Raw genomic sequence first — 230,686 nt, 5'->3', positions numbered from 1 at the left:
GCTACATTTTCAAATAAAGAAAAATTAGAGAAAATAGATAAAGCACAAAGATGATATACAATTTCAAATCATCTTTGTGCTATTATTTTGGGATTTATGTCACAGCCTGTGTTACTAGTGTCAGATAAATCTATATCTTAAATTCGTATTATAATTCTTTCTTATAACTTTTTAATTAAACCTATTAATACAAATTGTAAAGGCAATCTCAAGTATAGTGCCCACTTAGGCACTTCTTTATCGCCTAAAGGTAATTCTTTACGTGCCATATAAATATTTGCTGGTAATACTGCTAATAAAAATAAATTCATACCTTTTTTCAACCATTCTGCTGGTCTTTTAATTAATAGCATCATACCAAAAAAGATTTCAAAAACTCCTGTAACAAGTACAGCAGTTTTTCGTAATGGTAAGTAATGTGGCACAATATTTCTAAACTGACGTTCATTTGTAAAATGTAAGACTCCTGCTGTGCCAAATGCTAAACCAAGCAAATATCTAAATAATTTCATTAATGTTCCACTCCCATTTCTTTTAAATAGCTTTTACCGAATTTTGGTAGTTCTACGTTAAAATTATCTGCTATTGTAGCACCAATTGAACTAAATGTCTCGTCACTTGATAATTCATGACCATGATTGATTTTAGGACTATACATTAATACTGGAATATACTCTCGCGTATGATCTGTCCCAGGTGCAATCGGGTCATTACCATGGTCAGCAGTAATGATGACTAAATCATCTTCATCCAAGTTTGCAATCAATTCAGGTAAACGATTATCAAAATCTTTGATTGCTTGTGCATAACCTTCTTTATCACGTCGGTGACCATATAAAGCATCAAAATCAACTAAATTTAAAAAGCTCATGCCATTAAATGCTTTTTGAGTAACATTTATCAATTGATCCATTCCGTCCATATTACTTTTAGTGCGAATCGCCTCTGTAACACCTTCCCCATCAAAAATGTCATTAATCTTTCCAATAGCGATAACATCGTAACCATTGTCTTTTAATTCATTCATAACCGTGTGTCCAAAAGGTTTCAATGCATAATCATGACGATTTGATGTTCTTGTAAAGTTACCTGGTTCTCCTACATATGGTCGGGCAATAACACGTCCAATTAAATATTTTGGATCCTTTGTTATCTCTCTTACCTTTTCACAAATATCATATAATTCTTCAAGCGGTATAATATCTTCATGTGCAGCAATTTGTAATACTGGGTCAGCACTTGTATAAACGATTAAATCACCCGTCTTCATTTGATGTTCACCAAGTTCATCAATGATTGCCGTACCAGAAGCAGGTTTATTCGCTACCACTTTACGTCCTGTCATCTCTTCAATTTGTTTAATCAATTCTTCTGGAAAACCATTAGGATAAACTTTAAATGGTTGCATGATATTCAAGCCCATCATTTCCCAATGTCCTGTCATAGTATCTTTACCGACAGATGCTTCACTTAACTTCGTATAAAAAGCCTCAGGATGATCTACTTTATGCACTACAGGCAAGTCAGTAATATTACCTAAGCCAAGTCGTTCTAAATTAGGTAATGATTCCTTAAATCCCTCTAATGTATGTTTAAGCGTGTGTGCACCTTCATCATTAAAGGCTGCTGCATCTGGTGCTTCTCCAATGCCTACTGAATCCATTACAATAAGATGTATACGTTTAAAAGGCGTTATCATTTTAACACTCCTACTCAGTAATAATTTTATGAATTAATGTTGGTTTATGACCTGTATCTTGAATGGCTATACTATCATAAAGTTTAGCCTTTACATCAAATATATCTGGCTGATTACTATAAATCGTTAATAATGGTTCACCCTCTTTGACAGTGTCTCCAACTTTTTTGTTTAATACTATACCGACTCCTAAATCGATTGTATCTTCTTTCGTCTGACGACCAGCACCTAACATCATTGATGCAATACCAATATCATTGGCAATCATCTCAGTTATTGTTCCTGTTTTCTGTGCTGGCAATTCTATTTTATATTGCGCTTGTGGTAATAATTCCGGGTGATCTACGATATGTGGATCGCCACCTTGGTTAGCAATAAACTGCTTGAATTTCGCTAATGCTGTTCCATCTTGAATTGCTTGTTTTAATTTTCGTCGTGCTTCTTCTAATGTCTCAGCTTGCTGGCCTAAAACTACCATTTGAGAACCAAGCGTCAACACGAGTTCTGTTAAATCTTCAGGTCCGTGTCCATTCAATGTTTCAATAGCTTCTCGCAATTCTAAAGCATTACCAATTGCGTTGCCTAACGGTTGACTCATATCTGAAATGATAGCCATCGTCTTTCTGCCAACATGATTGCCGATGGATACCATGGCATGCGCAAGTTGTTCAGCATCTTCTAATGTTTTCATAAATGCACCGCTACCTGTTTTAACATCAAGCACAATTGCATCTGCACCTGCAGCAATTTTTTTACTCATTATCGAAGACGCGATTAATGGAATAGAGTTTACTGTCCCTGTCACATCTCTTAAAGCATATAGCTTTTTGTCTGCCGGCGTTAAGTTACCCGTTTGTCCAATTACAGCAACTCGATCTTCGTTGACCAATTTAATAAACTCATCTTCGCTGATCTCAACATGAAACCCTTCAACTGATTCTAATTTATCAATTGTGCCGCCAGTATGACCTAAGCCACGCCCACTCATTTTTGCAACTGGCACACCAACTGCAGCCACAAGAGGTGCTAAAACAAGCGTTGTTGTATCGCCTACGCCACCTGTAGAATGTTTGTCAACTTTTACCCCATTAATTTGGGATAAATCAATCACATCACCAGAATGTACCATTGCTAGCGTTAACGCTACACGTTCTTGTTCTGTCATATCTTGGAAAAAAATAGCCATTGCTAAACTTGCAGCTTGATAATCTGGAATATCTCCCTTTGTATAGCCCTCAATAAAAAAGTTAATCTCATCCGTTGTTAATTCTTTCCCATCGCGTTTCTTTTCTATAATATCGACCATTCTCATAGCCATATCCCCTTTCAATAAGCGACTAGTTTTCTTTTTTATGATAATGCGATTATGGCATTAGTAATCGGTGTTAGCCTCAAGACCTTCTATTATTTCAACACCCGCACTCGCTCCAATTCGAGTTGCACCAGCTTCAATCATTTTTTTGAAATCAGCTAAGTTTCGTACCCCACCTGAAGCTTTAACTTGTAACTCATCACCAACCGTTTGCTTCATCAAAGCCACATCCTCTGCGGTGGCACCACCACCAGCAAAACCAGTAGATGTTTTAACAAAATCAGCACCAGCAGCTCGCGCAATCTCACAAGCTTTGACCTTTTCATCATCAGTTAATAATATTGTTTCAATAATAACTTTAACTAAAATCCCATTAGCTGCACCAACAACACCTTCAATATCTTTTTTCACATCATCATAACGCCCATCTTTTAATGCGCCAATATTGATAACCATGTCAATTTCAGAAGCACCATTTTTTATTGCATCTTCTGTTTCAAATGTTTTTGTTGCTGTAGTACTCGCACCTAATGGAAAGCCAACCACGGTACATACTAATACATCTGAATCTCGTAATTGTTTTGCCGCATACTTCACTTGAGTTGGATTTACACAAACTGATTTAAAGTGATATGTTTTAGCCTCTTTGATTAACTTATCAATTTGTGCCTTTGTTGATTCTGGTTTTAATAAGGTATGATCTATATATTTTGCATAATCCATTAAAACGCCCTCCTATAAATTGTTGTTTAATATTTGCGCCTACGATAAAGTTTTCGTAGCATGGTTTAAACTTTAAAAATAGGCATTTTGTCCTTCCCTTCTATAGTACAAAAATTCGCAAAAAAGTTAAACAAATGTTATCTTTATGTTAAGAATGAAAGTCGAGGAGAGATAACAAATGTCTAAAGGTACACCACATATTCAACCTAAAGAACATAAAATCGCCAAAACAGTACTTATGCCTGGCGATCCATTAAGAGCAAAATACATAGCCGAAAACTTCTTAGATAATGTAGTGCAATTTAATGAAGTAAGAAATATGTTTGGATATACAGGTACTTATAAAGGTAAAGAAATTTCTGTTATGGGATCTGGTATGGGGATTCCAAGTATAGGTATATATTCATATGAGTTGTACCATTTCTTCAATGTAGATACGATTATTCGTATTGGGTCTTGTGGCGCACTACAAGAAAATGTCAATTTATATGACATTATCATTGCACAAGCCGCTTCAACAAATTCTAATTATGTAGACCAATATCAAATTCCTGGTCACTTCGCACCAATTGCTGATTTTGACTTAATCACAAAAGCTAAACAGAAAGCAGACGAACTTGGTGCAGTTTCGCACGTTGGTAATATCTTATCGTCTGATACATTTTACAATGCGAACCCACACTTCAATGATCAATGGAAAAGAATGGGTATTTTAGGTATCGAAATGGAGTCAGCAGCTTTATACCTTAATGCAACTTATGCTGGTAAAAAAGCTTTAGGTATTTTTACAGTAAGCGACCATATTATCAAACAAGAAGAAACAACTGCGGAAGAAAGACAAAATTCATTTACACAAATGATGGAAGTCGCATTAGAAATTGCAGAATAAAAAAAGCCTTGATATTGTAATTACACTAGTAAAATCACATGTGTAATACAGTATCAAGGTTTATTATATGGTTAAAATTATTTACTTAAATAAGATTTTAACATCCAGTTATGTTTATCTACTGAAGTTTGCATGCCGATAAACATATCTTCTGATACGTCATCTTCAGCTTCTCCAGCCACTTGAATAGCTTGTTCAAGTTGTTGTGAAATATTTGTTAAATCTTTAGAAAATGCTTCGACCATTTCTTCTGCAGAATAATTTAAACCTGCTTCTTCAACAATCGACATATCTAAACATTCTTTTAACGTTCCTACAGGATGACCGCCTACCGCTAAAATACGTTCAGCTAAATCATCAACATATTGACTTGCTTCATTATATAATTCTTCAAATTTAACATGCAATGAAAAGAAGTTTGGTCCTTTAACATACCAGTGGAAATTGTGTAATTTAGTATAAGCCACCGTCCAGTTTGCAACTTGTTGATTTAATTCTTTTACTACATCTTGTTGATTTGCCATATTATTCATCGCTCCTTTTAACTTATATCATCGTAATGATGTTATCATTATATTATAATAATTCTAATCTGTAAAGCAAAATAACACCCTTATTTATAATTATTATAAATAAATTGAAGATTTATTCATATACCTAACCTTTGAATAAGCTTATTTTCAGCTATATGTTATTCTTATTATCCCTTAATTGAAAATCATTTTCAATTAATCAACTTTACATGTTGATTATCATCTAGGAAAAACGACTTTTCATAAGATGTTGGTCGATGCCATTTTGTTTTCCACATTTTATCTCTATTATTCGCAAAAAGATGATAGCCACAATCTCTAAGTGGTTTTGGAACCAATTTTAGTAATATCCCTAACCATTTAAACGTTGTTAATGATGTAATTAACGTCGCTATTGCAGTCGAATGATACTCAAGATGATGGCCTTCTTGCAGAATAACACTATTTTGATGCTGTGCTTCTGGATGTTGTTTGAATAAATGTTGCCCTATCTCACCTTGAAGCGTAGCAAATTGATATTTTTTAGATAAACCATGTCGTATTAACCATATTGCGTAATTATAGCAATATACACAGTTTCCATCATAATAAATAATTGGCATAAATTCACATCCTTACTTTTATTATTACTATTTCCTCTTCGGTTGCAAGCTAAACAACTTAAAACACATTTAAGAAACAGGCAAAATCAATTATTGCAGTTTAAGAGCCACACTACTTTGTCATAGTGTGGCTCCATTTATTTCAATATTTTGTATTGTAAGGCTTATTCCATAAAGGAATAGCTTTATCTTATTTTTACTGTCACTACTTAAAATATTTTCAAAAGGTTATATCATGAACAAGACTACTTTATTTATCTTGTTTTACTTTAACAATGCGTGTATATTTTAAAAATTGAGCTGAATATTTCTCTTTAATTACATCAATATCATCATAAGTAATACCAATAATATGCCAATTAGGATTAAAATGATAAAATGAATCTTTCTGGCGTGACCATATAATCATTTGTCCATCTTTATTATATCGTGGCAATGTCACTTCATAGCCTTCCAACACATTGATATACGTTTGAAAAATATCTGAATCAACACGGTTAAAATTATCAATGACTAAATAACTTTTATCGTTTTTAGGCATTAAATGTGTAATAAATCCTTCACGATAATATAATGCACCTGCTTCATTTGGTAAGTATTTACCATACAACATTTCTTCAGAAAAATCAGGGTGTCCAGTTGTTATGACTGGATTAGCATTGGTCTTATCTAATAATTCATTTGCTGCTTTTAATCCTTCGTCATGTTGCCCTACAACAAGTAAGATAAATGGTTTAAGCGCTTCATCTTTAGTTTGTTCGCTATGTACAGGTTGATTAATTGTCTCAAATGGCTTATTTACACCATCATTTTTGCTCATATCAATAATGGCATCATATTGAGTTTGAGACATACTAGCAATTGCCTGTTTCGCATTTTCTTGTAAAAAGTATAAATTCTTTAACTTTGGATGTTTATTTAATTGGCTTAATGTCACTGGTGTTATATTTTTATCATAGCGCACTTCGATTGCGGTGCTATTCGTTCTACCAGGTATGGGTGGCTTTTCATGAATATGCTTAGTCACTTCTCCAATACCAATGACAGATTGATTTTTATTTCTATTATAAAATACTAGGTTGTCACCAACCTCTAATTGATTATAAAAATGGTAACCATTTCGTTTAATACCATTATAGGTATGTGTATATATTGTATAAATTTCCCCAGGTTCAAACGCTTCTGACTCAGCTAAAAAGAAATAGCGTGGTAATTTTTCTTGGCCTTGTCCTAAGGCGACAATAAGATCAAATTCCTCTTTAGTTAGTTGATTAAATAAAGTTTCTTTCATATTATTCATTCTATAATCTAATGCTTCACTGCGTTTTAAAAAGTCAATCGTTAATGGTTTTAGTAGCTCATCAAATCGAAAAGTGACTCGAATTTTATTTTGAGCGCCTGTTTGAACGCTAGTGATTTCACCTAATCCTAATAAACCAGTATCTGTTTGAACTTGGTAAAATATCACTTTGTCGCCAATTTCTGCTTTTTTAAATGCTCTAAAACCTTGAGAAGGATTAAATTGAGCTCCTGATTCAAATAATGTCGTTTGTTCAATTAATGGTTCATTATGATTCCATCTTGTATAGCCACAATTTAGCCAAAAGTAATTTACTGCTTCAGTCATTATGAAACTCCTAACCCTAATTATTCATTGTGAGAAAAAATACTTTCTCTTATGATTTCTTTTCATTTTATCATACTTCACGTAAAAATCTTGTGTAATTTCATAAAAATTAGCAATTAGATATAACATAAAATTCAATACCATATTTTAAAAAAAGAGAAAATCACTAGCCTATATGCTTATGACTTTCTCTTATAATATTTTCTACTTAGATGTAGTATTCATCATCTAATTGCTATTTGGTTCCTATTATTGCTGAACACCCACAATACTTGCTAGAAGCGGCATTAAATTTATCATTACACCCCCTAATGATAACAATCCACTTGTTTTATGATCTTTTAATGTTAATATTGCACTGATGACACCCATCAACGCAATAAATTGAGGAATAAGTCGTGTAGGATAATGTGGCACATTAAAAAAGATACCTGCACCAGCAATAACACCACAAACTAATGAAATGTATAAAAATTGCTTCAAATTTATACCTCCCAATATTCAAGAAACAGACTAATTTCTTTATAGATAGCTGATAATCAATGTGAAATCCCCTTCAAATACACTATCTAAATCTTCTGAAGTCAATATAAAATGGCTTCCTTTTTGAATTCTATAAATTTCTCCATCAGTAATCATCTGGCCCTCACCGTCAAGTACCGATACTAGACAAAATTCTCTCGGCTTCATGTAGTTTAAAGTACCTGAAATTTCCCATTTTACCATTGTAAAGAAATCACTGGATACAATATGTGAACATTTATGATTCTCTATAATTTTACTTTCAGGCACTAATTTCGGTACTTCAATTCCGTATTCTATAACATCCAAGGCCCTATTTATATTAAGAAAAGGCGTTGTTTGATTAGGACGATGACGTTTAAAATCATATATTCTATACGATATATCTGAATTTTGCATCGTTTCATAGGCTAACACGCCAGCGCTAATTGAGTGTAATGTACCTGCAGGAATAAAATAGAATTCACCAGCTTGCACAGGAACACGTTTTAATATACTTTCCACTTGTTGTTCTTCTATAGCCTGTGCCATTTCTGCTCGTGATTGTGCCGTCGTACCTAAGACAATCTCAGCCTGTTCAGCTGCTTCTATAATATATAAACATTCAGATTTACCATATTGTCCATTTTCATGTTCATATGCATATGAATCTCCCGGGTGCACATGAATAGATAACGGGGCCGTTGCATCAACTATTTTACATAATAATGGGAATTCTTTACTGGGAAAATCACCAAATAATTCTCGATGCTCTGTCCATACTTGGTCTAATGTTTGACCAGCATATTGTCCATTTAAGATTTTACTTTTACCATTTGAGTGAGCTGAGATACACCAACATTCACCTATTGGTTTGTCTGGTAGGTGATAACCGAATGATTCGAGTTTATCACCACCCCAAATCTTTTCGTGAAATATTGGCTCTAAAAATAGTGGCATCATAGCCCCCCTCTTCAAAATTTATGTCTATTATAAAAGCTAATTTAGCCATTTAAAGTTCAAATTTATTATCGTTACTTAAGTTTATAATAACATAGCTAACTTAACACTAGTGATTGTATCACATTTGACAGTAATTGCGTTATTTACAATATTGCAAGCGCTTTACTTTTTCATTCAAAATACAATATAAATGCAAAATGTAATCATGCTTTTATAAAAAAAGAAGCTGGTATCATGAGTGAATATATGACCAGCTTCTTATTATTTGATTTAACTTGTTAATTATTTCTGTCTATAGCTAGCTAACGCTTCTGTAATCGATTTATCACCTGCAATAATTTGAAATTCTTGATTCATATATTGATTACTTGTCGATACTTCGTTAAGCACGCGCGCAACATCTTCTCTAGGAATAGCATTTTTACCTTCAAAATATAAACCTGCATCAATCTGTCCTGTGCCAGCATCATTGGTTAACACACCAGGATGGACGATTGTATAGTTTAGACCTGATGCTCTTAAGTAATGATCTGCATAATGCTTAGCTATGGTATATGGCTTTAAATCACCCGAAGCATCGAATGCTTGACGACGTGAATCATATGTTGAGACCATTACATAATGATTTATTTTTGCTTCTTTACTAGCAATCATTGTTTTTATTGCACCGTCTAAGTCGACAATAATGGTTTTATCTGCTCCTGTACTACCACCACTACCTACTGAGAAAATGATAGTATCAAATTGTTTAAACGTTTGTATTAACGTATCAATATCATCTTTTTCAACATCAATTTGTATTGCTTGAATTCCTTCATCTTGTAATTTAGAAACTTGTTCTTCTTTTCGAACACCGGCTGTAAAATCTTCATTTTGTGCTTTAAATTGTTTAACTAGTTGACTACCAACGCCACCGTTTGCACCAATTAATAAAATAGCCATAATAACGTCCTCCTTTTGAAATGCTAATTTGTATTTTACCACTTACATTTAACTGGCAAACATTAACTTTCTTGAATAAGTTGACCAAACAATGAGAAAAAGTTATATTAATATATGAACATATATTCATAAATATAGAAAGGATATGACTCATATGCCATCACATCGTTCTGATTTCGATACGCTTACTCGTGTAACCCAAATTTTTAAAGCATTAAGTGATATAAATCGTATTCGAATTATGGAATTACTTCAAGAAGGTGAAGCAAGTGTTGGCCATATTTCACATACGCTAAATATGAGCCAATCTAATGTTTCTCATCAATTAAAATTGTTGAAGCAAACTCACCTTGTTAAGGCCAAGCGTGCTGGTCAATCTATGATTTATTCTCTTGATGACCAACATGTCGCTACGTTGTTAAAACAAGCCATTCATCATGCAAATCATCCAAAAGAAGGTGGATCTTATCATGACTAATCACACACACCAACATCATCATGACCATGTCCACGGTCATGTACACACAAATAACAAAAAAGTATTACTTATTTCGTTTTTAATCATTGGCTCATTTATGTTGATTGAAATTATCGGAGGTTATCTCGCTAATAGCTTAGCTTTGCTCTCAGATGGAATCCATATGTTCAGTGATACCGTCTCACTAGGCATAGCACTTATTGCTTTTATCTATGCAGAAAAAAATGCTACAACTTCAAAAACCTTTGGTTATAAACGTTTTGAAGTGTTAGCGGCATTATTTAATGGTGTAACTCTATTTATTATAAGTGTACTCATTATTATAGAAGCAATTAAACGTTTCTTCGCACCACCAGAAGTACAGTCAACTGAAATGTTTGTTATCAGTGTAATGGGATTACTTGTTAATATCATAGTCGCAGCAATTATGTTTAAAAGTGGTGATACGCATCATAATTTAAATATGCGTGGTGCCTTTATTCATGTGCTTGGTGATTTACTGGGCTCATTAGGTGCTATCGTTGCTGCTATACTAATATGGTTATTTGATTTTACACTGGCTGATCCTATAGCAAGTATTATTGTTTCACTATTAATTTTAAAAAGTGCTTTCGGCATTACCAAATCATCGCTTAATATCTTGATGGAAGGAACACCAACAGATGTTGATTTAGAAGCAATAATTCAAACTATTACACAACATGGTCAAGTTCAAAATGTTCACGATTATCATGTTTGGACGATTTCAAATGATATGAATGCATTGAGCTGCCATGCCGTAGTAAGTGAAGCCCTTACTGTAGAGCAATGTGAATTACTACTCGAACGTATCGAACATGACTTATCACATTTAAATGTTCATCACATGACCATACAGTTAGAAACACCTAAACATAAACATGACACGTCCACATTATGTACAGGACTTCATCATTCACATGCTCACGTACACCAGCATTAAATTGAAAAGCTATCGTATCCTTTCTTTACTAGGAACTACGATAGCTTTATTTTTTAAAGAAATTTATCAAATATTAATTGTTTTGCTGGAACATGCTTTTCACTAAATCCTAAAAGAAATTCTTCATTATCATAAGGTAATTTGATTCTTTCCACCGAGAATTCACTATCAGTAATTGTCAGAATGCCATATACGGCATAAGCACCATTATTAAGACCAACAGAGCCTGGATTAAAGTACAGTTTCTTCTTATCATCAAATAAATGTAACGTATGATTATGTCCAAAAACAATCACATCAGCATCTTTATCTTGGAAAAGCGTTGACATATTTTGTGCACTTGGTTCAACTATAGGACTAAAAGGTTGTCCATCGATTGTAGTATTTAATTTACTATTATCAATTTCATAATGAATAAATAGCATTTTTTTACCGCAGATGGTTTGTTCAATAAATCGTGGAAGCTGATTTAATACCTCATGATATTCTTCGTCAAGATGACTTTCAATCCACTGATGATGTTCATAAAATTTATCTTTTAAGTCTTCCGGATAAGGTGTGCCATTAACTATTGACATCACCGCTTCATCATGATTGCCTGCAATCATCTCCATGTCTTCACGTTCAAAGATGCTGTCTAATACTTTGTTTGTCTCGTGACCAATTCCAATATTGTCACCTAAGTTTATAATTTTATCAACATCTTCTCTACGATCAATATCATCCAAAACAGTTTCTAGTGCATCATAATTTCCATGCACATCGGTTATAATTGCAATTTTCATGATGATATCTCCTTTCATTAGTTCATTTATTAGCATATTCTAACACTTAATGTCATAATATGTTAGATATTCATTTAAAATTTTTTCAAATTTTGATATTGTATTTATATTAACGTAAAGGAGTGCTTCATTTTGTTTAAATTTCATAAATTAGCAATCAAAAATACAAAGTCACATTGGTTGTTAACATTTGTTTTTGCAATGATCAATGTGTTAATTCTCTTTGTGCTTTGTCAATTTCTTCCAAAACTATATCTAAGTAAAGTTAGTAATGACATGCAAGAGACTTTGATACAAAAAGGTAATGTTGATCCTCAACAATTACAGGAGCAATTACAGACGATTAATATCATTGTTTTGGTTGTTATAGCGATTATATTCCTTCTTGTTGGATATCAACTACTAGCTGGTTCTATTAATGTCATATCAAAATCTATTAAAAAGCAAAAATTTGGCTTTTCAGATTTACTTGTTTCATTTAAAGGTGGCAAATACATTTCTAGTATTTTACTCGGTATCATCAGTTTAATACTATATATCGCTTTAACTTGGATACATGCATTTCTTTTAAAATATCTCTTCAAAATTGTTGGAGAATTAATTAAACCTTTAGAAATTCAGAGTCAAAATACGTTATTGATTATTCAAATTGTAACATTTGTTTTTGTTTCATTTATTATTTCAATTCTATTGTGGATTGTATTAATACCTATGATAAACAGTACTGTACAATTTACTCAAGACCGTAATAAAACAGCTATTGCCTCATTAGAAGACGGTTTTAAAGGAATTGCGAATGGACAAAAAACGTGGTTTAAATTTTTTGTAGGTGTGTTATTGATTAACTTAATCGCACTCATCATATCACTTATATCATCGTTGGATATCTATTTATTACAAAATATGTCACAAACACTGGCTTATAACATTCATATTGCTATAATCATACTAGTGGCAATTATCACTATTATAATACATTACTTAAATACTTTAGGTGTTGTTCAATACTTTATTCGCAACGGAGAACCAGTCAATGTGTCTCAAGTTAAAAAGGATAAAAAAAGTAGCAAAAAGAACAAATCCGAATCATTAAATTCACAAGATGATAATGATTTAGCTTCTAATAATACAACATCTACAGAAACACACACGACTAAACCAACTGACGAACAAATACACACATCGATTGATGAACGTCAAAAATAAAATACAGGCTGGGACATAAATCCCTAAAAAAACAGCAGTAAGATCATTTTCAATTAGAAAATATCTTGCTGCTGTTCTCTATTTTCACAATACTTCGTATTAACATGTAATTTCACCTTTAAATGCTTAAAAAATAAGGCAGTTTCGTATCATTTAATAAATATTACTAAACTAAATAAACGAGGTGCCTTATGTATAATAATGATAACATGACGCAATATACGTTATTTATAGAAGCATCAGTTTTAATCACTTCAAATTATATTGTAAAAATCATAGCGAAGAAAAGATTTTAACATTACAATCTTAATACTTTGTATTTATGTCCCAACTTGGTTATAAAAATCTATCTGCTAAATAACGTGCTGCACCATCTTCTTCATTATCATAAACCGTAACATCGTCAGTCAAATCCTTTATTTCTGGACGTGCATTCTTCATGGCTACCGTAACATGACCATATTTAAACATCGCGCGATCATTATCACTATCTCCAATGACAAGCGTCTCTTGCTGTTGAATACCAAAATGCGCAATCATTTCAGCAATGCCACTGCCTTTATCAACACCATATGCCATCGTCTCAGCATTAAAGCGAGATGAATTAGATACGCTAATGTTCAAACTTAATTGTTGGTCAATAAGTGACTGCCTAAACTGAGTAATTTGTGCTAAATCTGTAGTGAATAAATATATTTTAGAATATGATGTTTCAGGCAATGTTTTAACCCAGTTAATCTTACCTTTGAGCGCGTCTTTACGAGAACGCCATTCGCTAATCCCTACATTGTTTTGTGGTTCTTCTTCCCTCACCATGCCACGCATCCAAGATTCATCTTGTTGCAGTGCAAGGCGTTGTCCTTCAAATGGAAAGACCTCATAATATATATGTTGTTGTTGTGCTAATTGAACAATTTTATTTACCGCTTCTTGTGTTAAACTATGTCGAAATATATTATGCGCTTTGACCTCACCACTGGTACCATTGGAACTTATGATACCATCAACTGTAAATCCTTTAGGAACAAGCTGATTAATTTCAGCATAAGAACGCCCTGTAGCAAGAAAGACCTTATACCCCTTAGCTCGCAATTGGTCTATTACTTCTTTAGTATAACCACTAGCTGTATTATCTTCGTGTAGGATCGTACCATCCATATCTAAAAATATTGCTTTAATTATATCCATCTTTCTTTGTAACCTCCTAAGGTAATCATCTTCTGATGTAATTATCTTCATTATAGACAATTATTGGCCAATGTTGAAATTTACTTATAGCGCTACAAATAGTCTTTGAAATGAGAATAATTATAGCAAATAAACTTACTGAAAAGTTTAATAACGTCTTCCTATAAAAAAACAAGGAGTAAGACAATATTAGTTTAAATTTCGAAAAACCAGCTTGGGTATTTCTAAATACCTATTATTGTCCTACTCCCTATATATGTTAACTAATTTATTCAACCGTCACTGATTTTGCTAAATTACGTGGTTTATCAACATCTAATCCTCTATGCAACGCTGCATAATATGAAATAAGTTGCAATGTAACTACTGATACTAAAGGTGTTAACAACTCATGAACACGAGGAATTACATATGTGTCTCCTTCTTTTTCCAAGCCTTCCATTGAAATAATACATGGATGTGCACCGCGTGCAACAACTTCTTTGACATTACCACGAATAGATAAGTTCACCTTTTCTTGAGTGGCTAGCCCTATTACTGGTGTTCCTTCTTCAATAAGTGCAATCGTACCGTGTTTTAATTCTCCACCCGCAAAACCTTCAGCCTGAATATATGAAATTTCTTTTAATTTCAGTGCTCCTTCAAGACTGACATTATAATCCATTGTTCGACCAATAAAGAAGGCATTACGTGTAGTTGCTAAAAAGTCTGTCGCAATTTGCTCCATTTTTGGTGTATCATCTACAATTGTTTCAATTGCTGTCGTTACTTTAGCTAACTCTCTTAATAAATCTATATCTGCTTCATGACCATGATGTTTGGCAATTACTTGAGATAATATTGCCAATACAGCAATTTGTGCCGTATATGCTTTTGTTGAAGCAACCGCAATCTCTGGACCAGCATGTAACAACAGTGTATGATCTGCTTCACGTGATAGCGTAGAACCAGCAACATTCGTAATGGTCAATGCCTTATGTCCTAGTCGATTAGATTCAACTAACACTGCACGACTATCAGCCGTTTCACCAGATTGTGAAATATAGATAAATAATGGTTTTTTAGATAGTAGAGGTGTATTATAGACAAATTCTGATGCTACATGCACTTCTGTAGGCGTACCTGCCCATTTTTCAAGATATTCTTTACCTACCAAACCGGCGTGATAACTTGTACCTGCTGCAATAATATAGATACGGTCTGCTTCAGCAACATCTTTAACAATATCAGCATCTATTTTTAAATTACCTTGTCCATCTTGATATTCCTGGATAATACGTCTCATGACAGCTGGTTGATCATTAATTTCTTTTAGCATATAGTGCGCATAAACACCTTTTTCAGCATCTGAAGCATCAATTTCAGCTGTATATGCATCACGTTCTTGAATATTGCCATCTAAATCTTTAATTGTTACACTTTCTCTTTTAACGATAACAATTTCATGATCTTTAATTTCTTTATATTGATTCGTAACTTTAATCATTGCTAAAGCATCCGAAGCAATAACATTAAAATGATCTCCAAGACCAACTAATAAAGGTGATTTATTCTTAGCAACGAAGATTGTATCTTTGTCTTGTTCATCTATTAAACCTAAAGCATAAGAGCCATGTAAGAGAGATACAACTTTAGTAAAAGCTTCCTCAGTAGATAACCCTTTATTTGAAAAATATTCTACTAATTGAACGATAACTTCAGTGTCTGTATCAGATACCAATGTTACATCTGTTAAATAGCTATCTCTTAGTTCTTCATAATTTTCAATTACACCGTTATGAACTAATGTAAAGCGTCCACTTGTTGATTGATGTGGATGTGAGTTTTGGTAATTAGGGACGCCGTGTGTAGCCCAACGCGTGTGACCGATTCCAATAGATCCATCAATATCATTATTGTCAGCCACTTTGCGTAATTCAGCGATTCTACCTTTTTCCTTAAAAACCTTTGTTCCCTCTTCATTAGCAACAGCAATACCTGCTGAATCATAACCTCTATATTCTAATTTTTCTAACCCTGATAATAATAATTCTTTGGCCTTATCATAACCTATATAACCTACAATTCCGCACATATATTTAATTTCCTCCATTAGAAATAATAAAGTACATTATATGACGTATTGCTGTAATTTAGATTAGCAATCATCTGTCATACCTTCATTTAAGCAAAGTTAAACAAGCCTGTCGTTCTATCGTTTCAAAAGCAAATTACAGCTCTATTTGTAGAAACATAAAAACAAGCCCTTATACTTTATTTTTCATGATATTAGTTTGGCGATCTTATTAATTTTGTCCATTAAGTTACCTCAATGTTTTATTTAATAAGCTGTCGAATGAGCCACATCCGGGATAGCATCCGCCGATCACTTCGATCACTATCCTCCTCGTCTACAAAAGTTAAATAAATGTCTCTAACAACTCTCTTGTATTAGTTGTTGGTCGTCAACATGTATTTAAACAATTGCACAGGCGCTATAATTGTTTTTATTCACTTTCCTCCTTTCCATTAATGTTTATTTTACAATGTTTGAAAGTTATATTGCAAATATTTTCACAACATTATACTGAATTTTATTTAAAATTCTTAGAATAACCGAGATGTTAAAATAATTTTACACTACTAAATATAACTTTGCGCTATAAAAAATAAATGTGTCATATTTATTTTTTAAGTGTTGTAGTTCCTTGAGCAAATTTAATCTCTGGAAAACTAATGTGAAGTTTTAAAAAAACATTTTATAAGAAAAAAAGCTAATGAAACAATTTAAATATGCTTCATTAGCTTTACATTACAATGTTTAACTTATTTTATTTTTCTAAGCCCATTTTTGCTTCTACAACTTGAGCAATTTGTTCGGCGTAGCGGTTTGCATTATCATCTGTAGAAGCCTCCACCATTACACGAACTAGTGGTTCAGTTCCTGAAGGTCTTACTAGAATTCGACCTTCTCCATTCATTTCAGCTTCAACTTTTGCTATTTCAGCTTTCACATCTTCATTTTTTTCCACATTATATTTATCTGTTACTCTTACATTTATAAGTGATTGTGGATATTTTTTCATTTGTGCCGCTAATTCACTTAGAGGTTTACCACTCATTTTAATGATTGAAGCTAATTGAATACCTGTTAATAAACCATCACCTGTTGTATTGTAATCCATCATTACAATATGTCCAGATTGTTCACCACCTAGGTTGTAGTCACCTTTTCTCATTTCTTCAACAACATATCTGTCGCCTACTTTAGTTTTATTTGAAGCAATACCTTCATTTTCTAAAGCTTTATAAAAACCTAAATTACTCATGACAGTTGAAACAATCATATCTTTTTTTAATTCTTGATTCTTATGCATCGCTTGGCCAATGATAAACATGATTTGATCACCATCCACGATTTGACCATTTTCATCAACCGCAATGATACGATCACCATCACCATCAAAGGCTAAACCGAAATCACTGTTTGTTTCTAATACAGTTTTAGCAAGATTTTCTGGATGAGTTGAACCACAATTTTCATTGATATTATACCCATCTGGACTGCAGCCAATTGTTTCTGTATCTGCTTCTAAATCACCAAAAAGGAACGGTGCTAATGAAGACGTTGATCCGTTAGCGCCGTCTAACGCAATTTTCATACCTTCTAAATTAACATCTACTGTTGATTTTAAGAAACTTAAATATTTTTGTGCTCCTTCAAAATAATCAGAATAATGTACAATATCTTGTCCCACTGGTCTAGGTAATTCAGGATTTTGTTGTTCTAATAGGGCTTCAATTTCGTTTTCTTGATCATCTGACAATTTAAAACCATCTGAACCAAAAAACTTAATACCATTATCTGCAACAGGATTATGTGATGCTGAAATCATGACGCCTAATTCAGCACCCATTTCTTTTGTTAAGTATGCAACACCAGGCGTTGATATCACACCTAATCTCATAACTTCTGCTCCGATTGAGACTAATCCTGCAATTAAAGCAGCTTCTAACATTTCTCCAGATACACGCGTATCTCTACCTACTAGAACTTTAGGATGCGCTTCATTCTCATTATGCGCTAATACATAGCCACCATAACGCCCTAATTTAAAGGCGAGTTCTGGTGTTAATTCTTTATTTGCAATACCTCTTACTCCATCTGTACCAAAATATTTCCCCATCAAAAATACTCCTCTACTTTTTATTAATTTATTGTAATTTCTGCGTTTGTTTCACTCGGGTCAAGTTTCGACACATGATCAGGCAATTTAAATTTCACGGTCTGACTCGTATTTTCTTTAACATCATCTAAATCTATTTCAGCTGTAACTTCTTTGATATTTGCTAAATCATCTCGGTTGCCAAATAGTTCGACTTCATCATCATCAAGTTTGATGTTCTGTACTTTTGCATTATTTGGTAAAGATCCAACCGTTTTAACATTTACTTTAACTTTTTTAGAATACGGCTTAACCTTTACACTTAATTTAGCGCTGTCTGGTTGAATTGTAACATTTAATTTATTTAATTGTTTATCAAAAGCCGCTATGTCAGCAATATCTGTTGTATCTTTATCAATTTTATTGGCATTTCTAAATGTTGCCTTTAAATAAGCAATTTGATTTAACTGTTCTTTACCACCTGTAACCTTCACAGTTTCAGGAGATACCTTTTCTTCGCTTACTTTATAGTTACCAGCAATATCGTTATTACTAATATCAGGCGTGACATGCATTGTACGCGTCACTTTGTCTTCTAAAGTTACATGTGCTTGCTTAGGCTTCACATTATAATTAATATCATTGCTTAATCCCTTTACCACATAATCTTCTTTATAATTACCTGCTCTTGCTTTAGACAAATCTACTGCAACTTTAATATCATCTGCGTTCTCAATTTTAAGCAATTTAGATTGAGGTCCTGAAATCGTTACATCAACTGTGTCTGGTGCTTTAGTTACATGCAAATTTTTTGTATTATAAATTACTTGAACAGGTACATCTTCAATCGTCTTGGATGAATTTTGAGATAAGTCATTGTTACTAAAAATATTTCCAAATACATTATTCACAGATAAATAGAAAAATAGTGCCAATATAAATGCTACAAAACGTAAGCCCCATTTATTTTCTAACATGTCATTTCACACCCTTCTTTTGAAAGTGTGAGCCAAACCAATGTTCAGCTAGTAGTTCTTCAAATACTTCATTTGAAATATCTCGTCTCAACTTTCCATCAAAAGTAACTGAAATAGACCCCGTCTCTTCAGATACAATCACGGTGAAAGCATCAGAAACTTCAGAAATTCCGACTGCAGCACGATGTCTTGTACCTAAACTTTTAGATATTTTTGCGCTATCAGATAATGGTAAATAACTTGCAGCACTGGCAATTTTAGTTCCCTGAATAATCATTGCACCATCATGCAACGGAGTATTAGGAATAAACACATTCGTTAATAGCTCTTGTGAAATATCTGAATCTAAAGGAATTCCCGTTTCAATATAATCCTGTAAGCCTGTTTCTTTTTCAAAAACAATCAAAGCGCCTATACGTCTTTTAGCCATATATTGCACAGCTTTCGAAACAGCTTCTATTAATTTCTCTTCATCACGACTGTAAGTATTAGTATAGCGTTTAAACAAACTTCCTCTACCTAATTGTTCAAGTGCACGTCTTATTTCAGGCTGGAAGATAACAATAAGGGCAAGTACTCCCCATTGAATGACAATGTCAAACAACTTAGAAGTTGCTGTCAAATTAAGCACTTTACTAATTTGTTGAAAGATGACAATAACAACTATACCTTTGAGCAGTTGAATCGCTTTAGTTCCTTTAAAGACAGTAATGAGAAGATAGAGAACGTACCAAACAATAATCAAGTCAAGTACGCTTGTTATAATTTTTAAAGTACTTAGATTACTAAAAAAATTAGAAAAATCCATGACATCTCCTCCGGTTTCAATTTCATGATATTAATTATACCAATCATTATAATAACTGTCATATGAACACTATAATTTATGTCAAAATTTTTGATAAAAATAAAAAAAGCACTTTCCTGAGAGAAAGTGCAAACAATGAGCCATAGAGGATTCGAACCTCTGACCCTCTGATTAAAAGTCAGATGCTCTACCAACTGAGCTAATGGCTCTAATGGCTGGGCTAGCTGGATTCGAACCAGCGCGTGACGGAGTCAAAGTCCGTTGCCTTACCGCTTGGCTATAGCCCATAAAATGGTGGAGGGGGGCAGATTCGAACTGCCGAACCCGAAGGAGCGGATTTACAGTCCGCCGCGTTTAGCCACTTCGCTACCCCTCCGACTTATATTTAAAATGGTGGAGAATGACGGGTTCGAACCGCCGACCCTCTGCTTGTAAGGCAGATGCTCTCCCAACTGAGCTAATTCTCCATAAAATAATGACTCCTACGGGACTCGAACCCGTGTTACCGCCGTGAAAGGGCGGTGTCTTAACCGCTTGACCAAGGAGCCATGGCTCCACAGGTAGGACTCGAACCTACGACCGATCGGTTAACAGCCGATAGCTCTACCACTGAGCTACTGTGGATTAATATAACTTGCCTGGCAACGTCCTACTCTAGCGGAACGTAAGTCCGACTACCATCGGCGCTAAGGAGCTTAACTTCTGTGTTCGGCATGGGAACAGGTGTGACCTCCTTGCCATTATCACCAGACAAGTGAATGTTATACATTCAAAACTAGATAGTAAGTAAAATTGATTTTGCGTCGCAAAACATATATTTGATTAAGTCTTCGATCGATTAGTATTCGTCAGCTCCACGTGTCGCCACGCTTCCACCTCGAACCTATTAACCTCATCATCTTTGAGGGATCTTATAACCGAAGTTGGGAAATCTCATCTTGAGGGGGGCTTCATGCTTAGATGCTTTCAGCACTTATCCCGTCCATACATAGCTACCCAGCTATGCCGTTGGCACGACAACTGGTACACCAGAGGTATGTCCATCCCGGTCCTCTCGTACTAAGGACAGCTCCTCTCAAATTTCCTACGCCCACGACGGATAGGGACCGAACTGTCTCACGACGTTCTGAACCCAGCTCGCGTACCGCTTTAATGGGCGAACAGCCCAACCCTTGGGACCGACTACAGCCCCAGGATGCGATGAGCCGACATCGAGGTGCCAAACCTCCCCGTCGATGTGAACTCTTGGGGGAGATAAGCCTGTTATCCCCGGGGTAGCTTTTATCCGTTGAGCGATGGCCCTTCCATGCGGAACCACCGGATCACTAAGTCCGTCTTTCGACCCTGCTCGACTTGTAGGTCTCGCAGTCAAGCTCCCTTATGCCTTTACACTCTATGAATGATTTCCAACCATTCTGAGGGAACCTTTGAGCGCCTCCGTTACCTTTTAGGAGGCGACCGCCCCAGTCAAACTGCCCGCCTGACACTGTCTCCCACCACGATAAGTGGTGCGGGTTAGAAAGCCAACACAGCTAGGGTAGTATCCCACCAGCGCCTCCACGTAAGCTAGCGCTCACGTTTCAATGGCTCCTACCTATCCTGTACAAGCTGTGCCGAATTTCAATATCAGGCTACAGTAAAGCTCCACGGGGTCTTTCCGTCCTGTCGCGGGTAACCTGCATCTTCACAGGTACTATGATTTCACCGAGTCTCTCGTTGAGACAGTGCCCAAATCGTTACGCCTTTCGTGCGGGTCGGAACTTACCCGACAAGGAATTTCGCTACCTTAGGACCGTTATAGTTACGGCCGCCGTTTACTGGGGCTTCGATTCGTAGCTTCGCAGAAGCTAACCACTCCTCTTAACCTTCCAGCACCGGGCAGGCGTCAGCCCCTATACATCACCTTACGGTTTAGCAGAGACCTGTGTTTTTGATAAACAGTCGCTTGGGCCTATTCACTGCGGCTCTTCTGGGCTTGCACCCTAAAGAGCACCCCTTCTCCCGAAGTTACGGGGTCATTTTGCCGAGTTCCTTAACGAGAGTTCGCTCGCTCACCTTAGAATTCTCATCTTGACTACCTGTGTCGGTTTGCGGTACGGGCACCTGTTATCTATCTAGAGGCTTTTCTTGGCAGTGTGAAATCAACGACTCAAGGAAACAATTTCCTCTCCCCATCACAGCTTGACCTTATGAGTGCCGGATTTACCTAACACTCAGTCTCACTGCTTAGACGTACAATCCAATCGTACGCTTCGCCTATCCTACTGCGTCCCCCCATCGATTAAAACGATACTAGGTGGTACAGGAATATCAACCTGTTATCCATCGCCTACGCCTGTCGGCCTCAGCTTAGGACCCGACTAACCCAGAGCGGACGAGCCTTCCTCTGGAAACCTTAGTCAATCGGTGGACGGGATTCTCACCCGTCTTTCGCTACTCACACCGGCATTCTCACTTCTAAGCGCTCCACATGTCCTTGCGATCATGCTTCAACGCCCTTAGAACGCTCTCCTACCATTGTCCAAAGGACAATCCACAGCTTCGGTAATATGTTTAGCCCCGGTACATTTTCGGCGCAGTGTCACTCGACTAGTGAGCTATTACGCACTCTTTAAATGATGGCTGCTTCTAAGCCAACATCCTAGTTGTCTGGGCAACGCCACATCCTTTTCCACTTAACATATATTTTGGGACCTTAGCTGGTGGTCTGGGCTGTTTCCCTTTCGAACACGGACCTTATCACCCATGTTCTGACTCCCAAGTTAAATTAATTGGCATTCGGAGTTTGTCTGAATTCGGTAACCCGAGAGGGGCCCCTCGTCCAAACAGTGCTCTACCTCCAATAATCATCACTTGAGGCTAGCCCTAAAGCTATTTCGGAGAGAACCAGCTATCTCCAAGTTCGATTGGAATTTCTCCGCTACCCTCAGTTCATCCGCTCACTTTTCAACGTAAGTCGGTTCGGTCCTCCATTCAGTGTTACCTGAACTTCAACCTGACCAAGGATAGATCACCTGGTTTCGGGTCTACGACCAAATACTCAACGCCCTATTCAGACTCGCTTTCGCTACGGCTCCACATTTCCTGCTTAACCTTGCATCAAATCGTAACTCGCCGGTTCATTCTACAAAAGGCACGCCATCACCCATTAACGGGCTCTGACTACTTGTAAGCACACGGTTTCAAGTTCTCTTTCACTCCCCTTCCGGGGTACTTTTCACCTTTCCCTCACGGTACTGGTTCACTATCGGTCACTAGAGAGTATTTAGCCTTAGGAGATGGTCCTCCCAGATTCCGACGGAATTTCACGTGCTCCGTCGTACTCAGGATCCACTCAAGAGAGAACATATTTTCAACTACAGGATTATTACCTTCTTTGATTCATCTTTCCAGATGATTCGTCTAATATATTCCTTTGTAACTCCGTATAGAGTGTCCTACAACCCCAATAAGCAAGCTTATTGGTTTGGGCTTTTCCCGTTTCGCTCGCCGCTACTCAGGGAATCGATTTTTCTTTCTCTTCCTCCGGGTACTAAGATGTTTCAGTTCTCCGGGTCTGCCTTCTAACATGCTATGTATTCACATGTCGATAACACAACATAACTTGTGCTGGGTTTCCCCATTCGGAAATCTCTGGATCAATGCTTACTTACAGCTACCCAAAGCATATCGTCGTTAGTAACGTCCTTCATCGGCTTCTAGTGCCAAGGCATCCACCGTGCGCCCTTAATAACTTAATCTTCCACACTGCGCTTTAAGTCAATCGCATTCATATGGCTTCGTTTCACCATTTTAAAGCTCATTCATTTTGAGTCAAACGCGCGCATGCTTTGTTGTTTCATCATTTCTAATGCTCATTTACATTAGTAAACTGCGCTTAGAAATGCTTCAAAGCCTCGCCTGACAAACGTTTTCTTTCAAAATTATATAAGTGTGTATGTGTTATTAATCTTGTGAGTGTTCTTTCGAACACTAGCGATTATTTCTTATGAATTCAAGCTTATTTAAAACTCTAATTCACTCGGTTTTGCTTGGTAAAATCTAATTTACTTACTTATCTAGTTTTCAATGTACAACAATCAATTTTAAATGAAGCATTGGCAAATAGTATTATTTGTCAAACGCTCTCTTTTAAAACGATTTATTTGAATGTTAATAAACATTCAAAACTGAATACAATATGTCACGTTATTCCGCATCTTCGTAGAAGATGTTCCGAATATATCCTTAGAAAGGAGGTGATCCAGCCGCACCTTCCGATACGGCTACCTTGTTACGACTTCACCCCAATCATTTGTCCCACCTTCGACGGCTAGCTCCGAATGGTTACTCCACCGGCTTCGGGTGTTACAAACTCTCGTGGTGTGACGGGCGGTGTGTACAAGACCCGGGAACGTATTCACCGTAGCATGCTGATCTACGATTACTAGCGATTCCAGCTTCATGTAGTCGAGTTGCAGACTACAATCCGAACTGAGAACAACTTTATGGGATTTGCTTGACCTCGCGGTTTCGCTGCCCTTTGTATTGTCCATTGTAGCACGTGTGTAGCCCAAATCATAAGGGGCATGATGATTTGACGTCATCCCCACCTTCCTCCGGTTTGTCACCGGCAGTCAACTTAGAGTGCCCAACTAAATGATGGCAACTAAGCTTAAGGGTTGCGCTCGTTGCGGGACTTAACCCAACATCTCACGACACGAGCTGACGACAACCATGCACCACCTGTCACTTTGTCCCCCGAAGGGGAAGACTCTATCTCTAGAGCGGTCAAAGGATGTCAAGATTTGGTAAGGTTCTTCGCGTTGCTTCGAATTAAACCACATGCTCCACCGCTTGTGCGGGTCCCCGTCAATTCCTTTGAGTTTCAACCTTGCGGTCGTACTCCCCAGGCGGAGTGCTTAATGCGTTAGCTGCAGCACTAAGGGGCGGAAACCCCCTAACACTTAGCACTCATCGTTTACGGCGTGGACTACCAGGGTATCTAATCCTGTTTGATCCCCACGCTTTCGCACATCAGCGTCAGTTACAGACCAGAAAGTCGCCTTCGCCACTGGTGTTCCTCCATATCTCTGCGCATTTCACCGCTACACATGGAATTCCACTTTCCTCTTCTGCACTCAAGTTTTCCAGTTTCCAATGACCCTCCACGGTTGAGCCGTGGGCTTTCACATCAGACTTAAAAAACCGCCTACGCGCGCTTTACGCCCAATAATTCCGGATAACGCTTGCCACCTACGTATTACCGCGGCTGCTGGCACGTAGTTAGCCGTGGCTTTCTGATTAGGTACCGTCAAGACGTGCACAGTTACTTACACGTTTGTTCTTCCCTAATAACAGAGTTTTACGATCCTAAGACCTTCATCACTCACGCGGCGTTGCTCCGTCAGGCTTTCGCCCATTGCGGAAGATTCCCTACTGCTGCCTCCCGTAGGAGTCTGGACCGTGTCTCAGTTCCAGTGTGGCCGATCACCCTCTCAGGTCGGCTACGTATCGTTGCCTTGGTGAGCCGTTACCTCACCAACTAGCTAATACGGCGCAGGTCCATCTATAAGTGATAGCAAAACCATCTTTCACTATTGAACCATGCGGTTCAACATATTATCCGGTATTAGCTCCGGTTTCCCGAAGTTGTCCCAGTCTTATAGGTAGGTTACCCACGTGTTACTCACCCGTCCGCCGCTAACGTCAAAGGAGCAAGCTCCTTATCTGTTCGCTCGACTTGCATGTATTAGGCACGCCGCCAGCGTTCATCCTGAGCCAGGATCAAACTCTCCATAAAAAATTATGATGTTTGATTAGCTCATAAATACTAATTAAATCTTTTGTAACGTTTTGTTACATTATTGGAATTAACGTTGACATATTGTCATTCAGTTTTCAATGTTCATTTTAAAAGCAATCTCTTTCATTATACTTACAATAACTTCAAAAGTCAATTGCTTTATGTCGTTTACTTAAATTATTATATTTCAATTTTATAAGGTTTTCAATGGTAAGTTTTACACCATTTCAATCTTCTTTAAAATTGCTTTACAATTGTTTTTCGACGACTTTTATATCTTATCAAGACTGTTTGTATAAGTCAATCATTAAATCGATATAAATTAAAATAATTATGTGTGCATAAAGTTAGATGTATTATAGCTCACAAATGAATATTCTATCATCTTTTATAAATAATGCAATAGAAAAAGGTGCACTTATAAAAATAAATTAAAGTGCACCTTAATTGATACATAATCACCGTTATTTTATAGTACTTGCAATCACCTTTTGTGCGATAGACGTATAAATTTTTCCTAGTCTATCATTTGGTTGATATATGGATGGTGAAAAATCTTTAGGATTCCATGATGGCTGTTCAAGTGGCAATTCGCCTAATAATTGTGTATTAAGTTCATCAGCTAACTTCATGCCGCCGCCTTTACCAAAGACATACTCTTTATTTCCTGTTTCTTTACTTTCAAAGTAACTCATATTTTCAATAACACCGATTATTGAATGTTCCGTATGCTTTGCCATTGCCCCAGCTCGTGCAGCGACAAATGCAGCAGTTGGATGTGGTGTCGTTACTATAATTTCCTTACTTGAAGGTAACATCGTATGGACATCTAGTGCAACATCTCCGGTGCCAGGAGGTAAATCTAGAATCAAGTAATCTAATTCTCCCCATTTTACTTCAGTAAAGAAATTCGTTAGCATCTTTCCAAGCATCGGACCGCGCCAAATAACGGGTGCATTTTCTTCAACGAAAAATGCCATTGAGATAACTTTCACACCATATCTTTCGACTGGAATTACTGTCTTTCCTTCAATGCCCGGTTTCTCATCAATTCCCATCATATCGGGGACACTAAAACCATATATATCAGCATCAACAAGACCTACTTTTTTCCCTTCTCTTGCTAAAGCAACTGCGAGATTTACAGCTACGGTTGATTTTCCTACGCCACCTTTACCAGAAGCAATGGCAATAAATTCTACTGGATTATCTTTTGACAATAAGCCTTCAATTGTATTAGGCTGCTCTTTAGTAGTTCCACGATATTGTTCTACAATTTCGTCCGGTAATTGTTCAAATCTTATTCCTACTGTATTTGCCCCATTTTCTTTCAATGTGTTGACAATTTTCATCTGAAGATCTAATTGTGTTTTTCCACCAAGTTGAGCCATAGCAACCTTCACGCTGACATGTTCGATTTCTTCTTTTATTTTTATTTCTTTAATGCCGTTGATTTCACTCAAGGGCACATTAAGTATTGGATCTTTAATTGCACCAACGAGCGCGCTTACTTTTTCTTCTGATAACAACTTTAATCCCCCTTTTAGTTGTTTTAATACTATTCATTATGTATTATTTTAACATTCGAATTCAGTATAAACGTTTTATAATTATAAAAAAAGCAGTTAGCTCAAGCCTTTACACTGAGCAAACTGCTAAATTTTATAATTTACGGCTAATGGTAGTCTTCTTTTCTTGAATAAAAAATGAGCATATAAATGCAATGATAATGAAAGCAGTTACGACCATAAATGCTAAATCTACTCCTGCCGCCACAGCTTGTCTTTGAGCTACTACCTTACTCGTTTCTTGAGAAATAGAAGATTGTATCCATTTAGCACCAATACTCATCAATGTTACCATTAGTCCAGTCCCCAGGGATCCAGCCATGACGCGTGCAAAATTCATAATAGCTGTTCCGTGCGAAATATCTTTATTGTCGAGCACGTTAATCCCTGTGGTATTAATTGGCATCATTAGTAAAGAGATTGCTACTAATCTCAATGCATAGATTATAACTAGAAACATATAAGATGAATCATACTGCAAGAAACATAATGGTAACGTAGCTAGTATGAGTAGAATAAATCCAGTATAAACGAGTGGTTTAAGACCATATTTATCATAAAACTTTCCAGTAAATATAGATAATATACCATTTAATATTGCGCCAGGCATAATGACCATACCTGATAAAAACGCAGACAATCCTAAACTATTTTGCACATATAATGGAATAAGTAATGCAGGACCGACATTCGTCATCATTAAAATCATAGAAGTAATCGTACTAAATGTAAAAACTCTACTTTTAAATACGCGCAAGTTTAAAATAGGATTATCGATGTGTAGCTGTCTATAAATAAAGATACCTACAATCGTGAGACCAATTACAAATGAAACTACGACTAATAAATTAGTAAATCCTAAGTTGCCCGCACTACTAAATGCATATAATATCAATCCAAAACCAAGTGTTGAATATATCACAGAACGCTTATCCAACATCGTATATTTAATGTCATTATAACTCGTTAAAGCGCTACATCCGAAAATAAAAATAACAGCTGAAATAGCCACAACTATTATGAATGGCACACGCCAACTCGTATTATCGATGATTAATCCCGAAAATGCAGGCCCTATCGCAGGTGCCATTTGAATGACTAAGCCAGCTAAACCCATGGCAAAACCTCTTTTTTCTTTTGAAAATAAAGAAAATAAGGTGAATTGCATCAAAGGCATGATAACGCCGGCTCCCATAGCTTGAACTACTCGGGCGATCATAAGCACTGCAAAATTAGGTGCAATTGCTGCAATAATAGAACCTAATAAAAATGTTCCCATAGAGGCAATGAATAAAGTCTTACTTTTAACTCTATCCATCAAGTATGCAGTCAGTGGAATCATTGTCCCATTAACTAGCATAAACCCCGTTACAAGCCATTGTGCTATATTTTCACTGATATTTAACTCTCGCATAATGTGAGGAAGTGCAGTATTTAACAGTGTTTGGTTAAGAATCGCGATGAATGCACTAAGTAACATTACTGCTACAATGATATTTCGTTTATGTTTAGATATCGATTCAGCCACCATATTACTTCCTTTCATCAAAGTAAACTATTTAATTATTTTTCCAATTTCTGTCTTATTAAACAAGGGTTTTGCTCACATTATGAGTTACGTTGATTTCTATTTAAATTTTCACTATCAGGATAAAAGACAATTTTACACATATATAAAAAGCCAATAATGAGCATAATTACCCAAAAATCTATTTTAATATATGCGTAGTTAATATGAATGACAAAGTAAAAAAGAATGGTTGTTACTACATATGATATGAGATGAAAGGTACCACCATTAAAATAATCATTTTCTGGTAATTTTTTTCTAAAATAGTCCATTAAATGTTCTATAGCAAAAAAGATAAAATAACCAAAAACAATGTAGCTACCATAATATATTAAATTGTCTATGAAACTTTTATCATAATCAAAACTTCCTAGATGAAAGTATATGAGCAAACGACTTAAACCAAACAGCCCAAACCCTAAGAAAGTTAAAAATACTGCTCCGGAGACAACAAAGACAGCAAAAACTAATAATGTTACTAATATGTTGTTATTAAATCGTTTCATTCTTTCTGCCTCCTCCTAAAATTATACAATAGTATTTTAACACTATTTAGTAGCTATTGATATGGAAAGACCGCCTATCATAATAGATAAACGGTCAGATGAAAATTAATCATGCTGTTCTTTATACGTCCATGACCATGAAATCATTAAAATAATCATTAATATAACAATACTTCCTAAAATGTTCTGTAAATTTGCTCCAAACAATCCATGTGTCGTTGCATATAAGTACCCCATCAAAGAAGAACCTACTGAGGAGCCCAAGTTTTTAGTCAGAGCATAAAATGACATCATTTTTTTCATATATATAGGACTTGTTTCTTCTTGCACGATTACACTATCCTTTGTATAAACAAATCCAAAGCTTAAACCAGCAAAAATCACCGCAGTCGCAATGAGCAATGGTAAATCTAAATTTAAATAGATAATTATACTCGCAACAAGTAGCACTGTAAACGCTCCAATATACAGCATTTTTCTACTACATAAATTTTCAATTTTAGCCAAATTAAAATTCAAAATAATCCAAGCTACAGATAAAGGAAATATGATGAAACCACTTTGCAATGGAGATAATCCCAAATGATCTTGCAAATAGATTGGAATATATAAATTATAGCCCATGAGCGAAAGTGCAATAACAAAGTCTGTAATAAATACTAACGTTATTGATCGATTAAATTCAACAATAGGTAAAAAAGGTTGCTTTATTTGCGCTTCAAATTTAAACAAACCGAACAATACAATGACAGCTAATAGAATACTTATAATATTTATTACTATCATATGTTGATAAAGTAGTCCTATCATTAATAACAAAATAAATATATAAAATAATGTAATGCCTTTAACATCAAAGTTAGACGCTTTAACTTCCTGTTCATTAGGAAAGTGGTAAGTTATAAAGACAAGTATAATAGCAATGATAGCAATAGGTATATTAATAAAAAATAGCCAATGCCATGTTGCAAATTCTAAAATGCCTCCCCCAAGTACAGGGCCAATAATACTAGAGACACCCCAAACACTACCAACTATACCCATAATTTTATATCTTAGAGGAATTTCAAATGCTAATTTTGGCACAATTTGAGTTAACGACATCATTACCCCTGCACCAAGTCCTTGAATAGCTCTTGACGTAATTAAAAATGCAAATGTTGGACTAAGGCCAGACATTAAACTTCCAAGACCAAATAAAAATAATCCTGTTGCAGCTATGTATATAATTTTGTATCTAGTCAGCAATTCTCCAACAATAGGATTGGCTATTACAAGAGCAACAAAATATATTGTAAAAACTAATGATATATTGTTTCCAGCATGGAGGTCTTCTCTTATAGTAGGCATGGCTAAAGAAATAATCGAAGTTTCAATTGCAGCCATAAACATTGTTAAAATCAGGGCAACAACCACACCAATTGATTTTAATCTCATATTAGATACCTCCCTTTCTTTCAAAATATTGCCTATATATATTATCAATGTTTGTAATTAAAGTATATATCACTGCTTAATTATCTTCTTAAAAATATAAAAAATAAGACTGATGGCCTATATGCTAAGACCACCAATCTGTTAATTTATATTATTTATTACATAAAATAGAGGATAGCAATTAAATGGAAAAGTGACGCAAGTACAATAAATAGATGCCATATCATATGAAAATAATTTCTATTCTTTTGAGCATAAAACCAGGCGCCAATAGAATACGCAACTCCACCTAGAAATATAAATAAAATAAACCAAAGCGATGTTCTCATTAAAATGATAGGAAGAAAAATGACGCCTACCCATCCCATTACAAGATATACGATTAAGCTTAATTTAGGATTAACACGGGTCGCAATTGATTTGTATAGAATACCCCAGATGGTTGTTCCCCATAATAAAGTAAATACGGCCCAACCAATCCATCCTCCTACAACATGTAAAAGAACTGGCGTATACGTCCCTGATATTGCAACATAAATCATACTGTGGTCGATAATCCTCAACACATATTTATGAATACTATTATTTTTCATTGTGTGATAAATGGTTGATGATATAAACATTAAGAAAATGCTAATAACAAAAATTGAAACACTTAAAGACTGTAGTGCACCACCATCATTATAACTATGCACTGCTGCATAAGGTAAGATAAGCAACGTCAGAAATGCTGCAACTCCGTGCGAAACAGCATTACCTATTTCTTCTCCAAATGTTAGTGGGATGATGTCTTTAAAACTTTCTACTACTGAATCCTTTGACTTCTTAATTGATATGTGAGGCATCTCTATATCACCGTCCTATGAAATAATATTCATTCGTTCTAAATCAGCTGTCGCTGTAGCTACACTATCTTTACCTTCTTTATTCTTCAACGGTGAAAACTCTTCATCGCGTTCAACTTGTAACGTGATAAAGCTTGTTGCATAACGGAATATATCAAAATAAAATAATTCGAATTTAAGCGTTGGCTTTTCAACTATACCAAAATCTTCATCTAACTGTTTTAAATTTTTAATAGCTAAATGATAAGGTAAATCATAGTTAACAGCTTGATTAATAAAAGCAAGTTTAAATGCATGTATACCAATATTGGCATTATTAAGCTTATTTGCCAATTGCTCATCTAACTCTGAATATTCTAGCACGGTATCTTTACAATCTTTATTAACTAAACGTCCAACACTTTCGCCTTGCTTAGGCTGAATAGATTTAGTTGTTATGTCTAAATCGTGCACAACAGTGAAACCAGCAAATAGCGGATCAAGTACTTTCACTAATACATTATCTATATTATTTAAGAAAATATATTTAACGCCATTATCCATCATCTGATCTAAATACCCGGCTTTTTTCAGTGATTTAAACACCCCACCATTACCATTTGGTGTTTCCATGATATAGCCTTGTTTATTAAGAACCAGCTGACCTTGCTCACTCAACGCTACCATGTTGTCTTGTTTGAAGAAATGGACATTTTCAGCATTAAAACCAAAGAATTGATGATCTTCAAAATATGTAACTGTAGCCTCATGATTAATATCACTTGTCATGATATACCAGTGAATTAAATGTCCAGTTTGATGTTGTAATTTCAATAATTGACGTGCTTGCAATTCAAATAGACTTATTCCTTTAATTTCAAAAGAACCTTTAGGACCTTGATAACCTAACCTTGTGCCTTGTCCCCCAGCCATTAATAATACCGCAAACTCACCATTTCTTATTGCTTCTATACCTTTTTGCTCATATGCATGTTTATCTTTATCATTCATAGCTGCTTGATTTACATAATTAATCTCTGAAATATCATTAATATCATCTATTTGTCGTCGATTAACATATAGATCTTGATATAATGCTTGTATTTCAGCCAAATCTAATGAATCAACCTTCTCCTCTAATTGCTCTTTTTCATTATTACTCATTAATTTTTCATATTCACATAAATGTGCTTGATTATATTTTTCAAGTTTATTTTTATCCAAAATGCTAATACGCTCCTTATGTAAATTACATATCAAATGCTGCTATTGATTACAACATTGTCAATAATAATTTATATTCATTTCAAATCACATCATAATATAAAACGCTTTGGAAGCGGAACAGAATCCATTATGAATTTGTTGTGCTGCCCTGGCAAGGTTGACTTGCATTGAAAAAAGCTTAGTATTAGCGTATTTTCAATCTTAGTCAACTACTACCAAGATTTAGTTCATAACTTAAAACATAATGATGTCCCTAGCTCATGCAAAGTATTTTCCTATATAAAATAAAAAATCCTCAAATGCGGGTTGAAATAAAGTATATGCTGCACCGACTGTTAACGCAGTAGCCAGTGATAAATCCATCCATCCCCCTGTTTTCACGGTAATTGGAAAGTGAATATTCTGAGGAAGTGGATAAAATAATTGAACTCCTCTAGGTGTTAACATATCTAGTATAACATGAGATAGCAATCCCCCGATAATTGAAACTAAATAATACAATGGACTATGAATTAAGACAAGCGCAGATGCAATTAAAAAAACGAATATAAGCGAGTGTGTGAAAGTGCGATGACCAAAAAGTAATCTTATTATAAAACTTATTAATTTTAATCTTCTTCCAATTTTACTTCTCATATGGCATATATCTGGCAATAAACTTGCCATTGTAGCTAACCACATGACAGTAACAGTAGTAAATATATCTGTTTGATAATACTGTGTTGTCCATGCTCCTACTAAAAGACCACACGATGCATGTGTCTTTCCCGTCATAGTTCACACTCCCTTTTCTTTCAAATATAATAGCATAATTTGACCCTAAAAGCGAACATACTTTCGCTCAAATAATTAGTATGTCACAAATTTAAAAAAGTATCACATAAATACTTGAAAACGATTGCAATTTGCATTATTATTAAATTACAAATTGTTAAAAGGAAGTGTTCTATAATGGCAATGACAGTAAAAAAAGATAATAATGAAGTTAGAATTCAATGGCGTGTTGCAGATATTAAAATTCCAACACAAGATATTAAAAACATTTCACAAGACCAAGATATACATGCTGTTCCTGAATTAGATGAGAAAAATATTTCTCGCATTGGATCTACATTCGGTAAAACAAATCGCGTTATTATAGATACTAACGATCACGAATATATTATTTATACACATAACGATCAAAAAGTTTATAACGAACTTACAAAATAATATTTTATAAATTAGCATAGAAGCATTTAGAGCAGTCTGAGACATCATTATGTTTTAGACTATGAACTATATGGCAGCAGTTAGCGGGGCGGGGCTACGAATTCATAATGAATTCTGTTCCGCTCCCCTCATTTTACGTTAATTTAATAAATAACATCCATTCATAAAAAAAGCATACGTAGTTAAAGCCTTATCAGCTTTTTTACGTATGCTTTTACAATTTTTATAACTCATTTTATTACAAAAATAAATGTGCCATTAAAGAAATAATTGGTAACGTAATCAATGTTCTTATTAAGAAAATCATAAATAACTTCCCTACACTTACTGGTATTTTAGAACCTAAAATAACACCGCCAACCTCAGATAAATAGATAAGTTGAGAAATACTTAAAGCACCTACGACAAATCGAGTTATTTCACTATGAGCACCTTGAATTAATATTGAAGGTAAAAACATATCCGCGAAACCAATTATCAAGGTTTGTGATGCTGCAGCAGCTTCCGGAATTTGTAAAATATTTAATAATGGAATAAATGGTTTTCCAATAAATTCAAATACTGGTGTGTAATTAGCAATTATAGTCGCTATTGTTCCGATTGCCATAACTACCGGAAGTACAACAAACCACATATCAATAACCGTTTTAAAGCCAGATTTGAAAAAATTAATAAAACCAGGCGCGTTTAAACCTACTTTCGTCGCTTCTTCTAAGCCATAGCCTAAAGCACTTTTACCCTCTGGCAAATCTTCATCATGAATTGAACCGTTCGTATCTTTAGCATATTCATCTGGAATTGTGTTTAACGGCCAAATTCTTGGCATAATAACAGCTGCAATTAAACATGAAAGTATGACAGATGAATAAAATAATAAGAACCTAGATTCCATGCCAACCGTTCCAGCTATAACAATTGCAAATGTAATAGAAACAACACTAAACGTTGTTGAAATTACAGTTGCCTCTCTTTTTGAGTAAATACCTTTTTCATATTGTTTACTGGTAATGAGCACTCCCACAGTACCATCTCCAATAAATGAGGCCAAGTTATCTACTGTTGAACGACCAGGTAAAGTAAACAATGGTCTCATGACGGGTCTAAACACAGGCCCTAAAAATTCTAACAAGCCATAGTCCATTAAAAATGGTAAAAATAATGCTGCAAAGAAAAAAACTGCAACCAATGTAGGTAATAAATCTGAAAAAATTAATCCACCTGTTTCATTTGAATAAATCACATGAGAGCCAAATTTAAAATAAGTCATCCAGACAAAACATACTGCTAATACTCTTAATATAAGCCAGCCCCATTTAACATTAAAAGCGCTGTACATTAACCCTTCTGGATTCAATTTATTCTTATAGAATGTAGAACATAAAATAGATAATATCCCAGAAAGCGTAACAATAAACAAGATGATTAGTGGCATGGCCTCTCCTAATAGAGATTTAAGTGCGCCTGCTAAATAAGCAACCGGTAACGTTGTGGTTTTTTGACCATCTTGTACAACTGGTACTGGAATTAAAAATAAAATGATACCTATGATGGACATCACAATAAACTTTGCGCGACCTCTAATAATTTCTTTCTTCGAATAACCTTCCATTTAAACACCTTTTCTATTTATATATTGTGTCTACTATATACATTCATTTTGCATTCAGAGTCTAAAAAATCCCCTTAAAACAATTAATAATTTTTGTAAATGCATTTTTATGAATTTTTTCGTATTAATAAACTATATCTTATTTTACCTAAATCTTCAATACCTAAAAAAAGATTGAAATAATATGTCACAAATTGTTACATCCATAAATGTTAAACATTAGATATTACAAATTGCTAAATACTATTTCAATCTCTTAAGTGATTATAATTTTTTCAATAAAAATAGGAAATATGGCACGCCAATAATTGCTATTATGACACCTACTGGGATATCTAAAGGTGGATGTATGCCTCTGGCTAAAGCATCACTGAATAAAATAAGTGCTGCACCTATAAGACCAGACATCAAAACAATATGCAAATAGCGTTGTCCGACAATTGAACGCGCAATATGCGGTGCAATTAATCCTAGAAAACTAATACCACCCACTACTGAAATCGATGCACCTGCAAGAACTACAGATAATATCAGTAATGTCATTTTTAAACCTTTTACTTTGGCACCTAATGCGATTGCCAACTGATCTCCCAAATTTAAAATATCAAGTTGATAACTTAAAATTAAAATCAGTGGAATTGCAATGATAAACCATGGCAAAATCGCCAATACATTTTCAATCGTATGCCCATATAAGCTACCAGTTAGCCATAATAAAGCATTATTTGCATCCATAGGATTTCGTATTAGTAGAAACTGTACAATTGCTGTACAAATCGCACCAATTGCTAATCCAATAAGTGCTAAACTAGACCCTTTTACATTAAATCTAGATATGAGAATAGACAAAATCAAACTAATACATAGCGCACCGATAAATGAACCCACTGGTAATAAAAACAAGGGTGCTGATGGAAAAACCATTATAAGTATAACCGCAGCTAAACTTGCACCTTTAGAGATACCGATAACATCTGGAGATGCTAACGGATTTCTAACTACACCTTGAATTATCGCACCTGAAATCGCTAGACTGCAGCCAACGAGTAAACCTAATAATGTTCTTGGAATTCGATATTCATTTAAAATAAAGTCATCAAAAGTGAACATATGTTTTAACGCATAAATGGGTGAAAACATAGTAGAACCGACACATAAGCTACTGACAAATGCAATCAATAGCACAATCAGCACAATAGTATAACGTCGAATTAGTACTTTTTTAGTCAATTCTTTTCACCCCTTTTAACGTAAATAATAGGAAGTATATAGCGCCGACAAACGACGTCACAATACCTACTGGAGACTCAAATGGAAATGTAATAAGTCTACTTAGTACATCGGAAAGCAATAATAAATCGGCACCAATGATAAACGTTAAAGGAATTAATACTGAATAATTTTGTCCTACATAGTGTTTAACAATATGAGGTACAATTAATCCGATAAATCCGATTGGCCCAACAATAGACACAGACGTACCTGCAAGTACAACGATTAATAAACCAGCTATAATGCGAACTAACTGTGTTTTTTGACCCAATCCTTTGGCGATGTCATCTCCTAGCTCCATAATACTAAGCTGTCTACTAATCATCAATGTAACAACCACCGCAACAATAATCCATGGAACAACTGCCAATAATTGCGTCCATTTTAAACCATTTAATGAACCTACAAGCCAAAACATTACTGTATCGTTTGAATCTTCATTTAATAAAATGATACCTTGCGTTAAGCTGCTAAAAAAGAGATGAATTGCCATTCCAGCAAGCGCTAGTTTAACGGGTGTGATTTGACGTGTCGATCCGGATAAAACATATACCGTTAAACCACCTAAAAATGCGCCTAAAAATGCTAATGGTGTCGCAAAATTTCCTAATGAAGGCACTAATACTGTTACTAATACAACAACAAATGAAGCGCCTGCGTTCACGCCGAAAATTTGAGGTGAAGCTAGCGGATTTCTAGTCATTGCCTGCATTAGCAAACCTGCGAGTGCCAATGCACCACCTATAATTAAGCCCCCAATCATTCGAGGCATTCTTACATTATGAATTAAAAATGTAGCTCTTGATTCATGTGTCGTAAAAAAATAATCTATCACATCGTGAAAATGTATTTTGGATGATCCTACCGCTAAATTAAAGTAGATACAAATAAAAAGAAAGCACAAGCTCACCACATAGGTGAGCATAGTGCGTTTCTTGTTTTGTTTTTCGATAGCGGATTGACTAGATAGTTTTGTCATAGTCTTTCCTTACCACCTTACTTTTGCTCTTTCGTTGATAAATCTACAATTTCTTTCGCCATTTGTTCTGAAGAAATTAAACCACGTGCACGTGCCCATAAGTCTCTATCTACAACATCAACACGATTATGTTTAACTGCATCTAATTTTTTCCAGACTGGATCTTTTTGGAATTCTTTATATGATGGTTCTTCTGGACTTGCTTTATCTGTCATGATAAACATTCTTTGTGGATTAACATCTGCAAGTGTTTCTGAATTTAATTTCAAATATGGTCCTTGTAAATATTTACTTAAACCTTTCGTTACATCATCATTTAATGCTTCTTTGAAACCTAACTCACCTAAAAGTTGTCCAACATATGAGCTACTAGGGTGTGCTAGTAAACCTGATTTAGATGCAACAGCAGGTAATACTTTTTCATTTTTGTCAAATTTGATTTGCTTTTTATATTCTGCCATTAATTTATTATGTTTGTCTAAGCGTTTTTGACCTTGTTTTTCTTTATTCAATGCTTTGGTAATCGTTTTATAAGCGTTTATGTTTTCTTTATAGTCCCCATCAAAGCTTTTCAACATCACTGTTGGTGCAATTTTATTTAATTCTTTATAAATGCCTTTATGACGCTGACTATCAGCAATAATCACATCGGGTTTTGTTTTACTAATTTCTTCTAAATTAGGCTGTTTACGTGTCCCTACTGATGTATAGCCTTTGATTTTATCACGTAATGGTTTGATTATGCGATTTGGTTTGTTATCATCTGCCACACCCACCGGTTTAACATCTAAAGCAGCAAGTGCGTCAATGAATGAGTATTCTAGGACTACTACACGTTTTGCATCTTTAGGGACCTTGACATTCCCTTGTTCTGTTTTAACTTCAATCGTATCTTTTGAAGACGATTTTTTATTAGAACTACTTGATCCATTATCACTGACATTGCCACAAGCAGCAGCAGTTACTAATAAAAACAGTAGCCCAATGATACTTATGTATTTCCAAGCCTTCATTCCATGTCACTCCTTAATTATAGTATTTACATTATATAGTGTATTGATAACGATTATCAATGTCAACCTAATTTTATTAAAATTTATATAGAGAAAATATGTTGTGTAAATACAAATGTTATTTATTTTATCTAAAATATTTCCTATTGATTAAAGATCGAAACAAGGATAAGTCAAGCATAGATTCTGGTAAAACAGTCTGGGACAGAATTCCTAGAAAAATACTGAGCGGGACAGAATTCATAATGAATTCGTAGTCCCGCCCCGGCTAGGTTGACTAGGATTGAAAAAATTTGGTATAAGCGTATTTTCAATCCAGTCAACAACTAACAATGGAAACTTCAACATTATTACGTTACATTTTTTACACAGACTATTTTTATATAAGTCTTAATATAATAGATTCTGTTACTGTTTATGTTCTTAAACATATGACAATCAAACTAATTATCACAATTTATACCAATCATATCCTTTATTGCTCTGCTTCTTAATTTTTTAGATGTTGATGGTGTTGATGACATTGTCGCATCGTATTTTTATCAAAATTTGCAATTAACGCATTTATAAGGTCATCATTTACATAATTCTTTTCTAAATGGCGCATATACATTGACTGGGTTAGTGCTTCATGACCTAAAGTAAAGGTTATGGTATCGCCTAATTGATAGCCATCTTGATTATTTAAGTCAATCATTAAATAGTCGCTTGATGCACCTTTAATTTTCAATTCTTTATCCATCGGTTGAATGTTGTTAGTCACTGTATCTATATAACCAATATTGACGATAGCTTGTAAATATGACTGCTTTGTCTCCATATTTACTCTTGGCTTAATTTCGATAATTTGCGCTTCTAACGTAATCGCATGTTGATATAAATTAGGCATAGGCTGACCTGACGTAGTATTTTCACCCCTAAATAATGTATCACCAATGCGTAGGTCATTAATTTTTCCTAAGTCATTATACATTAATTGTGGCAACATACTGGAATTGCCCCCAGAGATAAGTTTTAAACGATATCCAAGTTCTTTCTCTACCGCACAAATAAATTGATTCATCGTAAAAATATCATCATCACTAGGTGCCTCAGATTTAAAACTCATAAAATTAAATGCCAACCCAATAACTTTGATATGTTTTAAAGACATAATTTCATGTAAATATTGCAACACATCATAGGTTAAAACACCTTCACGTCCATCTTTCCAGTCCACCATCAACACAATTTGATGCGTAGTCCCTAAGGTCTGTGCAACCTCATTTAAACGATATATTGACGTTAGTTCTGTTTGAACACTTATCTTAACATGCTGAATAATCTCTTTATCACAGTCTTCTGCATGGGATTTCAACAGGATAAAATTTACATCTGGATCACCAAATCGCTGAATATTAGCTAACCTCGAATCTGCTATTTCAGTTAATCCTACTTGCTTCAAAACCTTCAAAATTTCACGATCACCTGCAATCGCTGTGACAACTGGTGTAAAGTTAATATCTTTTGAAGCTAAAAAAGACTGCAATACTTGAGCATTATATTTAATTTTAGCTAAATTAATATTCAATTTAGGCATGAGCTACACCTCACTTTCTAATGGATTATCAAATTCTATACATTTTTCACGTGCAAGTTCAGGATATAGGTATTGTTGAAATGAGGAATGATCTTTAACTTTCGCTCCAAAAAACACCTTTTTTAAAATATCTGCATGTGGTCTAGTGTCATCTATTGCCGTATAAATCACTTGCTGAACAATGCCGTATAAACCATGTTCTGTAATACCTTCATATTGTGTAAAATGATGAACTAATTCTGCAAGATGATACTGTATAACCGTTCGTTGTAAGTTAGCGACAACTTCTTCGATTGAAGCACTGTATATATCATGATGCGTCAGTCTTAAATCTGAGAATTGTTGACATAGTGTTGGCATATGAATACTTATTCCATTTATATCTCTAAAAATAAATTTCATTTGATAATCATTGCCTAAATGTACAATGATATTTTGCATGCTAGCATCTAATGCTACCCCATAATCTTGGATAGCATTAATTAATGGCGTCAATAAAGTATCACTATATGAAGAAATAAAATGTATCACACTTTCTTGTGTGACGGCGTTACCAAGCCATTCTAAATAGCTATCAATAACTGTATGTTGATCAACCGGATTAGTATTAACTAAACTTGAAGAAGCAATAGTAGATCCTGGTTCAAAGATAGCTGGCTTCTGATTGACACTACAAGCTAATTGGCTTGAATGTTCAACATCTGACTTTACATGTGATACAAAAGGCTTACATGTAACTTCTAAGTCAGAATCATCCTTAAAGATATGTTGCAAAATTTGAGTTATTTTTGGTGTATCTTCCATAGTTATAAAACAATCTCTACGAATTGAATGAATATCTTGAACATCAACTGATACTTCAACTTGATACGGTTGATGTATTAAATCTAATGTCTTAAATGATTCAGTAGCTTTAGCTTCAATTGTTAAAGGCGTTGGCAACAACCAGCTTTCACTAACCCATGATTCAAAATATTTTGCAATGACATGCTTATATTGCCATGGATGGACAATCATAACTCGATAGCGATCCAATTTAAGACCCAGCGGTTCAATATAGCGCTTAAGTTTACTTCGATATTGAGGAATAACTTGATTTAGAATAAACTGACTATCGTTATTTATTGTAGCTGTCTTGATTTTATCTTGATGCACGAGCATTATCGGTAAATGAATTGTTTTTTCAAATTCTGCCGTATATTTTTTTACTGCCTCTATGGACATAGGTAATTTCATTTTCTCAAGCGGATGAAGCGCTAGCCCTTCAGTCACTAAACTTTCAGAATACATCAAATCTTGCGTGACACCATTATCAGCTAAATGCTGTAACCAAGTAAAAAAATTTAATGCCTCTGGTAATCTAGCAAATGTCATACTTTGAGTAATTACATCGTGTCGATGTTCAAAATGTTTATAACTTTCAATTAAACAATCTCTGCTATGGATAAGTTCTTTAGAAAGTTTTGTAGATATTTTTATACTAAAAGAATCTCTTAATATATCAATAAGTTGTTCAACTGACATGATTGAATTCTTATGATTACCACATTGATAAATAATATCTTGTGTGAACTCAAACCGTTGAAATGAACTTTTTCTAATGACAGTCATATAAAGTACATGACAATGATATTGAATTTCTAGTTGCTGAGGGCTTTCTGTAATCTTAGTACCTTGTGCAAAAAGACGTTCTTTGATTAAAGTATTCATAAGTCGAAATTGGATATTTTTATCAGCACGCATCTTAATGTGATGTTTTATCATGCCCTGCCTCCATCCATTTACTTCATTATAGTTTTATCTATGTATATCAATTGTTCAATTGATAATAATTATCATTATCACTAACATGGATTATACAAATAAAATGCTTATTTGTAAAATTTTTTCATATCAAATATTGAAGTAATCACACCAAATTTTTTGTACACAAAAACGCGCTTCGACTTTGTCTATCGAAGCGCGTAATATTATTTATTTAATGATAACTTATTGTAAGCCTTGTCTCTCTTTATTATTGTTATCATTGTTTTTTTCATTTTTTTGTTGCCATTCTTTTTTAGTCATAACGTCATCAACTTGCATATTCACTTCAACAACGTCTAAACCAGTAATATATTTTACTTGTTCTTTAACTAAATCAGTGACTTTACGGAAAATTTTAGGTGCAGATTCACCATATTCTAGAATAACTTTTAAATCTACAGCTGCTTGTTTTTCTCCAACTTCAACTGATACACCAGTAGTGACATTGTTTCCACTTGAGAACGCATTAGAGAAACTATCAGCAATACCACCTTTCATATCTAGAATACCTTTAACTTCACGAGCTGCAATTCCGGCAATTTTTTCAACAACTTCATCGGAAAATGTTAATTTATTTTCAAATTGTGGTTCTTGATTTTGTTGTGCTTGTTTTTGTTGCTCTTGTCTTTCTTTTTCGTTAACACCCGTTTGATTATCATATGCTTGTTTAGCTTTGTTATTATCTACAGTCATAGTCATTCTCCTTTTAATTTTATTTGATTTAATAATTGATGAATTTTTTCACTTCGTTTATTTTGTTAACTCCATCTATTTAAAAAATTCATAAAATCTTGAGTACGGTCTTTAATATACCCAATGCCAATACCTATTAAACATAAGACAATGATTAAAATTGTCTTCCAGAATCCTAAAGTTAGGAATAAAATTGCTATGAGTAAAAAGGCAAAGAATCCAATGATACGCCATTTATATGCTTTAATCATATTAATAATGTGTTGGCTAGAATCTTGTCCATTATGATTATTATTGTCAGCCATATTATCCCTCCCTTACAATACGCGAGGACCAGATGTTTTTTGGTCTCTCACATTTACTTCTAATTTTCTTACTGGAATTTCGGCAAAATATTCAATGTTTTGCTTAATGTCTGAACGAATACCTTCAACTAAAGAAGTTGCCTGAACATCATTCGGTACTAAGAAATCCGTTTTAACATCGATATAAGATTTGTCTTTTTTGTTATATAGCTTTGTAATCACATTAGGTTGTCTAACTTGGTCATAATTTTTTAGAGTGTCATAAGCTGTGCGTTCAATTGCTTTTCTTGAGATGTATACATGACCATCATCAAAATCTTTATATAAGCCAGGTTTTCTATAGGTTGGTTTAAAAATGCTAAATACTAAAATTAAACCAATCAATATTAAAAACGCAGCTAATCCAATTAATAGTGGTTGGAACCAATTGAATTGTAAGAAATAGTCTTGATATTCTGAAATACGACTATCTTGTATATACATAAACAAGAGGAAGCCAACAATAACAACTATTAATAGGCCGAGGATGAAATTTTTCAATCTTTTCACCTCAAAGCACCTCCTTAGCTATTGTTGTATGAATTATTTATTATGGTTTACCCTTAATTAAATTTAAAAAACATTAATACATTCTATAAAAACATTTTTCTAAATTTATTATTAAGAGTAATTTATTTCCACCTTATGATTATTCCCAATTTTTTGATTTGAAAACCTTTTATTACTAAATATTAATGACAATATGATAAATATTTTGATTAGGCTTATATTGTCTGCCGTTTTAGAACACACAAATCATTTATATTTAGAGATTAAATGCTTGATAATGGTTATTAAAAAACATTCCTTTTTTTGTTCAAAAAAATACCATGAAGCATTAGGATTTGCGTCTAACACTTCATGGTTCCAAACAGCCCAAAACATATTTATTTTTTAAGCTATGAACTAAATATTGTAGTTGACTAGGATGGAAAATACGCTGATACCAAGCTTTTTTCAATCCTAGTCAATCTAGCCGAGGCGGGACTACAAATTCATAATGCATGCTGTCCTCGTCCCTCTTTTGTCATTTCAATGGATTAATATATATTCAAAGCCTCTTATAGCTTAATCACAAGTTTTCCTATCATTTGATTGCTTTCAATAATTTGATGCGCATCATATAAATGCTCAGCTGATAAGCCCTCAATAACTTTTGTTGTTGTAGGTTGATAGATACCCGCTTCTATTTTCTTTGCAACATCTTTCAGATACTCTTGATGCTTAATCATATCATCTGTATTAAATACTGGTCTCGCAAACATAAATTCATGTGTTAACGTAAGACTTTTGGGCTTTAATGCATTTAAATCTTGCTTTTCTTTAAATGCCACAATGGTTGCTATCTTTCCAAGCGGTTTTACAAGTTCAATCATCGTATTGTAATACATATCAGTATCGTATGTACAAAAAATAAAATCTACAAATTCACCATGTTCACTGTGCAATTGTTGCACTAAATCATCATGATGATTTAATACGATATCCGCACCCATCTTTAATGACCATTGAATAGATTCTGGTCGAGATGCCGTAGTTATAACTTTTAAACCATATGCTTTAGCAATTTGTGTTGCAATACTACCGACACCACCTGCACCGTTAATAATTAATATTGTCTTATGTTGATTAAGCTCAGGATCAGTAGCAATGTTAAATACATCAAAAAGTACTTCTGATGCTGTAATTGCCGTTAATGGCAAGCTTGCACTCGCTTGGGCAGAAATATTTTTTGGTGTTTTAGCTATTAGACGCTCATCTACAGCATGATATTCAGCATTTGCACCGGGTCTTGATGATGTGCCTGCATAGAATACGACATCTCCAATATCAAACATTGAAACCGACTGTCCTACAGCTTCAACTTTACCTACGGCATCATATCCTAAAATACGCTGTTGACCATTAATAGGTCTGATACGTGTTTTCCCATCTACTGGATTAACACTTATTGCTTCTACTTTTACTAAGACATCGTGTGCATTTAATACCGGCATATTAATGTCTGTTTCATAGAAAAAATTACCTTCACTTAATTCAAAGGGTCTATTTGCTATAATTGCCTTCATTTCATTCACCTCAAAGTTTTTCTAAGTTACTCAGAAACTTTTACGATTTGTTTACCAAAGTTATCTCCGGTAAATAAGTTTTTAAATGCTGTAGGTATTTCATGGAAACCATGCGCAATGGAAACTTCAGTTTTAATTTTACCTTCTTTAACCCATTGTGCTAATTGTTCACTTGCTTCTTTAAATGTATCCGAAAATTCTGCAACTAAAAAGCCTCTCATCATAGCTTGTTTTTTTATTAATGTTCCTTGAATACGTGGACCAATATCTCTTTCTGGATGATTATAAGATGATATAGCCCCACAAACTGGAATACGAGCAAAACGGTTTAAATGTTTAAATACTTCATCACTAATCGCACCACCTACATTTTCAAAATAAACGTCAACACCATCTGGAAGCGCTGATGCTAATGCCTCAGCAAAATCGTCTTTTTTATAATCAATGCCTGCATCAAAACCAAGTGTTTCTGTTAAATAATTAACCTTTTTAGTACCTCCTGCTATACCAACCACTCGAGCACCTTTAATCTTAGCAATTTGACCAACAACTGCTCCGACAGCACCAGATGCAGCAGATACTACAACGGTTTCTCCAGCTTTAGGTCGACCAATATCCAGTAATCCATGATAAGCTGTTTGACCAGTCATACCCAGTGTACTTAAATATAATTCTAATGGCACATCTGTTGATGGTACTTTATCCACTTGATTACTTGGTAGCGTATGAAATCTTTTCCAAGGTAACATCCCAATAACAATATCACCTTTTGTAAAGTCATCACTCTTGGACACGACAACTCTTGCCAAAACATGACCAATAATTGGTTGATTTAATTTAAAAGGTTGTACATAGGAATCTGAAGGTGTCATTCTGCCTCGCATATACGGGTCAACAGAAATATATAATGATTCAATTTGAAGCTCACCATTTTTAGGCGTTTGAACATCAATATTTTCATATTTGAATGTTTGATCATTAGGTATTCCTTCAGGATATTGATTTAATACAATTTGTTCATTTTTCATGACAAAGCACCCTTTCTCTCTTTCTTTCAAGTATAGTAGTCAAACGCCAATAGCTCAATTTCATTGCTTTTAAAGTTAGGTATATCCAGTAATTCTATGATTTCTTCCATAAAAATTGGATTATTTCATTAGCAACTTTGTTATTTTCGTGAAGTTGACTATGTTGTGCCGAAGCACCAGTGTATTGTGACTCTTTATAAGATTTGGGACTGTCAGCCAATAAATATTTTAATGACTTTGAAGAACTGTTAGAAACGCGACCATCAGAGTGCGTACCATCTTGGATATCACCGTAAATATTTAATACATCAATCTGTTTGTCTTTATAGTTATTTTTGAGACCAAGTAATTGTTGATAATTCTCTGTCATTTTACTCGGCTTTCCATTTTTATCAACACTAATTTCGTTTACCTTTTCATTAAGATTTAAAACACCATTAAATGTTCCCGCAATGTTTACTTCTTTATTAAGTTGAGGTAATTGGGTATCTTGACCATATAATTTCATAAAATAAGCAAAAGATAAGTTTCCCATAGAATGCGCGACAAAATTGTACTGTTTAATATGAAAGTCGTTTTTTAATTTAGTTAACACATTTTTGATATGACTTGCATTTTGCTTAACATTACCATTTTTATTATCTTCTAATTCTATTTTCACAATTGGATTAATTGCATTTTTAGCTAACTTTCCTTTAAACGTAATATCCCCATTCTTGTCTACAATTGCTGTTATGACTTGATTGGTCACACCATGATTTACAGCTTGTTGCACCATATATTTCTCTGAATTTGCACTGCCACCATAACCATGCAAAAATAATGTTGCTGTATGCGAATGATTATAACTTGAACTATTTTGTTTTGATTGTGAGGATGATTGACATCCATAAGTTAAAAATAACATCAACGTTAATATTGCTATGAGTAAACCTGTTTTTTGAAATTTCATTGATTATACCACATCCAATTATTTTGTATTCAGTATACCTAAGTTAGTAAAAATTGCCATGAAAAAAAACTCATATACTGATGTCTATGACTAGATGAATTACCTTTGACTTTAAAATATCTACTACTTCAATATATTGCCTTTTCTATAATAGCATTTTATGTTTTACAGAATAAAAAACACCCATCACAAATTAATTGGATGAGTATTCTTAATCATACTAGTTATTTTATTTCTTTTGATTCAGCTAATTCTTTATACCAATAAGCACTTTTTTTAGGATAACGTTCTTGCGTTTCGAAATCGACATAGAATAAACCATAGCGTTTTTCATAACCATTTGACCAAGAGAATACATCCATCAATGACCAAATGAAATAACCTTTAACATTAGCACCATCACGGATAGCGTCGGCTATTACTTCTAAGTGTTGTTTAACATAATCGATACGCGCATCATCATGCACAGTTTTTTCAGATTCTATAAATTCATCTTTATAACCTAAGCCATTTTCTGTGATATAGATTTTATGGTAATTCGGATATTCTTTAACTACACGCATAATTTGATCATATAAACCTTTAGGATAAATCATCCAATCCCAGTCCGTTCTTGGTACATCAATATCAAACTCACGTTGTCCTACGCCTTTAAGTTGATATTTAGATCCACCTTTATCACCTGTAGCATTGTGTGTAATTTCAGATTCTCCATCATAACCTCTCATCCAATCACTCATATAGTAATTGATACCTAAGAAGTCATTTAAATCTTTGGCAGCATCTAATGTACGTAAATCTTCATCAGATATATCAAGCTTTCCTCCGTTTACAGAGAGGATGTGTTGCACACCTTCTCTAGTTTCACGTGAGTAATGACCTAAATAAGTTGCATCTAAAATAAACTTGTTATGAATAATGTCTTCTAATTCAGCAGCCTTTACATCTTCAGGATTAGTAGGATCATATGGGTATTTTGTTGGTAATGCATGTACAACACCAATCTCTCCAGAATAGCCATTATCTTTGAATAATTTAACTGCTTTTGCATGAGCTACCATCATATTGTGATGTGATTGGAAGACCTTTGCAAAATCATATTTAATACCTGGAGGGAACTTACCAACTAAATATTGACCATCGCCGATAGGTCCAATTTCATTGAACGTTGTCCAAAAGTTAACTTCTGAAAATTCTTCAAAACAGAATTTGGCATAGTCAACAAAATAATCAATCGTCTTACGATTTAAGAAATCACCATCTTTATGCAATGTTTCTGGAGTATCAAAATGGTGTAATGTCACAAATGGTTCAACATGACGTTTATGACATTCTTTAAATAAATTATGATAGAATGCTACACCCTTTTGGTTTACTTCGCCATAGCCATCTGGAAAGATACGTGACCATGCTATTGAAATTCTTATCCCATTCACTCCGAATTTTTCACTTAATTCTAAATCTACAGGATTGCGATGATAAAAGTCACTAGCAGGTTCTGCCGTATACCAATAATTTTCTTCTAAATACGTATCCCAGGCAACACGACCTTTACCGTCTGCTTGCGTTGCACCTTCAGCTTGATATGCAGCAGTTGCGCCACCGAAAATAAAATCTTCTGGTAATTTCTTCATTATACATTCATCTCCTAATTATTTTTCAAATTGTTTCTGAACGAATTCTAAAGCTGCTTGCCCATCTCGTGTTAAATTGATATATTCTACCCCTTGCGTTTTCGCAAGTTTAATACCTAATCTATCAGTGTCTTGTTTAATATCTTCATAGTTTGAAGCTACTTGAGGTGCTAAAATAATTAACTGATAATCTTTCATAATATCCATATGTGCACCGTAACCACCTGCTGCTGCTTTTACTGGCACATTGTATTCTTCAGCTGCTTTATTTAAAGCATTAGCTAATAAACCACTTGTACCTCCACCAGCACATAACACTAACACATTGGTTTCTTCATTAATGTTATTCGTTTGTGCGACATCAGCTTGATGTGTTTCCTCACTTGCTGTTGCTTCACTTGCTCCAGCAGTTGCTAAAATTGCGTCTGCTTTTTTAGTATCAAAGTTAGCTGATACTTTTTCTTGTAATTCTGTATTTGCTTCTTTATTGCCTAGTTCTTCTTCTAAAATTTGCTCATCATATACTTTTACAAACGGATAATAAATAATGACGTCGACTACGATTAATACAATCGCTAAAACGAACGACCAAAAAGCAAAACCGGTACCCATCACGATACCTAAAGGACCAGGTGTTGTCCAAGGTAAAAATATACTAAAACTATTCATGCCAATGACATCAACAAAGAATTTGAAAATCCATACGTTAACAATTGGCGCAAATATAAACGGTATAAAGAATACTGGATTCAAGACTAATGGTGCACCAAATAAAATAGGTTCATTTACACCAAAGAAAGTAGGCACTACTGATGCTCGACCAATTGCTTTATTTCGTTTTGATTTTGTTAACCACATAAACATAAATGGTACAACTAATGTGGAACCTGTACCACCCATAGTTACCACGAACATTTGTGTCCCTGGTGTAATCACTTTGTCTGCATGCTCACCAGCTTGTAATAAATGCAAGTTGGCTTCAAGGTTTGCATACGTAATCGCTGCAATTGCCGGTTCAACTATAGAAGGACCGTGAATACCTACAAACCAGAAGAATGCAAATGCACCAAAGATAATTGTTACACCTACCCAACCGTCTGCAGCAGTGAACAATGGCTCAAACACTTTTAACACTGAATTGGCAACATTGGCATGAATTGTTGCTCTTGAGAGTAAATCTAAGCCATATAAAATTAAGATAACTGCAGATAAAGGGAAAATGTCTTTAAATACTTGCGAAATATTTGGTGGCACTTCTTTCGGCATTTTAATTGTGATGTTACGTTTAATAAAGAAATTATAAACAATAACTGTCACAAAGGCAGAAATAAAGGCTGTTAATAACCCTTTTGTTCCCATAAAACCACTTAAAAATCCACCATCTTTGGCAGGATCAGCCGCTAAAAATAAGAATCCACACATCGCTGCCATCATTGTTGAAATAAAGTTAATTTGATTCGTTTTCTCCAATTTACGGTTAAATGAATCCGTCAACGATTTCGCAGTCGTGCCGGCTACTAAGAAACCTACAATCCCCATCGTGTAGTTATAAGGTTTCATAAGCATACCTTCAACAGTCTTACTCCAAAAGAAACCAAAAACGTTAGGAACGTATGCAATTAAAATAAAAATACTAGAAAACAAAATTACAGGTATCGCCGCAATGAATCCATCACGAATGGCTCTTAAATAAATATTACGTGATATCTTTTCAAAAAAAGGCTTGCCCTTCTCGATTTGCTCAATTAGTTTATTCATCAAGGTCTTCACCCTCTTCTGTACAATTCAATTAGATGTTTCATTAAATCTTTTAATAATAATGTCGTCATTAAATGGTCTTGACCATGCATCATTGTGACACTATAGACAATATCATCTCCTTGCGCTTCTTTTGCAAGTAAGCTTGTTTGTGCTTTATGTGCATTAGCAATACACGTGTTTGCTTCCTCAACTAAGCTTTCAGCTTGGTCAAATTTCCCATTTTGTGCTGCAGTAAGTGCTTCTAACAATTTTGATCTAGCATCTCCTGCATAAGCTACGATTTCAAAGCCAAGTAATTGAACTTCTTCTCTATTCATTAATCTTCCACCTCACAAATTACTGTTTCCAAGATGTTGCAGTAGTTGCTAACACTTTATTTAAATCATCTATATTTTTAAATCCTGTTGTACGTAACCATTCACGAGCCGCTTCTTCACCTTGTTCAATATAAACTTTAACTGAACCAGCCCATGTTGCACGACCACATAGAACGCCATTAAAGTTTGCGCCTGCATCATGTGCGAATTTTAATGTTTCTTGGAATAATTCTGCAGAAACACCTGCACTTAAATAGATATATGGTAAGTTTGTTGCTGCATCTTGTTCTTTAAAGTATTGTGCTGCTTCTTCTTTGCTATAAACAACTTCTCCTTGAGCAAATCCCTCAACATAGTTCATGTTGACTGGAACTTCAACTTTCAACACATCTACATTAAAACGTTCTTGTGAGAATAATTTCATCGCTTCATTAACTTTATGTGGTTTTACTTTAGCGAATTCAGCACTTTTATTATCAGCAATCTTATCATCATAAGATAAAACTTCTAAGAAGAATGGAATATCTTCTGCAACACACTCTGAACCAATACGTTCGATATATGCTTGTTTTTGAACATTAATTGCTTCATCATCATCCACATCATAATAAAGCAAGAATTTCACAGCATCTGCACCTTGTTCTTTTAAGCGTTTTGCTGACCATTCAACCAAGCAATCTGGTAAACGTCCTTTTGCATTGACGTCATATCCTGTTTTTTCATAAGCTAACAATAAACCACAAGATTTGTTGCGCACTTCAGAAGCTGGAAGACCGTATTCTGGGTCTAAAAGTATTGATGATGCATATTGCGTTAATTCTTCTGATACAAGTGATTTTAAACGTTCAATTTGTTCTACTGATGGCGTTTCAGTTTGATGTTCTGCCATCATACGTTTTAATGCACCACGTTGGTCAAAAGCAAGCGCTGAAATAATACCTTGTTCATTGCTAAGTTTTTCAATTGAAGCTACTTTTTGTGTTGATTTAGTCATTTTTTACACCTCTACAACTTTAATTTGTTGATATAATTGATCGTAATGCGCGATATTGATATGTCCTGTTTGCTTTTCTTGTGCATTGAGCATGCCAAGTGTGTTCGCTTTTTTTAGCAAATCTTCATCAGATTCATGGTGCAGTAAAGCTGAAGCAATACCTGCTACTGTAGAGTCTCCAGAACCTACTGGATTTACTACCTCTATTGTTGGAATATTCACTCTATAATATTTATGATGATGTTTTGCAAAAGCACCTTTACTACCTAATGACACGATAATCCACTCTATTCCTTCAAAAATAGGTTGTTCTAGTGCAACTTTTAATTCATGAACATCTTCTGAAATATTTAAGTTAATTAATTGATTGAGTTCATCAATGTTAGGTTTAATTACTGTTGGTTTAACTTGAGCATTTAACACGCTTTCCAATGATGCACCGGAACTATCTACAATTGTAGGAATATCTCGTGCCGCTGCCAATGCTACTATGTCAGCATAATAACTCGTTTCAAGTCCTTTTGGTAAACTACCTGACATCGCAACGACTTGTGCTCGATTTAACAACTGTGTTTCTAAATATGTTTTAAACTCTGTTGCTTCATCTGTGCTTACTGTAGGTCCTTGTTCTAAAATTTCAGTCTGTTGTCCCTCATGTAATATGGCGATACAGTTTCTTGTTTGACCTTGAATGTGATAAAAGTTACGTTGAATTTGATTGGAATCAAGTTGACTTTCGATAAATGTACCTAATTCACCACCAAGCAAACCACTAGCTAAGACCTCATCACCAAGCTCACTTAAAACACGTGTAACGTTAAGTCCTTTTCCTCCAGCAGTTTTACCAATTTGACTCACACGATTTACTGTGTCTAATTTAAACTGGTCTAAGTGATATGAAATATCTACTGAAGGGTTTAAAGTTAATGTTAGTATCATTGTTAACCACCCTTAATCGTGATATACACCTTGTTTCCATTTTTCTAAAAATTCATCGAAGAAATGAGGATCCGATTGGTTATCATTATGAGCTTCTAAATGTTCAATTTTTGCAATAAGTTTTTTATTTTCTTCTGTTGGTTTATATTCCGCTTTGATAAAAGCATCTACAATATCAAACAATAATAATTTACCAATAATTGCGCCACCAAAGCTAACTACATTGGCATTTAATTCTTCTTTTGAATATAATGCAGATGTCATATCTCTTACTAAAGCAGTTCTAACGCCTGGAACTTTATTCGCAGCATTGCTAATACCAACACCCGTACCACAAATACACACGCCTAAGTCTGCTTCACCACTCGTAACTGCTTCGCCTACTTTTTTACCAAAGATAGGATAATGTGTACGTGTAAAATCATAAGTTCCTACATCTAATACTTCATAACCTTCTTCTTTTAAATGTTTAGAAAGTTCCATTTTTACATCAGTAACGATATGGTCACATCCGATTGCAATTTTCATTATTAATTCCTCCTATTAGCACATTTTATTTAACATATCTACACGGATTTGATGACGACCACCATCATAATGGCCATTAACAAATTCTTTAGCAACATTTTTAGCTAACGTATCACCAACGATTTCTGCTCCCATAGTAATCATACGCGCATTGTTATGGCCTCTAGTCATATACGCAGAACGTTCATCAGATACTTCCGCAGCAATCATACCTTTAACTTTAGTAGCTACCATAAAACTACCTGCTCCGAATTTGTCTATAGCGATACCTAGATTGTCGTCGTTTTTTTGAACTTCGTTTACAACAGCCAATGTTGCATCAACAAAATCTAAATCTTTACCTTCTGTTACATCTACCACATCGTGATTTTGTTCAATTAAAAATGCTTTGACTACATCTTTCAAACGTTTACCGTCTACATCTGAACCAATAATTACAGTCATAATGATTCTCCTCTTTTAATAAATTTCGCGAGTATTATCTATTTTTACAAAAGCGCTTTCAAACTCTCTATGTTTAAATTATAAACATAAATAAACATAAAATCAACATTTATTGTTTGAATTATGTTTGACAATTTCGATTTTGACTGTATTTCAAACATTCTTTTCGCTTCCAAAAAATAAAGACAAGATTGTCAAATTGAACAACCTTGTCTTGGTTAATTAGTTGGTTAATGAATTACTTCTGTGTATTTTTTTAGTTTTTCTATTTTTTCATCATCACTTTGATTGATAATTACTGCTGTTAGCTCAGTTAAATCACACATTTGGGTGAAATCCTCTTTATCTATCTTGGAATCATCTATAAGCAAGTACTTTTCTACAGAATGATTTAGTGCAATTTGCTGTGTATAAGCCTCATCAATAGTTGATGTTAAAACGTTTGAACCTTTTATCGCATTACAACTAAAAAACATTTTACTAAAACGTTTTGTCTTAAGTAGCGTATTTGCCATTTCACCAACAAAAGATTCTGTGAGCTCTCTCATTTCGCCTCCTAATAAATATACATTAAAGTGAAGCGATCGTTTTTCAAATAAAATTTTAAATACTGGCAAACAGTTTGTAATTACAGTTAGATATTCTTTTTCCATAATATTGGCCAATAACTCTATTGTTGTTCCTGGTCCTAAAAATATCGTATCACTTTCTTCAATTAGTGACACAGCCTTTTGGGCAACTTCTTTTTTTTGTTCTATATTTTGTGCATGCTTTTCTTGATGTGATTTTTCTTTAAACTGGAATACTGAGTTGCTGCGAGCACCACCATGTATCTTAGTCAATACCCCTTTTTCTTCCAGTTCAGCAAGATCTCGTCGAACGGTCATATCAGATACATTTAAATCTTCGACGATTTCATTTGTTCTAACTGTTCCTTTTTTATTAACTATCTTAGTAATTTCATCTAAGCGATCATATTTATTCATAGATATCCTTTCACATCCTGATATTAGTGAATTTTATAAATTTTGAATACATATTTTCAGATAATAACGAATTCTCCAGCAATCTAAGTATATCAGATGTATGGAATTAATAATAACAACACTTTTTAAACTTTAGTATATCTATAGTATAATTATAATATTGAAGATAAATGATCAATATGATTTATAGAGGTGTTTATATTGAAACAACAAATAGAACAATTGAAGGAAATTATTAATACATCGCAACGTATTGTCTTTTTTACAGGAGCCGGCGTATCAGTAGCAAGTGGCATACCTGATTTTCGATCTTCAGGGGGATTATATGACGATGTTTCAAAAGATGGATACGCTCCAGAGTATTTGCTAAGTATTAATTATTTTGAAGACGATCCTAAAGGTTTTATGAATTTCGTTCATCAGCGATTACTTTTTACAGATAAAACACCCAACCCAGTTCATTATTGGATTGCAGAGTTAGAAAATAAAGGTAAATCCCTCGGTGTGATTACTCAAAATATAGATGGCTTACACGAAGATGCAGGCAGTAAAAATATAGACGAAATACATGGCACACTCAATCGTTTTTATTGTTTGAATTGTGGAAAAAAATATACTAAATCATATGTCATAGAACACGATTTAATATACTGTGAAGATTGTGGTAAAGCCATTCGTCCTGACATCGTGCTATACGGTGAAATGTTAGATCAATCTGCTGTATTTAGTGCATTAAACAAAATCCAAGAAGCAGATACAGTAATCGTATTAGGTTCTTCTTTAGTAGTCCAACCTGCTGCTGGATTTATATCAAATTTTACAGGAGATTACTTAGTCATTATTAATAGAGACGCTACACCGTATGATCATCGTGCTGATTTAGTCATCCATGATGATATGACAAAGGTAGTAGAAGACGTACTAAAGATCAGCTAAAAGGGAGCGGGACAGAATTCATAATGAATTCTTAGTCCCGTCCCGGCAAGGTTGACTAGGATTGAAAAAGCTTGGTATAAGCGTATTTTTAATCCAGTCAACTACTGCCAATATAGAGTTCATAACTTAAAACATAATGATGTCCCAGTCTCGGTTTAAATTCTATTTGTTGGTGCCCCGATTTGCAACTTTCCTTGCTCGTAGTATATCTTTATTGGGGCACCATTTATGTTATATTTAACGCTATATTTTGACTAATTGCGTTTTTTCAGGGTATTGACGATTTACCTTTCAATCTATTGAAGATATGTTAAACTTCCCTTTGTGACCATAACATCATTTTGTAAGTCTACCAAAACTTTATTAGCTAACGCTCCTTCTGTTTCATTGATATACGTTTTAAAATGAGACGTATTACAGTGGATATTATATGCTTTTTCATCGTTGTAAACTTCATAAAAATAGAATCGTTGAGAATTATTACGATCCTGAAGTGCATACATAGCAAGTACATCGTCTTCTGCAATGATTGAAGCCTTCATATTTTTTAATACACTTTCTCTAAAATTTAATTCTTCATTTTCTTTTACTAAAATTTGTGCAAATTTTAAGCAGAAATGTTCTGCACCAATCCATTTCGATGATGCTAATTTCTCTTTTAAAAAGATTGGCTCTACCTCAAATGCTTTTTGTTGCGTCAACTTCGTTCCAACTTGATTAGTAAACTCTTGATATTGGGAAGAATTTAAATGTTGTTGATAAGCATATTCATCTTTATATACCTCAAAAACAATAAATTGATTAGGATTTTCTGTTATTTTACTAGCGTACATTGCCAGTGTACCATCCTCATTTTGATAAGAAGTTGATAAGTTATTCACACCTGCTTGATGAAATACCTCTATATCGTGATTACTGACTTCTAATTTAAATAGATGTGCTACTGGTTTTTCCATGGTTAAAACCCCTTCTCGATTCCATTAATCATAAATATAGTATTCAAATGATTTAAATTACTAATAGTTTAGACTACTAGTTAAAAAGTATCAATTGTATAGAGCATAATCCGACAAAGATGTTTAGGATTTGAGCAGATCCTAGCAATAAGCGAAAATGTTTTACCAAATTTTTGTAAATGGTGACAGCATGATTAACACGCGTTGTCCGTGAAAGCGTTCTTAATTGTGTGAAAATTATGTAACGATACCAAAAGACAAATGAGAGTTCTATGAGCTACTTTCAAAATACCATAATAGATAATTAGTTTAGACAAAGTGGAAATGATTGTTTGTGACATTGTCTTTAAAAGACTAGAAAGTTATACGAATATGAAATAAACTTTTATTTTTCACAACAAAAACCACTATTCAAAATTTTCATTTTTTCAATTCTATAATAAATCACTAGTCCGATTTTTAAATTTTGAATATAAAAATAACGCAATTATCTCTATAATTACTAAGTGATTAATATAAATAAAAGAGGTAATAAGCCTTTATTCATGTAACAGACATACCGCAACGTAGATGTGGCTGCTAATTATAAACTTAAATCATTAAAAGAACATTTCTATCGATATCCATTAATGATTAGACTAAAAGTTAGAGCTATAACAATTGATGTGTATGAACTTTATATATCTAAATTAGCAATTATTCAGACATACTAAGATAAATCTAGTTTGTTTTCATACAATCCAATTTATTACATAGAGATCTCAATATGTCGGTGATTTGTATTATAAATCGATTCAGAAAGACAGATAAAATCCTTTATAATCAATACAAAAATTATTGCAATCTTTTTCTTATACATTGAATTATAAAAAGTTTATGGATTAAGAAAGTTATTAAAAGAAAATCAAACAAATTAGTTACTTAAAATTTTATTTTCTATTAATTTATCAGCTATTTTGTACAAAGATCCTTCCAATAATTAGAACATTAAAACAGATAATAACCTTAATTGAAATATAATCAATTATTCAAGACTTTACAACGGTCTATAGAGATAATTAAACATAAAATTCAGATAATAAAAAGATTATCTTTTGACTATGGAATATATGATAATTTGTGTTTTAGAATGCTCATAGGTTCAAGACTATTCACATCTTAATTTAAAAAGAAGTTAAGCATCCGTCACTTAACTTCCATAACTTAAATGAATTGTCCTATTTAAAAAACAGCCTCTTAGTTCAAATTCTATTTAAAAACTAGAAAATGACTTTAAAAAATGAATTAGTTCCTCAAACTGAATGATTTTAATACTATATGTTTTTAAACCGTCAGCAGTAACCGAACAATAGTAATTATTCCATTCAAAAGTAATAAAATCATATTTTTTAGTTACATTTACTTTTTTTAAATTATCTGAAATACCAGTACCTTTTTTCTTTAAATATGCTTCTTTTTTTGTCCAAATATCATAAAATCGCCTCTTATATTCACGTTTTTTAGCTCTTTTCATTAATTTTTTTTCTTCTTCATGAAAGCAATATTCAATAATTTCATTAGGAACGTCATTTAATTCTTCAACGTCAATTCCTACTTCACCATGTTCATAAAATGCAACATAAACAACTTTACCAGAATGTGATATATTAAAGTAAATGTTATTATTCTCAATATACGGTTTACCGTATTTTTCTTTTAATATATTTACATCATTAGGAGAAATACCTCTAAGCTTATACATTCCATACAAAACCACTAATCTACTATATAGCAAATTTAGTTTATCTCTATCGTAATATAAAGCGGCGATTTTGTTCAAATCTTCTTCCTGTATAAAATTAAGTAACTTGGTCTCTATTGTAGAAAATACACTTTTCTTATTTTCATAAATATAAATCATCAGCATTATAGTTTCACCTTTCAGTTAATAGAGTTTCTAACTCTTTCACTGAGTTATTTTCATACAGTTCAATCATTTCTAATTCTCGCCCAATTTTATTTTCAATCCAAATCTTAATCCTCATCATTTGAATGGAATCAACTCCAAAATCTAACAAAGTATCTGTAGATTGAATATTTGTCACATCAAGTTCCAAAGATAACATCTTTCTTAGCTCAGTACTCACATCATCGGTACTATCTTTATTCTTACGTATAAAGTGACGCTGCTCCATGTAGATATCAAATAACTTATTATAATCAGTTTTTCCATTAATTGTGATAGGAAATCTTTCTACCTTAAATACATAATTGGGCATTTCGTAAGGTAATAAATAGTTAGATAATTTTTTTAATATTTCATTTTTATCTGACGAAATTTCACCTTCATATGCAATAATCATCTTTTTAGGAGTATCTTTTGTTAAAAGAATACGGCTTTCAGTATTGAAACACTTATTAAACTTATTGGAAATTTCGCTTAAACTCAATCGATAACCATTAACTTTAAAATCATCATTCTTCCTACCAAGTATTTTAATATAATTATGTTCCGTATAGATACCTAAGTCACCAGTTAGATAAATATATCCCAATCTAGGATGATGTATAAACGATTTACTAGTTTTAAACTGGTCATTTATATACCCATGGGCTACTCCCATTCCACCAATAGCAATTTCTCCAACTTCCCCTACATCACAAAAATCATGTTCATTATTTAATATATATATCGTTTGGTTGGTTAAAGGATACCCGTAGGGAATATATTTCAATTGATTTACCTCATTTTTCATAACATTATAAGTAATTGACCAAATAGTACCCTCAGTTGCTCCTCCTAAACTATGCAAATTCACATTGGGTAATTCTTTATAAAAAAGTTTAGCTAATCCTACTGAAATAAAATCTCCACTTAGTAAACAATGTTTTAATTTATTCTCTATAACTTTATTGGAGTTTAAATAAAGATACATTAAGTTAGGTACGGAATTCCAAATCGTTACTGGATATTTTGAAAGAATCATATTAATTTCATTAAAATCTCTAGGATCTTCAACTAAATGCAATGTCCCTCCAACAATTATTGAGGCAAATATATCAAAAATGCTTAAATCAAATGATAGGGATGATAGATTTAAAAAATAATCAGTATCATCTAAATCAAATCTTTCAATTAAATCGAAGATGGTGTTCACAACTTGATAATGAGATTCTATGACTCCTTTTGGCATTCCAGTAGTTCCCGAAGTAAAAATCACATAAGCAAGGGAATCATCCCCAACTAATGGTTTAATAGTATTGACGACATTTACTTTATCATGTAAAAAATAGGTGTTCTTGCAGTCAATGAACGCTTTCGCTTGTGTTTTATCTAAAATATAATTTATCCTTTCATCTGGCGAAGCTGGATTAATTGGTATAAAGAAATTGCCTGAATTCAAGACTCCTAAAATTTGTCCAACTACATCTATATTTTTATATCCCATTATTGCAATTGGCTGATTATTAAAATCAAATAAGTTAGTTACCTCAATCATTTTATTGTATAGCTGTTCATAAGTAATACTTTCTTTTTTGTTTCTAACTGCAATCTTATCTGGATGTTTCTTCACATTGTCCAATAAGAACTCATGAAGCTTTTTACTTGATTCTATCAGCTTTTGAGTATTGTTATATTTTTTATATAATTCATTTAAATGCAATTTAGACATATAAATTCTCTCCTTCTAGCTAAGCTTAAGATATAAATTAGCAACACAAGAGTTCGAAAGTTAACTTCGGATCTTGAAATATATTATTGATAAAAAAGTGATCTCCTTTAAACTTTTTAAAATTGCATGAATTTACAGCGTAATCCTTCCATTTCATAATATTTTCTTCTTTTACATGAATATCTTGATCACTATACCAAACTTCAACATTAGACTTTACCTTTTTAGAACTATTATTCATTTTATATTGATTGATAAACTGCATATCCTGATAAAATATTTCACCATAGAATTCCATTAGTTCTTTATTATTAATTATTTCTTGAGGAGTTCCATTAAACAATGATATATAAGTTTTCGTATTATCCAAAGATAGTTCATTATATTCTTCTAGGCTATCATTATTGTTGTCAACAGGGCATTGCCCACTAATAATGACTTTCCGAGGTTTATGGAGCTTATTAATCTCAATAAACCTACATAATTCATTTGCTAAATATCCCCCCATACTATGACCAAAAATGACATATGGAGAATTAAAATTAATCACATTACAAACCTCTATCATGACTGAATTTAATGAATCCAATTTCTCAGATATTCTAGAACGTCTACCTGGTAATTCATACTTTATTAAATCTATTCCATCAATATGGCATAATTTTGAATAACTATCTAGTGAGCCACACGCATAAGGAAATGCTAGAACTTGAATATTTGTCATAATAACCTCTCACTTTCTAAGGCATTATAGATATATTTATAAAGTGAATCATAACTTATACTGTAATTTATATTGTAGTTAATTTGATAACCTATATCTTCAGAACTTGAATTTTTAATTGCCTTTACTCCAGAATCATAAAAGATATTTTCTTTAAATAGTGGGATTAATATTTTTATATGATTATCCTTCGAATTTTCTGCTTCAAATATCCAATCTTCTAATGAAACTTTTCTAATTTTTTTATCGATAATCTCTTCAATAATACGAATACATTCACCAAATGAAATCATTGATTTCGTAAAATAATTTATAATTTGATTTTCATTATGAGAAGCATTCGAATCCATTAAGCATTTAGCTACCTCATCCACAGGTGTTAAATCTGTTTGCTGTTCTAAAAATTCTTGAGGACAACATCCAATCTGAGCAATGGATAAAATCAATCTCCAAAACAAATCTTTACTTGGGCTCATTTTATTACGAGAGTTACCATTTAAACGACCTACTCTTGAAATTTGTACACCATTCCTTATTGTACGGTATTTTCTCAATAATTTTTCTGCTTGTATTTTCGTTTTAATATAACTTATTGGCGCCTCATCCAAATTTTCAATTAAATAATAATCATGTCCAACTACAGACAATGTCGATATATGGTTGACCTTCTTAACTAATTTATTATTGGCAAATTTCATTATATTTTCAACGCCAATAACATTGGACTTATATGCTTCCTTATAGGGAGCCATAAAATTCACGTTGCTAGCACAATTATAAATAACTGAACAAGTTTTTGATAATTTATCATATTCTTCTTGTGACATTCCGAAAAATTCTTTTGAAATATCCCCAACAACCACATGTAAATTTTCTAAGGGTAGCTTCTCTATTTTTCCTGATATTTTTTTGAGCTGTTTTAACACTCTATTTCTTGCTGATTTTGAACATTCTGCTCTAATAACTGTATAAACACTAAATCCTTTTATAAGGTGTTGATATAACAATTCGCTCCCTAGCAATCCCGTTGTTCCTGTAATAAAAACATGATTATTACTATTTTCTACTTTTAAGATTTCAGTAGAGGGCAATTTAGGTAACTCTATATCATCACCCTTCATTAATTTTTTTGACTGCTTGCCTAAACTGTTTGCATTGTTTAAAATGTTTTGAATTGTTGGGTCTTGAAAGAAGCTAATAACATCCATTTTTAATCCCATTTTCTCATTTAATAAAAATACTAATTTAGAAAGCTTTAACGAATCGCCACCACTTTCAAAGAAATCATCATTAGTTGAAACGCTGTGTGTACCTAAAATTTCTTCCCACAGATTGATAATTTCTTCTTCACAAATCTTGTTATTTTTATTTGTATCTTTTTTTACTGAATTGATTTCGTCAACATTTTCATTTGAAAGTTTAATCTCAATATCAGGTACTAACAAATCATTGACTCTAAGTACATATTTTAGAGAGCATACTTGTTTTAGCAAAGCTTTAAATATACTACTTATTTTTTCTATAGCTTCTTCTGAAATAAGTGAACTGGAATATACTAATTTAAAAACAATATCACTTGATAACCCTACACTCATACTTAATGGCATATTCGATTGTTCACTAGCATAAAAGTCTTGAATACTGTCTGGTTGTTCTTCAACTTCTGGAAAATTTTCAATTACAAGAAGCGTATCATAAAGTAATTGCCAACTTGGAATGTTAAGTTTTTGTTTTAATTTACTTATGCTTATTACATTTGCAAAAATATTAGATTTAACCTCTTCTAGTTTTTTAATCTCATTGATTATTGTTTTATCTTCATCTCTGCTAAAAAGTATTGGCAATGTCTTAATAAATAGTCCAACTTTATTTTCTATATCTGGTACATTTATTTCACGGCCAGAGTCGACTAGACCAAAAGTTACTTTAGATTTTTTAGATAGATGGCTAATAATATATCCCCATAGATAGTTAAATATTTGAGCAACTTTTATATCATTATGTTTGGCATATTTGTAAATTTCATTAGTTAGCTCTTTTTCTAAAGTAATTCTAACTTCCCTATTTACTTCTCTAGAACTTTGTAATAAATCCCTGTTATTAAACAGATTGCTACAAACTCCATTGAATTCACTTAATAGTGATTGAAAATCAGTTGACTCAGAAATGGTTTCTTTATTTTGATTTAGCCAAAGTACATAGTCCCTGTTTGAAACTTCATTGATTCCAAGTATAGTCTTTTTATTCCACATTTCATTAATAAGAATCGATAAACTCCAACCATCGAATAAAATATGATTGAATAACCAAACAATTCTTTTATTATTATTTGGAGTAGTTATGATTAAAAGATAATGAGTTACACCATTTTTAAAGTCTCTTAATTTTCCAATGGTTCTTTCTTTAATTTCATTCATCTTCTCAATTATCTCATTCGAATCTACATATTTTAAATCTATAATTTTAATCGGTAACTCAACAAAAGAACTTTTAATTACCTGATACACTGAGCCATTATCTGAAATCCAAAACTTAGTTCTCAAAGCTTGATATTTTCGGTGAACTTTGGAAAAAGACTCTATAATATCAGACATATTAGTTTTAGTGGTCCAAGAAATTTCATTAATATAACTTTGTGAATAATCTCCAACAGATGAATACAGCATTTCTTCTTGTAATGGAAACAAAGGATATATTTCTTCAATTTCTTTTTGATTAATTAGTTCAGCATACTCTTTAAAAGGGATAATTGGGTTACCAATTACTTTTAAATCAGCAAAATACCTTAAATAATTTACATTTTGAATATAACAATTAAATTCATGAATCGCATTTAAAAGATGTTCTTCACAGTTTTTGATATTCATTACGCTTACCATCAAGTTCGAGCCCTGCTTAATAATATTTATTGTTGGCGGCATTGATTGTATATTTTCTTCAGCAATTGATTGAATTTCTTCAAAGATAAAAAATTCATTATATTCATGGGCTTCTTCAAGATTTACAACATTTAAAAATACTTGGCTATTAATCTTATGATGAAATTTATAATCACTTTCTTTTTGCAATATTAAGTATACTTCTTCCACTGAAATAGCTGGTTGTATATCTAAATTATATATTTCAGTGTACCACCCAACAGTATCGGATAGATTAAAATCTTTTAAAGATTCTGAAAGTCTTGAATCCTTTTCAACAGCAATGTCAAGTTTCAAAGACTCATCAGTCAAAATTTCTTTAATAATACTGCTTGCAAGTATTTTAGGAAAATTCACTTGTGAATATTTGCTATTTTCTATCGAAATATTCCTTGAAATTACTCCTGATTTTGAAGAATAAATTAAATTCTTCTGATTTGTTATGGTATTAATACTAGGTAGGTTTTGTATTTTTTTATTCAAAAGTTCAGTATTAGAAATATCTCCTGTTGCTCTCTTTGTATACAATAAAAAATCATTAATTTCATTTCTAATTATATTTATTGAAAATGTATCAACAAACATATGATGACAAACAAAATAAACACCTACACAATTCTTTTGATTATTAAAAAAATATAATATTTTTGATGTTGGTCCATTGTATATATCCAGTGAAAAGTCAGCTTGTTTAGCTTTATTATAGAATTCCTTTTCGTTCTTACATTCAATAAATATTTGCTCATATTTTAAATTTTCAATTTCCTGAATATAATTAAATAATTCTCCTCTCTCTTCTAGAATTACAGCACGCAACATTGCATGTGATGAATACAGAGATTTAAAAGCTTTTAATAATTCATCTTTAGTTACATCAATATTGATGTTTTCAAAAAATGATTGGTTAAAATGATGAAAATTCTTTTTATCTTTTTTCATGAACCATTGCTGCATTATATTCAATTTGAATTTTTGTAGATATTTATAATTAACCGCCATATTATTATTTTTTATGTTTTTCTGTAAATGCTTCGTTAAGAGGGAAACACTTGGATTATTTAATAAATCATTTGTAGATAAAACGTAATTTTTCTTCCTTAAGGCTGAGATAATCTGGATATTCTTGATTGAATCCCCACCTAATTTAAGAAATGAATCATCATTATTTATATTTTTAATCTTAAATACCTTTTTAAATGCTTCTTTAACATCACTCAGAATTAGCTCATTTAATTTAAAACTACTTTCATTTACATTATTTTTCTTCATATTACAATTTAAAAACGGAATTATATCTTTAAATGTTTGATCGTCATTATCTTTTATAAATATTGATTCTCCACTTTTAAATCCCTTTAGCCTTGTATTTAACATTGATTTATTTAAATCTCTTGAGTCTGAAAAACGACATTTATGAACTTTATTAATATTTTCAGTCATTTTTTGATTAGAACTTTCTACTTTTAATTTTATTAAAAATACATTAGCTATTTCATTTTCAGGTATTTCATTTGAATTTTCATCTAATATCTGTATATCGTAATTATTTTCATTTACTAAATATATTATTTGTTCAAACCTAAATTCTTCTTGATTTTCAGTAGGTAATGGTATTATTTCTTTTTTAGTTTCTCTAATAATTATATCTGATACACAAATGTCTGATTTAAGTAATACCTCTTTTGACCATATTAAGAATAAATCTATAAGAGATTTAATTTCTTGGCTAGCAAACAATTCAGTAGCATAATCAACTTGTAACTTCAAACAATTTGTAAATTCATAAATAGTTAATGATAATGGAAACTGTGAGTATTTGTGATTTTTTATAATTAGATCATCATAGAATTCATTGCTATGTTTTTCAGAAAAAGTTTGCATAGCAAAAGTTGTTTGTGTTATAGGTTCGTAATTATTTCTTGTTGCTTGTATGTTATTTATATCCTGAAATTCTATATCACTATGATCATATAAATCGAATAGTTCTAATTTAAAGTTTTGTACATCTTCTTTAAATGTATTGATGTTACTTTTTTTATCCAAGACAGGCAAAAATTCTATAAATAAACCAATCGTATTTTTATATTCTTCCGTCCTCTTATTTAATGGAGTTCCAACATATACAGCATCTTCATTAAAATAGTTTAATAAGAATTGACTATATAACTTCAAGCAAAGATTAAATTTTGATATATTATTTTTTTGTGAGAACAATTCTATAAGTACGCCTAATTCTTCTGGAATATCAAAATATTGCATTTCTCCTTGATGATTAAATTCCTTTTTATAAAAGCGCAAATAATTCTCTATATTAACTACTTTTTCCATCCAAAATTCTTTATCCTTTTTATACTTTTTTTCATCTTGTTTTGTACTCAAATATTGAAAGTAGTTATTAGTATTGTCTAAATGTTCATCGTCGAATATCATAGAGATAAATTTCTCCAGAGAGATACCATCAAATATAATATGGTGAACTACAAAAATTAAATAAATATAGCTTTTTTCTTCAATTAAAGTTACTTTTATTAAAGGTTCTAAGCCATCACTTAAATTGAATGAATGATTTAAATAAGTTATAATTTTATTCTTATCGAATTGTCCCGGCACAAAAATATGTTCTATCTCAAAATTTTTCTTTTGAGTTACCCATATTAAATCGCTATTTTTATCTTCAATAAGTGCTGAGTTAAATATATTGTGATCACCTATTACTTGTTTTACTTTATTATTTAAATCTGAAACTTTCATATCTGTTTTAAGGATTTTTCTAACATAAGGAATATTAAACATTGTATTTTCCGGATGCTCTAATTGGTAATAGTACATGGACTTTTGCATGTTTGTTGCAAAACCTAAATATTTGCCGTTTGATTGCTTGAATTCATTTTCAAAATCGTACATATAACACTCTTGAACATCATTAATTGTTTTAAACTGAACAAAGTCTTTTAATGATACTTCCAAATTAAAAATTTTGTTTAATTCTTTATTCAATCTGATTGTTTTCATGGAATCAATACCCAAATCATGAAAGCTAGCATCACTTTCTATATTTTTAGAATCTGTATATTTTAAAATAATATCACTCAATTTTGGAGCCACAACTTTTATTTCAGATAAATTTTCTTGGTCATTATCATTCTTTATAGTTAAAAGTTTATCTTTATCAATTTTTCCGTTAATAGTTAGAGGCATGGTCTTTATCTGATATACAAGTTTAGGATTCATATAACTAGGGAACTTGTTAGCTAAAGTACTCTTTAATTCTCTTTTTGAAATACCACCTGTATAAAAAAGAGTAATCAGTTTATCTTCTCCAATCATAACTTTTGCATTTTTGACTCCAATTATCTCTTTGATTCTATTTTCAATCTCTAATACTTCTACCCTATACCCATTAATTTTTACTTGGCTATCTTTTCTATCAATATAATGGAATCGCTGGCCATCAAAGCTTACAATGTCACCTGTTCTGTAATAAGTTTGCTCATTAATTTCTACTAAGAAGTTTTTATTATCATTAACTTTGTTTTCCACATAACCTTTTGATAACCCTTTCCCACGAACCAATAACTCTCCTTGAGAATATATCGGTACAATTCGATTAGAATCATCAACAACAACCGCTTCTGAATTAGCTAATAAGCTTCCAATTGAAATTGCTGATCTTTCACTATAATCTGTTGGTATCTTATATGTCGTAGTAAATGTTGTATTTTCTGTCGGTCCATAGCCATTAAAAAAATTAGTATTAGGGTTAACTGAAAGGGCTTTCAAAACATGCCCTCTTGAGAGTGCTTCACCACCAACAAATACATTACTTATTTTTGAAAATAAATACGGATCTAGATCAATAAATACATTAAATAAGCTCGAAGTAAACCAAGAGGCCGTAATATTATATTTATTCAGCACTTCTTTCCAGCTTAGTACATCAAAAACTGGATCCGGAATAAAAGCAATTGACCCATTATTTAAAAGGGGTAACCAAATTTCAAAAAAGCATGCATCAAATGCTAATGAAGAAGCTTGAGTAAAAATATCTCCTTCTTTAACATCGTAAAATCCATTATTGATTGACAAGGCAAAGATATTGTTCGTAGTTATTTTTATTCCTTTTGGGTTGCCCGTAGTACCAGATGTATATATTATTTGAAAATAATCTTCTCTTTTGTTTTTTGTCAAATACTCGTTAGACCCTTTAAAGTTGAATGAATTTTTACTGCTAATACTTATTCCCCGAATTTTAATATCACTTATATATTCCGGCTTTTTTTTATCATAGAAAAGATAAGATGCATTTGAATCATTAAGTATAAATCGATTTCTCTCACTAGTATTTTTGGAATCTAAATATACAAATGGAATGCCATGCTGTTCTAATGCAAGCATTAAACATATTGCATACGGAGCTCTATCACAATCAATAGCAACTGTTTCTCCATAGGAAAGCTCTAAATCGTTTAATAAGGATGAATATCTTTTTGTCTCATTAATTAAAGTATTATAGTTTATTTCATTATTGTTATAGTAAAATGCAATGTTATCATTTTTCCCTTGCACTCTCTCCTCAATATGAGTTATTAATGGAATATCTTTAGGGACAGGAAGTACCTCTCCGAAAGCCTTACTTAATCTAATTTTATTAATCACTTCACTGATAGTTTGTTTCTCATCTTTTAAAACTTCGCTTAACAAAACTGTATAGGATTCTATTAAGGCCGATGCTATATCTTTGTTTATTAATTCTAATGAAAACATCATTTTTACTAAAACTTGATCATTCATTACTCCAGCAGATAAAGTTAATTCGCTTGACTGCTTTTCAAATGTATTTAATATTTTATAAGATTTACTTTCATTTACGGGATAGTTTTCATATACAAAAGCACAATTTGTGTATTCATTAACCCCAATATCTGATAAATATTTTTTTGCTTGGTACATTGAAAATTCTTGCTTTTCTCTTGTTTCAATATCAGTAATATGATTATTTTCAATGAAATCTGTAAGAATCTCATCATCGTAAATTTTATATCGTGACGGGTAATTTTCAATAAGTAACCCAACAATTTGTTCTTTTTTTTTGCTATCCCGTCCAGAATGCGTTTTATTCAGTAAAATATCACTTTTACCTGTATAAGCTGAGACAACTAAAGACCAAACTGAGCTAAAAAGTGAAGATAGCGAAATTTTATATTTCTTGCAAAAATTCTTAATGACTTTCATATCTAGAGTGAGTATTTTATTTATTGTTTCAAAACCTTCTTTTTCTATTGGTGTAAGAGAAGGGAAACTAAATCCAGGAAAATCAGTAAGTAAATTTTGAAAATATTGATTCGATTTTTCATTGTTAGCAGTTAATTTATTTTGAATAAATTCACTGAATTCAGTATTATTATAAATATATGATTTTTCTTCATTAAATAATTGATAATAAAGTCTATTCACATCATTCAAGACTATAGACAAACTCCATCCATCTAAAATAATATGATGGAAAGTAATAATCAAATAGTTTTTCTGATTATTATTAATATGTTTAAAACGAATAAGTGTGGGTTTCTTTATATCTGATAATCTTTTTCTTTCTTTTTCTTCAATACTTTCTATACTACCATTGTAATCAGTTAACACTTCCCATTTGAAATCAATATGATTATTAACTACCTGAACATCATCTTTCATTTCTCCAAAATAAAATGCCGTTTTGAAGGTTTCATATTTGTCAATAATTTTTTCCCAAGCAGCTTTATAAATCTCTATATTTTCATAGTAAAGCTCTATTGTCATTTGACTAATATAAAATTCTCTGTCTTTATTTAAATAACATTCATACGCTATTCCTTTTTGCACTTCAGTCATAGGATATGCAGCTATAGCTTTCATATTAACACCCCATTCTTTTAAAATAAATCGCTTAAAACTTTCAAAGAATCTTCAGAGATACCGAATACATTCTGTCTCTCCATTTTAGTTAAAAGATTTATCAAGCTTGATAAATTCTCACTTATTTTTTCAAAATATTGAAACATGTCACTTTGATAAATAATAAACACTGAATATTCATTTTCTCTCTTTAATACATTAAAAGCTATTTTGTCCGGAAAATCATACTCACCTATATCATTGAATGATTGCATGGCATTTACATCTAACTCTTTTGATAATTCGCCTAAAAAGTTAAATGATATTTCCGGTCCACTAACAGGTTGTGAAAAAAAATATTCATTAAAAAAACTTGTTTGCTTTTCAATGTTAAAGATATTTGTAGATACAAAGCTTTTATAAGGTACAGTACAATCTACTTCAACAGGACAAGTTTTTGTAAACCAACCGACAGTTTGATCAAGAGAATATTTTTCTGGCAAATAATTTCTGCCACTTAATTCTTTATTAATCAAAATCTTTTCTCTTCCCATTTGTTCACTCAGTACCTTTGCAAAAAGTAATAATAGGAAATTTTCTTCAGACAAATTATGTTTTTGATAATATTTTTTAACTTTTTTATAATCATCTTCTACAATATTTATTTTTTTAGTTTCATATTTGTGTTTTGATGAATTTTTATTTGAATTTATATCATTTGAAAACCGAGGCTGTTTTATTATATATTTTCCCCAATCTTCTATACTCGAAGATTTGGGATATAAAGTTATTTTCTTATTATTGTTCAAGCAATTAATTGCACGTATGAAATCCCTTTTTAAAATTAACCAGCTAATGTTATCACATATTAAATGATGCATAACCCACAGCACCTTAAAATGCGTTTCATTTATTTTGATAATCTTTATTGCAGATAATGGTCCATCAAAAATATTTATTGTTTTGTGAAGGTTTCTTTTTAATTCATTTATGTTATTAATATTAAAATGACTGCTATCAACATATTGAATTTCTTTTTTTGAATCCTCTAAATTATTTTCTTTAACCAACCAGCAATATTCCATATTAATTCTTTGAAAATAACTCCTAATTGCATCGTGTTTCTCCCTAATTGCATAATAAATTGTTTGAAAATCTAATTCATCGAATTGACCAAATATTTCAAATTCATTTGATTGATTCCAATGATGAATATTATGAAATTCTTGAGAAAAAAACCATTTCTGCATTGGGAATAAATTGATTTTTCCAAAAACAGGATCTTGATTAAATTTTGAATTATGTTGTATATTTTTTTGAAATAATTCATTAAAATCATTTGACTTCATTATTTCTACTGAAGAAATATTAAATCCATTATCCTGTAATTCACTGGCAAGTTTAATACTCAAAATAGAATCCCCACCAACATCATAAAAGTTATCATTTTTACTTAGTTTTTTATTTTGAAACACTTTCATAACAATATTCATAAATCCTGTATCCCTACTATCGGTTGTTTCATAACTATTTAGACTACATTTTTCAGTGTTTATTTCTTTCAACTTTTTACTATCTATTTTCCCATTAATTGTCATAGGAAATGCATCTAGCTTATGAATAGTTGTTGGAACCATATAATTTGGAAGAATGTTTTTTATTTTTTTTCTTATTTCAATCGCATCTACATCTCCAATATAATAAGCTATGAGTTGTCCATTTAATACCAGTGTAACTGCATTATTAACTTCACGAAGATTTATTATTGCAGAAGTTACTTCATTAGGATTTATTCTATAACCTCTTATCTTCACAAAATTGGAACTCCTGCTAAAGAAGTGTATATCATAATTTTCATCATAATAAGCTAAATCTCCAGTACGGTATATTGTATAGTCCTCATTATTCAATGTTATTTTTTCTAGCTTATAATTTTTATTTTTGTCTAAATAACCAAGAAATACTGATTGTCCAGTAATACAAATTTCACCGACAACATGACGATTTATTATCTCTCCATTATTGTTTAATAAAATAACTCCTGAGTTTAATATTGGTTTACCTAAGTTTGAGGTTTTTACTTTTTTTGTCATTAACTTTATTAAACACATAACTGTTGATTCAGTTGGTCCATAGGCATTAAATATCTTAACATTTTCAGGTACAGTATCATTAAACTTAAATTCATCTCCACCAACAATTATATTTTTTAATGAATTACATTTACTAAAGTCTAGTAGAGCATAATAATCAGGTGTCATTAAAAAATGGGTAATACTATTATCTATAATAAACTGATTGAAGTTCTCATAACCTCCATTATTGTTAAAGATAATCAATACAGAAAATGTTGAAAAGGCTAATGTCATTTCAAATATACTAGCATCAAAGTTCAAACTGGCTATTTGAGCAACTCTATCTCCTTTTTGAATATCAAATAAACTTTTGTATTGAGTAATTAATCCAGACAAATTCTTATAAGTAATCATTACACCTTTCGGCTTATCAGTTGATCCAGAAGTAAATATAATATATGATGTACCAGGTGAATAGTTCTCATCAGTACCTCTAATTATTGTGTTTGGGCTCAAACAATGACATTTATTTAATTTACTCACTAATATTTTATCTGTTTCACTTCCATCTAAAATGTCTGAAAAAATAAGGAGCGGGTTTGATTCTTCAATTATAAGCTTAACTCTATTTAAAGGTGTGTCATTAGAAACCGGTATAAAACAACAATTGTTTTTCTGTAAGCAATAGAAAATTCTAACAGCTTCAAGAGTATCATTCATATAAACGAGGCATTTTGCCCCCACTTTCAAATTCCTATTCCTAATAAATCCAGAAAATTTGATTGAATCTTCTTCTAATTGTTTATAAGAAATTTTTTCGCTTCCACTTATTATCGCCGTATTATACATTAAGGTTTTTACGTCTAATTTCGATTTATTATAATTAATGTCTTTTTTAGAAGCTGCAAAGTTACTTATATTTAAAATTTTATTTAATTCTTTTATTGGCATACCAACATTTTTTTTCAAATAACTTCCAGATTCACTAATAATATTGTTAATAAAGAAGTTAAATCCTTCATGAAAATCCCTAATCTTCCAAAATGGGAAAAGTTCTTTTTTAAAATTGGAATTCAAAAACACTTGCTGATCTCTAATGATAACTTTAACTATCCATGGGTACTCTGATTGTAAATTCCACATTCTTACTTTATTATCTAAATAGGATTCTTCTTCGACAATATCAAATATACATTTATAATAGTCCTCAATATTCTTGGAAGCACTTTTGCTTAAATTAGATAATTCAATAATTGAAAGATCAGAATGCTCTAAAAGTTCGTAAAGCAATTGATTAGAATATTCTTGTAAATCTTCATAATTTTTCTGTTTCTCCACCTTCATTACATGGGGAAATACCTGCGTAATGTACCCTATAGTTTTATAATCTTGTTCCGAACGTCTAGAAGAGACAGGTATTGCGATAGACAATGTTTCTTTATTAAAATGTTTAGATGCATAGAGACGAAATAAACCTAAGAGTGTTGAAAATAAACTTTGTTTTAGTTGATGTGAATGCTCTTTTAAATTATTTAAACTTACACTTAGTTCATTCTCATATTCAATCCTTTCGTTTCCTTCTTTATTATTAATCATGAAATAATCATCAATCTCACTATTAAAAATCTTGTTCCAATATTTTTTATCTTCCTCCAAAACAATTTGATCACATGCTTTATTTAAATAGCTCTCATAAAAAGTGTTATTTTTTATACATATATTTTTTTTAAAAGACAGTTGCCTTTCTAATTCTTCTTTAAATATTTTTCCTGAATGACCATCGAAAATAATGTGATGGAATTTACAAACTAGAAAGTTTTTTTTCTTATGTTGAAATAATTTAAAATCGCATAATTTTTGGTATAGAGACATTGGTTCTTCGATATATTTTTTTATTTGATATTCAAAATCATTTTCATTATCTATTAAATTTATATTTCTTAATTCAATATTTACTTTTTCATGAATCAATTGTTTCGGGAATTTCCCCATCATTATTTCTACCCTTAAAGCAGAATTACTTTTAATAATTTCATTAAGTGCTGATTCAACATCTTCTTTTTTTATACCTTCATCAAGTTGAATGACTAAAGGAATTAGGTATTCATTATTTTCTCTATATTGTTGGATTCTTGACCAAATACCTTTCTGCTGTGGACTCAATTCATAAAGTTTATTTACCACTTTTATCCCTCCTTAATAGTAAATAAATTTCGCTAAAGTTACTGGCTTTAAACAATTCCTTTATTTTCATTTCAACTCCATATTCCCTATTTAATGCTCTAATCATCTTCATACCTTTAATTGAATCACCTCCAACACTGAAGAAATTATCATTTAAATCGATTTTCCCTATTTCCAATGTATCAGAGCATAGTGTTAAAAATTCTAAAATATCGTCATTATATTGATTGATATCGATATTAAAATTCAACTCTCTTTTTACTATACTTTCAATTTCTTTGAAATCTATTTTCCCATTAATTGTTATCGGAAAATCTTCGATATATTTGATGAAATTAGGAACGGCATAACTAGGTAAATTTCTCTTCAAAAATACGTGTATTTCTTCCTCATTGTAGTTCGCAGTATAAGCTAAAATTAAATCCTTATTATTACTAAAAATCAATTTATAGGAGTTACTAGGCATTATCTTATTTAACGCTGATTCTATATCTCCTAGCTCAATTCTATAACCCCTAAGTTTAATTTGATTATCTAACCGATTAATATAATGGGTTAGATAATTTGATTGAATATAAACAAGGTCTTTTGTATTAAAATGATTTTTCCTGTTATTTTCAATCAGAAAATTACTATTTAAATGTTTATCTGTATACCCTTGAGTAACTGTAGAACCTTTTAACACATATTCTCCTACAACTCCAAACGGCAGTATTTGTTTATCGGGTGATATTGTAAAGCCATTCAAACTACTTATAGGTTTGCCTATTGGATAATGGAGATAATCATTTATATTTTCGCTGTTTATTCGAAACATATTCGAAATAATAGTTGACTCCGTTGGACCATACATATTAATTATTTCTATTTTTTTTGGTAAATTTTCAATATCATTTTTAGTTAATTTTTCTCCACCTATAATCATTACCCTCAAACTGCTATTATTTTTCAGTTCTAAATTTTTAGCAAGCGAAGGAGTCATCGAAAAAATTGTAATTTTCTCTTTTTCGAGCAAATATTCAATTTCAGTAGCGTATAATCTTTTCTCAGGAATATACATAGAACATCCACTAATAATAGGCATTAGAAGATCGAATATGGATGGATCAAAATTCATCACTATATTTTGATACCAAATATCTGACTCGTTAGCTATATGTTCCCTAGCCAATGCTTTTAAGAGGTTAGTAAGATTATACTTTGAAACTTTTACTCCTTTTGGTACCCCAGACGATCCTGATGTATAAATGATATAAGCTATATCATCAAGTGAAGTTGTTGAAGTACCTTCCAATCGACTAAAGGAACCATCGCCATTAAACAAACAATTTACTCCGGCATTATTAATCATCATTTCAATTCTATTTTTATTAATTTCCTCTGTTATAGGTATATAAGTTGCTCCGGATATGAAACATGCAATTGCATATAAAGTCATTTTTGTTCTATCTTTTGTCATCACCGCAACTACATCACTATCTGATAGTTCAGTACGATTAATAATATTTCGAACAATATTGTATACATCATTATAGGTGTATTCTTTTTCTTTGCTTTTTATCAACAATTTATTATTATATTTTAAAAACTGTTGTATTAATACACTCGAAACAGTCTCATTAATTTCCGTAATAACCCTTACTTGCGGATAAAGTGAAGTATTGCTAAGTAATTTATTTGAAATTTCACTCACTTCATTAATCTGATTTTCTAAAAACAGATTAATTTGTTTAAGCAATATTTTACAGCTATGCAACATGTCTTTATTAACAAACTTCTCATCTAATTTTATATCTATTTTATAATTATGTTTCATATCAATCACAGATAATGCCAACAAAAAATTAACCTGTTCATGTCCTTTTGAAGTATCAAATGAAAAAATTCCATTTGTTTGTACTTTGGGATAGTTTTCAAATACATAACCAATCTGAATTTCATTATCTATATTTGATTCCATTATTATATCTTTCCATGTAATAAAATCATTTTCTAAAATAGAATTCATTTTATCTTTAATTATTGGAATTAAATCTTCTTTTATTGTTTGGCAATCTCTAAAATCAATTCTGAATGGTAGAGTGGTTACAAACATACCAACTCCATCTATCTCATTACTATGAAATTTACTTCTACCAGATGTTGTCACTCCAAACAAGATATCGTTCTTACCAAATAAATATTTCAATGTCAGAGACCAGAGTAATAGAAAATAATTATTTGGTGTTAAACTGTTACTTTCTAAAAAACTATAATGTTTATCACTTTTTTCTATATAGATTGTTTCTTCCTCTAAACCTTCATTAGAAATCTTAGGTAAGTTAATAGGTTCATATTTTTCAAAAATATCTTTAAACTCATCTAGATTTTTTGGCTTAGTATTACTAATTAATCTATCCTGAAGAATGTTAATATCTATGAGTTTTTTATCATTATCATATAATTTATTGAAATAATTAAAGATTGTTGACATACTCCAACCATCAATAATTAAATGATGATTTTCCATAATTATTTTATAACCATTTTCAAGTTTAACAATAAGAAACCTTATTAATGGTCCTCTCTGAATATCAAACGGTATGTGTCTTTGACTTATAAGCAGATTATTTATAAGATTATTTGAGTTGCTATTGTTACTAAAGTCAAAAATTTTTATAAGCTGATTTAATCCAAAATCATCAAGTTCATTAACCTTCTGATACCATTCTCCATCTATCTCAGAAAAAGACACCCTTAAAGGTTCTACTTTTCGAAGCAATTCTCTAATTGCACTTAAGATTTTTTCTACTTCCAAGTTTTTGGTTTCAGATTCCCATTGAATAATGTAATTTCCACTTTTGGGATTTTGATAATAATCCATTATCATTGCTTCTTGAGTTCGATTAATTGGATATATTTGACCATTTTGAGCATCTTTCAACAAATATAGTGAATCTTGAAATTCCATTTCCACTTTTTTAAAATCCGAACTATTATATAGTTTTTTATTATATTTAAATTTAATACTTAATTCTTGATTATTTAAAATAACATCTACATGCAGATTTGATAAAGCCTGACTGTTTGGAGAAAAGTCATTTTCTGAAAAAATATCTACTATCTTAAACTCAGGATAGTCATTAAATGTCATATCACCCAAAAAGTTAAAACTCCAATCATGACAAAAATTCAAATCAAAATATCTTTGATAGCCGATTCCTTTATTAGGGATTTTTATTTGATTAAAAAAGATCTTTTGAGCTGATATTTTAATATCATCATTTAGTTCTATCTTCATTGGATATATATTTGTGAACCAGCCCATTGTATTAATAAACTCATTCTTTTCTTTTGGTCTACCATGGCCTTCTAATAGTAAAATAGATTTTTGGGGTATGATATTATTTTTACTTAGAGTATGTGCAATAACTGCAATAAGAACAGCCTCCATGTTTCCATGGTTCTTCTGATTCGCGAATCGAATTATAACTTCAGTTTCCTCTTTACTCAATGCTATGTCATAATCTTTTAAATCTTTATATTTACACTTTTTGTTATTATTAATCTGATTCTTCCATTCCGAAAAATAATTTTCTGATAGCCCATCTTCATAATTTTTTATATATTTTACCCAACTATCAAAGTTACTCGATTCATAATTATACTTATTATTACCTTCTAATAATTCAGAGAAATCATTTAAAATAATTCTCCATGATACCCCGTCAATCACTAAATGATGTATAATAAAGTGAATATATACTTGATTTTGATAATATATTATTTTAAAATTGTATATACCTTTGTGAATATTTAGTGATGATTGCCCAATATTTAATAAGTTATTAAATTCACTTAAACTCTGTACTTTCTCTGAATTTATCTCATATTTTCTTTTATCTATGACTTGCCTATAGACACCGTTATCTAAAATAAATCGTGATTTCAATATAGGGTGTAATTCGATAAGTTGTTTTAAGCAATTAATAATATCCTTTTCTTCTTTTATGTTTTTTAATTCAATTAAAGCACTTTGATTCCAATGAGATATGTCTTCTTTCTGTGTTTCAAAAAACCATTTCTGAATTGGACTAAGTTCATTTGAATTCCAAATCTGATTATTTTGGCGTACCTCTTTATTATTTTCTTTTTTAAAAAATTCTCCTAAACTTTTAATATTTTGGCAGTCCATAAATTCGCTCATAGTAATGTTATAACCTTTATTTCTTAATTTAGAACAAATTTGCATCGATTTAATGGAGTCTATACCAATTTCATATAAATTAGTTTCCGTACTAACACTTTGACTATGCGTGGCATCTTTTATTACTTCCATAATCATTTTTTCTTCTTTAGTGGCCGGAATATCATCACTGTTTTCTATATAAAACTTTTCTATAATTGATTTATCTAATTTGCCATTTAACGTTAATGGAATCTTATCGGTATGAATAATTTGATTTGGCACCATATAATTTGGCAATACATTAGTTAAAAACTCTTTAGCCTTATTAGTCTTTAGTTGACCTTCATAAACTAATACTAATAAATTATTGATAACTTCAGTAACACAATTTGACACTAAATCATGCTTAAGTAGATTTTCTTCAATCTCAGATAACTCTATTCTGTATCCTCTCAGTTTAATTTGGCTATCTATTCTGCTAATATAATTAAGCGTTGAATCACTTGAAATATAACCAATATCACCACTTTTATATAACTTGTCAGTCACTTCATCAATCGTCACAAATTTTTCTTTTGTAATATTTTCATTTAAGTATCCTGAACTAAGATTTTCACCACCAATTACTATTTCGCCTTCGCAATTATGTGGTAGAAGCATATTTCTTTTATTTACAACGCCGATTTTCACATTGACTCCAGGTTTTCCAATAGGAACGTTAGAAAAGAATGAATTATTAAATTCCATTGTAGTCGTAAAAGTAGTATTTTCAGTTGGACCATAACCATTAACAATACTAACATTCTCTAAGTTTTTAATTGCTTTTTTAATATGTTTTGCTAAAGCTTTTTCTCCACCAATAAAAATTTTCCTATGATCTTTGAACAATTGTATTGACTCATTATCAATCATAGAATAAAACAACGATGTTGTTAAAAAAGAAATAGTAGGTTTTAATTGTAATTCCTCAAAATTCCAATTTTCAATATCAATTATTGGATCGGGAACCACTAATAAACTACATCCATTAAGTAAAGACATCCATATTTCAAATGTAGAAGCATCAAATGATAAAGAACTGCAGTGAGTAAAGACATCCTTATCATTTAAACCATATGCTTCAAAATTCCGGGTAAAATTGAAAACATTTTTATGAGTTATTTTAACACCTTTAGGAAAACCAGTTGTACCAGATGTATAAAATACCTCCAGACAGTTTTCATCTTCCCTAAAACAAGAGTTTTTATTGTAATTCAAATTATCATAAATGAATAAATTTCTATCTAAAACTTTTTGTTTCTCACTTATTTTTAAATGATTTGCATTATCTGTAATAACATATTTTGCATTAAAATCATCTAAGATATATTTAATTCTTTCTTCAGGATAGTTATTATTTAAATGTAAAAAAGGAATATTCATTTTAGCTAAAGCTATCATTAATGCAATATTCTTAATTCCTCTATCTAAAAAAATAGCTATCCTGTCATCCTGAGAAATTTTATAATTTAACATTGCATTTACTAGTTTATCGACCAATGTATTTAATTCGAAATAAGTAATTTGATATTGTTTTGACATAATTGCTATTTTGTGCTTATATTTTTCGTTAAATGCTATATTTCTAAATTCTTTATAAAGATTATTATTTTTTTCTAGACTAACTTTTTTACCTTGAATTAAGCTATCATTACTTCCTCTATTTTCAAAATCATTACCTTTTAAAGCTTTATCAATTATACTTTTATAAGTATCAATCAAAAATTTCGATTCTTCTTCATTAAATATTTCATCAGAGAACTCGATTTCCAAAAACGCTTCATTTCCTAAAACTTTAACGTTGCCAGTCAATTCAAACTTTGCTCCTGTTTGATTTGTATTAATCTCATAAAAAATGTCCGAAACATTCTTATCTGTTTCTTGGTAGCTAAAAACTACATCTTGCATTCTGTTTAATGGCGAATCAAAGAATGTAGTTAAATCCCGATAACGTGCATTCTTATATTCAAATGTTTTAAATATTTCTTTTTGAACAAGTTTAAACCTATCTAACCAGGTATAGCCTTTATCATAAATACTATCCTGAATATATAAAGGCAATATATTCACAAAATATCCCATTTTTTTAAAATCCTCACTATTATTTCGAGTAGAGAAAGGTATACCTAATCTGAAATAATCCTCACCGGTAATATGAAGTAAAGTGTAATAAAAAGTAGTTAGAAAAAAAGTGTATTTTGAAATTTTATTTATGTTACAATATGTTACTAATTCTTGGAACTTTTCATTATTTAGTTTTAAATTCTTAGTATAGCCAGTAAATTTAGTTTGTGAAATTCTATGAGGCTTAATACGACGAGGTATATCAAGTGCTTTTTGTATGTATTTATCTTGTTTGAGCTTTTTTAATGGCTTTAAGTGTTCTTGATAATTAGTAGATAATTCATGATGAATTTTTTCAGTAACCCTACTTGGATCTAGTATCTCTTTTAACCTTCGAAGTATTAAATTTTTTGTTTGAGCATCTGATACAATGTGGTGGTGGTTTATAATAAGATAAGTGCTATTCATTTCATTATCTATTAAAATATAAAACTGACATAGGACGTCATTATTTAAATCAAACTCTTCCGTTTTGTATTTATTTATAAACTGATATAAATTTGTCTCTTTCACTTTTTCAGTTATCACAACAGGATTTGTATGATTTACGTATTTATATACACGATTATTTTTAAATATGAAATTTGATTTTAGAATATCATTTTCTTTAAAAATTTGACAAAGTGCTTTCACAAGTTTATTTTTGTCACATTCAATTAGTAATTTAAAACACCATGTTTCCGTATATAACGATCTAGTCACAGATGATTTATTCCATATCAAATAAAGTTGTTCTTCTTCCATAGAAGCTTGTGTCATATAGGATGATTTAATTAATTCCATCTGATTGACCTCCTTTAACTAAAACTTATTCAAAAATCCTATCAACGGTTATGTCAATTAAAAACTCGATTGTTCCATTTTCATTATATATATCTAACTCTTCTTTTGATAAAGGAGTAAAGATATATCCTAAGGCAGAAATTCCTAAATTTTCATCAACTTTATATTTCAAATTTGATTTCCTAATTTCATTACGAAGATCATAGTGTACATTTTCCATTAATTTTTTTTGTTTTTTTACATCTAGTTTATTTAAAAATTTGATAAAATCCTGTTGTGATGTCTCATTTAAAAAATCTAATTTTGTATATTCCTGATATAACAGTTTCAAAAAATTAGCAAAATCATATTTAGTCATACATTTTTTTAAACCGTCCTCTGTAATTTTCACTAACTTATTGTGTGCACTTATGATGACTTCATAAAATAATGCCTCCTTCGAATCAAAAAAATTATAAAAAGAACCTTTTGATATTCCAGAAATTTGGCACAAGTCATTAATATTTGTTTTTTTATAACCGTATTTTGACCAATGCTTTTCACAATTTTCTAATAAATTTTTCTTAATATTTTCTTTTTCAATCTTAGAGAATGCCATATTAATACCCCTATTCATTTATGACCAAATAAATTTTTCTAGTCACTTTTATCTTAATCTATTTAATTAATATGTCAACTATATTAAGCAAATATTTTTTAAAATATTGATTTTTTCTTTATTGTGTCTATTACATCTCTAAAGATAAAGAATAAAATATTTTGTCAACTAATCTTCTAATAATAAGAATATTCTATTGTGGATTTTATACTACATTTACATTGTATTTCTTATTACATTCTTTATTATTTTAAAATTAAACTATCTGCTGTAATTTTTTTAAACATAATTATAATCACTGCCATTTCTATAAAAATTATCAATAAAATCAGCAATGAGTTATTTATTAGAACAAATGCAATAACTATCGGAATAATTATCATACTTATTATTGCAGTTACAATAGTTCCTTTACTTTGTTTAACAACTTCCATTTCAGAACTCCAGTTATAGGATGGGAACCGTAAATTTACTAAAAACCCAATAATACTTATCAAAGTGAGGGTAGATACTAACAACGTACTGATTATAATTAAATAAAATACACCTGCATGAAATACTGTATAGAACACAATAGAAGTTAAAACAATACCTGGTAAAAATATAAGTATATTAACTAATATTTTTCCAATCGCTATTTTCTTAATATTAATAGGAGCCACTAACATAATCCAAATACTCTTTCCTTCAAAAGAAATGCTACAAGAAGTTGTAGTAGTAAGAATTACAAAAGTAAAGACAATAAGTACATATATTTGCTGAGAACTAATAGTAAATCCTAGTAAATCATAAGAAATTGAATCAATACTGGGTATTATTCCAATTAGAATACTTATATTTAATATAACAATAACTACTGGAGTTATGATTGTATTACTAACATAAGTTAAAGAGGAAAAATATAATTTAAATTCCTTTATTATTAAACTGAATACTGGTGAATTTATTTTAAATACCGTATTCCCATTTCTTTTTTTCTTTCGCTTATTTGTTTGATTTCTAAGGGAATCATGAAAATTAATCAGCATATAAATAACTATGAACGTTGTAATAAAGGTAATAACAATTAACAAAAACATATTAAATAAAAAAGGAGAGCTAGTCATCTTGTTAAGCGGGTACCGTAAAATAGATGTATTTATAAACCATTCTTTATAACCAACCATTTCAGAGTTAAAGATAAAATAAATTAACGGAGCTATAAATGCGAATAATGTAAAAATTGACTCTGTTATATTATTACGTAACTTGATAAATATTAGTATATTTCTTACTAATATGGAAATGATAAAAGGTATATTTGTAGCTAGAAGAGGAACAATAAAACTTAATAAAATAATCATAAGAATTACTGACAATAAATGAGATAACAAAGGGATTACGAAGACAACACTTAGAATAAAAATGGTAAAAGTCAAAGTAATATGAATCAAATATTTACTTAATAAATAAAACAGTTTTGCTTGCCAGTTTTTTATTGGCAGACTATAAATAAATTCACCATCCTTCCCTTCTATGACATTATCGAATCCGCTAAGTATATTCCATATACCAAATAGCCAAAATAAAATGGATGTTAATAATACAAAAAATTCATGGATATTATTATTTAAACTTAAATCTATTGCAATGAAAACTATATATCCTAAAAACATTATAAATGCTGTAATATATCCTGTGATAGTGTAAATAGAATGCTTTCTTACTTCTTTATTATTGCTTTTCAAATTAGATAATTGCGTTTGATTTTTTAATCGAAATAAAAATAACAATTTAAGATTATTCATCAGAAGTCACATCCTTAAATATTTCATTTAATGGTGCTTTTTTAAGAATACTTTCCATTGTATCATTTACTACAGCTTTACCATGATCTAAAATAACAAGTTTATTACATAATTTTTCAGCAACTTCAAGTACGTGTGTAGAGTATAAAATGATTGCTCCTTCACTGGCTCGTCTTCTAATTTCATTCACTAAAAAATCAATAGCATTTGGATCCAAGCCAACAAATGGTTCATCCAAAATAATTAATTTAGGATCATGCATTAATAATGAAATAAGCACTAACCTCTGCTTCATTCCATGAGAATAACTAGAAACCAAATCATAAATGGCACTTTCAAATTTTAATTCTTTTATTAGGTAACTTAATTTCTCTTCAAGTTCTATGTTCTCCATTTTATAAAGCGCCGCTATTAGTTCAATATATGCTTTCCCCGTCATATTATTGTACAAATCAGGCGTATCTGGTGAATAACCAATGAAAGATTTATAATACTCTGGATTATCTTTTAGATTTATATTGAACAATTTCACTTCTCCATGATCAAATGTATGTATTCCAACAATTGATTTAATCGTTGTCGTTTTCCCAGCACCATTTGCTCCAATAAAAGCACATATATCACCTTCATATAATTCTAATGATAAATTCTTAACACCTTTATCAGAACCTTTATACGTTTTACTTAAATTTTGAATGGATAACATTTCTATACCTCCTTAGAATTTCTTGATAATGACTTTAGATGCATATACTATGGCAACAATATAAATAACAGGTGCGATTATCAATAAGAGATTAGAATTTATATTTTGAAATTGGCTTTCAGCTAATGTAAGTGCACCACTTGGTAAAAATAAAGCAAATGTTTTATTAATATTGCCCAATAATATAAATACCATTGATATTACGATAGTTATCACACCTATAAAAATAGAGCTTTTTATAAAAGTACTTAATAATATCGTTACGCTGACAATAAAAAGAATCCACAAACTATAAAATAAGAGAAAAAATAAAAAATTAATAAATGGATAATAATCAAAAAGATAAATAGTATAACAATATGAAACACCAGCACCAATCAAGATACATATCATACTAATAATCCAGTTTCCAAAAAGCTTCGAAATAATATATTGCATACTAGATACTGGCCTTGTAAATATAAACCCCAGAACTCCACTCTTCTTTTCATCAGCTATCATACCCATAAAGCTGATGACCAATACAATCAAACCCATCTGATTAAATTGGCCAGTAAACGTTGCCAACAAAACTTCATTAGCCTGAGGCTTAGGTGCATTAGGGTCCATAATAATCCCATCAACCCCTCCAAAATTTTTAATAATCACTTCCATGTAATTATCAATTAAAGGTTGCGTCAATCCAAGAATAGAAAAGAATATTGCTAACCATATAAATTTAATGTTCCTTACTGCTTCTAATAATTCCACTTTTCCTAAAATTAATATATTTCTCATATATCAGACACCAACTCTAAAAATATTTTCTCTAAATCTTTCTTTTCATATGCAATTGAATTCACTTTAATATTAATTTTGTCCAGTTCTTCAATTAACTTAGATATTTCAATTGGCTTTCGACTGGTTACAATATATTCTCCTGCTTTTACTTTTTGTAAATCATATAAGTCGGTTAATTGAATATCCGGATCATAAGAATCTTTTAAAGAAATTTTTAAATATATACTTTTGTAATTCACAGTCTCATCTTCATTGGTTATATTTCCGATGATTTCTCCATCTTTTATAATAATATATCGATCACAAAATTCACTTGCATCATCAAGAATATGTGTGGATATAAGAACTGTTGTGTATTTTTTCAATTTTTTTATTAGGTTTTTGATTTCATTCCTGCCAACTGGATCAAGAGCTGATACTGGTTCATCTAAGACCAAAAACTTTGGACGATGTAAAATAGCCTGTGCTATGCCTAATCTCTGTTTCATCCCTCCTGATAATTCTTCTACCTTATATTTATTTTTATTCTGAAGACCTACATCTTTTAGTATTTCATTAATATTCTGAGCAATATACGTTTTATTTAAACCTGATAAACCACCAAAAAATCTTAACGACTCTTCACAAGTCATCCACTGCTTAAAATCTGTGTGCTGTGATAAGTAACCAATATCATTTTTAAAATTCAAAATATTTTTTCCATTAAATTTAATTTCCCCTTTTTCATAATTAATAATTCCAGTAATACATTTAATCAATGTTGTTTTCCCAGCACCATTAGGACCTAATAATCCAATACACTCTCCCTCTGAAATATTAAAAGAAATATTTTTCAGTATTTTTCTTCCTCTAAACATTTTATTCACATGCTTAATCTCGATCAATTTTTATTAGCCTCCTTCCAATAATCAAATAAAGAATAGGTCCAATAGTATTAAACAACAAAATTGCGATTGCCCAAGCAATAGGATAATTAACAATTTTTCTTCGTCTATATAAATCGATTAGGGCAATTATTAAAAGTACTACATGTAAAACCAATATTGGTATTAATATTGGCATAATAGTCCCCCAGTCTATTTCTTTTAAGACGTTAATATCAGTATTCATTTTCACCCTCCATTATCATTATTGATAATGATAATGTTACTGTACATTTATTTAAAAATCAATTATTATGTATAAAGTGAGGTGTTATGTATGGAATTCAGTTTATTTAAAAATCAAACACGTTTTAAAATCGCATTAACATTAATCGATAAACCAGAAGGACTTTCTATTATGCAACTCAATGAATTATTAGAAGATGTGCCTCAAGCAACACTGTATAGACATGTAAATGCTATGTTTGAAGAACAATTATTAAAAATTGTAAAGACCAAAAAATTACGTTCTAGTGAAGAAAACTATTATGCAATAAACTCTAAAGGCTATAAAATTGATGAAACAGAGTGGACTCAAGCGAATTACAGTAAAAAAATAGACTTTGTTACTTATTATTTTATGTATGTATTACAATCTTATCAAAATTATCATAAAACAATTAATAAGGATGATAAAGCTACCTTTTCTATTTCAAAACTAAATTTAGAAGACAGTGAATTTGAAAATTTCCAGTCCGATCTTAACTGTTTAATTAATAAATATTACAATGAAAAACAAAATACGAATAACAAAGAGCGAACCATTTCACTTGTTATTATTCCATAACCAATTTTGATTCACTTTACTAGCAAAAGTTAAAACTATTAATACTGTGGTTCATATGATTATTTCTTATGACTATATTGCCAAAATCAACATCGGCCACATTGACTGTAATAATATAATTTGATTTTCCTACTTTTGTAATAGGTATACGAACACATCATATATCTCTCTTTAAAAGACTGTTAGATGGAGTTTTAAAACGTCAAACAGTAGTTCCTCCAGAAATCTTTTTCGTAATAGTATAGTGTAATATGTTTTATATATACCTCTCAAGTTAATCCTAGAAAGATTGGTTAAATATCAAGACACAATATACTGAATTTTTCCACAAAAAACACCTCGACATAATATCGAGGTGTTTTGTATATTTCTTCCAACAATTAACGTTTTGAGAATTGTGGAGAACGACGTGCTTTTTTAAGACCTGGTTTTTTACGTTCTTTCATACGTGGATCACGTGTTAATAATCCAGCACGTTTTAAAGAACCTCTGTATTCAGGATCTGCTTCTAATAACGCACGTGCAATACCGTGACGAATTGCTTGAGCTTGTCCAGTGAAGCCACCACCATGTACATTAACTAAAACATCGTAGTTACCTTTAGTTTCTGTTACATCAAATGGTTGGTTTAAGTCTAAAATCAATGATTCGAATGGTAAGTAGTCACGCACATCACGATCGTTAACTTTAATGTTACCTTCGCCTGGTACTAAACGTACACGTGCTACTGAGTTTTTACGACGGCCTGTACCTCTATATTCAACTTGTGCCAATGTAATTTCCTCCTTCTAATTAACCACGTAACTCGTAGTTTTCTGGTTGTTGTGCAGCGTGTGGATGTTCAGCGCCACCATATACAAATAATTTTTTACCTTGTTTTTCGCCTAAACGTGAACTTGGTAACATACCTTTGATAGAATTTTCAAGTAAGCGTTCTGGATTATTACGTTTCAATTCTCCAGCAGTAACAGCTTTTAGTCCGCCTGGATGATTTGAGTGACGGTAATAAATTTTATCTTGTTCTTTGTTACCAGTTAATTCGATTTTTGAAGCGTTAATGATGATCACGAAATCACCAGTATCAACGTGTGGTGTGTAAGTTGGTTTATTTTTACCGCGTAAGATAGATGCAACTTCTGATGATAAACGACCTAATGTTTGGCCTTCAGCATCAATTACATACCATTTGCGCTCAATGTTTGATTCATTTGCCATAAATGTTTGACGCATAATAATTGTCCTCCTAAAAATAAATGCTGTGTCTAGATTGTAATCCTGTCTTCACATTCGAACCTATGAGATAAATCACAATCTGCTTTCGATACTTAAATACTGTTACGATTTAAAAGCGTTAGTTTCATTTATTTTGTTAACTGTTCTTCTGCTTTGCTTATATATCTTGTAACACAATAAGTTTCCGGGGCTTATCATGGGGTGGATATAAAACAATACCGTTAATAATCTTATAATTTTATAAGTGTTTTGTCAATCTAATTTAGTCGTTTTGTAAAGATTTTTTACGATAAATTTTGATGTTTTGTCCAAAGTCATTAATTAGATCTTCAGGTGCTAAGTAGATTTTTTCAAGATAAAGGCCTTCTGCTGGTGCGGTAAATGGAACATTATCTCGATTTTTTTGTTCCAATAATGCTGTGACTTCTTCCGGGAAACGGTTCCCCTTTCCTACTTCAATGAGAAAAGCCATTAATACGCGGACCATATTATATAGAAACCCTGATCCTGTAACAATATAATCAAAACCATATGTCGTCATTTCAATTTCACTTTGATATAACGTTCTAACTTTACTTTCTACTTCTGTTTTTTGCGAACAAAATCCTGTAAAATCATGTGTCCCAATAAATTTTTGAGCAGCTTCATTCATACGTTCAATATTTAATTGTTGTGGTACATAAGTCTTCAATCCACTTTCAAATGGATTCTTATGTTCAGCTTGATACACTTTATATCGATAGCGTTTGCCAACACAATCATATCTACAATGAAAATCCGAATCTACCTGTTTAACTTCTTTGACATAAATATCATCAGGCAAAGCACTGTTCATTGCATATTGCCATTGACTATCAGCAATCTTTAATTCGGTATCAAAATGGAAAAATTGTTCAAGCGCATGGACACCTCGATCGGTACGACTTGATGGATGTATACGAACATCATGTCGATGCATTCGTTTTAGTATCTTTTCAAATTGTTGCTGAACCGTACGACCTTGATTTTGAATTTGAAATCCTAAAAAATTGCTTCCTTGATAGCATATATTGACTAAAATACGCAACGCATTACACTCCTATCAATTTTAATACAAACATTAAACCTGCGATTGGAATCATTGCTAAAATTACAATTGTATCTTTTATCTGCCATTGTAACGTACGATAGCTAGTACGTTGAACATTTGCATCATATCCTCGCACTTCCATAGCTATAGCCAAGTCTTCTGCACGTTGAAATGCAGAAACAAATAATGGAACCATCAAAGGGACAAAGGCTTTTATACGTGCAAATATCCCTCCCGAGCTTATTTCAGATCCTCTTGATTTTTGTGCTAATATAATTTTATCTAATTCATCCATTAGTGTTGGAATAAAACGTAAAGCAATAGACATTATCATACTGAGTTGATGTACGGGTACCTTAATCCATTTCAGCGGAAACATCAATTTTTCAAAGGCATCTGTTAAATCAATCGGACTTGTAGATAAGGTCATAATTGTTGCTATCATTACAATAAGAATTAATCTTAGAGAAATAAAAATCCCTTCCAAAACACCCGCACTTTCAATAGTAAACGCACCTATTTGAATCAGTACAAAGCCACCTTTGGTAAACAGTATATGCATCACAAAAGTAAAAATCAGAAAGACAAATATGGGTGTCAGTCCTTTTAATAAAAACCAAAGTTTTATTTTTGCACATATCATAATAGCTAAAATAATAAGTAACAACCATGCAAACGTAGTAAACGAGTGAGCAAAGAATATCGTAATAATAAATAAAAAGACAAAGATTAATTTAGCTCGTGGATCTAATTCGTGTATCAATGATTGTGTAGGTAGATAGCGACCAATAATCAATTTATTTTTCATTTTTGCCGCCACTCCTTATACATTTGAACGAATTCCTCATTTGTAAGTGCCAAATGTGGAAACTTTATTTGATGTTTATGCTCAATATCTTTTTGTAGTTTAACAATATCGGGTAAGGCAATATGCCAATTTGTTATATACTTATCTTTAGCAAACAAATCACGCGGTGTACACACATCAACGATTTGTCCTTCTTTCATAATTACAGTTTGATCTGCATAGCACGCAACATCATTCATATCATGCGTCACCAAAATGATAGTCTTATTATCTTCAAGTTGAAACTTTTTAAGTAGTGTCATAATTTGAAATCTACTTTGAGGATCCAATCCTGCAGTAGGTTCATCTAAAATAATCACATCGGGATTCATTGCTAAAATAGATACGATGGCAATCTTACGCATTTGTCCTCCTGACATTTGGAAGGGGGATAAAGACATAATGTTTCTTGGAAAACCTAATTGCATTAATAAATCAAAGGCATCACTTTTAACTTGTTCTATATCCATACCAAAATTTTTCGGACCAAAGATAATTTCACGTTCCACTGTATCTTCAAATAATTGTGTTTCTGGAATTTGGAAAACCATACCGACTGTTTTACGAATAGTTCTTATATGTTTATCTTTGGTTTTATGATGAATCGTAATATCACCAACAGAAAGGCTTCCTGTTGTAGGTTTGATAAGACCATTTATATGTTGAATAAGTGTTGACTTACCGCTACCCGTTTGTCCTATGAGTGCATAATAGACACCTTGTTCTAAAGCCAAATGAATGTGACTCACTGCTTCTTTTTCATAGGGTGTCCCCTTTTGATAAATATATGTGACATCATTAAAGGTAATACTCATAGTTTGTCCACTAACCCTTCATAAGTAATATAACGATTACTAACTTCTAATTGTTGTGCAATTTTCATTACAAATGGTAAGTCTAAACCAATATCTAATAAACCGTGTTGTGACGAAAAAATGGTCTCAGGTATTCCAGCCTGGTAAACCGTTCCTTTATTCATCACAATCACATAGTCACTATCCATTGCTTCAGTCAAATCATGTGTAATAGAAATAATTGTAATATTTTTTTCTTGTTGGACACGTTTCACTAACTCAAATAAATCTTCTCGTGCTTTAGGATCTAACATAGAATCAGCCTCATCTAAAATAATCACTGAAGGCCCTAATGCTAGTACACCAGCGATAGCGACGCGTTGTTTTTGACCACCAGATAATGATTGTGGCTCACTATCTGCATAATCTAACATATTAACATCAGAAAGCACCTGTTTAACTATGCGATGCATATTATCATGAGGTACTGAATGATTTTCTAAGCCAAAAGCAACATCGTATTTGACAATTGACCCAACAAATTGGTTTTCTGGGTTTTGCAATACGATACCAATATGTTTACGAATATCTTGTAAATTTTGTGCATTGATAAGGTGATTATTATAAAAAATTTGTCCTTCATTTGCTTGCTCGATACCTACCATCAATTTTGCAAGCGTTGATTTCCCTGAACCATTATGACCGACAATTGTCGTCCATTTACCTTTTGGTATATTAAAAGAAACATGATCTAAAGTAAATGCAGTATCGCTTTGATATTGAAATGACACATCTTTAAATTTAATTATATTTTCTTCCATAGCCATTGTCAGTCATCCTTATCAAAATTTATGTATTCTATCATATTTTACATGAAATCATATCATCTGTATATTGTCCACATTTTATCAAATATACTGTCTATTTTCTATGCACGTTACTACACAACATCCACTTCAAATAGGATACAAATTAAAAAGCCATAGTCAATTAAACTACAGCTAAATGAAAAAAGCGCGCACCCCATCATGTTTATTGAGTTCACGCTTTAAATGATTATTAAGTTGATGGGGTACTCTGAGCTAGACAATATTTGTATGTGGCAAACATTATCGTTGCACTCATTTGCTTTATATATAAGTTCTAAGTGTATTTATTCAGTGATATATTGTGACATTTCACAATTATACTAATTCAATAATTACTGATTCAGCACCGTCTCCACGACGAGGGCCTACTTTAAGGATACGAGTGTAACCACCTTGACGTTCTGTATAACGGTCTGCGATTTCACCAAATAGTTTTTGAAGTGCAGTTTGTGTTGTCTCATCTTCATTTAAGATGTCAACATTACGTAATGTTTTAGCTGCATTACGACGAGAAGCTAAATCGCCTTTTTTTCCTAAAGTGATTAATTTCTCAACAATACTACGAACTTCTTTTGCACGTGCTTCTGTTGTTTCGATACGTTCACTTACAATAAGTGACGTTGCTAAATCACGTAACATTGCTTTACGTTGGTCAGAAGTACGACCTAATTTTCTGTAACCCATGAGTTAACCTCCTTTATCAATCTTCTTTTCTTAAACCTAAACCTAAATCTTCTAATTTGTATTTAACTTCTTCAAGAGATTTACGACCTAAATTACGCACTTTCATCATATCAGCTTCTGATTTATCAGCTAACTCTTGTACAGAATTGATTCCTGCGCGTTTTAAACAGTTATATGAACGTACAGATAAGTCTAATTCTTCAATAGACATTTCTAATACTTTTTCTTTTTGGTCTTCTTCTTTTTCGATCATAATTTCAGCATTTTGAGCTTCATCAGTAAGACCTACAAAGATATTTAAGTGCTCAGTCATTATTTTAGCAGCTAATGATACTGATTCTTGTGGCGTGATTGAACCATTTGTCCAAACATCCAATGTTAATTTATCAAAATCACTACTTTGACCTACACGTGTATTTTCAACTGTATAGTTTACACGTTCTACAGGTGAATAAAGTGAATCAACAGGAATTACTCCAATTGGTAAATCACTAGTGTTGTTTTGTTCTGCTAATGCGTAACCTCTACCCTTATTAGCAACAAGACGAATTTTAAGATGTCCACCTTTAGACACGGTTGCGATTTTAAGCTCTGGGTTTAAAATCTCAACATCACTATCATGTGTGATATCACTTGCAGTTACTTCGCCTTCATCTCGTACATCAATTTCTAACGTTTTATCCTCTTCAGAATAGATTTTTAATGCTAGTTTTTTGATGTTCATGATAATTGTAGATACATCTTCCACTACATTATCTATTGCTGAAAACTCGTGTAATACGCCTTCAATCTCGATGTATTTAACGGCTGCACCTGGTAATGAAGATAGTAGGATACGACGTAAGGAGTTTCCTAGTGTAGTACCGTAGCCACGTTCTAGTGGTTCAACAACGAACTTACCGAATTTAGCATCATCACTAATTTCAATTGTCTCAATTCTAGGTTTTTCGATTTCTATCATTTACAAATATCCTCCTTAAATACGTCGACTTTAATTTCAAACTGTTTTGCTAAGTGATCAGTGACCTGTAACAATAACAATCAAGAATTAGACGCGACGACGTTTTGGTGGACGACAACCATTATGTGGTACTGGAGTAACGTCTCTGATTGCTGTTACTTCTAAACCAGCAGATTGTAATGCACGGATAGCTGATTCACGACCTGGGCCAGGACCTTTAACTGTTACTTCTACAGTTTTTAAACCGTGTTCCATTGCAGATTTTGATGCAGTTTCTGAAGCCATTTGTGCTGCAAAAGGTGTAGATTTTTTAGAACCTTTAAAACCTAATGCACCAGCTGATGACCATGATAATGCATTACCAAATTCATCTGTGATAGTTACAATAGTATTGTTGAATGTTGAACGGATATGCGCAACACCGTTTTCAATATTCTTTTTAACTCTACGTTTACGAGATACTTGTTTACGTGCCATTTATTTTTGCCTCCTTTACCTATTATTTTTTCTTGTTAGCTACAGTTTTCACTGGGCCTTTACGCGTACGAGCGTTATTTTTAGTTTTTTGACCGCGAACTGGTAATCCACGACGGTGACGGATACCACGGTATGATGAAATTTCCATTAAACGTTTAATGTTTAAATTTTGTTCACGACGTAGGTCACCTTCAACTTTAAAGCTATCAACAACCTCACGGATACGACCTAATTCATCATCTGTTAAATCTTTTACACGTGTATCAGCTGAAACATTTGCTTGTTCAACAATTTTTTGAGCTGTTGATGTACCGATACCGTATATATAAGTTAAAGAAATTACAACGCGTTTTTCACGTGGAATATCTACTCCTGCAATACGTGCCATATAAATTTACACCTCTCTTTTAATTAACCTTGTCTTTGTTTGTGCTTAGGATTATCACAAATTACCATAACTTTACCTTTACGTTTAATGACTTTACATTTTTCGCAAATTGGTTTTACTGATGGTCTTACTTTCATTTTTATACCTCCCTATATTATGGAGTGACGATTATTTATAACGATACGTAATTCTACCGCGTGACAAATCATACGGAGACATTTCTACTGTTACTTTGTCGCCAGGAAGAATTCGAATATAATTCATTCTGATTTTACCACTTACATGTGCTAAAATCTCATGACCATTTTCTAATTCTACTTTAAACATAGCATTTGGTAAAGTATCAAGTACTGTACCTTCTAATTCAATTACATCTTGTTTCGCCATTGATTACTTCCCCCTTTTTGCAATAGTAAGGTAATCGTCAATAGACAACTTTAACGATACGAATCTATTTCAGTGACTAGTTAGAATAACTTCAACAAAAGTGCGGGAATTATATCGTCTTATGTCACTCAACTTATTAATCATAGATTAAACCTAAATAAAATCACCATTTAATAGACCGTATAAAGTTGATCTATTTTAAATGATTTAAGATATCAATGACATCGCTGGTTACTTCGTCAATGTTTTTTGAACCATCAATGTTTTTCAAGACACCTTTTTTATCATAGTATTCTAAAATAGGTTTTGATTGTTTAACATTAACGCTCAAACGGTTGGATACTGTTTCTGGATTATCATCTTCTCGCTGATACAACTTTCCACCATCGATATCGCAAATACCTTCTACCTTTGGAGGATTAAAAACAAGATGATAAGTCGTACCACATGTTTCACATATACGTCGACCTGTTAAGCGATTCATTAGTTCTTCTTCTGGAACTTCTATATTGATAACCGCATCAATATCTCTGTCAAGCTCAGACATAATTTCATTTAATGCCTCAGCTTGATCGATTGTTCTAGGAAAGCCATCCAATAAAAAGCCTTTTTTTGCATCGTCTTCAGAAATTCTTTCTTTAACGATACCTACAGTAACTTCATCAGGGACTAATTCCCCACGATCCATGTATGATTTAGCTTCTTTGCCTAAATCAGTCTCATCTTTAATCGCTTTTCTGAACATGTCACCAGTAGATATATGTGATATTGGGAATTTCTTAACAATTTCACTCGCTTGAGTTCCTTTACCTGCGCCAGGTAGACCCATTAAAATGATATTCATAAATGCCCTCCTACAAGTTATCTACCACCAAAGCCTTTATATTCTTTTTGGCTTACTTGAGCTTCTAAAGATTTCATAGTTTCAATTGCTACACCAATAACGATAAGCAAGCTTGTACCACCAATTTGAATGGATTGTGGTAAGCTCATAAACTTAGTCGCTAAAATCGGTAAAATAGCAATAACTGCTAAGAAAATAGAACCTACAAAAGTTAAGCGATATAGCACTTTAGTAATATACTTTTTCGTTTGGTCGCCAGGACGAATACCTGGTACATAACTACCTTGTTTCTTCAAATTATCGGCCATTTTTTCAGGATTAACTTGAACAAATGCGTAAAAGTAAGTAAACGCAATAATTAACACAACATAAACAATCATACCATAAGTATTGGATGGGTTCGCAGTTTGAGATATAGTTTGAGCCCAATCTGCTTTAGGGAAGAACAACGTTAATGTTCTTGGCAATAAGAAGAACGCCATCGCAAAGATTACTGGTATAACCCCTGCTGAGTTAACTTTCAAAGGTAGATAAGTTGCTTGTGAACCTAATCGTTGAGCTGATTGTTTTTTCGCATATTGAATAGGTATCTTACGCTTCGCTTCAAGTACATAAATTGCACCGATTGTTAGCAAGATTAAACCTACTACTAAACCTATCACTTTTAACCATGCTAAAGTCGTATCATCGTTACCAACAAATGCTTGTTGCGCAAATTGGATGATAGATGATGGTAAAGTGGATAAGATACCCGCGAAGATAATGATTGAAATACCATTACCTACACCAAACTGTGTGATTTGGTCTCCAAGCCAAATTAAAAATGCTGTTCCTGTTGTTAAGACAATCGCAATTAACAAATAACTCATCACGGATTGATTAATAACCAATTTACCGCCTAGATAATTGTTAAATTGGAATGCCATACCTATTGACTGAACAAAAGCCAATATAATTGCAAAGTAACGTGTGACGTTACTTAATTTTCTTTTACCTACTTCACCTTGTTTCGCCCATTCAGAAAACTTAGGTACGATATCCATCTGTAATAGTTGCATTACGATAGATGCAGTGATGTATGGCATAATACCCATTGCAAAAATTGAAAAGTTCTTTAAGGCTCCGCCACCAAACGTATTTAGCAAAGCAGCAACACCTTGATCCGAACCTTGATGTGCAAAGGGTTCAGGATTTACTCCTGGAGCTGGGATATACGTCCCAATCTTAAAAATAATTAACATTGCTAGAGTGAAGAAAATCTTGTTACGAACTTCTTTAGTTGTAAAAAAGCTCACAAGCGTTTGAAACATTAGATCACCTCGTGTGCTCCACCTTTTGCATCAATAGCATCTGCTGCTGAAGCTGAAAATTTATGAGCTTTCACTGTTAATTTTTTCTCAAGTGAACCATTACCTAGTACTTTAATACCAGATTTTTCATTCTTCACAACACCAGTTTCAACTAATAAAGCTGGAGTTACTTCAGTACCATCTTCAAATTTATTAAGTTGGTCTAAGTTAACAATAGCATATTCCTTACGGTTAATGTTAGTAAAACCACGTTTAGGTAAACGACGGAATAAAGGCAATTGTCCACCTTCAAAACCTGGTCTTACGCCACCACCTGAACGTGCTTTTTGACCTTTTTGACCGCGACCACTTGTTTTACCGTTACCAGTTGCAGCACCACGTCCAACACGATTGCGTTCTTTACGTGATCCTTCAGCTGCTTTTAACTCATGTAATTTCATTCTCTCGGCACCTCCTTATTTATTTTTCTTCTACTGATAATAAATGTTTTACTTTGTTGATTTGCCCACGAATTGCAGGGTTGTCTTCAACAACTACTGAACTGTTTGTCTTTTTAAGACCCAATGCTTCAACAGTTTTACGTTGTGTTTCAGGACGACCAATAACACTACGCGTGAGGGTAATTTGTAATTTAGCCATTATTTATTTTCCCTCCTTAATTGTATAATTCTTCTACTGTTTTGCCACGTAATTTCGCAACATCTTCAGCATTTTTAAGGTTTTGTAAACCATTGATTGTTGCACGAACCATATTGATTGGTGTGTTTGAACCTAATGATTTACTTAAGATATCAGTAATACCTGCTAATTCTAATACCGCACGAACTGGACCACCAGCGATAACACCAGTACCAGGTGCAGCAGGTTTCATGAATACGCTACCTGAGCCATAACGACCAGTGATAGTATGAGGAGTTGTTCCTTCTACACGTGGAACGACTACTAAATCTTTTTTAGCTGCTTCTACAGCTTTTTTGATAGCTTCAGGTACTTCTTGTGCTTTACCAGTACCGAAACCTACACGACCTTTTTTGTCTCCTACTACTACTAATGCAGTGAAACGGAAACGACGTCCACCTTTAACAACTTTCGCAACACGGTTGATTGTTACAACGCGTTCTTCAAATTCTTTCGCTTCTTCTTCTCTACGAGCCATGTAATTGTCCCTCCTTTAAATTAAAATTCTAATCCGCTTTCTCTTGCAGCATCTGCTAATGCTTTTACACGACCATGGTATAGGTAACCTCCGCGGTCAAATACAATAGCTTTAATGCCTTTGTCATTGGCTTTTTTAGCAATTGCTTCACCAACTTTTGTAGCTAAATCTACTTTAGAAGTTGAGTCACTAGCAATATCTTTATCTTTAGATGATGCTTGTACGATTGTTTCGCCTTTTACATCATCAATAATTTGTGCGTAAATATGTTTATTTGAACGATAAACATTCAAACGAGGTTTTTCAGCTGTACCAGATAAGCTAGTACGAACACGTGCATGTCTTTTTAAACGCACTTTATTTTTATCAATTTTACTGATCATTGTTATACTCCTTTCTTTCGAGAGTTATCTATTATTTACCAGTTTTACCTTCTTTACGGCGAACGTATTCACCTTGGTAACGAATTCCTTTACCTTTATAAGGTTCTGGAGGTCTTACTGCGCGAATGTTAGAAGCAATTGCTCCAACTTGCTCTTTAGATACGCCAGATACTTTGATTGTAGTATTCTTTTCAACAGCAAATGTGATACCATTTTCTGCTTTAATTTCTACAGGGTGAGAATATCCCACATTTAATACTAAATTAGTTCCTTGCATTTGAGCACGGTAACCAACACCAACAAGTTCAAGCGTTTTTTCATAACCTTGTGATACACCTTGCACCATGTTGTTTAATAAAGCACGAGTAGTACCATGAACTGTACGATCATCTTTAGAATCTGATGGTCTTACTACTTCGATAGTGTTTTCTTCTTGTTTAAAAGTCATTTTTTCATCAAAAGTTCTTGATAATTCCCCTTTTGGACCTTTAACAGTTGCAGTATGACCATCAAATGTAACTGTTACGTCTGTAGGAATATTAATAATTTTCTTACCAACACGACTCATGTTAGGGCACCTCCTTATTTATTATTACCAAACGTATGCGATAATTTCTCCACCAACATTACGTTTTCTTGCTTCTTTATCAGTGATAACACCTTCAGATGTAGAAACTAATGCGATACCTAAACCATTTAATACTTTAGGCACTTCGTTAGCTTTAGCATAAACACGTAAACCTGGTTTAGAAATACGTTTTAAACCTGTGATAACACGTTCGTTATTTTGACCATATTTTAGGAATAAGCGAAGAACACCTTGTTTATCATCTTCAACGAATTCTACGTTTTTAATGAAACCTTCATTTTTTAAGATTTCAGCAATTTGTTTTTTAATGTTTGATGCAGGTAACTCTAATTTATCGTGACGCACCATGTTAGCGTTTCTCACACGAGTTAGCATATCTGCAATTGGATCTGTCATTGTCATTGATTGTTGCCTCCTTTCAGACTCTTAATAATTACCAACTAGCTTTGCGTACGCCAGGAATTTGACCTTTATAAGCTAATTCACGGAAACAAATACGGCATAATTTAAATTTACGGTATACAGAATGTGGACGTCCACAACGTTCACAACGTGTGTATTCGCGTACTGCATATTTTTGTTTTTTTTGTTGCTTAGCAACCATTGAAGTTTTAGCCACTTAATTAGCCTCCTTTTTTAGAGATTATTTACGAAATGGCATACCGAAGTTTGATAACAATTCACGAGCTTCCTCGTCAGTGTTAGCAGTTGTTACGATAACAATATCCATTCCTCTTACTTTGCTTACTTTATCATAATCGATTTCAGGGAAAATTAATTGTTCTTTAATACCTAAAGTGTAGTTACCGCGACCATCAAATGCTTTTTTAGAAACACCATGGAAGTCACGTACACGTGGTAATGAAACTGCGATTAATTTATCTAAGAATTCATACATTCTTTCACCGCGAAGTGTTACTTTTGCACCGATTGGCATACCTTCACGTAAACGGAATGTTGCGATTGATTTTTTAGCTTTAGTTACTAATGGTTTTTGACCAGTGATTAATTCTAATTCTTCAACTGCACTATCTAAAACTTTAGAGTTTTGAACAGCATCACCGACACCCATGTTAACTACGATTTTTTCGATTTTTGGTACTTCCATTACTGAACTGTAGTTAAACTTTTTAACCAAGTTTTCAGTAACTTCTGTGTTGAATTTTTCTTTTAAACGGTTCAAAGTGGATCCTCCTTTCGATTATTTATTAATTATTAGATTTGATTTCTTCGCCTGACTTTTTAGCAATACGAACTTTTTTACCATCAACAAATTTATAACCAACACGTGTAGGTTCATTTGTTTTAGGGTCTAATAATTGTACGTTAGAAACATGGATAGCTGCCTCTGTTTCTAAGATTCCACCTTCAGGATTTAATTGAGTTGGTTTTTGGTGTTTTTTAATAACATTTACACCTTCCACAACGACACGGTCTTTTTTAGGTTCAGTAGCAATAACTTTTCCTTCTTTACCTTTGTCTTTACCTGCGATAACTTTTACGTTGTCACCTTTTTTGATATGCATGTGGGCACCTCCTTAAATATTATGGTTATTGTTTGTTTATAGTACTTCTGGTGCTAATGAAACGATTTTCATGAAGTTACCTTCACGTAATTCACGAGCAACAGGACCAAAGATACGAGTACCACGTGGGCCTTTGTCATCACGAATAATGACACATGCATTTTCATCAAATTTGATATATGAACCATCATCACGGCGAACACCTGACTTAGTTCTAACTATAACAGCTTTTACTACATCGCCTTTTTTAACAACGCCACCTGGTGTTGCATTTTTAACAGTACAAACAATTACATCACCAATGTTCGCAGTTTTGCGACCAGATCCACCTAACACTTTGATTGTAAGAACTTCACGAGCACCAGAGTTGTCTGCCACTTTTAATCGAGTTTCTTGTTGGATCATTCGTTAAACCTCCCTTATCTTTAATCTTGTATTAAATAATTACTGACTCTTCAACAATTTCTACTAAACGAAAACGTTTTGTTGCTGATAAAGGACGAGTTTCTTGGATTTTAACAATGTCTCCTAATTTAGCTGAATTGTTTTCATCATGAGTTTTGTATTTTTTAGAGTATTTTACACGTTTACCGTATAATTTGTGTGTTTTGTAAGTTTCTACTAATACAGTGATAGTTTTGTCCATTTTGTCAGAAACTACTCTGCCAGTGTAAACTTTGCGATCATTTCTTTCACTCACTTTTACAACCTCCTCTTTTATTGATTAGCCTTACTTTGTTCAATTTCTCTTTCACGAGCGACAGTTTTTAGACGTGCAATCGTTTTTCTTACTGTGCGAATACGTGCAGTTTCCTCTAATTGACCTGTAGCTAACTGAAAGCGTAGGTTAAAAAGTTCTTCTTTTGAAGATTTGATTTGTTCTTCGATTTCTGAAGTGGTTAAGTCTCTAATTTCCTTAGCTTTCATTTGTTTCACCACCCAATTCTTCACGTTTTACAAACTTAGTTTTAACTGGAAGTTTGTGACTAGCTAAACGCAATGCTTCACGAGCAACTTCTTCTTGTACACCAGCAATCTCGAATAAGATACGACCTGGTTTCACAACTGCGATCCAACCTTCAACAGCACCTTTACCGGCACCCATACGAACTTCTAAAGGTTTTTTAGTATATGGTGTATGTGGGAAGATTTTAATCCAAACTTTCCCGCCACGTTTCATGTAACGTGTCATAGCAATACGAGCAGATTCGATTTGACGAGATGTAATCCAAGACGTTGTAGTTGCTTGTAATCCATACTCACCAAATGTTACATAGTTACCGCCTTTTGAACGACCAGTTGTTTTTGGACGATGTTGACGACGATATTTAACACGTTTTGGTAGTAACATTATTATTTTCCTCCTTCACTAGTGTTCTTAGTAGGAAGAACTTCTCCACGATAAATCCATACTTTAACGCCTAATTTACCATAAGTAGTGTCGGCTTCAGCATGTGCGTAATCAATGTCAGCACGCAATGTATGAAGTGGAACAGTTCCTTCAGAATATTGTTCGGCACGAGCGATGTCTGCGCCACCTAAACGACCAGAAACTTGAGTTTTGATACCTTTAGCACCTAACTTCATAGCTCTTGAAATCGCTTGTTTTTGTACACGGCGGAATGATGCACGATTTTCTAATTGACGTGCAATGTTTTCAGCAACTAAACGTGCATCGATATCAATTTTTTTGATTTCAACAACGTTGATGTGTACTTTCTTATCAGTTAAATTGTTTAATTTGTTACGAAGTTTTTCAATTTCTGAACCGCCTTTACCAATTACCATACCAGGTTTACCAGTATGAATCGCAATGTTAATTCGGTTAGCTGCACGTTCAATGTCAACGTGTGAAACTGATGCTTCTTTTAATTCGTTATCAATAAATTTACGGATTTTTAAATCTTCGTGTAGTAATGATGCAAAGTCTTTTTCAGCATACCATTTTGCTTCCCAATCACGGATGATACCGACACGAAGTCCGATAGGATTAATTTTTTGACCCACAGTGTTCCCTCCTTAAATAATTATTAAGCTTCTTTAGCTTCTTCTTTTCCGTCACTTACGACGATAGTGATGTGGCTAGTACGTTTGTTAATTGCACTTGCACGGCCTTGTGCACGTGGACGGAAACGTTTTAATGTTGGTCCTTCATTAGCATATGCTTCTTTAACAACTAATTCATCAGTGTTCATATCATAGTTGTGTTCAGCATTTGCTAAAGCGGACATTAATACTTTTTCAATTACTGGTGATGAAGCTTTGTTTGTCAATTTTAAAATTGCAATTGCTTCAGCAGCATTTTTACCTCTGATTAAGTCAAGAACTAATCTAACTTTACGAGGTGCGATTCTTATAGTTCTAGCAACCGCTTTTGCTTCCATTAGGATTTCCTCCTCTACTTATATATGTTATCTTCTTGTTTTCTTGTCGTCTGCTGCATGTCCTTTGAATGTACGAGTTGGAGCAAATTCACCTAATTTGTGACCAACCATATCTTCAGTAACATAAACAGGTACATGCTTACGTCCATCGTATACTGCAAATGTATGTCCAATGAAATTAGGGAAAATTGTAGAACGACGAGACCATGTTTTAATTACTTGTTTTCTTTCACTTCCGTCTTGAGCTTCAACTTTTTTCATTAAATGATCATCGACGAAAGGTCCTTTTTTAATACTACGAGCCATTTGGGCGCCTCCCTTCTTATTGTGTGCGTGCAGCTTTACGCCGCACACCCAAATAAGTTGATTTTATTATTTTCTCTTACGTCCACGTACGATAAGTTTATCTGATGCTTTTTTACCACGACGTGTTTTCTTGCCAAGAGTTGGTTTACCCCATGGAGACATTGGAGATGGTCTACCGATTGGAGCACGACCTTCACCACCACCGTGTGGGTGATCGTTAGGGTTCATTACAGAACCACGAACTGTAGGACGGATACCTTTCCATCTTGAACGTCCTGCTTTACCTACGTTAACAAGTTCATGTTGTAAGTTACCAACTTGTCCAATTGTTGCTCGGCATGTTGATAGCACCATACGAACTTCACCAGAACGCAATCTGATTAATACGTATTTACCTTCTTTACCAAGTACTTGAGAGCTGGCACCTGCTGAACGCGCAAGTTGTCCACCTTTTCCTGGTTTTAATTCAATGTTATGGATGATAGTACCAACAGGTATGTTTTGTAATGGTAATGCGTTACCAACTTTGATGTCAGCGTCTTCACCACTTTCAACTACTTGTCCTACTTCTAATCCTTTAGGTGCGATAATATAGCGTTTTTCACCATCTGCATATACTAATAATGCAATATTTGCTGATCTGTTTGGATCATATTGAATAGAATCAACTTTAGCTGTGATTCCATCTTTATTACGTTTGAAATCGATAACACGGTATTGACGTTTGTGGCCGCCACCATGATGGCGTACTGTCAATTTACCTTGGTTGTTACGTCCCGCTCTTTTCGGTAGCGGTTGTAATAATGACTTTTCTGGAGTTGTTTTAGTAATCTCCGCGAAATCTAATGAAGTCATATTACGACGACCATTTGTTATTGGCTTATATTTTTTAAGAGCCATTGTCGCTTACCTCCTTATTGGTAATTTTATTTTAGTTAAATAAGTCGATTGATCCTTCTTTTAATGTAACAATCGCTTTTCTTCGTTTATTCGTATAACCTTGGTATCGGCCCATACGTTTTTTCTTAGGTTTATAGTTCATGATGTTGACATTTGCAACTTTAACGTCAAAGATTTCTTCAACAGCATCTTTAACTTGTGTTTTGTTTACACGAGTATCAACGTCAAATGTATATTTTTCTTCTGCCATAGCTTCTGAAGATTTTTCAGTGATTACGGGGCGCTTAAGAATGTCTCTAGCTTCCATTATCCGAGCACCTCCTCAACTTTTTTAGCAGCTGCTTCAGTGATGATTACACTGTCAGCACTTGAAATATCTAATACGTTTAAGCCAGTCGCTGTAGTAACTTGTACTCCAGGAATATTACGTGCAGATAATGCTACGTTTACGTCTTCATTTTCTGTCACTACTAAAACTTTTTTAGGTTGTTCTAATGTAGTTAACACGTTTTTGAATTCTTTCGTTTTAGGTGCTTCGAAACCAAAGCTATCTACAACTGTGAATCCATTTTCTTTAACTTTGAATGACAATGCTGAACGTAACGCTAAACGACGCATTTTCTTAGGCATTTTATAAGCATAGCTTCTTGGAGTTGGTCCAAATACGATACCACCACCACGCCATTGTGGCGCACGAATCGTACCTTGACGCGCACGTCCTGTACCTTTTTGTCTCCATGGTTTACGTCCACCGCCACGAACTGCTGAACGATTTTTAACAGCATGTGTTCCTTGGCGTAATGAAGCACGTTGTAATGTAATTGCTTCAAAAAGCACGCTGTTATTTGGTTCAATGCCGAATACTGCATCGCTAAGTTCTACTGAACCTGCTTTAGAACCGTCTACTTTTAATACATCATAATTAGCCATTATGCATTTTCCTCCTTTCGCTACTTAATTATTTATTACCTTTTTTAATTGAAGATTTAATTTCTACTAAGCCTTTTTTAGCTCCTGGAACATTACCTTTTACAAGGATAACGCCATTTTCAGTATCAACTTGTACTACTTCTAAGTTTTGTACAGTCACTGTGTTACCACCCATACGTCCAGGTGCTTTTTGACCTTTAAATACTCTTGAAGCATCAGAAGCCATACCTACTGAACCTGGTGCTCTGTGGAAATGAGAACCGTGAGCCATTGGTCCACGTGCTTGACCATGTCGTTTAATAGCACCTTGGAAACCTTTACCTTTAGATACGCCTGTTACATCAATGATGTCGCCAGCTTCAAATGTATCAACTGAGACTTCTTGACCTACTTCGTATTCATCAACATTGACGTTTCTGAATTCACGAATGAAGCGCTTAGGCGCTGTGCCTGCTTTTTTAGCATGACCTTCAGCTGGTTTCGTTGCATATTTGTTTGATTTTGCATCTTTTTTATATGCTTGTTTGTCTTCAAAACCTACTTGAATAGCATTGTATCCATCTACTTCTTCAGTTTTCTTTTGCAATACTACGTTTTGACTTGCTTCTACTACTGTAACTGGGATTAATTCACCATTTTCTCCAAATACTTGAGTCATCCCAATTTTTCTTCCTAAGATTCCTTTGGTCATCGAAAGTCCACCTCCTAAAATTTTCTATTATAATTTAATTTCGATGTCTACACCAGATGGTAAGTTTAAGCCCATTAAAGCATCAACTGTTTTTGGTGTTGGGTTCACAATATCGATTAAACGTTTGTGTGTACGTTGTTCGAATTGTTCACGAGAATCTTTATACTTATGCACCGCACGGATAATTGTATAAACTGATTTTTCAGTTGGTAACGGAATTGGTCCAGAAACATCTGCACCAGAACGTTTTGCAGTTTCAACAATTTTTTCTGCTGATTGATCAATCACACGGTGATCATAAGCTTTTAATCTGATTCTGATTTTTTGTTTTGCCATAATTTTCCCTCCTTATTCGTCTACATTTAAGTGATAGACTTCTCCACGAAAACTATCTGCCACAACGCCATGGCAAAGCGGCCGGGTGTGTCAGTAACCTTTCGCTTCATCGCTTCTTACAAGTCCAACATTAGATATGATACAGTAAAAACCAATCTAATTCAAGGGGTTTCTGTATTTTTTCTAACCTTGTCTAACACATACCTTTGTATTGTACTTGATAATTACAGTCAGTTCAACTGTTTTTCGCATTTTTAGTCATTAATTATTTAGGTAATATTAGTTTACAGCCTTTTTAATTTCTATATATCTTTTTTTTACATATAATATAGGTAAATGGAGGTGTCGTTACATGAAACATAGTATTAAAGTTACACTTTCACTTATTAGTGTATTTATATTAGTATGTGAATTCTTTTATGGAATCCCCTTTTTAGGTGGAATGATTATCTTTAGTTATTTTTGGCAACCGTTATTATTTAATGCATTTTTATATTTAGTATTGGTTATAATCTTGCTTTTCGATAAACAAAATGCCATTAAGCCTATGCTAGTTATACCTTTAATTGGAATTGTCGGATCACTTATTGCAATTCTTCCAATTATTGGGATGATTACGCATTGGATTTTATTCTTCTTGATGGTATTTTTCTTATTTATCGTCTTAAGCGCTCCAACTTATCTACCTAATAAAAATGCGCGTGTTGTTTATACACAGTATAAAGATGATAAACATGAGAATCGCTGATTTAATTAAAACGGAGCGGGACAACATTCATTTTGAATTCGTAGTCCCGCCCCGACAAAAGGTTGGCTAAGATTGAAAAACTTGGTATAAACGCATTTTCAATCAAGTCAACTATTGTCCATATGTAATTAAGATCCTAAAACATGATTCATATGTCTTAGGATCTTTTTAATTTTAACCGTGTACAAACACGAAATATAAAATGAAGAGCACCATTAATACATACATGATTGGATGCACTTCTTTATGTTTTTTAGTAATAAGCATTGTAATTGGGTAGAAAATAAAACCACACGCAATTCCAGTAGCAATAGAATACGATAAAGGCATCATGATAATTGTAATAAACGCTGGAACAGCTACTTCGAACTTTTTCCAATCAATTTCAGCAAAGTTTGCCGCCATCAATACTCCAACAACAACAAGGGCTGGTGTAGTAACAGCACTTGTTACAACTTGCATTAATGGGCTGAAGAATAATGCCAATAAGAAGCAACAACCTGTCACGATACTCGCAAATCCTGTTCTTGCTCCTACAGCAACACCAGAAGTAGATTCTATATATGATGTTGTCGTTGTCGTACCAAATATTGCACCGACGATCGTTGCTAGTGAGTCTGAAAATAATGCTCTACCTGCACGTGGGAGTTTATTATCTTTCATAATACCTGCTTGAGTTGCAACCGCAACTAATGTACCTGCAGTATCAAAGAAATCAATAAATAAAAACGTTAATATTACAATTAAAAATTGAATCGTAAACAGTTGTGATGGATCTTTAAATGCTTCGAAAGCTGCCCCAAATGTTGGTTTAATACTTGGAACATGTCCTACTATACCTGAAGGTGCATGAATAAGTCCCGTTACCATTCCAACAATTGCAGTAATCACCATTCCTATAAAAATTGAACCAGGTACTTTCTTAGCATATAAAATAACCGTTACAACAATACCTAATATCGCTAATAATACTGGTCCTTCTGTTAACTTTCCAAGCGTTACAAGTGTGGATTTGTTTTTCACAATGATTCCAGCGCTTTGTAAACCAACAAAGGTGATAAATAAACCAATACCAGCCGATACTGCCATTTTCATTTGATATGGGATGGCATTAATAATGACTTCGCGCCAACCAGAAATTGTCAAACAGGCAAACACAATTCCTGAGAAAAGCACACCTGTTAATCCGATTTGCCATGGAATACCCAAATTTAATACTACTGTAAATGCAAAGAAGGCATTTAATCCCATACCTGGTGCTAATGCAATAGGATATCTCGCTATCAATCCCATAAATAAAGAACCAACAAAAGCTGCTAAAGCAGTTGCTACAAAAATCGCTCCTTGATCCATCTTCATGTCTGGAGTTACACCCTTAACCCCTGCAAGACTTAAGACATGTGGATTGACAGCCAATATATAAGCCATGGATAAAAATGTCGTTATCCCACCAATAATTTCCTTCTTATAATTCGTGTTATTTTCGTCAAATTGGAAATATTTTCTCACCGTAAAATGCTCCTTTTAATAAAATACTTTAATAGTTTAATACCTATTAGTAGAAAAAACAATAGCAAATACGAACTTTATTATTATAAAGTCTCATTTTGTTCGAATTATTTATAGTTTTAAATTTTTTAACGCATCTTTAAACGGATTATTTTCCAACTTTTCATCAGATGACATATATTTCTTCATTTCCTTTTTAGATATCTTATTATTATTTTTATGCTTCATTCGCTCATCCATATGTCGTTGTGTTTCCGTATAGCCGCAAATACAACGATATGTCGCTTCTTTCCCTTTACCAAATAATGTCATTTTCTTCTTACAATTTGGACATCTTGCATTCGTTTTACGTTGCACATTCTTTTTCGTTTTACAAGAAGGATCTTGGCATACTAGCATCTGCCCATTCTTTGTTTTTACTTTAATCATAAATTTCCCACATGTAGGACATTCTGTTGTAGTTAAGTTATCATGTTTATATGTCTGCACACTATTTTTAATGTCATGCACTATTTTTGTCGTAAAATCTTGCATTTCCTGTATAAATTTCCGCTGATTATACTTACCTTTTTCAATTCGAGTTAATTTTTCTTCCCATTCTGCAGTTAATAACGGTGAAGTTAAGGCTTCTGGTGCTAAATCTAATATTTGTTGTCCTTTAGATGTGACCTTAATCTTTCCATCTGTTGATTCAATTGCATTAATATTGAAAAGTTTTTCAATAATATCTGCCCGAGTCGCTACGGTGCCAATACCTCCAGTTTGTTTAAGCATTTGTGCATATTTCTTATCTTGTATATGAATAACTTGTTGTGGTGATTCCATCGCTTTTAATAACGTTCCTTCATTAAAATAATCTGGTGGTGTTGTTTGATGTTTCTTTATATTTGTTTGTGAAATTGGATATTGTTGCCCTTGACGGAAAGGTTGTTTCTTTACTTCAGTTTGCGTTGTGTCAAATAAGGCTTTATATCCTAGTTGCAAAGGTATGTTTTCTTTCATTTTAAACTGATGCTGTGCTACTTCTAACTTAACCGTTGTCATTTCATATTGGTATGGTTCCATTAATGATGCAATAAAGCGCTCAGCCACAAGCATATATATTTTTTGTTCTCTTGCAGTAAGTTGATTTAAATCTGGTCTAATTTCAGTTGGAATGATCGCATGATGATCTGAAACTTTTTTATCATTAATGATATTTAGTTTTGTATTGAACGACTTTTTCATTAGATTTTTAACTGCAACTTTGTAATCAGTTGCAAGTAAAGCTTGCAGTCGTTCAGAGAACGTTTCTACCATATCACTAGTTAAAAAGTTAGAATCGGTTCTAGGATAAGTCACTAATTTATGTCGTTCATATAAATTTTGTAACGTATTCAGAGTTTCTTTAGGTCCCATTTTAAATCGGCGGTACGCCTCTTGTTGTAAATCAGTTAAGTTAAACAATGCTTGCGGATAGCTTTTTTTACGCTTTGTCTCAACGGTCGTCACTTGAATATTATTTTGTGCGATGGCTTTAACGATATGCTCTAAATCTTCTCTTTGTTTAAAGCGTTGCTGTGAGTCCAAATCAAACTCATAGCCAGCAACTTTAATATGCAATGTGTAGTAATCTTCAGGTTTGAATTGCTTGATTTCTTTCTGACGCTCATACACTAATTGAATGGTTGGCGTTTGCACACGCCCTAATGATAATTGAGCATCATATTTAGTCGTTAAAGCACGTGTTGCGTTAATCCCTACAATCCAATCTGCTTCACTGCGCGCTAACGCTGCTTGATACAGATGATTATATTTTCTCCCGTCTTGTAAGTTCTTAAAACCTTGTTGAATTGCTTTTTTAGTAACTGAACTAATCCACAAACGTTGAATTGGCTTTTTATTGCCTACTTTATCTAAGATAAGCCGCGCAACAAGTTCGCCTTCTCTACCCGCATCAGTAGCAATAATCACGTTATTTACCTGCTTATTTAACAATAATGATTTCACTGTTTTAAATTGCTTGCTTGTTTTTCCAATTACTATCGTTTTCATATGTTTGGGAATAATGGGCAAATCGTTTAAATTCCATGTCTGATATCTTTTGTCGTAATGCTCGGGTTGAGCATTGGTTACTAAATGTCCAAGTGCCCAGGTCACAATATATTTTTCGTTTTCTATATAACCGTTTTTCTTATGCGTTATGTGTAAAGCATCTGCTATATCTCTCGCAACAGAAGGTTTTTCAGCTAAAATTAAAGATTTCATAGTAAGTCCTTTCATTTCAAGTGTCACCATATTCGACACTATTTTGTCATTAATAGTCTTATTGTAACATGTGATTTCACATGCAAAGCTTTTAATTGTTGACGATTATTCTTATAATTAACTTAACTATAAGGTGCGGGAGGTAAATCAATGGAAATTCATAAACTCACAGAATTAGCAACGATTAAGTCATTTATAGAAGCTTCGAGTTACATTCAGACCTCATATTTATATAAATTGCCTCAAAATTATGATGATATAGATACTTTATTAACCAAGGCAATACATTTTCCAGGTGTATTTGCATGTGCAGATTATAACAATGATATAAAGGCCATTTTGTTTGCTTTCTCTTACGCAAAAGATTGTTATAAAGTCATTGGTCCATTTACTAAAGGAGAGCATGACTTAACTGTGGAGGATTTTCAAGCGTTATTTAATGCATTAAATTCAAATGTATCTGCTCATTCGATTTTTAATTTTTCTTTTGAAGAAGGACTCCAAACGTATTATCCATTGATGGATGCTATTCATGCGCATTATAATTTCACGGATTACTATCTAGAAGCCTATAAGCAAACACATGCGGAGACAATTAATCCTAATATTATTGAATATCATACAGCTTTTTACCGTCATTTTGCTAAGTTGCATCATGATACTTTTAAACACGGCGCACATACAGCAGAAGAACTTATCGCTACATTAGATGATTACCATCGTTTATTCCTTTTTGTTAGTGAAGGCATCTTAAAAGGTTATCTGTATCTACAAATTGATACTACTGGTTCCCATGCTGAAATTAAATACTTTAGCTCTCACTCAGATTATCGTTTCATGGGCATTGGCTTTGATTTATTAAGTTATGGATTGAATTATGCCTTTAAGCACTATGAAATTAAAAAAGTTCATTTTAAAATACGAAGTAAAAATACAAAACTTGTATCACGCTTTAATGAACTTGGTTTCAAAGTCAATTATGAATATAAAAAATTTAAACTTGAACAATTCACTAAGCCTACAAGTAGCAACTAAAAAGTGATTTGAACAAGTCTGGGACATCATTACATTTTAAGCTATGAACTAAATATTGACAGTAGTTGACTGGATTGAAAATACGCTGATACCAACCTTTTTCAATCCAGTCAACCTTGCCGGAGCGGGACTAAGAATTCATAATGAATGCTGTCCTGCTCCAGTTCTTGTTTGTATGATTACGGTTTTACCCAATCATAATATATCCTGTTATTTATGATACAAAGACTGCTTGATATACATATAGTATAACGATACTAATCATTATCGTTAAATTGGTCACCATGCCAATAAACGGTAGCGTTTTGTATTTAAATTGAATTGCGTAAGGAATAATAGCTACACCTACTGGTAATAGCCAAGTAACAAACAATGTCGTTTTAATCATTGAATCGGAGACCGGCAAGAAGAAATAGACTGCCAGACCTGCTGCCAAACCAACGCCGTAATGAATTGCTAAGTACTTTATTGCTACAGCAATATAATTCCGTTCAATTTGGAAGTTAAGCATCATTCCCAGTAGTATCATTGATAATGGCATATTAGCCTTTGATAAAATGCTAAAGAAGTCAATAGCAATATGTGGCAGATGAATGTTAAACATATTAAGTGAAAACATCGTGATATAAGTTACTAGAGGAACAGACTGAACTAACTTTTTAGCTAAAAATTTAAAATTAAATTGATCGGTACCTTCACTATAGTAACTCCCAACAAAGTATGTTACACCAAACATAATGATAGCTCCCCCAATATCAGCCATACCAAAATAAATCAACCCTTTTTGAGGCCATATCGCTTCTACTAATGGATAGGCAAATAATCCTATATTTAAAGCTGCCATCATCATTCCCACGGATCCACGCATATTATTTGAATACCTTTTAAACAGCCAAATTATAAAGACTTTAGATAATACACCGTAAACCAGCATCATAATAGGCAATATCACAAAAGACATATCTAAATCTGCTTGATTTAAATTTACAATCACCAGAGAAGGCAAAGTGACATTAATTACAAGTGTTGCTAGTACCTGGCTATCAGCCGCTTTAACAAAGTGAATGCGCTTAAGAAAATAACCAAGCCCTATTAGCAAAATAATCATAACAAATTGTTCAGTCACGATACGCCCTTCTTTCATTTAAAGTTTATATATACATTAAAGTACTCTATCATAGTTTTACTTCGGTTTAGAAGTCTTTATATTCATGATATAATTCTTTTAACCATTATTTTATGATGACAAAGGAGTTCATTTTATGGATTTAGAAGCTAAATTAGCTGAATTGAAATATGATTATGTTCGCTTGCAAAATGATTTAGAAAAAAAAGAATCGTTAAATCAAAATGTTGATCCATTGATTGGACAATTAGCTGAAATTGAACAGCAAATTGCAACATTACGGTCAAAAATGCGTCATAATTAATCATCTAGTCATATTAACATTAACATGCTATGATAGGCTCTGGCCTAGAAAGGAAGTCTAAAATGCAACTATATCTGATACTTTTACCTATTTTATATCTCATTGTGAGCTATATTAGCATTTATAAAATGCCAACAATTTTCACAAGAATATTGCGCATTATTATGGGGATATTACTACTCTTCGTAATTGCAATCACTACACTGCAATTCCCTACAGAAAATTGGTGGGTATTTATTGTATTACTTTTACTTGTTGGTAATGTTGAAGTAACTGGATTCAAAGCAATAAAACAAGATCGCAAAGGCTTGCTTATTTTGAATCTCTTAACTCTTTTGTTATACATTGTTTACTTAATTTTAGTATTCATCATGTATTAGTTTAAACTGTGAAATGAATACTATATATTGCAAAACACACATGACTATCATACTCGTTAGTCATGTGTGTTTTTTTAGATTATTTACGGGTTAGTTTTCCTTTTAAAGTAAATAAAATTTCGTATATTACTGGTACAACAATGAGCGTTAAGAGTGTAGAAGAAATAAGTCCACCAATGACTGTTGCTGCCATCCCTTTAGAAATTAAAATTGAGCTATCTTGTCCAAATAATAATGGTAATAATGCACCAATAGTAGCAATAGCTGTCATTAAAATTGGACGTATACGGATGCCTCCTGCCTCAATTAATGCTTCTTTCATCGACATGCCTGCATGCTCATTATTGATTACTCGATCAATTAATACAATTGCATTGGTCACTACAATACCTATTAACATCAACACACCAATTAAACTTGGGACCGAAATAGTTTCTCCAGTAATGAGCAGTGCTAATACAACTCCAATAACTGTATAAGGTAAAGAGAATAAAATTGTAAATGGTGCTAGTCCGCCTTTAAAAGTGATAACTAGAATGAGATAGACAATAATAATCGCAGCCAACATTGCAACTGCCAATTGTCCCATGGCTGTATTAATGTCATCCGTCGCGCCACCAACACTAATGCTGACATGATTAGGTTTATCTATTTTGTTCACCTTTTGCATGACTGTTTGTGACGTACCACCTACGTCTTTACTAATCACCTTACCAGAAATCGTAGTCGCATAATCACCTTCTTCTTGTACAAGTTTGCTAGGTGTTGATGTTTCATTAAGTGTTGCTATATCACTTAACTTAATTGAGCCTCCAGTTGGTTTTTTCAACTCAATATTTTCTAATTTCGTTTTAGACCAATCTGTACGTTTATTTTGTTTCACTTTAACATCAATAGATTTTCCATTTTCTTTAACTGTTGAAATCGTCTTTTCAGGTAAATTTTCATTTAAATTTAACGCAAGTTGACTTGCAGAAATGCCATTGTCAGTCGCTTTATTTTGATTAACTTTTATCTCATATTGATCATATGTCTCTGATAAATCTGATTTGACATTTGCCACTCCTGAAGTTTTCTTCATCGCTTGTTCAACTTTAGCGACGGTCCCTTTAATTGCTTCTGTAGACTTACCTTTTACCGTTACTTCTATTGAACTGTTGCCGACACCTGTTCCCATATCTAAATTCTTCCATGTTCCAGGGTGTTTATAACGATCCAAGTGTTTTAACACTTTATCTGGTTCCTCGTCAAAGTGAGGTGTATTTTTGGCATATTCAACCATAATTGCCATACTATTTGTACTACCAGTTGGGTCAGCCGGTGATGGTCCACCAACTGAATATTGTACCGTCTTAACTTTCTTCTTACTTTGCAAATATTTTTCAGCATCTTTCGCATGCTTTAATACTGCTTCTTCAGTTTCACCTGGTTTCGGTGTATAAGTAACTGCTAAAAACTTATCTTCGCCAGTAGAGATATAACTTGTTCCCAACTTAGTGCCACCTAAGACAACACTCGCTATTAATATAATTGTAGTTATAATAATAACTAACCATTTGTGATTCAATGACCATGATAAGACTTTTTGGTATCCACGACCAACTGTACCTAGACTTTCATTATTTTGTTTAACCTGTCGTTGTTGTTTGAGACCTCTCTTGAAAAATGTTGAGGCTAACGCCGGTACAACCGTGATTGACACAAGTAATGATGCCAATAAACTAAAGGCAATCGCCAAGGCAAATGGTCTAAACATTTCTCCTACAGAACCAGAAACAAATGCCAAAGGTAGAAAGACGACAATTGTAACTAATGTTGAAGACAAGATTGGTTTAAACACTTCTGTTGTTGCATTTATAATCAATGGATTCCCTTTGAGCTGTTCTTTTGGATCTGACAACCGTCGATAAATATTTTCTACAACTACAATGGAATCATCAATAACACGTCCAATTGCAATCGTCAAAGCGCCTAAAGTTAGTATGTTTAATGACACATCTGTTAGTTTCAAAGCTACCAATGCAATTAATATTGACAATGGAATTGATACTATAGAAATTGCTGTCGTTCTAATATTGCGCAAGAATAGTAATATAACAATAATAGCCACCATCGTACCTAATGCGGCTTTTTCAACCATCGTGTAAAGAGAGTCTTGGATAGGTTTTGCCGTATCCATCGTTTTCACGCCATCAATTTTAGCGTTATTTTGAGTAAACTTATCGATGGTTTGTTGAACATCTTTAGCAACTTGAACAGTATTGGCGTCTTGCGCTTTCATTACTTGAACATTAACAGCATCTTTACCATTTGTCTTCGAAATAGATTGACGTTCATCACCAATCTTTATATCAGCTAAATCCTGTAATTTAACAGATGGTATATTACCTGTTGAAGTTAATGAATCAGAAGATTGTGGCTTAGATGAAGCTAATGCACTAGTATCATTAGATTGGCTATTACTAGCAGATGTTTGCTTACTATTACTTGATTGATTTGAATTCTGACTTTGACCAGCCATACTTAACGGTATTTGTAGATTTTTAAAAGCATCTACAGAGGTGAACTGACCATCTACAACAATTGATTTATCTGTATTATTAAATTGGAACAAGCCCAGTGGTGTTTCTCTAGATGCCGCTTTAACATAATTTTCAACGTCCTCAGCTGTCATCCCTACTTTATCCAATTGATCTTGCTTAAATTTCATAGTAATTTCACGTGTTGTTTGCCCATTTAATTGGGCATTTTGTACACCATTAATGGTTTGTAGTTTCGGAATCAGTTGTTTCTGTATTGCATTGGTTGTTTCTTTTAAATTACCATCTTTATTCGTAAAGGAATATGCCACAATAGGAAAAGCATCCATAGAATTACGTGTTAATTCCGGCTGACTTACCCCTTCTTTAAATTCTATTTTATCTATTTCTTTTTTCAATACTTCTTCTGCTTTATCCATATCTGTATTGTTTTCATATTCTACAGTAACAATAGATGCATTTTGTATTGACTCAGTCTTCACATTTTTGACATAGGCTAACGATCGAATTTGACTATCGATTTTACTACTGATTTCATCTTGAGTTGTTTGCGGTGTTGCACCAGGCATTGTCGTTTGCACAGAAATCACTGGATTTTCAACATCTGGTAACAATTCTAATTTTAGTTTTGCACTCGCATATACACCACCTAAAATCACCAAGACGACCATTAAAAAGATTGCAAATTTATTACCAAGTGAAAATTTTAATAGCTTTTTTATCATTTATATTGTCCCCTACCTTTGAATGTCTAAAAAAATCTGAACGAATCTCCAATATAGACACGTCCAGATCAAATTGTCACCTTATTACGTACACCGACATTACTTTCGTTTCAATTTTCGAGATAACTTTATCTTTGCTTTAGTTAAAGTGGGCTTAACCTTTTCAATAAGTTGATATAATGGTTTGTTAAGAGGATAATCAAATTCACCAATTTTTTCACTTAAGTATGTTCCCCATGTCTTTTTAAAAATCCACAAACCATAATGTTCACTATCTTTAGGTGGATTATTATCGGTACCACCGAAATCATATGATGTTGCACCTTTTTCTCTCGCATAGCGCATCATCGCAAATTGCATATGATGGTTTGGTAAGAAATCACGATAATCATTAGATGATGCACCGTATAAATAATAAGCTTTTTTGCCGCAAAACATTAGTAGCGCACCTGATAAATAAAGACCATCAGGATGTTTTTCCAAAAGTGATTCTAATTCTTGACGTCGTTCTACTTCATTATTCATCTTATTTTGTGCATCATTAATTTTATTTAAAGTTTTTTTATCTTGCTTTTTTTGTTGTAACTTTTCAATTTCATTATTTAATTTTTCAATTTCTTTTGTTGTTTCAGCTATAACCGGTTTAGGCTCTAGTTTCACTAAAAAGAGTTCAGCATCTCCATCTTCATGAAGTGCATCATAAATCGTTTCAAAGTAACTCACATCACGAGTTAAAAAGCCATCACGTTCACCAGTGATTTTCATTAACTGTGCAAACGTTCCTAAACCTTCACGCCCAGCATGTTCTACTTGAGTACCACGTTTTAGGGCAAGTCTTACTTTTGATCGATTGCGTTTATCAAAGCTCTTGATAAGTTCTTCATCTGATTTATCGATAGGTGTAATCATTGTCATTCGCGGTTGAATATAGTCTTTAGACAGCCCTTCTTTAAATCCTTTATGTTTAAAGCCTAATTTCTTAAGATTTTTAATGGCTTGAATTCCTTGGTCAACCTCGACATCTGGATCAATTTTAATCGTATAGGCTTTTTCTTCTTTAGCAAGTGCAGTTGTTTCTGCCAACAATAATTCTAATGCTGCTGTATCTTCATAATCCACAACAAACCCACGTGAGACATAACATAATGTAAATGGTAGTTTTGGGATTTTTTTAAATAATAATTGGGCTACCCCTTTAATTTCACCATTTTCACCTACAGCAACTCTTTTTGAATACCAACCAGTAAGTTGCTTCGTCTCTGCCCATTTAGTTAATTGTAATAAATCTCCATGAGGATGAGATTTAACAAACGCGTCATGTTCTTGATTTGTGATATTCATCTTTTCCATGCTCTAAACTAACTCCTTTATTATTGCAATAATTATCATTATACATCGTTCATAAGTGAGTGTCGACGAACAAGACATCATTTAAAAAGAATCACGATTTCGGCAACATTCCATTGATGAAACGATATGTTGCCCCTCTAATTGTCATATTGTACGGTGATGTTGCTTCATGATCTTGAATTACAATTGAGGCATATTCAGATTTCTTGCCATCTTGGATACGAAAGATTATATCATCATCTTTTAGCACCAAATCAGTGTACTTATCGTTATCAGCAATGATATCCATATCATACCATAGTTGCCATTTCTTAACTGTCACAGCACGCTTTTCACTTGCAATAACAAGTTTCTCAATAACAAATTGTGATTGCTGATGACGCGCAAACCTCTCTTTCCGCTCTGTTTCAGTTTCATTCCATTGGATAAAAAAGGGTGGCTTAACTAAATAATCAGGATCAGCGATATATAATAATTGCCAGTCAATTTGTTCACCTTTTTTATTCTCTCTATGCATGCGAATTGGACCAATAGTATCAACATTTTTATCACATAACCGTTGAGCAGTTTCTTCAATAGATGTTGTTCTTAAACATATCCCTTTGAAGCCTTCAGCAAAATAATCTTGAATAATTTTTGCAGCAAATGATACGCGCCCTTCCTCGGATTTCACTTCTTTAGCCAATTTATCCGGCTGTTCAACATCTAATAATTCAATATAGTTGTCATTTAGGTATGTTAAACGATTAAATGTACCATAGCGATGGTGTTTGCCACCTGGCTCAAGCTTGAGTAGCTGTCCTGGATAATGAAATTGATTTAAATGATCAACATAATGAATAAGATGATCAAAATTAAGTGTTGCCATCGTACATCCCTCTTTTTCTTTTAGTTACCCATAGTTTAACAAACTATAGCATATATTTCTGTGTCAAATTTGATATTGCCAAATGTATCAATTCAATTTATAATAAATCTTGTGCAAATTTAGTTAGTTAACCTAACCATTTTCCGAGGAGAGTGTTATGATTGTTGCAAAATAATTTTTTCAATAGCTTTATTGAATTGTATCGACCATATATAAAAGCGACTAAACCAATATTAGACCGTTTTGATTTGCATAGTGGTCAATGGCTAGTATTAAAAGATATTGCGAAACAACAACCTACAACGCTAGTCCAAATATCAAAACGTCGCTTCATTGAAAAGCCTACTACACGTCAGTTTATAAAAGCACTATCCGAAAAAGGCTTATTGACCATTACACCTGGACATGATAAACGAGAAAAGGTATTAAATTTGTCACCTGAGGGACACGTGCTATATCAACAAATAAATGATGAAGTATCTCGTATACAAATAGATTTATTAGCACATGCTTCAATAAACGAAAAACAAATGGAGCAAGTTATTAATATGATGGCCTCGCTGCATCAATTATTTATGGAGGAAGATAACCGTTGAATTCAACAGTATTACATAAAGAACCTATATTCACTAGAAGTTTTACACTAAACTTCGTAATTAATTTCTTTATCTATTTATGTATGTACTTATTAATAGTCATTATTGCAGATTATACTAAAACAGCTTTCCATGCACCTGATAGTTTGGCTGGACTTGTTGTTGGTATCTTTGTTGTAGGTTCATTAATAGGTCGCTTTATTACAGGTCGCTATGTCAATCATTTTGGTCCCAAGAAAATTTTAATCTTTGGATTACTTTTTCTAGTGATTACTCAATTATTATATTTTGTTCCAGGTCCGTTATGGTTTTTAATTTTTACACGCTTGATAAATGGCCTAGCTACAGCTGTTGCATCTACAGCGACAGGAACAATAGCAGCATATATTACCCCAAAAACACGTAAAAGTGAAGGGATTAGTTTATTTTCATTAAGTCTTGTTCTAGGTACCGCAATCGGTCCATTTTTCGGTTTATTGCTTGTTAAATCATTTTCAATCATGCTACTATTTACAATTTGTATTATTCTGGGCATTATTAGTCTCATACTTTCTTTGTTTGTTCACGTAGCATTTGATTTCACTGGAAAATATCAACATCCTCATCAACATAATAAAGGATTTAGCTTACAACGCTTTATTGCTCGAGAAGCTATTCCTGTCGCTATCATTATGCTATTAGTTGGATTGGGCTATGCCTCAATTCTTACTTTTTTACAGTTTTTTGCTGAGCAAAGACATTTAATTGAGGCTTCAAGTTATTTCTTTATCTGTTATGCTATTGCTTCGCTAATTACAAGACCTATTGCAGGCCGATTAATGGATGAGCATAACGAAAATATTGTGGTCTATCCCGCATTTATTGCTTTAATCATATCCTTTGTTTTACTTGTCTTTAGCTTTAACCCATTTACGTTGTTACTAGCTGGTATCACTTTAGGCATTGGTTATGGAAATCTTTCATCTTCAATGCAAGCCATTGCAATCAAAGTATCTCCACCAGCAAAATATGGTTTAGCAACTTCAACATACTTTATAGGTTTGGATATTGGTATTGGCTTTGGTCCTAGTGTTTTGGGTATGTTTACCAATACGATTTCTTATAGTAATATTTATTTGCTAATGGCCCTTGTTAGCACGATAACTATTGTAATTTATTTTGTCATTCATGGTCGTAAAGTTAAACACCTTACTCCAAATTAATATGCCCCTAAACATATATGTCTCTGAGAAGATGAATGTGTATGGCACATGTTTTAAGCTATGAACTAAATATTGGCAGTAGTTTAAACAAAAAAGCCAGTAAATGAATTTATAAAAAACTCATTTACTGGCTATTTTTCTAGAAATTTTGCCCCAGCTTTTTGCCTAGTTATTTAAAATACTAATTTGCTATACTAATTGACTCAATTTCTGATTTCATTTTATCAATCACTTTTAATTGTGCTTTATTAAAGAAATAAAAGACTTGTCTTTCATCAGTTTCTGAACGAACTTTTGAAATTAATTCTTTTTTATAAATTTTACGTATAATCACATCGATTTTACTTGTATCCCATAGCATTTCAAAGTGTAAAGTATCTCTCAATTCTTTACCACTTATTTTTTTGCCCTCATAAACTTTGAACAACACGACAAATTCTTCGATTGAGACTTTGTAAGTTGTCTTTAACCAATGTTTTAGTTGACTCAATTCTCTCTCGGCAGCAATAAAATGTTGTACTTTTTGACTCATATTAAAATCCTCCTATGTTGATTCTCTGTTGTAAGTGAATATGAAATTTTAATTGCTCATAAAAATTATATACCATAGTTTCAATTTAATCTATTAAAATTATTAAATTAATAGCAAAATATTGTTATCAATTATTGATTTTAAAATCGAGAGCAATTATAAGCAATACAATCGCTAAAGTAACAACACCAAAATTCGACAATTTTTCGAACGTAATAATAAAATGATGCTTCTAATCATGTCATCTTGTTAATGAAAGGATGAATGAATAATACGCATTATAGAGAAGTAACTACATATTCAAACTAATTATATAAAATAAAGCTTTATGATTGATCATGGTCTAATATATAAGCACTGTTCAAACATAGAAATCACCTCTATTTGAAGACTTAGGTGTTAAATGTTTTTCATCTACATATTTACTTTTTATCCGCCTATATAGTTCATATTTATCTTTTTTCGTTGTCTATTTTTAACTGTTTGTTCTGTCCGTTCATCAGAATAACGGTCGTCCCGTACTTGCCATAATTTAATGAGTTCTGCTTTTAATTCACTATTACTTATACCTGAGCGCAATAGCTTTTTAATATTAAATCCTTCTGCTGTACTAAAAAGGCAACCATAGAACTTACCATCTGATGATAGTCTAGCTCGAGTACAACTAGAACAAAACGAGGCTGATACGCTAGTAATTAAACCGAATTTTGCACCGTTATCGTTATGCTGATAATATGTTGCAACTTCGCCGTAATATTTAGGCGCCATCGGTTCTATATCAAATTCATCCTCTATCATTGTCAACATTTCATCTTTAGTAACAACTTTGCTGAAGTCCCAACCATTATCATTACCAACATCCATAAATTCAATAAATCTAACTTCGATATTTTTAGCTTTGAAATAATGCAGCATCGGAATGATTTGATCATCATTCACACCTTTTTGAATAACGACATTGACTTTGACATGAAAACCAATTGCAATTGCATAATTAATTTGATCTAAAATAGTTTCTGCTTTAATATTTCTATTGTTAATTGCTTGAAATACACTATTATCTATAGCATCAAGACTAACATTAATACGACGTAACCCTGCTTCAAATAATTTTAAGCCATGTTTTTTTAATAATAAGCCATTTGTCGTTAGACCTATATCTTCAATACCTTCAATTTTATTAAGCCTTGCAATGAGTTGATATAAATTTCGACGCAGTAGAGGTTCTCCTCCGGTAATACGTAATTTTTTTACACCTAATTCGGCATATATTTCAGCAATACGTTCAATTTCTTCAAATGTAAGTAATTCATCTTTAGGTAGAAAGACAAAATCGTCACCAAATATTTCTTTAGGCATACAATAATCACATCTGAAATTGCACCTATCTGTCACAGATATTCTTAAATCACGAATCGGCCGACCAAGTTTATCTTTTATTTGCATTACCATCGTCTGGACCTCCTTGCTTATTTTATCTGCTGCATTAAAGAGTCCAAATCTTGCTGATAATTGATATTCTTATACCAATAGTCTGGAGATTGTATCACAGTCACATCTAACCAAGCTGCAGATACTTGGTCATAAACGTGTTTCATACTATAGTCATTTGATGTTAAAGCTTGCTTAATGACAGGTAAAATTTTAGGATTATAAAATGCGATTGTAGGTATCATTCGTCCATTTTCAGAAAAAGCAGCAATATCTAAATGATTCTCAATCAGATGAGAAACCATAAAATGATATAATCCACTAATAGCTTTACCAGTAATCATAGGGGTATCCACCGATACGACAAAAAAGAGTTCTTCATCTTGATATGCTTTCATAACGGTATAAATACCTGCTAACGGACCTTTATCACTAACTTTGACCTCATCTATCATCACATTTGAATAGTCAAAAAAAGGTGCTAGTTTATCATTTGTACTAATAATAATGTCATTGAACATATTAGTATCTTGCAATACTTGAATTATTTTTTTATAAAAAGGCTCGTTATCAATGGTGGCAAAAGCTTTGGGCTGACCAAATCTCTCTGAATGGCCACCAGCTAGTATAATAGCTTTCATAATATATTTTATCCTCCGCTTACTGGTGGTATTAAAGCAATAATATCGTCAGGTTGAACTATACCGTCTTCTTTCGTAAATTCTTCATTGACTGCAATTTGGAATTTTTTATCCATTAGTTCTGGATGATATTGATTTAGCAGTTGTCTAATTTCCTTAACCGTTTTCGGTTCCAAAATATCTATATATTCTTTGCTCATATTAAGTATTTCTTTAACTTCAGCAAAATACAATACTTTCACTATCTTGACTCTCCCTTTTTGGCATCTTGGTAATACCCACGTTGATGACCTTGCCAAGCTGAACCATCTTGCCATATTTCTTTTTTCCAAATTGGCACGATTTCTTTTATGCGTTCAATCGCATATTCATTTGCACGATAAGCATCTTTACGATGTGGTGATGAAACAGCAATCAACACAGCGATATCAGAAATTGCGAGTGGCCCTATACGGTGAACAATGGAGGTAATCGTTCCTGGCCATTTTTTTGAGATTTCGTCACCTATTTGGGCAAGCTTTTTTTCAGCCATAGGCACATATGCTTCATATTCCAAATACTTAGTCTTAACGCCTTGCGTCCACTCTCGTACATGACCCGTAAATACAACTACTGCACCTTGGTATTCATTTACAGTGAAATTTCTATATTGTTCTGTATTTATTGGTTCAGTCACAATTTCATATTGTTTCATTACGTTCATCCTTTAATTTCTATCCAATCTAATAACCAACTATCAAATTTTGTTAATGCTTGCGCGTCGGAAAGATTAATACTGTAGCGTACATTGGATAATGCTTGAAGTTGAGTTAAATCTTTTTCGTTACGATAAACAATGATTTTGTCAAACTCAGCTAATTTATAACCTTCTACTAAAATGATGTCATAGTCAATTGTAACAGATTTGTCAATAACATCCTTAAGACTTTGATTACATTGCCGCGTAATCGTTTGCTGATACTGATGTCCTTGAACAATACTTTGATCTGCACCAGCGTGTAAATGTTTCATATGATCAACTTCTTGATGCTGTAACGTGATTTCTTCTCCATGATGCCCGTGATGCTTTATTGTTACAACAGTCAAATTGTGTTGTTTTAGTAACCGAATGGTGTGCGCCATCAGTGTCGTTTTTCCCGAGTCTTTATAGCCAACAATTTGAATAATCATAGCGACAACGTCTCTTCATAAGCATGCGATTCAGTGAGAATAACGTCAACGGTATGTCCCGCTTTGAAACCACGTGTACCTCCAGGAAGCATAATCATGGCGTTACTATGTGCAATAGCGACAACAGCCCCTGATTTATTAAAACCTGAAGGCACCACAGTAGCGCCATTAGCTGACAATGTTGCTTTAGCACGAATAAATCGACTGAATGGATTCGCTTTCGTAAAATCTTCCATAAGTGTAGCTTTAACAACTTGTGGATAAAAAGCATCTGCGCCCATCATATGATAAATTGCAGGTTTAACGAATAATTCAAAACCAGTATAGCAGGCTGATGGATTACCGGATAAGCCAAATAAATATTTATCAGTAGTAACTGCGACTGTAGTGACACTTCCAGGTCTCATAGCAACTTTATTAAATAATACTTTAGCATCAATAGCCTTGTATATCTCTGGTAAATAATCAAAATCCCCCACAGAAACACCACCTGTTGTAATCACAATTTGATGTGTCTCAAGTGCTTCACGAACTGCTGTAATACTACTATCTAAATCGTCTTGTTGAATTTTATATACATCAGCACCAATATCAACCTTGTTAGCAAGTGCTTGAATCATTGGTCCATTAGAGTTACGTATTTTACCTGGCTGTAGGTCTTCATTAATATCTAATAATTCACTACCAGTTGCAATAACAGCGATACTTGGTTTATCAAATACAGGAACTTCACTATAACCAAACGTAGCTAATACAGCAATGGCACCTGCATTAATAAGCTGCCCTCGTTGTAACACAATATCTCCAGTTGCAGTTTCTTCTCCTTTGAGACAAACATTTTCATATGGCTCAAAAGATTTTCGAATTGTAAATGTATCTTTATCTTCAACCGTTTGTTCAAACATAACCACAGCATCGGCACCTTCTGGCATTTGAGCACCAGTCATAATGCGCACCGCTTCACCTGCTTGTAATTGATGAGATGATACATCTCCAGCACCGATATGATCAACAACTTTAAATTTTTTTCTATTCTGATGATAAGCACCCGCACTATCCTCACTACGAATAGCGAATCCGTCGTATGGCGATTTATTAAATCTTGGAATATCACTTGTTGCAGCAATATTTTCGGCTAATACATAATTTAAGCTTTCATCAAGTGGAACGGTTATTACTGAGGTATAAATATCTTGATTTACGACTCTTGAAATTGCTTCTTTTACAGGAATCGGCGTTCTTTTCTCGATTGTCATTTTATCATCTCCAAGTTAACTAATATTTCATGATATACTGAATTTTAAGAGGAGGAATATCATGGCTGATTTCACACATATAAATCATCAAGGCAACGCCAAAATGGTTGATGTTTCAGCAAAAAACATCACTAAGCGCACTGCCGTTGCACATTCAAGTATTATAGTAAATCACACAATTTATGAACAAATTGTTAATCATACAGCTAAAAAAGGGAATGTCTTAAATACTGCACAGATTGCAGGAATTATGGCTGCTAAGAACACCTCTACAATGATTCCAATGTGTCATCCTTTACCGCTTACTGGTATTGATATTACATTTTCTTGGTCAGATTTAGACAAAGGTCAACATCAACTTAATATTGAAGCAACCGTTTCAACTACTGGCAAAACTGGCGTCGAAATGGAAGCATTAACTGCAGCTTCTATAACCGCCTTAACTATTTACGATATGACTAAAGCGGTTGACAAAGGCATGATTATTGGTGAAACATTTTTATTAAGTAAAACTGGCGGCAAATCCGGCGAATACTATAGACAATAACCATTTTTTTATTTATTTCAATTATTACACTTTTTTATTGAGCTCATAAACCATATGATTTAATTCTGGTTGTATGAGCTTTTTCATTGCTAAGTTAACAGCCCCTGTAGAACCTGGTAGCGTAAAAATAAGTTTATTATTTACTGTTCCTGCAATTGCACGCGATAAAAGTGCCCTTGTACCAACATCTTCAGCATAGCTTAAATACCTGAACAACTCCCCAAAACCATCTAATTTTTTTGTCAACAATGGTTCTACCGCTTCAATCGTTACATCTCTTGGTGCAATTCCTGTACCACCCGTTGTGATAATGACATCAATATCAGACTTCAACCATAACTGTAATTGATTTTGTATTGCTATTTTTTCATCTTTTACTATGGCGTAATCTTTAATAGCAAGTTCCGCATCTACATCATGCAGTAATGTTTGAACAAGTTGTCCTCCTTTATCACTCTTTTTATCTCGAGTATCTGAAACCGTTAATACAGCACAATTTATAGCTCTATCTATTTTCCTATGTGTATGCATATTTAGACCTCCTTTATCCAAATAAAGCATTTATGAGTTTTGTAGCTTGCGTAATATTAGTCATTCCATGTATTAAAAAGCGACCATCATGAAAGCAAACAATACGATATTTATTAAAGTGGAACATCACTAAATAACCGTTCGTTTGATAATCGATTTGACGCGCGTCCAAATATGACACCAACATCTCTTGAGAAATATCTGGATTGACATACTGTACAGTATCACGTCCACATAACATGGCATAGCGCTGAGGTTGTTGCTGTAAATAAGGGTAGTTTGCTGCCGTTCCACAAGTCGCACAGTTATCTTGTTGTATTTTACTAAAACCAATACTTATATGCTGTCCTTCCCATATATCTCCATAAGTTAGTTTTGCTGCAATATCTTGATGCGTTAATATTTTCAATGCATCTTTAAGCTGTAAACTCGTTGTCATAGTTACTGCTGGTTGTATCACACCCACCGTATCACAGGTTAGCGTCATCGATGGTAACTGTGGTATTAAACAATTAAAGCATGGTGTCTTACCAGGTATAAATGGAGCTTCTACATAAGTACTTTGAACAACTCCGCCATATATCCATGGAATATGTTGTTGATAACAGAAATCATTAATCAATTGACGCGTTACAAAATTATCTGTTGCATCGAGTATTAAATCAACATGCGTGCCATTCGAGCTTAAAAATGCACGATCGACTTGCGCTATAAAAGCATGTATTTGTACATCTTTATCAATACTTTCCAAATGCGCCTTTGCAGCAATTACCTTTGGCAAGCCCTCTGCTGCATCTTGCTCTGTAAATAATGTTTGGCGTTGTAAATTACTATATTCTATATAATCTCGATCAACTATCGTTAATTGCTTTACTCCTGCACGCACTAGCCCTTCTGCTAAGTGCGTACCTAACGCTCCCATTCCAACAATTAGTACTTGAGCTTGTCGTAAATCTTCTTGACCTTTTTCACCAATTTTATTAAATAAAATTTGCCTTGAGTATCGGTCTTGCGTCATGCTTAGCTCCCTCTTTCTGCATCATTATCATCATTATATAAGTATTTATAGCTACTCTCAAAAATTTGAATTATTATATAAAAATACTTTGTAGGATACTTTTTAGCGAATCAAAAAAGAGCGAAACCAAGGTTCATTTACCTTTGAGTACCGCTCTCATAAAAATGCGATTTAAATGATCAAAAATGGCCTGTTTAGCTCCAATTAAAATGATATTAACCAATAATAATCAGTTCATCTGCAAGCGTTTCAGCTTCATAGTTTGAATGCGTAACAAATATAATAGGAATTTGCCATTCTTGAAAAATACGTTTTATTAATTCTATACCTTCATCTCTCGTAGCATCGTCTAAACTAGAAAATGGTTCATCCAATAAAATTAAATCTGGTTTTGTGCTCAATGCACGTGCCAAAGCAACACGCTGAGCTTCGCCACCTGATAATGTCATTGGATATTGTTTTTTCAAATGACTTATATTCAAAGTCTTCATCAGCTGATTTAAATGTTCTGATGGTTCAGCCATAAATGTAATATTGTCATACACCGTCATATGCGGAAATAACTGGTAATCTTGGAAAAGGTAACCAATATGTCTTGATTGAATTTTAGTTTGTATATGTTGTTGTGTATCAGTAATGACACGTCCATTAACAGCAATATAGGCCTTATCTGCTTGTCTTAAACCGGCAATCATATTCAATACGGTCGTCTTTCCAATTCCTGATGGTCCTCTAAGTGCATATATCTTCGGTATATTATCATCAATGTCAATATGAATATGTGTTTGTTTTAATTGATAATGCAATTGTATTTTAAGCATTTAATCAACCTCCCGATACTTATCTCGATTAGCAAAATTTAAAGTACCGATGACTGCAATTGAAAATGCCACAAGAACTAGCACCCATAACCACGCTTCATTTTCACGACTCTGTTCTACTAAAAAGTATATTTCGAGTGGTAATGTATTCGTTTTATTAGGTATGTATCCAGCTAACATTAATGTTGCACCAAATTCACCAATTGCTCTGGCAAAGCTCATCATAATTCCTGCTAAAATAGCACGTTTTGATAACGGTAAAATCAACTTGAAAAAGATTTTATTTTCACTTGCTCCCATTGTTCTAGCTGTGTTAAGCATTTTAGGCTCAATGTTACGAAATCCTTGAACAGTATGTTGATACATAAGTGGAAAACTAACAATGACAGATGCTATAACTGCACCTGTCATTGTAAATACCACTGGAAGATGTAAGACATTTTGAAAAAATTGCCCCACAAAACCACGCGGTGAAAAAATAATTAATAGAATAAATCCCATGACCGTTGGCGGTAAGACAATCGGCAAGAGAATCAAACTTTCAAGGAGTTTCGTAAAATGCCCTGTGCCACGATATAGCAGTCTTGCAATTATTATGCTTAAAATCATTACGATAATCGTACTTATCACAGCAACCTTAAGCGAAATCCAAAATGGCGTAAAATCAGGCATTGACTAGACCTCCTTAATTCGAAAATTTATAATCTTTAAGAATGGCTTTGGCTTTATCTGATTTTAGGAAGTCCATCCATTCTTTTGCAAGTTTGCTATTTGAAGTTGCACCTGCTTTATATGTGATTGGTTTTTTCAATTCAACTTCTTTAATTTCATTCACTTTATCATTGCGTTGTTTGTTAGTATAGAGATCCGTTTTATAAACAAATCCCATCTGAGCATTACCTTTTTCAACATAATTTAAAACTTGTTTAACATCTTTCGCATATACAATTTTATCTTTCACAGCATTGTATAGATGTTGATCATCTAAATATTGTTTCGCATATTTTCCTGCTGGTACTGTTTTCACTTCACCCAAAGCTAATTTTTCATTGCCCTTTAAATCTTTGACTGAAGATTGTGTACTGTCTTTATCACCAATAAGTACAAGTTTATTATGAGCATAATTATATGTATCATGCACATTATCTTTTAATGCATCAACATCTTTCGTATTTGCAGACATAAATACATCAGCAGGAGCACCCTTTTCAATTTGTTGTCTTAATGCTCCAGAACCACCATAATTAAAAGTTACTTTGGCATCTTTATGATCTTTTTTAAATTCCTTCTCAAGTGCTTTTGAAACATCGGCTAAACTTGCTGCTGCAGAAATACGTAATTCTTGTTTACTATCTGAGCTAGATGACTTTTTATCGTCTTTTTTGTCGTTTCCACCACTAGAACAACCAGCTAAAATAAGTACTAATGTTGCAATTACAACTAATAAATGTTTAAATTTCATTGACAAAATTCCCCCTCTTCTAGGATTATTATACTACTTTTTTATATTCATAAAAGGTGTATTTTACAATTTCATATAACTTTAAATAATACGCCTTAAATGTGGTACTATCATTTATATTTTAATCTTAGTATTTTAGCATTATAATAAATATATTATCTTGTACGATGTGGGGAGCATGATTATGGAAAGAGATGTATTACAAGGACAATCTATTGTTCATTATGATGGAGAGCGACTTATAACTACAACGGATAGCTATGTTACTGAGTTTCCACTTACAATTATGGTAAATGGAGATGAGTTTGCTACTGTTATTTGCAGTCCAACTCATATGAAAGAATTAGTGATTGGCTTTTTAGCATCAGAAGGTGCAATATACAAGCGTGATGAAATTAAATCTTGCCAAATAGATGATAGTAAGGGGTTCGCCCATGTGGATTTGACACATGAACTCGGTGATCGATTTGAATATTCAACTAAACGCATGATTGCTTCTTGTTGTGGCAAAAGTCGTGAGTTTTATTTCCAAAACGATGCGGCGATAGCAAAAACGTCGATGTCTCATATAACGCTGCATCCACAACAAATTTTAAATATGATGACACGTCTACAAGGAGCTAGTACACTTTTCAAACAAACAGGCGGTCTGCATAACGCTGCAATTAGCGATGGCAACACATTCTTTGAACACCGCCAAGATATTGGTCGACATAATGCCTTAGATAAACTTTATGGTTTTTGTTTAAAACGCCGTATTCCCGTTCGAGATAAAATCCTCATTTTTAGTGGACGTATTTCCTCTGAAATTCTTATTAAAGCTGCAAAAATCGGTGTTGGCGTAATACTTTCAAAATCAGCTCCAACTACGCTTGCCATCACGCTAGCTAATGATTTAAATATTACAGCAATTGGCTTTATACGAGATGGTACATTTAATATTTACAGTCATCCAGAACGCGTTAAAGCATAAGATTTCAACCTTTTATAGAATTAAAAGCCCACGTCAATTATCTTCATGTCATAAAAGGAGCGAAATACAATTCATAATGAATTCTTTTTCGCTCCCTTTTTATATTTTATTTGATATTTTCTTTAACAACTTGATAACAAAAACCTTTGTAGATATATCCTTGCTTAAGATACATATCACGTGCCGTATCTTCACCATCAGCAACTAGAATAACCGGTCTTGTGTCAGCATATTGCCCTACATAGGCTTGTAACGTACTACCAATCCCTTGATGTTGGTAATTCTCTAAGACACCAAAACCATCAATTTCAACAATTTCGTCACTTACGATCATATCTAAAATACCCGCTGGTTGATTTTGATAATAAGCTAATAAGCGAACAACATTATCGTATTGTTGTTGAATATGGATACGTGTACGTTTGACACTTTCATCAGCAAATCTATGACCAAACGGTAATGCAAAATGCTTATAAATTGTTAAATAATCCTCTAAATTATCTTTGTCTACAATCTGAATTTGTACATCTGATTTCGTTTGCCAACGCGCCAGCTCAGCAGACTCAATCACATAGAGCTCAAGCACTCCAAGTTGGTACCCTTCTTTATTAAGTATCTGTTTCCAATCATTGTCTAAATGATGATTCGCTGGAAATGTAAAGGCAAGATGTGTACATTGATGCGCTTGATGAAATTGTTGTTGTCTTTGTACATCTCGTCGCCATTCTTCGATATTAGGTAGTTGTTTATATATCCATTGATTAGAATGATACGTATGCGGTTCTTCAGGAGTTAAATATATCTTTTTATTAGAATCTTCATAAAAGAGGTTTCCCATTATCGCTATATGCTCAAAACTCAATTCTTCCATACATATCACCTAATTTTTTTAAATTATATCAAATTTTTAAATCTACTATGATTTAACATGGTTGCACCAATCAGACAAGCAATGATTGCTTTAATGATATCTCCAGGCATAAATGAGAATGAAAATAAAAATGCTTTAGAAATAGGTATTTGTGTGATAAAGCCCATAACAATCGTGCCTACAATATCTAATAATAACACGCCAAAGAGGAGTGTTGGCACAATCAATACTAGAAAATTGATTTTATGCTTGTACGCATCTCTAACAGAACCTATCGCATAAGCAATAAAAGGATATAAAATTAGAAAGCCAGCAGATGGCCCCGCAAAGACACCTATACCACCTCTTCCTCCAGATAAAACTGGTAGGCCTGTAGCGACAAGCAATAAAAAGACAACAGCACTTAATGCACCTAATTTACGTCCTAAAATAATCCCTGCTAAAAATATGCCTATATTTTGTAAAACAATGGGTACTGGCATAAAAGGTAGAGGTATTCCAGGAACCAATCCTAAAATACATATAATGGCAGTCATGACTGCTGTATATACTAATTCTTTTGTACTCATATCGTGATCCTCCTTATATGAGAATGATTATAACACCTTTGTAAACTTTTATAAATGGAAAGTTTACATTTAGTCAACTTTCATTGCTAATGCGGTGATATAGTCGAAAAAGGCATCACGTTTCACATCATTGATAACATTAATTGGACGTCCTTGATCAGTTAAAAATGTTCGACCTTGGCTTGGTCCTTTTGCAATAACATCAGCCATTACTGTCTGATAATCCACTAACTGTGGATTACCAACGTAAGCAGTTGTTAGCACATCCCATAAAAAATAAGTGGAATTTGTAACAAAATGAGTCAAAGGCGGTACAGCAGCATAACTAACACCTAAAAAATCAACACCTGTATAACGTCTGTCATTCGCCCAACGTTGTCTTATTTCCCATGTGAGCGGCACTTGATTAGTACTTTCTAAAGCAACCATATCAATAGTCAAATCGGCGTCAAATACTGTTTTAACTGCAGAAGGATCCCAAAATGCATTCCATTCCGCTGTCCCATCATGTTCAGGTTCTTCTACATTACCTCGTGTTAAAAACGTTCCTCCCATCCATACTAACTTTTCAATTTTATGTATGATATTGGGTTTTCTTTTTAGTGCCTCAGCTAAGTCAGTAAGCGGTCCGGTGAATAGTAGGATTACTTTATCAGTGCTCTGTTCTAATCTAAAAATAATATCTTCATAGGCTTCCATCTGACTTATACTAGCAGAAGTATGTAAATGTGTTTCATTTAAAATAGGTAACGCATCCATAAAAAATGCATGCATTCGCCAATCTTTAGGAAACGGATTAGCACCACGCTCATATGAAGGTGCAACAGCAATATTTTTTGTTGAAAATCGATTAATTATTTTCATTGAAGCGCTTAATGAAGGTTCTAAATAACAATCAGCGCCAATAGTACTTACCCCGATTAAATTAATATTATCCATTTGTAATAATAAAAAAAGTGAAACTAAATCGTCAACGCCACCATCATGATTAAAATATACTTGTTGTGTCATGTTTTTTCTCCTTTAGTCGTCTTACATATCAATATTATAGTATAGTATATTAAAATGAAGATAGGACATAAATATTTCTGACAAGTTGAAAGAAACGGGGGGAGAATTCATAATGAATTCTCCCCCGCTCCCTATTGTTTAGGATTTATGTCCCAAACTGATAAATGAAGTTAAAAGATTATTTTGCTGCAGAAATTAATTTTTCTTTTAAATCTTTACGCATAAAGTCTAATGTGTATGGATCATTGTACCAGTATGTACCAGCAGTTACTTTTACTACATGACCATTTTTTACAGCTGGTAAGTTTTTCCAGATGTTTGTTGTTTCATATCCAGGTGTTGTTTTACCTTCACTCGTTGAAACAATGTAGTCTCCCGCAATATCTTGGATTTTTTCTTGATTGATTTCAGCCCAGCCGGCTTTTTCAACTAATTTCTTTTGACCTTCAGACATTTTCAAACCGAAAGCTTGATATAATACTTCGCCGCCACGGCCCCAATTGTCACCATATGTGTATAACTTTTTGTCAAACTCGTCAACAATTGATACTGTTTTATCTTGGCCAATTTTTTCTTTTATTTCTTTACCATCTTTAGCTGTTTGTGCTTTCCAATCTTTTTCCCATTTTTGCACTTCATCTTCTTTACCAATTAACTTCCCAAGCATTTCTTGTTGTTCTAAATATTTGTGTTTGTTGTAATCGATTACTACAGTAGGTGCAATTTTTTTGTATTTTTTGATATTTTTATCAGTAGAATATACTAAAATTAAGTCTGGCTTTTGCTTAGCAACTTTTTCTACATCGTTATCTCCAATTTTTTCCACATCTTTGAATTTATCTTTTAATACTTTACTTTGATCAACTTGGTTACTAACAGCAACAATATTAGCACCTAACTTCTTAAGTCCTCCAGCATATGTAGGTGCAACAACGGCAATACGTTTTGGATTTTTTGGAATATTCACTTTCTTGCCATCATCCATTGTGTAAGATTTTGTATCTTCTTTCTTATCTGCATCTTTACTTTGTCCACAAGCTGCTAGTACAAGTACCAAGGCAATTAGCGGTAATAATAATTTTTTCATAACATCCTCCTATTGATAATGATTATCATTATTGTGATATTATACTCAATTTTTAGATTTTTTACAACATAACATTTACTATTTTATGGGTATTTTTGCAAATTATTTTTTTGCCTTACTTTTCTCCAAAATAAAAATAAGTAAACAGCATCTAAAACATATTGCTTGGTCTATGATTAATAATGCCTACAGAACATAAAAAAACAATAGTTACACCCTTTAACTTTAATGGTTCATCATTAAAATAAATCTAAGACAGACTTGGCAATATTACTATAGGCCATATCTTCCATTGGTGGATTGTGTAAGCCGGCACGAATATCACGATAATATCGTTGTAATGGGCGTTCCATTTCCAAACTTTTTGCGCCAACGATTCTCATAGCTAAATCAACCACTTCAAGGCACTGATTCATCACCACAACTTTACTCGCTGAGGTTTCATTCCAAATTTGGCTTTCTCCGTCTAACATTTGATATCCTCTTGCCGTACTAAATAGAAAATGTCGCGCTGATAATAGTAATGACTCCATTTTACCGATATTTTGTTGAACTGTAGATAACTCAGCAATGGTACCTTGAATGCTATTAGGATGATATGACTTAGCAAAGTCGACTGCATAGTCTCTAGCTGCTTGAGCAATTCCCAAGTATGTACTAGGAATGTGAAGTATCCATCCATTTGGGCGTCGTTGTCCTCGTGTTTCAACAAAATGTTCAAGAGGAACTTTAACATCGTTTAGCACTAAATCATGACTTTCTGTAGCACGCATGCCCAATACATTCCAATTATCTGCAATTTCTACACCATCTGCATCTTTGGATACTAAGAAAAAGCCAACTTGATCAATAGCTTCAACATATGCACCAACAATAAAATGTGTTAATGCTTTACTCATAGAAGTATATGTTTTCACGCCATTAAGCACATATACATCACCTTCTTTAACCGCATGCGTAGCCGGTCGACCCCCACGAGTTGGACTACCTGTTTCTGCTTCACTTACTGCTCTATTGACAAGGGCGCCTTGTTTGATATCTTCAGCAAAGCGATTAAGCATACGTTGGTCCCATAAATCTTGTTCGTAAAGTTGACCCACAACACTAAGATGCCACCCGATTGACAATGCAGTTGCTCCATCGATAGAGCCTAAGTATGTTTGTAGCACAACCATATCCTCAATTGTAGCTCCTTCACCACCATAAGCTACTGGAAGTGTTAATAAACTATATCCTTCTTTAATAAGCCATTCTATATTCTCAAAGGGAAAATTAGCATGTAAATCATTAGAATTTGCCCTTGCTTTAAAGCTATCCTCTATAGTCTTGAATTTCTCAATCCACTTTTTCTGAATCTTGCTGTGTATTAAAAATGACTTTATCATTGACATCACCTATTCATTACAATTATTTATCCCTAGTTTACCACTCAACATTTATGAATTAAAGTTCATCCATTATGCGTACTAAGTCATATATTTAGAGTAAATTCACACATCTTTCATTAATTCATCGTTTAATAAAGTTTGATCACTATATAATAGTGTAAATATACATATGTAAAATAATTTTGATATTTGAGGTGAATTTTATGAATAATCAATTTTTTAGTAATGATTTTGATTCAATCCTTAGACGAATGATGCAAGATATGCAAGCAAATAACAATACTGGAAATAAAAAGTTTTATATTAATGGTAAAGAAGTTTCGCCTGAAGAATTAAATCAATTAAGACAGCAAGGTCAACATTCTGCAGAACAAAGTGCAAATGTATTTCAAAATGCTCAAAATAATCAACAACATACTGGTGGCAAAGATTACTTATCCCAAATTGGACGCAATTTAACACAAGAAGCACGTGATGGTTTACTTGATCCCGTGATAGGTCGCGATACTGAATTTCAAAAGACAGCAGAAGTATTATGTCGTCGTACTAAAAATAATCCTATACTTGTCGGCGAAGCAGGTGTAGGTAAAACTGCAATCGTTGAAGGTTTAGCCCAAGAAATCGTTAAAGGGAATGTCCCAACTTCGATTAAAGATAAAGATATTATTTCAGTCGATATTTCTAGTTTAGAAGCTGGCACACAATATCGCGGTGCTTATGAAGAAAACGTTCAAAAACTAGTTGATGCCTTAAAAGAAAATGAAAATGCCATCTTATTCTTTGATGAAATTCATCAAATGATAGGTTCTGGCTCAACAGGCGGTGAATCTGGTGGTAAAGGATTATCAGATATACTTAAACCAGCATTAAGTCGGGGTGAGATTTCTATTATAGGTGCTACCACACAAGATGAGTATCGTAATAATATTTTAAAGGATGCTGCACTAGCAAGACGCTTTAATGAAGTCGTTGTTAATGAACCAAGTGCACAAGACACAGTCGAAATTTTAAAAGGTATTAGAGAAAAATTCGAAGAACATCATCAAGTTAAGTTGCCAGATGAAGTATTGCAAGCATGTGTAGATTTATCAAATCAATATATTCCTCAACGGCTTTTACCTGACAAAGCGATTGATGTCTTAGATATTACATCCGCACATTTATCTGCTCAAAACCCTGCGCTGGATAAAGTAGAAACTGAAAAGAGAATCACTGAATTAGAAAATGATAAGAGACAAGCGGTAAGTAAAGAAGCTTACAAAGAAGCAGATAAAATTCAATCCCAAATTAAAGAATTACAAAATCAATTAGATAATGGTACGAAAGAACAACAATCCGTAGCTACTGTCCAAGATGTTTCTGATACGATTGAAAGGCTAACTGGAATACCTGTATCACAAATGGATGATAATGATATCGAACGTTTAAAAAATATTAATCGCCGTTTAAAAAATAAAATCATTGGACAAGATAAAGCGGTAGATATGGTTTCTAGAGCCATTCGCCGTAATCGAGCTGGATTTGATGAAGGTAACCGTCCAATTGGTAGTTTCTTATTTGTAGGACCTACTGGTGTAGGTAAAACTGAACTAGCAAAACAGTTGGCTATTGATTTATTTGGTAACAAAGAAGCATTGATTCGTTTAGACATGAGTGAGTATAGTGATCAAACAGCAGTGTCTAAAATGATAGGTACTACAGCAGGCTATATTGGCTATGATGACAACTCCAATACATTAACTGAAAAAGTAAGACGCAATCCTTATTCAGTTATTTTATTTGATGAAATTGAAAAAGCAAATCCTCAAATTCTCACATTGCTTTTACAGGTAATGGATGATGGTAATTTAACAGATGGGCAAGGCAATGTTATTAACTTTAAAAATACAATCGTCATATGCACTTCCAATGCTGGTTATGGAGACAACGAAGAATTTGATGACATTATGAATGAATTAAAAAGATTCTTCAGACCTGAATTTCTTAACAGATTTAATGGTATCGTTGAGTTTACGCATTTAGATAAACACGCTTTACAAGATATTATTAATTTACTCTTAGATGATGTTCAAGTGACTTTAGATAAAAAAGATATTACAATGAATGTTTCTCAAGAAGCAAAAGACTGGTTAATTGAACAAGGCTATGATAAACAAATGGGCGCACGTCCATTACGCAGGGTTGTTGAACAACAGGTACGAGATAAAATTACAGACTATTATTTAGATCATACTGATGTAAAACATGTTGACATAGATATTGATAATGATGAAATCATTGTAAAAGGTACAAATTAATATTTAATTAAAAGCGCACCTTTTTCTCCTACTGTGATGTGCACCCCATAAAGTTAGATTTTTAATCCAACTTTTGGGGTGCACATCACTCCTGAAAAAAGTGCGCTTTTTTGAATAAATGATGGCATCATTTGCTAATGAACAATGCTTATATGAGTTAAATATATTGTTCTAATTCATGAATAAGTTCTTGAATACGCTGACGTTGATCTTTAGAAACATAAACAATAACAGTTCTTTCATCATGAACGCTACGCTTTTTAGATAATAGCTTTAACTCTTTAAGTTTTTGTAGTGCTTTTGTTAAATAATAAGGCTTGAACTCTGAAGTCACTGCAATTTCTTTAGAAGTTATTTCATTGGACTCACTTTTTAAAATATAATTTAAAATAAAGATTTCTTCATAGCTTAAATTATATTTTTTCTTTGTCGCTTTGAAAAATTGTTTAACTTGAAATGTTGCACTGACTAGTTCATCAATATTTTTTATCTTACTCATAATTTCAACCACTCCTCTGATGCATATCTTGTTGCTTGGTTTGCTAAATGTTTTTTAAATTTTAACGCATCTCTTGTTATAAATAATATTTTATAACAATTAGATAATAAAATTCAATATTTTTATTAAGCTAAAGTGATTTAATTCATTAATTGCAATTATAGATTTTTCTATTCCGCCAAAATGAATTACATTCCTATTTATGTAATGATGGCAGTTTTCATAGAAAAAAGATGGTAAAAGTAAGACCAATGACCTTTACTATACCACCTCTAGTATACGTATGAAATTGATACATATAATGAAGTTCAATCATTAACTAAGATATTGAATAATCTTCAACAAATACTTAGATTTACATATCCTCTTTTTTATATTTTATTAGACACATAATCGACAAATCGTTGAATATCTCCATTCTTAATTTTCGTCATTGGAACTTTCCCAATATTAAAAGTAAAACTGATACCATCGTCAGTCATGTTAATTGACTCTATTTCATTATAAGGAATATTTCTGTAATAAAATTGGCCATTCATATCAACATTCATAATTAAACGTTCTGAGGTTGCTATAAATGCACCTTCAAATTCAGATTGTCCTTGAACATGATATTCAATTATCCCTAAGACAGATGGCCCTTTCGTTTCAGTTGGAAACAAATCATTTGGATTAATATTATCAAGTATCATTATTTATCATCCTATTCACTTTGAATTGACTATATATGGGTTAATTCTAAGTGGTTAACAATAGTATTGTAACATTCATTAAACAGTAATTTCACTTGGGACAGTTTATCTGTTTTAATACCTATTCGAATTTGCCGTTCATCCGTTCGACATCTTTCTTTATAAATGTACTTTTTATCCACTAAAGATTTGATCAATGGAGTAATATACATATTATGCTGTTCAATAACATATTTTAATTGTGCCATATTGTACGCATTAGGATATAGATAGATAAGCCCTAAAATAAATAATTCATCTAAATGTATACTGTCATGTAAACTTGTTAATTCAAAGTCATCGTGGAGTACTTTCACATCCATAAACTCTTTAAGTTTAAAATGACAGTGTAAATCCAACTTAGCATCTATATCATAATTTGCAATTATCTTTTTAATTTCTTGAAGCAGGTGCTCAATTTTTTTATGTTGTATTTTGGTCATATAAATAATAAGTCGCCGTTGATCATTAGGATTACGCTTTTTTGATATCCAGTGCATTGCGTATAACTGAGCTAGATATTTAAGCATCATTGCTTTATTGCAGTGTTCTTTTATCACTAAAGTTTGAATCGTCAAAGGGCGCTCATGCGCTGTTGAATAATCTTTAATAAATAGAAGTATTTTAAATTGTTGCATATTCATATGATAAGCATATCTCAAACTTTCATTGACGGTTTTTACTAGTGAATAGCATCCTAACACCAATCTAATTCGTGTGTTAATGTTCATCACTACACACCCTCCTTAGTCAGCAAATACCATGCATTAGCTTCTAAGTGAAAATTTAATATGCCCTATACTCATACTAGGCAATATATATTTACGGTTAATTATCGTTGGGTATGATAATTGGCCTTTCCAAAAATGTGGCTGAAACAAATTATCTTTGTTTTTCGTTTGATCTTGATGATGATTTAAGTTCGGTGCTTTTGTATAAGTAATTAAACTACTTTCAGCATGGCTCATCGGCTGAGTTGTTTTAAAATTTAATTGCAAGTCTTGTAACTGTTCTGCGGTTGAAATATTCATATTGAAAGCTAAACATTGATACTCAAATTTAAACTTGGTTAAAATAATTTGATTATCTTGATGGACAATATCCCCTCTAAGTTGATTCATCATATTGAAAAACGCTAAAAACATATTGTTATCCATATTACGTCCGTGAAATAAATACTGCAGCAAAAAATCAAGCGAAAAACTTATGCCTTTATGCATTAAATAGTACCGTGCCATCAAAGAAAAATTGATTATATTTTGTTGAGTGATCTCGCCATTTTGATTCATATTTAACATTGTTGTATCTAAAATCACTTTGTGATGATACTTTTTCCAAGTAGTTAATTGTTCAAAAGTTATAAAGTATGAGGTAATATACTCATCAATTTCATTAAATTCATATGGTCTAACATCTCGATGAGGTACTGATAAATACAATGTGCATCTGTTAAAAAATTGTCTAACCTCATTAACAACCTTCTGTATCACTTGTTTGTCAGTACTATCTAACATAATTGATACACCATCTACTTCATTTACAAAGCGTGAATAAAATAAAGTTATAAATAATTGATTCACATTATTAAATCCATGTTGCTCGAGGTATGTTAAATCTAAACCCTTAAAATAAAATATAGGCGTTAGTCCTAAATAGTTTAATTTAGTAAGGTAATATTCACACATTCTCTGCACCGCTGAGAAATCAGTCAAATCAAAGGGTATAATCACATAAACATGTTTATTTTTAGAAAATAAATGCTGTGTTACATAAAATATCTGATGCTCATTCAAGTACAACAATTGTTGGCTGGTAATAAATAAATCTTTAGGTTCTATATGACAAATTGGCAAAGTATTAGAAGAGAGGATGATATCTTTATTATTGGACACTGTTGTATAATGTTTTACCTTATGAAAATAAGATTGATAAGTTTGTTCGCTTAATGGTAAATATTGAATATTTTCATAATAACTTGTTGTTAAACTATGATACTGCTTTCTAATTTCTTTTGGGGTATATCCATATGAATCTTTGAATAAATTAATAAACCTAGAGTAATGATTAAACCCATGCTGATATGCAATATCTTCCACAGTTCGATGCTCTTTTAAAATATCGATAAGCGCACATTTTAAGCGAATATCATTTACATACTGATTAATACTTTGAAAAGGTGTTTGGTATTTTATAACATTTGACAATTCTTGATTTGTCATATTTAATGCATTAGCAATCTCTTGCTTTTTTAATTTTTTTGTATGGTGTGAAATTAAATAGTCATGGACTTCATCTAATACTGTCATATTTTGTGTTTTTGCTCTATATAAGTGCGACATTGAACCTAATTCAACACATAAATGTTTAATCATTTTTAAAGTTGTCTGTTCGTCTGCTTTATTAAAGCATTCTAACTCAATGATATTCATTAATATAGGTAATACTTGTTGCTTCTCAATATTTGATAGTTTATAGCCACTGATATCAATATATTCACTCGCATATTTCACATAGTCTTTAAAAGACAAATCAACAACTAACGTCACTGCATCATCATCGCTTTGAATTTGATATAAATCGTTCAGCATTAAAAGTACAATATCCCCTTCTGTCATGTGATATTGCTTCAAATTAATATCAATCGTACCTTGCCCTTTCACCCAATAAATCAACTTAACATTGACTGTCTTTTGCCCATAAGTATTTAACTTTTGTAATAATTTTACCGAAAACTGTCCGTTCATATGTCGTCCTCTCATCAATTAATTACAGAGATATACAACAATATACTTCAATCCCCACCTGAAGTATTCATACACCATTCCTTCAATGTATCTATCTCACATAGTTAATTGTAATTTTTATTTCGGTATAAGTAGTAACAAAATCATATTTTATTATAGCCAACTTTTTATTATTCGCATATTATTTCATATCAGTTAAAACTTTTTATCCTTTATCCATGTTTTTTATCATCAATTATCCTATGCACCATTTTCTACATAATTCAACTGTATTATTTTATTTTCTGTTTTTTTACAAAATGATGACATAAAAAAATTAACAAATCAAAAAAAATTGAATAAAGTCTGTTATATAAGCATTTCTTTTTATTACAAAATATCTCATTATGCAAAATACGTTTAAAATATATTAGAGGAAAATTACAAAATGTTAACAACCCACACAAACCAACTTTTTTCTGGTAAAGTATTGTTTGTCTTAAACAAGATGATTAATTGTTGATGTCCGATTCATCAACCACTATAAAAAATACAATTATATTAAATTATTTTTCGGGAGGATATTTTATAATGAAGAAAATCGCTACTGCTACAATCGCTACTGCAGGAATTGCTACATTTGCTTTGGCTGGTGGACACCATGCTCATGCTGCTGAACAAACAAATCATGACGGTTATAATCCAAATGACCCTTACTCATACAGCTACTCTTATACAATCGATGCACAAGGTAACTATCATTACACTTGGAAAGGTAACTGGTCACCAAATCAATTAAACCAAGGTTACACTTATTACAATAACTATAATAGCTATTACAATTACAACAACTATAATTACAGCAACACATATGCTTCATCAAATTCATACCGTACTGGTGGCTTGGGTGCAAGCTATTCAACTTCTAGCTCTAACATACATGTGACAACTACAAGTGCACCATCATCTCATGGTGTGTCAATCTCAAGTGCTTCACATTCAGGTAGCAACTTATATACTAGTGGTCAATGTACTTATTATGTATTCGATAGAGTTGGCGGTAAAATTGGTTCAACTTGGGGCAATGCTAGCAACTGGGCAAATGCTGCTGCAGCTGCTGGGTACACTGTAAATAACAGACCTTCAGTTGGCGCAATCATGCAAACATCTCAAGGTTACTATGGTCACGTTGCTTATGTTGAAAGTGTTGGAAGTAATGGTTCAGTAACTGTTTCAGAAATGAACTATGGTCATGGACCAGGTGTTGTAACAACACGTACAATCTCTGCATCTCAAGCAGCTTCATACAACTTCATTCATTAATATTTAAAGTTATCAAGGCTGGGATATAAATCCCAAAATAATAGCACAAAGATGGTTTAACATAAATCATCTTTGTGCTTCTTTTATATTTAATACTTTGTATGATTGGCTTGCTTAAGACCAACTTCAGCCAGTTTTTCTGTGCTTAGCCCCAACTTGCGTTGTCCGTTGTCTTTCGTTTCGAAATCCTCTTTGTTGGGGCCCACCCCAACTTGCGTTGTCCGTGGAAATGCTTGTTGCATTTCTTTTTGTTGGGGCCCCGCTCGCTAGATTGCGGTGTATTTATATGTGTTTTTGTACTGGAAATTTTAAAAAATAAGGTGTTTTCGTACTATGTATTAAATTTTACTTAACGAATTAATCAAAGTGCCTTATGACAGATGCAATCTAATAAAATGTTACATTTCTTTTCACAACGCATTAATAAGGTGAGTCATATTTATGGCTCACCTTACTTCACAAATTCAGTATCTCTTTTAATGGTTATGTCTATATATTAATGATGCACATTACGGAATTCATGTTAAGATTAATAGATTCAATCCTCGCTACAAAAATTGAACCATCATCCTATGTAGAGGATATTTTACTAATAATCATATCGCTACATTTATTCTCGCTACAAAAATAAACAGTGACTTCTAATAATTATTAGCATACTTTATATTAACCGGATATAGCTATAGTTAAACATGCTTTGAAATAATTTTTACGTAACTTTATTATTTTTTTTAATACCAATACCTGTAAACCCGTAAAAAACAGCTAATATAGCACATAAATAACATGGTACTGTCCAAATAAAGAATTGATCAACCGGCACATTTAATTGCTGTGCATAATATATTCCTGAAGTTCCCCATGGAATAAGAGGTAATACCATTGTACTTGCATCTTCCAGCGTCCTAGATAGATTTGATCGATTTAACCCCATGTCTTCAAACATATCTTTCATCACAACACCAACCATAATAATTACAATAGATGCTACGCCAGCAGCAAACACCATCATTAAACAACAAATAACAGTAATTAAAATAAGGCTTCCTGTTGATTTGACACCTTTTGAAATGGTCTCTAATAAAACATTTAAACAGCCTGATTTTTCTAAAATACCAGCAAATGCATAGCCACAAAAAATGGTAACAATAATTTGAGTCATACTCATCATGCCACCTTGTTCAATTAATGCTTTAGCATTATGAGAAATATGACTATGTCCAGTCATATTAGCTGTAAACCCATCAAATGTAGCTTTAAATCCATCTGCTAAATTAAAGTGATGATTAAACGCACCTACAAAAATTGCAGTAATACTAGATGCTAGCATCGACGGCACTGTCGATACTTTAAACATAAGGCAAATAATAATAACAATGAGCGGTATCCAAACAAAGAAATTAAACTGATATAACGTTGCAAGTTCAGATAATAGTGATTGAATTTGCTTTGTGTTTACATGACCATCGTTATGTAAGCCTAAGACAAACCAGACAATCATACCAATGAGTGAAGCAGGTATTGTCGTCCACATCATCGCACGAATATGTGAAAATATATTCACCTTCGTAACTAATGCTGCTAAATTAGTTGTATCAGATAGTGGCGACATTTTATCCCCAAAGACGGCACCTGCAATGATGGCACCTGCAGCCATACCTAAATTCATATTCAATTGGCTTGCAATGGAAATAAGCGCTATACCTGCAGTTGATGCGGATCCCCAAGCTGTACCTGTAGCTAAACTACAGATGGCAGAAATAATAAATGCAGACACTAAAAAATACTGAGGATTTAAAAATTTTAATCCATAATAGATTAAAGCAGGCACAGTACCAGCGTACATCCAACTCCCAACAATAATACCCACAGCCAATATGATAAATATAGCAGGCATCGCTGTAGTTAACCGATGCGTAATCCCTTCTTCTATGTCATTCCATTTCAACCCTACTCGAATACCAATCAATGCGGCATAAGCTGATGAAATAAGTAATAGTACTTGAATGGGAATGTTAAAAACAATAAATCCTATTGTCACTACACAGACCATAACAATGATGGTAGAAAGTGCCTCGAAAAACGTTGGTTTTCTTGTCATATAGTCAGCTCCTTATCTCACAACTAGTTATGATTTTATTTATCAGTAACTGAGATCTAACTTTTCAAGACCTAATTCTTCAACAGTAAGTCCATCTTCAAAAAAGTCTCTCTCTAGTATGGTTGAAGCGATAATTATAACTGCATCAATATTGGGCGTCGGCACATCAATAACACGACCTATGCTTGACCATAACACTAAACCATAAGCGATATCTTCAGTTAAATAACGATTTTCTACGTGATTAGGACCCGGTATTTGAGAAAAGACTGGACTTGTATTAAATAATCGATTTAAAGGTTCATCTTCGTCTGTACGTTCTAAATAGCCACGTTGAATTCTTGATTCTTTCGCCGATTCTAATTCGAATCCTAATCGACGGCCTAAATTAATACGCTCTAATTCTATCGCATGGAGTAATCTTACTGTATGTTGCGTAATTCCTTCTTTATAAAGTGAAAACTTTTGTGCATGATCAATACGGCCTACATTAAGTAACGTTGGCCCTGGGTGCACTTCTGGGTTCCCATTTTCTAAATTCGTTTTCAATAAACTTTCTTCTTTGACTAGTTGAGGATAAATTTGACTTACTTTATCATAACTATCATTTAATTCTTCACGATTAAATGTTGAAAAGTACACGCGTCGCACATTAAGAGATAAGTCAACACGCGCTTGTGAAAAATCTACCCTTGTGCCATATGTTAACGTGTTAGCTTCAGCAAATTTAGGGTGTACATCAATATTGCGATCTTCTAACACATTCATAAAACGAATTGAGCCCATTGACGCTGCAATATTAAAGAAGATTAAATGGTCATTGGTTACGTGATATGACATAACCTTTGCATAGTATTCTATAAAAGATGAAGGAATAATCACTTGAACGAGTTCGGCATCTTGTAATACATAAGCTATATCATCACTAATATTAGTGAATTCTATAAATTTTTCATTTCCTTCATTATTAAAATCAAAGCCGCCACGCTCAAATGCAGTATTAAATTTTTCCAGTGATTGATTTCGGCAATATAATCTTACCTCATGTCCTTGATCTACCATGTCTAATGCGGCAGTAACCGCACCATTACCTGAACCAATAATAGCTATTTTCATCTGAATACCTCACTTTTAAAATATTTCAATACAAAATAAATTCAATAAAAAATGATGCGTTTTAAACAAAGCGCACCATACATATTCATAAATATATAACCATTTATCATATATGTTAAACCTACAATTTGCATAAGTACTGCATGTTAATACGTTCTTAATACCCATGGGTTACTTATTCTGCTATAGTTAATGTGATTAGATTTTTTATTAAACTCAGGAGGAGTTATTATGACGCAACAATCACAAGGTTTTAATACACCACAACATAACGATAGTGACGATGTTCGTCTTATGGCTATGCTTATTTACTTATTAGGTTTCGTCTCAGGATTTATAGGCCCTCTAATTATATGGCTAGTTAAAAAAGATGATTCTAAATTAATTGATCAGTCAGGAAAAAGCTATTTAAATATGTTTATTTCTTATATGATTTGGTGTGCAGTACCTGTAGTAATCATGATATTTTCACTCATTTTTTATATGCCTTTTGATCCAACTTCAGGCTTGATTTCAATATTTATATTCTTGTTATTAAATTTGGTCATTTTGGGATTACTGATTACCTTTTCTGTTTTCAACATCATTGGCTGTGTTAAATATTATCAAGGTACCTATTACCAAGCTCCATTATCCATTCGATTTTTCAAATAAATTGTACAGTGTTTTTGTTACAAACATTTGTAATATTTAAAGGTTAGTTTTATTTAAATCAGCTACTTTTCATCTTTGCAGCGCACATTTAGCTCTGTATATCACTTGTAACCTTGCAGCTCTTTTATTACAGAGAGATGCAGGGTTTTATTATTTTATTTACGAAAAGATAACATCACACATTTCCATGTATATTTCTGTTAAAGTAAGTTTTGTCGTTAAACGACGATAACATTCACAATTAAGATGCGCTACCATCTTTGTGAATATTTCATACAATTGGGAGGATTTTATTATAATGAAAAAACTACTAACAATAACAACTTTAACTGCAGGATTAGGTGCCACATTAATCAGCACATCCCATCAAGCTGATGCAGCAGAATTTCAACCTTCACATCAATACAGCTATCAACAACAAAACTTTAGCCAACAAGCTTATCAATATCACACTACAGAAACAAATACAACATCAACTAGCACATCTACACAATCAATATCTACATCTTCTGGCAATTTATATACTGCCGGTCAATGTACTTGGTATGTATTTGACCGTGTCGACGGAAAAATTGGTTCTACATGCGGCAATGCCAATAACTGGGCAAGTGCAGCTCAAGCAGCGGGTTACACAGTAGATCATCAACCTGAAGAAGGCGCGATATTACAAACTTCTGAAGGTAGTTATGGACACGTTGCATACGTAGAAAGTGTCAATAGTGATGGATCAGTGACTATATCAGAAATGAACTACTCAAACGGTCCATTTTCAACAGACACACGCACAATTTCAGCCAGTCAAGCTAGCGCTTATAATTATATTCATTTGAACTAAGCATAATATTTAAATATCATAAATTACACGTTTGGGCCTGGGACATCATTCTTGTCCTGGGCTCACATCTATATTTTGACAATACTCAATTGGTTCTATTTAAAAATTAGTTATACTTATATATCGCATGTATCCATCATAACAGTTTTCAGCATATGCACGTTTACCAATAAATGACTCAGACATTCTAATGAATCAACCTTGTCTAAGCTCTATGCAAGGAAAAATGGCATATGCATTTCAAAAAATATACAAGCTGGTGCTCCAAGCATATACAAAGAAAGTAAATTAGTGTGAAACAGAACGCTTTAAATTTCTGTGCCACACTTTTTTAATGCCCAAATATTGCAGTTGTATAGCATATTTGAGAAAATACGACTGTTGCTATTTAAAGCTAGAGGAGGAATAACAAATGACCTGGTTAAAAGTCATCATAGCAGGTTTATTGGAAATAGTATGGGTCACAAGCTTGAATCAAGCGCATTCATTGACATCTTGGAGCTTTACATTATTAATGATTACGCTAAGTTTCTATCTTGTTATATCTGCAACAAAGTCTCTAGCCGTTGGAACAGTCTATGCATTATTTGTTGGTATTGGTGCGGCTGGAACAGTTATTGTTGACATGCTATTTTTCCATCAGCCCATCTCCATATTAAAACTAATACTTATCTTAATGTTGATTATAGGCATTTTAGGGCTCAAGTTAACTACTGATATAACAGAACATGGAGGTAGCAACTAATGTCTTGGTTTTATTTAATCATTGCTGGCTGTTTTGAAATTTTAGGTGTTGTGCTGTTAAATCAACTTGCACGCACATCTCGTTGGTACTACATAATTTTATTGGCACTTACCTTTGTGCTTAGTTTTACAACTTTAAAATTAGCTATGGTGTCCATTCCGATGGGTACTGCTTATGCAATATGGACGGGCATAGGAACTGCAGGAGGCACATTTATCGGTATGTTGTTCTACCAAGAATCTACACACCCATTACGCATAGGTTTTATTGCAGTAATTGTTGCAGCTGTAATTGGACTCCGGCTGCTCGGCTAATTAGTAAAGTATATAAATTGTATACGTTTTCTCAATTTACTATACTGGAGCTAAAGGAAGTGATAATGATGGAAAAAGTTTATATTGCCGGAAAAATTCCAGAAGTCGGTTTAAATTTATTAAAAGAGCATTTCGAAGTTGAAATGTATGAAGGTGAAGGTATTATTGATAAAGAAACGTTAAAACGTGGTGTCAAAGATGCTTCTGCACTTATTAGTATCTTATCGACAAATGTTGATAAAGAGGTAATTGATGCTGCTAATAATTTAAAAATCATTGCAAATTACGGTGCTGGTTTTAATAATGTTGATGTTGATTATGCTCGCGAAAAAAATATCGATGTAACAAATACGCCTAAAGCATCTACAAATGCAACAGCCGAACTTACCTTTGGATTAGTCTTAGCAGTTGCTCGACGCATCGTTGAAGGTGATAAATTATCACGCACACAAGGCTTTGATGGATGGGCTCCGCTTTTCTTTAGAGGACGTGAAGTATCAGGTAAAACGATTGGTATCATTGGATTAGGCGAAATTGGTGGCGCTGTTGCCAAACGTGCAAAAGCTTTCGATATGGATATTTTATATACAGGTCCACATCAAAAGGTTGAAAAAGAGCGCGAGATTGGTGCAAAATATGTTGATTTAGAAACGTTGCTTAAAAATTCCGATTTTATCACGATTAATGCAGCGTATTCTCCAAAGCTACATCATCTTATTGATACTGAGCAATTTAAATTGATGAAATCAACTGCTTATCTTGTAAATGCTGGACGTGGTCCTATTGTTAATGAAGAAGCACTTGTACAAGCATTGCATGATAAAGAGATTGAAGGCGCAGCATTAGATGTTTATGAATTCGAGCCTAAAATTACTGAAGGCTTGAAATCATTAGATAACGTTGTCATCACACCGCATATTGGGAATGCGACGTATGAAGCACGTGATATGATGTCTAAAATTGTTGCAAATGATACAATTAAAAAATTAACAGGTGAAACGCCGCAATTTATCGTCAATTAATGACCTCTAAACTATCAATTTTCTTTAATATAAATACAACAATAGTCTAGAACATAATGATATTTTAGACTCTGAACTCTATATTGACGGTAGTTGATTGAATTGAAAATACGCTTATACTAAGCTTTTTTCAATTCAAGTCAACCTTGTCAGGTTGGGACATAAATCCCAGAAAAATAACACTCAGATGAATTGAATTCAACGCATCTGAGTGTTTCTTTTTTATTCAATCCTTCGTATTGTTGGCTCGCTTTCCTAGGGTGCCGTCTCAGCCACCCCAACTTGCTTTGATCAACGAAATGCTTTTCGTATTTCTCTCTGTTGGGGCCCCTGTCTTCGACTGGCACTGCGCCCTCAGGAGTCTCGCCATAAATACTACGTATTATCATGTCATTTCACCTTTAAATGCTTAAAAAATAAGGCAGTTTCGTATCATTTAATAAATATCACTAAACTAAATGAACGAGGTGCCTTATGTATAATAACGATAACATAACGCAAGATACGTTATTAATAGAAGCTTCAATTTTAATCACTTCAAACTATATTGTAAAAATCATACCGAAGAAAAGATTTTAACATTACAATTTTAATACTTTGTATTTATGTCCCAAATTGACTTAATATGTAATAAATAGTATCAATGAAACACCCTATTTATTTTATATTAACGATAAAAGTCTCTCTGAATACGATCTTTCTTAATACCATATTGTTTATAAAAATGCGCCATATAATTAGCAATTTGTTCATCCCAATATATATCCGTGGCATATTGATGATGTGCTGGATTTGCCGGATTCCACCTCATTTGATACAAGGAAACTTGTCCTTGATCAAAATAGTGTGAGCGAATAAAAGATGCACCATCTATAATCGCTTTATTGGGAGAAGTCCAATGATGCGTTTTGGCATAACTTTTACCTGTTTGAATGGCATTGCTGTCAAATGCACCAATGCCAAAAAAATTATAATAGCGTTGCTGCCCATCTGTAATACCTTTGGCTAACGTGGATTGTCCTTCCCCGGTTTCAACCAGCGCATGGCTTACTAAATAAATAACATTAATTTTATATTGCTTTTGTGCTGCTAAAAATTGTTGCCCATGGCCATCGAGTATGCCTTTATTATGAAGCATTTGATTTACTTCTTTTTCAGACATCTTAATGGGATGCGTCAGTTCCATATACTTAAATTCTGTATCTCGAAAAGAAATCCGCATAGCACTTTCGACTTGATGACGATTAGCAGCAGTAAACTCACCGTTATTGTTAATGGTATTTATCATTTCTGAACTAGTTTGTAACCTCACTGCCTCGTCAAATGTTACCTGCTGATTGCTTATAAAAAATAACTGTCCTTTATATAACAATAAGATGCTAGTTATGGCGAATATAGTTATAATATAATGTTTTTTTAATTTTTTACGCTTCTTCCTCAATGATCTATACTCACAATCTTCACTTTGTCATAATAAAATATGCTACAACAATTACTAACACCACAAAAAGAAATGAACCATTGATTGCCCATTTTAAACCTTTGCGCTCTCTAAGTAAGACATTAAATAGTACTAAGCTCATCGTTAAAGAAATGGCAAACATACTTATTGCTAACATAAACTGCATGATAAACAAACAAATCAGCCCAGCAACTAAGCAAAGATTTGATGCAATCATAATACGCTTAATCATTTTTGATTCGATAAGTCTTCATCCTCTCAATTTTACCTATATAACACCATACCATATCCTTAACCTATTGTGCGCTTTATTACATAAAAAGAGGACAGTAAAACAAAGTCAAATATAACTTTGTTTTCTGTCCTATCGTTTATATCTAAATATGAATAATACGCTCTATGAACTAATTATGGCTAATGTTCTCTAGACATACCTTTTAGCATATTTAACATATAAGTTAAACTGCGATTCATATCATCATCTTTTAATACACCTAATAAATGTCTAATTGATGTTTTGGCATTAGGACTAGCTTGGTTCGCAACATGTAACCCTTTGTTCACTTTAGCTAAAAAGGCACTTAAATCTTTAACTTCCAAATCACCTAATAAAAATACAAGCGATGCCATATTAGATAACAAACCGGTATATATGTCCTTATTTAATTCAACTGCAAATTTGTTGATAATAACTTGTCTTCCTTTAATAGCACCATTTAATGCATCTAAGAGTTTCGCATCATCCAATACTTTTATTAACTTGATTGCCTTTAAAATACTATCTTTATTATCAGCAATCGCGTCTGTTACTTCAGTAAGGTTTTCTAACTTAATCTGCTCGTCTGATTTTTTTAGACGTTTGATATTTGTGATTCTTTCAGCCATTATTGATCACCTTTATTTCCTGGGAAAACGTAGTCCTGACGTTCCCATTTTTTCTGAACCTGCACACTATATTGCGGATGACGTTGTTTATCTACGCGGAAGTTCGTTGGATTCAATGGTGACTTGCCACGTCGAGAAAGGATTTCCATACGACAACTTGTACGTTTGTAGGATGGTGTATCTGTATATTGATCAACATCACTATTTGTCAATAAGTTAATCGCACCCATATCACCGTGTACCATCGCATCATTATTTAATGGTATATAAATTTCTTTCCCTTTTACTCGGTCAGTGACATGTACAATTAGTTTTGCTTCACCCGTTGTAGATATCAGTTTAACTTCAGCACCTTCGTGAATATTACGGTCTTTTGCTAATTCTGGTGATATTTCAACAAAGGTATTTGGCATTTTGTACTTAATCATTTCTGTTTGATAAGTCATATTACCTTCATGGAAATGTTCAAGTAAACGACCATTATTAACATGTAAGTCATATACTTCATCTTCTTTAAAGAAGTTATCAAATGATAAAGGATAGAATTTTGCTTTTTTATTCTCAAAATTAAAACCTTCTAAGTAGAGTAATGGTTCGTCTGTACCGTCTTCATGCACTGGCCATTGTAAGCTATCAAAGCCTTGTAATCGATCATAACTTACACCTGCATATAGAGGTGTTAATCGCGCAATTTCATCCATAATGTCACCAGGATAATTATAATTCCAGTCAAATCCAAATTCTTTAGCAATCATTTGGAAAATGACCCAGTCAGGTTTAGAATCTCCTAAAGGTGTTAACGCTTGATTAATGCGTTGAATACGACGTTCTGTATTCGTAAATGTTCCATCTTTTTCGAGTGATGGACTGGCTGGTAACACGACATCTGCATATGAAGCTGTGAAAGTTAGAAATTCATCTTGTACCACTAAAAAGTCTACTTTTTCTAGCGCAGATTGTACAAAATTAATGTTTGAATCTACAATACCTGTATCTTCACCGTATAAATAAAGTGAATGTATTTCATCATTATGGATACCCTCCATCATTTGATGATTATCTCGTCCAGGTGTTGGATTTAATGTTACACCATATTCTTTTTCAAATTTAGCACGCACATCATCGTCTACAACTCTTTGATAACCAGTAAATTGATCTGGCATGCTTCCCATATCACTTGCACCTTGAACATTATTATGTCCTCGTAATGGATAGGCACCTGAGCCAGGTTTACGATAATTGCCTGTGGCTAATAAGAAATTGGAAATTGCTGTACTAGAGTCACTACCAATATCTTGTTGCGTAATACCCATAGCCCAGCAAATGGCTACAGTTTCTGCTTTAGCTGCTTCTTCAGCAAACTTAATAAGTCTTTCTTTTGGTATACCAGTAGCTTCTTCAGCAAATTCCATTGTAAATGGTTCTAATGATGTATAATAATCATCAAAATTATCTACCCATTCATCAATGAATGCCTTATCATGTAAGTCGTAATCGATGATATATTTTGTTGCTGCACCTAACCATACGAGATCCGTTCCTGGTTTAGGTTGGTAAAATTCATCTGCACGTTCTGCCATTTCATGTTTGCGTATATCAAAGACATGTGAGCGTTGCCCGAATAACTTTTGAGCACGTTTCATACGTGATGCAATGACCGGATGAGCCTCTGCCGTATTTGTACCTATAAGCACAGTCATTGCTGCTTTTTCTAAATCTTCTATAGAACCAGAGTCACCACCATGTCCTACTGTTCTAAATAAACCTTTTGTTGCTGGTGCCTGACAATATCTTGAACAGTTATCAACGTTATTAGATCCAAAAACTTGTCGTGATAACTTTTGCATTAAATACGATTCTTCATTGGTTCCTTTAGATGACGCAATAAAGGCTAAAGCTTCGCCACCATATTGATTTTTAATCTGACTAAAGTTATCTACAACAACTTTCAAAGCTTCATCCCATTCAACTTCATGGAATTCACCATTTTTACGAACTAGAGGTTTCGTTAAACGCTGATCAGAATTGATATGTCCCCATGAGAATTTACCTTTAACACATGTTGCAACCTTGTTGGCTGGAGAATCATGTGAAGGTTGAACTTTTAATACTTCTCTATCTTTCGTCCATACTTCAAATGAACAACCTACACCACAATATGTGCATACGGTTTTCGTTTTGTTAATACGTTCTTTACGCATTTCTGCTTCTGAATCAGAAATCGCAAATAATGGACCATAACCTGGTTCAGCCTTTTTTGTTAAGTCAATCATAGCTGCTAGAGAACCTGGCTCTGTATCAGTCATATAACCTGCATTACCTTCCATATTAACTTCCATCATAGCGTTACACGGGCACACTGTAGCACATTGACCACACGATACACATGAAGATTCATTGATAGGTACATCATTGTCCCAAATGACACGTGGATGTTCTCTATCCCAGTCAATGCGAATGGTTTCATTTACTTCAATGTCTTGACATGCCTCTACACAACGCCCACACAAAATACATTGATTAGGGTCATATCGATAAAATGGACCATAATCTTTCTCGTATGGTTTTTCTTTATATTCATAAGTTTGATGTTGTAATCCCCACTCGTCCATCGTATTATGAATTTCACAATCACCGTTATTGTAATCACAAACAGTACAATACAGCATATGCTTTTCCAAAATTCTATCTAGCGCTTCTTTTTGGCTTGATTTAACCTCATTATTTTCAGTATTAACCGTCATTGGACGATCAATTGTCGTACTACACGCTCGCTCAATTTGCCCATCAATTTCAACCATACATGTATCACATGTCTGGATTGGTCCCATTGATTCGTTATAGCAAATTGAAGGTACGAACGTATTTCTTGACTTAATAAACTCAAGTAAGTTTGTTCCAGGTTCAACAAGATAATCTGTGCCATCTAATGTAACAATTAAATGTTCCTGCATACCTTCACCCCATTTATATTTATTTAATTCTTAAAAGACTTCTCTATATCCTACATCAATACCCCACATATAAATATATCGATAATAGAATCATCTTAATTGTATAACTTAATGACTAGAATGTTAAGACTTTAATAACATTTAAAAAATCAATTCTTTTTTCCTGCATACGTTTTCATTAAAAGTAATATGAGCATCTTATTGTTAATAATTAAAGAAACTGGCACATAAAAAAATTAACCAGTAAATACGTTTTTGTAACTTCATTTACTGGCTAATTTGTTTATAATACCTTTTATTATAGGCCTAAATTACTATTTATAATGTCTGTGCTGTCTTTTTTAGATGATTCGCTTGGAATAAAGTAATATAATCCATCATCTTGAATGCCACCTTGACCATCTAATTGATAGCGATTCACTGTTTTATTCGCACCTTTGTAATTACTGCGAATTTGATTCATTTCACTTAAACTCAAATCTGTTTTAACATTTTTTTGTATTTCAGACAATAAACTATTGAAATGCGTGATAGAAGATTTACTTACCATTTTATTGGCCATTGCTTGTAAAATGATTTGCTGTCGTTCTTGACGACCGAAATCGCCACCTGCGCCTTCTTCTTTACGACTTCTGATAAAGTTCATTGCTTTATCGCCATCTAAATGTGTTTTTTCACCATGAACGAAGTGTGTGCCATTAATGGTAAAGGTGTCATTACTTACAACATCAACGCCACCTAATGCATCAATCATATCATGTAAACCATCCATATCAATCGTAGCATAATGATCGATTGGAACATTCATCAATTTTTCTAATGATTTTACAGCCATGTTGGCACCACCATAAGCATATGCATGGTTGATTTTTTCAGTTGTTCCTCTACCAACAATATCTGCTTTTGTATCCCTTGGAATACTGACTATATCCGTTTTTTGTTTGCTAGGGTTTATTGATAGAATCATGATGGTATCACTTCTTTGTCCATCATTTGCTTGTTTTCTTTTGGCATCAGAATCAACACCAAATAACGCAATCGTAAAAGGTTCTCCTTTACTTAAATTGACATTTTTACTTCTTAATGCTGAATGACTGCGATCAAGAGGATTATGTATTTTATCCCCTGTAATAAAAATTTTCGCAGCGACATATATAACTGCTATAATTGCCAATAATACTAGTATTCCAAACATCCATAAAAAGATTTTTAACGGTAAATTCATTTTTTTCCGTTCTGACCGTCGCACACAAACCACTCCATTCACTATTAGTCACATCAATTATATCCATAAAACATTATTTTTGAATACATCTTTAGCCTTATTTATTAGAATTTTGCTAAAATGTTTCACTATTATTTAGAATTTAACTATAGCGCTGATAAATATTAATAATCTCGTCATAGCAACCTTCATTACTGATAATAAATGGACCTGCTTCAGCAATATTTAGAGCAGCACGAGTCAAACATGTCATCTTCAGTCCTAATTCCTTGGCAAATAAATGTTGTGCTGCAATATCCCAAGGCTTAGGATTCGTATTAATATATGCACCAAATTGTCCCTTTATTACTTTTATTGAATCTAAACCACATGAGCCAATGTTGCGATTAGCAAAACATGCTTCACGCAATGCTTTGGATACATCTACTGGTATATACTGCGCATCAAATGAAATCATCGCATCTTGTAAACTAAGTATGGGTGGTTTGGGTAAAGGATTATTGTTTTCAAAGGCCCCTCGATGTTCGATTGCTTTATAGAGCTTTTGATGAACATAATCGTATATGTATGATAACTTAGGCTTTCCATTAACAAAATAACCGATAATAATACAATAATCTTCTTGTTGTTTTACTAAATTTGCAGTACCGTCGATTGGATCTAACAACCACACATGTCCTTCATGTGCACTTATCGTGTCATTATTTTTCTCTTCAGCTACCAATTGATGTCCTGGAAGATGCTCATGTAACAATTCACTAAAATGCTGCTGTAAGGCTTTATCTACATTTGTTACCAAATCAAATCTATCTTGCTTTATATCTGTATCTAATTTAGCCAATAACTGAGGAATGATTACATCAAGCTGTTGTATCCATCTCTCAATAAGCTGATCAATTTCTTCTAATCGCTTATGCATTAAATGAGTCACCTCATTTCTTTTTTTACTTTATTTTAACGTATTCCTATATTAACGTATAGCTGATTTATAATTAAATTCAAACGAAAAAAACGGCTAGTCATATGCTAGCCGACAAATAGAAAGGAAAGTAAGTAATAAATATTGAAGATGTTTCGATGTAACGTGAACGATTATTTTAAGCTATCTGTTACATAGCTTTACCCCTTTGTTTGTAATCGCTCTCCCCTGTTACAATTATTATAATAGCACAATTATTAAGAAAATGTAAGCGTTTTCCAAATATTTTTTAATTTTTTTAGTTACAAAACACTTTACATATATACAAATGTCATCATTGTCACTTATATGTTATAATTAAAGTAATATGTAACATTAGGTGGTGTCTAATTTGAATAAAGCTGAAAGACAAAATCAACTCATCCATGTAATACAACAGAATCGTAAAATGACAGCCTCTGAATTAGCAACAGCATTAAATGTGTCTAAACGTACCATTTCGCGTGATATCGCCGAGTTAGAAGAACAAGGTGTAAGGATATTTGCGCAGCATGGTAAATTGGGCGGTTTTCAAATTCAACAGTCTCAATCAAAAATGGCACTTTCCATCTCAGAAGAGCAACTACTTGCACTTTTTCTTACACTAAATGAAAGTCAATCGTATTCTTCATTACCTTATAAACAAGAAATACAAGAAATTATTCAGCAATGTTTAAAGTTGCCAAATACACGCGTAAGAAAGCTGCTTAAACGTATGGACAAATATATTAAATTCGACACAATTGAAGCGACACCATTACCTAAGTTGTTTTCAGACATTCTCATATACAGTGCCGAACGCAACGTAATGTCTGTCGATTTTGTTAGCGATAATAAAATGGCTGCTCAAAATGTTATTTTTATCGGTATTTTATGTAAAAACGCTGAGTGGCTTGCGATTGTTTTTGATATTGGACACGGTTGTACACGAGAATTGCCTATATTAGCAATCCATGATATTTCATATTCTTTCGAAAAGACTTTAAACACGCATGATATAACAATTGATAATTATACACAATTTTTAAACCCGTCAGATTAACTGTATTCTGTCGGGTTTTTTAAGTTTAAAAACAGACAATTATCGTGCTGAAATCAATATCATTTTATTGTTTTCTAAATTAAATATAAAAATATTTTATAGGTAAATTGTAAACTGATTACGTAACGTTTATAATAAATATGATTATAGCATTAAAGGAGGTTTACCATGGTTGGATTTTCAGTATATCTAGGAACAACCTTAAACAAGACATACATACACAAGATGACTCAGCTTGGTTATGACATGATATTCACATCCTTGCAGTTATCTAAGTTATCGCTACGTCAACAACTTGCATATTTGGGAGAGTTATGTGAGCTTTTGCGTAACGTCAATATGACTTATGTAATAGATGTCCATCCTGACTTGCTTAATCATGACTTTTTTACATTTTTCAATAATATTTCGACAGGGAATTTTATTATTAGAATAGATAATCAGCTTCAAATTTCAATGATCGAAGAACTGCAAAATCATGGTTTAAAATGCTGTTTAAACGCAAGTACCATTGATGCTTCAATATTGCAGCAACTTCCTACTAAACAACCTATATACTACTGTCATAATTATTATCCACGGCCTGATACTGGTTTATCAACAGATTTTGTCAGCGCACAAAATCACTTAATTCGACAGTTTGATTCAAATAGCATTATTTTTGCTTTTATACCAGGATCAGAATTTCGTGGACCACTTTATTGCGGACTACCTACAATAGAGCAGCATAGAACAAACAATCCTTTATTAGCTGCAACTCAACTTATGAATAGTGGCATCAATAATATTATTATTAGCGATCCATACATGACTGCCAAACATGCTGAACAACTTATATTTATGTTACGAGATAGACATTTCAAGCTTAAGGTGACCAAACTGGAACATTCTTATCAACAATTATTATTACAACAACATACATCACGGCCTGATGCACCAGAACATGTGATTCGCTCATCGGAATCTCGCTCTAGATGCCAGCAACATATCACGTCACAGCCTTACCCATTCGATATTAGAAGTTGTGGCCATGTAACGATAGATAATCATTTAAATGGGCGTTATGAAGGTGAAATTCAAATTGTTAGAACTCCTTTACCGACACATTCACATGTTAATTATCTTGCTACAATTGTTGCAGAGGACCAAGTCTTACTACCACTCATCCAACCAAATGATACATTTGAATTTATTGAAGATAAAGGAGTAAATCAATGAAACATTTAATGACAGAGCGTAGAAACAAACGTACGATGCACCTGGATGACATGCCTATTTTAGAAGCGTTAAAAACAATTAACAGCGAAGATCAACAAGTAGCAATAGCAGTTCAGCAAATTTTACCGGAATTAAGTAAAGCCATTGAAACAATCATTCATCAATTTTCTAAAGGTGGCAGACTCATTTATATCGGTGCAGGCACAAGTGGACGTTTAGGTGTGCTCGATGCTGCAGAGTGTGTACCAACATTCAATACATCACCAGGTGAGGTTATTGGTCTAATTGCTGGAGGACAAGGTGCAATGACAACAGCCATTGAAGGAGCTGAAGACAGTGCATCATTAGGAGAACAAGATTTAAAAAATATCAATCTTAATAAACAAGATGTGGTTGTAGGAATTTCAGCCAGTGGTCGTACACCTTATGTCATAAGTGCACTCACTTATGCGAATCAATTAGAAGCTAAAACCGTTGCCTTATCTTGTAATGTCAACAGTGATATAAGTCAACTTGCAGATTATGCACTAGAAGTTAACGTTGGTCCCGAAGTATTAACTGGATCAACGCGTTTAAAAGCCGGTACTTCACAAAAGATAGTGCTTAATATGATATCGACAATGACTATGATTGGCATCGGTAAAGTATATGATAACTTGATGGTCGACTTGAAACCAACAAACACCAAATTACAACAACGTTCAATTCATATAATTGAAGATATATGTAGTATTGATCATGAAACAGCACAACATCTTTATCAACAAGCTAATAATGATATTAAAGTAGCAGTTGTCATGCATATGTGTGACACTTCTAGAAACGATGCCCAACTAAGATTAACAAAGCATAATGGAGTCATTAAAAAAGCGATTCAATCTTAAGGAGGCGTTTCTTATGAAAAATGAACAACAACTTGCTGAGCAAATATTACATGCTGTCGGTGGCATTGAAAATATAAACGATATTCTTCATTGCATGACACGTATTCGCCTAAAGTTGAATAATAAGCAACACGTCAATTACACTGAATTAAAATCAATTAAAGGTGTACTTGGGGTCATTGATGATGACCGTTTACAAATCGTGTTAGGCCCAGGTGTAGTGGACAAAGTGACAGAATATATAGAAAAACAACACAAAACCACATCCTCACCTGCGCAGCCAACTGAAAATAAACAGCATAAAAATTCTAATAAACGTTGGAATAAAGTACTTAGAACCATAGCAGATATTTTTATTCCTTTAATACCAGCCTTTGTTGGTGCAGGATTAATCGGTGGTATAGCAGCAGTTTTAAATAATTTTATCCAAGCCGGTGATTTAACTGCGGATTGGGTAAAACAAATGGTTGTTGTCTTAAATGTCATTAAAGATGGTATGTTCTTTTATTTAGCTATCTATACTGGAATAAATGCTGCCAAAGTCTTTGGAGCAACTCCAGGTTTAGGTGGCGTCATCGGTGGTACGACATTACTAACAGGTATAAGTGATAAAAATCCAATTGTAAATATTTTTACTGGGGAGCCACTTTTACCTAGTCAAGGTGGTATTATTGGTGTTATCATTGCTGTCTGGTTACTCAGTTTAATTGAAAAAAGATTGCATAAAATAGTACCAAATGCCATTGACATAATTATAACTCCTACTTTAACGCTATTAATAATAGGTTTGCTAACGATATTTGTAATCATGCCATTAGCAGGATTTATATCATCAGGTTTAGTGATTGTAGTCAACTGGGTAATTGATATTGGTGGTATCTTTAGTGGCTTTATTATTGGTGCATCATTCTTGCCTTTAGTCATGTTAGGTTTGCACCATATCTTCACACCTATCCATATCGAACTCATCAATCAAACCGGTGCTACTAATTTATTACCTATCGCCGCAATGGCAGGCGCAGGTCAAGTTGGTGCTGCCCTTGCCTTATGGATGCGCTGTAAACGTAATAAACAATTAGCTAATGTCATTAAAGGTGCTTTACCTGCAGGCTTTCTTGGAATAGGAGAACCATTAATTTATGGAGTAACCTTGCCATTGGGAAGACCATTCTTTACCGCTTGCTTAGGGGGAGGTATTGGCGGTGCCGTAATTGGAGGTATCGGGCATATTGGTGCTCGTGCAATTGGACCTAGTGGATTATCATTACTTCCACTAATATCAAATCATATGTATCTTGGATACCTTATAGGACTTATTTCAGCTTACATTGGTGGCTTTATACTTACCTATTTCTTTGGTACAACGAAATCAATGCGAAATTCAACGCAATTAGGTGGTTAAATTATGCCAAATATATTAAACGCGATCGATGATCAATATGAATATATGACAACGACAGAACAGTATATTGCTCAATTTATATTGAACCATCCGTACGACATCATTAACATGAGTGTGGAATCACTTTCGAAAACGCTTAATATTGATGTTACTAAGATTGATGCATTTAGTTATCAATTTAATGATGATGGGTTTGAAGGACTCAAAATAAATATTCAACAAATCTTCCCAAAACAATCATTACCCTATAATATCGAAATTTTAGCCAACGATAGTGTTGATAAAATTAAAAATAAATTGCATCAACGTGCTGCAAATGCTATTAATAAAAGTACCCAAGCAATTAAACCTTATGCGATTGATCAAATGTGTAAACAACTTAAGCGCGCAAAGACCATATATGTCTTTGGCTACGGTGCATCTTACGTATGTGCACTCGATATCTATCAAAAATTTTCACGCATAGGATTAAACGTGCAAGTCGTACAAGAAACGCATATGTTAACGACACAATTGTCTACACATAGTCAAAGTGATTGCATCTTATTTATCACAAACAATGGTGATCAAAGTGAATTACAAGCCTTGGTCAAAGTGATGAAAGATTATCATATTCCTATCATGACAGTAACAAGTCATAAGCACAATCCAGTAGCACAAGCATCAGAGGTTGTCTTAGTTTATGGTAACAGTGATGAAAACGAATTAAGAATGGGTGCTACAACCTCATTATTTGCACAAATGTATACGATTGATACATTATTCTACAGATATATTGCATTAAATTATCAAGATTCACTAGATTTCATCACGCAATCTAAAATGGCTCTAGACAACTATCGCAAGCATCTATCAAATATTGAGTTTAGACATTAATTACGAATAAAAGCGGACGAGATTAAAGTCATTATTGACATTAATCCCGTCCGCACTTTTTAATCGTAATTTGTTTTTCATAATCATAGATTAACTATTCATTATGTTACCGAACTTTAAATGTTTGAGTTATTAATGATTTAATTTTGACGTTCGGCTTTATGATGTCCGCGAATAAAATAGTAAATTGAAACAGCCACTAAAAAGACAATCCCAATCAGCACAGACACTACCGTTTCTTTATTGATTAACATACCAATTAATACAATAATTAAAAATGCAATAGTGATATAATTCGCGAATGAACCGCCTGGCATTTTGAATTGATGCCCTTCTAATTGTTCCGGATGTAATTTTCTAAAACGTAAATGACTAATTAATATCATGAACCACGGAATCATACCAGGTAAAATAGACGCACTATAAACATATACAAAAATACTATCTGCGCCTTTTATAAACACTGGTAATACAACATTTAACAATGCTCCTACTAATATGCCGATAGAAATTGCTAATACAGCATACAATGGCACACCATTTCTCATTACTTTAGTAAATACTTTAGGCATTTGACCTTTTTGTGCTAACGTATAAATCATTCGACTAGCACTAAAAATACCTGAATTACATCCTGATAATGCTGCTGTTAATACTACAAAGTTAATTAATCCTGCTGCAAATGTTATACCGATTTTTGCAAAAGTGGCTACAAATGGACTACCAATATCGCCCAATTGATCCCAAGGATAGATTGACACAATGACAAACACTGCACCAATATAGAAGATAAGAATACGCCAAATAACACCATTAATCGCACTCTTAATATTTTTCTTTGGATTTTTAGTTTCTCCAGCTGTTATACCGATAAGTTCTACGCCTTGATATGAACCAATAACGATGGATAAGGCAAAGAAGAAGCCCATCCAGCCATGAGGTAGAAAACCACCATGTGACCATAAATTAGATATACCAATAGGATGACCACCATTACCAATACCAAAGAAGATTAAACCTAATCCGGCAACAATCATTAATAATATTGTTATAACTTTGATTAACGCAAACCAGAACTCAAATTCTCCAAATGCTTTAACTGTTGCTAAGTTTGCAGTTAATAATAAGGCTACTGCAATCACTCCAGGAACCCATTGTGGTAAATTCGGAAACCAAAAATTCATATACTCTCCAACAGCAATCACTTCACTCATACCTACGACTATCCACTGAAATATATTACTCCAGGCAGTCATATAACCTGCAACAGGATGAATGTAGTCACTTGCAAAGGTTGCAAATGATCCTGTAGTAGGATTTAAATAAATCATTTCTCCCATTGCTCTCATAATTAAGAACAAAAAAATCCCTGCAATTAAATAAGCGAAAATCACAGATGGCCCAGTCCACTTAATTGTACTTGTAGCTCCCATAAATAAACCTACACCAATCGTGCCACCGAGTGCGATCATTCTCACTTGACGTGCACTCAGAGATCTGTGTAATTCATTGTTACTCATAACCAAACCCCATCTCTGTTTATTCTAAGTTTTCTGAAAAAACTTATGTAGGTTATTATACTATAATTTGAACAAAATGGTACAAAAATTTTACAGTTTTTTGAAATCGGTTACAACATTGATTTTACAAGCTTTTGCAAGCTATAAAATTTACTAAAATTAAGCTTTTTCACCTTTCAAAATAGTTATTTTTTATATTCATTATGATATAAAGCATACACGTATTTCTTTCGTTTTATGTTATACTTTCAATTAATAATAAAGGAGATTATTTATGATTAAAGAACTTAGTTTACGTGGGTTAAAATTTTCAATTATATTTGGCGTTTTATTTTTTATTCTTAATTATTTTAGTGGCACGCGTTCATCACTTAGTGCTTTAAGTATAAGAACGATTTTAGCTATACTATCTTTCTTTGTTCTCTATGTAGGCTTATTCGCTATCTTCAATTCTGAAATGCGCAAGGTTATATATAGTACGACACTCTCGATATCACTTGTTATTTTTATTTTATTAGGAGGGCACTTTTTCACGGTAAAAATTGGACTTATCATAGGTCTAATCGTCGGTATTCTTGCGGGAGCCATTTGGGAATTAATACATAATAAAAGAGGAGGTAGAGTGCGATGAGCACCATTATTATTGGTATTATTCTTATAATTTTACTTATTATTAGCCTTATACCAAATTATATTGCGATGAAACGACAACAAGCAGATAATCAAAGTGCAACACGCTTTATGTTTATGGTTGGTATTGATGCAATTTTGCTACTTTTAATAATTACAACATTAATTATTAAAAGTATGTCGTAAACATCACTATAATACGTGAAAGCAAGACATAATTCTAGCTTCATTTTTTAAGATTATACCTTTTCGTTTTATACTCACGTTTTAATAGATTTCTAATCAAAGGAAGCTGGAATCCCAAGCTTCCTTTGATTGTATGTTTTTATTTGGAGTTTCTTATTGTTGGGGCTCGAGTATTATTTTGTAGATGATAATAGCGATGATGAGATAGATGAAAGTATTGATAAAGAATCTTCGTGTATGTTTACGTCGAGGTAAGTGTTGGTTAAGCTTTGGCGCAATAATAAGATTGATAATGCCAATGATAATGGGCCCTGCTATAAAGAATAGAAGGATATTCCAATTCATGTGTTAGTGCTCCTTTCCTCGTTCGAAGCATGCTGTGACAATACTATCAAAATCCATATCTTTACCAATGTATGAAATAGCTGAAAAATCTTGTTGCTTAGTCATTTCATTTGTATTTACAATTACATCTAATCCTGCAGTTACTGCAGCAGTCGCACCATTAACTGAATCTTCAATAGCTAAACAATGTCCCGGTGCATAATTAAGTTTCTGTACTGCTACTAAATAAGGATCTGGATTCGGTTTAATATCATCGACATCTTCTCGACCGACTATGACATCGACATAAGCATCGAGCCCTAATTGGTGCACTGTTGGCATAATATCTTGTCGATAGCTACTCGTAGCGATGGCCATAGGTATATGATGCTGTTTCAAGTAGCGCATCAACTGCGCAATTGTTTCTTTTACTTCTAAATGCTTACTTGTGTCATTATGTTCTGTATAAATTGCTTGTTTATCATCAACGCCTAAAGCTTCTGTTAAATAGTCATGCAGAGGCTGTGCTTTCCCACCAACATTGCTACGATAAAATGACCTTGATATTGGAGATAATTTGTGACTAGTCAAATGTTTATTTATTAATGAAAATAAATGTTCCTCCGTATCAATAATTGTTCCATCAAAATCAAAAACAACTGCTTTATACATCAATATTCCCCTCTTTTTCTCTGTAATGCTTATATTTTAACATACTATTTATCGTCTATTTTGTAATCAAAATTTAATAGTTTGTCTATCATTATCATGATACTGCTACTTGAATCTTTAAAATAGATCATCACTTTTGTATAGTTAACGTAAAAATCATATGACAATTCAATTAAATTTAAGTTCATTCAAAAGTCTTAGTGATAATATTCTCAAAGAATGATACAATCAGTGTGAATAAGAGAACGTAGCTATTTTACTTATCCACGCAACACATCTTCACACAATTTGGTAAGACGCTGTCACATAAGCGTATATGATAATATATCGTTCAGTTTCGTTACATTATTTAAAAATATAATTTTAGAGGAGGACATCACATGTTGATAGATAAATTTGAAACCTACATTTTAAATATCGCAGGTTTGAAATCACGTTCAACGCGTAAACAACTAATTAAAATTTGTAAACAAATTCACTTTTGTGAATCAATTCAATACAGTATAACTAAGAAAAAAGGTATTTATGTCTTAGAGCTTAGCTTACCTAAACAACAACTACCTTATGTAATTAGTTTCTTAAGTTTTCACGAGTATTTAATTTATCAAATTTTACCTCCAAAGCATGTAGACGAACTTCTTAATTCTGAAAAATTATATCAATCCTCCAAACGTTTTGATTTAAAAATAGATGGTTTGCAAGATGCTTTCATTAAAGATAAAGTCATTGATATCATGACCTTATTCTCAAATCATTATGCTATAAATTATACCTTGAATCCAGATTGTGCCAGTGTTTGTTGTTCACCAGAAACATTCGCACACTTATTACGTACAATCGCAACACATAATATTGATGTCCTATCAGCATCTTATCGTTCAAGTGCTATGCATAAATCTCGTATTTCATAATCAAAAGCCATCAGTTCGTTACTCAAAATAAAAAGCACAAAGATGATTTTTAACTTCAAATCATCTTTGTGCTTTTTTACGCCGTATTTTAAGGCTTTACGTTTCTATGGTACTGTCTCATCCTTGGTCTTCAACTAGCACTATTCCTTAAAGCATTTCACCAACATACTTTTTAAAAATGGTTCCTTTTGTAACTGAATATTACTTATCATCCATAGTTACTAAATTTTCAAACGCTTCTCTTACTTGAGGAACAGACATCCCTACAACAACTTGGACATTTTTACCGCTTTTAACTAAACCGTGTGCCATTTGATTATGTGTGAAATAAGCACTTTCTTCAACTTTTTCCGGATCATTCACAGTTAAGCGCAATCGCGTTGTACAATTAGTGACATCTTTAATATTTTCTTTGCCACCTAATCCATCCAGATAATAAATTGCTTTTTCTTCGTATTCGTTACCAGCTACTGTCTGTTTACTGTTTGTTGTATTATCCCCTTTTTTATCTTTGTAATCTTTTTTAGAGAATAATTTAACGTCTTCTTCGTCTCTACGCCCTGGTAAAGGAATATCAAATTTTAAAATTAAATATCTAAATAGTACAAAGTAGATACCTACGAATATTAATCCGATAACGACTTGAACTACATATGTCATCCAGTGTTTCTGTCCTAATGGAATCCAGTTTGTGGCTAAGAAATCTAATACACCACCGCCCATATTACCAACAACACCAAATAGATACATCAAAGTATCCATAGTTGCTGCTAATAATGCATGTAGTACAAATAAATATGGTGCGATAAATAAGAAAGTAAATTCTAATGGCTCTGTAATCCCAGCTACAACTGCTGTTAATGTTGCTGGAATAAGTAAAGCAGCTACTTTCTTACGGTTTTTCTTAGGTGTTGTAAAGTACATAGCTAATGCAATCCCCACACAACCGAAAACTTTACCGTTACCTTGAAGCATAAAGCCATAGTGAAATTGTTCTTTCAGTGGTTTACTGTTCTCTGCAAATTGATTTAAATGGTGGAACCATTCTGCCTTAAGTCCATCTTTAGCCACGACTGGTCCAACTTCAATTGGTGCATAAATAAAATGATGTAATCCTGTTGGTATTAACACCCGCTCTAAAAAATGATACAACCATACACCTACGTACCCTGATCCAATAATAAAATGTTGTACAGACTCAATACCACTTTGGATAGTTGGCCATACGATACATGTAATTGCAGCGACAGGCAACATAACAAAAAATGAGATAGTTACAACAAATGTTAGCCCTTGGAACACACCTAACATTTCTGGTAAGCGTTTACTATAGTATCTATTATGTATCCATGTGATTATAGCTGAAATAATAATACCACCAAGAATATTGGTATCTAACGTTTCGATTCCTGCAATAGCTTTTAATCCAGTAACATTTTCAACGCCTTTTTCTAAATTTGCACCAAAGGTATGGGGGCATTGTGTTAAAATCGCATTGATAAATGTATTGAACATAAGGTAGCCCATTAGTGCTGCCAATGCTGCATGGCCCGGTGCTTTTTTAGCGAGCGATAAAGGTAAGCCTACTACAAAGACGATTTCCATATGGTTAAAAATAACCCAACCGCCTGCTTCTATTATTGACCAAAATTTAAACCAAAAAGTATGACTATCCGCTAAACTCCCCATAATTGTTGGATTTTTAAATAATGTAGCAAATCCAAGTACAATCCCAAAAAATGCAAACATCAGCACAGGAACAATCATCGCACTACCAAAGCGTTTTATTGCGTTCATTTTGTACTTCCTCCCTTAACTATGTTCTTAATATCGATTAAAACGTTTTCAAATAGGTTATATGTTTAATATATAGTAAACGCTTTCATACAAACAATGCAGTTGACCTATTTTGAAAGTATTTTGTATAATCAGATTATGTTTTCATTATATGAAAATTTTTTCATAAGAATTGAGGATTATTTATGTTTTTAGACGAACGAGTAAATAAAAACTTTTCAAAATTAAATGAAAATGACCTGCAAATTGCCCATTATGTCAACGCACATATTGAGGACTGTAAAAATTTAAAAATACAAGAGCTGGCACAATATACGCATGCATCAAATGCTACGATTCACCGCTTCACTCGAAAGCTTGGTTTTGATGGTTATAGTGACTTTAAATCATTTTTGAAATTTGAAACAGAAATACAACAACAACACTCGAGTGATTCTATAGATGCGTTTAAACAAGAAATTGACAATACATTTTCTTATTTAGAACGTATAGACTATGATCTTATAACTGATAAATTAAATGCGGCGTCAACGATTTACTTGTATGGTACTGGTCGTGCTCAAAAAAACGTTGCTGAAGAAGCACAGCGTATCTTATTAACTATGCATCATAGTATTATCGTCTTACACGATGTACATGAACTAAAAATGGTGTTAAATCGCTCTGAAGATAATGATTTATTCTTTATTATTTCATTATCGGGAGAAACCACACAGCTACCTGAAATCACAAACTTACTGCAATTACGCCAAAAATACTTTATCTCAGTCACTACATTAAAAGATAATACGTTAGCACAGAAAGCCAATTACAATGTTTATGTATCAAGTAACACCTTCTATTTATATGATGGTACAGATTATTCTAGTTTTATAAGTTATCACATATTTTTTGAAACATTACTACGTAAATACAACGAGCGTAAAGAAGCACATGAACTAAAATAAGCGAAGTGTCAGTTTCATTGACACTCCGCTTATTTTATTAAGATGATGCTTCAATATAGTCCGCAAGCACTTGATTCATTTTATCAAACATGAGTTCAAAGCCATGAACCGTTGAGTCATGATATTCTTTTTTCTTCTGCTTATATTCGAGATTAGTTAAGCGTCGTTCACGTGCCACTAAAGATTGATAGTTAAACAAGAGTTGTGTACCGCCTGTTTCTCGTTCAACAAATTCAACTTCAATCATATCTTCAGCATCACTAAGCCCTGGCATTCCAATAGTCATTTTAATATATTGGTTCTCTATCAATACTTCAAAAGTTCCTTCTATAACATTTGCTTTGCCATTGCGTTTATCAACAATTCGATATTTCCCATTTTCTGCTACGTCGACATCAAATGTTTGATTGGTACGCTGAGACGTCATAAACCATTGTTTAAGTAAAGACGCTGTTGTCCATGCTTGATAAACTAAGGAAGGCGAATATTTTAATAATCGTTCAATATGAATTTGAACATACTCATCTTCTACATTATATTTAGCCACTTTTCCATACACCTACTTTCATACTCAATTCTATTTTAACGTATTTTTAACTCACACCAAAATAGTTGTATCACAAATATATTAATTTACCAAAGTAGATTTTAATACTTTCATATCTCCAAGCACTATTTTGCTTTTAGTTTTGGATATAAAAAGATAATGGACGCTAAGCCACACACACCTAATAATATTGGATAAATACTGTATGGTACAAGTAAAAATGGTGAAATCCCAGCTACTCCAGCTGCCGATATCACTTGTGGACTATAAGGTAATAATCCTTGAAAACAGCTGCCAAATATATCTAATATACTCGCCGACTTTCTAGGATCAACATCGTATTCATCAGCAATACTTTTTGCAAGTGGACCTGACATAATAATAGAAATTGTGTTGTTAGCAGTTGCGATATCAGCAACACTAACTAAACTCGCTATACCAAATTGTGCACCGCGTTTAGATTTCACTTTAGAACGAACAAAATTTAGCAGCCAACTTATGCCGCCATTATGTTCAATTAAACCTACTAGACCACCGATTAAAAGCGCAATCATCGCAATATCTTCCATGCCTATAATCCCTTCTGATATCGCTTTAAGCAAGCCTTTCCATCCAAACGAACCATCTATTAAACCAATGATACCTGATAATGCAGTCCCGCCAATTAAGACAATAATAACGTTAACACCTATCAATGCGAGCACTAGTACCAATACATAAGGGATAACTTTTACTAAATGATAATCGTAATTTTTTGTTGAATCTATCGCTACACCATGTGTTAATAAGAATAAAATTACAATCGTTAGCAATGCACCAGGTAATACAATTTTAAAATTAACTTTAAATTTATCTTTCATATGTGTTTTCTGGGTACGCACTGCAGCAATAGTTGTGTCTGAAATCATTGATAGATTATCACCAAACATAGCACCACCAACAACAGTAGCCATTGCAAGCGCGGTTGGCACATCTGTAGCTTGCGCAAATCCGTATCCTACTGGAGCTATCGCTGCCACTGTGCCAACTGACGTCCCCATTGAAATAGACACGAACATACAAATCACGAACAAGCCCACAATAATTAAGTTTTGCGGAATAAGTGATAAACCTAAATTGACGGTCGATGCAACACCGCCCATTTTTTCAGTGGTTGTCGAAAAAGCACCTGCCAAAATAAAAATAAGCATCATCAAAATAATATTAGAATGTCCGGCACTCTTAGTAAATACTTCAATTTTTTTTGCAAACCGTTCTTTACGGTTCATTAGCAGTGCCACAACGACGGTTACAGTTATAGCTACATTAAGCGGCATGGTAGTGAAATCTCCAGAAATAATCCCCACACCTAAAAATAATAAAACAAATAATAATAGTGGCAACAGTGCCCACGCATGACCATTTTGTTTCTCTTTAGTCATTACTTACCTTCCTTTCCCATATAAAAACACATCGTCATTTCATAGATATTATTCATATATCTATGACATTTAGCGGTATTGAGCAAATATTTTTTCTTCTTCGTCATCTTTATGGGGGCGGAAAATTCAAGCCAAATTTAGCTTGTACCCGCCCCCGCAGTTGTACCACTTATATCATTTCAATTAAAGAAACACAACATAACTTCTGTCAAACTTCTATATTATATACTTAGGTATCATTTACCGTACTAGAGAAATACCTCGTCGTCAATATAAATATCAAAATCATATGAAATCTTCATGTTCATAATGGTCATTAAAAATAATAAACACAATAACGCCAATAAATAACATGGTGAATGCTAATCCTAATATTACGGTCCAACGATAGAACCCTGAAATTAAAATCGTTACAACACTTACTACCATTACTGTAATAACCAAATATCGTATTTTTAAATATTGTGCTTTAGGTACATGCTTTTTGTGTTTCTGGCTATCCTGACTTAATATGTTACGATTCAAACCAAGTTTTGAATCTAAGAAAAGTGAAATTGCTATCGTAATAACAATTGAGATTAATTGAAAAGCAACGTTTGGATATGGTCCAATAAACACTAGCACAAACGCCAGACCATAACATATTATAGACACTACAGCCATGACTCTATCCCAAAATGGTGTTAACCATATCTGGTCTTGATTAATATGTTTATTCACTTCAAATAATTGCGCAAAAACCACTGTAAGTATTGCTGGTACCGCAAAGAATACTAACATCTTTCTATCCAATTCAAGTATATACATCATCGCACAACCAATCATAAAATAGGTGAATGCAAGTCCTCTAATTAAATTTTCTGCTGACATCTACTCATCCTTTGAATACATTTATAGCTTTATTAATAGCATATAGCTAAATATATTTCTAATTGCAATCAACATAAATAACTCCTTCCAAAGTCTACATTTCCTCCATGTTTACTTTGAAAGGAGCTTACTAAGCTGTTTTCATTTTCTATCTTAGAAAATGAACCAATGCTTAATAATATTAATTAATTTGAATACCACCCGTTACACCGAATACTTGACCTGTTATATAGCTCGCGTCTTCTGAAGCAAGTAACACGTATGTGCCAGCTAATTCAACGGGTTGACCAGCACGTTTTAAAGGCGTTTGTTGACCAAATTCTGGGATTTTTTCTTGCGGTTGTCCACCGGTAATTTGTAATGGTGACCAAAATGATCCTGGTGCTACACAATTCACTCGTATCCCTTTATCTGCCAATTCTTCAGAGAAACTTTTAGTAAGTGAAATAATTGCTGCTTTAGATGCCGCATAATCATGTAATATTGGACTCGGATTATAACCTTGTACAGAAGAAGTCGTTATAATTGTAGCTCCGGGTTGTAAATAATCTAGCGCTTTCTGTATCGTCCAAAAGACTGGATATATGTTTGTTTCAAATGTCTCTTTCACGTGTTCTGTTGTAAAACCATGAATATCGTCATGATATTGTTGATGTCCAGCAACGAGCGTAATATTATTTAAACTACCTAAAGATTGATACGCTTGTTCGACCAAATCATAATTAAATTGTTCATTTCTGAGGTCTCCCGGCAGAAGAACCGCACGTTGTCCAGCTTTTTCAATTACTTCCTTTACTTCTAACGCATCCTGTTCCTCACTAGGTAAATAGTTTAACGCAACGTTTGCACCTTCTTTAGCATAAGCAATTGCAGCAGCACGACCAATCGCAGAGTCCGCACCTGTTACAAGCATATTATATCCTTGTAAGCGACCATGCCCCACATATGAAGTTTCGCCACAATCTGGTTCAGGTGTCATCTCTGATTGCAATCCGGGTAACGGTTGTTCTTGTTTTTCGTAAAGACTGTATTTATATTTCGTTCTTGGATCTTTTTGTTCCATAACGGTCATCTCCTAATTAATGAGCTAGTAGTTTTATACCCAAGTTAGATAGCACGTTAATCATGAACAATAAAATTCCTTACTCTTCTGCATTAGCTAATAATTGTTGAATCAATGTTATAAAATAGTCAGGTGCTTTTTCTAAAATATGTTCATCTGGATCATATTTAGGATGATGTAAATCATAATCGCTATTAGAACCAATAAATGCAAATACACCAGGTCGTTCATCTAATAAACCGGAAAAATCTTCTCCAATCGTAACAGGTAGTTCCAGAGTTGTAACATCGTAGCCTACTTTTTGAGCTGCTTTTATTGCTTCTAGTGTCAAATGTTCATCATTATACACCGCACCAGGTAATCGTGTGTAATTCAATTCTATCTTAACGTGGAACAAGTTTTCTAAACCAGTCGCAATATCTTGCATTCGTTGCTCAATTTTACTTTGGATTGCTGTATCAAATGTTCTAACGGTACCTTGAACATAAGCATCATCAGGAATAACATTCCATGTGTTACCTGCCGATACTTCACCTATTGTCACAACAGCGCTGTCAAATGCAGAAATATTTCTACTAACTATTGATTGTAAGCTGGTAATCAATTGTCCAAGTACGATAACAGGATCGTTACCTTGCTCTGGCTTAGCTGCATGTGCACCTTTACCAAGTATTTTAAATTCAAAATGGTCTACATTAGATGTCATTGCACCAGATTTAATCGCAAATTGATTAATCCCCAGCGTAGGATAATTGTGAAAACCTAGCACAGCTGATACGTTATTTAAAGCTGAGGTTTGCGCTAAAACTTTAGCACCATAACCCAGTTCTTCAGCAGGTTGGAATAATATCCGTACGGTACCTTGCAAACTTGTTTCGAGTGCTTTTAATTGGACAGCCACTGCCAAAATGGATGCCATGTGAATATCATGTCCACAAGCATGCATCACCCCTTCATTTGTAGAGGTAAACGCATGGTTAACTTGCTCATCAATAGGTAATGCATCAATGTCTGTTCTAACTGCTATACAAGGCAATCCTTGCCCAATTTCAGCTACTAAACCGGTAGCCATTGGTATATCTAAGATGCGGATGGCGGATGTCATATTGCTGTAAAATGCGGCGAATCCGCTTTGTCGTCTCAAATTCATCATTAGAAAGTTCAGGATATTGATGAAACATCCGACGCCAATTAACAATATCATTATAATTAAGCATGTATATCTACGTCCTTTCTAAAAAAGTAAATCACGTCATGGATAATTGTTCCTCACACGACTCCGATAACTAAATTAAGTGTGATTAAAATTAATATTATAGAAACACCCATTACTATTAACCGAACCATGGGTGCAGCTTTAATATGTTTGATTGTTCTGCTATCAAATGTATTTAGAAATATTGTAATTCGTACAGAAGCTAACACTGCCATAATGTTTTGACCATATTGACCAGCTCATTGTGCAATATAAAATGAAAATCGAGATTGTGACATATCTATTGCCCTTATGTATAATAGATTAACACAATTGTCAAATTATTCTCACAAATGATGAGTATCTTACTTTTAAATGTGTAAAATAATGCAAGACTATTACAGTTTGATGATAAATTAATGGAATAATTTATTTCTATCGGCTTAATATGTATAATGTTAAAGAAAGAGATTTGGATGGTTACCCTATTGGAGGTTACATAAATGAAAAACAATAGAATTTCCGGGTTCCAGTGGGCTTTAACAATATTTGTATTCTTTATTGTTACGATGGCACTCACTTTAATCCTTCGAGATTATCAACCTATGTTTGGTGTTAAACCTTTTTTATTTGATGCATCTCGTTTAGCACCTTTTATTTCAGCAGTTATCTGTATTCTAATCTTTAAAAATAAGCGTGCCCAACTTTCCGGGTTAAAATTTACAATTAGTTTAACAGTTATTAATCGTCTGTTATTAGCACTTATTTTACCTTTAGTTATTTTTATCATCGGTATGGTGATATTTAATACAATGGCGGATAGCTTTATTTTATTACAAGCATCAAATTTATCTGTAACTGTATTAGCCGTATTAATTGGTCATCTAATGATGGCTTTCTTTGCAGAGTTCGGCTTCCGTTCATATTTACAAACAGTTGTAGAATCTAAAGTAAATACGTTTATTGCTTCTATCATTGTAGGTTTAATGTATGCAATTTGGACAATTAATACAACATATAATTTAGAGTATACAGGCTATAACTTTTTATATACCTTTGCCTTTTCAATGATTGTTGGTGAGCTGATTCATGATACAAATGGACGTACTATTTATATCGCAACAGCCTTTCACGGTTTGATGACGTTTATTCCTGTCTTTCTATTTAGTGAAGAAACGGGAGACCTTTTCTCAATGAAAGTAATTGCCTTAACAACAGCAGCCGTAGCAATCGTCTATATTATCTTCACTATGATTATCAGATATTTTATTTATCGTACAACAGATCAAAGTCTGGACGAAGTAGATCCCAATAATTATTTAGATCATATTGGAGACGATGATACTGAAGAAACAGCAACTGTTTCAACACCAAGTGAAGATTCTGAAAAAGGTACAACATCATCAGAAATGAAGAACGATATTGAACAGACCCCAACATCAACGCCAACAAGTGAAAATCAATCAGAAGCTAATTATCAACCTGAACAACACGAAGCTGATAATAACTTAGAAACAGCAACCGAAGTTCAGGAAACACCATCTGAACAAACAGCTGATTCTGATAATACTAAACCTGAACAACATAACAATGACACAGACTCTAAAAATAATCGACAATCTTCTGTCGTTGCTGATGCGCATCAAGAAATACAAGACGCGCAAAAAGCTTCACCCACAGCAACAGACAAAGAGCAAGACAAGTAACTAAAAACAGGAAGCCAAACACAAACGTTGGCTTCCCGTTTTTTTATTTATTTTTTATTTTAACACCTTGTTGCGTACCAACAATTACTTGATCCGCAATATCTAAAAAGAATCCTGTTTCTAAAACACCCGTAAGATGAATTAAATATTCATGCAATTGATAAGGATCCAATTCTGTTGTCAACTCACAATCAAGAATATAATTCCCATTATCTGTAATAAACGGTACATCGTCACGTATGCGTAATTCCGTACGAATATGACCATAATCTTCTATTTTTGCTTTTATTAATTGCCAATTAAATTTATCTACTTCCACTGGTAATCTAAATGTTTCACCCAAATAATTTACAACTTTCTGTTCGTCAACTAAAACGACAAAGCGTGCTGCTAGTTCATCTATCACCTTTTCTCTGAACAGTGCCCCTCCACCGCCTTTAATCAAATTCAACTGTGGATCTACTTCATCTGCGCCGTCGATTGCTAAATCAATATATGTAATATCATTAATATCGACAATATCAATCTGCTGCTCTTTTGCTAATATGGCCGTTTTATTGGAGGTACATACACCTTTAATTGTTAAATGATCACGTTTAATTTTGTCAGCGATTTTAGGAATGAGTAGTTCTATTGTACTACCTGTACCAATGCCTAAAATCATTTCATCCTTGATTTGAGCAACGGCGTCATCAGTTGTTAATAGTTTCAATTGTTTTGTGTCTAGCATCGTAATTGGAACCCCTTCTCTATTGTTGTATTCCCTTTCATTGTACATGACAACTTTTAAAAGATACAGTTGATATATACAAATTCACTAAAAGCATTGCTACTTTATGAACATTTATAGTAAGCTGTCAATAAAACTTAAAAAGGAGACAAACAATGATACCTGTTGTTGCTATTTCTACTGGTAAAATCCAACACTTGCCTTATAGTACCAAAAAGCCCATGATTTCAGCGTTAGATAAAATACCATTTACTGGTCGCATGTGGCTATCTATTGATGGATTTTCTGAAGATGAACAAGCATATAAAGACCACGGTGGTCCTCATAAAGCAGTTTGCTGTTTTAGTCAATCAAATTACGATATGTATAAAGAAGATTTAGCACAGTTACCTACCTACGCCATGTTCGGGGAAAATGTTACGGTAAAGCATTTAGATGAACGAGATGTTTATTTTGGAAATCAATATCGTTTAGGTGAAGCGATATTAGAAGTCTCAGAAATGCGTGAACCTTGCTGGAAAATTCAAGCTAAATATCAAATTCCTGACTTAGTCAAACGCATGACAGCTTCAGGAAAGACAGGATTTTATTTTAGAGTGATACAGGAAGGCTATGTTTCTCAAGAAGATAATCTAGAATTACTTACTCAAGCAAATAAAGCGTCAAGATTATCTGTTTATGAGTTAAATGATATTTATTACAACGATCGAAAAAATATTTCACGTATATCTTATGCTTTAAATAATCCTTATCTATCTCCTAGCAGACGGGAAAAGTTATCTCGCCTATATCATCGTGCCTGTAAATAATATAATTCTATTAAATGAATAAAGAGCATGATAAGTGTCAACTGTTGATGGTTGACACTTATCATGCTCTTTTTCTTATTGCTCACTAATTTGATAACTTGTTGTTGAAGAAAATTGTTGGCCAGCTCTTAAAATAGACGGTGCTTGTTGACCAAAATAATTTATATCATTGGGTAAAAATTGTGTTTCTAATGTAAAACCTGAATGCGGTTTATATATATTTAACTGGCTCTCCCAAGTTTCTGGATGATTCATCGTGTATATCACAACATAAGGCATATCTGTATCTATTTGTAATTTGAACTCTCCATTTTCTACAGACAATGTTTGTTCGCTTAGTTCAAATGGATGGTCTAACCCTTGATAACGTTCCATTTGTTGCTTAATATCATCTTGATGCGCCTGAAAAATTTCTTGAAATGTAATATGGTCTGAACCAAATTGAGATGTTAAGTTTATAGGTGTGTCATTCAATAAGAAATGTTGACGGTTTAATAAATACATCTTTAAGTCTTTCGCATGTATTTGATGATTATCAATAACATTGTTATCTCTATTCAAATTAAAGTAGACATGATTCGTTGGATTAAATATAGTTGTAGCCGTCGTTTCAGCTTCATAAGTAATCGTCCAACGATGTTCTATATCATAATGATGTATCACTTTAAGCGCTAATTCTCCTGGATAACCGTCATCACTAGCATTTAATTTTGCCTTGAAAATAACTTTTACATCGCTTATTCCTTCAACGATGTCATAGTCAAATAGGACTTGATCACATCCATTTGAACCACCATGGATATGGTTAAGCCCATCATTTTGTTCAAGTTGATAGCGATCTTGATTAAGCTTAAAAGCGCCTGCCTCAATTCGACCGCTATAACGACCTATTGTTGCACCAAATTTCAATGGATTATTTAGATAAAATTCATCAGCTTCTACACGATTACCTAAGACGATATTATTGTCATGAAATTTCCAAGCGACAATTCTTGCACCATAATTTGAAAAGACGATGCTTGTTTCATTATTGTCAATTTTAATAAGGTCGATACCATGTCTTTGCTTTTCTACTTCAACTATCATAATTACTTACGTCTCCCTCTTAACTATGTCCAACTAAGTGCTGTTAGGCAATGACATCACGCACAGAATACAAATTGTATTTTGTATTAAAATTAAAGCCCGTTAAACAAAGCGGATATATAAATATCTGGGCATCATCCATTTACCTAATGCTGAAAATGATTGATTGTAATACTTAAAACTAAAATTTACAATTATACTGCAACTAAAAAATCAGACTTCTTAAATCATACCCTTAAAATATAACCTAATGAATTAGCCCCATCTTTATCACATAATTCCGTGACTAAGAACATGAGCTATCGTTATCTACTTAGCTTATTATTCATAATTTTACGTTTTCTTTATGGTGAAAAGCCATTATACACTTATACATTGTTACACTTTTTTACTTAATATGCCACAAATTATCGCCAATATTCGCAATTCTTCCATGGTTTTTTAGTAAAAAAATTACAACTTCCTATTCCAAATTTCGATGTAATCACTTACAATTTTTCATAGCCTTTTAAATAAAATGAAATTTTCAGCTTATTAACTATATAACAATATCTCTAAGTATCATTTTCCCAAAATAATGTATCTAATGTTGTGCCCAAAGTTTTAGCTATATTTACACATAGTTTTAATGATGGATTGTATTTGCCATTTTCAATCATATTTATTGTTTGTCTTGACACACCAACAGCTCTAGCTAATTCCAGTTGAGATATTTTAGAATAACCACGATATACTTTTACTTTATTCAAGCGTGTCACCACTTCTTTCACATTAACTCTTAATTAAATCATACGTAAATGACGAACCAAAGTCAAATATATATGACATTTCCAAGGAATAATTCTATTTTTTATTGTGTTTCTATACCAATTCATTTGCTGGCATAAAGTGTCTCTTTTTAAGAACAAAAGATCAAATTCACTGCTAAACTTCGATTTCAATACAATTCTATGACTGACTTTGGTAAAGTTAAAGATATAATACAAATTCACTAAAAGGAGAATGTAATGGATTTCATCGTCCCTAGTACCATAGATACTGCTAAAGCATTATTAGGTGTCAAAGTGATTTATAATGATGATGGCCAAATTTATTCTGGATATATAGTAGAAACAGAAGCTTATTTAGGCTTTGATGATCGTGCAGCACATGGCTTTGGGGGTAAACAAACTCCTAAGGTTACATCCTTATACCAACGTGGTGGCACGATTTATGGACATATCATGCACACCCATTTATTAATTAATTTTGTCACACAACAAGCGGGTGTACCTGAAGGGGTGCTCATACGTGCAATTGAACCTGTCGATGGTATTGAAGCTATGAAAATAAATCGTGGTAAGCACGGCTATGAATTAACAAATGGACCTGGAAAATGGACAAAAGCATTTCATATTCCACGTGCCATTGATGGAACACTATTGAACGTCGGACGCCTATCCATAGACACAAAAAATCGTAAATATCCACGTGAAATTGAAGCAAGTGCACGAATTGGAATACCTAACAAAGGTATATGGACATCAAAACCTCTACGTTATACAGTTAAAGGTAATCCATATGTTTCGAGAATACCTAAAAAGAATATGCGTGCAGCGATAGATACTTGGAAATAGATTTTTTGACATAATAAAGCACCATAGCACACACATACAACATGTAACACACGCTGAAATGAGGTGCTATGGCGCTTTATTTTATATTTTATGATTAATATACATGGCCCCGTATTAATATGGTCTATAAGCCTCTATCTATATCAATATGACGCTGTTCCATCCAAGATAAAAGTTGTTGATCAAAAATAAGTTGTGATTGCTTTAATGCTTCAATGTCTGGCGCATTTAACATCGTCATTATTTGTTGCATTTGGGTTGTAAATTGTGCAACAAAAGTAATCGTTTGTTCCACACCTTCATTTTCAACATGATTTAGAAATGGGCGAGACATCCCTACTGCTTTAGCACCTAATGCCAAACTCTTGATGGCATCTAGTGGCGTTCTTATACCACCGCTAGCAAATATATTGAGTGAAGATTGATATGCTTGGCTTTCAAGCAATGATTCTACCGTGGATTGTCCCCAATTAGCTAAATAATTCATATCTTTATTACTGCGTCGTTCATTTTCTATTGAGACAAAGTTAGTGCCTCCCCTGCCACTTACATCAACGTAAGTCACACCGATGTCTTTTAATGCCTTAAATGTTTCTTTACTGAATCCAAAGCCTACCTCTTTAATGATAACCGGTACCGGAACATGGTTAATCATTTTAGCAATATTATCCATCCAACTTGCGAATGTCCGATTACCTTCTGGCATCACAAGTTCTTGTGGTGCATTGACATGGATTTGTAATGCTTGAGCTTCCATCAATTCAACCGCTTCGACTGCACGCTCAACAGGTACATCAGCCCCAACATTGCTGAAAATGACACCTTCAGGATTTACTTGCCGTGCAATTCGAAATGACTCTATCATATCAGGGTTTCGCAATGCAGCGTGTGTCGATCCCACAGCCATGGCAAGGCCAGTTTCCCGTGCCACAGTAGCCAATTTTTCATTAATTTGTTTCGTCCATTCACTGCCACCAGTCATCGCATTAATATATAGCGGATAATCCAGCTTAAAGTTGGAAGTGTGTGTCGATAAATTCACTTGTGCTACATCAATGTGTGGAATAGAATGATGAACAAAACGCACTCTATCGAAATCTGACGCCGGTGCATCCTGTTGTGCCATAGCAATTTCTACGTGCTCATTTTTTCTTTGTTCTCTTTGAAAATTACTCATTCATTTACCATCCTTTATTAAAGGTTTACCGTACAATATCTATTATTAAAACCAACGTTTTTTTCTAAAAAAGATAATTAATGCAATCGCGATAACTAGCATGACAACTAAACAAATATAATAGCTGTAATGCCATCTTAATTCAGGCATGTTATCAAAGTTCATTCCATAAACACCCGCAATAAAAGTTAATGGAGAAAAGATAACTGATACAAGGGTTAATATTTGCATGATGCTATTCATTCTAAATGATGAATATGATTCATAATTCTCCCTGATTTCATTTGTCATCTCTTGCGATGTACGAATAATATTACTTTGTTTAATCAAATGGTCATCGATATGTTGGATATACATCGAATGCTTGCTATCTACAATTAAATTACCTTCGCTCTTGATTGTTTCCACCAATTCTTGCATTGGAAACATGACTCGTTTAATTTTTATAAGGTCAGATCTTAATTTAAAGACGTTGTCCATAACCTTTTTACTTAAAGCATCATCCACATGCTTATCTTCAAAGTTATAAACCTTTTCTTCAATGTCATACACAAAATCAAAATATTTATCCACCATCATATCTAATATATGAATAACAATATCTGCGCAGTCTAGTTCACCATCATGATGATAAGCATTCCATTTTGCTACCTTCATCAATGATGAAAAATGCTTGTGATGATAGGTCACTAATACATTATTTTTTAAAAAGACATTGAGTGCACGTGGTGAATAATCATCACTATTGATACTATGAAACACGATATATTGATAGTCGTCGTATGCTTTATATTTCACGCGTGGGACGCCCGTAATTGTATCATCAATTTCTAAATAGTTAAAATCAAAATTTTCACGCAAAAAATCATTCTCTTTGGCAGTTGCATCTTCAAAATCATACCAAACAATCGTTGCATCTTTAGGTACATCTGCAATATCAGGTACTGTTGTCAATGATGTGTGTGGTGTTTGGTATCTAATCGTTATACTCATACATATTTCCTCCCACTTCAGCAACGTTCGTTGTTTATTTTACCATGAATTCAATCATGTGTATGTGCTAATTTTATTTAGTATGATAGAACTAACTTAGAAAGATGGAGGATAAGCGATGATATTTACAGTACAAGGCATGGTACAACAATCACAAATTGATCATAATGCACATATGCATGATGCCGATTACAATTATATTTTTAGCGATGCAATCAACCAATTCAATTATACTCACGGATTGCCTCTAGCAGAACGACAAGCGCTGCATTATACAATATTTACTGTCGAAGAACATACAACTTATTTAGCCGAAATGTCGCTAGGAGAACACTATACAATACAACTTTTCATATATAACTATGACGATAAGCGCATACACTTTTTCTTGAAATTAATAAAAGAGAACGGCACTTTGGCAGCGACTAATGAAGTTATGATGCTTGGTATTGATTCAACTACGCGCAAGGCAGCAGCATTCCCAGAACCTTATTTCACAGAAATGACATCATATTACAAGACACAAGACATATCTCAGTGGCCTAAACAATTAGGGCATCAAATCGGAATACCGAATAAAGGATGAACACAATGACAAAATCTAGCATAGAAAAAATAAAATCATATCTCTTAGATTTGCATGATGATTTAAAGCTCAACCTTATAGATATGAATCAAACTAAAGATATGTTTATGAATGGACCTAGTACAGAGTTATTACGTAGAGCACTAAATATGAGCTATTATCAAGGACAAAAGCAGGCACTAGATTGGCTACAGTACAATGTCGAATCTCAAGATTCACATACTTTGATGACGCTAATTGAAGACAAATTACATCTGTTGACTGAACAAGACTCAAAAGTAAAAAATTTGGCTATCATGGCTAAAGAATTGCCTGAACAATTGTCACAAGAAGCACATAGAGATGGTCAACGCTCTATTTTAAAGCATATTAAAACACGCATTGACGTTTTTTAAACTAACAATAAAAAAGATAAGCCTATATAGGCCTATCTCAAATCATTATCTATCGTTTGTGCAATTTGTTTCACTACTTTGTGTGATTCATGAATAGGAAATAACGAAAAGTCATGTATCATTTTGGGATATCTAAAGAACTCAATCGGTTGTCGGTGCTCACTTAAATAAAAATCCAAGCGTTCCATATCAGGATAGTAGATTTCCTTTCCTGCACCAAACATAACAATCGGTGGTAAGCCTTCAAGATTGCCATTAATTGGTGATATTTCAGCATTGTTCAAAGGCTTTCCAGCTGCCCACACTGATAAAATATCATGAACACCTTGTCGATTAACAAATTGATCTTGTTGTTGAAGTTTTTCTGTAATTTCTGGGTTACTTAATGTAGCATCCAATAATGGTGACAATAAATACAATTTACGTGGCATTGGCAACTGCTGTTTGATAAGAGATTGGACAAAGCTTAATGCGAGCGCGCCTCCAGTACCATCACCCATAACTACTATATTTTCAGCACCTACTTCATCCACTAATTGTTCATAAACTGCCTGTATCGCTTTAAAAGTATCATCAATATGAAATTCCGGTGCTTTAGGATAAATAGGTAACACGACCTCATATAACGTGGCTAATGTTAATTTATCCATCAAGCGCCAATGAAATGGCGAGGGTTGTAACGTATTGTAACCACCGTGAAGATAAAGGATTTTCTTACCTATTTCATGTCTAAAATTGAATCGAAATACTTGCATATCATCTAACATTAATTTATCTAAATTTGATTTAACATTTAATGTTGAAGGTTGTTTATGCTTTAAGCGATTAGCATTTCTTCTTTTCTCCATAAATTGATTAAATTGTCCCTCATCCTTAAATTGAATTGAACGATTATGCAGTAAATACTTATTTACCACACGATTCATCATATAAGTTCTCATGTATGTCAACCCCTAAAAATTGCCTGATTTTCTGCAGAATTTAATATTATCGTAATTTTTTTCGTGCTTTTTCAGCGATATAATGTATGATATATATTTGAAATAAGTATTTAAAAAGACCAACTTAGTTATATTTTATTATTATATCAAAGCTAGTATAAAATAATACAACATAGAAAACAATCAAATACTAAAAAGGAGTATCATAATGGAACAATCCCGTTCACAACACCCAACGTATCAACGTACACAATATCAACCAGATTATCAGTTACAAACGACTAAGAAACGTTCTTGGGTTAGTATCATTATTCATTTTATCGTCTTAGTGCTTACCGCCATAAGTGGCTATAGTATGTATAAACAACCTCTTTTTATTTTTGGCTTAAAAGATACAGAAGTAGGTTATACACAGCTCAAAAACTTTAAGCAATCATTATCAAATTTAACTGAATTGAGCATTAACTCGGATCAAGTTACCAAGTTAAATGGACTCGGTTTAAGTGATATAGCCAAACAATTAGAAGCCTTATCCATTAAACCTGAACATATAGAGCAATTAAAGTCAGTGATTGAACAAATAAACATGTTATTCAATATTTTCTTTGGCTTATGCATTTTAAGTTTAATATTAACAATATTAACTTTACTATTTAATCGTACATTGCTTAAATTACTTAACTTTTTGTCTATTGCAAGCATGTTGGCAATAGTCGTATATTTTATGATTGCTATTGATTATTTGGCACAACGTATAGCAAAGTTGTTAAATAATGCTTACGTACAAATCACGCCGGATCAAGTTATCATAGAAGCAGATGCTACACATAATGCCATTATTTTACTTATCTGTTGTTTAGCATTGATATTCTTAAGTTTATTCTTTAGAAGTAAACGTCAAATTAAGCGATTATAAACCTATGATATAGCTACTAAATATGAAAATGAGTGGGTCTGGGACATAAATCTAAGAAAAACAGCAGTAAGATTATTTTCAATTAGAAAATATCTTGCTGCTGTTCTCTATTTTCACAATACTTCGTATTGCATGGCTTCGCTTTCCTAGGGTGCCGTCTCAGCCACCCCAACTCGCGTTGTTCGTTGACTTTCTTTTGGAAAGGTCTTTTTGTTGGGGCCCCACCCCAACTTGCGTTGTTCGTGGAAATGCTTGTTGCATTTCTTTGTGTTGAGGGCCCCACCCCAACTTGCGTTGTTCGTGGAATTTCTGATCGAAATTCTCTCTGTTGGGGCCCCTATATATGTTCTTTGGACATCATTTTGTCGTGTTCTGCGTCTGCTTTTTTCTTGCTTTTTAGGAATAGGCTTAGGATGAATGCGAGTATGCTAAGTGCTGTTGCAATCCAGAATGCGTCGTTGATTCCATCTACGGATGATATTTTTTGGACGAACATAGATAGTACTTTCATTGCGCCTTGTTCTCCTCCGTATTGTGTTGCAAGTTCACGCATATGGTCTTGAACAACAGGATTTGTTTTGTCTAATTCTGTAGAAAATGCATTAAAATGTTGCGTTGTTTGGGTAGTCATAACAGTGACTAATATCGCTGTTCCGATTGATCCAGCCAATTGACGCATCGTATTTAAAAATGCATTCCCATGTGAAATGAGACGTGGTGGTAACGCATTAATTGCCGCAGTCATCAATGGCATCATTACAAATGCCATACCAAATGAGCGGATAATGTAAATGCTCATAATATGCATATAAGGTGTATCTAAATTAAGTTTTGTTAATTCATACGTACCATAAGTCATCACTGCAATACCAAATAAAGCTAACGGTTTAAGACCTACTGTATCAAGCAATTTACCAGCTACTGGACCTAAAGCACCCATCACAAGCGCACCAGGTAACATAAGTAATCCTGAATCTAAAGCTGAGAAACCACGTAAGTTTTGTAAATAAATCGGTAATAAAATCATACCACCAAATAAACTCATCATGACTACCATATTGATAATTGTAGTCAATGTATACGTTGATGATTTCAAAACTTCAAGATTTAACATCGGTGCTTTCATTGTTAATTCACGAATAACAAATAACGTAATAAATACTGCACCAAGAATAAACATCACGATGATTTCTGTTGAGCCCCAGCCTTTGTTACCAGCTTCACTGAAGCCATATAATAAGGCACCGAAACCAATTGTACTGTATACAACACCTTGATAATCGGCTTTAGGATTTGTTGTGCGTTGATATAATCTAAACCAAATAAACCCTATGATAATAGCAATTAATCCTAGAATGAACATACCGTAAAACATCACATTCCAGTGATAGTTTTGAACGATATAACCAGAAAGTGTTGGACCGATTGCAGGAGCTAAAATCATGGCAATCCCCATTGTACCCATGGCTACACCACGGCGTTCAGGTGGGAAAATTGTCACAATAACGTTAGATCCAAGTGGCATTAATATACCAGCACCAATGGCTTGCAATACACGTCCTGTCATCATAATTGGGAAGTTTGTAGAAATCGCACAAACTAATGATCCCAGTGTAAATAATGTAAGCGCGATAATAAACAATTTACGATAAGAATATTTATTGAATAAAAACGCACTGATAGGTATCAAGATACCATTTACTAACATAAATCCTGTCATCAACCATTGACCAGTTGATGCTGAAATGTTGAATTCAGTATTAATACGCGGTAATGCCACGTTTAATAATGTTTGGTTTAAGATAGCAATAAACATACCAAATAACATCGCTGCTATAATTTGAGCACGTGTAACATTTTTGCCAAAGACAAAATCTTCATTTTGATTCTTGATTTGTTCATTGACACGTCCTTCTACAGAGTTCGGATTAATAGCATCATGTGCATCATCTCCTTGATTGACACCATGTGATGTTTCATCAGCGTGTTGTAGCTTATGAGACGTATCTCCTGTTTCTGTCGTTGTAATGTGTTCTGTTGCATCATTGAATTGATGTTTACGTTTATCATCTTCAATGTCATTTGACTTACTTTGATTAAACCCATTTTTAGACATTTCTTCTTTGTCTAAATCACTTATTTTAAATTTAGATTGTTGACTCTTAGAATCTTGTAGATTGCGTTGTTCCTTGAATTGCCCTTTATTTTTATTCTTTTTGCGTGATTTAACCACGAAAAAGTTAATAAGGCCAATAAATATGAGCGCTACAACAATATAACCAATAATGAAGGTCGTAGTCATATTTTGACCCCCTTAGTTTTTATGAATTTTAACTTCAGCGTTCATACCAGGAACAACATCTTTTGATGGTGTAGAATCAAGAGAAATTTTTACAGGAACGACTTGAGATACTTTCGTGTAGTTACCGTCACTATTAGAAGATGGCATTAATGAGAAGCTATTTGCTGTTGCTTGACCAACATGTTCAACTTTACCACTCACTGTTGTACCTTGCGCATCAATTGTAACATCTACGTCGTTACCTTTCTCAATACTGCTGACGTCTTTTTCATCAACATTCGCAGTAATATATAATTTATCTAAATTGTATGCATAAGCGATTGGATTTCCAGCTTGTGCCATAGAACCTTCAGCACCATCTGTTTTTACGATTGTACCGTTTTGTGGCATTTTGATATCCATTGATTGTGTATCGCCACTTTCGCTTTTTCCAACGACTGTAGCTACTTTGTCACCTTTACTTAGCTTGTCCCCTTCTTTAGCATCAAATGATTTAATTTGACCTGATGTTGGACTTGCAATTTTAATTTGTTTACCGTCAACTTTAGCATTATCAGTCGTTACATAGCTTGTCGCATTGTTATAAAAATGGAAGCCAATGATACCAATAACCGCTAAAACAACGATTGTAATCACATTGATTAAAATCAATTTTTTCATCTAAACATTTCCTCCTATTTGCTTTTAAAATTCACTTTATCTATTATAGAGACATCAGCAGTAAAAAAACACCAACACATCTAACAAAATTGTTGGTTTTTCGTAACAAAACAAATACAGGTGACTTTACAAATGAAAAATCGTGCGAAATATAGAATTATTTTTAATTTTGTCCATCTACTTGAACAATATCCTTTTGAAGCTATTACTACAAAATTAATTTGTGCACATAGCAATGTAAACCGTTCAACATTTTACGCTAACTTTAAAGATAAATATAATTTATATGATATTATTCAAAATTACCATAAAAAGAAATACATCAATTTGTTAGACACATTGTACAATGACTTTGAAGATGTTAAATCAAACAATATGAAGATTCATAAATTCTTTGTGATTGTCTTAAAGTACATACAACGTAAAAAAGCTTTCTTTCATGCCGTATTCATTACCCATCCCAATCGTGAAATTGCCATCGAATACTTCCAGCTCACAAAAGTGAAGTATGAAAAGATTTTAACAGACTATAATACAACGATTGAGAATAAAAGTGCATTTGTTACTTATACGTTAGGTGGACAAACTGCTATTTTGTTAAGTTGGCTGAAAGACGGTTGTCAAGAAAGTCCACATAAAATTGCTGATATTCTACTTGCTAATACGATTAAATTACAACGCTAGTATACGCAAATATGGGTCAGAATCGTAATTATAAGAATACAGTCTGAGTTATAAGTTCTAAAATAAAAACCATCCGTATTTTGGATGGCTAAACAGTATTGGGACGCTGACTCGCAATGAAACAGTGCTCATAGAAGACGATAGGTTTAGGCGACATTTTGAAAAACATACGCATAAAAAATTCGTCCAAAAAGTCATAAATTTTGTTATATTTAACATTCGTCAGAGTCTGGGACATAATTATATTTTAGGCTCTGAGTTCTATATTGGCAGTAGTTGACTGGATTGAACATACGCTAATACCAAGCTTTTTCAATCCTAGTCAACCTTGCCGGGGCGGGACTAAGAATTCATTATGACTTTTGTCCCGCTCCCTTTTTATTTCAATTATTTTCTTTGTCAGCAACTATTTATATAAAAACGCTACGAAGTATCTACTATTATTTTGTGCTTTCTTTGAAAACAAAGTAGTTAACTATTTGTAACATCATCAAAGCAAGTGCAGCAATAGAAATAATAATAAGATATGGTGTGCTGTTATATTCACCTTTTAAATTAACTAGAGGTGTCACAAGTCCCCCTAGCAATGATTGTAGTAACCCTAGCAAACTTGATGCACTACCCGATCCTGTCGTACGCTCATCCATCGCAATCGCGAAACCTAGTGTTGCAACACCTGTAACTGGTGCAACAAGTACAATCAAACCTATGATTAAAAGCCAAAATGACCAATGATTAGTTAATACGAAACCTACAATAATCACGCCTACAATTTGGATTACTGTCAGTATTCTTAATAATTGCTGTCTATCAACATAATCTACTAATTTTCCTGTTAATTGACTTGAGATAATTAGCGTAACACCAATCGATGCAAAGATAAGACTAAAAGCAAATGGTGACTGACCATATATTTTTTGAATAAGAAACGGTGATGCTGAAATATAGCTAAATAGCATGATGAAGGTTACGCCTTGTATCAGCATTGGCAATACATATTTTGGTGTAGCTAATAGCTTTCCAAAGTTTTTAAAAATAACTTTAATGCCACTTGTCTCACGTTGCTCAATATGCAGTGATTCTGTAACTTTTAGGGCTGAACCTAACAGCATCAGTATGCCAAAAACAGTAAGTACAATAAAGACCGTTCGCCAAATAGACACACTTAAAATAATGCCACCAAGTGTTGGTGCGATAATCGGCGCGATGCCATTGACTAACATTAATAATGCTAGGAATTTGGTAAGTGCTTTACCACTATATAAATCACTCGCTATTGCTCGGGAAATGACAGCACTCGCTCCCCCTGTTAGCCCTTGAACAAAGCGTAGTACTATCATCACCCATATATTACTGACAAAAATAATACTAAAGCTGGCTAGTGTAAAGATAAACATCGATACTACTAGTGGCATCTTTCTACCTATTGCGTCCGAAATAGGACCTACAAATAAATTGCCGAGCGCTAAACCAATCATAAATAAGGATAAGGTTAATTGTGAAATTGCTGTCGATGTATTAAAATCATGCTTAATTTCTGGTAACCCAGGCAAGAACATATCAATCGATAATGGCCCAATTGCCGTAAGTGCACCTAAAATAATAATAAATATTAATGATTGCTTATCACGTTGTTGTGATGACACATAATCACACCTTTCTATAGTTAAGTTTCTCAATATAATTAAGATAAAACTAGGACAGAAACCTTTAATATTTAAAAGATTTCTGTCCTTTCACCGCGCTGTTAATCTACTTTAACTAATTTATAACCTAAGTCATCTTTGCTTTCTTCTAAAACATAATTTTTCACAACAGGTAATCCATTGAGTCCAAAACCTTGCACTTTAGCTTTAATCGTGTCGCCTGTTTGATCTACGCTTAAGATAATCGGTGACACGAGTCGTGCACTTGTGTTAGATGCAATATTTTTGCGTACTTTATCATAACTGCTAGACCCTTTTTTCAAAAATGAATGAACAAGTGAAAAATCACTTTGAGCTATGGCTTGATTTAATGATAATGAATAACTGCTGAAAAAGCTACCTAGTTTATTTTTCAACGAGTTATCTTCTTTTTCCTTTTTCTCTATATAATCTGAAATATCATCATCATCAAATGACACTGTCACATCGGTATTATCCGTTAATTTATCTGCTTTGATTGACTTTGTTTCTGTTTCAAATGTCTTACCTTTAACTTTACCAGTTGCTGACACTGTAATATCTTTATTCTTCGGATAAGGACCATATACTTTGGCGTTGCCATAATCCCAAGTTCTATCATTAATTTTTACTTTTAATGAACTGCGGCTTAATTGTTCTCCATTTTTAATCTTAACGTGAACTTTGGCTTCATTAAAATCTTCGTTCACATCTACCGTATTGCTATTTGCATATTTAAAATCAAACTTCAAGTAGCCAGTAAACACACCGTTGTCGGTAATTTTTTTAGCGTCAATGGCATAATTTCCTGGTATAAATTTACCGATAGTGGTTTCTTTATCCGCTTCTGCAACGACTTTCTTATTGCGACCATCATCTTTAAATTCATACTTCGTATCTTCTTTAGGTTTAACCGTAACTTCTTTTGTTGGCGGCGTAAAACTCATATTATTGAAAATCAAATAACGTCGACCATTTTTGCTGACACGTAACACATTTTCCCCAGCACGTGTTTGTAAATAAGCAGCTACACGTGTCTCACTTTTATTTAACTTTTCAACTGTTTCTCTTATATCAAAGATAAATTTTGTCATACCGACTTCCTTTTTAATGTATTTGATATAAGTTTGTGCTTCTGTTTCATCGACTTTATTATCTCGTGTAGTTAACATCGTAGCGACCTTTTGCGAATCATCATTATCAATCGCATTTATTAATATTTTCGCTTGTGCATCTGGAGAGTTAAAATTTTTTAACAATACAAAGACGATAATTAACAATATGATAATAAACCCACCGATTGCCCACGGTACAATTTTCTTAAGCCGAATTGTTGCCTCGTTTGAAGCTTGATTTGAGCTATTTTCGCCATTGTCGTTAATAGTTGCACCACAGTTTGGGCAATGATTGGTTTGTTCATTCTTTATTTCTTCATCACATTTAGGACACGTAGTCATATTGTCACCTCGTTTCTCTTTTCAGCATCATTTCACATACATGTTTTATTATGTAGTCAATCCATAGTATTGCACGTTTATAATCATAATCTTATATTTAATCAAATTGCTTGTTGAATTGTTTTATTCTTGAGTCAATGATGCACAACACGTTGAGTGCTTGTTCAATCTCGTTACTTGAAAAATCTTTGACCATGTCATTGGCAATTCGACTAAGTATATTTTTACTCTCATCAATATATTGCTGTCCTTTTGTTGATAATTTGATATATTTTAAGCGTTGATCAATATGACTATTGGGCTTTTCAAGACAAACCAGCTTAGCATCGATTAATTTTTTTATGCGTCGACTAACAGTAGCTTTATTTACGCCTTGTTTTTCTGTGATTTCAGTAATGGTCAATGCCTGATGATTGCTTAATAGTCTTAAAACATTAGACTGCTCCACTGAAATACCGTATTCATTTTGAATGTCTTTGAACAATTTAGCTGTAAGTGTGTTCACATCATCGATAAACTGTTTCATAAAATCAATATGACTTTTTGATATTGTACTCATGATACGCTCCTTGAATGTTCTATCTTTTGTCCGAATTAATAATGTATTCAAATAATTTTATCAATAATAGGGCTATAAAGAAACTTATTTATTTACAAAATTTCAACTTTATATTTGCGCAGTTATTTGAATTCCATTACATTAAATACATAATCTATATAATGAGGTTTACTTTATGTTAAGTATTAGTATAGCTTTTTTAACCTTTATATGTATCGTACCTACGCTCTTTAATAGTCAAACCTTTGTATCATTACGTCTCTATTTTATTTCTGTTATCTTAGCTTTTTCATTTGTACTAATAAATTTATGGCAACAAAGTTTTGTTTTATGTTATTTTTCTTTATTTATTGTACTGGTTACTGTGTTATTTGTTAAACATTTTTATCTTATAAAGCAGCAACAAGGTCGACAATTATTGCAAGAATTAATGAAATATATTTATCGCCTCTTATTATTTAGTTGCGCTTGTGCTTATATTAGCCTAATTCATGTACCCGTGTTCAACGGTTTATTTATATGGTTTAGTCTTATTGCTATCAGTACGCTAACAACATTTGCATTATATTTATGTTTCTCATCAGCTTTTGGCAGAATGACAAACCATTGTACTTTTGATGGCATTATTGTGTTAGGTGCAGGTATTTTTACTGAAGCTGTCACACCTTTGTTAGCTAGTCGTTTAAACCGAGCACTATCAATATACAATCAACAATCACACTGTACAATCATTGTCAGTGGCGGTCAAGGTAAAGATGAACCAATTTCTGAAGCATTAGCAATGAAACGCTATCTTCTTTCACACGGTGTACCGGAACAATCTATTATCATGGAAGCACATTCTACAAACACTGCTGAAAATTTTCTTTATAGTAAATCAATTATCGATGCAATGACACCTAAACCAAATAAGCTCCTTGTAGTAACAAGTCAATTTCATATACTTAGAGCTTTACGCTTTGCCCAGAAGTTTGGGCTACCGGTTCAAGGTATTGGAAGTTCAACACCCTGTCATTTATTAGCACGTTCGCTCATTCGAGATTTCCTTGGTTTGATGCATCAATATAAATTGTTGCTTACATTATACTTTGCATTATTGTTTATTAGCGCCATACTTTTGAACTTATAAAAATACAGAAGCAGATCATTTCTATGTAAATTTTAATAGAAATGATCTGCTTCAACATGTCAGAAACATTTATGCCCCAGCCTATTCAGACTAACCTGGTACAATTTGACCGTCATATAATTGAATTACTCTATCAGCATATGCAAATAAGCGTTCATCATGGGTAATCATTATTCCCATCATTTGGTTACCTTTAATTTGTGTTTTAATCATATCAACAACTTGTACTGCACGCTTAGCATCTAAACTTGCTGTGGGTTCATCTGCTAAAATAATTTTCGGTTGATTCATAAAAGCACGCATAATGGCCACACGCTGCTTTTCTCCACCAGATAGCATATGAGGATAAGCATCCAGCCGATGTGCTAAGCCTATATCACTTAATAACGTACGTGCACGTTGTTGGGCATCATTATGAGATTGTCCTGCCTCCTTACCTACTAATGTCAATTGCTCTATGACACTTAAATATGGGATTAAATAAGCTGCTTGAAAAATAAAGCCTATATCGGTTAACCTTAATGCACTATTATGACTTTGTGTCGAAAATAATGGTTTGTCATTCACTTCAATTGTCCCCTCGGTTGGTGTTAACAAACCACCCAGCATTGTTAGCAATGTAGTTTTACCTGAACCAGAGGCGCCGTTCAAAATAACGAACTCACCGTCAGCAATTTCAAAATCTATCCCTTTTAATACTTGTGTTTTTGCCTCACCTTGTCCAAATGTTTTACGAAGATTAGCTACCTTTAAAGTCATGATGCATTTCCTCCAATCGCTTCTATAGGATCCACTTTTAATACTTTTATCATTGATAATAACGCACCGATTAAAGCGACAAGGACAAAACCACCCAAAATCACTAAAATGTTAGTCAAATGAATATAAAACGGCATTGTTACTGGCATAACAAATGTTAAACTCCATATCAGACCAACCGCAATACTCACTCCAAATAAAGTAATCAACATAATTTGTCCTATGAGTGCTATAAGTAAATGACGTGTCTTAATACCAATGGCTTTTAATATACCAATTTGGGAAATCTTTTGAATCGTCATAACGTAAAAGAACGCACTTAGCACAATGGCAGTAATGACAAATAAACTCATGACCATTAAATTTAACGGTGCTTGTTCTGCCTGATAACTGGCTATATTTGCTTGCAATGTATCTGGTTTAACAAGCTCTAACTTAGAATCATCTGCAAGTTGTGAACGTTGTTTCTCATTTAAATCTTTCACTGGGAACACAGTCGCAGCTTGTTTATTCAGTTGTTCGAAACCTTCTTGAGTCATCCATAACATTGAGCTATGCGCATACATCGTATTCTCTAAAATACCTGTAACATGATAGTGGGTTGAATGACCTTTAAAATGGACCTTATCACCAATCTGTATGCCTTTAGCAGTCAATTTATTATTGATTGCTATATCGTGTGCTTTTTTAGGATAGGTCCCAGCTTGCAATTGTGGTTTAAATGTCTTATCAGTAGTAACCGTCATTACATCAAGTGAATCTTGATTAACAGTTAATACTTGTGGCTTTAAACGTGTCGGTTGTTGCTGTAATATTGTTCTTACTTTTGATGTGTCTTGAGCAGAAATATTAGATTTCTCCAACTGAGGCTGTGACATCTTTTGCATCACATAATGTTGTGCATGTTGTTGTTCAAAAAATGAAATATTTTCGCGTGCCAATCCTTGTGCCAGCCCTGTAATAAATAACACCATACTGGCCAACAAAATAATGATAAGCGTAATTAATATATAGCGAAATTTATAAAATGTAATTTCTCGCCAAGCAAGTTTCATCATCTGTCACTTCCATTTCAAATTGATGGTTTGAGTATAGCTATGGAATGTGAACTGAATATGAACTAGATGACATTTGTTCAAAATAACTTAACACCGTATAATAAAGAATAAAAAGGAGCGTGTAGCGTGGTTAATTGTCTTATTGTGGATGACGATCAAACGATTTTAGATTATGTAGCTTCCCATTTAAACAATGAGGGCTATCATACTTATACTAAACCGAGTGGTACAGCGGCCTTACAATTTTTAGAACAGCAAACTGTCGATATCGCGATTGTTGATATTATGATGGCTGGTATGGACGGGTTTGAATTATGCCAGCAAATAAAACTTGATTTTGATCTACCAGTCATTATGTTAACGGCACGTGATGCACTTACAGATAAAGAGCGCGCTTTTTTAAGTGGTACAGATGACTATGTCACAAAGCCATTTGAAATTAAGGAACTTATTTTTCGAATTAAAGCTGTGCTTCGCCGCTATCAAATCAATGCTGAACACATTATACAACTAGGCAACCTGACATTAAATGATAATTACATGGAAGTACAAGTAGATCATAAGACGATGACTTTACCCAAAAAGGAATTCCAATTATTATATATGCTCACGAGTCATCCTAAACAAGTGTTTTTACGAGATACGCTTATTGAAAAGGTGTGGGGATTTGATTATGAGGGAGATGAGCGAACTTTAGACGTCCATATCAAACGCTTGAGACAACGCTTATCAAAATTAGCAGCCAATGTGACAATCACAACCGTCCGTGGCCAAGGATACAAGGTGGAAGCCCATGTTTAAATCTTTATATTCAAGAATCGCCATCTATACCATTACCGTTATTTTACTAAGTGCCATCCTTAGCTTTTTCATATCAAATGTCTACTATCATTTCAATTTAAAGCCTAAAAATGACCAAAAAATTATGACAACGTTAAAGGATGCAAGACAATTTGATGCTGCACAACAACATCAAGTTTCAACATCATTTTTCAAGCATCTTGCTGATATGAATTATCAAATTATGACGGTGGACAATTACGGTCATAAACATTTTTATGGTGCCGATTTTCGCAAAGATACCCTCTCAGCAACCAATATTCAACGTGTACTACAAGGTCATGATTATCATGGTATTGCGAAACAGCCTTTTCAATTGTTAGTCACAGGCTTTTTTGACAATGAAACAGATAATACAGTCGGTGTAAGATTTAAAAGTTCAGAGGGATATGTTGCAGTATTTATGCGTCCTGACATTGGACAAACATTTAGTGAATTTAGAATCTTTTTAGCACTTCTGATCATTTTGTTGCTCATCATTTCAATTTCACTCATTATCGCTTCAACATACGCCATTATTAAACCTATACAGTCATTAAAATATGCCACAGAGCGACTGATGCATGGTGATTTTGATACACCTATTAAACAAACGCGAACAGATGAAATTGGCATTTTGCAATATCGTTTCGATACGATGCGACAATCACTAAAGCAAGTTGATGCGATGCGTCAACACTTCGTGCAAAATGTCTCTCATGAGATGAAGACACCTTTAACTCACATTCATCACGCATTAACACAACTACAAGCAAGCGACGATAAAGCGACACAACAAACAATTATCAATGATTTATTCACCATAACTTCACGCTTAAGTGACTTAACTAGAGAGTTGTTAATACTTTCAGAACTTGACAATGCAAGTCATATTCAATTGAATTCAACGATACAGTTAGATCTATTACTCCAAGACTTGATTCGCCATGAACAATATTTAATTGAACGTAAAAATATTATCGTATACGCTGAATTACTACCTTCAAGCCTGTTAGGTAATGAGCGATTAATGCATCAAGCCTTTGAAAATTTACTGCGCAATGCGATCAAATATACTAATAATGAAGGTGCAATTAATATCAAACTTCAACATCGAAACAATCACGTTCATTTTACGATACAAAATGATGGTCAGCCGATGACTAAAGAAGCACAGTTGCACATCTTCGACCGCTTCTATAAAGTAAATTCAAATGACACAAGTAATGGACTGGGATTATCAATTACTCAAGCAATTGTTCAGCTTCACCATGGTCACATTGAAGTAGAGAGTAACAATCTTATTGGAACACAATTTACAGTCATACTCCCTTTCAAACCGTAAGCAATGTTCTATGATCAATTGTTATATTTTAAAAATAAAATTGCTGCTAGCAACATATATTAGTTAAACAATAAAAATGGTACTTTCTAGTTTTATTTCCATAGAAAGTATCATTTTTATTTTTAAAGCATGATGTAATATATTTCAGATTCAAGTGATTTTATAGTGCCTAAATATATATCATCAGCCCTATTTTACCGCTTATCACTGAATCATAACCACATAGCGATAAGCTATTTCTTCAAATATGATTTCATGCTTAAATAGAGCTAAAGAAAGGAGTCGCCATGAAATTAAAATTATTTATTAGTCCAAAGGAAACTGAACAATATGTGGCTGTGCATTCGCCTATATTAGATAACGACACTCAAACTGTTATTGACACAGTGAACCAATTATCACAACCAAAATATCTCACTGCTCGTCATGATGAAGATATCTATCGTCTGGCTATCACAGATATCACCACATTTCGCACTCAGCATAAAACGGTAACAGCAGTTAAAGACCATACAACATATGTTGTGAAAGAACGATTATATCAGCTAGAAAACATGTTAACCTCAAACTTTATCAGAATTTCAAAATCAGAAATTGTGAATATCGATAAAATTATAAAACTACAATTAGAACCCAACGGCTTAATCCGCATGTATTTAGAAAGCTGTGATTATACCTATTCTTCACGGCGCTATTTAAAATCTATCAAGGAGCGATTATCAATATGACATCACTTTCTAAAAGCTTATTTATTAGTCTTATTATTGGCCTATCACTATCCATCATATTTAGCATGATATCAAATGGTGAACACTACTATCCGTTAGCACCAGATTCAACATTCGGACAGCTTTATTATCAACACTTCAATGGACCTACTGTCATGTTGTTATCTATTATTATTTGGCTGCTGATCGGCATGGTATTTTTTGCAACAAACTTTATTTTCACGCATACCGATTGGAGTATTACTACTGCCACAGCATCACATTTCGTCTGTAGCTATCTTGGGTTCCTCCCTTTAGCTACATTTGCAGGCTGGTTCAACCTAGATTTATCACACATTACTAAATTTACGATTATCTTTATCATCATCTATATGATCATCTGGGTCGTATCATTTTTGAAAAACAGACGTTACGTCAATGAAATCAATCAGCAGCTTCAACAACGTTTGAAATAATAAAAATAATGAAGCAGGCAATTTCTATTAAGTTTCAATGGAAATTGCCTGCTTCATCTTGTCAAAGATATTGATGTCCTAGCCTATTTGGTTATATTATTGCACATGCAGGTGTTTTTGTATTTCTTTATTTACTGCATGATAAACATCTTCATGCTCTGATAACTTTAAGCCAAATGATGGTACCATTTCTTTTATTTTAGGCATCCAATCTTCAAACTCATCTCTATAGCAACGTTGTAATACATCAAACATGATATCAACTGCAGTAGATGCCCCTGGAGATGCACCAAGTAATGCTGCTAACGTGCCATCATCACTTGTAATCACTTCTGTCCCAAACTGTAAATTTCCTTTACTTTGTTCAGTATCTTTAATCACTTGTACACGTTGCCCAGCCGTAATGACTTCCCAGTCTTCGTCTTGCGCATTCGGTACAAAGACACGTAAATCATTCATACGAGCTTCATTTGATAACATTAACTGCGAAACTAAATACTTTGTTAACCCTATTTCTTTAATACCAGCTGATAACATCGTGACTAAGTTATTAGGTTTAACTGATTTAATTAAATCCAAATTTGACCCTGTTTTTAAAAATTTAGGTGAAAATCCAGCAAATGGGCCAAATAATAGCGCGCGTTCTCCATTAACAAAACGCGTGTCTAAATGAGGTACTGACATAGGTGGCGCACCAATCTCTGCCTTACCATACACTTTGGCATGATGCTGTTGAATGACATCTGGATTGGTACATCTTAAGAAGAGACCACTTACTGGAAAGCCACCTATATGTTTAGAAGCCTTAATTCCAGTCTTTTGTAATAATGGCAAGCTGGCACCACCTGCGCCTATAAAGACAAAACGTGACTCATACGTTGTAATATGATTTGTTGCTAAATCTTTAATAGTCACCAGCCAAGCCCTATTATCTAATTGTGCTAAATCTTGAACTTCATGCTGATAATGAACATCCACATCTTTTGTTTTCAACTGTGCAATCAACTTCTTAGTTAATGTACCAAAATTCACATCCGTACCTGTTTCATCTCGTGTTAAGGCAATAGGCACATGAGATGTTCTTCCTGCCATCATTAACGGTACCCATTCGGTAATTTTTTCTTTGTCTTCTGTATAAACCATTTTTTCAAATAATACGTTCTTCTGTAGCGCTTTAACACGATTTTTCAAAAACCTCACATTATTCACGCCTTTGACAAAGCTCATATGTGGTACAGCTTGAATGAAGTCTCCTGGCTCTGTTAAATGGCCAGTACGCACAAGGTAAGCCCAAAACTGTTTAGATATTTGAAACTGTTCGTTAATCTTGATTGCTTTCGTACAATCAATGTCGCCGTTTTGTCCTTCTTTCGTATAATTCAGTTCACATAATGCTGAGTGCCCTGTGCCAGCATTATTCCATACATTTGAACTTTCTTCCCCCGGTTGTGCTAACTTCTCAAATAATTTAACGTCTTTATCTGGTGAGAGCTCGGTAATAAGCGTACCTAATGTCGCACTCATAATTCCTCCACCAATTAAGATAACATCTGTCTTGCTAGGTGCTTGATTCATAACAAACACTTCCCCCTTTATCGTTTCACAACTAAGACTGACAAACAAACGCTTGTTTTAAAGCGCTTTCTTAATTAATGTTAAAAAATTCACCTTATTTAGGTGCTTTTTCTTAATTATAATGACTAACTCAATTATATACATAAATGAACTATGAAAAAAGCTTAAACAAGTATATTTGTTCAAATATTTTCAATTATTCATAATATTTTGTGCATTGTGCTTGCTAAGTTATTTCCAGCATATGTTTAGACATGATATAATTTTTATAAACTATTTCACTAAAGAGGGCAATTTTTATGAAGTCTTTTACTTTTTTAATGCACAATATTTATGCCTTAGGTGGCACAGTTAAAGCAGTTTCTCAATTGGCAAATACTTTAGCAGAGCGCGGCCATGACGTTACGATTGTCTCAGTTCTGCGTGCAGCCGACACACCTTATTTTGCGTTGAACAATAACATTAAGGTGATAGACCTTGTCGATTATCGTCTCAAACCACAAAATATAAGTGGTATTATCGCAAATCGTATCCGTAAATTCACGCCATTACTAAAGCCTAAAAAAATATCTAAATATGAACCAGGACTTAATCAATTATCTAGTTTTATTGAAAAGAAAATCATTGCCTGCATTAAGCAAACCGCAACTGATGTATTAGTCGGAACACGTGCCAGTTATAACATACTCGTGGCACAATTCGCTCCTAAAAATGTCTTTACTATTGGAATGGAACATATGAACTTCGACGCACATCCAACACGTTATCAGCACCAAATAATACGTGCTTATCAAGGTTTAGATGCCGTAACAACATTAACTGATAGTGATCAATTCGCCTATCAACAACGCATCCAAACGCCAGTTTACATAGTTCCTAATATTATTAATCATCGTTTCATTGGAGCCCAAAAACAAAACATCATTATTAGCGCTGGTCGCTTAGACTATGAAAAAGGATATGACTTACTCATAGAAGCTGCACGTCGCATACAAGATGATTTGCGCCAAATTCGTTATCAAATCCACATCTACGGTGAAGGAAAAGAAAAGGCAGCATTAATCAATATGATAGAACAGTATAACCTAAATGATATTATAAAATTGTTTCCTGCCACAAAAGACTTAGATAAGAAACTATCACGTAGTAAAATAACTGTCGTCCCATCAAGAAATGAGGGCTTTGGCATGGTTATTCTTGAAGCCATGGCACAGCATAATATTGTGATTAGCTTTAAAGACACTTTAGGACCATCTTATATTATCAATGCCGGAACCAATGGTTATTTGGCAGACTACGGAGATGCCGGATCATTGGCTAAATACATTGATATTGCGACACAATATTACACAAAATTAACCCCAATGATTGAAGCAGGCCAACAAACGTTAAAGCAATATACTGCTGACCATGTGTATGCTGCGTTTATGGCTATTTTCAAAGGATAAGTTGTATTTGAAGGACAGCTTATGACAGCGTAAATATTCATATATAGATGCAATCATATTAACTAGCAAAATGGATTCTGTATATAATCAAAGAAAATGAGAGCGGGACAGCGAATTCACAATGAATTCGTTGTCCCGCTCCGTCATGGTTGCCGTACTTAATCGTTTACAGAAAAACGATTAAATAATGATTTATTAAATTCTTTTCTAGAATATTAATGAAAGTATGAATGTCCAAATACATACGAAGATTAATAATCCAATACTATATTTAAGTGTCATTTTTAATAAGTCAGATTCTTTACCAACTTGTTTAACAGCAGCTGTGGCAATAGCTATTGATTGAGGAGAAATCAATTTTGCAGCTACCCCACCAACTGTATTTGAAGCAACTAAGAGTGAACCGCTTGTGCCAATTTGTTGTGCTACAGATGCTTGAATTGGAGCAAATAGCGAGTTGTTGTTTACAACTGAACCAGTCATAAATACACCAATCCATCCTAGAATTGGAGACAATACTGGGAAGACATTACCTGCTTTTGCAATACCTTGACCCATGGCACTACTTAAACCACCGTATGTTGTGATTTTAGAAATGGCTAAGATGAAACATATAGTTAAAATAGGTAACCAAAGTTCTTTAAACGTTACACCAAATAATCGACCAGCATCACCAAAGCTAACTTTTTTAGCCATTAACACAGTAATCAGAATAGTGATTAAAATAGCGGTACCAGTTTGTCCAATGAAGTTAAATGATAACATGATTGGTTTGTGTGCAATATCACTAAACGTACCAGGTAAACTGAAGTTTAACACGAGTGATGAGAGTTTACCTTTTGGCAAGAATAATCCTTTGAATGAAGGTGAACTCCAAACCATCACAATCACAGTTAAGATAATGAAAGGACTCCAAGCATATAATACTTGTTTCGCTGTAAGATGTTTTGTTGGTTCAGGTTTAACATCTTTTTGAACTCTAAAGATATTTTTAGGTTGGAATTTTCTAGAGAATAAAGCTAATGCACCCATTGATGCTAATGGTGGTACAATGTCAGCTAATTCTGGACCGTTGAATACAGTAAGTAAACCTTGTAAGACTGTATACGTAATAGATACTACTAATATAGCTGGTAAAGTTTCTTTAATACCTTTGAAGCCATCGATAATCGCAATTAATAAGAATGGAATAAAGAAGTTAATGATGGCTAAAGTTAACGTAGATGTTTGAGATACACCCATAGCTGTAACATGTCCAGGCAAGTGTAATGTATCAACAATACCTACTGGAATTCCGATGGCACCAAATGCACCAGACGCTGCATTGGCTACCAAACACAACATCGCAGCTTGTAAAGGTCTGAAACCTAATTGAGTAAGTAATAAGGCACAAATTGCAATTGGTACACCAAAGCCTGCTGCCCCTTCTAAAAAGGCATTAAATGAAAAACCAATCAATAATAATTGAATACGTTGGTCTTGTGAAATGCTTGTAATGCTATCTTGAATTGTTTGGAATTGACCAGATTCTTGTGTAATTTTATAAAGTAACACGGCCATCATTACAATATAGCCAATTGGAATAATACCTTGGTAGAAACCTTCTACTACGGCACCAGTAGCAATGCCACCAGGAAGTTTAAAGAATGGAATGGCGATAAGCAAAGTGACAACTAAAGTAGTGATTGCAGCATAAATCCCTTTCATTTTAAAAACTGTAAGACATAATAAGAATAAGATAATTGGAATAGCTGCAACAATGCTTGATAACAATAAGTTATCAAAAGGATTAAAAGATTGAACTAACATACATGACTCCTCTTTCTGTAGTTTATTTACAATGAACACAACGTGTGCATTCATCAGTTAGCCTTTGTGAAGTTTTTCACAATAAAAATATAACACCTTTATACCTATAATACAATACTATTTCTAATGAATTCTATACAAAAATAAGCATTTAAAACCAAAAATTAGCATTGTATTTTTTACGAGAAATATGTAACTATCGTTTTATTGGATTGTAAGCCGCATATCAGTGAATTATCTAATCTGACATGGTAAAATAAATGAAAATCGCTAACAGATAGAAGGTTAAATCATGCTGAAACAAATTAACATTTCTCATATGGAACAATTAACGAGTCAACTAGAAAGTGCATTAGCTGACGGCTATACGCACTTTGCTCCTTATGCGAACGAAATTAAAATTCACCAAGACATGCTGAAGTCTGTCACTTTACACCCTCATCCAATCGTCGTTGATTATACAATCAACGGAGAATATTTAAATGATTGTCGATATTTTGGTCAAGCTCAAGTTGACTTTAAAACATGGTCACAAAATATTAATCATTATCCTAACCTTGTTTACCATATTCCAACCGCTTTGCATCATTTATCCACGGATGTCGTTCATAACATTTTTGACTTAGCGCTTATGACATTATTATTTGATGATGTCGTAGTCGATGGTCACGTGGCATATGATTTTACTCAACCAATGCAGGCAAGCGAGACATTTTGGACTTGGTTAGCTGATCAGCAAATGAACTCAACGAATTATTTTGAATTAAACAAATTAGCATATCAGCAATACCAAGCTATCCCGTTCCCACAACCGCAATATAAAGATGATAGTAGTAAAATGCGCTTTGCCGATAGCTGGTTAGTAACGACAAAATTCAAATTACCTAAATGGCTATATAACATGATGCACCAACATGCTGTCAATAATCACATAAAATTAAGCTATCTTTATCAAAAGGATACATTAAAGGTTAAAGATCACGTTGTTTTCTTAGGCTTTGATCATGGTTATCGTGGTAATTCAAAATACTTATTCAATCATTTTATAAAGCGCAATCCTATGGTGGATACGTATTTCATTACAGATGAACGTAAAGGTCCAAATTTTATTTCTACTTCTGCAGAAAACAAACAAGAACTGATTGAAAGTGCCAAAGTTGTGGTGATTGAAAGTTATATGCCAGATACATATCATCCAAATGGTACAATTATCCAACTCTGGCACGGTTCACCCATTAAACGCTTATTTTTAGATAGTGCTGAACCATATGAAAATAGCAATATCTATAATTATCGTGCACGTAAATATAATAAATGGCTTCAACAAGATTATCTTGTCGTTGATGCCACATCTGTAGTACCATATTTCAATTCAGCTTTTCCAAATCAAGAGACTAACGTCTTGCCTGTGGGTTATCCACGTGTAGACTATTTACTACAGCATCGTCATGACCGTGCCCAAGTCAAACACATCAGCAAGAAACTTCATATCACTGATGATAAGCCTGTACTTCTATATGCGCCAACATGGCATAAAGACACGGTACAACAACATTTGACAATTACAGATGATTTATTGCAACAGTACCATATTATATTCAAAGGTCATGTTGAAGCACAACAAGATTACAGTTTACCAGAGCGTGTGATTCGTGCGCCTAAAGATATTGAGACACAAGATTTAATATTAATCGCCGATATCATTGTTACAGATTATTCCTCTATCATCTTTGACGCATTAACCATAGATAAAAAGGTATGTCTATTTACACCACAACATGAAACGTACCAACAAGAACGTGGTATTTATGAACATGTCTTGTCCGCACTTCGACCCGTATGGTATAAAGACGAGGCATTGTTACATGAGGATTTAATTGAACAGCGCATTCCATCCATCAATCATCCTTTTGTCAATAAATCAAATCATGCATTAGCAGAGATTACGGACGTGATTTTAAAAGAACTCCATAAGAAACACGCTGATAACTAAAAAAGATTACAGCCGACGCTCTTATTAACGTCGGCTGTAATCTGTTATTTAGGTTGATATGCTGGTTCAATAATACTTGGTTGACCTTGTCCATTCACTGATACAATGGTATAAGTTCCTTGTTGTTTAGGATTTTTAAAACTAAACAGATACTCATAGCGTCCATTATGAGATTGAATGGCATAATCATTATATTGACATTGCATTTGGTGAATTTTATTTACTTCTTGATTCGCTTTAGTTAAAGCGTTTTTGAAGTTAGGCAATTGTTTTAAAGCTGTATTTTCATTACCGTTAAATATTGTTAGCTGTCTTGAGACATAAGCTGCATTGGGACTTTGATATGGCTTAACATAATGAGATTGTCCTTTGTTATTATTAGCTTGGTTGTTCTGATTTATTGCTTGACCTTGTTGAGCACCAGACTGCGATTGAGAAGCATTATTTTGCTTGTTGCTGTTTTTCTCTGAGCTGTTGTCTTTTGAGTCATTCGTTGCTTGCTCATCGTCATCTTTTTGAACATTTGATTTCTTATCTTTCTTATCTTTTTGTTTGTTTTTATCTGTTTTTTGGCTATCATGTTGTTCTGATTTGTTAGTATCTTCCTTATTACTGTTGCCATCATCATGCGAACAGGCCGCTAAAGATAAAGATAGAATCAATATACTTGCTAATAATCTTTTCATTATAACTCCTCCATTATCTTATCGTCTAAGCATTATGACATGCTTGATACTTATACTATACATTAAAAATACTAATTTTATGTTAATTTTTAAGTTTTTTATTTACAAATTTCGTACAAATTAAAGAAAGTGACAGAATTCATTATGAATTTGTAGTCCCGTTCCGGCACAATTGACTAGAATTGAAAAACAGCTTGGTATCAGCATATTTTCAATGCTGTCAACTACTGCCAATATTTAGTTCATAGCTTTAAATATGATGATGCACTAGACGCTACTAAACCTTTAAAAATTAATCCGCCACGCTGCGTTCCATAATTAAATCGATATCAATGACATCTCCCGTCTTAAATTCATGTTGTCCAGTTACTTTAAAACCACATGTCTTATAAAATGCTAAGGCTTGAGGATTATGTTCCCATACGCCTAGCCATACCTTTGTCTTTTGATATTCCAACGCCTTATTGAGAGCCAGTTGAATAAACTTTTTCCCTCTACCTCCACCTTGATATGCTTTATCAAAGTAAATGCGTTGTATTTCTAAATATGCTGGACCCTTAGCTTCCGTTTGGGCAGCATCGATATTTAATTTTAAATATCCCACAATTTGTCCTTTGACTTTATAAAAGTAATGAAATGATTCGGGGTTGTGAAATTCTGTCGTTAAAATATCTAAATTGTAATTCTCTGCAAAAAATTGTGAAAAATCAGCTTCTGAATAAGACCCTTCAAATGTAGCATGAAATGTGCGTTGCGCAATTGCTTGTAAATCTTCAATTTCTGAAGCTTGTACTGCAGTGATAGTTTCCTTTGTCATCATGATCAACTCCCTTTAAAATGGTTAGATTCTCCCACATAAGACCATTAAATTTAAGATAACACAAATTTATCATTGATAATCTTTATCAATGAGTATAAAGTTATAATTGAAATGAATAATCCATTTGGAGTGAGGTTTTAACTATGTTACCAAACATTTTTGCAGTAGGTATTACCGGTCCTACAAGTTTAGTTATTATTAGTATAATCGCATTAATTATTTTCGGTCCTAAGAAATTACCCCAGTTCGGTAAAGCTATTGGCAGTACATTACGAGAATTTAAGTCAGCAGCCGAACACTTAGATGAAGATCATTCACTTGATACTCCCAGTAAAGAGTCCAAATCACAACGAGAGCAACCTAAGTAATTATACCCTGCTGGAACACATTGATGAATTGCGCAGACGCTTCGTCAAGATAATCATTGCATTTTTGGTATCTACCATCATTGTATACGCATCATCACATTGGTGGATAAATCCATTTATCAACTATATCAAGCGCGCAAATGTAACGTTACACGCCTTCTCATTTACTGAAATGATACAAATTTATGTCATGATTATCTTCTTTGTGGCACTATGCTTAATAGTGCCATTCGTTTTTTATCAACTATGGGCATTTATTGCGCCAGGATTACATCAAAATGAACGTCTATTTATTTATCGCTATAGTATATGGTGTGCAGGGTTGTTTATTCTAGGCGTATTATTCGCATTCTATATCGGATTTCCTTTAGTTATTAATTTTTCACTGAATTTATCGGAAATGCTACATATTGACCCAACTATCGGCTTTAAGTCATATTTAGGCGAACTCATTCGTTGGTTGTTTGTCTTTGGTATCCTCTTTCAGTTACCGACGTTATTTATGGGACTGGCACGTTTTGATTTAATTGATGTACATCAATTGGGCAAATACCGCAAATATATTTATTTCGGTTGTTTTGTTGCCGCAAGTATTATCGCACCTCCAGATATCACACTCAATTTATTATTGACATTACCTATCATTCTATTGTTTGAATTTAGTATGTTTATTGCTAAAATCACACATAGCAATTAAAATTAGGCCGGGACAACAATCCCAAAATATTAGCACAAAGATGATTTGAATTTTAAAAAATCGTCTTTGTGCTTCTTTTCGTATGATTATCTCTTTGGCTAAGGAAACAGCTTCAGCCTCTTCAGTTTTAATACCTTTAAATGATGTTTCTTACCATATCAATGAGATAGCGGAAACCCTACCAGTACTTTAAACTTTAATCTGTTATAACTATAGCCATGCCTTTCTATCTATAAAAATAGCTGTGAAGAAACCGATTGTTATAGATCTTCTTCACAGCTCATCTTAATATGTTTTATTTATGTCGTTTGCGTTTGCTGACGTTGTGTTCTCATAAACACAATGACTAAAATAATGTAAATGATTTGCGCGCCAATCGTTTCAAAGCTTGGATAGAATCCGATTACGCTTATAGTTGGTAAGCCCTCAATACTATGTTGCGGTAATGTACCAAGTAATTGAAGTTTTTGAATACTAACACCTAACATTTTGAACGCCATTAAGAAAATAAATATAGAAAGCACTCTGAAAATGTAATAAATTGGTATCAGTTTAACAATAAATCTAAATAACAATGCGAAGATAATAAGGATTACAATGGCTAAGGCAATGCCAATCACAAAGTCTATTGTCTGGATACTGCCTATCATACCCATATAGAAGATAATAACTTCTACACCTTCTCTAAGCACTGAAATTAAACCAATCGTACCTAACAATACTAGGTTGCCGTTGCTAATTGCATTTTGATACATGGACTGAATTAAGTCATTCCAACGTTTTGCACTTGAACGGCGATGCATCCAAATACCTACAATATACATCAAGACGACGGCAATAATGCCTAACGTCGCTTCCATACCTTCACGTAACAAACCATTATTACCTAAAGTTTGAATAAAGACAACGGCTAAGGCAAGACTTAGAATTAAACCAAGCATCGCACCACCTAGAACACTTGCTGTACCTTTCGTATCTTTCACATTACGTGTCATTGTTGTCAATGTCATAATGATAAGTAATACTTCAAGACCTTCACGCAAGAAAATAATCATGACATCAACAAAGGAATAACTATCTTTGCCGACCGTATCTTTGATGTCTGAATTAATATCTTGTAGACCTTCTTTAACACGGTCTTTATTACTATCATCTAATATACTTTGATAATAAGGAATCTTATCTTCTATCGTTGTATAGAGTGACGCATTTTTCGTTTGAATTTTACCTTCTACGTAAGGCCAAATTTGAATGAATTTACTTAAAGCATCGTCTGTTTGTTTCAATTGATTATTTTCAATACCTTTAATGGCTTTATCCAATTCATCATTTAATTGTGTCACATTATACTTATCTGAACTTTGATTTGATTGTTTTTGATCAACTTGGTCAATGCTTGTTTTAAAAGTTGTCCAAGCATTTTTAACTTTATTGATATCTAAAGGTTCTTTTTGAACTGCCACACGTAACTGCATCAAGTTCACTTCGATTTGACCATATTTTGAATCATCATAGTTACGGATAACCGTTTCATGACTTGTCCAAATCTGATTCAAACTATTATTTATAGATTGTAACTTTGTCTCATCTTTATCCTTAATTGCCTGTTGCATCTGACTGTCTTTGGCATCTACTTGTTGTTGTAATTCTTTAATTTTTTTCGATGCATCTCCAGAAGATTCAGCATTCTCATAAGCAATTAATGATTTTGTGACTTCAGATAATTTTGCTGCTTGTGACTCAGTTGATGATGTTTTCTTAACTGCTTGCCATTGCTGCTTAACATCTTTCCCCTGTTTCGTATTTTTAATTTTTAATGTATCTAGCTGTTTTTCAATATCTTTAATCGCTTGCTTTTTATCTTTATCACTTTTTGATTTGTCTTCTAAAATTGATTTAGCATCCGTAATAGAAACATAGACATCACTAATCGATGGCTTATCTGCAGCCGCTGAAGGCATAGGCGCAATCCGGAAAGCCATTGTGAGTATAGCTAAAAGAATAACAACCTTAATTAAATAACGTTTCACCAAGGTAGCCTCCTTTTTTCACACCAGGCAACACTAAAAATGTAGCCGATCCTCGATGTGTAATATACTCATTTAGCTTATCCTGATGACCTAGATGGTTTTGAATATCAATAAACTGTTGTGGTGATTTTTGGAAACATATAAACATTAAACCTGTTTCTAATGCACCTGTTTTTTCATTCGTACCGCCTAAATAATTATATGCACGACGTTTGATGGACGTCTTAGCTTCATGTGCCAAACGTGCATGTGCATCTTTAGGAATCACATACTCACCTGAACTATCTTTTGCGTCTAAATCAAGCTCATCAAATTCTTTTTTCCCAGTTAATGGTGCACCTGAACTACGTTTACGACCAAATGTCGCTTCTTGTTCTTCTAAAGCTGTACGGTCCCATGTTTCAATGTGAATTTGAATACGGCGAATAATGCAATAAGTTCCATGCTTTGCCCAACCATCATCAATAAAGACATAGTTTTTATATTCATCACTTTTACGTGGATTGACTGTACCATCTTTAAATGCCATTAAGTTTCTTGGTGTTTCATCTAATTTTCCGGAAACAAAACCAGTTTGTGACCATTTCACTTTAACTAAGTCTCTAAACGGACGAATTAGATTATGTACCGCATGGAATGTCACTTGTGAATCATTAGAGCAAGCTTGAATCATGATATCACCATCACTATACTCATCTTCCAATTGATCATTTGCAAAATGAGGTAAATCTTTAAAGTCTTTAGGTATCTTAGATGATAGACCTACTTTCTTTAAAAATGATTTACTAACACCGTACGTGATTGTTAACTTACTTGCACCTAAGCCAATCGATTCACCTGTATCTGCTGGAGGTAACAATGTATTATGACTTCTATCCTTTTCAACTGGTTCGCCTTCAGTTAGACTTACCGTCATATCCGTCCATTTTTGAAACATTTTCTTAATTTCTGCTTTATCACGAGATTTAAGTTCCAATGCTACAAAATTACATGTCTTTTGTGTTGGCGTTGTTATACCAGCTTGAACCTTGCCATAGAATTCAAAAGCATCTTTCTCTTTATCTTCTGGCGTATCAAACATTGACTTAAATGAAAATACACTACCTGCACCACTTGCGCCGATGACGACACCCGCGCCACCAATTCCTAACATTTTTAAGAAGGAACGTCTTGAGACTTGTCCTTTTTGTTGTTCGTCATGATTACTCATTCTGTAATCACGGCCATTTTACTCAACGGTTCCCCTAATGCATTCACTGCATCTGCTAACGCTTTTCTATCTGCTTTAGAAACATCACCATATGGTTTATAGCCGTCACCGTCTTTATATTTGTCTAACAGTTTGTTCACTTTATCAAAGTTCTTTTGAATATCTGCTGATAACTTTTTATCTTTTTTATTTAATTCTGGTTTAAATAGTGTATAAATTTTTTGTGCACCTTCAATGTTGGCTTTGAAGTCATATAAGTCAGTATGAGAATAAATTTCTTCTTCACCAGTGATTTTAGATGTTGATACTTCATTAAGTAAATCCACAGATCCTTGTAACATTAATTTAGGTGTGATTTTTAATGTGTCTGCTTTGGCATCTAACTCTTTGGCATCTTTCAACAATTGATCAGCATCTTTTTTCGTTGTTGCATCAATTTTATTATCTTGGTATAACGATCTTTCAATCTTATGATAACCCGTCCATTTATCTTCCTTTTTCTCTTCTTTCATATCAGCGAGACGTGCATCGATTTTCGGATCTAAATCACCAAAAGCTTCTGCTACAGGTTCTGAACGTTCATAATACATACGTACTTTAGGATATAGCGATTTTGCTTTTTCCATATCATCATTCTTCACCGCATTAACAAAATCTGTTGTCCCTTTTAAAAACTTATCTAATTGTTTGTCTGTATACTTTTCATATTCTTTAGTAGCTTTTTTCAACTCTGCTGTGTTATTGCTTTTGCTACTCTTATTTTTAGAATGTGAATCCTGTCCGCCATCTTGGCTACCACATGCTGCTAATAGTAATGACGAAGCTAATAATATTGTTGGTAGTTTTTTCAAAATAATCACCTCAAGTATGTTATGAACAATCATCAAACCATTGTACAACCGTTCTAAATGAGAATAACTAATGCTAAGATTTGCTTATTTAATAATTGTTATAGTAGTATTTCTCACTAGAAAATAAAATGTATGCACACAATTGATAATCATTATCAAATTAATTATAGGTTGCCCATGAATTCATGTCAATGCCCATAATAATAGTGATATATTGAAATATTTTTTTATTATTTTAATCATCAAAAATATTTGATGTATTGCTATTTGTATAAGAAAAATTGAATTAGGGTAAATAATGATAATGACGTTGTACAACAATCTAAGGAGGCAAACATACAGATGACGCAACAATTTAACGCTTTCCAAGTAACTCAAGATGATGATGGTAAGGTTCAAGGTGACTTTATACAGTTAACTAACGACGACCTACCAGAAGGTGACGTATTAGTCAAAGTGCAATACTCAAGCATTAATTACAAAGATGCCCTTGCCACACAAGACAATAACGGAGTAATTAAAAATTATCCAATGGTACCAGGGATCGATTTAGCTGGCACCATCGAACATAGCGATGACCCACGTTATTCAAAAGGTCAAGAAGTGATTGTCACAAGCTACGATTTAGGTGTTAGTCACTTTGGAGGATTTAGTGAATATGCTCGAGTGAATTCAGACTGGATTGTACCGCTACCCGAACATCTTACATTGGAAGAAACCATGATTTATGGTACTGCTGGTTATACTGCCGGATTAGCCATCGAACGCCTAGAAAATCAAGGCATGACTATTGAAGGCAAAGAGGTACTTGTAAGAGGTGCTTCAGGTGGCGTTGGCTCACTCGCTGTCATGATGCTTAGCACACTTGGCTATCAGGTCATTGCCAGTACAGGAAATCATGAATCTAAAGAACGATTAACGCAGTTAGGTGCCACAAAAATCATTGACCGTATAGAACAGGACGACCAAAAGCCACTTGCCAGTCGCACTTGGCAAGCAGCTGTGGATCCGATTGGTGGCGAAGGCCTATCTTACGTACTCAAACGCTTAGATTATGGAGGTAGTCTCGCCCTAATTGGCCTAACAGGTGGTAATCATTTTGACAGTACCGTTTTCCCATTTATTTTACGTGGTGCGAATATACTAGGTATTGATTCGGTCTTCACACCTATGAAAGTCAGAGAGCGCGTATGGCGTCGCTTAGCCACTGATTTAAGACCAGACCAATTGCATGATATTAAAACAAGCATTGCCTTTAAGGACCTACCGACATATTTAGACAAGATTATTAACCATCGACAAGCAGGACGTGTTGTAATCGACTTTAATAAATAAACAAAATACGACTAGGACATAGAGAAATTTTTGTTTTATTACTGTATCCAAATAAAGCAATTTGATACCCATTAAATCGTTTCTAAAATCATTTAAAAATAGTACCATTTGGAATATATTTGACATAACATTTGCTATTTCTTGCATTTCTTTAATAATATAATTTGTTCTATTTATCGCTTTAATTCTAGGAATTATGGTAGTCACTAAAAAAAGAGACTAGAAAAATTATCGAATACACGACAAAAGGAAACTCATCTTTGAGTTTCCTTTTGTTGGCATAGCAGCCTTTATAGATAATGCTTTTTTTAAAAAAAGATTTCTTAAAACAATAACATTCATCACATTACTTATTCTTATAAAGTTTAAATGCACCATAAATAGAAGTATTGACAACTACAGGTAATAAGCAATACAAAAAAATAATAAATAAATTCCCTTCGGCTTTCCAAATGAAAAAGAATAAAATCATCAAAAAAATACTAATAAACAACCCTAAAATTGGTAAGCTTTTTATATATTTTTCTAAATTTTCATTCATCGGAAACTCCTTATATCTTGCAACATTATATTAATAATATTATTCATGTACTTTTAATGAGCATATAACACTTTTATATAGTTTTCAAATATTAACTCAGACAAAAATAATATCTTAATTAAATTAAGTAAAAAGATAAACTGAAAAAAGTCTTAAAAAATAAATCTAGACAATAAAAATCAAAACTTAAATATACAACTACTTACTCAAATAGAAAAAGCACAAAGATGATTTAAAATAAAAAATCATCTTGGGGCTATTATTTTGACATTTATGCCATGGACTTTCTTAACTATTATATTGTCAGTAGTTGAGTAGTCTGGCATACGAACTTAAAAATGCATTCCGTTTGCCCTTGCTGTTGTATCAATAAACCTTATACATGCCACCAGACTTCGGTTCAGTTGAAGTAAAACCAAATTGCGCATACAATTGGTCTGCCGGATAATCAGCAATTAAACTAACATAAGTACCTTGTTCAGCAATACGATCTATATACGACATAATTTCTTGTAAAATACATTTACCAAAGCCTTGCCCTTGATATGAAGGTCGCACTGCAATATCAACTATTTGCAATGCAGTGCCACCATCACCAATTACACGTCCCATGCCGACAAGCGTCGCTTCATCATACAATGTTACATTAAAACAAGCATGAGGTAATCCTTTTTGAGCTGCAGCTTCAGATTTTGGGCTCATTCCCGCCTCGACACGTAGTGCGCAATAGTCTTGTACTGATGGAGATTCATAACTTACTCTAACCATGGTTCCACCCTTTTCCTAATTATAAATATTGTGCAAGAATAGACTGATTCGCTGCTTTAAAAATGTCATTATGACTAGACACATAACCTTCATCACTTGCTTCAGGTTCAATATATGTTTTAGCTAAATTCGCAGCATTACCCGCATCACTAAACGCACTGGCAATTAAATGCACTTTCGCATCATGATGAACAATATCGCCACACGCAAAAATACCTGGAATATTTGTCGTTGTATTACCAAATCCTTTAACACGATAATCGTCATACCGTTCTAGCTTTGAAGTACAATCTGTTAACAGTGGATTTTCATGGTCAAAACCATGACTAATAATGACATCATCAAAACGATGTGTTTCAGTATCCCCTGAATCCAAATGTTCCAAACACACTTTATGGATACGCTGATTCTTGTCATCACCAATCAATTGCTTAATTTGCGTCCGTGGCATCAGTGTTACACCACGCTCTGTTAAAACGGAATGCATCACTTCATAACCCGACGTTTCCATTTTACGATAAACCACCGTCACACGCTTCGCAATCGGTGCTAAATCACGTGCCCAATCTAATGCAGTATTACCGCCGCCAGAGATAAGAATCTCTTTGTCTTTAAATTTACTTAAAGATTGAACAACGTAATGCAAATTCGTTAATTGATAACGCTCTGCTCCACTAATTTCTAGTGGTTTAGGATTAATAATTCCGCCACCAATCGCAAAAATAACTGCCTTAGACTCAAATACATCCCCAGTCGCCGTTTCTACCTCAAAATGACGTTCAGCACGTTTGCGAATATCAACAACACGTGTTTGCAAATTAACAAGTGGATTAAAATATAAACCTTGCGCAATCATATCTTCAATAATTTGATAGCATGGCTTCGGCGCAATACCACCAATGTCCCAAATGATTTTTTCGGGGTAAAGCTGCATCTTACCACCCAGCTTATTTTGTACATCAATGATTCTGACCGACATGCCTCTTAATCCAGAATAAAAACTTGCAAATAAACCAGCAGGACCGCCCCCAATAACGATTACATCCTCCATACACGAATCCTCCTCATATATTTAAAACATGATATCCTTTAATTGATAAACATTATCATTATATGAGGACAATTATACTACAGTTAGAAAACATGTTGAAAAGAAAGCGCTTAAGTTTCTGGACAAATGTATTGGCGGCTATATAAGCGTAGCATCTGGGGCATCATTATGTTTTAAGCTCTGAACTCTATGTTGGCAGTAGCTGGCTGGATTGAAAATGCGCTTATACCAAGCTTTTTTCAATCCTAGTCAACCTTGCCAGGGCGGAACTACGAATTCATAATGAATGCTGTCCCGCGCCTTACAATGTCTTTAAATATGTCCTTGTTTATCAACAGTTTTAATAAATGCGATAATGCCTTCATATATTCCAATCACACCTGGTATTCCAGTCCAACAAAATAATAAATATAAAACCGCCTTACCATTTTGCTTTCTATAAAATCGATGTGCCCCAAAACTACCTAAGAAAAATGCTAGTGCTGCATAAACATATTTGTTCACAATCATCTCTTCTCCTTTAACCAAAAAGTTTAAAGAAACGTTGAAAAGTTTAGTCATTTCCACTAAAGAATGTATATCTGGTAAATTTACTTCTCTTTCCCAATTTGAAATAGAATGACGAGAAACATTAAGGTATTCTGCTAATTTCTCTTGAGACATCCTTTTAGACTTCCTTAATATTCTAATTCGTTCTCCTACATGACTAAATTTCAAATCAATCCGCTCCTTTACGCACTCATCATAGGGTTAAATTATATTTTACTCTAGCGAAAATTATGAACAAATCACATTTTTCTGCTTAAATATTTAAGAAATAGATAATTATCCACTTCAAGACTACCCGCATTAACAAGAATGACTAATATTTAATTGCTTTCTTTTTTAAAATCAAAAAGATTGCCATTAAAAATATCAACATTGAAATCACTGACGCACTATTACCATAGGCACCACCCGTTATCCAGATGTTTTTAGTTTCTACAATATATTGAACAATACCGTATTGCTCATTATTTGTTGAAATATGACACAAATCTGATAAGTTCCAGCAAATATGCAGACAGGCACTCGCCCAAATTGATTGATACTTATAAGCAATTAGGCCGTAAAGCATACCAGCAATCGTGCCACTTGTTAAAAGTAATATTAGACTTACCCCAGACATCCCGCCATTAAATAAATGTACCACTGCGAATAATACAGAGGAAATCATGATTGCAGTGGTAATATTTGTTTGCTTTTCAATATAGCCCATGAGTAAACCTCTAACTAATATTTCCTCGGCAATCGGACTGAAAATACCCCCAAGAAAGACAATTTCAAACAGCATATTACAATAGTCAATTGGATTAGCTATTCTTGTAACAACAAAACTTCCTGGGATAAATATGATGCATATAAGAATCACTATAACAGGGATACTTAAACCTATGACTATAACATCGAGTGATAACTTAAATCTGGTCAATCGATAATCCCTGAGTTCTTGTTTCAAACCTTTCTGAATGAACCATTTGATAAGTAAAAATGTGATAACAGCATATGTGAGTCCATGGAGTATTGTTTCAACCGACTTTAAGTCTAGCAAATGCCATAAAATTGCAACGTTTTGTGCCACAACTGTAATCACAAAAGTAAGTATAATAATTCCAAATATTTTTGCTGACTTTATTAAAATATTCATGTGTTTCCTCCTAAATTTGTGTAGGAAACCTAAATGATTAACCTGCGAATATTTGAGATAAAGTACCACAAACTATAACAACGATAGCTAAGACAAACCACCATTTCTGTGACAAGAAGTCCCAAAAATTTAAATGTTCCGTACCCGTTTCGTTTAACTCCTTAGTGAAATTACTCATATTTTCTCCAGTAAGTAATTCATCTGTCGTAATATCAAACATTTGTGCCAAATTAACAATCATTTGCGCATTAGGTTCAATTGAGCCCTGTTCCCATTTAGAAACCGTTTGTCTCGTTGTATGTAATTCAGCAGCAAGTTGATCTTGGGTTAAACCTTGCTCTTTTCGATACTTCTTAATTTGTTCCGCAAGTTTCATATGATTGGTCACCTCTCTTCAAACTTAGCAAGTTTATCTGTAATTATCTGTATTCAAATTGACGCATTCGCGCACCAATTTATTACATTCTGTCTCCAAAATTTAGCATACCATGTTATCAGTACATCTTTATGTTGTTTTGATTGAACTTATATAAGTGTTGCACTTTAATAAAAATAAATATTCTAATATAAATTAATACTCAAATCAATTTTATATTCCACTTTTCATGAAGTTAAAACTGATTATATTTCGAATTACTATTTTTACTTTTGTCTACTGGATATTTTTCTGCGTTTTTCTTTAATTTCTTTTGAATAATATCATTAATATCAAAATCCAAATTATCCGCAAGCATGTAGCTATAAATTAAAACGTCTGCCAGTTCTTCTGCTAGTCTTTCTTGTTTTGTAACTACGACTTCTTCAGATGTTTTCCACTGGAACAATTCTAGTAATTCAGCTGCTTCCAAACTTATTGAAAGAGATAAATCTTTTTCATTATGAAACTGTCTCCAATTACGCTCATCCCTAAACTTATTAATTTTCTTTAAAATTTCTTTTGTGTCGCTCATTATTATCACCTTTTTCTGCTTTTTTTAATACTTCTCTTAATTGTTTATCTACTGCATAAATATATAGTCCATTCACACCACGAGTTAATAATACATTAAGCTCATTTTTTAATAGCATTTCAGAAAAATATTGTTTTGAACCATCTGTCAAAGTTCTTTTCTGTGTAACTTTTTTATTTGCACTATTTTCTTTATCAAATACTATTTTACCATCTCTGTATTTAACAGATGGACCAATAATCACACCTGCAAAATTCAAATCAAGCCCTTGTATTGTAAAGGTTGAACCAATTTCATTAATAGTTTGAGTTTGTTCAACCCAAGGTAATTTAGATTGATTTCTAGTTGGTTTTATTTGATAATTCCATGGCATAGACCAGCCATCTATTTCTACTCTCCAGTAATCTTTATTTTCAGGAGGATTATTATTATATTTCCAATCAAATGTAGCAAGCATTCTTGAAATGCCACTTTCTGTTTTATTAGCCTTATTCCTTATTGCATTTTCTAATTCTATGGGTGTATCAAATATTTTAATTTCATATCCCTTGCTATCATATGGTATATTATTAACTGTTTGATTATCTACTATATTTCTAATCCAATTTACTGTTTCTTGGTCACTATTAATACGCATTTGATTTCTCAAAGTAATATGATTGTTTTTATCTTTAGCACGATTAAAGTAGTGATTTATCTTGTCTTCTTCCCATATTTGTTCAGTAGTAAGAACTTGTTTTAAGTCAAAAACTATAACGACAACTCTAGCTCTATCCAATAAATCATTTAAATGATTTTTACCTTGATAACTTTGTTTACCTTGTGTCAATAATAAATGCGCTTCATCAACGATAACAACATCTACTTTTTCTTCTGTAGTATGTCTATTGATAAACCTAGTTGGTTTTCCAATTATGCTATTATTTTTACTATTTATACCTAATTTAGTAGCTATTTGCTCATAAATAGTAACATGTTCGTTTTGGTTAACTAATAAATGTATATCTAACTTTTTATTTAAATCTAAATTATATTTTCCTAACTCATATAATAATGTACTCATTAATACTGTTTTTCCAGATCCCGCTTCTCCTTCAACGATGATTAATTGCCCATCTTCTTCTAATAAGATAGCTTCTTTTATTTTAGTGAGTATTTCTTCTTTTGCATTGGTCTGTTCTTGAGTCAACTTATGGAATGGAGATGCTTTGAATATTGCTGAGTCTTTTATAATACTTTCTAATGGAAATAACTCGTTGTTCTTTTTATTTAATGATTGCCAAATATCTGAAAAAATCTCATCTAACTTTTCAGAAGTATAGTACTCATTTTGTTGATTTGTTCGACTATTATGTACTTTAGAAATGTTATCCACACTTAACAAATATTGCATTAGTCTATTCTCAATATCCAAAGTTAACGATTTATTGAATAACTCGTGTCCAATGATATACATTGTTGATTTGTTTGATTCAGAAAATTTTTCCCAAAATGGTTTCACTTTAATATCGGTATTTAAATGCTGTCTTGTTCTATTTCTGATATCTGCTGTTTCACCAACATATACTTCAAATTCATTTCTTGTTTTTTTATCATTTATTATGTATACAGTTGGATATCTTAATAAAAATTTCCCATCTTTAGATGTTTCCCAATATCGAACTGAATTATTAAGCTTTTCCATTGAATATGGAATGTTCTCTATTTTTAACAAATTTCCCACAATATCACCTATCTCATTTATCAGTAATGTTATATTTTCTTATAAATTTAAAGAAATAACTCCCTCTTTTCTAAATTTTAATTATAAATTGAAAATATATCCAGTTATGTTATATAAAATAACTGTTTTTAATAAATCTGTAACCATCTTATAAAACCCACAACTATGATATATAGTTAGCTCAATTAAAGATTATATTTATTATAGTTATACTAACTTTCCACTTTATTACCTAAGTTTTGATAAATTCTACTGTGCCTAATCCAACATTCCAAATAATAAATATACTTTTAATTTATAAACACATTAAAATTGTAAAAAACCCAATCACTACCTCAAATAGTGATTGGGTTTTTTAGGTTATACTAAGATATTTAAATTACATATACAGTATTATCGGCTTTATAAATCATCAAAAATTTTATTTAATCTCACAAGCATAACCATCACTATCTCTATCTAGTTTACTTGAATATGCAGCATGCCCTTTAGGAACGCCTCCTGGATAGTCTTGTCTTAAAGCTGCACAATTAGAATAACTGTGTGGCACTTGTTGTGCAGCATTATTCTGATTAACTGAAGTAGATGCAGTATTTTGATTTGTATCAGAATTATTTAAATTTTTGTCAGAATGATCTACATTTTTATCATTAAAATTACTATGTTCTTTGTTTTCTTCTTTATTTGTAACTTCAGCTTTTTGAGTATTGTAATCATAATTGTCATTACTATTTTTCTTCGATACTTCATCATCCGTTTTTTTCTCGTTCACTGAACTTTTATTTGTTACATCGTTAGAATTGTCTTCTTTCTCTTCAGTTTTTTCTTCTTTTGATGATGATTTTTCATCAGTATTTTTATTTGATTTTTCAACAATAGCTGTCTTATTGGACTCATTTTTTTGATTAGATTCTTGATTGTTTCCCATATTTGCTATAACTATTATTGCAAAAAATACTGACACCACAACTTTTACCCAAGTCTTCCAATTCGTGAATTTCCACATTAAAAATAAGCCAATAGGAAAAACGAAGACTAAACATAAAAGTGTAAACCAATTCGACTTATACCATTTTTTTGTGTTTTCTCCCATTACACATATCTCCTTCTATTTTATATACAAATTATATATTTTATACAGTATACTATATATGATTTTCTGAATTTTTAGAAGTCGATTTTGGACAATAATAATAAAATACCAATTTGGCTTTAAAATTTTAGACTTCTCTAACTTATAAAATATAAGACTCTCTTCTTTCAAATATATAATACTGCCTATCACTTCGAATTCATTCTACCTAACTTACCGTCAATTTTAGTTTGAGCATATAAAAGTACGTTCTGAAAAAGGATAAACATTAAAGTCATTATAATTCCAACGACAAATATTATATTCGTATGTTTCAATGTTAATAACCCAGCTAAACTTATGATAAATAATAAGAGAAAAACAATGTAAAAAAAGATATTTTGAACGATATATTTTACACTTGGCAAAACATATGCATATGCTTGTATTTGAGTTGATCTTATCTTGAGTTTATTCTTTTTATTTTTATCAATCATGTATTTAAATGACAACATAGGTAATATAGTTAATATTATTAATAATACATTTATGTATATGCTCGTTGTGAAATCTAGATAATCAGTAATAGACTTAGTTGTAATAGCGATTAAAATACTCAGACCTGAGGTCAAAGTTGCTAGAGCGTCTCTTTTATCGTTTTCCTCTTTTGAAGTAGAAATAGTTAAAATTTGTTTAAGCTCTGCTTCTTTGACTTCTATCAATGGATTTCTTGTTACATAATTTAATAATGGAAAAATATAAGTTAATTTATTCCGATTTAAATCAATAATATAATACGAACCCTTATAGTGTATTAATTTATATTTACTATTCTTCTCAATAGTTTCTATTGTTATTGTATTGATGATTTCCCATTCCTTTAACTTAATTTTATAATTTTTTGGACTGTTTTTTATCCACCATTCAAAAACTTTAATGAACTTTTCACTATATTATAACATTATATTCAATATGAATTTCTCCACACTCTATTATTATAATTTACTTATCGAAAATAAGTGTTCACTTATACACTAATCCCCTCACTTATTACGTAGTGAGGGGATTTTTGGTATGGCTTTTGCGCCTATTACCTTTATTATTATTCTTTTGAATGATTTTATATCTAGGATTTTTATATATCGTATATACATTTTCCATTTATTTTTATCAACTCCATACACCTCTTTTGTCACTCAAAAAAAGCACTTGAATACTGAATTACTCCAGAAGCTTCATCTAAAGCATTTTTCTTTAATTCTATCGCCATCAATAATTTATCTGGTACGTCAAACGGTGCTTGAATGCCCCAATTAGAAGCTTGTTTAAATCCGAATTTAGGATAGTATTCTGCATGTCCCATTACTATAACTGACCCGAAATTAAGTTTCTTTGCTATTTCTAAAGATTTTTGTATTAAACTTCGTCCTACACCTTTGTTTTGATAATCGGGCAATACAGAAACTGGTGCTAAAGCTAATGATTCTGTATTTTTCTCATCATTAACAATAACAATCTTAGTTAATAATATATGACCAATCATTTTGTTTTTAACCACAGCAACTAATGATAAATCTGGAACAAACGCATCGGAATTTCTCAAATTCGCAACTAATCTATGTTCACTCTGATCACTATATGTTTCATTAGCAAATGCGTTTTTCACAACTTCCTCTGTAAACTTATAATCTTCTTTTTCCTCTGTTCTAATCGTAAAATCCATGTTCTCACCTTATCTTATTATATAAGTTAAATATGCCTTCTAACTATTTTTGATTTCTCTCTTCTTCTAAATTTTTTAATAAAAAATCATATATTTTTATTATCTTCCTTTGATCATACGAAGCGATGCCTATATCTCTTTTGTATCCGCTCAAAGCTTTTTGAAATAAATTCATGTTTGATATTCTTGATGTTAATGACACCGGCATTAATGTAATACCATTACCAGCTTTAATGTTGGCTATTACAGATTCAAAATGTTTATTATAGTGTAATTTTAATTTGTCTTCCATTGATCTATTTTTAATAAAATCATACGTATCGCAGGGTGGATTTTGTATATAAATTTTCTCACTTAATAATTCATTTATCTCAATTTTTGAACTCTCAGTAAATTTATTGTCATCATTATAAATAACCATAAAATCTTCACTATATAATCTTTTGCGATATAAATCACGATTATTTAGCTTTGATACATCCCCAATAAGTAAATCTATATTACCTTTAGACAATTCTTCTATTAAAATAGAAGTGCTATCTTCAATGATTAAGTTAGCTATCTCATCAAAACCTCTATTTTTATATTTATTCGTTAAAGAAAAACTAGGAATAACACCTATTTTCCATTTAGAATCAAAAGAAATATTCAACTGCTTCTTTAAATCAGCAATAGAATGTTGCATCTCTCTAAATGTATTAAATACCAGTTTCCCCTCTTCATTTAAGAAAATACCTTTTGAAGTTCTATAAAATAAATGACAGTTAAAATATGCTTCAACGCTTTTAATTCTCTTACTAAGCGCTGGCGTACTAATATTTAACTCTTGTGATGCTTTATTTATACTATTATATTCAGCTACTCTAATAAAATCTTGTATATATTCAAAGTTCATTAGCTTCTCCTTTTAGTATTAACTATTAGTTAATACCCCTTTAAATGATTACTTATTCACACATACTTCCAGTTGTTTTATCTTTATATCAGAAAACAATATTTCGTGTTATAAATATTAACTTTTATAGGGTGGAATGATGATGAAAAAAGTATGGGTTTTAACCATTGGTATGTTTGCTTTAGGCATGGATGCATATATTGTAGCAGGGTTAATACCTGCCATAGGCGATAATTTTAATAAAAATAGTGCTGAAATTGGACAAGGTGTTACAGTATTTACTTTATTCTTTTCTATTTCAGCACCCATTTTTTCTACTTTATTAGCAAAAAATGAAGTGAAAAATATATTAATATTAGCTATCAGTGTCTTCTCTTTAGCAAATTTAATTACTGCGTTAGCTCCTAACTATGCGATTTATATCATTTCAAGAGCAATAGCTGGATTGGGCGCAGGTATCTTTTCACCTATTGCGGTTAGCTCAAGTAGCCATCTAGTATCCAAAAAGCATAAAGGAAAAGCCATCGCATTTACAGTTGGTGGAATGAGTGTAGGAACAGTCGTGGGAGTGCCATTAGGTTTAGAAGTTTCAAAATATACGAATTGGCGCTTTTCCATATTAATAATAGTACTTATCGGTCTAATTGGCTTAATGAGTATATTAAAATACCTGCCAAGATTTAAAGTACAAGCACCACCTAATTTAAAATCACGCTTCAAATTATTTTTAGATAAACATGTATTAAGCGTTGTATTCGTAACATTATGCGCTGCCATTGCGAGTCTGGGATTGTATACTTATTTAGCTGATATAATCAAAGAAAGTGGTAATACAGAATATCTTACATGCTACTTAACTGCATGGGGTGTAGGTGGATTAATAGGAAGTTTTGGAATCGGATTTTTAATTGATAAATTTAAAAATCCTGCCGTCTTAATGCTTATTATTTTATTTGCGTTAGCCTTAAGCTTCGCATTACTTAACGTTACAATTCAAGTACCTTTTTTAAATTTTATACCTTTTATTTTATGGGGTGCTATGGGTTGGGCAACACAGGCGCCTCAACAACATATATTATTACAAAATCATGCTAATCATGGTGGTGCCGCCGTTGCACTAAATAGCTCCATCAACTATTTAGGTAGTGCATTGGGTTCAGCTCTAGGTGGGATAATTCTACTTAAATTTATTAATACAAATATGCTTATTTATAGCGCTATTATCATTACTGTTATTGGTATCATGTTACAGACAATGAATATTACAATGGATAGAAAAAATAATTAATTTGGTATTTTTTACTATCATGTTTTAAATAGTGTATGAACATGATAAAGACCGAGCCCGATAACTAGTGTGAATAGTTATCGGGCTCTTGCTGAGTAATCAAAAATATACTTTTGATTATCTATATCTACAATGGGAACTCGATTAATAATCATTAATTTTTGGGAACCTTCTCTTAGATATATGATACTTCCTATTGTTTTCACTTTATTTCACCTGTCTTTCTATATTTTTAATTTTGGCATGAACTTTTCTATCAGAAATTGAAGCCATATTCATAAATGAAAATACAAAAAAAATACCTAACCAACATATATAAATCCATATATTTTGTATATTCTCAATAACCATCATATAAAATAGCCCAACTATTAAATATATAGAAATCAAATAACAAAACACCACCAGTACCATATTTTTGAATGATGGAATCAACATTACTTTTTGTTTACTCTTTTTATTAAATGCTGGATGATTCAACTTCTTTCTTATAGATAAACGTAGTGCTATCACACCGACAAATCCAATTAAAAATAGCACAAACATCCATATTTGACTAATATTAATATTCATTAAGCCAATAAAACTTCTTAATAATACACTGATAGTAACACCAATTCCAGCAGCTATTAAACCTTGATTGCTCTGATTTTGGTTATTAAATATATTTAAATTATTAAACTCTTTGTAACTCAGTTCTGTATATTTAATAGGTATAAACCAATTCAACATAGGGCATAAATATGAATACCAATTTTGTTCTAAATCGATCATTAAATATCTATTATCTTTTTGAATGATTTTATATCTAGGATTTTTATATATCGTATATACATTTTCCATTTATTCTTAGCAACTCCATACACCTTTTTTGTTTATATCATACTACACATTCAACTTTGCAACAGAACCATCGACACCATGATCATTTGTGCAATAAAATAATTCTAAATTCAAGATAATTCACTCCAACATAAAAAAAGAGGGAGCGGAACAGCATTCATTATGAATTCGTTGTCCCGTCCCGGCAAGATGACTAGGATTGAATAAAGCTTGGTATAAGCGTATTTTCAATCCAGTCAACGACTGCCAATATTTAGTTCATAGCTTAAAACATAATTATGTCCTAGGCTCTTTCCGTTCGGACTTACCAACCTGATTGGGATTAGATTCTTTTTTATTATTTAAAAAAACATATAAAATTAAACCTACTAGGCCAGCGACTAGCATGCCACATATTCTTGGTATCCATATGCTTTGCATAATATTGTCTAAAATGCTTGTTGTCAAAGAACCTAAAACTGCACTAAGCATAAATAATATAAACTAATTAAACATATTCATTTAAATGTCCCCTTAACCGTATTATTTTAATAAGTTTTTCTTAAACACTTTGTCAATATCCATATTTTCACCTACGAGTGATTACAAGCTATAGATCCTCCAGCATAAAGTGTCCTAATACCTCATTCAATGGGACCACTAACACCTAGAGCTATCATCGATCTTATTGTAGTAACAGTATGCACAAAATTTCCACTTATTACTGCCGGATGTGACACCTAAAATACTCTCTATAACTGTAATTAGTCTTGAAGCATTTAACATTAAAATACCTTAAAAATATTAATAAATTTCAGTTTTAACATACCAAAATTATGAAATTGTTACAAAGTTGAAATAAATTAAAATCGTAAAAAATTGGCATAATTTTAATAAGTATAGTAATTTGAAAGTGATTATAATCAATAAATTTGGAGTTGATATTTTTCTCTGACACTTTTGTAAAATAAAATTATAGAAAAAGGAGGAGGAATCGCTCGTGTCTTCTAATTTTGTTGTTGTAATAATTACAGTACTAATGATTGTGTGTATTGATGCGATTTTTTACTATGTATCTAAAATAAAACATGCACCTAAAAAAATATTAATAACCATGGTCGCTTTTTTTGTCTCGATATTCTTAGTTTTCTTATTTATAATAGCGATACTTGAAATTGGAGCGATGGTTGATACTGGTCAATTATTTTTATAAGAAAAGGAGAGATAGCAATGAAAAAACGTATATTTTTATGTTTAATCTTTTTGCTCCCCATTGATTTCATCACTATTGCACTAGACTACCATTTCCAAGTAGGGTTGCTTTATGTTTACATACCTGCACTCATATTACCTGTTATTCTTACTTTCTGTTTTAAATGGGAAAAAGACTTTTGGCTCATATTATCAATGAAAGTATGCAGATTTATTATTTCATGGGGACTTGCTAAAATATTTATCGATTTCTTGAAGTCTGCAGATTATTATAAAATATTTGATGGTGCAGGTGCGATAATTAGCCTAGTAATTGGAGAAGAAATAATTTTTATTATCGCAATAACAGTGTTTTTGTTAAGTAAGGAAATTAAAAAGCTATTTATCACACAATAAATTTTTAATAAGAACTCAAAAACGCATCGTTTTATACTTATTAAGCCTCACTTAAACAGCATATAAAGTTGAAATCCGATTTAAGAAGATAAACAAAAGGAAATCGGCATTCCATAAATCCGATTTCCTTAAGCGTATTTACAATGGTCATTGTTGTATATTTTTTAATTTATTGACCAGCATTTCTCTATATCAATTATTTATAGCATCTTTTCTTTAATGTAATCATAGTTACCTTCAAATTTTTCTAATGTTTTATTTTTTAATAAGTAAGTTGTATTAAATAACTTATTAAGGAAATATCTATCATGTGAAACTGTAATGATGATTCCATTGAAGTCTAATAAAGCATCTTCTATGATTTCTTTGGCGTCTATATCCAAATGGTTTGTTGGTTCGTCTAAAACAAGTAAATTATAATCTGTGTTTACGAGTTGTGCCCATCTTAATCTTATTTTTTCTCCTCCGCTTAACTCATTAACTTTTTTAAATACATCTTTACCATAAAACATAAAATGAGCTAAAATATGTCTCGCTTGGTCTTCTGATACATTGACTTTTTTACGAAATGTGTGTAACAAAGTATCATTGCCATCCCTTTCAAATTCATGCTGTGAAAGATAACCAATTTTTAAATTACTTGCCGTTTTAATTGAACCTTTATCTATTGAAGTCAGCCCTAAAATTATTTTTAATAATGTTGTTTTTCCAGTACCATTATCTCCTATAATAGCAACATGTTCGCCTCTTCTGATTAACATATTTACGTTTCTAAATAATACATCATCATATGCTTTAGTAACATTTTCCATTTCAATCACTCTATTCGAAACGTTCATGCCTTCTTCTAGTGTTATATGCATCTTTTTTGAATCTAAAAGCGGTTTTTCTAAGCGTTGAATGCGATTTAAAGCTTTTTCCATACTTTTAGCTCGGCGAAACATTGCAGCATTAGGTGGCTTCGCTTGACTAGCCCATGTTCTTAATTGTTTGATTGATTCTTTCATTTTCTTTATTTTCTTTTGTTGCGTTTTATAGGCTTCGAATTCAATCAACAATCTTTTGTCTCTTTCTTCAACAAAATATGAATAATTTCCATTATAAAAATGAAGCTTTTTTTGATCTATTTCTATAATTTGATTAACTGTTTCATCTAAAAAGTAACGATCATGTGACACGATCACCGTAGTACCATCACTATTTTTTATATAGCTAGCCAACCATTCTATAGATTTAACATCGAGGTGATTTGTTGGCTCATCTAAAAGAAGCAAATCCGTAGGCTTAATTAACATCTGTGCTATACCTACTTTAGTACGTTCTCCCCCTGATAAATCTCCCCACTTTGCTTTAAGTAAATGCGCGATATTTAAACCGTGAGTAA

The 230,686-nt window shown here is 32.9% G+C and carries 218 protein-coding genes, 6 tRNA genes, 3 rRNA genes and 3 pseudogenes (1 of these 230 running past the window's edge); 51 read left to right on the top strand and 179 right to left on the bottom strand.

Annotated elements, in window-relative coordinates; genetic code table 11:
- Positions 1-161: 161 nt before the first annotated feature.
- The 4 genes from AL499_RS10915 to deoC are packed head-to-tail and all read right to left on the bottom strand — an operon-like array spanning position 162 to position 3,734.
- Positions 162-512, bottom strand: coding sequence for a DoxX family protein (locus tag AL499_RS10915; protein WP_002461269.1), 351 nt, complete (start codon positions 510-512; stop codon positions 162-164).
- The gene (deoB, locus tag AL499_RS10910) at positions 512-1,699 is read right to left on the bottom strand and encodes a phosphopentomutase (protein ID WP_002461270.1); all 1,188 of its coding nucleotides are present in this window, start codon (positions 1,697-1,699) and stop codon (positions 512-514) included. Before deoB ends, AL499_RS10915 begins: the two co-directional genes overlap by 1 nt.
- 10 nt (positions 1,700-1,709) lie before the next feature.
- Positions 1,710-3,011 (bottom strand): pyrimidine-nucleoside phosphorylase, encoded by a 1,302-nt coding sequence (locus tag AL499_RS10905; RefSeq protein WP_002492356.1) that lies wholly within the window; start codon positions 3,009-3,011, stop codon positions 1,710-1,712.
- A 60-nt stretch (positions 3,012-3,071) separates the two neighbouring features.
- Entirely contained in the window at positions 3,072-3,734 is a 663-nt protein-coding gene (deoC, locus tag AL499_RS10900) for a deoxyribose-phosphate aldolase (RefSeq protein ID WP_002492354.1), read from the bottom strand.
- Positions 3,735-3,912: 178 nt separating this feature from the next.
- Between deoC and deoD the strand changes: the two genes are divergently transcribed.
- Positions 3,913-4,623, top strand: a complete 711-nt coding sequence (gene deoD / locus AL499_RS10895) for a purine-nucleoside phosphorylase (RefSeq protein WP_002461274.1) — start codon at positions 3,913-3,915, stop codon at positions 4,621-4,623.
- A 77-nt stretch (positions 4,624-4,700) separates the two neighbouring features.
- Here the strand turns inward: deoD and AL499_RS10890 are convergent, their stop codons facing one another.
- From AL499_RS10890 to AL499_RS10865, 6 genes are all read right to left on the bottom strand, one after another.
- Positions 4,701-5,147, bottom strand: a complete 447-nt coding sequence (locus AL499_RS10890) for a Dps family protein (RefSeq protein ID WP_002492357.1) — start codon at positions 5,145-5,147, stop codon at positions 4,701-4,703.
- Positions 5,148-5,347: 200 nt separating this feature from the next.
- The gene (locus AL499_RS10885) at positions 5,348-5,758 is read right to left on the bottom strand and encodes a thiol-disulfide oxidoreductase DCC family protein (RefSeq protein WP_002492364.1); all 411 of its coding nucleotides are present in this window, start codon (positions 5,756-5,758) and stop codon (positions 5,348-5,350) included.
- A gap of 250 nt (positions 5,759-6,008) precedes the next feature.
- Entirely contained in the window at positions 6,009-7,385 is a 1,377-nt protein-coding gene (locus tag AL499_RS10880) for an EVE domain-containing protein (RefSeq protein ID WP_002492368.1), read from the bottom strand.
- 249 nt (positions 7,386-7,634) lie between these two features.
- Positions 7,635-7,868, bottom strand: coding sequence for a hypothetical protein (locus AL499_RS10875; RefSeq protein ID WP_002492351.1), 234 nt, complete (start codon positions 7,866-7,868; stop codon positions 7,635-7,637).
- A 39-nt stretch (positions 7,869-7,907) separates the two neighbouring features.
- A complete protein-coding gene (locus tag AL499_RS10870) occupies positions 7,908-8,846 on the bottom strand; it encodes a type I phosphomannose isomerase catalytic subunit (protein WP_037540525.1) in 939 nt (312 codons plus the stop codon).
- Positions 8,847-9,131: 285 nt separating this feature from the next.
- On the bottom strand, positions 9,132-9,791 hold the full coding sequence (locus AL499_RS10865; protein WP_002492363.1) for an SDR family oxidoreductase: 660 nt from the start codon (positions 9,789-9,791) through the stop codon (positions 9,132-9,134).
- 154 nt (positions 9,792-9,945) lie between these two features.
- Between AL499_RS10865 and AL499_RS10860 the strand changes: the two genes are divergently transcribed.
- Both AL499_RS10860 and czrB read left to right on the top strand, forming a co-directional pair.
- Positions 9,946-10,269 (top strand): ArsR/SmtB family transcription factor, encoded by a 324-nt coding sequence (locus AL499_RS10860; RefSeq protein WP_002461285.1) that lies wholly within the window; start codon positions 9,946-9,948, stop codon positions 10,267-10,269.
- Positions 10,262-11,230, top strand: coding sequence for a CDF family zinc efflux transporter CzrB (gene czrB, locus AL499_RS10855; protein WP_002492350.1), 969 nt, complete (start codon positions 10,262-10,264; stop codon positions 11,228-11,230). Before AL499_RS10860 ends, czrB begins: the two co-directional genes overlap by 8 nt.
- A 53-nt stretch (positions 11,231-11,283) precedes the next feature.
- On the opposite strand, the gene AL499_RS10850 is transcribed toward czrB, so the two are convergent.
- Positions 11,284-12,015 (bottom strand): metallophosphoesterase family protein, encoded by a 732-nt coding sequence (locus AL499_RS10850; protein WP_002478934.1) that lies wholly within the window; start codon positions 12,013-12,015, stop codon positions 11,284-11,286.
- 132 nt (positions 12,016-12,147) lie between these two features.
- Here AL499_RS10850 and AL499_RS10845 point away from each other — a divergent pair, with 132 nt between their 5' ends.
- Positions 12,148-13,221, top strand: coding sequence for a hypothetical protein (locus tag AL499_RS10845; RefSeq protein WP_002461288.1), 1,074 nt, complete (start codon positions 12,148-12,150; stop codon positions 13,219-13,221).
- Between the two features lie 336 nt (positions 13,222-13,557).
- Here AL499_RS10845 and AL499_RS10840 read toward each other — a convergent pair whose 3' ends face one another.
- The 21 genes from AL499_RS10840 to AL499_RS10740 form a co-directional block, all read right to left on the bottom strand.
- Entirely contained in the window at positions 13,558-14,409 is an 852-nt protein-coding gene (locus tag AL499_RS10840) for a Cof-type HAD-IIB family hydrolase (protein ID WP_002478931.1), read from the bottom strand.
- A 268-nt stretch (positions 14,410-14,677) separates the two neighbouring features.
- Positions 14,678-16,483, bottom strand: a complete 1,806-nt coding sequence (gene glmS / locus AL499_RS10835; RefSeq protein WP_002478930.1) for a glutamine--fructose-6-phosphate transaminase (isomerizing) — start codon at positions 16,481-16,483, stop codon at positions 14,678-14,680.
- A 736-nt stretch (positions 16,484-17,219) separates the two neighbouring features.
- Positions 17,220-18,575: a phosphoglucosamine mutase gene (gene glmM / locus AL499_RS10830; protein WP_002461291.1), complete on the bottom strand. Its 1,356-nt coding sequence runs from the start codon at positions 18,573-18,575 to the stop codon at positions 17,220-17,222.
- Between the two features lie 23 nt (positions 18,576-18,598).
- Complete coding sequence (locus tag AL499_RS10825) at positions 18,599-19,531, bottom strand: CdaR family protein (protein WP_002461293.1); 933 nt, start codon at positions 19,529-19,531, stop codon at positions 18,599-18,601.
- 1 nt (position 19,532) lies between these two features.
- Entirely contained in the window at positions 19,533-20,339 is an 807-nt protein-coding gene (cdaA, locus tag AL499_RS10820) for a diadenylate cyclase CdaA (RefSeq protein ID WP_002461294.1), read from the bottom strand.
- 136 nt (positions 20,340-20,475) lie between these two features.
- Positions 20,476-20,548, bottom strand: a tRNA-Lys gene (locus tag AL499_RS10815).
- 3 nt (positions 20,549-20,551) lie between these two features.
- A tRNA-Gln gene (locus AL499_RS10810) sits at positions 20,552-20,626 on the bottom strand.
- A 5-nt stretch (positions 20,627-20,631) separates the two neighbouring features.
- Positions 20,632-20,715, bottom strand: a tRNA-Tyr gene (locus AL499_RS10805).
- A gap of 15 nt (positions 20,716-20,730) precedes the next feature.
- Positions 20,731-20,806: transfer RNA gene (locus tag AL499_RS10800), tRNA-Val, on the bottom strand.
- Between the two features lie 9 nt (positions 20,807-20,815).
- Positions 20,816-20,887, bottom strand: a tRNA-Glu gene (locus AL499_RS10795).
- A gap of 1 nt (position 20,888) precedes the next feature.
- Positions 20,889-20,963 (bottom strand) — tRNA-Asn (locus AL499_RS10790).
- A 12-nt stretch (positions 20,964-20,975) separates the two neighbouring features.
- Positions 20,976-21,090 (bottom strand): 5S ribosomal RNA (gene rrf / locus AL499_RS10785).
- 67 nt (positions 21,091-21,157) lie between these two features.
- Positions 21,158-24,079, bottom strand: a 23S ribosomal RNA gene (locus tag AL499_RS10780).
- 491 nt (positions 24,080-24,570) lie between these two features.
- A 16S ribosomal RNA gene (locus AL499_RS10775) occupies positions 24,571-26,121 on the bottom strand.
- The 16S, 23S and 5S rRNA genes sit together here with 6 tRNA genes alongside, the layout of an rRNA operon.
- 467 nt (positions 26,122-26,588) lie before the next feature.
- Positions 26,589-27,653 (bottom strand): Mrp/NBP35 family ATP-binding protein, encoded by a 1,065-nt coding sequence (locus AL499_RS10770; protein ID WP_002492226.1) that lies wholly within the window; start codon positions 27,651-27,653, stop codon positions 26,589-26,591.
- Between the two features lie 133 nt (positions 27,654-27,786).
- Positions 27,787-29,223 carry an MDR family MFS transporter gene (locus AL499_RS10765; RefSeq protein ID WP_002492273.1) on the bottom strand — a complete coding sequence of 479 codons (1,437 nt, stop codon included), beginning with the start codon at positions 29,221-29,223 and terminating at the stop codon, positions 27,787-27,789.
- Positions 29,224-29,300: 77 nt separating this feature from the next.
- Positions 29,301-29,768 carry a SepA family multidrug efflux transporter gene (locus AL499_RS10760; protein WP_002478927.1) on the bottom strand — a complete coding sequence of 156 codons (468 nt, stop codon included), beginning with the start codon at positions 29,766-29,768 and terminating at the stop codon, positions 29,301-29,303.
- 105 nt (positions 29,769-29,873) lie between these two features.
- Positions 29,874-31,205 carry a multidrug efflux MFS transporter SdrM gene (gene sdrM, locus AL499_RS10755; protein WP_002478926.1) on the bottom strand — a complete coding sequence of 444 codons (1,332 nt, stop codon included), beginning with the start codon at positions 31,203-31,205 and terminating at the stop codon, positions 29,874-29,876.
- 158 nt (positions 31,206-31,363) lie between these two features.
- Complete coding sequence (trhA, locus tag AL499_RS10750) at positions 31,364-32,050, bottom strand: PAQR family membrane homeostasis protein TrhA (RefSeq protein WP_002459981.1); 687 nt, start codon at positions 32,048-32,050, stop codon at positions 31,364-31,366.
- 15 nt (positions 32,051-32,065) lie between these two features.
- Positions 32,066-33,256 (bottom strand): UTP--glucose-1-phosphate uridylyltransferase, encoded by a 1,191-nt coding sequence (locus tag AL499_RS10745; RefSeq protein ID WP_037540597.1) that lies wholly within the window; start codon positions 33,254-33,256, stop codon positions 32,066-32,068.
- Positions 33,257-33,514: 258 nt separating this feature from the next.
- On the bottom strand, positions 33,515-34,030 hold the full coding sequence (locus AL499_RS10740) for a metal-dependent hydrolase (protein ID WP_002492221.1): 516 nt from the start codon (positions 34,028-34,030) through the stop codon (positions 33,515-33,517).
- Between the two features lie 177 nt (positions 34,031-34,207).
- Here AL499_RS10740 and AL499_RS10735 point away from each other — a divergent pair, with 177 nt between their 5' ends.
- Positions 34,208-34,468: a SunI/YnzG family protein gene (locus AL499_RS10735; RefSeq protein ID WP_002459987.1), complete on the top strand. Its 261-nt coding sequence runs from the start codon at positions 34,208-34,210 to the stop codon at positions 34,466-34,468.
- 238 nt (positions 34,469-34,706) lie between these two features.
- Here AL499_RS10735 and AL499_RS10730 read toward each other — a convergent pair whose 3' ends face one another.
- From AL499_RS10730 to AL499_RS10635, 20 genes are all read right to left on the bottom strand, one after another.
- Positions 34,707-36,077, bottom strand: a complete 1,371-nt coding sequence (locus AL499_RS10730; RefSeq protein WP_002478923.1) for a YjiH family protein — start codon at positions 36,075-36,077, stop codon at positions 34,707-34,709.
- 264 nt (positions 36,078-36,341) lie between these two features.
- Positions 36,342-37,307 carry a FecCD family ABC transporter permease gene (locus AL499_RS10725; protein ID WP_002459989.1) on the bottom strand — a complete coding sequence of 322 codons (966 nt, stop codon included), beginning with the start codon at positions 37,305-37,307 and terminating at the stop codon, positions 36,342-36,344.
- A complete protein-coding gene (locus AL499_RS10720) occupies positions 37,300-38,328 on the bottom strand; it encodes a FecCD family ABC transporter permease (RefSeq protein ID WP_002492231.1) in 1,029 nt (342 codons plus the stop codon). Before AL499_RS10720 ends, AL499_RS10725 begins: the two co-directional genes overlap by 8 nt.
- A 17-nt stretch (positions 38,329-38,345) precedes the next feature.
- A complete protein-coding gene (locus AL499_RS10715; protein WP_002492277.1) occupies positions 38,346-39,341 on the bottom strand; it encodes an ABC transporter substrate-binding protein in 996 nt (331 codons plus the stop codon).
- Between the two features lie 490 nt (positions 39,342-39,831).
- Positions 39,832-40,920 (bottom strand): alanine racemase, encoded by a 1,089-nt coding sequence (locus tag AL499_RS10710; protein WP_002492241.1) that lies wholly within the window; start codon positions 40,918-40,920, stop codon positions 39,832-39,834.
- Between the two features lie 3 nt (positions 40,921-40,923).
- Complete coding sequence (locus AL499_RS10705; protein WP_002492290.1) at positions 40,924-42,684, bottom strand: IucA/IucC family protein; 1,761 nt, start codon at positions 42,682-42,684, stop codon at positions 40,924-40,926.
- A gap of 225 nt (positions 42,685-42,909) precedes the next feature.
- Positions 42,910-43,419, bottom strand: a complete 510-nt coding sequence (locus tag AL499_RS10700; RefSeq protein WP_002478917.1) for an Asp23/Gls24 family envelope stress response protein — start codon at positions 43,417-43,419, stop codon at positions 42,910-42,912.
- A 65-nt stretch (positions 43,420-43,484) separates the two neighbouring features.
- Positions 43,485-43,724, bottom strand: coding sequence for a DUF2273 domain-containing protein (locus AL499_RS10695; RefSeq protein ID WP_002459996.1), 240 nt, complete (start codon positions 43,722-43,724; stop codon positions 43,485-43,487).
- A gap of 12 nt (positions 43,725-43,736) precedes the next feature.
- A complete protein-coding gene (gene amaP, locus AL499_RS10690) occupies positions 43,737-44,273 on the bottom strand; it encodes an alkaline shock response membrane anchor protein AmaP (protein ID WP_002459998.1) in 537 nt (178 codons plus the stop codon).
- 551 nt (positions 44,274-44,824) lie between these two features.
- A complete protein-coding gene (locus tag AL499_RS10685) occupies positions 44,825-45,832 on the bottom strand; it encodes a zinc-binding alcohol dehydrogenase family protein (protein WP_002492264.1) in 1,008 nt (335 codons plus the stop codon).
- Positions 45,833-45,858: 26 nt separating this feature from the next.
- The gene (locus AL499_RS10680; protein WP_002492234.1) at positions 45,859-46,860 is read right to left on the bottom strand and encodes an NADP-dependent oxidoreductase; all 1,002 of its coding nucleotides are present in this window, start codon (positions 46,858-46,860) and stop codon (positions 45,859-45,861) included.
- A gap of 94 nt (positions 46,861-46,954) precedes the next feature.
- Positions 46,955-47,812, bottom strand: a complete 858-nt coding sequence (locus tag AL499_RS10675; RefSeq protein WP_002492258.1) for an alpha/beta hydrolase — start codon at positions 47,810-47,812, stop codon at positions 46,955-46,957.
- A gap of 224 nt (positions 47,813-48,036) precedes the next feature.
- Positions 48,037-49,449: a 6-phospho-beta-galactosidase gene (lacG, locus tag AL499_RS10670; protein ID WP_094449185.1), complete on the bottom strand. Its 1,413-nt coding sequence runs from the start codon at positions 49,447-49,449 to the stop codon at positions 48,037-48,039.
- Positions 49,450-49,464: 15 nt separating this feature from the next.
- Positions 49,465-51,207 carry a lactose-specific PTS transporter subunit EIIC gene (locus tag AL499_RS10665; RefSeq protein WP_172412337.1) on the bottom strand — a complete coding sequence of 581 codons (1,743 nt, stop codon included), beginning with the start codon at positions 51,205-51,207 and terminating at the stop codon, positions 49,465-49,467.
- A gap of 5 nt (positions 51,208-51,212) precedes the next feature.
- A complete protein-coding gene (gene lacF, locus AL499_RS10660; protein ID WP_002492270.1) occupies positions 51,213-51,524 on the bottom strand; it encodes a PTS lactose transporter subunit IIA in 312 nt (103 codons plus the stop codon).
- A gap of 19 nt (positions 51,525-51,543) precedes the next feature.
- A complete protein-coding gene (gene lacD, locus AL499_RS10655; protein WP_002460008.1) occupies positions 51,544-52,518 on the bottom strand; it encodes a tagatose-bisphosphate aldolase in 975 nt (324 codons plus the stop codon).
- A gap of 3 nt (positions 52,519-52,521) precedes the next feature.
- Complete coding sequence (locus tag AL499_RS10650; protein ID WP_002492269.1) at positions 52,522-53,457, bottom strand: tagatose-6-phosphate kinase; 936 nt, start codon at positions 53,455-53,457, stop codon at positions 52,522-52,524.
- 12 nt (positions 53,458-53,469) lie between these two features.
- Entirely contained in the window at positions 53,470-53,985 is a 516-nt protein-coding gene (gene lacB / locus AL499_RS10645; protein WP_002460010.1) for a galactose-6-phosphate isomerase subunit LacB, read from the bottom strand.
- Positions 53,986-54,000: 15 nt separating this feature from the next.
- Positions 54,001-54,429, bottom strand: coding sequence for a galactose-6-phosphate isomerase subunit LacA (gene lacA, locus AL499_RS10640; RefSeq protein WP_002460012.1), 429 nt, complete (start codon positions 54,427-54,429; stop codon positions 54,001-54,003).
- Between the two features lie 230 nt (positions 54,430-54,659).
- The gene (locus tag AL499_RS10635; protein WP_002460013.1) at positions 54,660-55,415 is read right to left on the bottom strand and encodes a DeoR/GlpR family DNA-binding transcription regulator; all 756 of its coding nucleotides are present in this window, start codon (positions 55,413-55,415) and stop codon (positions 54,660-54,662) included.
- Between the two features lie 201 nt (positions 55,416-55,616).
- On the opposite strand from AL499_RS10635, the gene AL499_RS10630 reads away from it, so the two are divergent.
- Entirely contained in the window at positions 55,617-56,351 is a 735-nt protein-coding gene (locus tag AL499_RS10630) for an NAD-dependent protein deacylase (protein ID WP_002492228.1), read from the top strand.
- Between the two features lie 296 nt (positions 56,352-56,647).
- On the opposite strand, the gene AL499_RS10625 is transcribed toward AL499_RS10630, so the two are convergent.
- The 13 genes from AL499_RS10625 to AL499_RS10565 all read right to left on the bottom strand — a co-directional run bounded on the left by AL499_RS10625 (position 56,648) and on the right by AL499_RS10565 (position 86,827).
- Positions 56,648-57,307 (bottom strand): putative quinol monooxygenase, encoded by a 660-nt coding sequence (locus tag AL499_RS10625; RefSeq protein WP_002492211.1) that lies wholly within the window; start codon positions 57,305-57,307, stop codon positions 56,648-56,650.
- A 1,252-nt stretch (positions 57,308-58,559) separates the two neighbouring features.
- Positions 58,560-59,213 (bottom strand): 4'-phosphopantetheinyl transferase family protein, encoded by a 654-nt coding sequence (locus AL499_RS10620; protein ID WP_002478847.1) that lies wholly within the window; start codon positions 59,211-59,213, stop codon positions 58,560-58,562.
- Positions 59,214-59,220: 7 nt separating this feature from the next.
- A complete protein-coding gene (gene lugD, locus AL499_RS10615; RefSeq protein WP_002478846.1) occupies positions 59,221-60,960 on the bottom strand; it encodes a lugdunin non-ribosomal peptide synthetase LugD in 1,740 nt (579 codons plus the stop codon).
- A 37-nt stretch (positions 60,961-60,997) separates the two neighbouring features.
- Positions 60,998-61,684 (bottom strand): thioesterase II family protein, encoded by a 687-nt coding sequence (locus tag AL499_RS10610; RefSeq protein ID WP_002460022.1) that lies wholly within the window; start codon positions 61,682-61,684, stop codon positions 60,998-61,000.
- Positions 61,681-70,494: a lugdunin non-ribosomal peptide synthetase LugC gene (gene lugC / locus AL499_RS10605; protein ID WP_037540567.1), complete on the bottom strand. Its 8,814-nt coding sequence runs from the start codon at positions 70,492-70,494 to the stop codon at positions 61,681-61,683. The genes AL499_RS10610 and lugC overlap by 4 nt, the downstream gene beginning before the upstream one ends.
- Before the next feature lie 17 nt (positions 70,495-70,511).
- Entirely contained in the window at positions 70,512-74,732 is a 4,221-nt protein-coding gene (locus tag AL499_RS10600; protein WP_081094477.1) for a condensation domain-containing protein, read from the bottom strand.
- Complete coding sequence (gene lugA, locus AL499_RS10595) at positions 74,722-81,846, bottom strand: lugdunin non-ribosomal peptide synthetase LugA (protein ID WP_002492248.1); 7,125 nt, start codon at positions 81,844-81,846, stop codon at positions 74,722-74,724. Before lugA ends, AL499_RS10600 begins: the two co-directional genes overlap by 11 nt.
- 25 nt (positions 81,847-81,871) lie before the next feature.
- Complete coding sequence (lugR, locus tag AL499_RS10590) at positions 81,872-82,462, bottom strand: lugdunin biosynthesis transcriptional regulator LugR (RefSeq protein ID WP_002460032.1); 591 nt, start codon at positions 82,460-82,462, stop codon at positions 81,872-81,874.
- A gap of 227 nt (positions 82,463-82,689) precedes the next feature.
- The gene (locus tag AL499_RS10585) at positions 82,690-84,231 is read right to left on the bottom strand and encodes a hypothetical protein (protein WP_002460033.1); all 1,542 of its coding nucleotides are present in this window, start codon (positions 84,229-84,231) and stop codon (positions 82,690-82,692) included.
- Positions 84,224-84,937: an ABC transporter ATP-binding protein gene (locus AL499_RS10580; protein ID WP_002460034.1), complete on the bottom strand. Its 714-nt coding sequence runs from the start codon at positions 84,935-84,937 to the stop codon at positions 84,224-84,226. The genes AL499_RS10585 and AL499_RS10580 overlap by 8 nt, the downstream gene beginning before the upstream one ends.
- A 12-nt stretch (positions 84,938-84,949) precedes the next feature.
- Complete coding sequence (locus AL499_RS10575; protein ID WP_002492235.1) at positions 84,950-85,714, bottom strand: ABC transporter permease; 765 nt, start codon at positions 85,712-85,714, stop codon at positions 84,950-84,952.
- A complete protein-coding gene (locus AL499_RS10570) occupies positions 85,711-86,601 on the bottom strand; it encodes an ABC transporter ATP-binding protein (protein WP_002460037.1) in 891 nt (296 codons plus the stop codon). The genes AL499_RS10575 and AL499_RS10570 overlap by 4 nt, the downstream gene beginning before the upstream one ends.
- Positions 86,588-86,827, bottom strand: a complete 240-nt coding sequence (locus tag AL499_RS10565; RefSeq protein WP_002460038.1) for a PLD nuclease N-terminal domain-containing protein — start codon at positions 86,825-86,827, stop codon at positions 86,588-86,590. The genes AL499_RS10570 and AL499_RS10565 overlap by 14 nt, the downstream gene beginning before the upstream one ends.
- Positions 86,828-86,917: 90 nt before the next feature.
- Here AL499_RS10565 and AL499_RS10560 point away from each other — a divergent pair, with 90 nt between their 5' ends.
- Entirely contained in the window at positions 86,918-87,427 is a 510-nt protein-coding gene (locus tag AL499_RS10560; protein WP_002460039.1) for a transcriptional regulator, read from the top strand.
- A 380-nt stretch (positions 87,428-87,807) separates the two neighbouring features.
- Here the strand turns inward: AL499_RS10560 and rpsI are convergent, their stop codons facing one another.
- The 35 genes from rpsI to rpsJ all read right to left on the bottom strand — a co-directional run bounded on the left by rpsI (position 87,808) and on the right by rpsJ (position 106,491).
- Positions 87,808-88,200, bottom strand: coding sequence for a 30S ribosomal protein S9 (gene rpsI / locus AL499_RS10555; RefSeq protein ID WP_002460040.1), 393 nt, complete (start codon positions 88,198-88,200; stop codon positions 87,808-87,810).
- Between the two features lie 19 nt (positions 88,201-88,219).
- On the bottom strand, positions 88,220-88,657 hold the full coding sequence (gene rplM / locus AL499_RS10550; protein ID WP_002460041.1) for a 50S ribosomal protein L13: 438 nt from the start codon (positions 88,655-88,657) through the stop codon (positions 88,220-88,222).
- Between the two features lie 265 nt (positions 88,658-88,922).
- Complete coding sequence (gene truA / locus AL499_RS10545) at positions 88,923-89,726, bottom strand: tRNA pseudouridine(38-40) synthase TruA (protein WP_002492214.1); 804 nt, start codon at positions 89,724-89,726, stop codon at positions 88,923-88,925.
- 4 nt (positions 89,727-89,730) lie between these two features.
- Entirely contained in the window at positions 89,731-90,537 is an 807-nt protein-coding gene (locus tag AL499_RS10540; RefSeq protein ID WP_002492266.1) for an energy-coupling factor transporter transmembrane component T family protein, read from the bottom strand.
- Entirely contained in the window at positions 90,534-91,391 is an 858-nt protein-coding gene (locus AL499_RS10535) for an energy-coupling factor transporter ATPase (RefSeq protein ID WP_002492276.1), read from the bottom strand. Before AL499_RS10535 ends, AL499_RS10540 begins: the two co-directional genes overlap by 4 nt.
- Positions 91,388-92,197: an energy-coupling factor transporter ATPase gene (locus tag AL499_RS10530; RefSeq protein ID WP_002492265.1), complete on the bottom strand. Its 810-nt coding sequence runs from the start codon at positions 92,195-92,197 to the stop codon at positions 91,388-91,390. Before AL499_RS10530 ends, AL499_RS10535 begins: the two co-directional genes overlap by 4 nt.
- A 357-nt stretch (positions 92,198-92,554) precedes the next feature.
- Positions 92,555-92,923 (bottom strand): 50S ribosomal protein L17, encoded by a 369-nt coding sequence (gene rplQ / locus AL499_RS10525; RefSeq protein WP_002460046.1) that lies wholly within the window; start codon positions 92,921-92,923, stop codon positions 92,555-92,557.
- 16 nt (positions 92,924-92,939) lie between these two features.
- Positions 92,940-93,884, bottom strand: coding sequence for a DNA-directed RNA polymerase subunit alpha (locus tag AL499_RS10520; protein WP_002460048.1), 945 nt, complete (start codon positions 93,882-93,884; stop codon positions 92,940-92,942).
- An 87-nt stretch (positions 93,885-93,971) separates the two neighbouring features.
- Complete coding sequence (gene rpsK, locus AL499_RS10515) at positions 93,972-94,361, bottom strand: 30S ribosomal protein S11 (RefSeq protein ID WP_000101625.1); 390 nt, start codon at positions 94,359-94,361, stop codon at positions 93,972-93,974.
- 22 nt (positions 94,362-94,383) lie between these two features.
- Positions 94,384-94,749, bottom strand: coding sequence for a 30S ribosomal protein S13 (gene rpsM, locus AL499_RS10510; RefSeq protein ID WP_002460049.1), 366 nt, complete (start codon positions 94,747-94,749; stop codon positions 94,384-94,386).
- A 23-nt stretch (positions 94,750-94,772) separates the two neighbouring features.
- Positions 94,773-94,886, bottom strand: a complete 114-nt coding sequence (rpmJ, locus tag AL499_RS10505) for a 50S ribosomal protein L36 (protein WP_001829709.1) — start codon at positions 94,884-94,886, stop codon at positions 94,773-94,775.
- A gap of 31 nt (positions 94,887-94,917) precedes the next feature.
- Positions 94,918-95,136 (bottom strand): translation initiation factor IF-1, encoded by a 219-nt coding sequence (infA, locus tag AL499_RS10500; protein ID WP_001829792.1) that lies wholly within the window; start codon positions 95,134-95,136, stop codon positions 94,918-94,920.
- Positions 95,137-95,329: 193 nt separating this feature from the next.
- Positions 95,330-95,980 carry an adenylate kinase gene (locus AL499_RS10495; RefSeq protein WP_002492253.1) on the bottom strand — a complete coding sequence of 217 codons (651 nt, stop codon included), beginning with the start codon at positions 95,978-95,980 and terminating at the stop codon, positions 95,330-95,332.
- A 17-nt stretch (positions 95,981-95,997) separates the two neighbouring features.
- Positions 95,998-97,290 (bottom strand): preprotein translocase subunit SecY, encoded by a 1,293-nt coding sequence (secY, locus tag AL499_RS10490; protein WP_002460051.1) that lies wholly within the window; start codon positions 97,288-97,290, stop codon positions 95,998-96,000.
- Positions 97,290-97,730 carry a 50S ribosomal protein L15 gene (rplO, locus tag AL499_RS10485; RefSeq protein ID WP_002460052.1) on the bottom strand — a complete coding sequence of 147 codons (441 nt, stop codon included), beginning with the start codon at positions 97,728-97,730 and terminating at the stop codon, positions 97,290-97,292. The genes secY and rplO overlap by 1 nt, the downstream gene beginning before the upstream one ends.
- Positions 97,731-97,749: 19 nt before the next feature.
- Entirely contained in the window at positions 97,750-97,929 is a 180-nt protein-coding gene (gene rpmD / locus AL499_RS10480) for a 50S ribosomal protein L30 (protein ID WP_002460053.1), read from the bottom strand.
- 16 nt (positions 97,930-97,945) lie between these two features.
- Positions 97,946-98,446, bottom strand: a complete 501-nt coding sequence (rpsE, locus tag AL499_RS10475; RefSeq protein ID WP_002460054.1) for a 30S ribosomal protein S5 — start codon at positions 98,444-98,446, stop codon at positions 97,946-97,948.
- 20 nt (positions 98,447-98,466) lie between these two features.
- The gene (rplR, locus tag AL499_RS10470; protein ID WP_002460056.1) at positions 98,467-98,829 is read right to left on the bottom strand and encodes a 50S ribosomal protein L18; all 363 of its coding nucleotides are present in this window, start codon (positions 98,827-98,829) and stop codon (positions 98,467-98,469) included.
- A 31-nt stretch (positions 98,830-98,860) separates the two neighbouring features.
- Positions 98,861-99,397 (bottom strand): 50S ribosomal protein L6, encoded by a 537-nt coding sequence (gene rplF, locus AL499_RS10465; RefSeq protein ID WP_002460057.1) that lies wholly within the window; start codon positions 99,395-99,397, stop codon positions 98,861-98,863.
- A gap of 24 nt (positions 99,398-99,421) precedes the next feature.
- Positions 99,422-99,820, bottom strand: coding sequence for a 30S ribosomal protein S8 (rpsH, locus tag AL499_RS10460; RefSeq protein WP_002460058.1), 399 nt, complete (start codon positions 99,818-99,820; stop codon positions 99,422-99,424).
- A gap of 31 nt (positions 99,821-99,851) precedes the next feature.
- Complete coding sequence (locus AL499_RS10455) at positions 99,852-100,037, bottom strand: type Z 30S ribosomal protein S14 (protein ID WP_001140799.1); 186 nt, start codon at positions 100,035-100,037, stop codon at positions 99,852-99,854.
- Between the two features lie 24 nt (positions 100,038-100,061).
- Positions 100,062-100,601 carry a 50S ribosomal protein L5 gene (gene rplE, locus AL499_RS10450; RefSeq protein ID WP_002460060.1) on the bottom strand — a complete coding sequence of 180 codons (540 nt, stop codon included), beginning with the start codon at positions 100,599-100,601 and terminating at the stop codon, positions 100,062-100,064.
- 25 nt (positions 100,602-100,626) lie between these two features.
- Positions 100,627-100,944, bottom strand: a complete 318-nt coding sequence (gene rplX, locus AL499_RS10445) for a 50S ribosomal protein L24 (RefSeq protein WP_002448459.1) — start codon at positions 100,942-100,944, stop codon at positions 100,627-100,629.
- 36 nt (positions 100,945-100,980) lie between these two features.
- The gene (rplN, locus tag AL499_RS10440; protein WP_002460061.1) at positions 100,981-101,349 is read right to left on the bottom strand and encodes a 50S ribosomal protein L14; all 369 of its coding nucleotides are present in this window, start codon (positions 101,347-101,349) and stop codon (positions 100,981-100,983) included.
- A gap of 31 nt (positions 101,350-101,380) precedes the next feature.
- Complete coding sequence (gene rpsQ, locus AL499_RS10435; protein WP_002460062.1) at positions 101,381-101,644, bottom strand: 30S ribosomal protein S17; 264 nt, start codon at positions 101,642-101,644, stop codon at positions 101,381-101,383.
- Between the two features lie 17 nt (positions 101,645-101,661).
- The gene (gene rpmC, locus AL499_RS10430) at positions 101,662-101,871 is read right to left on the bottom strand and encodes a 50S ribosomal protein L29 (RefSeq protein WP_000644737.1); all 210 of its coding nucleotides are present in this window, start codon (positions 101,869-101,871) and stop codon (positions 101,662-101,664) included.
- Complete coding sequence (gene rplP, locus AL499_RS10425; RefSeq protein WP_002460063.1) at positions 101,861-102,295, bottom strand: 50S ribosomal protein L16; 435 nt, start codon at positions 102,293-102,295, stop codon at positions 101,861-101,863. Before rplP ends, rpmC begins: the two co-directional genes overlap by 11 nt.
- A gap of 2 nt (positions 102,296-102,297) precedes the next feature.
- A complete protein-coding gene (gene rpsC, locus AL499_RS10420; RefSeq protein ID WP_002460064.1) occupies positions 102,298-102,951 on the bottom strand; it encodes a 30S ribosomal protein S3 in 654 nt (217 codons plus the stop codon).
- Positions 102,952-102,974: 23 nt separating this feature from the next.
- Positions 102,975-103,328 (bottom strand): 50S ribosomal protein L22, encoded by a 354-nt coding sequence (gene rplV / locus AL499_RS10415; RefSeq protein WP_000387527.1) that lies wholly within the window; start codon positions 103,326-103,328, stop codon positions 102,975-102,977.
- Between the two features lie 27 nt (positions 103,329-103,355).
- Entirely contained in the window at positions 103,356-103,634 is a 279-nt protein-coding gene (gene rpsS, locus AL499_RS10410) for a 30S ribosomal protein S19 (RefSeq protein ID WP_002478831.1), read from the bottom strand.
- A 66-nt stretch (positions 103,635-103,700) separates the two neighbouring features.
- The gene (gene rplB / locus AL499_RS10405) at positions 103,701-104,534 is read right to left on the bottom strand and encodes a 50S ribosomal protein L2 (RefSeq protein ID WP_002460067.1); all 834 of its coding nucleotides are present in this window, start codon (positions 104,532-104,534) and stop codon (positions 103,701-103,703) included.
- A gap of 31 nt (positions 104,535-104,565) precedes the next feature.
- Positions 104,566-104,841 carry a 50S ribosomal protein L23 gene (rplW, locus tag AL499_RS10400; protein ID WP_002460068.1) on the bottom strand — a complete coding sequence of 92 codons (276 nt, stop codon included), beginning with the start codon at positions 104,839-104,841 and terminating at the stop codon, positions 104,566-104,568.
- Complete coding sequence (gene rplD / locus AL499_RS10395) at positions 104,841-105,464, bottom strand: 50S ribosomal protein L4 (RefSeq protein WP_002460069.1); 624 nt, start codon at positions 105,462-105,464, stop codon at positions 104,841-104,843. Before rplD ends, rplW begins: the two co-directional genes overlap by 1 nt.
- 28 nt (positions 105,465-105,492) lie before the next feature.
- On the bottom strand, positions 105,493-106,155 hold the full coding sequence (gene rplC, locus AL499_RS10390) for a 50S ribosomal protein L3 (protein WP_002478829.1): 663 nt from the start codon (positions 106,153-106,155) through the stop codon (positions 105,493-105,495).
- 27 nt (positions 106,156-106,182) lie between these two features.
- Positions 106,183-106,491 (bottom strand): 30S ribosomal protein S10, encoded by a 309-nt coding sequence (rpsJ, locus tag AL499_RS10385; protein WP_001118667.1) that lies wholly within the window; start codon positions 106,489-106,491, stop codon positions 106,183-106,185.
- 352 nt (positions 106,492-106,843) lie between these two features.
- On the opposite strand from rpsJ, the gene AL499_RS10380 reads away from it, so the two are divergent.
- Positions 106,844-107,239 carry a hypothetical protein gene (locus tag AL499_RS10380; RefSeq protein WP_002460071.1) on the top strand — a complete coding sequence of 132 codons (396 nt, stop codon included), beginning with the start codon at positions 106,844-106,846 and terminating at the stop codon, positions 107,237-107,239.
- Between the two features lie 174 nt (positions 107,240-107,413).
- Here AL499_RS10380 and AL499_RS10375 read toward each other — a convergent pair whose 3' ends face one another.
- The gene (locus AL499_RS10375; RefSeq protein ID WP_002460073.1) at positions 107,414-108,748 is read right to left on the bottom strand and encodes an NCS2 family permease; all 1,335 of its coding nucleotides are present in this window, start codon (positions 108,746-108,748) and stop codon (positions 107,414-107,416) included.
- 111 nt (positions 108,749-108,859) lie between these two features.
- Positions 108,860-110,995: a DNA topoisomerase III gene (locus AL499_RS10370; protein WP_002478828.1), complete on the bottom strand. Its 2,136-nt coding sequence runs from the start codon at positions 110,993-110,995 to the stop codon at positions 108,860-108,862.
- A gap of 150 nt (positions 110,996-111,145) precedes the next feature.
- Here AL499_RS10370 and AL499_RS10365 point away from each other — a divergent pair, with 150 nt between their 5' ends.
- On the top strand, positions 111,146-112,030 hold the full coding sequence (locus AL499_RS10365; protein WP_002492206.1) for a GNAT family N-acetyltransferase: 885 nt from the start codon (positions 111,146-111,148) through the stop codon (positions 112,028-112,030).
- 214 nt (positions 112,031-112,244) lie between these two features.
- Here AL499_RS10365 and AL499_RS10360 read toward each other — a convergent pair whose 3' ends face one another.
- Positions 112,245-113,156, bottom strand: coding sequence for an AEC family transporter (locus tag AL499_RS10360; RefSeq protein ID WP_037540574.1), 912 nt, complete (start codon positions 113,154-113,156; stop codon positions 112,245-112,247).
- Between the two features lie 136 nt (positions 113,157-113,292).
- On the opposite strand from AL499_RS10360, the gene AL499_RS12690 reads away from it, so the two are divergent.
- A complete protein-coding gene (locus AL499_RS12690) occupies positions 113,293-113,460 on the top strand; it encodes an SE1832 family protein (RefSeq protein WP_002460077.1) in 168 nt (55 codons plus the stop codon).
- Positions 113,461-113,522: 62 nt separating this feature from the next.
- Entirely contained in the window at positions 113,523-113,840 is a 318-nt protein-coding gene (gene mspA / locus AL499_RS10355) for a membrane stabilizing protein MspA (protein WP_002492245.1), read from the top strand.
- A 79-nt stretch (positions 113,841-113,919) separates the two neighbouring features.
- Here the strand turns inward: mspA and AL499_RS10350 are convergent, their stop codons facing one another.
- From AL499_RS10350 to AL499_RS10340, 3 genes are all read right to left on the bottom strand, one after another.
- On the bottom strand, positions 113,920-117,105 hold the full coding sequence (locus AL499_RS10350) for an efflux RND transporter permease subunit (protein ID WP_002492209.1): 3,186 nt from the start codon (positions 117,103-117,105) through the stop codon (positions 113,920-113,922).
- A 99-nt stretch (positions 117,106-117,204) separates the two neighbouring features.
- Positions 117,205-118,455 (bottom strand): lipid II:glycine glycyltransferase FemX, encoded by a 1,251-nt coding sequence (locus AL499_RS10345; protein ID WP_002492229.1) that lies wholly within the window; start codon positions 118,453-118,455, stop codon positions 117,205-117,207.
- Between the two features lie 91 nt (positions 118,456-118,546).
- Positions 118,547-119,323 carry a VOC family protein gene (locus tag AL499_RS10340; RefSeq protein WP_002492287.1) on the bottom strand — a complete coding sequence of 259 codons (777 nt, stop codon included), beginning with the start codon at positions 119,321-119,323 and terminating at the stop codon, positions 118,547-118,549.
- Between the two features lie 161 nt (positions 119,324-119,484).
- Between AL499_RS10340 and AL499_RS10335 the strand changes: the two genes are divergently transcribed.
- Both AL499_RS10335 and AL499_RS10330 read left to right on the top strand, forming a co-directional pair.
- Positions 119,485-119,919, top strand: coding sequence for a MarR family winged helix-turn-helix transcriptional regulator (locus tag AL499_RS10335; protein WP_002492286.1), 435 nt, complete (start codon positions 119,485-119,487; stop codon positions 119,917-119,919).
- The gene (locus AL499_RS10330; RefSeq protein ID WP_002492260.1) at positions 119,916-121,121 is read left to right on the top strand and encodes an MFS transporter; all 1,206 of its coding nucleotides are present in this window, start codon (positions 119,916-119,918) and stop codon (positions 121,119-121,121) included. The genes AL499_RS10335 and AL499_RS10330 overlap by 4 nt, the downstream gene beginning before the upstream one ends.
- 181 nt (positions 121,122-121,302) lie before the next feature.
- Here AL499_RS10330 and AL499_RS10325 read toward each other — a convergent pair whose 3' ends face one another.
- The 7 genes from AL499_RS10325 to AL499_RS10295 form a co-directional block, all read right to left on the bottom strand.
- Positions 121,303-121,653, bottom strand: a complete 351-nt coding sequence (locus tag AL499_RS10325; protein WP_002460086.1) for a SarA family transcriptional regulator — start codon at positions 121,651-121,653, stop codon at positions 121,303-121,305.
- Between the two features lie 429 nt (positions 121,654-122,082).
- Positions 122,083-123,105, bottom strand: a complete 1,023-nt coding sequence (moaA, locus tag AL499_RS10320; RefSeq protein WP_002492205.1) for a GTP 3',8-cyclase MoaA — start codon at positions 123,103-123,105, stop codon at positions 122,083-122,085.
- A gap of 17 nt (positions 123,106-123,122) precedes the next feature.
- Positions 123,123-123,725, bottom strand: a complete 603-nt coding sequence (gene mobA, locus AL499_RS10315; RefSeq protein ID WP_002492262.1) for a molybdenum cofactor guanylyltransferase MobA — start codon at positions 123,723-123,725, stop codon at positions 123,123-123,125.
- Between the two features lie 8 nt (positions 123,726-123,733).
- Entirely contained in the window at positions 123,734-123,967 is a 234-nt protein-coding gene (moaD, locus tag AL499_RS10310; RefSeq protein ID WP_002492208.1) for a molybdopterin converting factor subunit 1, read from the bottom strand.
- The gene (locus AL499_RS10305) at positions 123,967-124,419 is read right to left on the bottom strand and encodes a molybdenum cofactor biosynthesis protein MoaE (RefSeq protein WP_002478817.1); all 453 of its coding nucleotides are present in this window, start codon (positions 124,417-124,419) and stop codon (positions 123,967-123,969) included. Before AL499_RS10305 ends, moaD begins: the two co-directional genes overlap by 1 nt.
- Before the next feature lie 5 nt (positions 124,420-124,424).
- The gene (gene mobB / locus AL499_RS10300; protein ID WP_002460093.1) at positions 124,425-124,895 is read right to left on the bottom strand and encodes a molybdopterin-guanine dinucleotide biosynthesis protein B; all 471 of its coding nucleotides are present in this window, start codon (positions 124,893-124,895) and stop codon (positions 124,425-124,427) included.
- Positions 124,892-126,151, bottom strand: a complete 1,260-nt coding sequence (locus tag AL499_RS10295; protein ID WP_002492216.1) for a molybdopterin molybdotransferase MoeA — start codon at positions 126,149-126,151, stop codon at positions 124,892-124,894. The genes mobB and AL499_RS10295 overlap by 4 nt, the downstream gene beginning before the upstream one ends.
- 61 nt (positions 126,152-126,212) lie before the next feature.
- On the opposite strand from AL499_RS10295, the gene moaC reads away from it, so the two are divergent.
- Positions 126,213-126,698 carry a cyclic pyranopterin monophosphate synthase MoaC gene (moaC, locus tag AL499_RS10290; RefSeq protein ID WP_002460095.1) on the top strand — a complete coding sequence of 162 codons (486 nt, stop codon included), beginning with the start codon at positions 126,213-126,215 and terminating at the stop codon, positions 126,696-126,698.
- A 24-nt stretch (positions 126,699-126,722) separates the two neighbouring features.
- On the opposite strand, the gene AL499_RS10285 is transcribed toward moaC, so the two are convergent.
- From AL499_RS10285 to modA, 5 genes are all read right to left on the bottom strand, one after another.
- Positions 126,723-127,229 (bottom strand): MogA/MoaB family molybdenum cofactor biosynthesis protein, encoded by a 507-nt coding sequence (locus AL499_RS10285; protein ID WP_002492230.1) that lies wholly within the window; start codon positions 127,227-127,229, stop codon positions 126,723-126,725.
- A gap of 13 nt (positions 127,230-127,242) precedes the next feature.
- Positions 127,243-128,247: a ThiF family adenylyltransferase gene (locus AL499_RS10280; protein ID WP_002492280.1), complete on the bottom strand. Its 1,005-nt coding sequence runs from the start codon at positions 128,245-128,247 to the stop codon at positions 127,243-127,245.
- A gap of 215 nt (positions 128,248-128,462) precedes the next feature.
- Complete coding sequence (locus AL499_RS10275; RefSeq protein WP_002460098.1) at positions 128,463-129,068, bottom strand: ATP-binding cassette domain-containing protein; 606 nt, start codon at positions 129,066-129,068, stop codon at positions 128,463-128,465.
- Positions 129,069-129,740: a molybdate ABC transporter permease subunit gene (gene modB, locus AL499_RS10270; protein WP_002460099.1), complete on the bottom strand. Its 672-nt coding sequence runs from the start codon at positions 129,738-129,740 to the stop codon at positions 129,069-129,071.
- 13 nt (positions 129,741-129,753) lie between these two features.
- Positions 129,754-130,530, bottom strand: a complete 777-nt coding sequence (modA, locus tag AL499_RS10265) for a molybdate ABC transporter substrate-binding protein (protein ID WP_002460100.1) — start codon at positions 130,528-130,530, stop codon at positions 129,754-129,756.
- A gap of 184 nt (positions 130,531-130,714) precedes the next feature.
- Here modA and fdhD point away from each other — a divergent pair, with 184 nt between their 5' ends.
- Complete coding sequence (gene fdhD, locus AL499_RS10260) at positions 130,715-131,503, top strand: formate dehydrogenase accessory sulfurtransferase FdhD (protein ID WP_002492257.1); 789 nt, start codon at positions 130,715-130,717, stop codon at positions 131,501-131,503.
- 106 nt (positions 131,504-131,609) lie between these two features.
- Here fdhD and AL499_RS10255 read toward each other — a convergent pair whose 3' ends face one another.
- The 5 genes from AL499_RS10255 to AL499_RS10235 all read right to left on the bottom strand — a co-directional run bounded on the left by AL499_RS10255 (position 131,610) and on the right by AL499_RS10235 (position 136,426).
- Entirely contained in the window at positions 131,610-132,374 is a 765-nt protein-coding gene (locus tag AL499_RS10255; protein WP_002478812.1) for a GNAT family N-acetyltransferase, read from the bottom strand.
- 23 nt (positions 132,375-132,397) lie between these two features.
- Positions 132,398-132,943, bottom strand: coding sequence for a biotin transporter BioY (locus AL499_RS10250; protein ID WP_002460104.1), 546 nt, complete (start codon positions 132,941-132,943; stop codon positions 132,398-132,400).
- Positions 132,944-133,012: 69 nt separating this feature from the next.
- Positions 133,013-133,954 (bottom strand): nucleoside hydrolase, encoded by a 942-nt coding sequence (locus AL499_RS10245; RefSeq protein WP_002460105.1) that lies wholly within the window; start codon positions 133,952-133,954, stop codon positions 133,013-133,015.
- Positions 133,955-134,132: 178 nt separating this feature from the next.
- Entirely contained in the window at positions 134,133-135,041 is a 909-nt protein-coding gene (locus AL499_RS10240) for an ABC transporter substrate-binding protein (RefSeq protein WP_002492263.1), read from the bottom strand.
- 239 nt (positions 135,042-135,280) lie between these two features.
- The gene (locus tag AL499_RS10235; RefSeq protein WP_002460107.1) at positions 135,281-136,426 is read right to left on the bottom strand and encodes an acyl-CoA dehydrogenase family protein; all 1,146 of its coding nucleotides are present in this window, start codon (positions 136,424-136,426) and stop codon (positions 135,281-135,283) included.
- Between the two features lie 206 nt (positions 136,427-136,632).
- Between AL499_RS10235 and AL499_RS10230 the strand changes: the two genes are divergently transcribed.
- Positions 136,633-138,726 (top strand): AAA family ATPase, encoded by a 2,094-nt coding sequence (locus tag AL499_RS10230; RefSeq protein ID WP_062248901.1) that lies wholly within the window; start codon positions 136,633-136,635, stop codon positions 138,724-138,726.
- 157 nt (positions 138,727-138,883) lie between these two features.
- On the opposite strand, the gene AL499_RS10225 is transcribed toward AL499_RS10230, so the two are convergent.
- The 4 genes from AL499_RS10225 to AL499_RS10210 all read right to left on the bottom strand — a co-directional run bounded on the left by AL499_RS10225 (position 138,884) and on the right by AL499_RS10210 (position 142,700).
- Positions 138,884-139,225, bottom strand: coding sequence for a transcriptional regulator, SarA/Rot family (locus AL499_RS10225; RefSeq protein ID WP_002478808.1), 342 nt, complete (start codon positions 139,223-139,225; stop codon positions 138,884-138,886).
- Positions 139,226-139,596: 371 nt separating this feature from the next.
- Positions 139,597-139,917, bottom strand: a complete 321-nt coding sequence (locus AL499_RS10220) for a PH domain-containing protein (protein WP_002460110.1) — start codon at positions 139,915-139,917, stop codon at positions 139,597-139,599.
- A gap of 29 nt (positions 139,918-139,946) precedes the next feature.
- Complete coding sequence (locus tag AL499_RS10215; protein WP_002492251.1) at positions 139,947-140,687, bottom strand: transcriptional regulator, SarA/Rot family; 741 nt, start codon at positions 140,685-140,687, stop codon at positions 139,947-139,949.
- Positions 140,688-140,723: 36 nt separating this feature from the next.
- Complete coding sequence (locus AL499_RS10210) at positions 140,724-142,700, bottom strand: AraC family transcriptional regulator (RefSeq protein WP_037540579.1); 1,977 nt, start codon at positions 142,698-142,700, stop codon at positions 140,724-140,726.
- Between the two features lie 570 nt (positions 142,701-143,270).
- Between AL499_RS10210 and AL499_RS10205 the strand changes: the two genes are divergently transcribed.
- A complete protein-coding gene (locus AL499_RS10205) occupies positions 143,271-144,002 on the top strand; it encodes a CHAP domain-containing protein (RefSeq protein WP_002492275.1) in 732 nt (243 codons plus the stop codon).
- A 709-nt stretch (positions 144,003-144,711) separates the two neighbouring features.
- Here AL499_RS10205 and nhaC read toward each other — a convergent pair.
- Together nhaC and AL499_RS10195 are read right to left on the bottom strand one after the other, a co-directional pair.
- On the bottom strand, positions 144,712-146,103 hold the full coding sequence (nhaC, locus tag AL499_RS10200) for a Na+/H+ antiporter NhaC (RefSeq protein ID WP_002492224.1): 1,392 nt from the start codon (positions 146,101-146,103) through the stop codon (positions 144,712-144,714).
- A 42-nt stretch (positions 146,104-146,145) separates the two neighbouring features.
- On the bottom strand, positions 146,146-147,219 hold the full coding sequence (locus tag AL499_RS10195) for an NAD/NADP-dependent octopine/nopaline dehydrogenase family protein (protein WP_002460115.1): 1,074 nt from the start codon (positions 147,217-147,219) through the stop codon (positions 146,146-146,148).
- A gap of 231 nt (positions 147,220-147,450) precedes the next feature.
- On the opposite strand from AL499_RS10195, the gene AL499_RS10190 reads away from it, so the two are divergent.
- The 5 genes from AL499_RS10190 (at position 147,451) to AL499_RS10170 (ending at position 150,789) form a co-directional block, all read left to right on the top strand.
- Positions 147,451-147,873 (top strand): DUF4870 domain-containing protein, encoded by a 423-nt coding sequence (locus AL499_RS10190; RefSeq protein WP_002492202.1) that lies wholly within the window; start codon positions 147,451-147,453, stop codon positions 147,871-147,873.
- Positions 147,874-148,171: 298 nt separating this feature from the next.
- Entirely contained in the window at positions 148,172-148,708 is a 537-nt protein-coding gene (locus AL499_RS10185) for a CHAP domain-containing protein (RefSeq protein ID WP_002492259.1), read from the top strand.
- A gap of 412 nt (positions 148,709-149,120) precedes the next feature.
- The gene (locus tag AL499_RS10180; protein WP_002460118.1) at positions 149,121-149,453 is read left to right on the top strand and encodes a DMT family transporter; all 333 of its coding nucleotides are present in this window, start codon (positions 149,121-149,123) and stop codon (positions 149,451-149,453) included.
- Entirely contained in the window at positions 149,453-149,767 is a 315-nt protein-coding gene (locus tag AL499_RS10175) for a DMT family transporter (protein WP_002460119.1), read from the top strand. Before AL499_RS10180 ends, AL499_RS10175 begins: the two co-directional genes overlap by 1 nt.
- 68 nt (positions 149,768-149,835) lie before the next feature.
- Positions 149,836-150,789, top strand: a complete 954-nt coding sequence (locus tag AL499_RS10170) for a 2-hydroxyacid dehydrogenase family protein (protein ID WP_002492284.1) — start codon at positions 149,836-149,838, stop codon at positions 150,787-150,789.
- 667 nt (positions 150,790-151,456) lie between these two features.
- Here AL499_RS10170 and AL499_RS10160 read toward each other — a convergent pair.
- The 6 genes from AL499_RS10160 to AL499_RS10135 all read right to left on the bottom strand — a co-directional run bounded on the left by AL499_RS10160 (position 151,457) and on the right by AL499_RS10135 (position 158,234).
- Positions 151,457-152,230, bottom strand: a complete 774-nt coding sequence (locus AL499_RS10160) for an N-acetylglucosaminidase (protein WP_037540584.1) — start codon at positions 152,228-152,230, stop codon at positions 151,457-151,459.
- A gap of 19 nt (positions 152,231-152,249) precedes the next feature.
- Positions 152,250-152,483: a hypothetical protein gene (locus AL499_RS10155; protein ID WP_002460123.1), complete on the bottom strand. Its 234-nt coding sequence runs from the start codon at positions 152,481-152,483 to the stop codon at positions 152,250-152,252.
- A gap of 182 nt (positions 152,484-152,665) precedes the next feature.
- Positions 152,666-153,136: a helical membrane plugin domain-containing protein gene (locus AL499_RS10150; RefSeq protein WP_002460124.1), complete on the bottom strand. Its 471-nt coding sequence runs from the start codon at positions 153,134-153,136 to the stop codon at positions 152,666-152,668.
- Positions 153,136-156,090, bottom strand: coding sequence for a formate dehydrogenase subunit alpha (gene fdhF, locus AL499_RS10145; RefSeq protein ID WP_002492247.1), 2,955 nt, complete (start codon positions 156,088-156,090; stop codon positions 153,136-153,138). Before fdhF ends, AL499_RS10150 begins: the two co-directional genes overlap by 1 nt.
- 298 nt (positions 156,091-156,388) lie before the next feature.
- A complete protein-coding gene (locus AL499_RS10140) occupies positions 156,389-157,339 on the bottom strand; it encodes an LCP family glycopolymer transferase (RefSeq protein ID WP_002460126.1) in 951 nt (316 codons plus the stop codon).
- 118 nt (positions 157,340-157,457) lie between these two features.
- Positions 157,458-158,234 carry an inositol monophosphatase family protein gene (locus AL499_RS10135; RefSeq protein WP_002460127.1) on the bottom strand — a complete coding sequence of 259 codons (777 nt, stop codon included), beginning with the start codon at positions 158,232-158,234 and terminating at the stop codon, positions 157,458-157,460.
- A gap of 391 nt (positions 158,235-158,625) precedes the next feature.
- Here AL499_RS10135 and AL499_RS10130 point away from each other — a divergent pair, with 391 nt between their 5' ends.
- The 5 genes from AL499_RS10130 to AL499_RS10110 all read left to right on the top strand — a co-directional run bounded on the left by AL499_RS10130 (position 158,626) and on the right by AL499_RS10110 (position 163,695).
- Positions 158,626-159,315 (top strand): helix-turn-helix transcriptional regulator, encoded by a 690-nt coding sequence (locus tag AL499_RS10130; RefSeq protein ID WP_002478793.1) that lies wholly within the window; start codon positions 158,626-158,628, stop codon positions 159,313-159,315.
- A 168-nt stretch (positions 159,316-159,483) separates the two neighbouring features.
- Positions 159,484-160,533 (top strand): MupG family TIM beta-alpha barrel fold protein, encoded by a 1,050-nt coding sequence (locus tag AL499_RS10125; protein ID WP_002460129.1) that lies wholly within the window; start codon positions 159,484-159,486, stop codon positions 160,531-160,533.
- Positions 160,530-161,417, top strand: coding sequence for an N-acetylmuramic acid 6-phosphate etherase (gene murQ, locus AL499_RS10120; RefSeq protein ID WP_002492238.1), 888 nt, complete (start codon positions 160,530-160,532; stop codon positions 161,415-161,417). The genes AL499_RS10125 and murQ overlap by 4 nt, the downstream gene beginning before the upstream one ends.
- 13 nt (positions 161,418-161,430) lie before the next feature.
- The gene (locus tag AL499_RS10115) at positions 161,431-162,819 is read left to right on the top strand and encodes a PTS transporter subunit EIIC (protein ID WP_002492282.1); all 1,389 of its coding nucleotides are present in this window, start codon (positions 161,431-161,433) and stop codon (positions 162,817-162,819) included.
- 3 nt (positions 162,820-162,822) lie between these two features.
- On the top strand, positions 162,823-163,695 hold the full coding sequence (locus tag AL499_RS10110; RefSeq protein WP_002492222.1) for a MurR/RpiR family transcriptional regulator: 873 nt from the start codon (positions 162,823-162,825) through the stop codon (positions 163,693-163,695).
- 140 nt (positions 163,696-163,835) lie between these two features.
- Here AL499_RS10110 and AL499_RS10105 read toward each other — a convergent pair whose 3' ends face one another.
- Positions 163,836-165,215 (bottom strand): amino acid permease, encoded by a 1,380-nt coding sequence (locus tag AL499_RS10105; protein ID WP_002492250.1) that lies wholly within the window; start codon positions 165,213-165,215, stop codon positions 163,836-163,838.
- A 274-nt stretch (positions 165,216-165,489) separates the two neighbouring features.
- On the opposite strand from AL499_RS10105, the gene AL499_RS10100 reads away from it, so the two are divergent.
- Together AL499_RS10100 and AL499_RS10095 are read left to right on the top strand one after the other, a co-directional pair.
- Positions 165,490-165,846, top strand: coding sequence for a hypothetical protein (locus tag AL499_RS10100; protein ID WP_002492293.1), 357 nt, complete (start codon positions 165,490-165,492; stop codon positions 165,844-165,846).
- The gene (locus tag AL499_RS10095) at positions 165,843-166,031 is read left to right on the top strand and encodes a hypothetical protein (protein ID WP_002460135.1); all 189 of its coding nucleotides are present in this window, start codon (positions 165,843-165,845) and stop codon (positions 166,029-166,031) included. Before AL499_RS10100 ends, AL499_RS10095 begins: the two co-directional genes overlap by 4 nt.
- Positions 166,032-166,184: 153 nt before the next feature.
- Here AL499_RS10095 and AL499_RS12410 read toward each other — a convergent pair whose 3' ends face one another.
- Both AL499_RS12410 and AL499_RS10090 read right to left on the bottom strand, forming a co-directional pair.
- The gene (locus tag AL499_RS12410) at positions 166,185-166,376 is read right to left on the bottom strand and encodes a hypothetical protein (RefSeq protein ID WP_002460136.1); all 192 of its coding nucleotides are present in this window, start codon (positions 166,374-166,376) and stop codon (positions 166,185-166,187) included.
- Positions 166,377-166,379: 3 nt separating this feature from the next.
- A complete protein-coding gene (locus tag AL499_RS10090; RefSeq protein ID WP_002460137.1) occupies positions 166,380-167,027 on the bottom strand; it encodes an HAD-IA family hydrolase in 648 nt (215 codons plus the stop codon).
- Positions 167,028-167,407: 380 nt separating this feature from the next.
- Between AL499_RS10090 and AL499_RS10085 the strand changes: the two genes are divergently transcribed.
- Positions 167,408-167,938, top strand: a complete 531-nt coding sequence (locus AL499_RS10085) for a hypothetical protein (RefSeq protein ID WP_002492239.1) — start codon at positions 167,408-167,410, stop codon at positions 167,936-167,938.
- Between the two features lie 201 nt (positions 167,939-168,139).
- Here AL499_RS10085 and AL499_RS10080 read toward each other — a convergent pair whose 3' ends face one another.
- Positions 168,140-169,735, bottom strand: a complete 1,596-nt coding sequence (locus tag AL499_RS10080; protein ID WP_002492272.1) for an alpha-glucoside-specific PTS transporter subunit IIBC — start codon at positions 169,733-169,735, stop codon at positions 168,140-168,142.
- 185 nt (positions 169,736-169,920) lie between these two features.
- Between AL499_RS10080 and AL499_RS10075 the strand changes: the two genes are divergently transcribed.
- Complete coding sequence (locus AL499_RS10075) at positions 169,921-170,682, top strand: MurR/RpiR family transcriptional regulator (protein WP_002460141.1); 762 nt, start codon at positions 169,921-169,923, stop codon at positions 170,680-170,682.
- Between the two features lie 37 nt (positions 170,683-170,719).
- Here AL499_RS10075 and AL499_RS10070 read toward each other — a convergent pair whose 3' ends face one another.
- The 5 genes and pseudogenes from AL499_RS10070 to AL499_RS10050 all read right to left on the bottom strand — a co-directional run bounded on the left by AL499_RS10070 (position 170,720) and on the right by AL499_RS10050 (position 175,800).
- Positions 170,720-171,229, bottom strand: a complete 510-nt coding sequence (locus AL499_RS10070; protein WP_002492215.1) for an SRPBCC family protein — start codon at positions 171,227-171,229, stop codon at positions 170,720-170,722.
- Between the two features lie 125 nt (positions 171,230-171,354).
- Positions 171,355-172,650: a Na+/H+ antiporter NhaC family protein gene (locus AL499_RS10065; RefSeq protein WP_002460143.1), complete on the bottom strand. Its 1,296-nt coding sequence runs from the start codon at positions 172,648-172,650 to the stop codon at positions 171,355-171,357.
- A gap of 285 nt (positions 172,651-172,935) precedes the next feature.
- The gene (locus tag AL499_RS10060) at positions 172,936-173,520 is read right to left on the bottom strand and encodes a hypothetical protein (RefSeq protein WP_002492285.1); all 585 of its coding nucleotides are present in this window, start codon (positions 173,518-173,520) and stop codon (positions 172,936-172,938) included.
- Between the two features lie 181 nt (positions 173,521-173,701).
- Positions 173,702-174,583, bottom strand: a complete 882-nt coding sequence (locus tag AL499_RS10055; protein WP_002492203.1) for an SDR family oxidoreductase — start codon at positions 174,581-174,583, stop codon at positions 173,702-173,704.
- Positions 174,584-174,662: 79 nt separating this feature from the next.
- A pseudogene (locus AL499_RS10050) lies at positions 174,663-175,800 on the bottom strand (amidohydrolase).
- Positions 175,801-176,281: 481 nt separating this feature from the next.
- Between AL499_RS10050 and sdpC the strand changes: the two are divergent.
- Positions 176,282-177,484: a peptidoglycan release complex CPBP-like subunit SdpC gene (gene sdpC, locus AL499_RS10045; protein WP_002478783.1), complete on the top strand. Its 1,203-nt coding sequence runs from the start codon at positions 176,282-176,284 to the stop codon at positions 177,482-177,484.
- Positions 177,485-177,527: 43 nt separating this feature from the next.
- Here sdpC and AL499_RS10040 read toward each other — a convergent pair whose 3' ends face one another.
- Positions 177,528-178,214, bottom strand: a complete 687-nt coding sequence (locus tag AL499_RS10040) for a ribose 5-phosphate isomerase A (RefSeq protein ID WP_002478782.1) — start codon at positions 178,212-178,214, stop codon at positions 177,528-177,530.
- A gap of 155 nt (positions 178,215-178,369) precedes the next feature.
- Here AL499_RS10040 and AL499_RS10035 point away from each other — a divergent pair, with 155 nt between their 5' ends.
- Positions 178,370-179,023: an MOSC domain-containing protein gene (locus AL499_RS10035; protein WP_002478781.1), complete on the top strand. Its 654-nt coding sequence runs from the start codon at positions 178,370-178,372 to the stop codon at positions 179,021-179,023.
- A gap of 75 nt (positions 179,024-179,098) precedes the next feature.
- Here AL499_RS10035 and AL499_RS10030 read toward each other — a convergent pair whose 3' ends face one another.
- Positions 179,099-180,109: an aldose epimerase family protein gene (locus AL499_RS10030; RefSeq protein ID WP_002492223.1), complete on the bottom strand. Its 1,011-nt coding sequence runs from the start codon at positions 180,107-180,109 to the stop codon at positions 179,099-179,101.
- Positions 180,110-180,663: 554 nt separating this feature from the next.
- The gene (locus tag AL499_RS10025; protein WP_002460156.1) at positions 180,664-180,879 is read right to left on the bottom strand and encodes a helix-turn-helix transcriptional regulator; all 216 of its coding nucleotides are present in this window, start codon (positions 180,877-180,879) and stop codon (positions 180,664-180,666) included.
- A 237-nt stretch (positions 180,880-181,116) separates the two neighbouring features.
- On the opposite strand from AL499_RS10025, the gene AL499_RS10020 reads away from it, so the two are divergent.
- Positions 181,117-181,725, top strand: a complete 609-nt coding sequence (locus tag AL499_RS10020; protein WP_002492246.1) for a DNA-3-methyladenine glycosylase — start codon at positions 181,117-181,119, stop codon at positions 181,723-181,725.
- A 124-nt stretch (positions 181,726-181,849) separates the two neighbouring features.
- Here the strand turns inward: AL499_RS10020 and fni are convergent, their stop codons facing one another.
- Positions 181,850-182,902 (bottom strand): type 2 isopentenyl-diphosphate Delta-isomerase, encoded by a 1,053-nt coding sequence (fni, locus tag AL499_RS10015; RefSeq protein ID WP_002460158.1) that lies wholly within the window; start codon positions 182,900-182,902, stop codon positions 181,850-181,852.
- A gap of 45 nt (positions 182,903-182,947) precedes the next feature.
- Positions 182,948-183,895 carry a magnesium/cobalt transporter CorA gene (gene corA, locus AL499_RS10010; RefSeq protein WP_002478778.1) on the bottom strand — a complete coding sequence of 316 codons (948 nt, stop codon included), beginning with the start codon at positions 183,893-183,895 and terminating at the stop codon, positions 182,948-182,950.
- Between the two features lie 118 nt (positions 183,896-184,013).
- Between corA and AL499_RS10005 the strand changes: the two genes are divergently transcribed.
- Both AL499_RS10005 and AL499_RS10000 read left to right on the top strand, forming a co-directional pair.
- Positions 184,014-184,481, top strand: coding sequence for a thioesterase family protein (locus AL499_RS10005; protein WP_002492204.1), 468 nt, complete (start codon positions 184,014-184,016; stop codon positions 184,479-184,481).
- Positions 184,482-184,486: 5 nt separating this feature from the next.
- Entirely contained in the window at positions 184,487-184,876 is a 390-nt protein-coding gene (locus tag AL499_RS10000; RefSeq protein ID WP_002478776.1) for a hypothetical protein, read from the top strand.
- A 32-nt stretch (positions 184,877-184,908) separates the two neighbouring features.
- Here the strand turns inward: AL499_RS10000 and AL499_RS09995 are convergent, their stop codons facing one another.
- The gene (locus AL499_RS09995) at positions 184,909-185,817 is read right to left on the bottom strand and encodes an alpha/beta hydrolase fold domain-containing protein (RefSeq protein WP_002492271.1); all 909 of its coding nucleotides are present in this window, start codon (positions 185,815-185,817) and stop codon (positions 184,909-184,911) included.
- Positions 185,818-186,025: 208 nt separating this feature from the next.
- Between AL499_RS09995 and AL499_RS09990 the strand changes: the two genes are divergently transcribed.
- A complete protein-coding gene (locus AL499_RS09990; RefSeq protein ID WP_002460164.1) occupies positions 186,026-186,733 on the top strand; it encodes a hypothetical protein in 708 nt (235 codons plus the stop codon).
- 337 nt (positions 186,734-187,070) lie between these two features.
- Here AL499_RS09990 and AL499_RS09985 read toward each other — a convergent pair whose 3' ends face one another.
- Both AL499_RS09985 and AL499_RS09980 read right to left on the bottom strand, forming a co-directional pair.
- Positions 187,071-189,035: a DHA2 family efflux MFS transporter permease subunit gene (locus AL499_RS09985; protein WP_002492207.1), complete on the bottom strand. Its 1,965-nt coding sequence runs from the start codon at positions 189,033-189,035 to the stop codon at positions 187,071-187,073.
- A gap of 12 nt (positions 189,036-189,047) precedes the next feature.
- On the bottom strand, positions 189,048-189,695 hold the full coding sequence (locus AL499_RS09980) for an HlyD family secretion protein (protein WP_002492268.1): 648 nt from the start codon (positions 189,693-189,695) through the stop codon (positions 189,048-189,050).
- A gap of 132 nt (positions 189,696-189,827) precedes the next feature.
- Between AL499_RS09980 and AL499_RS09975 the strand changes: the two genes are divergently transcribed.
- Positions 189,828-190,379: a TetR/AcrR family transcriptional regulator gene (locus tag AL499_RS09975; protein WP_002492240.1), complete on the top strand. Its 552-nt coding sequence runs from the start codon at positions 189,828-189,830 to the stop codon at positions 190,377-190,379.
- A 440-nt stretch (positions 190,380-190,819) separates the two neighbouring features.
- On the opposite strand, the gene AL499_RS09970 is transcribed toward AL499_RS09975, so the two are convergent.
- The 3 genes from AL499_RS09970 to AL499_RS09960 all read right to left on the bottom strand — a co-directional run bounded on the left by AL499_RS09970 (position 190,820) and on the right by AL499_RS09960 (position 194,059).
- The gene (locus AL499_RS09970) at positions 190,820-192,025 is read right to left on the bottom strand and encodes a putative multidrug effflux MFS transporter TcaB (protein ID WP_002492199.1); all 1,206 of its coding nucleotides are present in this window, start codon (positions 192,023-192,025) and stop codon (positions 190,820-190,822) included.
- 101 nt (positions 192,026-192,126) lie between these two features.
- Positions 192,127-193,500, bottom strand: a complete 1,374-nt coding sequence (locus AL499_RS09965; protein ID WP_002492227.1) for a membrane-associated protein TcaA — start codon at positions 193,498-193,500, stop codon at positions 192,127-192,129.
- Between the two features lie 97 nt (positions 193,501-193,597).
- Entirely contained in the window at positions 193,598-194,059 is a 462-nt protein-coding gene (locus AL499_RS09960) for a MarR family transcriptional regulator TcaR (RefSeq protein ID WP_002492219.1), read from the bottom strand.
- 175 nt (positions 194,060-194,234) lie between these two features.
- On the opposite strand from AL499_RS09960, the gene AL499_RS09955 reads away from it, so the two are divergent.
- Positions 194,235-195,188 (top strand): YdcF family protein, encoded by a 954-nt coding sequence (locus AL499_RS09955; protein ID WP_002460176.1) that lies wholly within the window; start codon positions 194,235-194,237, stop codon positions 195,186-195,188.
- Positions 195,189-195,278: 90 nt separating this feature from the next.
- Here the strand turns inward: AL499_RS09955 and AL499_RS09950 are convergent, their stop codons facing one another.
- Both AL499_RS09950 and AL499_RS09945 read right to left on the bottom strand, forming a co-directional pair.
- Positions 195,279-195,947 (bottom strand): ABC transporter ATP-binding protein, encoded by a 669-nt coding sequence (locus tag AL499_RS09950; protein ID WP_002492256.1) that lies wholly within the window; start codon positions 195,945-195,947, stop codon positions 195,279-195,281.
- The gene (locus AL499_RS09945; RefSeq protein WP_037540601.1) at positions 195,944-197,002 is read right to left on the bottom strand and encodes an ABC transporter permease; all 1,059 of its coding nucleotides are present in this window, start codon (positions 197,000-197,002) and stop codon (positions 195,944-195,946) included. The genes AL499_RS09950 and AL499_RS09945 overlap by 4 nt, the downstream gene beginning before the upstream one ends.
- 129 nt (positions 197,003-197,131) lie before the next feature.
- Here AL499_RS09945 and AL499_RS09940 point away from each other — a divergent pair, with 129 nt between their 5' ends.
- The 4 genes from AL499_RS09940 to AL499_RS09925 all read left to right on the top strand — a co-directional run bounded on the left by AL499_RS09940 (position 197,132) and on the right by AL499_RS09925 (position 200,352).
- The gene (locus tag AL499_RS09940; protein WP_002460180.1) at positions 197,132-197,806 is read left to right on the top strand and encodes a response regulator transcription factor; all 675 of its coding nucleotides are present in this window, start codon (positions 197,132-197,134) and stop codon (positions 197,804-197,806) included.
- Positions 197,799-199,169 carry a sensor histidine kinase gene (locus tag AL499_RS09935; RefSeq protein ID WP_002492213.1) on the top strand — a complete coding sequence of 457 codons (1,371 nt, stop codon included), beginning with the start codon at positions 197,799-197,801 and terminating at the stop codon, positions 199,167-199,169. Before AL499_RS09940 ends, AL499_RS09935 begins: the two co-directional genes overlap by 8 nt.
- A gap of 287 nt (positions 199,170-199,456) precedes the next feature.
- Entirely contained in the window at positions 199,457-199,897 is a 441-nt protein-coding gene (locus AL499_RS09930; RefSeq protein ID WP_002492279.1) for a LytTR family DNA-binding domain-containing protein, read from the top strand.
- A complete protein-coding gene (locus AL499_RS09925; RefSeq protein WP_002478765.1) occupies positions 199,894-200,352 on the top strand; it encodes a DUF3021 domain-containing protein in 459 nt (152 codons plus the stop codon). Before AL499_RS09930 ends, AL499_RS09925 begins: the two co-directional genes overlap by 4 nt.
- A 96-nt stretch (positions 200,353-200,448) precedes the next feature.
- Here the strand turns inward: AL499_RS09925 and mqo are convergent, their stop codons facing one another.
- Positions 200,449-201,927, bottom strand: a complete 1,479-nt coding sequence (mqo, locus tag AL499_RS09920; protein WP_062248899.1) for a malate dehydrogenase (quinone) — start codon at positions 201,925-201,927, stop codon at positions 200,449-200,451.
- 299 nt (positions 201,928-202,226) lie between these two features.
- On the opposite strand from mqo, the gene AL499_RS09915 reads away from it, so the two are divergent.
- Positions 202,227-203,375 (top strand): glycosyltransferase family 4 protein, encoded by a 1,149-nt coding sequence (locus tag AL499_RS09915; RefSeq protein ID WP_002492289.1) that lies wholly within the window; start codon positions 202,227-202,229, stop codon positions 203,373-203,375.
- Positions 203,376-203,582: 207 nt separating this feature from the next.
- Here AL499_RS09915 and AL499_RS09910 read toward each other — a convergent pair whose 3' ends face one another.
- Positions 203,583-205,184 (bottom strand): L-lactate permease, encoded by a 1,602-nt coding sequence (locus AL499_RS09910; RefSeq protein WP_002478763.1) that lies wholly within the window; start codon positions 205,182-205,184, stop codon positions 203,583-203,585.
- 292 nt (positions 205,185-205,476) lie between these two features.
- Between AL499_RS09910 and AL499_RS09905 the strand changes: the two genes are divergently transcribed.
- A complete protein-coding gene (locus tag AL499_RS09905; protein ID WP_002492255.1) occupies positions 205,477-207,177 on the top strand; it encodes a CDP-glycerol glycerophosphotransferase family protein in 1,701 nt (566 codons plus the stop codon).
- Positions 207,178-207,221: 44 nt separating this feature from the next.
- On the opposite strand, the gene AL499_RS09900 is transcribed toward AL499_RS09905, so the two are convergent.
- Positions 207,222-207,863, bottom strand: coding sequence for a hypothetical protein (locus AL499_RS09900; protein ID WP_002492200.1), 642 nt, complete (start codon positions 207,861-207,863; stop codon positions 207,222-207,224).
- 292 nt (positions 207,864-208,155) lie between these two features.
- Positions 208,156-208,683 carry a GNAT family N-acetyltransferase gene (locus tag AL499_RS09895; protein ID WP_002460192.1) on the bottom strand — a complete coding sequence of 176 codons (528 nt, stop codon included), beginning with the start codon at positions 208,681-208,683 and terminating at the stop codon, positions 208,156-208,158.
- A 143-nt stretch (positions 208,684-208,826) separates the two neighbouring features.
- On the opposite strand from AL499_RS09895, the gene tatA reads away from it, so the two are divergent.
- Positions 208,827-209,051, top strand: coding sequence for a twin-arginine translocase TatA/TatE family subunit (gene tatA / locus AL499_RS09890; RefSeq protein WP_002460193.1), 225 nt, complete (start codon positions 208,827-208,829; stop codon positions 209,049-209,051).
- A 10-nt stretch (positions 209,052-209,061) separates the two neighbouring features.
- Positions 209,062-209,748 (top strand): twin-arginine translocase subunit TatC, encoded by a 687-nt coding sequence (tatC, locus tag AL499_RS09885; RefSeq protein WP_172412351.1) that lies wholly within the window; start codon positions 209,062-209,064, stop codon positions 209,746-209,748.
- 299 nt (positions 209,749-210,047) lie between these two features.
- Here the strand turns inward: tatC and AL499_RS09880 are convergent, their stop codons facing one another.
- From AL499_RS09880 to efeO, 3 genes are read right to left on the bottom strand one after another with little or no spacing between them, the layout of a single operon-like run.
- Entirely contained in the window at positions 210,048-211,778 is a 1,731-nt protein-coding gene (locus AL499_RS09880; protein ID WP_002492212.1) for an FTR1 family protein, read from the bottom strand.
- Positions 211,759-212,988, bottom strand: coding sequence for an iron uptake transporter deferrochelatase/peroxidase subunit (gene efeB / locus AL499_RS09875; RefSeq protein WP_002492294.1), 1,230 nt, complete (start codon positions 212,986-212,988; stop codon positions 211,759-211,761). The genes AL499_RS09880 and efeB overlap by 20 nt, the downstream gene beginning before the upstream one ends.
- The gene (gene efeO / locus AL499_RS09870) at positions 212,985-213,839 is read right to left on the bottom strand and encodes an iron uptake system protein EfeO (protein ID WP_002478755.1); all 855 of its coding nucleotides are present in this window, start codon (positions 213,837-213,839) and stop codon (positions 212,985-212,987) included. The genes efeB and efeO overlap by 4 nt, the downstream gene beginning before the upstream one ends.
- 342 nt (positions 213,840-214,181) lie before the next feature.
- Between efeO and AL499_RS09865 the strand changes: the two genes are divergently transcribed.
- Positions 214,182-215,174, top strand: coding sequence for an acrylyl-CoA reductase family protein (locus AL499_RS09865; protein ID WP_002460199.1), 993 nt, complete (start codon positions 214,182-214,184; stop codon positions 215,172-215,174).
- A 346-nt stretch (positions 215,175-215,520) separates the two neighbouring features.
- On the opposite strand, the gene AL499_RS09860 is transcribed toward AL499_RS09865, so the two are convergent.
- The 12 genes from AL499_RS09860 to AL499_RS09805 form a co-directional block, all read right to left on the bottom strand.
- Positions 215,521-215,715, bottom strand: a complete 195-nt coding sequence (locus AL499_RS09860) for a hypothetical protein (RefSeq protein WP_002492243.1) — start codon at positions 215,713-215,715, stop codon at positions 215,521-215,523.
- 366 nt (positions 215,716-216,081) lie between these two features.
- Positions 216,082-216,483 carry a GNAT family N-acetyltransferase gene (locus tag AL499_RS09855; protein ID WP_002460201.1) on the bottom strand — a complete coding sequence of 134 codons (402 nt, stop codon included), beginning with the start codon at positions 216,481-216,483 and terminating at the stop codon, positions 216,082-216,084.
- A gap of 19 nt (positions 216,484-216,502) precedes the next feature.
- Positions 216,503-217,534 carry an NAD(P)/FAD-dependent oxidoreductase gene (locus tag AL499_RS09850; protein WP_002492237.1) on the bottom strand — a complete coding sequence of 344 codons (1,032 nt, stop codon included), beginning with the start codon at positions 217,532-217,534 and terminating at the stop codon, positions 216,503-216,505.
- A gap of 312 nt (positions 217,535-217,846) precedes the next feature.
- A complete protein-coding gene (locus AL499_RS12390) occupies positions 217,847-218,197 on the bottom strand; it encodes an NINE protein (protein WP_002460205.1) in 351 nt (116 codons plus the stop codon).
- A gap of 199 nt (positions 218,198-218,396) precedes the next feature.
- On the bottom strand, positions 218,397-219,221 hold the full coding sequence (locus AL499_RS09840; RefSeq protein WP_002492283.1) for a CPBP family intramembrane glutamic endopeptidase: 825 nt from the start codon (positions 219,219-219,221) through the stop codon (positions 218,397-218,399).
- Positions 219,222-219,258: 37 nt separating this feature from the next.
- Positions 219,259-219,597 carry a helix-turn-helix domain-containing protein gene (locus tag AL499_RS09835; protein ID WP_002460208.1) on the bottom strand — a complete coding sequence of 113 codons (339 nt, stop codon included), beginning with the start codon at positions 219,595-219,597 and terminating at the stop codon, positions 219,259-219,261.
- A gap of 235 nt (positions 219,598-219,832) precedes the next feature.
- Entirely contained in the window at positions 219,833-220,171 is a 339-nt protein-coding gene (locus AL499_RS09830; RefSeq protein WP_002460210.1) for a nucleotide pyrophosphohydrolase, read from the bottom strand.
- Positions 220,137-221,894, bottom strand: coding sequence for a DUF2075 domain-containing protein (locus tag AL499_RS09825; protein WP_037540586.1), 1,758 nt, complete (start codon positions 221,892-221,894; stop codon positions 220,137-220,139). Before AL499_RS09825 ends, AL499_RS09830 begins: the two co-directional genes overlap by 35 nt.
- Before the next feature lie 421 nt (positions 221,895-222,315).
- Positions 222,316-222,987, bottom strand: a complete 672-nt coding sequence (locus AL499_RS09820) for an excalibur calcium-binding domain-containing protein (protein WP_002460213.1) — start codon at positions 222,985-222,987, stop codon at positions 222,316-222,318.
- 188 nt (positions 222,988-223,175) lie between these two features.
- Positions 223,176-223,757, bottom strand: a complete 582-nt coding sequence (locus AL499_RS09815) for a DUF443 family protein (RefSeq protein ID WP_230578667.1) — start codon at positions 223,755-223,757, stop codon at positions 223,176-223,178.
- A 401-nt stretch (positions 223,758-224,158) separates the two neighbouring features.
- The gene (locus tag AL499_RS09810) at positions 224,159-224,689 is read right to left on the bottom strand and encodes a GNAT family N-acetyltransferase (protein ID WP_002492800.1); all 531 of its coding nucleotides are present in this window, start codon (positions 224,687-224,689) and stop codon (positions 224,159-224,161) included.
- A gap of 43 nt (positions 224,690-224,732) precedes the next feature.
- Positions 224,733-225,584 (bottom strand): LysR family transcriptional regulator, encoded by an 852-nt coding sequence (locus tag AL499_RS09805; RefSeq protein WP_002492801.1) that lies wholly within the window; start codon positions 225,582-225,584, stop codon positions 224,733-224,735.
- A gap of 142 nt (positions 225,585-225,726) precedes the next feature.
- On the opposite strand from AL499_RS09805, the gene AL499_RS09800 reads away from it, so the two are divergent.
- Positions 225,727-226,872, top strand: coding sequence for an MFS transporter (locus AL499_RS09800; RefSeq protein WP_037540588.1), 1,146 nt, complete (start codon positions 225,727-225,729; stop codon positions 226,870-226,872).
- An 89-nt stretch (positions 226,873-226,961) separates the two neighbouring features.
- Here the strand turns inward: AL499_RS09800 and AL499_RS09795 are convergent.
- Positions 226,962-227,078, bottom strand: a pseudogene (locus AL499_RS09795) (DUF4176 domain-containing protein); the annotation flags it as partial.
- 1 nt (position 227,079) lies between these two features.
- A complete protein-coding gene (locus AL499_RS09790) occupies positions 227,080-227,715 on the bottom strand; it encodes a DUF443 family protein (protein WP_002492847.1) in 636 nt (211 codons plus the stop codon).
- A gap of 979 nt (positions 227,716-228,694) precedes the next feature.
- Between AL499_RS09790 and AL499_RS09785 the strand changes: the two genes are divergently transcribed.
- Positions 228,695-228,907 (top strand): hypothetical protein, encoded by a 213-nt coding sequence (locus AL499_RS09785; RefSeq protein WP_002492844.1) that lies wholly within the window; start codon positions 228,695-228,697, stop codon positions 228,905-228,907.
- Between the two features lie 17 nt (positions 228,908-228,924).
- Positions 228,925-229,302 carry a hypothetical protein gene (locus tag AL499_RS09780; protein WP_002492831.1) on the top strand — a complete coding sequence of 126 codons (378 nt, stop codon included), beginning with the start codon at positions 228,925-228,927 and terminating at the stop codon, positions 229,300-229,302.
- A gap of 200 nt (positions 229,303-229,502) precedes the next feature.
- Here AL499_RS09780 and abc-f read toward each other — a convergent pair.
- A pseudogene (gene abc-f, locus AL499_RS09775) lies at positions 229,503-230,686 on the bottom strand (ribosomal protection-like ABC-F family protein) (it continues 430 nt past the right edge of the window).

This window comes from Staphylococcus lugdunensis (assembly GCF_001558775.1).
Taxonomy (GTDB): Bacteria; Bacillota; Bacilli; order Staphylococcales; family Staphylococcaceae; genus Staphylococcus; species Staphylococcus lugdunensis.
The sequence above is the reverse complement of the archived record's forward strand: the minus strand, read 5'-3'. Positions and strand labels throughout refer to the sequence as shown.

What these genes read in the sequence shown, in the direction of transcription:
- AL499_RS09830 (WP_002460210.1), bottom strand. Translation starts at nt 220,171, where the DNA reads ATGAGCGACACAAAAGAAATTTTAAAGAAAATTAATAAGTTTAGGGAT.
- AL499_RS10325 (WP_002460086.1), bottom strand. Translation starts at nt 121,653, where the DNA reads ATGAGTCAAAAAGTACAACATTTTATTGCTGCCGAGAGAGAATTGAGT.
- AL499_RS10215 (WP_002492251.1), bottom strand. Translation starts at nt 140,687, where the DNA reads ATGAACATTAACACACGAATTAGATTGGTGTTAGGATGCTATTCACTA.
- AL499_RS10580 (WP_002460034.1), bottom strand. Translation starts at nt 84,937, where the DNA reads ATGTTATCCATTCAAAATTTAAGTAAAACGTATAAAGGTTCTGATAAA.
- AL499_RS10075 (WP_002460141.1), top strand. Translation starts at nt 169,921, where the DNA reads ATGTTTTTAGACGAACGAGTAAATAAAAACTTTTCAAAATTAAATGAA.
- AL499_RS10000 (WP_002478776.1), top strand. Translation starts at nt 184,487, where the DNA reads ATGACAAAATCTAGCATAGAAAAAATAAAATCATATCTCTTAGATTTG.
- AL499_RS10625 (WP_002492211.1), bottom strand. Translation starts at nt 57,307, where the DNA reads ATGGAAAAACCAGTAGCACATCTATTTAAATTAGAAGTCAGTAATCAC.
- AL499_RS09895 (WP_002460192.1), bottom strand. Translation starts at nt 208,683, where the DNA reads ATGATGACAAAGGAAACTATCACTGCAGTACAAGCTTCAGAAATTGAA.
- AL499_RS10220 (WP_002460110.1), bottom strand. Translation starts at nt 139,917, where the DNA reads ATGATACTTGATAATATTAATCCAAATGATTTGTTTCCAACTGAAACG.
- AL499_RS10520 (WP_002460048.1), bottom strand. Translation starts at nt 93,884, where the DNA reads ATGATAGAAATCGAAAAACCTAGAATTGAGACAATTGAAATTAGTGAT.
- rpsE (WP_002460054.1), bottom strand. Translation starts at nt 98,446, where the DNA reads ATGGCTCGTAGAGAAGAAGAAGCGAAAGAATTTGAAGAACGCGTTGTA.
- sdpC (WP_002478783.1), top strand. Translation starts at nt 176,282, where the DNA reads ATGAAAAACAATAGAATTTCCGGGTTCCAGTGGGCTTTAACAATATTT.
- lugD (WP_002478846.1), bottom strand. Translation starts at nt 60,960, where the DNA reads ATGTCTAAATTGCATTTAAATGAATTATATAAAAAATATAACAATACT.
- AL499_RS10020 (WP_002492246.1), top strand. Translation starts at nt 181,117, where the DNA reads ATGGATTTCATCGTCCCTAGTACCATAGATACTGCTAAAGCATTATTA.
- deoD (WP_002461274.1), top strand. Translation starts at nt 3,913, where the DNA reads ATGTCTAAAGGTACACCACATATTCAACCTAAAGAACATAAAATCGCC.
- AL499_RS09950 (WP_002492256.1), bottom strand. Translation starts at nt 195,947, where the DNA reads ATGACTTTAAAGGTAGCTAATCTTCGTAAAACATTTGGACAAGGTGAG.
- AL499_RS10030 (WP_002492223.1), bottom strand. Translation starts at nt 180,109, where the DNA reads ATGATAGTTGAAGTAGAAAAGCAAAGACATGGTATCGACCTTATTAAA.
- lugR (WP_002460032.1), bottom strand. Translation starts at nt 82,462, where the DNA reads ATGAATAGGGGTATTAATATGGCATTCTCTAAGATTGAAAAAGAAAAT.
- mqo (WP_062248899.1), bottom strand. Translation starts at nt 201,927, where the DNA reads ATGAATCAAGCACCTAGCAAGACAGATGTTATCTTAATTGGTGGAGGA.
- AL499_RS09865 (WP_002460199.1), top strand. Translation starts at nt 214,182, where the DNA reads ATGACGCAACAATTTAACGCTTTCCAAGTAACTCAAGATGATGATGGT.
- AL499_RS10225 (WP_002478808.1), bottom strand. Translation starts at nt 139,225, where the DNA reads ATGAGTAAGATAAAAAATATTGATGAACTAGTCAGTGCAACATTTCAA.
- AL499_RS10185 (WP_002492259.1), top strand. Translation starts at nt 148,172, where the DNA reads ATGAAAAAACTACTAACAATAACAACTTTAACTGCAGGATTAGGTGCC.
- AL499_RS10235 (WP_002460107.1), bottom strand. Translation starts at nt 136,426, where the DNA reads ATGATAAAGTCATTTTTAATACACAGCAAGATTCAGAAAAAGTGGATT.
- rpsM (WP_002460049.1), bottom strand. Translation starts at nt 94,749, where the DNA reads ATGGCACGTATTGCAGGAGTAGATATTCCACGTGAAAAACGCGTTGTA.
- rplV (WP_000387527.1), bottom strand. Translation starts at nt 103,328, where the DNA reads ATGGAAGCAAAAGCGGTTGCTAGAACTATAAGAATCGCACCTCGTAAA.
- AL499_RS10180 (WP_002460118.1), top strand. Translation starts at nt 149,121, where the DNA reads ATGACCTGGTTAAAAGTCATCATAGCAGGTTTATTGGAAATAGTATGG.
- rplM (WP_002460041.1), bottom strand. Translation starts at nt 88,657, where the DNA reads ATGCGTCAAACATTTATGGCAAATGAATCAAACATTGAGCGCAAATGG.
- AL499_RS10125 (WP_002460129.1), top strand. Translation starts at nt 159,484, where the DNA reads ATGGTTGGATTTTCAGTATATCTAGGAACAACCTTAAACAAGACATAC.
- lacA (WP_002460012.1), bottom strand. Translation starts at nt 54,429, where the DNA reads ATGACTGTAATTATTGGTTCAGATGTAGACGGTAAACGTTTGAAAGAT.
- rplO (WP_002460052.1), bottom strand. Translation starts at nt 97,730, where the DNA reads ATGAAATTACATGAGTTAAAAGCAGCTGAAGGATCACGTAAAGAACGC.
- AL499_RS09800 (WP_037540588.1), top strand. Translation starts at nt 225,727, where the DNA reads ATGAAAAAAGTATGGGTTTTAACCATTGGTATGTTTGCTTTAGGCATG.
- AL499_RS10560 (WP_002460039.1), top strand. Translation starts at nt 86,918, where the DNA reads ATGGAATTCAGTTTATTTAAAAATCAAACACGTTTTAAAATCGCATTA.
- fdhF (WP_002492247.1), bottom strand. Translation starts at nt 156,090, where the DNA reads ATGCAGGAACATTTAATTGTTACATTAGATGGCACAGATTATCTTGTT.
- lacD (WP_002460008.1), bottom strand. Translation starts at nt 52,518, where the DNA reads ATGACTAAATCAACACAAAAAGTAGCTTCAATTGAAAAACTTAGCAAT.
- AL499_RS10095 (WP_002460135.1), top strand. Translation starts at nt 165,843, where the DNA reads ATGAGCACCATTATTATTGGTATTATTCTTATAATTTTACTTATTATT.
- modB (WP_002460099.1), bottom strand. Translation starts at nt 129,740, where the DNA reads ATGCCTGATTTTACGCCATTTTGGATTTCGCTTAAGGTTGCTGTGATA.
- AL499_RS10135 (WP_002460127.1), bottom strand. Translation starts at nt 158,234, where the DNA reads ATGCATAAGCGATTAGAAGAAATTGATCAGCTTATTGAGAGATGGATA.
- AL499_RS09810 (WP_002492800.1), bottom strand. Translation starts at nt 224,689, where the DNA reads ATGGATTTTACGATTAGAACAGAGGAAAAAGAAGATTATAAGTTTACA.
- AL499_RS09805 (WP_002492801.1), bottom strand. Translation starts at nt 225,584, where the DNA reads ATGAACTTTGAATATATACAAGATTTTATTAGAGTAGCTGAATATAAT.
- AL499_RS10860 (WP_002461285.1), top strand. Translation starts at nt 9,946, where the DNA reads ATGCCATCACATCGTTCTGATTTCGATACGCTTACTCGTGTAACCCAA.
- glmS (WP_002478930.1), bottom strand. Translation starts at nt 16,483, where the DNA reads ATGTGCGGAATTGTAGGTTATATAGGTTATGATAAGGCCAAAGAATTA.
- AL499_RS12690 (WP_002460077.1), top strand. Translation starts at nt 113,293, where the DNA reads ATGGATTTAGAAGCTAAATTAGCTGAATTGAAATATGATTATGTTCGC.
- AL499_RS10765 (WP_002492273.1), bottom strand. Translation starts at nt 29,223, where the DNA reads ATGGTGGCTGAATCGATATCTAAACATAAACGAAATATCATTGTAGCA.
- AL499_RS10155 (WP_002460123.1), bottom strand. Translation starts at nt 152,483, where the DNA reads ATGATTAAGCGTATTATGATTGCATCAAATCTTTGCTTAGTTGCTGGG.
- AL499_RS09780 (WP_002492831.1), top strand. Translation starts at nt 228,925, where the DNA reads ATGAAAAAACGTATATTTTTATGTTTAATCTTTTTGCTCCCCATTGAT.
- trhA (WP_002459981.1), bottom strand. Translation starts at nt 32,050, where the DNA reads ATGCCTCACATATCAATTAAGAAGTCAAAGGATTCAGTAGTAGAAAGT.
- rpsK (WP_000101625.1), bottom strand. Translation starts at nt 94,361, where the DNA reads ATGGCACGTAAACAAGTATCTCGTAAACGTAGAGTTAAAAAGAATATT.
- AL499_RS10650 (WP_002492269.1), bottom strand. Translation starts at nt 53,457, where the DNA reads ATGATACTAACATTAACTTTAAACCCTTCAGTAGATATTTCATATCAC.
- glmM (WP_002461291.1), bottom strand. Translation starts at nt 18,575, where the DNA reads ATGGGGAAATATTTTGGTACAGATGGAGTAAGAGGTATTGCAAATAAA.
- AL499_RS10350 (WP_002492209.1), bottom strand. Translation starts at nt 117,105, where the DNA reads ATGATAAAAAAGCTATTAAAATTTTCACTTGGTAATAAATTTGCAATC.
- deoC (WP_002492354.1), bottom strand. Translation starts at nt 3,734, where the DNA reads ATGGATTATGCAAAATATATAGATCATACCTTATTAAAACCAGAATCA.
- AL499_RS10870 (WP_037540525.1), bottom strand. Translation starts at nt 8,846, where the DNA reads ATGCCACTATTTTTAGAGCCAATATTTCACGAAAAGATTTGGGGTGGT.
- moaC (WP_002460095.1), top strand. Translation starts at nt 126,213, where the DNA reads ATGGCTGATTTCACACATATAAATCATCAAGGCAACGCCAAAATGGTT.
- AL499_RS10365 (WP_002492206.1), top strand. Translation starts at nt 111,146, where the DNA reads ATGGAAATTCATAAACTCACAGAATTAGCAACGATTAAGTCATTTATA.
- AL499_RS09910 (WP_002478763.1), bottom strand. Translation starts at nt 205,184, where the DNA reads ATGTTAGTTCAATCTTTTAATCCTTTTGATAACTTATTGTTATCAAGC.
- rplW (WP_002460068.1), bottom strand. Translation starts at nt 104,841, where the DNA reads ATGGAAGCTAGAGACATTCTTAAGCGCCCCGTAATCACTGAAAAATCT.
- AL499_RS09905 (WP_002492255.1), top strand. Translation starts at nt 205,477, where the DNA reads ATGCTGAAACAAATTAACATTTCTCATATGGAACAATTAACGAGTCAA.
- AL499_RS10105 (WP_002492250.1), bottom strand. Translation starts at nt 165,215, where the DNA reads ATGAGTAACAATGAATTACACAGATCTCTGAGTGCACGTCAAGTGAGA.
- secY (WP_002460051.1), bottom strand. Translation starts at nt 97,290, where the DNA reads ATGTTTCAAACGCTTGTGAGCTTTTTTACAACTAAAGAAGTTCGTAAC.
- AL499_RS10715 (WP_002492277.1), bottom strand. Translation starts at nt 39,341, where the DNA reads ATGAAGGCTTGGAAATACATAAGTATCATTGGGCTACTGTTTTTATTA.
- AL499_RS10760 (WP_002478927.1), bottom strand. Translation starts at nt 29,768, where the DNA reads ATGAAACGATTTAATAACAACATATTAGTAACATTATTAGTTTTTGCT.
- rplR (WP_002460056.1), bottom strand. Translation starts at nt 98,829, where the DNA reads ATGATCAGTAAAATTGATAAAAATAAAGTGCGTTTAAAAAGACATGCA.
- AL499_RS09835 (WP_002460208.1), bottom strand. Translation starts at nt 219,597, where the DNA reads ATGAAACTTGCGGAACAAATTAAGAAGTATCGAAAAGAGCAAGGTTTA.
- AL499_RS09820 (WP_002460213.1), bottom strand. Translation starts at nt 222,987, where the DNA reads ATGGGAGAAAACACAAAAAAATGGTATAAGTCGAATTGGTTTACACTT.
- czrB (WP_002492350.1), top strand. Translation starts at nt 10,262, where the DNA reads ATGACTAATCACACACACCAACATCATCATGACCATGTCCACGGTCAT.
- rpsS (WP_002478831.1), bottom strand. Translation starts at nt 103,634, where the DNA reads ATGGCTCGTAGTATTAAAAAAGGACCTTTCGTCGATGATCATTTAATG.
- AL499_RS10115 (WP_002492282.1), top strand. Translation starts at nt 161,431, where the DNA reads ATGAAAAATGAACAACAACTTGCTGAGCAAATATTACATGCTGTCGGT.
- AL499_RS10685 (WP_002492264.1), bottom strand. Translation starts at nt 45,832, where the DNA reads ATGAAGGCAATTATAGCAAATAGACCCTTTGAATTAAGTGAAGGTAAT.
- AL499_RS10865 (WP_002492363.1), bottom strand. Translation starts at nt 9,791, where the DNA reads ATGGCTATTTTATTAATTGGTGCAAACGGTGGCGTTGGTAGTCAACTA.
- AL499_RS12390 (WP_002460205.1), bottom strand. Translation starts at nt 218,197, where the DNA reads ATGTCTCAAGAGAAATTAGCAGAATACCTTAATGTTTCTCGTCATTCT.
- lugA (WP_002492248.1), bottom strand. Translation starts at nt 81,846, where the DNA reads ATGGAATTAATTAAATCATCCTATATGACACAAGCTTCTATGGAAGAA.
- AL499_RS10245 (WP_002460105.1), bottom strand. Translation starts at nt 133,954, where the DNA reads ATGACACAACAAGTATATTTTAATCATGATGGTGGCGTTGACGATTTA.
- AL499_RS10565 (WP_002460038.1), bottom strand. Translation starts at nt 86,827, where the DNA reads ATGAATACTGATATTAACGTCTTAAAAGAAATAGACTGGGGGACTATT.
- rpsH (WP_002460058.1), bottom strand. Translation starts at nt 99,820, where the DNA reads ATGACAATGACAGATCCAATTGCAGATATGCTAACTCGTGTGAGAAAC.
- AL499_RS09915 (WP_002492289.1), top strand. Translation starts at nt 202,227, where the DNA reads ATGAAGTCTTTTACTTTTTTAATGCACAATATTTATGCCTTAGGTGGC.
- AL499_RS10195 (WP_002460115.1), bottom strand. Translation starts at nt 147,219, where the DNA reads ATGAAAATAGCTATTATTGGTTCAGGTAATGGTGCGGTTACTGCCGCA.
- AL499_RS10280 (WP_002492280.1), bottom strand. Translation starts at nt 128,247, where the DNA reads ATGACGCAAGACCGATACTCAAGGCAAATTTTATTTAATAAAATTGGT.
- AL499_RS09995 (WP_002492271.1), bottom strand. Translation starts at nt 185,817, where the DNA reads ATGAGAACTTATATGATGAATCGTGTGGTAAATAAGTATTTACTGCAT.
- AL499_RS10890 (WP_002492357.1), bottom strand. Translation starts at nt 5,147, where the DNA reads ATGGCAAATCAACAAGATGTAGTAAAAGAATTAAATCAACAAGTTGCA.
- AL499_RS10730 (WP_002478923.1), bottom strand. Translation starts at nt 36,077, where the DNA reads ATGGAAGGTTATTCGAAGAAAGAAATTATTAGAGGTCGCGCAAAGTTT.
- AL499_RS10610 (WP_002460022.1), bottom strand. Translation starts at nt 61,684, where the DNA reads ATGACAAATATTCAAGTTCTAGCATTTCCTTATGCGTGTGGCTCACTA.
- AL499_RS10240 (WP_002492263.1), bottom strand. Translation starts at nt 135,041, where the DNA reads ATGAAAAAATTATTATTACCGCTAATTGCCTTGGTACTTGTACTAGCA.
- nhaC (WP_002492224.1), bottom strand. Translation starts at nt 146,103, where the DNA reads ATGACAAGAAAACCAACGTTTTTCGAGGCACTTTCTACCATCATTGTT.
- AL499_RS10205 (WP_002492275.1), top strand. Translation starts at nt 143,271, where the DNA reads ATGAAGAAAATCGCTACTGCTACAATCGCTACTGCAGGAATTGCTACA.
- mspA (WP_002492245.1), top strand. Translation starts at nt 113,523, where the DNA reads ATGCAACTATATCTGATACTTTTACCTATTTTATATCTCATTGTGAGC.
- AL499_RS10695 (WP_002459996.1), bottom strand. Translation starts at nt 43,724, where the DNA reads ATGGCTGACAATAATAATCATAATGGACAAGATTCTAGCCAACACATT.
- lacF (WP_002492270.1), bottom strand. Translation starts at nt 51,524, where the DNA reads ATGAATAGAGAAGAAGTTCAATTACTTGGCTTTGAAATCGTAGCTTAT.
- AL499_RS10340 (WP_002492287.1), bottom strand. Translation starts at nt 119,323, where the DNA reads ATGGCAACACTTAATTTTGATCATCTTATTCATTATGTTGATCATTTA.
- AL499_RS10380 (WP_002460071.1), top strand. Translation starts at nt 106,844, where the DNA reads ATGAAACATAGTATTAAAGTTACACTTTCACTTATTAGTGTATTTATA.
- sdrM (WP_002478926.1), bottom strand. Translation starts at nt 31,205, where the DNA reads ATGAGATTAAAATCAATTGGTGTGGTTGTTGCCCTGATTTTAACAATG.
- AL499_RS10210 (WP_037540579.1), bottom strand. Translation starts at nt 142,700, where the DNA reads ATGAACGGACAGTTTTCGGTAAAATTATTACAAAAGTTAAATACTTAT.
- rplB (WP_002460067.1), bottom strand. Translation starts at nt 104,534, where the DNA reads ATGGCTCTTAAAAAATATAAGCCAATAACAAATGGTCGTCGTAATATG.
- AL499_RS09960 (WP_002492219.1), bottom strand. Translation starts at nt 194,059, where the DNA reads ATGAGTACAATATCAAAAAGTCATATTGATTTTATGAAACAGTTTATC.
- AL499_RS10345 (WP_002492229.1), bottom strand. Translation starts at nt 118,455, where the DNA reads ATGGAAAAGATGAATATCACAAATCAAGAACATGACGCGTTTGTTAAA.
- AL499_RS10880 (WP_002492368.1), bottom strand. Translation starts at nt 7,385, where the DNA reads ATGACTGAAGCAGTAAATTACTTTTGGCTAAATTGTGGCTATACAAGA.
- AL499_RS10035 (WP_002478781.1), top strand. Translation starts at nt 178,370, where the DNA reads ATGATACCTGTTGTTGCTATTTCTACTGGTAAAATCCAACACTTGCCT.
- AL499_RS10635 (WP_002460013.1), bottom strand. Translation starts at nt 55,415, where the DNA reads ATGAATAAATATGATCGCTTAGATGAAATTACTAAGATAGTTAATAAA.
- AL499_RS10040 (WP_002478782.1), bottom strand. Translation starts at nt 178,214, where the DNA reads ATGCTAGACACAAAACAATTGAAACTATTAACAACTGATGACGCCGTT.
- AL499_RS10495 (WP_002492253.1), bottom strand. Translation starts at nt 95,980, where the DNA reads ATGAATATCATTTTAATGGGTCTACCTGGCGCAGGTAAAGGAACTCAA.
- AL499_RS10005 (WP_002492204.1), top strand. Translation starts at nt 184,014, where the DNA reads ATGATATTTACAGTACAAGGCATGGTACAACAATCACAAATTGATCAT.
- AL499_RS09860 (WP_002492243.1), bottom strand. Translation starts at nt 215,715, where the DNA reads ATGAATGAAAATTTAGAAAAATATATAAAAAGCTTACCAATTTTAGGG.
- AL499_RS09945 (WP_037540601.1), bottom strand. Translation starts at nt 197,002, where the DNA reads ATGAAACTTGCTTGGCGAGAAATTACATTTTATAAATTTCGCTATATA.
- AL499_RS09850 (WP_002492237.1), bottom strand. Translation starts at nt 217,534, where the DNA reads ATGGAGGATGTAATCGTTATTGGGGGCGGTCCTGCTGGTTTATTTGCA.
- cdaA (WP_002461294.1), bottom strand. Translation starts at nt 20,339, where the DNA reads ATGGATTTTTCTAATTTTTTTAGTAATCTAAGTACTTTAAAAATTATA.
- AL499_RS10705 (WP_002492290.1), bottom strand. Translation starts at nt 42,684, where the DNA reads ATGATAAAACATCACATTAAGATGCGTGCTGATAAAAATATCCAATTT.
- mobA (WP_002492262.1), bottom strand. Translation starts at nt 123,725, where the DNA reads ATGAAAGCTATTATACTAGCTGGTGGCCATTCAGAGAGATTTGGTCAG.
- mobB (WP_002460093.1), bottom strand. Translation starts at nt 124,895, where the DNA reads ATGATTATTCAAATTGTTGGCTATAAAGACTCGGGAAAAACGACACTG.
- infA (WP_001829792.1), bottom strand. Translation starts at nt 95,136, where the DNA reads ATGGCGAAACAAGATGTAATTGAATTAGAAGGTACAGTACTTGATACT.
- AL499_RS10540 (WP_002492266.1), bottom strand. Translation starts at nt 90,537, where the DNA reads ATGAAAAATAAATTGATTATTGGTCGCTATCTACCTACACAATCATTG.
- AL499_RS10740 (WP_002492221.1), bottom strand. Translation starts at nt 34,030, where the DNA reads ATGACGGGAAAGACACATGCATCGTGTGGTCTTTTAGTAGGAGCATGG.
- AL499_RS10110 (WP_002492222.1), top strand. Translation starts at nt 162,823, where the DNA reads ATGCCAAATATATTAAACGCGATCGATGATCAATATGAATATATGACA.
- rplC (WP_002478829.1), bottom strand. Translation starts at nt 106,155, where the DNA reads ATGACCAAAGGAATCTTAGGAAGAAAAATTGGGATGACTCAAGTATTT.
- lacB (WP_002460010.1), bottom strand. Translation starts at nt 53,985, where the DNA reads ATGAAAATTGCAATCGGATGTGACCATATCGTTACTGATGTAAAAATG.
- AL499_RS10675 (WP_002492258.1), bottom strand. Translation starts at nt 47,812, where the DNA reads ATGAAATTTCAAAAAACAGGTTTACTCATAGCAATATTAACGTTGATG.
- AL499_RS10915 (WP_002461269.1), bottom strand. Translation starts at nt 512, where the DNA reads ATGAAATTATTTAGATATTTGCTTGGTTTAGCATTTGGCACAGCAGGA.
- AL499_RS10055 (WP_002492203.1), bottom strand. Translation starts at nt 174,583, where the DNA reads ATGGAACAAAAAGATCCAAGAACGAAATATAAATACAGTCTTTACGAA.
- AL499_RS10060 (WP_002492285.1), bottom strand. Translation starts at nt 173,520, where the DNA reads ATGTCAGCAGAAAATTTAATTAGAGGACTTGCATTCACCTATTTTATG.
- AL499_RS10100 (WP_002492293.1), top strand. Translation starts at nt 165,490, where the DNA reads ATGATTAAAGAACTTAGTTTACGTGGGTTAAAATTTTCAATTATATTT.
- AL499_RS10175 (WP_002460119.1), top strand. Translation starts at nt 149,453, where the DNA reads ATGTCTTGGTTTTATTTAATCATTGCTGGCTGTTTTGAAATTTTAGGT.
- modA (WP_002460100.1), bottom strand. Translation starts at nt 130,530, where the DNA reads ATGAAATTTAAACATTTATTAGTTGTAATTGCAACATTAGTACTTATT.
- AL499_RS09790 (WP_002492847.1), bottom strand. Translation starts at nt 227,715, where the DNA reads ATGGAAAATGTATATACGATATATAAAAATCCTAGATATAAAATCATT.
- fdhD (WP_002492257.1), top strand. Translation starts at nt 130,715, where the DNA reads ATGGAAAGAGATGTATTACAAGGACAATCTATTGTTCATTATGATGGA.
- rplF (WP_002460057.1), bottom strand. Translation starts at nt 99,397, where the DNA reads ATGAGTCGTGTTGGTAAGAAAATTATTAATATTCCTACAGACGTAACA.
- AL499_RS12410 (WP_002460136.1), bottom strand. Translation starts at nt 166,376, where the DNA reads ATGAATTGGAATATCCTTCTATTCTTTATAGCAGGGCCCATTATCATT.
- rplP (WP_002460063.1), bottom strand. Translation starts at nt 102,295, where the DNA reads ATGTTACTACCAAAACGTGTTAAATATCGTCGTCAACATCGTCCAAAA.
- rpmJ (WP_001829709.1), bottom strand. Translation starts at nt 94,886, where the DNA reads ATGAAAGTAAGACCATCAGTAAAACCAATTTGCGAAAAATGTAAAGTC.
- AL499_RS10720 (WP_002492231.1), bottom strand. Translation starts at nt 38,328, where the DNA reads ATGACAAAACTATCTAGTCAATCCGCTATCGAAAAACAAAACAAGAAA.
- AL499_RS10575 (WP_002492235.1), bottom strand. Translation starts at nt 85,714, where the DNA reads ATGAGAAATATATTAATTTTAGGAAAAGTGGAATTATTAGAAGCAGTA.
- AL499_RS10150 (WP_002460124.1), bottom strand. Translation starts at nt 153,136, where the DNA reads ATGGCTGAAAGAATCACAAATATCAAACGTCTAAAAAAATCAGACGAG.
- AL499_RS10085 (WP_002492239.1), top strand. Translation starts at nt 167,408, where the DNA reads ATGTTGATAGATAAATTTGAAACCTACATTTTAAATATCGCAGGTTTG.
- AL499_RS10825 (WP_002461293.1), bottom strand. Translation starts at nt 19,531, where the DNA reads ATGTTAGAAAATAAATGGGGCTTACGTTTTGTAGCATTTATATTGGCA.
- AL499_RS10700 (WP_002478917.1), bottom strand. Translation starts at nt 43,419, where the DNA reads ATGACTGTAGATAATAACAAAGCTAAACAAGCATATGATAATCAAACG.
- rpmC (WP_000644737.1), bottom strand. Translation starts at nt 101,871, where the DNA reads ATGAAAGCTAAGGAAATTAGAGACTTAACCACTTCAGAAATCGAAGAA.
- AL499_RS10285 (WP_002492230.1), bottom strand. Translation starts at nt 127,229, where the DNA reads ATGCATACACATAGGAAAATAGATAGAGCTATAAATTGTGCTGTATTA.
- AL499_RS09855 (WP_002460201.1), bottom strand. Translation starts at nt 216,483, where the DNA reads ATGGTTAGAGTAAGTTATGAATCTCCATCAGTACAAGACTATTGCGCA.
- AL499_RS09840 (WP_002492283.1), bottom strand. Translation starts at nt 219,221, where the DNA reads ATGAATATTTTAATAAAGTCAGCAAAAATATTTGGAATTATTATACTT.
- efeB (WP_002492294.1), bottom strand. Translation starts at nt 212,988, where the DNA reads ATGAGTAATCATGACGAACAACAAAAAGGACAAGTCTCAAGACGTTCC.
- AL499_RS10680 (WP_002492234.1), bottom strand. Translation starts at nt 46,860, where the DNA reads ATGAAAAATGAACAAATTGTATTAAATCAATATCCTGAAGGAATACCT.
- deoB (WP_002461270.1), bottom strand. Translation starts at nt 1,699, where the DNA reads ATGATAACGCCTTTTAAACGTATACATCTTATTGTAATGGATTCAGTA.
- AL499_RS09900 (WP_002492200.1), bottom strand. Translation starts at nt 207,863, where the DNA reads ATGAAAAGATTATTAGCAAGTATATTGATTCTATCTTTATCTTTAGCG.
- rplX (WP_002448459.1), bottom strand. Translation starts at nt 100,944, where the DNA reads ATGCATATCAAAAAAGGTGACAACGTAAAAGTTATCGCAGGTAAAGAC.
- AL499_RS09990 (WP_002460164.1), top strand. Translation starts at nt 186,026, where the DNA reads ATGGAACAATCCCGTTCACAACACCCAACGTATCAACGTACACAATAT.
- AL499_RS09935 (WP_002492213.1), top strand. Translation starts at nt 197,799, where the DNA reads ATGTTTAAATCTTTATATTCAAGAATCGCCATCTATACCATTACCGTT.
- AL499_RS10535 (WP_002492276.1), bottom strand. Translation starts at nt 91,391, where the DNA reads ATGAGTATTACCTTTAATGATGTCACATATATTTATCAAAAGGGGACA.
- AL499_RS10710 (WP_002492241.1), bottom strand. Translation starts at nt 40,920, where the DNA reads ATGCCTAAATTGAATATTAATTTAGCTAAAATTAAATATAATGCTCAA.
- AL499_RS10885 (WP_002492364.1), bottom strand. Translation starts at nt 5,758, where the DNA reads ATGCCAATTATTTATTATGATGGAAACTGTGTATATTGCTATAATTAC.
- murQ (WP_002492238.1), top strand. Translation starts at nt 160,530, where the DNA reads ATGAAACATTTAATGACAGAGCGTAGAAACAAACGTACGATGCACCTG.
- AL499_RS10905 (WP_002492356.1), bottom strand. Translation starts at nt 3,011, where the DNA reads ATGAGAATGGTCGATATTATAGAAAAGAAACGCGATGGGAAAGAATTA.
- AL499_RS10530 (WP_002492265.1), bottom strand. Translation starts at nt 92,197, where the DNA reads ATGGCTATGGAAGAAAATATAATTAAATTTAAAGATGTGTCATTTCAA.
- rplQ (WP_002460046.1), bottom strand. Translation starts at nt 92,923, where the DNA reads ATGGGTTACAGAAAATTAGGTCGTACTTCTGACCAACGTAAAGCAATG.
- AL499_RS10230 (WP_062248901.1), top strand. Translation starts at nt 136,633, where the DNA reads ATGAATAATCAATTTTTTAGTAATGATTTTGATTCAATCCTTAGACGA.
- fni (WP_002460158.1), bottom strand. Translation starts at nt 182,902, where the DNA reads ATGAGTAATTTTCAAAGAGAACAAAGAAAAAATGAGCACGTAGAAATT.
- AL499_RS10065 (WP_002460143.1), bottom strand. Translation starts at nt 172,650, where the DNA reads ATGACTAAAGAGAAACAAAATGGTCATGCGTGGGCACTGTTGCCACTA.
- lugC (WP_037540567.1), bottom strand. Translation starts at nt 70,494, where the DNA reads ATGAAAGCTATAGCTGCATATCCTATGACTGAAGTGCAAAAAGGAATA.
- AL499_RS10080 (WP_002492272.1), bottom strand. Translation starts at nt 169,735, where the DNA reads ATGAACGCAATAAAACGCTTTGGTAGTGCGATGATTGTTCCTGTGCTG.
- rpmD (WP_002460053.1), bottom strand. Translation starts at nt 97,929, where the DNA reads ATGGCTAAATTACAAATTACCCTCACGCGTAGTGTTATTGGTCGTCCT.
- AL499_RS09965 (WP_002492227.1), bottom strand. Translation starts at nt 193,500, where the DNA reads ATGACTACGTGTCCTAAATGTGATGAAGAAATAAAGAATGAACAAACC.
- AL499_RS10255 (WP_002478812.1), bottom strand. Translation starts at nt 132,374, where the DNA reads ATGGAAGAATTGAGTTTTGAGCATATAGCGATAATGGGAAACCTCTTT.
- AL499_RS10370 (WP_002478828.1), bottom strand. Translation starts at nt 110,995, where the DNA reads ATGAAATCTTTAATTTTAGCTGAAAAACCTTCTGTTGCGAGAGATATA.
- AL499_RS10295 (WP_002492216.1), bottom strand. Translation starts at nt 126,151, where the DNA reads ATGACAATCGAGAAAAGAACGCCGATTCCTGTAAAAGAAGCAATTTCA.
- AL499_RS10620 (WP_002478847.1), bottom strand. Translation starts at nt 59,213, where the DNA reads ATGCTGATGATTTATATTTATGAAAATAAGAAAAGTGTATTTTCTACA.
- rplD (WP_002460069.1), bottom strand. Translation starts at nt 105,464, where the DNA reads ATGGCTAATTATGATGTATTAAAAGTAGACGGTTCTAAAGCAGGTTCA.
- rpsJ (WP_001118667.1), bottom strand. Translation starts at nt 106,491, where the DNA reads ATGGCAAAACAAAAAATCAGAATCAGATTAAAAGCTTATGATCACCGT.
- AL499_RS09975 (WP_002492240.1), top strand. Translation starts at nt 189,828, where the DNA reads ATGAAAAATCGTGCGAAATATAGAATTATTTTTAATTTTGTCCATCTA.
- AL499_RS10585 (WP_002460033.1), bottom strand. Translation starts at nt 84,231, where the DNA reads ATGAATAATCTTAAATTGTTATTTTTATTTCGATTAAAAAATCAAACG.
- AL499_RS09930 (WP_002492279.1), top strand. Translation starts at nt 199,457, where the DNA reads ATGAAATTAAAATTATTTATTAGTCCAAAGGAAACTGAACAATATGTG.
- corA (WP_002478778.1), bottom strand. Translation starts at nt 183,895, where the DNA reads ATGAGTATAACGATTAGATACCAAACACCACACACATCATTGACAACA.
- AL499_RS10850 (WP_002478934.1), bottom strand. Translation starts at nt 12,015, where the DNA reads ATGAAAATTGCAATTATAACCGATGTGCATGGAAATTATGATGCACTA.
- AL499_RS10305 (WP_002478817.1), bottom strand. Translation starts at nt 124,419, where the DNA reads ATGAAACAATATGAAATTGTGACTGAACCAATAAATACAGAACAATAT.
- AL499_RS10250 (WP_002460104.1), bottom strand. Translation starts at nt 132,943, where the DNA reads ATGAGTACAAAAGAATTAGTATATACAGCAGTCATGACTGCCATTATA.
- AL499_RS10170 (WP_002492284.1), top strand. Translation starts at nt 149,836, where the DNA reads ATGGAAAAAGTTTATATTGCCGGAAAAATTCCAGAAGTCGGTTTAAAT.
- AL499_RS09985 (WP_002492207.1), bottom strand. Translation starts at nt 189,035, where the DNA reads ATGACTACGACCTTCATTATTGGTTATATTGTTGTAGCGCTCATATTT.
- rplN (WP_002460061.1), bottom strand. Translation starts at nt 101,349, where the DNA reads ATGATCCAACAAGAAACTCGATTAAAAGTGGCAGACAACTCTGGTGCT.
- AL499_RS09925 (WP_002478765.1), top strand. Translation starts at nt 199,894, where the DNA reads ATGACATCACTTTCTAAAAGCTTATTTATTAGTCTTATTATTGGCCTA.
- AL499_RS10190 (WP_002492202.1), top strand. Translation starts at nt 147,451, where the DNA reads ATGACGCAACAATCACAAGGTTTTAATACACCACAACATAACGATAGT.
- tatA (WP_002460193.1), top strand. Translation starts at nt 208,827, where the DNA reads ATGTTACCAAACATTTTTGCAGTAGGTATTACCGGTCCTACAAGTTTA.
- AL499_RS10735 (WP_002459987.1), top strand. Translation starts at nt 34,208, where the DNA reads ATGGCAATGACAGTAAAAAAAGATAATAATGAAGTTAGAATTCAATGG.
- AL499_RS10275 (WP_002460098.1), bottom strand. Translation starts at nt 129,068, where the DNA reads ATGCTTAAAATACAATTGCATTATCAATTAAAACAAACACATATTCAT.
- AL499_RS10840 (WP_002478931.1), bottom strand. Translation starts at nt 14,409, where the DNA reads ATGGATATAATTAAAGCAATATTTTTAGATATGGATGGTACGATCCTA.
- AL499_RS09955 (WP_002460176.1), top strand. Translation starts at nt 194,235, where the DNA reads ATGTTAAGTATTAGTATAGCTTTTTTAACCTTTATATGTATCGTACCT.
- AL499_RS09980 (WP_002492268.1), bottom strand. Translation starts at nt 189,695, where the DNA reads ATGAAAAAATTGATTTTAATCAATGTGATTACAATCGTTGTTTTAGCG.
- AL499_RS10090 (WP_002460137.1), bottom strand. Translation starts at nt 167,027, where the DNA reads ATGTATAAAGCAGTTGTTTTTGATTTTGATGGAACAATTATTGATACG.
- moaA (WP_002492205.1), bottom strand. Translation starts at nt 123,105, where the DNA reads ATGGTAATGCAAATAAAAGATAAACTTGGTCGGCCGATTCGTGATTTA.